The sequence below is a fragment of the Gemmatimonadaceae bacterium genome (genome assembly GCA_016720905.1).
Classification (GTDB): Bacteria; Gemmatimonadota; Gemmatimonadetes; order Gemmatimonadales; family Gemmatimonadaceae; genus Gemmatimonas.
The window spans coordinates 1-230,686 of the sequence record JADKJT010000003.1 but is presented as its reverse complement, the minus strand read 5'-3'; the positions used below and the strand labels follow the sequence as shown (position 1 = coordinate 230,686).

Below are 230,686 nucleotides of genomic sequence, written 5' to 3'. Positions count from 1 at the left end.
CGCCGGGCGGGAGCTGTAGTACCACGCGGCCTCGGACAACGAGATGCCAATGCCGGCGTCGCCCTCGAACGATTCCAGGTACGCCTGGCCGGCGGAATTCGGCTGCGGCTTGCTCATGGCGAACTCTCCCTGCACCGCCAGCCGCGACCGTGTCGTCCCCGACCCGAATGGCAGCTTGCGCACCAGACGGTTGAGCAGAGTGGCGTCCCATGCCATGTTGCCGGTGACGCCCGCCACGAACGATCCGGTGGGCTCGAAACCCAGTGGTGGCCGATTGTAGCCCGAGCGCTGCTGCTGCGAGATGGCCGTGAACGACAGTTGCCCGTTCTCCAGCGGAAACTGCGACGCGAATCCCAGAATGGTGATGGGCGCCGACGCGAACAGCGGATTCTCCTCGTAGCGCACGGTCACCTGTCGCGGACGCGGAAACAGCGTGTCGCCGCGCGTAAAGGCAATGGTGCCCAACTCGTACTCGATCTTGTAGTCGACGTCGCGTTCCAGTACGCGGCCATCCACCGACACGCGCTCGGAGTTGGGCCGCACTTGCAGGCTGTTCAACCGCACACTGTACTGCGACGCGCCACCTTCCGAGAGATAGCGCACGACCATGCGGTAAATGGCCTGCGGACGCTGGGCCGAATACAGATACTCGTTGGGATAACGGTACAGCGTGTCGTTGGCCGGATTGGCGGCCGGTTGCGCCAGCCCGGCGCGGGCAAATGGCTGCACCGACGGGAAGAACACGAAGTAGTCGCGAATCAGCTTGTCGCGCCCGCCGCTGGCCGCCGAGTAATTGGGATCACTGGGGCGCGGCCACACGCGATTCTCCACGTCGAACGCCGTGGGGTTGGTGGCCTGCGACAGGCCGAACATCTGCAGATACGTTTCGCCGCGCGACGAATCGAACGGCTTCTCCTGATCTCCCGACAACCCCGTGACCAGCTTGAGCGCCACCGACTCCCGCTGCAGATCTTCGCCGCCCAATCGATAGACCGACTTGATCTCGCGGAAGAAGTACTCCGAAAGCGTGGGCTGCAGTTCCGGCTCCCACAGCAGGTTGGCAAACTGCGGCGCGTCGGTGAACTCGATGTCCGGCGTGCCCCCGGTGCTCACATTGCGCCCCGGCACGCCGCCGTTGCTCACTTCATAGGCCACGGCCAGTCGTTCGCCATTCACCTGCAGCGGTCGCACCAGCGCAATCCACAACCCCGACGGATCGAGATAGTAGTCGACGTTTTCCCGCAGCACCTCATACGTTTGCCGCGCCGGATTGCGCGCGCCGCGCACCGAGAACTGCGGCCCCCGGGGATTCTGATTGGAGGCGCCAATGAGTTGCCGATACACGTACACGCGCGCCGGGCGGATCGAGTCCGGCAAGGCGGCCGCCAATTGCTGCATCTGCTGGCGGTTCAGCAAGTCCACGTTGGGATACCCCGGCAACTGCCGGGGATCGATGGTGAAGAAGAACCGCCGAGTTTCGATCTGGATGTCCTCGATGGGGCGATCGACTTCCTGCTGGGTGCGTTCCCCCACGGTGAACACATTGTCCTTCGACACATTGCCCTTCTGCTGCGCGCCAATGGACGTGAAGCGCATCGGCCCGAATTGCCCGCGCGCCTGGACGCCATAGTTGCCCGCCGGAATCCCCGACGTCAGAAATCGGGACGGCGGCGCCTGAAAGCTGACGTTGCCGACTTCCAGGCGTTGCAGCCATTCATCGGTCTTGCCTTCATAGTAGACCGAGATGTTGTTGGAGGCGTCGAATTCGCGCTGCGAGTCGTAGTCGACATTCAGATGCACCCGATTGGCGATCACACCGCCGGTGCGCAGGTTGAACTGATAGTCGAACGAAGGCTGGAACGAGCCCGTGCAGTTGTTGCCAAGGATCGTCAGCTGCGCGGCGGTGCAGCGCAGGTTGCGGGTGCGTACCAGCTTGGACTCGAGTCGCGTATCGAGATTGATGCCGAGGTCGGCCACATTGTTGAGGAAATCGGCCCCGCCAATGCGATTGCGGGCGTCGGCGCCGCCCTGTGGCACCAAGGGCACCAGGGCACCGGGTGTCGGGCCACTATCGTTGGGGGGCCTCACGGCAACCCGTATCGAATCGGGACGGGCCAGCAGCGGGGTCTGCACCACCGACATCCAGCGCGTGACCGCCAGAAGTTCGCTGCGACGTCTGGCCGCCGCCACCAGCTTGTCGGCCACCTGCGCCGGGTCGGGTCGGTACACCAGCCCGTCGCGCAGCACGCCGAATCGGGGCAGCGTCTTGAGCACCAGGGTATCGCCGACCGAACGCAGGCGGAGGCCGGCAATGGCCAGTCCAGGGGTGGAGCCTTCCGGCCCGGCCTGGGCCTGAATCCGACGCCCGGCCCCCAGCGTCAGGCAGAAACCGCCAACCAGCACGCCGAGCTTGCGAGCGAGGCGCCGAGTCGCTTCATATCGGCCACCGGGCCTCTGGCACTGCGAACGGCGCACCGATCTCCGATCGTGGGGTACGAGCAGCGGCCGCCCCAGCGAACGCAGGGGCACTGCGGAACTCGCGGACACGGGGTCCTGAGCGCGCGTTACATGGAACTCCCCCTCTGCCCCATCACGCACAGTTCATGAACCCATCTGCGGACGCGCCCTTGATAATGCCGGTAGTGAGCGAGGAATTTACGTCGTGAAGCTTGTCACCCGCTACGTCGTGCGCGAGCACGTCGGCCCCCTCGTGTTTGCCCTCAGTGCGCTGACGTCGCTGCTCATGCTGCAGTACGTCGCGCGCCAGCTGGCCAATCTGGCCGGCAAGGGCTTGCCGTGGAAAGCCATCGCCCAGTTCTTCGTGCTGTCGCTGCCCTTCACCGTGGCGATGACCTTGCCCATGGCGGTGCTGGTGGCCACGCTGTACGCGTTTGGCCGCATGGCGGCGGAACACGAGATCACCGCGTTCAAGGCCAGCGGCGTGCGGGTGCGGTCGCTCATGTTCCCCGTGCTCGTATGCGCCTTCCTGCTGTCGCTGGTCATGGTGGCGTTCAACGATCAGGTCCTGCCGCGCGCCAACCATCGGCTGCGCATTTTGCAGCAGGACATCGCGCGGACCAAGCCCACGCTGGCCCTGCGCGATCAGGTGTTGAATGCCATCACCGAACAGTTCTTCATGCGCGTGGCCCGCAGCGATGCCGCCACCAATAGAATGTGGGACGTGGTGATCTATGACCTCACCAAAGGTCCGGAACGCAAGACCATCTATGCGGATAGCGGCCTGTTTCTGCTGGCCCCGAACGGGAAGGACCTGCAGCTCATGCTGTACGACGGACGGTCGCAGGAATTCGTGAAGGGCGATGCCCGCCGTTTCCAGCGAACGTACTTCCGCAGTCAGGTGGTGCAGGTGCGAGGCATCACGCAAAACTTCGAATCGTCCCGGTCGGACATGTACAAGGGCGACCGCGAGATGTCCGTGTGCGAAATGGATCAGAAGTACCGCACGTCGGCCATGGAGTACACGCGGATCCGGAAGGAGTACATCATGTACGCCAGCCGACTGGTCAAGGCCGGGACCAAAACCATCAAGGCCCCCCGCGACCGACCGGCACGCGAAAAGCTCGCGCAGTTCTATTGTGTCACGTTGCCGTCGCTGCTGGGAGTGAAGGCGGCGCACGCGCAGGGGGTTGGAGATTCGGGATCGCAGCCGCCGGTGCAACAGCCACCGGTACAACAGCCACCGGTACAACAGCCACCGGTACAACAACAACCGGTGCAGCAACCGCCGGTGCAGCCGCCAGCAGGACAGCAACAGCCACCGGTGCAGCAACAGCCGACGGTGCAGCAGCCCGTACCCCCGACACCCTCGCCGGTTGCACAGCCGGGCGTGGTCCCCGCCCCGGTGCCCGGCCAGCCAACACCTGGCGCGCCGGTCACGCAGGCCCGCGCCGACTCCGCGCTCGGAATAGCCCCCTCCACCGGTGTGCAGCCGGCCCCCGTTCCCGCTCCCGCGCTGCCCTCCAATATCGACACCACCGAGTTGTATCGCGGATCCATGATGGCGGCCAACATGCAGTTGACCGAGTCGCGCGAATCGTTGGACAGCCTGGCGGTGGAAATCCACAAGAAGTTCGCGCTGTCGTTCGCCTGCCTCGTGTTCGTGCTGTTTGGTCCGCCTATCGCGCTCCGCTTTCCGCGCGGCGGCGTGGGCGTCACCCTCGGGGTCAGCATCGTGGTGTTCGGCCTGTACTACGTGTGCCTGATGGCGGGGGAGGCGCTCGCCGACAAGGGTCGACTGCCCGCGTCGGTCGCCATGTGGATTGCCAATGTGATCTTCACGCTCGTGGGCATCATGATGCTCTGGCGCGTCGAATCCACCACCGACAGTTCGCGTGGCGGCGGACTTCGCGAATGGTGGCGCGACCGGGCGGTGCGCCGAACGCTCGCCCGCGAACGGGCGGCCGCCGTATGAGTGACACGCGTCCATCCGGGCGTGCGCGTCTCATCACGCCGCTTGACCGCTATGTGGCCGCCGAATTTGCGCGCATCTTTTTCGTGACGGTGGCCGGGTTCCCGGTGCTGGTGTTTGTCATCGACCTGGTGGACAACCTCCGGAAGTACACGGAGAAGAAGCTCACGTATCAGGCCGTCGCCATGAGCTACTTCTACTGGATCCCCGATACGCTCTTCATGGTGTTGCCGGCCGCCGTGCTGTTTGCGACGGTCTTCTCCATAGGCACCTTCACGCGGTACGCCGAGATCACGGCGGCCAAGGCCTCGGGCATCAGCTTCTATCGCTTCATTGCGCCGATCCTGCTGATGGCCACCTTCGCCACCGGCATCGGCCTGGTGTTCAGCGAGGTGGCACCACCGGCCAATTCCAAACGTCTCAAGTTGTTGGCCGGCCGCAGCGAATTCCGTGAGACAGCGCGCTACAATTTCGCGTTCGCCAACGACATGGGGCGCGTCTACCGCATCTATTCGCTCGATACCGAGAAGCGCCGCGTGGAACGCGTCGAGGTCGAGGAGCGGGGCTCGAAGCTCCGGGCGGGGTTGCTGATTGCCGCAGACAGCGGTCGGTGGACCAGCAAGGGCGGATGGATGCTGCAGAAGGGTCAGCTCCATGTGCTCCCCAACGATTCCATCGATCTGGCCTTCGGATTCGATTCGATCCTCGACCGGCGGCTCAAGGAATCGCCGGATGAACTGCGGGCCACCGAGCGTGAGCCGACCGAAATGAATTTCGCCCAGCTCACCACGTTCATCCGGGCTCTCGAGCGCTCGGGCGCCGAGGTGAACCTGCTCAAGGTGGAGCGGATGCTGAAGATCGCCATCCCGGTCACGTGCATCATCATCGCACTCTTCGGGGCCCCGCTGGCCACCAGCTCGCAACGCGGGGGTGCCGCCTTTGGTGTGGCGATCAGCTTGGCCACTACCGTATTGTTCCTCGTGCTTATTCAGCTGACCAAGGCCGTAGGCGGGAAAGGGTTGATGCAACCCGAACTCGCCGCGTGGATGCCCAACGTACTGGTTGGGCTGCTCGCGATTGTCCTGCTGGCCCGCGTGCGGACCTGATGCCGGTCGGGATCGTGGTGCGCGCGGCCTACAAGCGCACTGCCGGATTGCTCCGTTCCCTGGGCAAGCGCGCGTACTTTGCGCGAGACATCGCGCGCGGTCTGCGCGAGCCTGGCACCTGGGCACCGGAAACAATCCGGCAGATGCAACGCATCGGCGTAGAGTCGCTGCCACTGGCCGCCATCGTCGCGGCCTTTCTGGGCGGCGTGACGGCGTTTCAGACACGCTATCAACTGTTCCCCGGCGTGCAGCTGTCGGTGGTGGGCCTCATCGTCCGGCAGAGCATCGTGCTCGAACTGGGGCCCCTGCTGACCGCCCTGGTGCTGACAGGTCGCGTGGGCGCCCGCATGACGGCGGAAATCGGCACCATGCGCGTGACCGAGCAGATCGATGCGCTGGAGACCCTGTCATTCGATCCGGTGGCCTATCTGGCGCTCCCGCGACTCCTCGCCGCGCTGGTGATGATTCCGGCGCTCACCATCATTGCCAACGCCACCGCCATCCTCAGCGCGTGGGCGACCCTGGTGATGGCCACCGACGTGCGCACCTCTGATTTCCTGGACGGGCTGCGACTGGCCTTCACCGAATTTCAGGTGGTCTATTCGCTGATCAAGGCCGTCTGCTTCGGCGGCGCGATCGCGTTTGTGTGCTCCTACGAGGGATACGTCACCGAGGCCGGCGCCGAAGGTGTGGGACGTTCAACCGCCCTTGCCGTCGTCATCGCGTCCGTCTCGATCCTCGTGCTCGACGCAATTGTGGCCGCCGTCTTCGCACCGTTCATTCAAGCATGACCATTCAGCGCGCCCGCTCGCGGCCGTTCCCCGTTTTCCATTTCGCCTCATGAAACGACGCGACGAAATTCTCGTTGGTCTCCTCCTCGCCGGTGCGATCGTAGTCGGACTCGGCGGCACCATCTGGATTGCGCGCGGTGGTCTGGCCCGCAATTACTCGATGTTTGCGCGATTCCCCTGGGGCGCCGGGCTCAAGCAGGGCCAACCGGTGTTGCTGGCCGGGGTCCAAATCGGATTCGTGGATCGCGTGGAGCTCGACCCCAATGGCACCATCGTGGTGGCGATCAAGGTGCAGCAACAGTACCGGGTGCCGAAAGGATCCACGGCCACCGTGCAGGCCAACGGCATCTTCGGTGATCAGTTGATCGCCGTGAAGCCCGTGCTTGGTGAGAAGGCCTTCATGCCGCAAGGCGATACGATCCCCACGGGCAAGGGTTCCCCCGGACCAGCCGAGTTGCTCACCAAGGGCGACTCGATTGCGGCCGACGTCAGCGCGCTCACCGGGAGGGCGCGGGCCGAATTTGTGGACGGCGGCGGCCTCAAGGACGTTCGGACGACGATTGCCCAGTTGACGAAGCTGGTGGCCCAGATGAGCAACGTGATGGCGGAGCAGTCAAAGCAGCTCACGAAGACACAGGACGCGCTGCGCAGCACCATCGCGTCCATCGATTCTGCCAAAGTCGATTCGACGCTGACCAATGTGCGCGCCATGTCCGCCAGTCTGGAGCAGCTGTCGCGCGAACTGAAGCAGACCAATGCGCAGGTGCAGTCGGTGGTCACCAAGGTGAATACCGGCAACGGCACGGTGGGCAAGCTGATGAACGACGATGCGGTGTACCGGCGACTGGATTCGATGCTCCTGCGGGTGGATTCGCTGATGGCGGATATCAAGGCCAACCCGCGGAAGTACATCAATCTGAAGATCTTTTAGGACGGATTGAGGGCTGAGGGAGTTGAGGGATGAGCAGGAACAGGTAGTGAGCGCGTGAGCGGCGAGCCCGCGAGGGCAGCCCAACGCTCCCCTCACCGGCTCACCCCTCTCCCCTCAACGCTGTCGGTGCTCACCCCTCGGCCTCTCCCCCCTCCCCCCTCAGAAACGAAACGGGCGGGCTTCTCTCGAAGCCCGCCCGTTTCACTATGCCCTACGTGGTTCAGAACCCGTAGCGCAGCGACAGCTGGATCCGGTAATTCGAATCCACGTTGCGCACATCATACAGCGTCTGCGTGGGGGAGAACGTGTACACGCCAACCGTCTTGCCGCTTTGCGTGGTCACGCCCGTACGACTGAGCAGCTGCACACCCGGCAGGCCGGGCGAGACAGTGCTCTTCTGCTGGCCCCACCGGCTATTCACCAGGTTCGCGAAGTTGAAGATGTCAATCGCGAACGACATCGAGTGATCGCTCACCGACGGCAACGACTGGCGAATGGACACGTTGTACAGGTCGCGCCATGGCGCCCGGCAGGTCATGCGCTTGAGGATCTGTCCGCGCTGATTCTTCAGGCAGTCCACCGAATTGATGAACTTGTCCATCGCCACCTGTTGCGCCGTGACACTCGCCGCCGAGGCCGGCACGTTGTAGCCGGTGAACAGGATCTCGTTGGCGTCCGCCGTGTTCTTCGGGATGTACACCAGATCGTTCGCGGTGGACCCGTCGGCGTTCTCGTCGGTGCTGTGGTAGTAGTCGTACGCCGATCCCGAGGTGCCCGTGTAGATGAGCGACACATCCATGCGCCACGGGAAGCTGTACGTACCCGCCGCCGCGATCTTGTGCGGCTGATCCCACTTGGCGGGCGCCAGGGTGGTCTTGTCCAGCAGATCGCCGGACACGGTGCGGCCCTGGTTGAAGTTGGAATTCGCCGTGGAGTTGAGCGTGCTTTGCACGTCGCGCGCCTCGGAATACGTGTACGAGAGCGCGCCTTCCCAGTTGTCGGCGAAGCGCTTGATCAGGCTGGCCGTCAGGTTGTACGAGTAGTCACCACCACTGCTGTTGGACGCGTCATACACCTGGTTGCGGCCGCCCTTGGTGACCGGGCTCGAGCTGGAACCGGTGATGGTGCCGTACATCGTGCGACCATGCGCGTCCGTGCCCTGCGGTCCGGCCAACGCGAGGTTGCTATAAAACAGCGAGTACTTGGAGCGCGTGTACAGCCCTTCCACGCTGCCGATGATGTTGCGACCGAAGTCGTGGTCGAAGCCCAGCGAGTACTTGATGACTTGCGGGAACTTCATGTTCGGATCAATCGTGTTGATCGTCGACGACAAGGCCGCACTGGCGGGATTGGCATTGGTGCCACCGCACCGCACGGGCGGATTGGCGATGGCTGCCGAGGTGAACGTCGGCGGGTAGTTGGCGTTGCTGGGCGTGGCGTTGTTGCAGGTCAACCCGGGCGTGCCCAACAGGCCGGTGTTGCCATATGCGTTGGACAGCCACACACCGGCCGGTGAACCGGTGAAGCCGCCAACGCCGCCGCGCAGCTGGTTCCGCTGATCGCCGGTCACGTCCCAGTTGAAGCCGATGCGCGGCGACCATTGGATGTTCCCCGTGGGCAGGTCACTGGTGTTGCGCTTATACGCCGTATCCACTGCCAGGTTGTACACGGGCTTGTTGCGGAACACGGGAATGTCCGCGCGAATGCCGTACGTAAAGTTGATGGTCGGCCGCACGTTCCACTGATCCTGCACGTAGAACGCATACGTGGCCGACTTCATGCGAATGAAACCGTCCGTGCCGGCCGGCGTCGGCACCGTCACCGCGTACGAGGACGCGAGCGCATTGCCGCCGCAGGTCGCACACGTGCCTCTCAGCGAATCGAGGCTGTTGAAGCGCCAGGTGCCGAACAGGTTGTTGGCAAACAGGTTGGCCGACTGGTAAAAGATGTTCTTCGTGCCGATGGTGACGTTGTGATCGCCGATGGGAATGGTCAGGTTATCGGCCAGTTCCAGCGTCTTCTGGTCCAGCTGGTTGCCGTGCGACGACGCTTCGCCGCCGGCAATGAACAGCGCGGTGCCGGTGCCCGTCTGACGCGGGGTGACCACGCTGATCTGGGCCAGCTTGGTGACCGGATCACGCTTGTCGTTGATCGTGGTGTATCCCACGTTCAGTTCGTTCAAGACCCCGTTGCCCAGGGCCGTGAACGCCTGCACCACCGTCGCGTTCTTGCGCGACGTGAACGCGTAGGCGTTGGACGTGAGGGCGAATGACGGTTGGTTATTCGTGATGGCATCGCGCGAACCGCCACCGCCGAAATTGTTGTTGTCGGCGGCGCCGTAGTTGTGTCGCACCACCACACGCGTCTTGGGCAGGAAATTCAAGTCCACGCGCGCGAACACGTTGGTGAGCGGATTCGGGCGGTTGATCTGGGCACCCGTGCCACCAGCAATGCCGAGAGGTGCCAGCACCGTGTTGAACGCATCCACCTGCGTTTGCGACACGGGCGAGTCGGACGAGCCGATGTAGGGTCCGGTGGACAGCAGCTGTTCTTTCTGCCATTCGGTGGAGAGGAAGAAAAACGCCTTGTTCCGGACAATCGGGCCACCAATGGAGGCGCCGTACTGCGAGCGGCTGAACGCGCCGAGGAATGGCTGCTTGCGCGTGAGGTCCTGATCGCGCGTGTAGCCGAACACCGAGCCGTGGAAGTTGTTGGTGCCGCTCTTCGTGACCGCGTTGATCAGCAGCCCCGAGAAGTTGCCCTGCCGCACATCAAACGGCGACAGCAGCACCTGATACTCCTTCACGGCGTCCAAAGAAATCGACTTGGCACCGGCCTGATCGCCGGGGCGACCGTTGCTGCCCAATCCGAACAGATCGGACTCGTTGGCGCCGTCAATCTGGATCAGGTTGTAGCGGTTGTTCACGCCGCCGCCCGAGAGACCGTTGCCCGTGGTGGACACCTGGGGCGTGGCTCTGGCGAAGTCGGTGAAGTCGCGATTGAGCGACGGGAACCGCGCGATCGCGGTGTCGCTGATCGTGGTGCTGACGCCCATCTTGGTGGGCGAGATGATCGCGCCCTTGGTGGCGCTCACCGTAACGCCGGCCAACTGGGCCGCCTGCGCCTTGACCACAAAGTCCACCGGCACGGTCTGCCCAAGCTTCACCAACACGCCGTCCTGGGCCTGCTGCGCAAAACCCAGACGACGCACCGACACCGTATAGGGGCCGCCGACTTCGAGGCCCTGCACGTAGTACCGCCCGTTTTCACGGGTGAGCGTGCTGGCCTTGAACCCGTTGCTCTTGTTTTCAACCTGGATCAGGGCGCCGTCAATCGGCTTGCCCGATTCGTCAGCGACGAGACCCGAGATGGCGCCGGTGGTGACGCCTTGAGCGGCTGCCACATCGGCCACGCCGACCATGGCACCCAGCGCCAGCACAAACAGCGAACGAAGTTTTCGCATTTTCTGAAACTCGGAGGAGAGTGTGCAAAAAGGTGGAGCGAGCCGCCCCCCGATGCCTCCCGGGAAACGACAAGCGTCAAAGCTAGGACTACCGCCGACCGCGCACAAGAAAAGTCAGTATCCGATCAGTCACGATGCACATTGGCCCGCCCACTCCGGCCCACGGTGACATAGTAGACGGGAATGCCGACCGCGATTACACCCAGCACCCCGATGGTCCCCCACCGCTGGTTCGGGTCGAGCAGCGCATTGATCAGCAGAAACAGGGTCGCGGCGCAAAACAGCACCGGGGCAATCGGATACAGCGGCACCCGCATGGGCGGATTCCAGTCCGGACGGCGCCGAAGCCGAAAGATCGCGCCCACGCTGAGGATGTAGAACACGAGCGACGCGGTCACAAAGATGTCCGCCAGCTGTTCAAACGAGCGCAACAGTACGAACCCGATGCCGATGCTCGCCGCCAATGTGATCGCCACGTACGGCGTCTGAAACCGAGGATGGACTTTTGCCACTTGCCGGAAAAACAGGCCGTCATCCGCCATGGCGAAGAAGATCCGCGGGCCGGTCAGCAGCGATCCGTTCACGGATCCAAACGTGGAAAGCAACACCGTGATCGAGACCAACGTCACACCCACCGGACCGATGAGCTTCTCGGCCACGTCCGCCGCCACCAGACGCGCGCCACGGATCTCGTCCACGGTGAGCACCGACAGATACGCCACATTGGCCAGCACATAAATCAGGATGATGGCCAGGGTGCCCCAAATGATCGCCCGCGGGAGTGTGCGACGGGGATCGGCCACCTCACCACCCACCTTGGTGAGATCGCCCCACCCGTCGTAGGCCCACAACACCGATACCAGAGCCAGCCCGAACGCCCGCACCGAAAAGCTCCCCGGTGGCGCCGCCGGAGTGAAATGCCCGCCCGTTTGCGGGAGCCCCAACGAAAAGGCCAGCGCCACGATCAGCAGCAGCCCGCCGTATTTGGCGATTGTGGTGACATTCTGCACCAGAGCGCCCCATCGCAGCCCCACGATGTTCACGGTGGCCATCAACCCCAGCGCCAGCGCCGCCACCCAGTGCGCATAGGTGTCATAGGGCGCGATACTCGGGTTGAACCCCAGCCCCCGCAACAGATATTCGGCAAACGTCAGCGAAATACCGCCCAGTGCGGCCGCACGGATGATCACCAACTCGGTCCAGCCATACAGAAACGCCGGCAATCGCCCCCATCCTTCGCGAATGAACACGAAGTAGCCACCGGTTTCCGGCAGCGCACCGGCGACCTCGGCCAGCGTGATGGCGCCGCAGAGCGCGAATATGCCGCCGATGACCCAGACGGAGATGAGCGGAAGCGGTCCGGGCAGCTTGTCGGCAATCCCGGCCGGCGATCGAAAGATGCCGGAGCCGATGGTGGTGCCGATCACCACCGCGATGGCGCTCCAGAGGCCAAGGCGGCGAGGCAGTGCCGTGGGAAGCGATGTCGGCGCGCGCGACGCCGGAGACACAGGAGGCGGAGTCATGCGCAATGCTACTCCTTCGCACGCCTCACCGCACGGGGGGTCCGTCGGGAAGCGTCAGCGTCTAGGTTTCTCCCGTCATGACATCCCTCTCCCTCGACGTACTGTTCTGGATCGCGGCGGCCGCCTGTATCGTCGCCCAGTATTTCATCGTGCGGGCGGTCTGGAAGGTCATTCCAACCGGGACGAGTTCTCCGCACGTGCCGGTGCCGCGTCGCGCCCAGGAGATCATGTGGGTGCTGCTCCCGGTCGTGCTGCTGACCGCGGCATTCGTGTTCACGTGGCGCCAGTTGCATCCAGCCGCATCCCCGACATCGAATCCGTCCTCATCGCGTGGCGTGCTCCCAGTGACAGCCCCGCGGGCCTGAGTCGACGACTTATATACACCATGTCCGCATACGTTCTGCCTTCCGCGCCCGTTCGTCGATCTGCGTACGTCGCACTGGGCGTCGCCCTGGTGCACATCGTATTCGGGGCCATCGTGCGCATCTCCGGCTCCGGCATGGGGTGCGGCGACCATTGGCCCAAATGCTACGGCTACTGGTTTCCGCCGTTTGAGCGCATGGATCTCGTCATCGAGGTGATGCACCGCTATCTGGCCATCGCGCTGTTCGCCTCGATTGCGTGGCTGGTGCTCGCGGCGTGGCGCGCCCGCGCCGATGGGTCGGTTGGCGGCTCAGGTGGCGTGTTGCCCGTCGCGAAACTGGCGCTGGGGTTGTGGTTCGCACCGGCGCTGTTCGGCGCGGTGACCGTGTTCACGGGAAACCCGCCGTGGGCCACGGTGGTCCACAAACTCCTCGCAGCGTCACTGCTGGCCGTGTTGACGGTGGCCACCATTCGCGCCGGCGGGCTGGGCGGCAGATCCGTCATCGGGCAATCCGGCACACGGAAGGCCGCCAACGGCGCGCTCGGTGCGGCCATTGGTGCATTGCTGGTGGTCCTCATGGGTGGACTCACCGCCAAGATCCCGGGCGCCGCGGTGGCCTGTGCCGGGTTTCCGCTGTGCGGTGAAGGCTCCCTGGGCGGTGCCGCGCAACATGTGCAGCTCACGCATCGCATTCTGGCCTATCTGCTGGTGTTGCACCTTGGCTCGTTGCCGTTTGTGTTTCGTCAACGCGGCGAGGCGTCGGTGGTGCTCCGCGCCGCGTGGTGCGCCATGGGCTTGGGGGTGCTGCAAATCGTCTGGGCCGGTTGGATGGTGACGGGCGGATTCCCCGGCGTCGTGCGGTCGCTGCACCAAGCGACCGGTATCCTCATCTGGGTCACGGCGTGCGCCATGATGTACCTGGCGAGGATCGCCGCCGGACACAGCGCGATGGCGACGGGTCGTTCGCACGCGTCGGCGCCATCACCGATGTCCGCGAGCGTCACGACATGACCAGTGTACCCGTGGCGCCGCAAGGGGACGTGCCGCCGACGCTGTCGCGCGATCTCATCTCGCTCACCAAGCCGCGCATTATCTCGCTATTGCTGGTGACGACCGTGGCGCCCATGTATGCCGCTGGATCGCCATCCTGGCTGACCGTGCTGCTGGTGTCCATTGGGGGCTACCTGATGGCCGGCGGGGCGAACGCAGTCAACATGTATCTCGATCGCGACATCGATGACGTTATGGCGCGTACCCGATTGCGTCCGATCCCCAGTGGACGCATGTCGCCCATTCAGGTGCTCGCGTTCGGCATTGCCTGCGCCACGTTCGCCACGTGGATGCTGGCGCAATTCGTGAATGTGCTGACGGCGGGCCTCGCGCTGGCGGGATTCAATTTCTACGTGTTCATCTACACGCGGTGGCTCAAGCGCACGTCACCGCAGAACATCGTCATCGGCGGTGCGGCAGGGGCATTTCCTCCATTGGTGGGTTGGGCCGCCGTCACCGGCACGCTTGATGTGACCGCGCTCTGTCTGTTCCTCATCGTGTTCTACTGGACGCCGCCACATTTCTGGGCGCTCGCGTTGCTCAAACAGGTGGACTACGGCCGCGCGGGCGTGCCGATGGCGCCGCTGGTGTGGGGGGAACGTGAAACGATGCACCAGATGGTGTGGTACACGGTGATTCTGCTGGTGCTCACACTGCTGCCCGTGCTCTTCGGCGCCTTCGGCCTGATCTACCTGGTGTCGGCCGTGGTGCTGGGGGCGTTGCTCATGGGGGGCGTGCTGCGCATCCTGAGCGCCGCCAGGGCGGGAACACCGTGGTCAGGTCCGGCGTGGTGGGTGTACAAGTACTCGCTGCTGTATCTCGCGTTGCTGTTTGTCGCCATGGCCGTGGATCGCGCCCTTGGCTGAGGCCCGGCGCGAGGCACCCCGCCGAAAATTCCTGTCGCCGCGCCCCCTCGCGCGGTTGCTCCCGCTGCTTCGCCCATATCGCGCGCGTCTGGCCCTGGCGGCGGTCTGCCTGCTGATCGCGGCCGCCGCCGGCCTGGTCTTTCCGCTGGTGCTTCGCTACCTCCTCGACGCCGCGTTCGAGCTCAAGGATCGCGTGGCACTCAATCGGGTGGCGCTGGTGCTGCTGGGCGTGTTCGCCGTGCAGGCCGTGATGAACTTCGTGCAGGTCTATCTGCTCAGCGCGACCACCGAACGGATCATCGCCACCCTGCGCGAACAAACGTTCGCGCATCTCATCCGTCTCTCGCCGTCGTTTTTCACGGAACGCCGCACCGGTGAACTCACCAGCCGGTTGTCCAGCGATCTCGGACTGCTGCAGTCGTTGCTCGGCTCGTGGATCTCCGAACTCTCCCGACAGTCGCTGTTTCTGGTCGGCGGCATCCTGATGCTCACGGTGACCAATCCGCACCTCACGCTCACCACCCTGGCGGTGGTGCCGTTGGTGGTCGGCGCGGCCATCGTCTTTGGTCGGGCCCTGCGCAAAGCCAGCATCGGTGTGCAGGATCGGGTGGCGAGCGCCATGGGCACGGCCGACGAGGCGTTCGGCGCCATTCGTATCGTGCAGAGCTTTACGCGCGAAAAGCAGGAGATCGCCCGATTCGGCGAGCTGTTGCGCGATGTCGTCATGGCCGCCGTGCAGCGCGCGCAACTCCGCGCGGCGTTTTTCGGCATCGTGGGTTTCGTCGCGTTTGCGGCGGTGGTGGCGGTCATGTGGCAAGGCGGTGTGCAGGTGTTGAACAGTCGCCTGACGGCCGGAGCGCTGGTGTCGTTCCTGTTTTATGCATTGACCGTGGCCGCCGCCGTCGGTTCGCTGGCCACCCTGTTCGGGTCGTTCCAGGAAGCCCTGGGCGCGGCAACCCGCGTGTTTGAATTGCTGGACACGCAGGCCACCGTGCGCGATCCCGCGCGGCCGCGCGCGCTGCTCACGCCGGTGCGCGGTGCCGTGGCCTACGAGGCGGTGTCGTTCCGCTACGCCGACGACCTGCCCATGGTCATTCGCGAGTTGACGCTGACCATTGCCCCGGGAGAAGTGCTGGCGCTGGTGGGGCGATCGGGCGGCGGCAAGACTACCGTCGCCAGCCTGCTCCCGCGTTTCTGGGACGTGTCCGAAGGGCGCATCACGCTGGATGGCATCGACGTGCGGCAGCTTTCACTGGAATCGCTGCGCGGCGCGATCGGCATCGTGCCGCAGGAACCCGTGTTGTTCAGCGGCACGATTCGCGAGAATATCATCTACGCCAGGCCCGAGGCCAGCGACGCCGACGTGGTGCAGGCGGCACGAGCGGCCCATGCACTCGAGTTTATTGAGCGTCTCCCCGGTGGATGGGACACGCGCGTCGGCGAGCGCGGCGTCAAGCTCTCAGGTGGACAGCGCCAGCGCATCGCCATCGCTCGGGTGTTTCTCAAGAATCCCGCCGTGGTGATTCTCGACGAAGCCACGTCCAGCTTGGACAACGAAAGCGAGCGTTTCGTCGAGGAAGCCCTGGAGGAACTTCTGCAGGGTCGCACCACCCTCCTCATTGCGCATCGCATGAGCACGGTGCGCCGCGCCCATCGCGTGGTCGTGCTCGACGGCGGATCGATCGTGGAAGTCGGCAAGCACGACGAACTGATGCGCCGAGAGGGCGGACAGTACGCGAGTCTGGTAAGTACACAGTACACAGTACCAAGTACCAGGTACTAAGTACTCAGTACCAGGTACTAAGTACTGAGTACTAGGTACTAAGTACTGAGTACTAGGTACTAGGTACCAGGTACTTCATCCTCACCCTCACCTCAACGCCACGGTGCACCTGGAGGACCTGCGTGCGGACTCCCAGCTGTTCCTGCCACACCACCAGCGTGTAGGTGCCCTCGGGCACACTGTCAAATCGAAACGTCCCGTTCGATGACGTGATGGCCACAAACGGATGCGGGGCCACGGCGATGAAGGCGCGAACCCACGGGTGCTTGTCGTCACGGACCTCCACCAGCCCCGCCGTCGCCGCCACCTCGCCCGTTGGCACGACTTGCCCGGCATCCGTCAGCATCACCTGCGCGCGGATCGTGGTGGCATCCCCCACGTCGACAAACCGCAGGCGCGACGACATCGCATCGCGCGAGGTCACCTGCAGGGTGCCGCCAAGCGCCATGCGTTGCACGCGCGGCTCAAGCCGACAGCGATCGAGTGTCAGCGCTGCCCGACGTGAGGCGTTGAGCGGCGGCCCGGTCGTCACGCCCACCAGCCACACCACGGCGTTCCCTGCGCCGCCGTCCTGGGACGGCGTTCGCGTGTCGGTGAATGGCTTGCACACATTCAAGTCGTGCGTGGGCGTGATGGCGGAGTCGCCGGTCAGTCCGGCCGGCGCTTCAAGCGTTCCGACAATTGTGCCGCCGTGCAAAGCCGACGTGTCCGTCACCACGACATAGCGCGCGCCTGCGCCCCACAGGGCCCGCAGCGCGCTGTCAGGCGGCAGGTCGCGGACCTCTAAATTGTCGACAGAGCCACGCGATGCGGGCACGTCAGCGACACGGCCCGTCACCGCGGCATCGGGCGGCGACTCCCGACAGGCGTTGCCCAGCATCAGGACCGACGCGACCTGACCAACACGCCGCGCAAACCGGCCCCGGGAGCGCATCAGTGCCCGCTCAGACGACGATGAGATCCCGCTGCACCACCCCGGGCGTCACCAGCAACGCGTCCGCTCCCACAAAACAGTTGACTTCACTGCGCACGCCCAGTTCGCCCGGCAGGTAGATACCCGGTTCGATGGAGAATCCCACACCGGGAATCAGCAGACGGTCGTCGCGCGATTCGAGATTGTCGATCTGCGGACCCGAGCCGTGCAGTTCGCGCGAGTCGATACTGTGCCCGGTGCGGTGCCAGAACTGCGGACCGAACCCGCGCGTGGTGATCACCGCGCGCGCGGCATCATCCGCCTCGCCGCCACGCACCGGTTGGCCGGCCGCCACGCGGGCACTGATCAACGCCAGCGCGGCATCGCGCGCATCGCGCACCGCCTCCCAGATGGTGATCGCACGTGCCGACGGCGGCCCCATCGAGGCCATCCAGGTCTGGTCGGCGTACACACCACCGTTGGACTCGCGCGCCCACAAGTCAATCAACAGCAAATCACCGCGTCGTATCACGCGGGGCGTCAGGGCGGACGGCGCGTAGTGCGGATTGGCGGCACTCTCCGACGCGGCCACATCCGGCCCATGTTCTGTTTCCAGACCGGCTCGCGCAAACGCGTCGAGAATCCGTTGCTGCACCTCGTGCTCGGCCACCGGCGTACCGGCCGCAATCATCGCCCCGGCATGATCAATGGCCTCGAGGGCAATCGTGCGAATCACTTCCGCCGCGCGCGTATGCGACGCCAGTTGCGTCGCCGTCCAGGTGGCGTACACCTGCGACACCAGTTCGCCGGAACTCACCACGGTCGCGCCAGTGGCGCGCACCATCTCCAACACGCCGGCGGGGATGCGGTCGAGATACGGAATCGCGTCACCGGCCGAATACTCCATGGCCACGTGCTTACCGGCAACGAGCGTGTGCAACTCGTGCTCCAACTCGCGCCACCCGCTGTACACGCGCAACGGCCACGCGTCAGGCCAGCGGGCCCACGGACCCGGTTCGATGGCGTGCTGTATGCCAATGGGCGTGCCTTCGCGCGGGATGAACGCGAACACGCGCCGCGACACGAGGCCGTCAAAACCCAGCATGCCGTGCGCGATGGCGTTGGTGCCGCGAAAATCGTACAGCAACCAGCCATCGAGCCCCGCGTCGGCGATCAGACGCTGGAGGCGCGGAAGCATGTCGGCAGTCAGCATGAGCAGCGCGGGTGAAGGGCGGACAGGGTCAGCGTCGGCGCCACTCGGCACGCCACTGACAGCGGGCGTCACCGCGGGCGCGACACATCACGTGCTCAACCGCGCCATCGGCGTCGGCCAGCACATGCAACGATTCACGGAAGGCCGCCTCATACAGGCCGCACCCCGCGCCACCCGGTCCGGCATCGACCGACACGGGCGATCCCACTTCCAGTAACAGCGAACTGCCTTGGCGCACCAGTGTCGCATCCATGAATCGACGCGCCAGACGGCGCAGTTGACGCAGCGCAATCGGTCGACCGATCAGCGATGGCAACGACGTGGCCGCGCTGCGACTGGTGGCGCCGATCGTGGAGATCGCCGCGCGCGCCCAACGACGTCCGGCTTCGCGGAATGCCAGATCCGCGTCAGGTCGACGACCGATCAGGCGCGTCAGCGCGAGCACCTCGTCAAACGGCACGCGCTGTTGGCGTCGCACGGCATCCTGGTAGCGCCGAATCTGCGACAGCACGGTCTCGCTCAAACCGAATCGCTTGTTGCGCAGTTCATGCACCAGTTCGGCGTCGAGTTCAGCCTCAGGTGTATCGATGGCCTTGACGGCCTCCAGCAGGGACAAGGGCAGACGCGCGTCCAACGGCCCACCCGTACGCGCAAGCGCGGGTTCGCCGTGGGGTGTCGCCCGCGTCACGGAATCATCGACCATGTGTGTCACTGTGGGCGAAGCTAACGTGTCGCGGGTCACTCAAACAAGCGGCGCACGCACTTTCCGCCTTTCGCCAGGGGACGGCGCACCGCTTGCGTTCGACTGGTCCCACCGACAGCATCGGCCATGACGTCACCAGTCGCCAACCTCGCCGTCTCCGCCGCCCCGTGGTGGGTTGCGTGCGCGTTCGCCGGTGCCATTGCGTTGGCCGCGTGGCGCGCCGGGAGTCTTCGCGCCGACGGCGCCGTCGCCGCATTCGTGATTGGCACGCTCGCCCTGCGCGTTCAGTGGGCCTGGGGCGCCTATCTCATTGGCTGGTTTGCGCTGGCCACTGCCCTGTCGCGCGTCGGACATGCGCGAAAAGCGGCGCGCACGCGCGACATCGTCAGCAAGGGAAATCGTCGGGATGCCGCACAGGTATTGGCCAACGGCGGCGTGTTTGTCCTCGCCGCGGTCATCGTCCTGCTCGGGGAATCGACGGGCGACCGCTGGCCGCGCGACACCATGGCGGCCCTCGCAGCGATCGGGGCAGCGGGTGCCCTGGCCGCGTCCGGAGCAGACACCTGGTCCACCGAGATTGGCACCTTGGTAGGCGGTGAACCGTGGTCGCTCCGGAGTTTTCGACGCGTACCACCCGGAACGTCCGGGGCCGTAACGTGGAACGGCTCACTTGGCGCCGTGCTCGGTGCCCTGCTGCTCTCGGGGTTGGCCTACGGAGTGTCCATGATTGCGGCGCCCGCCGTGTGGCCGGTCGCGTGGGGCGGAGTGGCCGGCGCCACCGTTGACACACTGCTCGGCGCGTTGATGCAGGAGCGGCGCGCGTGCCCAACGTGCGGGCGACTCACCGAGCGACTCGAACACTGCGACGGCACCGCCACCACGCATGTGGGTGGCATTCGCCATCTGAACAACGATGTCGTGAATGTGGCCTGCTCCCTCACCGGCGCCGCGGTTGCCGTCGTGCTCGCTACACGCGGGATCAAGTGAGCGCGACCGCGCGTTAGCTTCCGTATCATGCCCACTGAGCCCCTTCCACGCGCAACGCAGGTCTTGGTGGTCGGCGGCGGCCCCGCAGGCTCATCCACCGCGTGGTACTGTGCGGAAGCGGGACTGGATGTCGTGTTGATTGACCGCGCGCGATTTCCGCGTGCGAAGCCGTGCGCGGAGTACCTCAGCCCGGAAGGCGCCAGAATTCTGTCGGCCATGGGGGCACTGGAGGCCATCGAGGCGCAAGCGGCCGCGTTGACCGGCATGGAAGTGCATGCGCCCTCGGGTCGACGCATCCACGGCGAGTTCGTGGCGCGTCACGGGTTTCGCGGCTTTCGCGATCGCGGCCTGGGTATTCGGCGCGAAGTCCTCGATACGGTGCTGATTGAACGCGTGCGCGCCCGCGGCGTGCAGGTCATCGAAGGGGTGAAGGTCGAGGACGTACTGCACGATGCCGCCGGTCGGGCCGCTGGTGTGCGAGTTCGCACCGTCGACGGTCCGCACGACATCCTGGCCGATGTGGTGATCGGCGCCGACGGCCTGCGTTCCATCGTCGCCCGGCGTCTCGGACTGGCGCATACTTCACGCTGGCCGCGGCGCATCGCGCTGGTCGCCCACTATCGTGGCATCGACGGCATGACCTCGCTTGGGGAAATGCACGTCGCCGCCGACGGATACCTCGGTCTTGCCGACGTGGGCGACAACGTGACCAATGTCGCGCTGGTGGTCTCGGCGCCGGACGCGCGCACGATGTCGGGCGACCCGGAGGCATTCCTCAACGCCTGGATTGGTCGACAGGCCGCGCTCGCGCCGCGCTTCGCCGGCGCGCGCCGGGTGTCGCCGGTGCGCGCAACAGGCCCATTTGCTTCGCGTGCGCGCCGGCCGTGGTCGGCCGGCGCTGCGCTGGTCGGCGATGCGGCTGATTTCTTCGATCCCTTCACTGGCGAGGGCATCTTCGCGGCGTTGCGCGGCGGCGAACTGCTGGCGCCGTTCGTCGTGGAGGCGGCCGCCGCGTTTGCGCGTCGCGACACGCACGCCGAGCGAAATGCCTGGCAGGGCTACGAGACAGCGCGTCGTCACACATTTGCCGGTAAGTGGCGGGTGGAACGACTGATCGGAACGGCCGTGGCGTTTCCGCGTCTCATGAATGGCGCCGCGCGCGTGCTGGAGCGTGATCGTGATCTGTCCGATCTCCTCATTGGCATCACCGGCGATTTCGTGCCGGCGTCGGCAATGCTCCGACCGCACACGTTGTGGCGCATCGCCACCGCACTGCTGCGCGGCACGACACCCTCCGCGCTCCCGGAATGGCCGCCATCACCGATATCAACCTCTGTCTCTCCGCATGTCCATCGACCCTGATCTCTTTCGCGCCGTGCTCGGTCGGTTTGCCACCGGTGTGGCCATTGTCACCGTGCGCGACGACGACGGCCGGGACCACGGCATGACCGTCAGTGCGTTCTCGTCGCTCAGTCTCGATCCGCCGCTGGTGCTTGTCTGCATCGGTGCCGACGCCACCATGGCTCCGGTCATGCAACGCGCCGCATCGTTTGCCGTGAACATCCTCAGCAGCGGCCAGGAGGCGCACAGTCGTCGATTTGCCGGCAAGCTCGATGATCGATTCACCGATGTCGCGGGCGCGCGCAGCCCGTCGGGCAACGTGCTGCTGGATGACGCGCTCGGCGCGCTCGACTGTCGCGTCGTCGCGCGGCATCCCGCCGGCGATCATGTCATCGTGGTCGGTGAGGTGGACTCGGGGTCGGCGCACGATGGACGACCCCTGCTCTACTATCGCGGCGGTTACGCCCAACTCGAACGCTGACGTGCACCTCACGCCGGCGCGACGACGGGGACACGAGATACTCGATGATCCTTCGCACGATCCGGCACTGGCGGAACGGTCGTTGCGCGATGTGGCGTTGGCCAACCGGCTGTTTGGTGGGCGTCAGGCGATGTTGCGGGAGATCCGTGTGGTGTTGTCACAGACCTCCACGGTCGCGTCAATCTGCCTGCTCGATATCGGCACCGGGTTGGGAGACATCCCGGCTGCGGCGCAGCGCCTCACGGGCCGCGGCACCGCGCCGATGACCACCATCGGACTCGAACTCGCGCCAACCCTCGCCCGTGTCGCCCGAAGCGTCTGCACACATGCCGTGGCCGGTGACGGGTTGGCGCTGCCGTTTGCCGACGACAGCATCGACATCGTGACCTGCTCGCAGGTGCTGCACCATTTTGAAGATGAAACGGCGATGCAACTGCTTCGCGAATGCACGCGCGTGGCCCGTCATGCCGTGATCATCGGTGATCTGCGTCGGAGCTGGCTCGCCGTGGCCGGACTCTGGTTGTCCTCGTTTGCGCTGGGCTTTCATCCCGTCAGTCGACACGATGGTGTGGTGTCGATTCTGCGCGGATATACACGACCCGAACTGGCCGCGCTCGTGACGCGCGCCACCGGTCGCCGTGCTGTCGTACGTCATGCGCTGGGTTGGCGCGTGACGGCCACCTGGTTTCCCGGAATGGTCTCCCAATGACTGGCCCCACCTTGCATCCGCCATACGCGCTGGGCGATTTGCCCGCCAATCGCCTCATGACCACCATCGACGAGCGACTGGTGCGCGCACCGCTGTCAGTGATGTTCGACATCGCCCGCGAGGTCGAACACTGGCCGGCGTATCTGTCACACTATCGCTTTGTGCGCTTTCGCCAACGCGCCACCGACGGGGGCGGCCTGGTGGAAATGGCCGCCAATCGCCCGTTCGGACTGTTCAACTGGCCCACGTGGTGGCTGTCCGAGATGTCGGTCAACTACGACGTGCCGTGGGTGCGCTATCGCCACGTTGGTGGTGTCACCACGCACATGGATGTGGAATGGAATTTCACCGAAACGCCTGAGGGTACCTTGGCACGAATTGTTCACGTATGGAACGGACCCGGGTGGCCCGTCATTGGGGAGTTCGCGGCCATGCAGGTTATTGGACCGGTGTTCGTGCACGGCATTGCCAGTCGAACGCTGGAGGGGTTGGCCCGCGTGGCCGAGCGCACGGCAAGCGGCGCGGCCCCGAGGCGCACATGATCGACCGTGCACGGCAGGACGCGCCCTCCCGACGGCACGTGGCGATCACCGGAATCGGGTGTGTCACGCCACTGGGCATCGGCGTTGAATCGCTGTGGGACGGGCTGCGCGCCGAACGGTCAGTGGTGCGCGCTGCTTCGCGTTTCGATTCGTCAATCTTTCGCAGTCGCTGCGCTGCGGAAGTCGACGGTTTCGACGCCGAGGACTACCTCGATCCACGCCGCGTAAAACGACTCGATCGCTTCGGCCAGTTCAGCGTGGTCAGCTCCATGCTGGCGCTCAAGGATTCCGGGCTGGATCTCGCACAGGAGAATCGCGAACGGATTGGCGCCATGATGGGCACCGCGCTGGGCGGTGTGGCCTACGCCGAGGAGCAGGCCGCGCGCTTCATGCAAGGTGGTCTGCGCAATGTGGATGCCACGCTGGCGCTGGCCGTGTTTGGTGGATCGTCCAGCTGCAACATCGCCATCGAGTTCGGCGTGTCCGGCCCCAATTGCACGAACGCCATGAGCTGCGCGTCGGGGACCATCGCCATCGGCGAAGCCTTCCGGCAAATTCGCGATGGATACGCCGATGTGATGATTGCCGGCGGCAGCGAGGCGCCGCTGGCCACACTGTGCTTTGGCGCGTTCGCCCTCATTCGCGCCATGTCCACGCGCAATGAATCGCCCGAACAGGCATCACGTCCGTTCGATCGCGACCGCGACGGCTTCGTGATGGGAGAAGGCTCGGCCGTGCTCATTCTCGAGGAATGGTCGCACGCTGTGGCACGCGGAGCGCGCATTTACGGTGAGATGGCCGGGTTCGGCACCACCAACGACGCGCATCACATGACCGCGCCGTTACCCGGTGGCGCGCAGGCGGCGCGGTGCATCCGGCAGGCCTTGGATGATGCTGGCGTCACGCCCGAACACGTGGACTACATCAACGCGCACGGCAGCAGCACGCCGCTCAACGATCCCACCGAGACCACGGCCATTCGCACCGTGTTCGGCGCGCACGCTGATCGGGTGCCGGTGTCCAGCACCAAGGGCTACTACGGTCATGCGCTTGGCGCATCGGGCGCGTTCGAAGCGGCCATCTCGGCGTTGGTGCTGCAGCGTGGGTGGATCCCACCCACGCTCAACCTCGACAACCCCGACCCCGAGTGCGACCTGGATTACGTGCCCAACACCGGACGCGATCTGGCCGCACAGGTGATATTGAGCAACAGCTTTGGCTTCGGCGGGATCAACGCCAGCCTGGTGCTCAAGAAGGCTTAGGCGCGCGACGCGCCGTAGGCCTGTGCATATCGCTGCATGCTCTGCACGATGATCTCCATCGCCTTCTCGCTTTTCTCCCACCCCGTCACTTCCACCCGCTTCCCCTCGAGATCCTTGTAGATCCCGAAGAAGTGCGCGATTTCCTTGAGGTAGTGCGGCGACAAATCCGCGATATCGAACACATCGTGGAAGTACGGATCGTCTGACGGGACGGCGAGGATCTTTTCGTCGGGCTCACCCTTGTCCAGCATACGCAGCACGCCAATCGGACGCGCGGCAATCTGGCAACCGGGAAACGTGGGCTCGTTGATCTTGACCAGGATGTCCAGTGGATCGCCATCCTCGTGCAGTGTGCGCGGAATGAATCCGTAGTCGCTGGGATAGTGCACGGCGGAATACAGCACCCGGTCCAGCTTGAATTGCCCGGTTTCCTTGTCCAGCTCGTACTTATTGCGCGACTTGGCGGGAATTTCGATGATTGCCGTTACCTGCTCCGGCGGATGCTTCCCGGCCGGGATATCGTGCCACGGATTGTGCGACATTCAGCAACCTTGGGTTGATCTTGGGCGCCACGGAAGCGCAGTGGTGCAACGCGCTGTATGGATTCTAGCGAGACGAGCGAAACGCGGCGACGATACGACGTGCCAATGTGGCCGGCGACGGGTTTTCCGCTTCCACCTTGACGGGAAACCCGGCCTTGCGCGCCGCGCGAGCCGCGACGGGCCCGACGCACGCCACCGGCACGCGTCGCACATGTTCGGGCGGGATGGCCTCCAGCAGCGCGTCCAGGGTACCGGGCACCGACACCGTCACCAGGTCGAAGGCGCCGTCGGCAATCAGGGCACGCAACTGCCGACGTGCCTCGGCATCGGGTACCACCCGAAACACCGGGACGACATCGACCATCGCACCAAGCGCGCGAAGACCGGCCGGCAGGCTGTCTCGATCGCTGTCCGCGGCCGGATACAGCACATGCGCGCCGTCCACGTCACTGCGCGTGGCCATCGCGTCAATCAGCCCGTCCGTGCCGGAACGCTCGGGCGTCAACACCACCGGCCACCCCGTCGCCTCGACGGCGTCCCCCGTGGCATCACCCACCACGGCCAACTTGCAGGCGCCCAGCACCACCTGCGCCGCGGCCAGGCTGGTCTCCAACGGCGGTACCGCGTGCGGGCTGGCCAGCACCAGCCACTGGTACGACGACATCTTTGCAACCGACGCGGTCAGCGGCGCCGCATCAAGCTGGTCCACATGCATGAGGGCGACCTCGGTGACCGTCGCCCCGGCCTGACGCAATGCGGCCGCCAGCGGGCCGCCGCGACCCTCCGAGCGCAACACGACAATGCGCACGCCACCCAGGGCGTCCATTGCAGGCACATCGTTCCGGAACATGGATCAAGTGTAGCACGCGCGGAGTCGCCCTGGTGCCATCCACCTGATGCAGGCCACGTGGCGGCCGACACCGGTTGCTCGCGACGCCTGTTGTCGTGCAGCTTTCTCACATTCCCGATGACGCGTACACGCTGGCGTCGTCGACCTCCCCGCAGCGCCCTCCGACGACGAACGGACCAATGAGCGATAGCGATATCGACGTCCTCCTGACGGAAAACCGGAAGTTCCCGCCCTCGGCGGCGTTTCGCGCGTCGGCGCGAGTGCAGGATGCCCAGTTGGGCGACGAGGCCGCGGCCGATCCACTGGCCTTCTGGGCCCGCGAAGCCGGAGAGCTCACCTGGAGCAAGCCGTGGGACACCGTGATGGAGTGGACGCCACCGCACGCCACCTGGTTTGACGGCGGTGAGTTGAATGTGAGCGTGAACTGTGTGGACCGCCATATTCACGGCCCGCGACGCAACAAGGCGGCGCTCATCTGGGAAGGCGAGCCTGGCGATCGTCGCACGTTCACATACTGGGACGTGTATCGCGAGGTGAATCTCGCGGCCAACATGCTCAAGAAGCTCGGAGTGGTGAAAGGCGATCGCGTGGCGATCTACCTGCCAATGATTCCCGAGGCCGTATTCGCCATGCTGGCCTGCGCCCGCATTGGCGCCGTGCATACCGTGGTGTTTGGCGGATTCTCGCCGGAGTCGCTGCGCGATCGCATCAACGATTGCCAATGCAAGGTGCTCATCACTGCCGACGGTGGCTATCGCCGTGGTCAGGTGGTGCCGCTCAAGCGGAACGCCGATGCCGCACTGGAAGAATGTCCCACCATCGAGCACGTATTGGTGGTCATGCGTCGCCGCAGTGGCGTAGGCGACGAGATGTTTGCCGAAATGAAAGACGGGCGCGATCACTGGTGGCACCGCCTCAAGCGCGATGTGCCCAAGGAGTGCGCGCCAGAACCCATGAAGGCGGAAGACCTGCTGTTCATTCTCTACACATCAGGCACCACCGGAAAGCCCAAGGGCATCGTGCACACCACCGGTGGTTATCTCACCGGCGCCTACGCCACCACCAAGTACGTGTTCGACATCAAGGACGAAGACGTGTACTGGTGCACCGCCGACATTGGCTGGATTACCGGGCACTCGTATCTCGTGTACGGCCCGATGGCCAATGGGGCCACCTGCGTCGTGTACGAAGGCGCCCCCGATTGGCCGGAAAAGAATCGCTTCTGGCAAATCTGCGAACGCTACGGCGTGACCATCTTCTACACCGCGCCCACGGCCATTCGCGCCTTCATGAAGTGGGGCGCCGGTTTCGTGGAAAAACACGACCTGTCGCAACTGCGATTGCTGGGCTCCGTTGGTGAGCCCATCAACCCCGAAGCGTGGATGTGGTATCACCGTGTGATTGGCAAGGAACGCTGCCCCATTGTGGACACGTGGTGGCAAACGGAAACCGGCGCCATCATGATCACGCCACTGCCAGGTGTGACCAGCACCAAACCGGGTTCTGCCACCACGCCGTTCCCCGGGGTGCGCGCGGCGCTCCTGGACGCTGCCGGCAACGACGTACCCGTGGGCGGCGGCCTGCTGGCCCTCACACATCCGTGGCCGTCCATGCTGCGCACCATCTGGGGCGACGATCAGCGCTACGTCGACACGTACTTCTCCAAATGGCCCGGACGCCCTGACCTCTACTTCCCCGGCGACGGCGTCAAGCGCGACACCGACGGCTACTACTGGATTCTGGGACGCGTGGACGACGTGCTGAATGTGGCCGGCCACCGCATCGGCACCATGGAAGTGGAAAGCGCGCTGGTCGATCACCCGTCGGTCGCAGAAGCGGCGGTGGTGGGCAAGGCGCACGAACTCAAGGGCCAGGCGATCGCCGCGTTTGTCACCTTGCGCAGCGGCTTTCACCCCAGCGGCGACTTGCGCGACGAGTTGCGCGAGCACGTCGCGCTCAAGATCGGCGCCCTGGCGCGCCCCGATGACATTCTGTTCAGCGCCGATCTCCCCAAGACGCGATCAGGCAAAATCATGCGGCGACTGCTGCGCGACATCGCCGAAGGTCGCGCGTTGGGGGACACGACCACCCTCGCCGATCCCACCGTTGTCGCGAGTCTCAAGGACCAATACGAGGCGCAGGAGGCGTAGGACTCAGTACCACCAAGTACCAAGTACCAAGTACCAAGTACTCAGTACCAGGTACTAGGTACTAGGTACTAAGTACTAAGTACTAAGTACTCACAACGTGACCCTCGTCACACGCGGTGAAACCAGCAGCGATGAAACTTGCCGGACGTCCCTCTCGTCTACATTTCTGTCATGTCACTCTTCGGCAAGCTGTTCCCGGAAACCCTGTTCCCTCGCAAGCTCTCGGCGGACGCCGAGCAGCGGCTGCGCATTGCCGAGGCGCGCGCGGAAGAGGCGCTGGTACGCACGCACGTCGAGAACGCGCTGTTGTTCGTGGAGGCGTTGACACCGGAAGCCGGCTACGAGCGGGCCATCGACATCTACGTGCGCGAGCTGGGTGTGCCCGATCCCCTGGCCGCCGTGATTGCCACGCGTACGCTGGTGGCGTTGGGCGACTCGCTCATTCTCACCGCCGCACCGGCCGACAACGACGAAGGCACCGCGAATGCGATGCCTTTGCCGAAACTCCGCCTTGATGACGCTGCCAAGCGGCGGCGCGCCTGACGCGTTACTTCTTGGCGGTATCGGTGGTCGCGGCCTTCTTGGGCTGCGCGGCAATGATCGAGTCGACAATCTTTTTGAGACCGTCAAATCGCACGCCACCTGGATAGACGCGGTCGCCAATGACAATCGTCGGCGTTGAGTTCACGCCGCGCGCGTCACCGGCCGCCTTGTTGGCCTGAATACGCGGCAGATTGCGCTGCGAGCTGTAACACTCGCCATACGCCTTCATGTCCATGCCCAACGTCTCGGCGTAGCCGTCCAGCACCTTGCGCGGATTTCCCGTGGCCTGACCGTTCCACTGATCCTGTCCGGCAAAGATGGCATCGTGCATCTCCCAGAACTTGTTCTGGTCAGCGGCGCACGATGCGGCCAGCGATGCGGCCAGCGTGTTGGTGTGAATGGGCAGCGGAAAGTCGAAGTAGCGGAAATTCGCCAGCCCCGCATCAATTATGCGGGCGCGAATCTCCGGCTCTTCCAGCGCGGCAAACTGCCCGCATCCGGGGCACTCGAAGTCCGCAAACTCCATGATCGTCACCGGCGCATTGGGATCGCCACGCAGATACCCCTCAGCCTTGGGCAGCGTGGCCATGGCCGTCGCATCCAGCGTGATTGGCTTTTGCGTGTTGGCCTTGATGGAATACCAGATGCCAACGGCGCCAGCGACGCCGAACAGCAGCAGCACACCGTAAAAAGGCGCGCGGGACTTGGTTGGGGTTGTCTTGACCACTCGATCTCCTGTTCTGCGTCCGGCGACCAGCCGGGAGGTGACGACCATTCGTCGTCGCGACGTGAAGCTATGGGGGATTGATCGTGCTGGCTACGTCCAAACCACGCGCCCGGTCGCCAGATTGTTCACGTCATGTATGTAGAACACCTGCGCATCCCCATCGGTTCGGGCGCCCTGCACGTGGAGCGCGTTGGCCGCGGCGGCTCCCCGGTCGTGCTGCTGCACGGCTTCGCGACCTGCACGTTTCTGTGGCGGCAGTTGGCCCCCGTGCTCGCCAATGCCGGATACACCGCCATTGCCATCGACCTGCTGGGCCATGGCGAGTCGGATTGCCCCGACGAGGTGAATTACACGCTGGCCGCACAAGCCGAGTACGTGGCCCGGGCCCTGGCCGCCCTCAGACTGCCGGCGGTCACCATTGTGGGACAGGACATTGGGGCGCTGGTGGCCCTGCTCCTGGCGGCCAGTCCCCGGTCGCGGGTGGACAGTCTGTTCCTGCTGTCCCCACCCGATCCCGACGACCTGCCGGGTGCCGAAATCCGGTCGCTGCAGCTTTCGTCGGCCCGGGCGGTGCTCAGCGCCAGTACGCTGTTTGGAGCCCTGCCGGCGCTGGCCCCGCTGCTCCGCGGGGGCGTTTCGTCGCCCCCGCGCATGTCCGATTTGCTCGTGGCTCGCTATCTGGCCCCGTTTGTCGGTAACAGGGGGCTCAACAACCTGCTGCAACGGGCGGCAGCGGTCGAATTGTCCGAAGACGCCAGAGCGCAGATCGCGCGGGTCGCCTGCGCGGTATGCGTCGTAGATGGCGGTGCGGGCACTCCCAGGCCTTCGCTGTCCTGGCCGACGTTGCTCCCCGCGGCGAAAGTGGTGCTCCATCGATTGGGCGAAGTCGGCTGGCTCATCCCGCAAGACGCTCCGGGGGAGGTTCAGGAGCTGCTGCTGGCCTGGCTGGACAGTCAACGAAACGCCTAGTCGATGCGTCTCCTTCAGAGACACCCCCTTTCGGGATCAGTTATATTGTTCATGCTGTACCGGACGCTCCGGTCAGCCTCGTTTTTCGTCGTACTACCCAGAGGAAATGGTTAAACCAAAGCTTCGTCCGCGTCGTGATGTCACGGTGAATTCTCCCTATCAGGAAGCCCGTGACGAGCTGTTCCAGCAGATCATGCAGTGCGGTGTCATCGGCTGTCACGCCGACGATCAAAAGGAGTGGTTCGATGCCACCCTGCAGTACCTGGCCGGGCGCTATCCCGAGCTCAAGCCCACGGAAGTCACCGAATTGCGCACGCTGGGCGAGCGGTTTGCTCAGCCGCCCAAGGCAAAGGTGCAGGAAGCCGCAGCGGTCTGATCGCGCGGTGTTGTCGCCTGTCGCGACGTCCTGATGCTCACGAACGCCTCCCGTCACTGCGAGGCGTTCGTCACATCACGACCCTGCGCTACGAACCCTGCGAAGTGGCCGTGGTCGCGGGTTCTCGCACGCGCTCACGCCACAGCATCCAGGTGTAGTCCACGGTGGCGGCAAAGCCCAGCACGGCCACGAGAACAACCAGCGACGTTACCAGCGACGGGGCCAGCAGCACCGCCAGGAACGTCACCAGCTGCACCACGGTGACCGTCTTGCCGATAAGCCGCGCCTTGAAGGGAATGGCGCGCAACCAGCTGACGTTGCGGGCCACGAAGAACCCGATCACCGACATGACATCGCGGAACATGATCGCCACCGCCTGCCATGCGCTCAACTGGCCGCCCATCAGATAGCTGATCACCACGCCCAGCACGAAGAACCGATCCGCAATGGGATCGAGCAGGGCGCCGAAGCGCGAAGTGCCCTTGGTGCGTCGAGCCAGCCAGCCGTCCAGAAAATCCGTCAGCGACGCGATGCCAATGAGGGCCAGTCGCGTGGGGACCGCATCGGACGCCACGAAACCCACCGCCAGCACCACGCGCGAGCTGGAAACGATATTGGGTAGCGTGAACAGCGGCGATCGGGTCATACCGCATATTACGCCGGAATGGGTCGGCGGTGCCACTCGCGGCCGGACACCTGCCGGTTTTGCCTGATCGGGTTATCCTGCGTGCATGGGGCGTCTGGGACTGTGGCGGTAGTACATCTGATTGCCGAATTGACCGGGATTCCGCCGGTCCATTTGCATGATCGCGCGCTATTGGGCGGGCTGCTCATCGCGGCGGCCGGCGCGGCTGGACTGCACGCCATTTTCCCGCCAACGCTCCAATCCGACGGAATTCGCGGTGTTGATGGCCTGCTGCTGCTTGAAGGCGGCCACGCCGCCATACACGCTCATGCAACCGAACGCACCCTGCTGCTCGATGTGCTGGTGCCGGAACCCGCCGTGCTGTCGCGCGCGCTCGACGTGTTCACGCGTCGTCTCCTGCCAAAGACGGTGTCCGCCGAACAACTGATTCGACTGGCGACCCGGCGATGAGCGAACCGCTGGCACAGTTGGCGCCATTGACGCTGCTCATCGCGCTGCTGGTCCTCTCCTGGGACATCCTGCTGGCAGGCTGGATGGCCTCGCGGCGCGAAGCGCCCAGCGCGTTCACGCGCCTCACCAGTCTGTGCGGCTTGCTGGTGGCGCCGGCCCTGGTGGTGGCCATTGCCAGCGGAACCGAAGACGGTGCGCGCACGGTTTCCGGTATTTCGTGGTTGCTGCCGGCCGTCTGTGCCGCGTTCGTACTGCAGGTGCTGTATGCCATCGTGGTGGGACTCGTCTCACCTGTGGTGGCCCTGCCCATCCTGTTCTATGACCTCGTCGTCACGGCGGTGGTGACCGGTGACTACCTGGTGGCCACTCGTGGCGCCGCGCCGCTGCCACTGCAGGCCGCTGTGGCTGCGCGCGATGTGGTGTTCGGCATGACGGTCGGACGCGCGTCGTTGGTGTCGCCCTTCGCGATCCTCGTCCCGATGATCGCACCGGCCTACCCCGCACGTTGGCGCCTCTCGGCGCTGACGCGCGCCATCATGGTACTTGCCGCCACGGCCGTGACGACGGTGCTGATCATCGAGTGGCCGCGCGGCGTGGCCGCCGTGCGCAGCTATCAGCGTGTGGCCGCCACGCCCATGCAGGCGCGACCGCTGGGGGACTTTGCCATTGGCATGCGGTTCCTGCCGGTCCTCGATGGCCCGCCGCCGGCGCGCGCAGCCAAGGCCGACCGCGCGCTGCTGCAGCAGTTCGAACCCGACGCCATCCTGCTGGTGCTCAATGAGGAGGGCACGCGCGCCGGCGCACTCGATTCGCTCGCCCGCCTCCTTGAGCCGTTGCGCAGCGACAGCACCGTGATTGCCGTGGCCTTGCATCAAGGACGACACGTGGCGCGCGCCGATGACGCGGCACGCGCAAGTGCCATGGAACGCGTGTTGATTCGACTGCGCCCCGATGTCCTCTTTCCTGCCGTCAGCGATCCCATCCCCTCGGTGCTGCCGGCCGATGCACCCAGCATCAGTTGGTGGCGTCTCTTGCTGACATCCAGCGACGCAGTACGAGCCCGCGTTCGTCCCGCGACGCGGCTGGGGGTCGCGCTCTCGCGTCTCGATGCACGGGACAGTGCCATCTATGCCTGGGCCGTCCGATCGTCCTCGCCGGTTGGGGTGATCGGCGCCGTGGTCTTCCCGTCATTTTCCGGACTGCCCGGTGTGGACGCACGCCTTCGCGCGTTTGATCGTTGGCACACCCGTGCCGATAGCGGCGCCAGCCGCGCGCCCACTCACTGGCTGATGAATGTGGGCGGACTCCCGCGCGCGCACGGCGATCTCTCGCAGCTGGTCGCCATGCGACACACGCTCGCGTGGGGATCGCGTCGCCCGTGGGTGACGTCAGTGATTCTCGGCGAACCGGCAGACTACGACGGTGCGATGGGCGTGCGGGCCGCCGACGGTCGTGTACGACTGGCGTGGCGCGTGCTCTCCACCGAAGCGAAGGCGATGCGGGACGTGCGCGCCCGGTAGGTCAGGACACGCGGTGGCCGCGCACGATGCCTTCCACGACGCGTGCCGGGTCGAAGTAGCGCTGTGCCAGCGCCTGTACATCGCGCGCCGTCACGGCCGTAATGCGCGCCACGTACTCCTCGCGCTCGCCAACCCCGCCACCCAACAGCCACGCATCGACGACTTCACCCATCACGGTGCTCCCCACCTGCTGCGCGATGGCGTGCGACCCGATGAGATACCGGCGCGCGCGGTCCATTTCCTCGGCCGTGGGCGACGCCTCACGCAGTTTCGCGAATTCCGACAGCAGTCCCTCCCGCGCTTCGTCCTCTCGCGCGGGTGAGGTGGCGATGTACGCGGCGAACGCCCCACCGGCGCGTCGCTCCACCGGATAGGCCGACACGGTGTAGGCCAACGACTGCCGATCACGCAGTTGCTCGAAGAACCGCCCGCCAAGGCCGCTGGCCACGGCGGACAACACGCGCGCGGCAAAGCGGTCGGCATCAGTGCGACGTGGTCCGGGAAACAGCAGGGCCATCGCCGTCTGCTGCTTGTCGCGCGCGTCGTCTGCCGTCAGACGTTCGGTCGGCCACGGCGTGGCCGACACGTCGGCGTTGTCGCGGAAGGTCAACGACTCGAACTCCCGTTCGATCATGGCCACGGCGGCGCGCACATCGAGGTCGCCCACCAACGCAATGACCGTGGCGCCGTGCAGAATCTGTCCGGCGTGGAATGCCCGTACTGCGTGCGTGTCGATGGCCCCGAGGGATTCGGGCGTGCCGATGACGGTGCGCGCGTACGGATGCACGCCATAGGCGGCGGCGGTGGCCAGGCGCATGGGCCACCGAAACATGTCGTCACGCAATCGCGTGACCTCGGCCAGCGCCAGCGAACGTTCCGTATCGATGCCATCATCGGGGAATGCCGGGCGCTGCGCAATATCGGCCAGCGTCGCCACCGCCGCACTCAGATTCCGCACCGGCACCGACAGTGACCAGCCCAGCGTCTCCAGTCCCGCAGACACGCTGATGCTCGCCCCGAGTTCTTCCACCGCCTCCGCGATTTGTGCTCCGCTGCGCGTGGTGGTGCCCTTGAGCATGGCGTGTGCGGTCAGTCGCGCCAGTCCCTCGCGTCCGGGCGGTTCCGCGCCGGCACCACCACGTTGAAAGAGCCCGACACTGACCAGCGGCGCACCCGGTCGGGGCACCACAATCACCGAGACACCACTGGGCAATTCGTGCACGTGCGCGCCATGCACCAGGTGCGGCGTGCGGTGCACCACGCGACTCGTTGCATCCGGCCTGGTCGGCACGCCGCGGACCGGCGTGGGAACCTGTGGGGGCGGCAGGACACTGCTCCCTTGTCCCTCCATCTCACGGAGCAACTGCCGCAACGCATCAGCGTCCGCCGCCAGCGGTTGACCCGACGCCGGGCGGTAGCTCACCACCGACACCTGCATCGGATCGAGATGTCGCTGCATGGCATCGTGCAGCGTTTCGGTGTCGAGTGATAGCAAGCGATCGTAGTACGCCGAGGCGCGCTCGAGGCCGCCGTCGGCTTCCCATGACGCCAGATAGGTCGCTTGCCCGTCCATCGTTTCCAGCCGGCGCAACCAGCGCGCTTCGAGAATGCGCTGCGCGCGCGCCACCTCACTGGCCCGAAAGCCCTGCTCGCGCGCGGCCTGCACCTCGCGCCACGTTTGCTGCACCGCCTGCACGGCGTGATCGTTCGTGGCTTCCGCATGCACCACGAACACCCCCACATCGCCGGCCGTGTAGTGCCACGCCGACACCGACGACGCCAGCTGTCGATCGCGCACCGCGCGATACAGTCGCGACGCGCGTCCCGTGCCCAGCGCGACGCCGGCCAGATCCAGTGCGGGAGTATCGGCGTGACCGATGTCCGGCGCGCGCCACCCGAAGGCGATCTGCGGCTGGACGATGTCACCAGCGATGTCTCGCAAACGGAACCCTGACGGCGCGATCTCTGTCAGGCCGGGCATACGCGGCACCGTCTGGTTGTCCAGCGAACCGTGTCGCACCCGCACTTCGTGACGCACCGTATCGGGATCCACGTCGCCGACAATCGACAGGATGGTGTTGGACGGCTGATACCAGGCGCGGTAGAACCGCTGCACCGCCTGTTGCGTGAAGTCGCGAAGGGCCGCTTCCTCGCCAATGCGCCAACGGCGAATGCGGTGACGATCGTGCAGCAGCGCATACAACGACTCGATGGTCACGGCGGTGGGGGAGTCGCGTTTCCGCTTCACCTCCTGGATGATGACCTCGAGTTCACGCGACAATTCACCGGCGTCGATGAGCGACCGCGCGTACGCATCAAACTGGATATCGAGGCCCTGCACGAACGACGCCGCCGGCAGGACCGTGTAGTAACTGGTGTGATCGTAAATCGTATGGGCGTTGAGATAGCCGCCGCTGGCCTTGGTGTCCCGGGCGATGGAACCCACTCCGCGCGTGGGGGTCCCCTTGAAAAACATGTGCTCGAGCACATGCGCGATGCCGACAATGTCGTCGGACTCGTCGAAGTACCCGGCCTTCACGTGGGTCACCACCGCCACCACCGGCGCCGCCGTATCACGTCGCACCAGCAGTGTCAGCCCATTCGGCAACACCTCGCGTACGGTGTCGCGGTGCAGCACCAGCGCATCGCTCGCCTTCGGTGTGATCATCGCGGCGGCGCCAGCGGCACCGGCGGCGCGGGTACCACCGGTACCGTCAGACATGGCGTCCACTCGCCGGGGCCGGCGCGGTCGGCCCAGCGTCGTGCCTCATCGAATCGCCCCAGGCGATGCAGTGCGCACGCCAGAAATCCCTGCGAGAGTCGATCGGCGGGATTGAGTTCCACCGCGCGCACGTAGAACCGACGGGCCAGTTCCGGTTGTCCGTCGGCCAACAGGGCTGCCGCGAGTTCGCGTTGTGCCGAAGCATTGGCCGGATCCATGCGCACGGCCGCCTCCAGAAAACGCCGCGAGCGCGCCAGATCACGGTCCTCGCGCGCCAGTCGGCCGAGATAGACCAGGGGTCGCGCGTCATCCGGATGATCCTGCGCAAATCGCCCGAACGCCGTCCGCGCCACGTCGCGCGCACCGCGTTCATACGCCGCCACGCCGTCGTTGAAATCGCGACCGCGTCGACCGGCCAGCAGCATCCAGGCACCGGCGCCGCCGATCACCAAGAGCATGAGCGCGCCGAACAACAGGCCGGCCGAGGCATACCATGGTTTGCCTGACGTCACCGGCGGCGCGTTTGGCGGCGGCGCGTTTGGCGGTAGCGCGTTTGGCGGCAGCGCGTTTGGTGGCGGCGCGTTTGGTGGCGGCGCGTTTGGCGGCGGCGCAATTGCCGGTTTGGCCGTTACCGCGCCCGATGCATCCGATGGACGATCGACCACGTGTTCGAGCGCCAACCACGCTTCGCGCGCCACGCCTCGCTCGCCCTCAGCGACCGGCGCACTGGTGTTCGCGTCGTCGGCATTCCGCACACGATCCACCCAGCCCTGCAATGCCATCAGCGCGTGCGCATCGCCCAGGGTGAGCATCTGCAGACGACGCGCTTCGCCCACCAGGGCCTGTCCGGTCAGTTCCGGACGACCGACGACCGCCTGCAGCACCACCTCCGCCGCCCGCCACATCGCGACGCCACGTCCATACGGCGTGGCCAGCGCCTCGGGCGTCTCACGCCACACCGGCAACGCGGTGGCTTCGCCGGAGGGACCGAGACTGAGTTCGAAGGCTGCGCGCGCCGCGTTCAATGCCGCGTCCAGCGCGGCGCGAGCCGTCACCGTTCGATGCGCAGCAGGCCCGCGTTTGCGCTTTCGCGCAAGAACGCTTCCGGCGCGTGCGACGCAATGCGCAACCCCGTGGCCCCGTAGTGGCGCCGGGCTTCCAGCGCCATGTACTCGTCCAGCGGACGCCCGGCGTCGCGCGCGTCGCGCAACGCCTGCACGATTTCATCCCACGTGCCCTCGAACGTGCTGCCATCGCGCATGATCACGCGATGCGGCCCGTCGGGCGCGTACACATCTGGCGACGAAAAATCGGTTTGCTGCTCGGTCTGTTGCGCGAGACCCGACAGCAATCCGCCCAACGTCTCCAGCTGACCCTGCGCCTGCAACAGCGCCTCGCTTTCCTGCTCCATCACCAACTGTTCGACCTCCGCCAGCACATCGTCGATTGCGTCCGGCGTGCCCGCCAGCTCAATCAGCCGGGCCTCCCACGGCTTGAGCGACGGATCATCATCCTTCAGTCGATAGACCGACTTCCTCAATTCGGTCAGTCGCCAGATGCCCAGTTCATCCCAGTGATCGTCCGGTGTTGTCTTCTCGTACTCGGCCAGCGCCAACTCGAGTTCCCCGGCGTCATACAGCATGTTGGCCAGATACACCCGCGCTTCGGCGAATTCGCTGTCAAGCTCCAGCGAGCGACGCAGCGAGGCCATGGCGTCCGCATCGTGCCCCAGGCGATGCTGGGCATAGCCCACGCACGCGGCCGCCTCGGCGGAGTCCGGTGCGTGCGCGACCGCGCGCTCGAAGTAGGTCAAGGCGTCGTCCACGAAGCCTTCGCGGAACAATGCGCGCCCGATCTGCAGCATCAAATCGGTATCATCGTCGTAGCCGAGGGCGATGGTCTGATCGAACGCGCGCAGTCCGGCATCGGCCTGACCGAACTTGAGCAGCACTTCACCCAACCCCGCCAAGGCGTCCTCGTGTTCGGGGTCGAGGATGAGGGATTCCTCAAAGCTGCGTCGTGCCCACGCGAACTCCTCGCGGGCCAACCGCGCGTACCCCACGCCAACGTGCAGCTCAACGGCGTTTGGATACGCCTTCAATCCCTCGCGCAGCAGGTCGAGCGCCTCATCGTACTGCCCCTCGTTGTAGAGGGCGTGAGAGCGCTCGTCGTATTCCTCGGAACTCAGGAACGGAGTGGGCATGTCAGGAAAACCTCCGGAGCGAGCGGGTTACCGGATAGTACCGTGCGCTTCGTGCGAAGTTCAACCTCTGATCAACTCTTTGCGAGACTGCACCAACGCCACCGCAATCCGACCTGCCAGGGCGGCATTGGCTTCCAGCAGCGCCAGATTCGTCTGTACTGAGGCACCTCGGGTTTGACGCTGCACCTCCGCCAACAGAAACGGCGTGACGGCCGCGCCACGAATACCCTGCGTGGCGGCCACCTCGAGCGCCGCCGCGGTGGCGTGTTCCACGAGCGACGGATCGAGCGCGGCCGATGCCGGGGGCGCCTGCACCACCAGCATGGCTCCCGATCGCCCCAATGCGCGATGCGCACGCCAGGCGCGAGCAATCTGCTCCGGGCTCTCCGCAAACGCGGTCAATGGCAGCCCGGTACTTTTCGTGAAGAACCCCGGCAACGTCTTCGTCTGGTAGCCAATGACCGGCACGCCCAGCGTTTCCAACCGTTCAAGCGTGGCCGGCAGGTCGAGGATGGACTTGGCCCCGGCGCACACTACGATGGTGCTGGATCGCGCCAGTTCGACCAGATCGGCCGATTCGTCGAACGGCGCGTCGCGATGGACCCCGCCAATGCCGCCGGTGGCAAACACTTCGATCCCGGCCAACGCGCACAGTGCCAGCGTCCCGGCCACCGTGGTCGCGCCATCGACGCCATCGGCCATGCACATCGCCAAATCGCGCGCCGACACTTTGCGCACATTGTGGCGAGCGAGAAAGCGCTCCAGCGTGGTCTGGTCCAACCCCAGCACCGGAACTCCGCTGTCGATGGCGGTGATGGCTGGCGTGGCACCGGCCGCCGCGACCGCGGCACTCATGCGCTCCGCCGCCTGTCGATTGAACGGCGGTTCAAGCCCCTGCGCCAACACCGAACTTTCAAGGGCGACCACGGCGTCGCCGCGCGCGAGCGCGGCGGCAATGTCAGGCGTGCTGCGAGGAGTCAGCCGGCGCTCGGGCACGCGGCGGTCAGGAACCCGCGGGCGCGTCGTCGAACGTGTCGCTCTTTTTGGCTTCGATCAACTCCCATTCCTTCGACGTCGGATCCCATACGGCCATCAGCTTGACCGTCTCACCGGGGTACACATCGAACACCTTGCCGGTGTTCTGATACACCTTGATCTCGTGGCCGTCTTCAAACTTCATGACCACCATCGGATACTGGTTGTTCGAGTACTGCTTGCGGAGCTTCTTGGGCGGGCGATTGGGCGTATTCATGCGTCTCGGGGTCAGGGGGCACCAAGCACTTCGCGCAAATTGGTGACAGGTGCGATCCGGCGCCAGCGGCGTCGCACCGGTCAGGTCACGGTGGAATGCACGCCCGTGAATTGCGCCCACGCGCCGTTGTCGAGGATGTCATCGATGGCCTCCACACAGGCCACCAGTTCGTCATCCGTCGTGTAGAAGTGTGGTGCCACGCGAATGCCGGCGCCCGGCCGATAGTCAATGACCACGTTGCGCGCCAGCAGTGCGCGCGCCACATCGGCCGCGTGCGGCACGTCGAACGCCACCGTGCCGCCACGACGCTCGGCCTCCCGCGGCGCACTCACGCGCCAGCCGCGCGTATCGGCTGCGTCGATCAACCAGGCCGTCTGTCGTATGCTCTTGGCGCGAATGGACGCCATCCCCGCCTCGGCAATCAACCGCGGGCCTTCCATCCCGGCAAACAGGGCCGGAACCACTGGTGTCCCCCCCAGCCAGCGCCAGCTGCCGGACGCCGGCTCCATCGCATCGGCAAACGCAAACGGGGTGCGGTGCGCCTGCCATCCCGTGAGTGCCGGGGCAAACCGCTCGCTGGCCGACGCCGACGCGTACAAGAAGCAGCCGCCCGGTCCACCGCACAACCACTTGAGCACTCCACCGCACAGGAAATCCACACCCAGCGCCTGCACGTCCACCGGCATCACCCCAACGCTGTGGTACGCGTCCAGTGCCACCACGGCGCCCACCTCGCGGGCCCGCGCGCACACGGCGGCCACATCCAGCACATAGGCCGAACGAAACAGCACATGCGAAATGGCCACCAGCCGTGTGCGTTCGGTGATGGCCGCCAGCAACCGGTCCATCGGAATGCCAATACCGTCGTCGCTTGGCACCACGGTGACGCGCGCACCCAATCGCGGCGCCAGTGCATCATACGCATACCGCACCGACGGGAAGTCCAGCGCCGTCATCACCACTTCGTTGCGGGTGGCCGGAAAGTCGAGCGCGCTGAGGACGGTGCTCATGGCCTGCGTGACGGTGGGGACCATCACCACGTTACCGGTTGCCGCGCCAATCAGGGGCGCCAGTTGCGATCCCATGGTGACTGGCAGCTCCCACCAACCCTCTGCCCACGCCCGCACGCCGCGCGTGCGCCACTGCTCGGTGTACTCGGCCAGTTTGTCGGGCACCGTGCGTGGCATGGCGCCCAACGAGTTCGACACGAGATAGGTCGACGTCGCGAGAATCGGGAATTCGTCGCGGAAACGGAGGAGCGGGTCGGCAGTGGACACGCACGAAAGGTGCTTGAGAAGTGCGGGCTGGAGAAGGGACGTGTGCCCTACGCCGGCAGAATCCGGCCCGTCGCCGGCACACCGTCTCCCCCCTTCCGAGCCCGCCGCGCCTCTCGCCGATCTTCCAGGGCCCGATACAGCACCGGCAGCACGAACAACGTCAGCACGGTGCTGGTGATCAAACCGCCGATCACCACACTGGCCAGCGGGCGCTGTACCTCACTCCCGGGACTGGTCGAGAACGCCATGGGAACGAAGCCGAGACTCGCGACCAGCGCCGTCATCAGGACCGGGCGCAGCCGGTCGGTGGAGCCGCGCCGGACACGCGCCAACACATCGTGACCATCATGCGGATCGCGACGCAAATGATTGAGATGCTCCACCAAGACGATGCCGTTCAACACCGCGATGCCGAAGAGGGCTATGAAGCCGATGCTCGCCGACAGGTTCAGGTTCAAGCCGCGCAACCAGAGGGCGGCGATGCCACCCACCAAGGCGAAGGGCACGTTGGAGAGCACCAACAGCGCCTGGGCGACCGAGCGAAAGGACAGATAGAGGAGTCCGAAGATCAGCAGCAGCGCCGCCGGCACGACGATTGTCAGTCGACGCATGGCGCGCTGCTGGTTCTCGTACTGTCCACCCCACTCGAGAAACACGCCCGCCGGCATCGGCACTTGCGCGGCCACGCGGGCGCGCACGTCTTCAACGAACCCCCCGAGATCGCGCCCCCGGACGTTACTCAGCACCAGTGCACGACGTTGCGCGTCCTCGTGCCCGATCATTTCCGGACCGGTGGCGGTGGTGATGTCCGCCACGGCCGACAACGGCACGAGTTCTCCGCCCGGCGCGCGTAGCGTGAGCGCGCGCAGGGCGGTCGCGTCACGTCGCGACGCATCGGGCATTCGCACGACGATGTCCACGCGGCGAAAGCCATCGATGAGTTCGGCCGCCGCCTGCGAGCCCATCGCCAGTTCGATCGCATCGCGCACGTCGGCCACCGAGAGGCCGTACTGCGCCAGGGCTTCTCGGCGCACCTGCATCCGAACCTGACCGGAGCCTTCGGCAATTTCCACCCCCACATCGGCGGCGCCAGGGACACCTGCCACCACCCGTCGAATCCGTTCCGCCAACGACTGGTTCTGCTGCAGATCCGGACCGACGACTTTGATCCCCAGGTCCGTACGAATGCCACTCTCCGCTTCGTCGAGTCGCATCGCCAGCGGTTGCGTGAACGAAATCCACAGTCCCGGAACCACGCGGAGCGCGGAATCGAACGCGGCAATCAGACCGTCCGGATCACGCGCGGTCGTCCACTCGTCACGCGCCTTGAGTATGACGTACAGGTCCCCTTCAAAGAGTCCCATGGCCTCGGTGGCCAGATCCGGGCGCCCTTCCTTGGTCACGACGGTCACCACTTCCGGGAACCGTTTCACGATGCGCTCGGCCGCCAACGACAGTCGCGTCGCATCGTCCAACGACACACTCGGCAACCGTCGCGTGTTGATCAGGATGGACCCTTCATCGAGCTTGGGCATGAACTCGGTACCGATCTGCGACAGCGAGCCCACCGACACCGCAATCAGGAGCACGGCCACCCCGACCACCGCGCGCGGCCGCCTCAAGACCCGATCGAGCGCGCCGCCGTACCGGGTCGTCAGCGATGTCAACCACGCGGCGGGCACCGCCTCACCACTGCGCAGCGCCCAGCCCGAGACCGCCGGCACATAGGTGAGTGCCAACAACAGACTGCCCAACACGGCGCACACGACGGTGAACGCCATGGGTTTGAACATGCGTCCCTCCATCCCGTCCAACGTGAAAATCGGGATGTACACCGCCACGATGATCGCGATGCCAAAGAGGATCGGGCGACCCACCTCCACGGCGGCGCGTTCGAAGAGACCAAGCCGGTGGGTATCGTGGTGGTGCTCCATGCGGCGAATGAAGCTCTCCACCATGACCACTGACGCATCCACAATGAGCCCGAAGTCGAGCGCGCCAAGGCTCATCAGGTTCGCCGAATAGCCAAACACGGCCATCCCGGCGAACGCAAACAGCATGGACAACGGAATGACCGACGCCACAATAAGCGCCGCGCGAACATTGCGGAGAAACAGGAACAGCACGGCAATCACCAGAATGCCGCCTTCCAGCAGATTCTTCACGATCGTCACGGTCGTGCGGCTCACCAGCTCCGTTTGATCATAGAACGGCGTGATCGTGACGTGTGCCGGGAGGGCCTTCTGAATCTCCACCATGCGGGCCTTCACGGCCGCAATCACCTTGCGGGAATCGGCGCCTTGCAGCTTGAGGATCATCCCGCTGACCACTTCCCCCTGTCCGTCCTTGGTCACTGCGCCGTTTCGCGGCAGCGCGCCCAGCCGAACGGAGGCCACATCACCCACGCGTACCGACGCGCCCCCCTGTGCGATCACGACGATTCGCTCGATCTCCGCCATGTTCTCCACGCGACCCAATCCGCGCAGCGTGTAACGCTCGCCGCCCTGTTCCAGATAACTGCCGCCAAACGCCATCGTGTTCCGGGACAGCGCCGCGTGAACGTCGGCCAGCGTGAGGCGACGCGCCGTCAGTCGGACGGGATCCACGACCACTTCGATGCGTTCGATCAGTCCACCCCACGTATTCACCTCGGACACACCCGGGAGTGTGCGCAATCGCGGGCGCACGGTGTAGTCCTGCAACGTCTTCAATTGCGTCAGCGACAGCGAATCGCTTGACAACACATATTGATACAGTTCGCCCATCGGCGTGGAGACGGGTCCGAGCGCGGGTTCGACGCCATCAGGAAGTGCGCCCTTGGCATCACTCAGCCGTTGCTGCACCAACTGACGGGCGAAATACACATTCGTGCCGTCCGGGAATGGCACCGTGATCAGCGACAGCCCGAACTTCGACACCGAGCGTACATTTTCCGCCCCGGGCAGTCCCATCAGCGACGACTCCACCGGATACGTCACCAATCGTTCCACTTCCTCAGGCGCCATACCCGGAGCCACCGTGATGACTTCGACCCGGGTGCCGGTAAGATCGGGATATGCGTCGAAGGGAAGCCGCTGCAAGGCGAACAGTCCCGCGGCAACGATCAGGAGCGCGCCACCGATGACAACGCCGCGGCGATGCAGCGCAAAATGGATGAGCCTCTGCATGAACTACTCCACGCCTCCGGTTCGCCGCTTGAGGAGTTCAGCCTTGGCAATGGCCGCGCTGCCAACCAGGACCGGACGTCCCACCCCAACACCCGACAGCAATTCGACACGATCTCCCGTTCGGCGCCCCACGCGGACCGGCACCGCTTCGATGAACATCCCGGCGCCGCGAGGTTCCGTGGCGATCACGATCGTGTCGCCTTCCATCGCCTGAAGGGCCGCAGCGGGCACGACCACGGCTGGGGTGCCGCCACTCCCGATCACTTCCGCCTGGGCAAACGATTCGGCCCGACCGATGCGAACGCGTCCTCGCGGCGTCGCCAAGACCTCGATGGTTCGCGTCAGGGTATCGACGGTCGGCGCGACCCGCGTCACAACCGCATCGTGATGCTGCAGGGGATCGTCGGTGAGCGTGTACTGCACGGTCGCGCCCACGCGCACGCCTTGTGCTGCGGTCTCGCCCAGGCGCAGTTGCAGGATCAGGCGTTCGGGATTGCCGACCGTGACCAGCGGAGACCCGGGGAGCACGACCGTTCCCGGTTGCGCGTCACGCGTGATCACGATACCCGCAATCGGTGTCCGGATCAGGACATCGTGCGGATCGGCGTTGGGCGGAACCGGTCCGCCGCCGACCAGGTGCTCGACCAACGCTTCCGCGCGCTCGCGCTCGGCGACCGCTTGCTGCTGCATGGCGTCGGCCGACACGCGGGCGGCATCCGCCCGTTCCACTTCGGCGCGCGACATCGCCTTGGCCTCCAGCAGGCGATGCGCCCGATCCGCGGCGGATATCGCCACGCTCCGCGCCGCGTCCGCGGCAGTGACCTGCGCGCGGGCCGACGCCAGTGCGCCCCGCGCATCCATGATCTCGTGGCTGTGAATCATCACCAGCACGTCGCCGGCCTTCACCGCATCACCGACCCGTACCAACACATGGCTAATGCGCCCCTCGGTAATGGAGCCGATCGTCTCCACTCCTGACGGATCCAGCAGCAGTCGCGCCGGTGACATCACGGTGTTGCGCCACGGGAGCGTGCGAACCGTGTCGATGGTGAATCCCGCGATGGCGACCGCATCGGCCGACAGGGTGGCGGTATCCGGATGTACCGCGGTGGGCGGTGCGTCGGCGGGTGTGCTGCTCCCGCCACCGCAGGCCATCAACGCGGGGGCAAGCATCCAGGACAGTCGTGTGGAACGTCGCATTGTCAGCGTGAGGTAGAGGGCAGTGCCGCTCGCAGCGGCAAGTCGAGTGGGCTGTCGGTATCGAGCCGCACACCCAGTGCGCGTTCCAATTCAAGTCGGGTCAGCCACGCATCAACCGTCCAGCGAAGGTGCGCGGACATCGCGTCGGCCGCGGCGCGTTCAGCGTCCAGCAATTCCACAAGCGACGCATGACCCTCGCGATAGGCGGCACGGGCAATCGACGCGACCTCGCGGCCACGCGGGGCAAACGTCGCGGCATCGGCGGCGTTGGTCCGCACCTCGAGGTACGCCGTCAACGCCGCGATCGCATCGGCCCGAACGCCAATGGCCACCTCGTCGCGCCATGCGGTGGCTTCCGCCAACTCACCGCGTGCCCGCAGCCTCGCGCCATCGTTGCGATTGAACAGCGGAAGCGGCAGGGCCAGTCCAAGTTGACCCGTCATCACGCCCGCAGTCTTCTTGCTGCCACCTTGCAACTGCCAGTCCCCCAAGGCGCCACGCTGTTCCGTGCTCAGCCGCGCTTGCGCCTCACGAATCCCGGCCTCACGAGCCGTCAGCTCGGGACGAGCGCGTGCCGCCAGGTCTCGGGCCTCTGCACTGTCGGGGGCATTGGGCAACGATGGAGCCACGAGCTCGCCCACGCGTGGCAACTCGCGATCCGAGACGCCAAGCACGCGCGACAACTCGGCCCGCGCTCGCGCCAGATCGCCGACCGCCGCGGAGAGCGCCACCCGCACGCGGTCAGCCTCAAGTCGGGACCGCAAGGCCGCGCCGTCGGCAATGAGTCCCTCACGTGCCCGCGTGGAGTCCGTCCGCGCCACCTCCATCAGCGCGTCGGCTTGTGCCCGTGCAATGAGGACCTGCTCGCCGGCAGCGGCTGTGCGCACCCACGCACGCGCCACCCGAAGCTCCGCGTCTCGGCGATCCGCCACGCCGTCCGCAGATGCCCGATCGGCTGCCGCGCCACCCGTGCGGCGCATCGCCAGTCGGCGACCCGTGACATCGAATGGCAGATAGAGGGTCGCGAAGATATCCGGCGACAAGACGCTCCCCAGATTTTCGCGTCGGTATTCAATCGTCGGATTGAGGAACTGGCCGGCTTCGCGGGCGCGACCGAGGGCGACATCACGGCGCGCATCGGCCGCACGAAGCCCCGGTGCAGTTTCGCGCGCCAGACGCATCGCCCCCTGCAGATCGAGGGCATCGGCAGGGCGTGCCACCTGGGCACGTCCCACGTGCGGCACCGTGAAGCACGCGGCGAGCAGCAGGACGTGTGTGATCCACGACACGCGCCGTTGGCAAGGGGGAGGAAATGGAAGTCCGATCATTGGGCCAACGTACCACGCGTTGATGAACGCCCGATGAATGTTCTGCGATTGGCACAACCGTCACAGCGAGAAGCACGGTGCGAAATGGCGTTCAAGAACACCTGCCCCCAAGCCGATGAACAGCAAAGGTGCCCGAGTGGATGCCGACGCCGTTGTCCCTCTCCAAATTGACCCGTGCCCGCTTATCCTACGCCCGTCATCGCCAACACGGCGATCGGCCAGACCCCGCCCGCCCTCGATCCGCTGGGACGCATTGTGCGCGCCTACGATCGGGCGATCCGCGCCTGCGAGTCATTCGATCACACGGCCGCGCGGGAGGCCATTGGACTGCTCCGCGCGGCGCTGGAGTTGGACAGCCCGGCATCCCGCGGGTTTGACGCGCTGTACGCGTGGTGCGAAGAGGCCGTCGATGGTCGCGACTTCGTTGGGCCGGCACGCACACTGCGGTCACTGCGCGAGGCGTGGTGGCTGGCGGCGCGGCCGTCTCCGATTGCACCGCGACCCGACTGGCCCGTGTCGTAACCACGCGCGAGCGGCGCGGCATGTTCCCGCCGTCTGCCGTTACGTACTGCTCTCGAGTCGCTTCAGCGTCACTTGCGCAAGGGTCCCGGACTCCTGCGGGCGCGGTTCCACCGAAATTGATCCGCCGTGGCGCTCGACAATCCACGCCGCGATCGCCAGTCCAAGCCCACTGCCGTCAGCTCGGCGCGCCCGCGCGCGATCGCCGCGGTAGAACCGGTCGAAGAGCTGGCCCTGCTCCTCCGGGGAGATGCCAATCCCATCGTCTTCAACCGAGAGCACGACCAGCGCTTCTGTGAGGTCGACCCGGACATCCACGTAGCCGCCGGGTCTACCATATCGCAGTGCGTTATCGAGCAGAATGCCCAGCAGGCGCTGCAACAACACCGCGTTCCCACAGATTGGCGCTTCCTGCAGCACCGAACAGCGCAGCGTCGACCGCGCCTGCTCAGCATCGGCACGCCATCGATGCAACTCGTCCGTCACGACGTCATCGAGGAACAGGGGCGTCATCGCGTCCGGCGTCGCGTTGCCACTCGCGTCGGCCCGCGCCAATTGCAGCAATTCGTCCACCAGACGAGACATGCGCACCAGTTCTTCGTGGATGGCTGACAACGTTTCTGGCGGCGCACCATTCGGGTAGGCAGCCCGCGTCGCGTCGGAAGGCAGCATGGCCACCTCAACGCGACTTCGCACGCGCGCCAGTGGCGTGCGCAGTTCGTGCGCCGCATCCGCGAGGAAGCGACGCTGTTGCTGCAGGGCCGTTTCCACGCGGTCCAACAACGTGTTGAATCGGAGGCCGAGTCGACCGAGTTCATCGGTCTCGTCGTCGATGGGCAACCGTCCATGGGTCCCCGGCACAAGTTGCGACGCGGCCACGGCCATGCGCCCCACGGGACGCAACGTGCGTCCGGTAAGCCACCAGCCGGACGCGGCCGCCAGGAGCACGAGTGCCGGAATGCCCATGGCAATTCCCCGGTCGATGCGATCTTCGATGGCCTCCACACTCGCCAGGCTGACTTCAACCTCCACGTTCCAGGACGGCGCCAACGCCGGCTCCAACGCGGCGACTACGCGACGAACCGGCGCCGTGATGGGACGATGTCTGGGGCGCGGCTCCCCGACCACCGTGAACTCCGCGCCGTCGGGACGTCGAATGTGCATGACGCGGTCTTCGAAGGCCAACTCGCCCGCGATATGCGTCAGTGTCGCTTCGATCGTCTGGTACTCCGCGATCTCCACGCGAAAGAACTGACTGACCAAGGCCGCCGACGCATGGGCGGAGTTGTCCAGTTCGCGACGCAGCGCATCGCGCATGGCCAACCGCAAGACGACCGCCATCGCCAACAGTACCACCAGGAGCGTCGAGGCATACATCATGGTGACGCGCAACCGAATACGCGGGAGATGCCGATCCGCGTGCGCCGCCTCGACGCTCATTCGTCGACTCGCAGAGGCGCCATGCGATAGCCGGCTCCACGGATGGTTTCGAGCAGCGGCGTCTCGCCGTCCGGATCGATCTTGCGTCGCAGGCGCGCCACGTACACATCGATCACGTTGCTCAAGGCATCGTAATTGTCATCCCAGGCGTGTTCGCTGATGTACGATCGGCTCAGCACGCGGCCGTTGGCGCGCATCAACACCTCCAGCACGGCGTATTCCTTGGTGGTCAGCGGAATCGGGCGGGTGCCGCGATGCGCCGTGCGTGTCGCCGGATCGAGCACCAGATCGGCCACGCGCAACACCGTCTCGGCGTCCGCGTTCGGGCGTCGCAGCAGTGCCCGCAGTCGCGCCACCAACTCGCCCAGCGCATAGGGTTTCACCAGATAGTCGTCGGCACCCAGATCAAGCCCGGCGATGCGGTCCTCGACGGCATCACGTGCGGTCGCCATGAGGATTCGGGGGGCGGGTCGCCGAGTGCGGAGCGCGGTGCACAGGGCGAACCCGTCATCGTCCGGCAACCGAATGTCCAGAACGACCGCGTCATAGGGGCTGACGCCAGCGAGTGCGCGCGCCATCTTCCCCGTTGGCGCCGCATCAACCGCGAACCCTGCACTCCGCAGGTACGCCGTTGCGCTGTCCCGAAGCGTGTCGTCGTCCTCTACAAGCAGGATTCGCATGGCTGGCAATCTACAGCACCAGATGACCTCAGCATGAATGGCCGATTGAGCTCTGTCCTGGCGGACGCTTGAGCCGGACGCCCCGTTCGCGTCCGGCGATCGGCCCGGTAGCGCCCGGCCCGCGCATCGGACTGGTGTTGGGCGGCGGCGCGCTCAAGGGAATGGCGCACATCGGCGCGCTCCGCGCGCTGGAAGAAGCCGGGATTCGCCCCGCGCTGTACGCTGGCACGAGCATCGGAGCCATGATCGCTGCGGCGGCGGCCTCTGGAATGCCGGTGGCGCAGATGACTGAACGCGCCTTGCGCTTCCGTCGGCGCGATCTGTTTCGCATCAATCATTTCGGCATGCTGATGGAACGCATGCTGTCGCGCTCCATTTATCTGGAGGCACCGCTGCGCACGCTGTGCGACGAACTGGTGGCTGACGGGACCTTCAAGGATCTCGATGTCCCGCTCCTTGTAACGGCGGTTGATATCGACCGCGGCGTGCCGGTGGTTTTCGGGCGCCCCGGGCTCAACAACGTCCGGGTGCGTGACGCTATCTACGCGTCGTGCGCCCTGCCGGGCTTCTTCCCCCCCGGCGTGGTGGACGGACGCACCTGCATCGACGGGGGCACCACCGACAACCTTCCGGTGGCCATCGCCGCCCAAGGCGTCGATGCGCTGATTGCCGTAGACGTGGGGATTGCCGACGTCCCGGCGGCCTCCGGCGTCGCGGCGCAGGGGTTTGCCTCGATCTTCATGCGCGCGGCCACCATGATGATGCACGAACAACAGCAGCACGCGCTGGAGCGATGGAAGTCGCCGCCGCTGCTGCTGGTTCGCCCCAAGGTATCACATATCGGCTGGTTCAGCTTTTCGCACATCGAGGAACTGCTGGAGGTAGGCTACACCGCCACCCGCGATGCGCTGCGCGATCTGGATGCGATGCTCCGGTCGCCCGGCGGGATCTATCCCCGTCGCGAAGTGGAGATTGTCGTGGAACGCGCGCTGTGTACCGGCTGCGCATTGTGCGTGACGCGTGCCCCCGACGTGATGGCGTTGGACGCCGAGCAGAAGGCGTATCCGTTGCAACGCCGTCACGAGTGGTCGCCGGCGGACGGGGCCTTCGTCCAGTGCTGTCCGGTGGACGCCATTCAGGCCGTACCGGCGACGGACAAGTGGCGGGACGGCGTCCCGCAGCCGATATTGCAGTTAGCCTCGTCGGTACCGGGAGTCCGCAGCTAGCGGGCTCCGCGGCGCGATGAGTGGCTCCGTCCAGAACGCGTGCGACCTCCCATGGGGCCGGCGCACGCAGGACCAATCTCAATCATGTCGCATCCCAATTCGTTCAGCAGCCGCTCCACGTTGGTCGTGGGCGACCGTCAGTACGCGTACTTCCGACTGAGTGCGCTGGACGCGCTTCCCGGAAGCACCGCGCCCACCCTGCCCTTCTCGTTGCGTGTGCTGCTGGAAAACCTGCTGCGCGGCGAAGACGGTGCCTTTGTCAAGCGCGACGACGTGGCGTCACTGGCTCGCTGGAATGTGAAAGCGCCGGTGGACAAGGAAATCGCCTTTCGCACGGCACGCGTGCTGCTGCAGGATTTCACCGGTGTCCCGTGCGTGGTTGATCTCGCCGCCATGCGCGACGCCATGGTGGCACTCGGCGGCGACCCCACGCGCATCAACCCGCTGCAGCCCGTGGACCTGGTGATTGACCACTCGGTGCAGGTGGATGAATACGGCACCGAGGCCTCGCTGCTGCTCAACACGGAATTGGAGTTCGACCGCAACAACGAGCGCTACGAGTTCCTCAAATGGGGGCAGACCGCGCTTCGCAACTTCCGTGTGGTGCCACCCGGCACCGGCATTTGCCATCAGGTGAATCTCGAATATCTGGGCCAGGTGGTATTCACCACGGCCGATGGCGCGGACACGCTGGCGTATTGCGATTCGCTGGTGGGCACCGACTCGCACACCACGATGATCAACGGTCTTGGCGTGTTGGGGTGGGGGGTTGGCGGTATTGAAGCGGAAGCCGCCATGCTCGGCCAGCCGGTGAGCATGCTGATCCCCGACGTGATTGGATTTCGTCTGCATGGCAAGTTGCCGGCCGGGGCCACCGCCACCGACCTGGTGCTCACCTGCACCGAGATGCTGCGCAAGAAAAAGGTCGTCGGCAAGTTCGTGGAGTTCTACGGACCTGGGCTGTCGTCACTCGCCCTGGCCGATCGCGCCACCATCGCCAACATGGCGCCGGAGTATGGTGCCACGATGGGATTCTTTCCGGTGGACGCCGAAACACTCAAGTATCTGCATCTGTCGGGCCGCAGCGACGAACAGGTGGCGCTGGTGGAAGCGTACTGCAAGGCGCAGGGACTGTTCCGCACCGATGCCACACCCGATCCGGTGTTCACCGACACCTTGGACCTGGACTTGAGCACGGTGGTGCCCAGTCTCGCCGGTCCCAAGCGTCCGCAGGATCGCGTGCCGTTGTCGCAGAGCAAGGCGATGTATCGCGAGGCGTTGGCGGCGCAGTTGGCCACGCAGGCGGCGGCCGCCGCCGCGCCAGCAGGCAGTCCGGCCGCGACCATGGTGGCCGAAGGCGGTCCGGTGGACTCCAACGGTGGTGTGCGATGCGAGCACAAGGGCCAGAGCTTCAACCTGCAGCATGGTCACGTGGTGATCGCCGCGATCACGTCGTGCACGAACACCTCCAACCCCAGCGTCATGCTGGCCGCCGGGCTGCTGGCCAGAAACGCCGTCGCCAAGGGACTCTCCACCAAGCCGTGGGTGAAGACGTCGCTGGCACCCGGATCGAAAGTGGCCACCGATTACTTCCACAAAGCCGGCCTCATGGAGTCGCTCAACACACTCGGCTTCAATGTGGTGGGCTACGGCTGCACCACCTGCATCGGCAACTCGGGCCCGCTGCCGCCGGTCATCAGCGAGGCCATTGACAGCGGCAAGCTGAATGTAGCCGCCGTGCTGTCGGGCAACCGCAACTTCGAAGGGCGCGTGAATCCGCAAACGCGCTTCAACTACCTCGCCTCGCCGCCGCTGGTGGTGGCGTATGCACTGGCCGGTCGCATGGACATTGACATGGCCACCGAACCGCTTGGCGTCGGCACCGACGGTCCGGTGTTCCTGCGCGACATCTGGCCGTCGGCGCAGGAAATGGAAGACACCATTCTGTCCGCGGTCAAGCGCGAGCAGTTCACCACACAGTATGCGCATGCGTTTGACGGTGACGAGCATTGGCAGGCCATCGAATCGCCCGTCGGCAACCAATACGCCTGGAACAACAACTCCACGTATGTAAAGAACCCGCCGTATTTCGACGGCATGACCATGACCCCGCCAGGTATCCGCGCCATCAGTGGCGCCAGGGTGCTGGGCATGTTCGGCGATTCCATCACCACCGATCACATCTCGCCGGCAGGTTCCATTGCAGCGGCTTCACCCGCTGGCTTGTGGCTCAAGTCACTGGGCGTGGACAAGAAGGACTTCAATTCCTACGGCGCGCGTCGTGGCAATCATGAAATCATGATGCGCGGCACGTTCGCCAACATCCGCCTCAAGAACGAACTGGTGGGTGGCAAGGAAGGCTGGTGGACCGCCGCCGCGCCGGGCGCGGAACCCACCGCATTGTACGACGTGGCCATGGCGCGTCAGGCGGCGGGCACGGCGCAGATCATCATTGCCGGCAAGGAATACGGCACTGGTTCGTCACGTGATTGGGCCGCCAAAGGCACGATGTTGCTGGGTGTGCGCGCGGTGATTGCCGAAAGCTTCGAACGCATTCATCGCTCGAACCTGGTGGGCATGGGAGTGTTGCCGCTGGAGTTTGCCAACGGCGAGACACGGCAGACGCTGGGACTGACCGGCTTTGAGACGTATGACATTGCCGGCATGGACGAGTCGTTGACGCCAAGGGCCACGATGACGGTGACGGCTACGGCGGCCGATGGCAGCACGACAACGTTCAGCGCGCGCTGCCGGATTGATACGCCGGAAGAGATGCAGTACTACAGGCACGGCGGGATTCTGCCGTACGTGTTGCGGAGTTTGGTGGCCCGCTAGGTACGCGCGTGTTCGGTGCACCGCGACCGGGTCCTGCCGGTTGAGGGTAGAGCGCAGAGGGGCCGGAGGGGTGAGCAACTGAAGCGTCGAGCGTTTGAGGGCCAGCCGGCGAGGGGAGAACCAATCCTGCCCTCGCCGGCTGGCCCCTCAACGCTCAACGCTTCTGCTGCTCACCCCTTTTTCTGCTCACCGCTCCGTGCTCAGCGAACCCCAACCGTGGAGTCGACACCCTATCGTCCGCCTCTCGGGAATTCCGAAGAACCGGCCTGAACCGAATCGCTCCGTTCGCTGTCGACGCGTCCTACCGCATCGCCTTGATAAGCGGACCGGACACGCCGCCAAACATGAGCGCAATGGCGATCGTCAGAATGAGAACCAGCGCCAACATCCCCCACTTCGTCACCGGATGAACACGCCCAAGTGACCGGCGGTCGTACAGGGTCATCGCCAAACCGAAGGCGACTGTGTACACCACGGCACTGACCAGGGGATGCACGCCCACCAGATGCCCCACGCGTGAGCTGGCCGCGGCGAAGTTGCTGAGACTGGCCAGCAGCATCAGGCGCTTGTGGGTTTGCGGACTGCGCCGATGCCACAACGCCAGCGAAACCACCGCCGCAAAGAATGGAATGCGCTGGAGATTCACCAGCACCAGGAAGCCGACTTCCATCTCGCTCAGTCCAGCGGCAAGGCCTCGCGGTACCGACTGCCACACCACCATTGGCGCGGTAACTACCACCAGCAAAGCCACTACGGCAGTGAACCATCCCAGTCGTTTGTGCCAGCCTCGCCGACCGCTCACAATAAGCGACGCCTGCAGCGGGAGCAGGACATACCAGGCCGTCAGCACACTGCCGTGCACAATCAGCCACCACGGCAACGGCGCCCCCTCGAACTGCTCGCGCAGATAGAACGTGGGCGCGAAGCCGATGAGCACCCCGGCCAGCAGGATCAATGAGGAAATGAGGAAGAACTTGTCGGATCCGACGCGGGCGCTGCTCGGTGAAGTGCTCATCAGTCGTGAGTGGTGGCCAGATAGTCGACGATGGCCTTGGCCGCGCAGGCCGGGCCGTCAATACCGGCGTACAGTGCCTGCACGCGCTTCGCGGCCATGCGAAACGACGGGTCGCCTGTCAGGCGACGCGCGGCGGCGGCCACCCGCGCCTCGGTCATGTGACGCGGGCCAATGCCCAGTGCCATGCCATGTCGCACCCCCAGCCCGACGTTCAACTCCTGCTCGGGGTGCAGCGGGAATGCCATGAATGGCGTGCCGCTGCACATGGCCGTTTGCACACTGCCTTGCCCACCCATAATGCCGCCAGATCGACATGGGGCATGATGGCATGGCTCGGCAGCACCCCACTCACGATGACGTCGTCGTCCGCGAGGTTGGCGAGGTCGTGAATGGTGGCGCCGACAATTACCCGCAGTCCGGCGGCGCGCACTCCGGCAACGACGCGCCGGATGAACGCGGGCGTTGAGGAACTGAGCGCCACGTAGGCGGTGGGACGACTGCCGTCGAGATAGGGCTGTACCGCCGTCGGCACGGGCACGTCGAGCTGTGCGTGGAGTGGACCAGTGTACTGAAGCCGAGTTCCCGACCTGTAGCCGGCGCAATCGTTGGGTCGCCACGCCTGCATTTCGTTGGTCGGAATGCCCAGCACTTCAGGTACGTCTGTCACCAATGTGAGATCGCCAAGCATCAGCGCCGCCAGACTCGGCACTGGTTCCACACCCAACTCGGCGGCGACTTCGTTGAGAAAGGCAACCGGCTGCCGCATGCGAGGCGCCCCGTTGTTGGCCATCCAGCGCAGCAGGAATTTCGGCAGCCAGTCCAGTGCCGGCACCGCCGCCTGGGTGGGAATTGGCGCCAATCCACGCTCCAACACTGGTGGCACATACGACCCGCCGTGCGATGTGGCGAGGGGTATGCCGGCCACGCGTGACGACAGGTACAGGCTCAGCGTGAAGCCGATCACCGCCATCGTGGCGCCGTGTTCCCTCAGAAACGTCACTTCACTGCGCACGCTCTCGCGCAGTTCGTCAGCGGACTGCAACCGTGCGCCGGGTTTTCCCAGGCTGATGATGCCCTGCAGATACTCCGTGCAGCGTGCCGCATCCATCGCGGGGGTCAGCAGCGTATACGGAATTCCGGCGTTGTCCAGCACCTGCGTATACGGTCCGCCGTGCGTGGCAATGCACACGCGCTCGCCGCGCGCCTGTAGCGCGGTGGCAATGGCCAGCATGCGCGATGTTTCCGATAGGAACCCGCAATGAGGAAATAGCGCGATCACGGTCGCTCCACGGCTGGTGCCCACGGGAAGGAACTGACTATATTAAGGTAACATATTACCTATGTCCAGACGCCAGCGTACCATTGTCCTCGGGCTTCCCAGTCCGCTCACTCCCGATGCCCGTCGGGTGCTGCTGTTTCGGCTGCTCCTCGCCAACGCGCACGAACTGCGCACGCGCATGGACCGGCTGCTCGCCGAGAGCGGTTTGACCACGCAGCAGGCGATGCTGCTGCAGGTGCTGCAGGGCGAACCCGAGCCGCCAACGTTGACGGGGTTTGCCGCGCGCCTCTCCATGAGCCATCAGAATCTCAAGCAGATCGCGACGGCCCTGGCGCGGAAGGGCTTCATCGAGATCGTGGCAGACAGGTCAGACGCCCGCGTGCGTCGCCTGCGGCTCACGGCGCGCCACACACAACTCTGGCAGCAACGGAATTCCGGCGATCATGCCGAGGTGATGTCGTGGACCAGCGCGTTGCCGGATCGCGAGGTCAGCGCGGTGGTGAAGACGTTGGACGCATTGCTCGGGTCGTTGCGAAGTGAATCCTGACGAGCGGTTGCTGCCGGCCAGTTCATCTGTGCGCTCGCCGCTTACTGTCGACACACCTCCACCCGCCAGTTGTCGATACCGTGGGACGATGTGTAGCTGCCTGACGTGCTGGTGTTCGCGCGATAGTACCCGAATTTGATCTTGCCGCCCGTCGGTCCGAAATTGAGCGGGGGGGCCCCGGGGCCTCCGGAAAACGCCGCCGCCGTAATGTTCAGGATGCTGCCAACGCCCCAGGTGTTGCCGTTAAACGCGGCCGTACCCACGGACTTGGTGTAGCGGTTGCCGCCCTGCTCAAGGAACAGTCCCCAGCCTATGCTGCGGACCAGGGTTGGCGACGGAAAAGAGATCTGGTCTTCCGAATAGTTGATGGCGGCGATGGCATTGCCAACCACACTCGGATCGTACTCGACTTCGCGACGATGGTACACCCACATCGTCCCCTGCCCGATCAAGCTGTGCTCCATTCGCCGATAGCCGGCTGTGCTTCCGCCCGTGGGCTGGAACGCCACCGTCTGCGTGTGATTCGAGCCCGTTGGATTGTCGACGACAACAGCCGTGGTCCATCCGGCGCCCAAGTCCGTCGCGAAATCGTCCGAGAGCACGAAGCCTCTGGGGCACGCTTCCACGCTTACGGTGGCATCGCCGGATATCGGAGGGTTCTCAAGAGTGCTCGCACGAATAGTGACAGGCCCGCCGACGGCTTTTCCAGTGACTTTTCCGGTATTGTCCACGTCGGCAATGGCCGGTGACAGGCTTTGCCAGGTGACACCGCGCCCGGTAAGAGTGTTGCCTTGTCCATCTTTCACCAACGCGGTCAACAGTACGGTACCGCCGACTCCGATGAGCGTTGGCGATGACGACGTCACGGTAATTGACGCCGCTGGTGCCAAGGAAGGCGTGACCGTCACGTTCGTGGTGGCCGCAATGCTGGGCGTGACGCCGGTGTATGTCGACGTCACTGTGGTACTTCCTGTGGCACTCGCTGCCGTCAACTCCCCGGACCCACTGATCGTTATCAGTGACTGCTGCAACGGCACAGACCAGTTGACCAACGCCTGATTGCCGGTGGTCACGAGTCCATTGGCGTCACGGAACTCCGCAAGGAGCTGCCGTTTGGAATTTGCGGCGAGCGAGGGATTGGCGGGATTGATCACCAAGGCGGCGGCAGGCGCGGCCGCGACGGTAATTCCCTTCGAATCCGATTTGGCACCCACACTCACGGTGATCGTCACCGGAATACCGGGAAGCGTCGGTGCCACCGCCGTGAGGGTCGCACTGCCAGAACTGCTCGTTAGCGAAATCTGCGAAGGCGAGGAGGACGACCAGGTAGGCTTCAACTCGGTACTGGTACAGGGTCCTGTGTGCGTCTCTGACGCCGAAAGCGTTGCCGTGCTCCCCCCTACGGTCATCTGCAGTGGGGCCCCTTGCATGGCGACGGTTTCAATCACGCACGGGTCGGGCGCCGGCCCGCCACCCGGCCCGCACGCCGGCACCGCGAGCCCTAGCCCGATCGTCATGCCGAGCGCAGCGAGCCGAACCACAAGTTGCGGACGATTCACAGCGTCTACCTCACGGGGTGGTGTTCCGGCAACGTCGCCGCAGCGCTCGCGCGGGCGCGATTGCAGGTCCACGATTCTACGGGCGGATTTGCGCCGCCGCCAGTCGAGCGCCATCATGTTGACGCCCGAGACGCAGCAAAGCACTGGCATGCCGCCGCCTCGGGTTGGGGACGGCGGACTGACCTTCTTCAATGCGGCCAACGCCGCCGAGGTGGCTCGTGAAAACCGTCAGCAGATCACTGGCCAGCGTACTGATCGGCGCCGCAACGCTCATGCTGCCAGCGCCGCACGCCGCGCAAACGCCGCCGTCGCCGGGCTCCGCACAATCGACAGCACCGTCGGTCACGCAAGCCCGAAACCCAAGGGTGCTCGTGCTCACCTATTTCGACCGTGTCGGCGTGCGCATGGCGGAATCCGTTCGCAGCCGCATTCGCGCCGACACCAGCGGCACGGCAATGACGGTTATTCCGCAACAGAAAATTGAGGATTTCCTGCGTGCCTCGGGCTACCCCACGCTGATCAATCTCAACGCGACCGATGCCCGCGCGCTGGGGCGGTTGGTGCGCGCGGACGTGCGGATTGTGCTCACGCTCAGTCAGGACAGTGACAGCATCCGCATGCAGGCCGGAGTGGCCGGAGCCAACGAACTCACCACGCGCCCGCTCACGTCAACGGTCTCCGCCAGCGTGGAATCGCTCAGTGCCCAGATGATGCTGGCCCTGCAATCGGACAGCACGTATTTGCGACTTCGCCGCCGACTCGACTAAGTGCGGTGTGTCCAGCGCGTCTTGGCCTCTTTGCTGAGGTGTGGGAGGGATGAGGGGCCGGAGGGGTGAGCAACGGAGCGTCAGCAGGGTGACGTAGGGTGGACGGTCTGCCTCTGCCTCCGACGCTTCTGTTGGATGACCCACTCGGCTACGGCCAGATTGATCACCCAACCGGCTCCCATCAGCACCGTTCTGGGGAACTCGCTTGGCGTGCCCACAAAGATGAACCATGGAAGGTGAGTCAGCACTTGTGTGCCAGCCCCCATCCCAATGGCATAGCCGCGCATCATCCACTCGCCGTGTGATGTGAAGTCCCGGCGTCGAACAGCATCGACGCCAAGCACAATCGAAACCGCCATCGCCGAACCGAACAGCAAGCGCATGATATACAGCCCTTCGCCATCACCGGCCGGCCAAGGATAGGTCTGGGTCATCCACAACCCCGTCAACGCCGCCAGCAGCCCGAACGCCACCAGATACTTGCCGGCCGTGCGGTGCCAGCCGCGATAACGCCGCCGTAATGCCGGTGAGAACTGCAGCGCACCGAGAATGCTGAACGGAATGACCGAGAGGAGGTGCAGCACTACCGAAAACGGCGCCGCGAAGAACCGCGCATTCTCCGCGGTGGTCGCCGCGCCACCCACGACAGAGGCGAGCCGCGCCGCGCCGGCAAGAGCCGGCACGACGCTCAACAGGATCAGCCCCGCAGGAACAAGCCAGTCGGCCCGCCGTGAGGAACTCGCGGTGCGCATGATCAGCGTGTCATGATGCGGAGTCCACCCATCACCGTCACGTCATTGCGCGTGTCCGACACACCGCTGCCCACGAGTGGCTTGAAGTTGCTGACGTAGTCACGCGCTTCGATGCGCAGTCGCACGCGCCGGACACCAATCTCACCACCCATGCTACCATAGGCGGCGGCGTTGTGCGTCCCGTCCACATCCAACTGGCGATAGTTGTAGCTGCGCGCACCCGCGCCAACGCCGGCGAATGGACGGAACGTCACGGCGTGACCATCATTCCAGCGATTGGCGCGGAGTTCGGCGCCCACGTCATAGGTAAAGACGTCAAGCTTCGGGTCACCGCTGGATGCAATATCGCGTGTGCGCGCCCAGCCGAGTGTCGCGTTGAGCGCGAGCATTGGCCGCACGAGGTAGGTGAGTTGTGCGGCACTCAGCTGGCCGGTCTTGATGGTGTTCCGCTGAACGCCCGTGGGAACGACTGCTCCGGACGTCATCAGAAACTCCCACCTCTTCTGGCTTGGGGTGGACAGTGCGGCCGAACTGTCGGTGGCTTGCGCGGACAGGGCACGGACCGCGCCGAGGGTGGAGCTAAGGGCCACAACGGCAAGCAATGAGCGAATCGACATGAGAGATCTCCAGTTCCTGGCAGTGAGCGGTATCGGATCCCGAATGGACCGACAACCGGGCGGTCACACCAATCGCGATCTGTTTCAGAATCGCGCCGTGTGCCTGCAAGGGAGTGTGCGGGAACTGGAAGGGCGTCGCCTCGACCAAAAGGTGTAGAGGCGAGGATTTCCTGAGGTGTAGACGAGGGCCGGTCTACAGCAGGTTCAGGGCCTGCGCGCGCAGGAGGGCCTGGGTCCGATGACTCACGTCCAGTTTGGCATAGGCATTGGCGACATGCCGCTTCACGGTCGCGGTGCTGATGGCGAGCTGCTCGGCGATCTCCAGGTTCCGTAGCCCCACGGCAAGAAGACGCAGGATCTCGAGCTCGCGCGCCGTGAGATTCTGAACCAGTCGGTCGGTAGCGGCGACAGGACGAGCCGTGGAAGCAAATGGCGTGGGGGCAGGCACCACGGGCTCGTCAAAGGCGCGCAATACCTGCCGGGTGTATTCGCCGGCCACGCCACGCGCCGCCGCGTGCCGCAGGAGATCGCGCATCGGGTCGCCTTCATCCACGAACAGTCGGAGATACCCCTCAGACTCACCCAAGACCAGCGCGCGCTCAAGCGGATCGAGGGCGGCACGGACGTTGGACATCGCCTGATGCGCCAGCGCCTCGAGCACCAGGATCTCGATAACGCTTCCCTTCCTTCCCCCGCGTGATGCCGCAATCATCAGGCGCTCCAGGAGTGTCAACGCGTCCTGAATCGTGCTGTGGCCCTTCTCGGCGACATACCGCGCGACGAGCAGCCTGGCCAGCGTGATGTGCTCGAACTCGCGCATGAAGTGCAGGTCATCATGCACCGACATCCCCTTCGCCCAACCCATGGCCTCGGCCAGCCTGCCCTGGGCAATCCAGATGCGCGCCCGCATCGCCGGAATGGGTCGCAGTCGTGGCACCGGACTTCTGACATCGACGCTCTCCGCTTCCGCAAGCAGGTCGAGCGCGACGCTCGCCGCCCCGCGAGCCTCCGCCACGCGCGCCATGCAGACGCACCAGCGCTGACGATTGCCGGCATAGTCGGTGCGCCCCTCCGACTCCGTGATCGTCTGCAGGAAGCGGGCAGCCGTGTCAACCTCGCCGCGTTCCCAGTACAGCTCGCTCAGCCCGAGATACAGTTCGTCGGTTTGCGGTACCGCCGTGTGCACGGCGCCCTGTGCCAGCAGCAGCCCCTGCTCGTAGGTGTGTTTCGCATCATGCAGGCGACCCTGATCCACTCTGATGTCGGCAAGCACAAATATCCCGCGAATTTCATCAAGGATATTTCCCGCCGCGCGCATGCCGGCGAGCGCGGCGGAGAACGTTTCGTGCGCGTCCTCGAGTTCTCCGTTGGCCCACTGGGCAAGTCCGAGAAGCGCATTCCCTGTGGCGCGCCCCGCGAGGTCTCCCTCCGGCATCAGCTGCAGCAGTCGTCGCGCATGCTCCGCAGTTCCAGACGTCTCGCCGAGCGCTTGAGCCAGGTACACACGTGCCGTGGCCAGATCGATCGGCAGGGAGCGCCACCGCTGCTCGTCGACAATCACCATCCGGCCCGTGTGGGTATCCGGGCGCTCACCGTCCTCGGCAACGCGCAACCACCGTTCGACGTCGTCCAGTCGCGCCTCCACCGATTCCAGCTCGCCGACATTCAACAGGGCCATGGCATACCCCATACTCAATACGGGTCGGTCCCGAACCACGGCGTCGGATAGCGTCTTCGCCCGCTCAAGCCATCGGCCGGCTTGATAGCTCCGGTCCATCGCCGGCCACTTCATCTCCAGCAGTCGAGCCACGCGTTCTGCGTCGTCAGCGGCCACGGCATGGTGCAGCGCGTCGGCCAGTGAACCGTTTCGCTCGAACCAGGTGCTGGCCCGACTGTGCAACAGGCGCACCTGATCGGCGTGCTCCCTGATGGAATGCGCACGAAGCACTTCGGCAAAGAGATGATGATAGCGATAGCACTCGAGCGTATCATCCAGCGGCACGACGAACAGGTTGCTCTTCTCCAGATGCTCAAGCAACGTCTGCGAGCCGTGTTCCGCGGTGACGGCGTCGCACAGCGGACCGGTCAGCCGATCAAGGATCGCGGTTTCAAGAAGGAAGCGCCGGATGGCTAGGGGCTGCGCGCGCAATACTTCCTGAATGAGGTAGTCCGCGATGTACCGATTGTCTCCGGAGAATGCCTGAACGAACTGCTGGACATCTCCGTGGTTCTGCAGCGAAAGCGCCGCCAGCTTGAGCCCCGCTATCCAGCCTTCGGTGCGCGTCTCCAGTGTTGACACGTCTGTGGCCGACAGGTCCAGCGCCATCACCTGATTCAGAAACGCCGACGCTTCGTCCGGCCGGAATCGCAAATCGGCGGCCCGCAGTTCCGTCACCTGTCCTCTCGCCCGCAAGCGGGCCAGAGGCAGCATCGGCTCGGAACGACTGGCGATGACGACGTGCATCCGGGGCGGCAAGTGGTCCAGGAGAAACGTCACGCCGATGTGGACCGCCGGGGCCTCGATGACATGATAGTCGTCCAGTATCAGAATGAAGTCGCGGTCAATCCCGATGATCTCATTGATCAGGGACGTCAGCACCGACGCCGTCGGCGCCTGCAACGGCGACTGCAGCATCACCAGTGCCTCGGCTCCCACGCCGGGCCAGACCTTCTGTAGGGCGCGAATGACATAGGCCCAGAACAGCGCGGGCTCGTTCTCGCTGCGGTCCAGCGACACCCATCCGACTGGTGCATCGCTGTCCGATCTTTGGGCCAGCCATTCGGCCAGCAGCGTCGTCTTGCCAAAGCCGGCCGGTGCCGACACGAGCGTGAGCTGGAGATCCGTGCCCTGACGAATGCGCTCGATCAGCCTCGTTCGTGAGACGAGACCCGGGCGCCATTTCGGGCTGTAGAGTTTGGTTTCCAGGACCGCGAGCGACTGCATGATGGCTGGTGGCGCCTGAGTCGGCGGATCAACATGAGCCGACTTTCGAATCATGCGTGCAGTGTGTGGCGGTACCCGGCCAATAGCAATGGCGCACGGCAGGATCCTTGCGCCCATCGCGCCGGGGAGATCCTTTCCGCTCGCGAATCAGCTGACCCAAGAACCGCAGGACGACACCTCCCCCGTGATCGACAGACTCCATCGGCTCGCCAAGCGCCATGCAGGCTTCATCCTCGCCGCCGCTGGCGTCGCCGCTGCGTTCGTCGTTGTGATCGGCACCGGGTACCGCGTGACGCGCACGCCCGGCTCGCCAATCGGCGACACGAGCTACCGCACAGCAATCGGCCTGCTCGTGCTGGTCCTCATGGTGGGAACGCGCAGCGTTTGGCGCCGTCGTGCGGCGGGCGACGGGCCACCGGATATCGACGCCCGCCGGCGCGGCCAGGAAGAGCAGCGGATGTCCGACGCGTCGCGATGGGCCGATCCTCCGCCCGATCAATTCTCGCCGCTGCGCAGCCGCATGGTGCCGCTCGCGCAGCGCATCGAGGCGCCCGCACATCTGCTGCCAACGTTTCAGCATTCCGCCGGAAATGGACTGCCGCACATCGAGATCAAGGACGACACCTACCACTTCGTGCGCGCTGAGCGCGGCGCCGAGTTCGAACGATTCTCCACGACGTCGGTGGACGAATTGCTGTATCGCATTTTTCGCGACGTGACATGGTCGATGGCGGCAGACCTCGCTCGGCCGCGGCGGAAGCCCGGAGAGGACTTTCGTCGCGCGATGTTCACCCAGCAACTCGCGCTGCTCGGCAGACTGAATCCGGGCTGGACGTCACGGTGTGCTGCCGAGCAGGTGGACGTGTTGACGACATTCCCGTTTGTCGATGACGCCAACGGATGACGGATGACGCGCCGCGTGCAAGGTCGCGGCTGGTCAGTCCCGTGAGAGAATCGCCAGGATCTCGTCCAGCGATTCGGCCGTGGCAATATCCCGGCGCATTGCCGCATCCTTGTCGGGATCGGGACTCAGGGAGGTGACCGCAAGCACCAGCGAGCGGACGCTTTGCGACGTGCCCGACGGCTGGTACGGAACCAGTCGGAACGTCACCGGCTCAACGCCCTGCCCGCGAACCAGCATGCCCAAAGCGCTCTTGGCAAGCTTCAGGTCGCGCACCGCAAAGATGGCGAAATGCGAATCGATCACCAGCGGATCGCTGGGGCGATTTACCACGTAGTTGCTGTTCATCGACGTCAAGTCACGCGGTTGGTCGATGATCTCGATTTTTGACGTGCCACGAACAAGGAGTGCCGGATAGGCGAGCGCGTGCACGTCGATGTCCCGCGGCGCCGGCTTGGGACGCAGCCAACCCAGCAGTGACACCACGCTGAGACCTCCGATCAGGATGCCAACACCGACGGTCGCGATGCGGATTGGCACCGGTGCGCCGAAGGCGCGCCACGCAATATGCGTGAGGGCGGCAATAGGTGGAGCGATCACGGCCATCTGCAGCACCAGGCGAAACCATCCGTCGTCCTGGCGGCCGGTCAGTTGTGCCAGACACGCCGCCTGCCCCGCCACGGCAAGCGCGAACAGCAGCAGTGCGGAGGCGTTGATCGATGCCCACGGCGGCGCGACGCGTTGCTTCTGAAGCGCCGTGAGCACGAGCGCAAGGGCCAGCAATGTCCACAACGCCACCACGCTGATGGCCAGGAAGGCGTGCGCCAGCCCATTGCCGGCCGCGTCGCTGGCGCGGAGTTGGAAGACCGTCGCACCCACGGCCAGGGTGAGGAGCGCCGCAAGCGTGGCTACGATACCCAGCACGATCGACATGGCAGAGAAGCTGCTTCGCGGATCCGTCTCCGTCAAAGATACTTTGCGTTACCAAGTACTTGACAATACGAGTCTCCGGCCAGATACTCCCTGTCATGCACTCCGAGCGCGACGTCTCAGGCCCGGTCCCGGGCGTAGTGGAGGGAGGCCTGACGCTCCTCTGGACAGCGGCGGCGGCTGTGGCCGCCTTCGGCACCTGGGTGATGTTCGACGCCTTGCCCGGCATCAATTGGTTGCTTTGGACCGGCGCGGCGGCGGCGGGGCTTGCCGCCCTGGCCCGGCAACGGGGCGTCGGTGGGGGGACCGTGGTGCTCACCGGCGCCGCCGCCACCGTCATTGCCGGCGCGGCGGCCGTCACCGCCAGTCCAGTACTGCACGTCCTGATCTGCGGTTCGGTCATCGTGTTGCTGGCGATGCAGATGCGACTGGCCGCCAATCCGTCAGTCCATCGCATTTCCGCACAGTTTGCGGTGACGGCGCCGCTCCTGGCATTCGCCAGCGCATTGGCGCACGCCATTCGCCGCGCCATCGAGGCCACCGAACTCATTCAGTCACCGCGCGCGCGGGCACGGGTGCGCGGCCTCGCTATCACGACGCCGATTCTCATCGTCTTCGCCCTGCTGCTCGCCGAAGCGGATCCCACCTTCGCGTCGTGGCGAGACGGGGTCTTCACCCTCTTGAACTGGGACGTCGTGCCGCGCGTGGTGTTTTTCACAGCGCTGCTCGGACTCGTGGTCGGTGCGTACGGATACGCGTCACGAGAAGCGCACCACGACTCGACGCCAACACCCGGGAACGCTTCGCCGACGTGGCTCGGAACCGTCGTCGCATCGGCGACTGTCGTGCTCATTATTGTTTCGGAGCGTTACGGCCAGCACGGTACGCGCGAACGGTTCCTGCGCATGCTCACCTTTGCGCTCATCACGGCAGTGCTGCTGCTGCTCGGGTCGGCCTTTCGTCGCGTGCTGCTGTACGAAGCCGCCTACGGATACACCACCGCGCGGCTGTATGCCCAGGCCTACATGACGGCGGTTGCCGGCGGTCTCCTCTGGCTTTCAGTCGAAGTGGCGGGTGAACTCGATGCGGGCCGACTCTTCCGTCGTGCCGCCTCGGTGGCGATGCTGTTGTTCGTGGCGCTCAGCTACTGGAACCACGAGGCGTGGATCGCGAAACGCAACATCGACCGTTTCGCGACGTCGGGGAAGCTCGATGTGGCCTACCTCGCCAATGAACTGTCGCCTGATGCCATTCCTGCCATCGCCGAGAGACTTCCTTTGCTGCCGGAGCCAATGCGTTCCGAACTCCGCCGTGCGGTGCAGAAGCGTTACGCGCCACGGCGAGAGATGACCGAGGGACGATGGTATGAATGGAATCTCGGTCGGGTGAGGGGCAAAGCGGTGTTCAGGACCGTCTTCGTGATCGCGGCCGACGACTAGCCTCTCCCGGGCCCGCCTCGTCGCCTCGGCCTCGACAATTATCGCCACCCCGGGTCAGTGAGGACTCGCTACTCCCGTCGTCGCGCAGCCTCGATAGTTGCGACGTCAATCTTCTTCATTGGCATCATCGCATCGAACGCCCGCTTGGCCTCGGCGCCGCCCGCCGCCATCGCCTCGATCAGCACGCGCGGCGTAATCTGCCAGTTGAGACCCCAACGGTCCTTGCACCACCCGCACGAACTTTCCGTGCCGCCATTGTCCACGATGGCGTTCCAGTATCGGTCCGTTTCTTCCTGATTGTCGGTGGCAATCTGGAAGGAAAACGCCTCACTGTGCGGGAACACGGGCCCACCGTTGAGACCAAGGCAGGGAATGCCCAGCACGGTGAATTCCACCGTCAGTTCATCGCCTTGCTTGCCGCCCGGGTAGTCACTGGGTGCCGTGTGCACCGCGGTCACCGTGCTATCCGGAAACGTGGCGGCGTAGAAGCGCGCGGCTTCGTGGGCGTCGTTGTTGAACCAGAGACAGATGGTGTTCTTTGGAATCATGTTCGTCCCCTCCTCTGCAGTCTTGTGAATGTGCGCACCGGTGTTCCGACAAATGCCCATCTGCCGTCAGCGAACGTCAGTCGCCACCAGATCCAGCCGCCCCGGATCGAACTTGAACCCCACCGACACGAATGGCTTCCGGTCGAAGTACCGGATGTTGTAGTAGTCGAACCCCGCATGATGCCGCACGAAAAAGCCGAACGTCGCGAGGTGGTCAAATAAGTACGACACCTCCGTTTCCACACGTTGCAGCGGCGTGGCGTCCGGTCCGAATCGCAACACGCCCATCACCGACCAGCGAAACACACCGGCCGCACGACGATTGACCGCATGCCGGCTCTCCTGCGCGTATCGGCCAACCACCTCGTGCGTGCCGTACGCCGTCGCCTGATCGCGATCCGTTCCGCCGGGTTGGAGTCCGAGGGGATGGACCTGATACTCCGCCCCCCACTCACGCGACGACATCATCGGACCCGTGACGTCACGGATTCGTCCGGTCCGCCGGTCGAACGCGAGCGCGAAGTAGCTGGTCGAGAAGTCGCCGTTGTCGATGTTGACCTCACGACGCGCCGCGACGGTGGCGTTGGACACCGCGCACACCGAGTCACCGTTGGCGGCCGCCGCATAGGCAAAGCCGCGCAGTCGACATCCCGACTGCCCATTGGAGTAGTGACCGAACGCCGTCAGCTTGAACCCCTGCACCGTGTACTTGAGATTGTCAGCGATTGGATTCCTCTGCATCCACAACACCTGATGTGTTGCCCTTATGCGATAGGACGGCGTTCGCACCGGACTGGACCGATCGGTGGACATGCGCATCTCGGGCAGGAACGAAAAGCCCGTGGCCATGGCGACGCGTTTCGGGAGCCATCCCTTCGAGTCACGTGTACCGGTTTTCTGCCACACCTGATCGCCAAACTGATTGAGTGCGTACAAGTGCAGCGCCGGTCGCGCCTCGAACAGGAGACGCTTCCCCGTCGGCGTCCCGAACGCAATCGTCGACGACTCCTGAAACATGTTGGACTGCTTATCCCCCACGGGCGACAATTGCGCATCCACCCGCTCGGCGCCCAGCACCACCAGCACCGCGGCAAACAGCAGACGGCCGTTCATCCCGTCACCTTTGAAAGCGCGCCGCCGTCCACGTCGCGCGAGTACGCCTTGGTGTTGCCCACCGGCGATGTCGTGAACACAAACGACAGCGGGAGTTGGTCGAGGTCGCTGGCAATCGCGGTCAGCTGCGCGCCGGTGGTGAACCGAAAGACCACCAGGCTGGTATCCGGCGCTCCGGTGTCGATTCCCATGGGCGTGTCAAGCACCGCAATGCCGTTCGCCTCGAGTACTGCGAGTACCTGCAGGTGGATCTCCGCGTGATCCTCCCCGGCAAAGCATTCCCACACCAGGGTTGCGAACTGATAGGCCATTTGCGTGCGCCTCAACGTGGAAGTCATTTCCAATATCGACGCGCAAGATTGTACGCTGGTCAGCATCGACGTCAAGCGGCAGATTCGCACGGCAGCCGGCCCCGCGCGCTAACTTCCCCCCATGCCCGCCCTCGCTGCTGCACACCTCTCCGGCCCCATCCACCTGCTGGTCAACCCGGCCGCCGGCAACGGTCGCGCACGGCATCAAACAGATCGCGCGTACGCCGCCCTCCGCACCATCGGACCCGTCAAAGTCGTCGAATCCACGCGCCCGCGCGACGAAACCCGCCTGGCCACCGAAGCCGTGCACGCGAATGCGAAAGCGCTGGTGGTCCTGGGCGGCGACGGCTCCGTCACCCACGCCGCTCGCGGACTCATTGCCACGCACTCGCATACCCCGCTGGCCATCTTCGCCGCCGGCACGGGCAATGATTTTGCCAAGTCGCTGCACATTCCCGCGCACGACTATCTGGCCATGGCCCGTCTCATTGCCAGCGGCACCTCGCGCCTCATTGACGCCGCCGAAATTGACGGCGTGCCGTTTGTGAACGCCGCCGGGTTTGGCTTTGATGTCGATGTGCTGCAGCGCACCAAAGATCCGCGTCGCCGACCGCGCATGCTGCGCGGCACCACACTGTATGTAGTCACCGCACTGCAACAGCTCTTTCGTTATCGCGGATTCTCCGCCAGTGTCAGTGCCCTGCATCACGGCGCATCGCGCGACTGGCTGACGGTGGTCTTTGCGAATGGCCAGTGGTTCGGGGGCGCCTTTCGTATCGCACCAGACGCGCTACTGAACAACGGTATGCTCGATGTGATAGGGATTGCAAATGCACCCGCTGCCACCCGGGCCATGCTCTTCGCCCGCGCCCCCCGTGGCGCCCACATCACACACCACGCGGTGAGCACCGCGCGCGCCGCTGAATTCACCCTGACATCGCTCGACGCATTGCATTTCCAGGCCGATGGCGAACCGCATCACGCCAGCAGTCGCACGGTACGCATCCGGAGCCTGCCGAACGCACTGCGCGTGATCGCGCCGTAAGCCCGACAGGCTTCGCAGACCGCTATGGCTTGCGCGGCCTCGTATAAATCTGCGAGCCAATCACGCCGCCCAGCACGGCACCGGCCACCGCGCCCACCGCGCCGCCCTTTACCTTGTCGCGCGACGTGAGAATCCCCACCGCCGTTCCGGTCGCCGCACCAATCACCGCACCACGCGTCGAATTGCGCTCCGAGGTGGGTGCGGAGGTCCCTGCACCCCCACCGTCACCCACGTCACCCGCACCAGACCCGGCCGACGACGCCCCCGCCGACGGCGAAGCCGGTCGCGTGCGATACACCACCCGCGTGGGCGCGTCGCGATACACCACGCGCGGCGGTGGCGCGTACACGGCCTGCGGCGGATACGCATATTGCGGCGCCCCGTACGCCGGAGCGTACCCGGGCGCCGTTCCCGGTGGATATCCCAGTTCCTGCGGGCTCGCATACTGCTGCCGCAACGACGGCGCCTGCGCGGCCGCCGCCAGGTCGGCGCGCAGCAGGTCATCGGTTCGGCCGGCGTTGCGATCACACGCCGACAGTGTGACCAGACCGACAGGGAATGCCAGCAAGGCAAGTCGCGAACGAATGAGTGTCATGAATCCTCCGAATGGGCCGTGCGAAAGCGCAAGGCACGTGTGCGGCGCACGCCGCCAGGAGTCCAACTAAGCACGAGCCGTGCCATTCTCTATCTCTCGGTGTACCACCACCTACAGGTTGGCGGGCGCATCATCTGTCCCCTCCCGCAGTCACTTATCCGTCCCACTGCAGCGACAGCGGCGGAACGCTTTGCCCGACGTTATCGTTATTGGGTAGCCGCCCCGCACCTGCGTCCGGCGGTCGTCACGTTCACCACCCGTGCCACTGAGGAGCCGTTCATGTCCGTTTTCACACGTATCGTGCGAAAGCCGCTTGCTGCCGTGTCCACGCTCGTCGCGTTGTCCGCCATCGCCCTCGCCACGGCGGGCGCGCAGGCCGCTCCGGCTGCACCTGCGGCCAACGCACTCAAGGTTGGCGACATGGCGCCTGACTTCACGGTCACCACGGTCACGTCGGCGGGTGTGGAGTCCAGGAAGTTCAAGCTCTCCGAACACCGCGGTGAAACGGTCGTGCTGGCCTTCTTCCCCAAGGCCCGCACCAGCGGCTGCACCACACAGATGGAAGCCTATCGCGACCAGTATGCGCAGGTGTTCATGGGCGGCAAGAAGGTCTCGCTCATTGGCGTCAGCATCGATTCCGACACCGCGCTCATCTCGTGGGCACAGGATGCCAAGTTCCCGTTCCGCTTTGGCTCCGACGTGGATGCCGCCGTGGGCACCGCGTACGGCGCCAACAACGCGCCGGGTCGCGGACACAAGCGCCATCTGTACGTGATCGACCCCAAGGGCAAGATCGCCTACATCAACACGCCGTTCCTGCAGATGTCCGCCGACGCGTACTCCACGCTGGGCACCGCCATCGCACAGGCCGGCAACGCGAAATAGCGCGCAGTTGCGCGAAGCAATCGTGTCCATCACATCGAGGGTGCGAGTCGCCCTCCAGTTGGTCGCCTGCGTACCGGCACTCGCCGTGGCGCAGGCGCTCAAGGTAGGAGACCTCGCGCCCGACTTCACCGTCACCACGGTCACGGCGGCCGGCACCGACACCAAACCGTTCCGACTATCCGAGCACCGCGGAGAAACCGTTGTGCTGGCCTTCTTTCCCAAAGCGCGAACATCGGGCTGCACCACTCAGATGGAAGCGTATCGCGACCAGTATGCCGACCTCTTTCAGGGTGGAAAGAAGGTGATGCTGCTGGGCGTCAGCACCGACAACGAGAGTTCGCTCACCAAATGGGCACAGGACGACCATTTCCCGTTTCACTTTGCGGCCGATGGCAACAAGGCGGTCGGCAAAGCCTACGGTGCCAGCAGCATCCTGTGGCATAAGCGGCACCTCTACGTCATCGATCCATCTGGCAAGATTACCTACATCGCGACGCCCTTCCGGCAGATGTCGGACGATGCCTACGGTGAACTTGGCAAGGCGATAGCGCTTGCGAGCGACGGGAAGTAGGTAAAGAAGTCCGCACACGCGGGTCGACGCCCGACCACCAGTGTTGCAGCTTTCGCGGCATGCCCGATCCGACTCATGCCTCGCCATCCCGCGCCTTCGCCACCGCGCTCTACAAAGCGGCGGTCGAGGGCGCGGCCCCGTTTCCCCGCACCCGTGATGCGGTGCGCGCGTGGATGGCAGTGCATCCCACCGCGATCGCGTCCGGCACCCGCCTGCACGTCATCGCCCTCGGTAAAGCCGCCTCCGCCATGACGGCGGGTGCGGCCGATGCCCTGTTCGAGCGCGACATCTCCATCACCTCCGGCGTCGTCGTCACGTCGCACCAGCCGGCCATCAGTGAGCTGGGACCGCGCGGCACGCTCCCCTGGGCTGTCGAAGTCCATATCGGCGATCACCCCGTGCCCGGCCCCGCGTCGCTCAACGCCGCCGACGCCATCGATGATGCCGTGCGCAACGTCGAGCCCAACGACGTGGTGTTCGTGCTGGTGTCGGGCGGCACCACATCACTGGCCGCCGCACCGACGGCCGCCCTCTCGCAGCGCGTGGGAGATGCGGGACGTGCCCAGGCCCACATCGCCAACCTCGCCCAGACACTGCTGGAATCGGGACTCGCGATTCACGAGATGAACGCGATTCGTCGACGCGTCTTGCGCTGGGGGGCCGGTCGACTGGCCGTGGCGCTGCACGCACGCGGCGCGGCGCACATTGCGGTGTTCGCCATTTCCGATGTCATTGGCGACGCGCCCGAAGTGATTGGCTCGGGCCCCTGCTCGCCCGAACCGCTCGACGACACGACGTTTTTCGCGCTGGTGGACGCGCACGACCTGCGCAGCAGTCTCGAACGTGACATGGCGCAATTCCTGGGCGTGCAAGGCGGCGATGCGCCGCCATTGGTGCCGCCCGTGAATCATCCCGCGTTTGCCGCGGTGTCGTACCAGTACGTGGCGCGAAATCGTGACGCCGTCGAGTCGCTGGCCAACGCGGCACGCACGGCAGGGGCGCAACACGTCACCATTGAAGACATGCCGCTGGAAGGCGACGCGGCCGAACTGGGTGAGGCCATTGCCCGTCGCGCATTGCACATGGCCGCCACACTGCCGCGACACGAACGCGCGGTGTGGGTTACCGGTGGCGAACCGGTGGTGCACTTGCGTCAGATGGTCGATCGCGCGCTGACCGAAGACGAAGCCGATGGCACACCCGACGAACCCATGAAAGGTGGACGCATGCAGGCGTTGGCCCTGTCCGCCGCCATGCGCCTTGAGGAACGCGCGCGCGATGTCGACGATTTTGCCTGGCGCATTACCCTGCTGGCCGCCGGCACCGACGGTCGCGATGGACCAACCGATGCGGCCGGCGCGATTGTCGATTGTGGAACGCCACTCAATGCGCGGCGACGGGGGAGACGTCGTCCCGATCGCGACCTGGTAACAGGGCGGTCGTGGTTTTCGCTGGATGCCGCGGGCGACCTGCTGCGCACGGGCCCTACCGGCACCAATGTGATGGACGTGGTGGCCGTGGTAGTTGACTCTCGATGAAGCCGCCGTACCTATGCCACCCGCGCTCATCCGCCGCATGACCGAGAAACGCGCCCGACCACGTCCCCGCGCCCTGCCAGTCGCGGCGGCAAGTCCCTCCGACTCGGCGCACGCATCGGCCGCGGTGGCACCCGACTCGGACGACGCGTACCGCAAACGCCCTCGGCAATCGCGCGGACAGAAGCGTGTGGAGCTGCTGCTCGACGCCGCGGCCGAGGTCATCGCTGAATCCGGCATCGCCGCTGCTACGGCCGAGGCCATCGCGCTCAAGGCACGCACCGCGAAGGGGTCCCTGTATCAGTTCTTCCCCAATCGCGACGCGGTGCTGGCCGCGCTCGCCTTGCGCTACGCGGATGAAATGCGCGCCATCCACGAGCGCGCGTTTCCCATGGACCCGCATGGTATGGCGCTGGAGCGACTCATCGATCGCATCGTCCGTCCACTCGCCGAATTTCACGATCGCAATCCGGCATTCCGCCGTGTGTTCGCCACCAACGAAGGGCCAGCCGACGATACGCGCTCGGCCCCGGTGCGCTTGCGCGCCCAGCTGTTCGACTCGTTCGTCGACCGTCTGGACGTGCTGTTCGCCGCCCGCAATCCCGCGTTGCCCGCCAAAGATCGCCGTCGCGCCGCGCTCATCAGCGCCTCGGTGGGGCAGGCCGTGCTGGCCCGCCGCAGTCGCGCCGCGGCGGCCGAGAAGAAGCCGTTGCTGGACGAACTCAAGCGCCTGCTGGTGGCGTATCTGACGCCACTGTTCGATGCGCCAGGTCGATCTGTACGAAAGGTGGTGTCGCGAGATCGGTGATGAAAGACGGGAGACGGGAGAATGGAGACGGGAGACAGGAGCCGACCATCGGACCCGGCGTCTCCCGTCTACCGTCTCCATTCTCCCGTCTTAAAACCTTGTAAACCCCGCCACTTCAGATGACCTTTCATCATGTCATCCACCAATGCGGTCACGGTCGGTCTCATCCAGGACACGGCCACCAACGACCTCGCTGCCAATCTGGCGCGCGCCGTGCACCGCGTGCGCGAGGCCGCCGCGCAGGGCGCGCAGATTATCTGCCTGCAGGAGCTCTTCAACGCGCCCTACTTCTGCAAGATCATCCGCCCCGATCGGTTCGACATCGCTGAACCTGTTGATGGGCTGGTGGTCACCACCATGCAGGCCATGGCGAAGCAGTTGGGCGTGGTCATCGTCGTGCCGTACTACGAGAAGCAGGCGCCAGGGCTTTATCGCAATTCGGCCACCGTCATCGATGCCGACGGCGCAATCCTGGGCACGTATCGCAAGATGCACATTCCGCATGATCCGCTGTTCGAGGAGAAGTACTACTTCGCGCCCGGTGACGTAGCGCCCGATCAGCGTGGCGACACGCATCCCGGCACCAGCGGATTCCGTGTGTGGCGCACGAAGTTTGCCGACATCGGCGTGCTCATCTGCTGGGATCAATGGTATCCCGAAGCCGCCCGCATCACGTCGCTGCTGGGGGCGCAGATTCTGTTCTATCCCACGGCCATTGGCTGGCATCCCGCCGAAAAGGCCGCGTTCGGCACCGCGCAGGTCGACGCGTGGCGCACGGCGCAGCGCGCGCACGCCATCGCCAACGGCGTGTTTGTCGCCGCCGCCAATCGGGTGGGCTTTGAAGCCGAGGCAGGCACCGACGGTCTTGAGTTCTTCGGGCAGTCGTTTGTCTGCGATCCCTTCGGACGCTACCTCGTCGAGGCCGGCACCGATCCCGCCATTCTCACCGCACGCTGCGACCTGTCGCTCATTGAGGAGACGCGCCGCAACTGGCCGTTCCTGCGCGATCGTCGCGTGGACGCGTACGGCCCCATCACCCAGCGTTGGCTGGGCGGTTCGTGAGCGATTTGTCCACGTCGCCCATGGTCCGCATGCCGGCCGAATGGGAGCCGCACGACGCCACCTGGATTTCGTGGCCGCATCACGAGCCAGATTGGCCGGGCAAGCTGGCACCCATCCCGTGGGTGTACACCGAGATTGTGCGCGCGCTCGCGCGGCACGAACGCGTGGAGATTTTTTGTCACAACGAAACCGTTCGTGAAGCCGCGCGCGAGGCACTTTCGCTGCACGATGTCGACGCCGTCACGTATCGACTGCATCTGCAGCCCTCCGACCGCGTGTGGCTGCGTGATTCAGGCCCCACCGGTGTGCATCGCGCGGATGGATCCGTGTCGTTGGTGCACTGGGGCTTCAATGCGTGGGCCAAGTACGACAACTACGCGCAGGACGCGCTCATTCCCGCCGCCGTCCAGCGCATCACCGGATTGCCGCGCCTGCAGGCCAGCCGTCATGACACGCGCCAACCGCTCATTCTTGAGGGTGGCGGCATTGAGACCGATGGCCTCGGCACCATGCTGGTGACTGAAGAGTGGCTGCTGAGCGATGTCCAGGTGCGCAACCCCGGCTTCACGCGCGCCGACTACGAGCAGGCGTTCGCCGAATACTTGGGGATCACGCACACCATCTGGTTGGGCGACGGCTGCGTGGGTGATGACACGCACGGACACATCGACGACATCGCGCGATTTGTCGCGCCGGGCGTGGTGGTCCTCGCGCACGAGCCGGACCCGTCCGACGACAATCACGCCCGTTCGCTGGACAACCTGCATCGATTGCGGGGTGCTCGCGACGCGCGCGGCACGCCGTTGCGCGTGGTGACACTACCCTTTCCGCGAGCCGTAATGATGGATGGCACGCGGTTGCCCGCCAGTTACGCGAACTTCTACATCGCCAACGGGGTTGTGATAGTACCCACCTTCAACGATGTGAACGATCGCCTCGCCCTCAACATCATCGCCGACCTGATGCCGCACCATCAGGTGGTCGGCATCCACGCCGTCGACCTCGTTTGGGGACTCGGCACGCTCCACTGCCTTACCCAACAGCAACCGGCGCCACGCGCCGCTTCCGCATGACCGATCCCCGATCCGACACGTCGCCCGATACCGGGCAGACCAACAACTCGCCCGACCCGAGTCTTCCCGCCTGGGCACGCCGCCAGCAGGATGCGGCCAACCCGCTCACGGACGAACGCATGATGGCGTTCATCGGTGCGAAATGGCCCACGTACGCGCGGAAGTTCGAGCCGTTCTTCAAGGACCCGTCCTTTGTACCCACCTGGAACTGGAGCGCCGCGCTGTTCACGTCGGGGTGGCTGCTGTACCGCAAGCTCTATCTGGCGGCCTTCAGCTTCATGCTCTTTCCCGGGCTGGCCTTTCGCCTCCTCACGGGGTCGGACACCCAGATGACCATGACCGAGCTGCAGAAACCGGAGAATCGCGGCTTGATGCTGACCCAGATCGGGGTGGGCGTCTCGGTGTTCATCGCCTCCGGCGGCATTGGCAATTGGCTGCTGTTCAGACGGGCTCAGGCGGCGGTGCGCATTGCCTTGGCGCAGGGGTTGCCCAAGACCGAGGAGCTCCCCTGGCTGGAACGGGTTGGGGGGATCAACAAGATCGGGGTGGCACTGGCGGTCGCCGTCTTCGTGATGTCGGTGTACGCCACCATGAGTGCCTGACGGGTCCCTGTCCCGTGAACGGGACCAGCCGGTGACGCCCGTCCCCCCTCAAGTGTTGTCCTCTTGATGAATGACGCGGAGCTGATAGCTCGGACCCGCGCCGGGGACCCGGACGCATTCGGCGCTCTGGTTTCACGCTACTATGACGCGTGCTGGCGCTTCGCGTACCACATGCTAGGAGAACGGGCCGATGCGGAAGACGTGGTTCAGGAGTCGTTCTTGCGCGCGTACCTCGCGATCGCCCGCTATGACGAACGCGATCAGTTTCGCGGCTGGCTCTTTCGCATCCTGACCAATCAGTGCCGCAACGCTCTCACCTCACGTGGACGACGCGCGCGTCGCTTTGTGCAGGACGAGGTGGCCATTGAACGGGCCGCTGCTCCCCTGTCGACACTCGCGCCCGGCGTTGAGGACGTGGCGCTCTCGCGCGCGCTCGCGCAGCTCGATGCCAGCCAACGGGAAGCGTTGCTCCTCAAGTACGCCGAAGGCCTGGAATACACGGAGATGTCTGCCATGACCGGCATCGGCGAATCCGCCCTCAAAATGCGCGTCAAGCGAGGCGTCGAACGCCTCCGCGCGATACTCGGCCCGGAACATGACTGAGCGCCACATCCTGCCGTTCCCATCGACCGATGGGGAGGACGCGGACATCGCCGCGCGCATTGCGGCGCTGTACAAAGCCACACCCGCCACCGACGCCGTGCACGCCGAACGCTGCGCGCGCACCGTGCTGGCGGAGGCCATGCATCACCGGTCTCGCTCGGCGTTCGGCATCCCGCGTGCGCGCTGGTGGTGGGGTGCGGCAGCGGCCGCCGTACTGGTGACCGCCACCATGAGACCGTGGCGTGGAACCGAAACAGCGCGCGAGGCGGATTCCGCGTTTGTGAATAGCACCGCCGCTGCGCTTCAGGGATCGGTTACCCCGCTCAGCAGCAATGCTGTTCGCTTCGACCTGCAACTGCCAACGGCCGCCCGTGCGGTGGCCATCGTCGGCGATTTCAATGGCTGGGACGAACGCGCGACACCGATGGCCCGTCGTCAACGTGACGGCTCGTGGTCGGTGAACGTGCCCATGTCGCCGGGCCGCCACGTGTATGCGTTTGTGGTGGACGGCGCGCGCTGGGTGGTCGATCCCATGGCACCGCAGGTGCCCGATGAAGGCTACGGACCCGCCAACGCGGTCATGGTTGAAGGCCTGCCCAAGTGATGTCCGCTCCGTTGTTCACCCTCGCACTGGCCGGACAGCTGGTGGCGGCATCGGGTATGCTCCCGCCACCGTCACCGGTATCGGTGCGTGACGGCTTCGACATCCAGGCAGCACAGGCCAGTGCGCAACAAGTGCAGTTTGACGCCACCCGTTTTGACAGCCTCACGGCACTGAGTCTGCGTTCTTTTCTAGACAGTGCCGTCGAGCAGGGTATTCCCACCGGCCCCCTGATCAATCGGGCGCTGGAGGGTTCGGCCCGGAAGAAGAGCGGTGCCGAGATCATGCGGGTGGTACGAGCCCATGCCGCCGCGCTGGCGCAGGCCATGGAAGTACTGGGACCCACCGCGCCCGTAGCCGAGCTGGACGCTGGCGCGACAGCGTTGCGCGCCGGGATTGATGTGGCCTCGCTGGCTGCGGTGCGGGCCGCCAGACCCGTGGGATCGGTGACCGTGCCGCTGATGGTGCTGACCGACATCAAGCAGCGGGGAGTGCCGATCAACGCGGCGCGGGACGCGGTCACGGCCATCACGCGAATGCCATCGTCCGACGAAGCGCTCAACGGACTGCGGGAGACGGTGGCCAAGAACTCGCTGCGCGGGCCGGGGATGGCTGTCGACGCCCTCAATCGCTACCTTAAGGGCACGGTCCCTGGTTCCAACCCGTCGTCTGCGCCCGCAGCGCCGGATCGCAAACCGATCCGCCCACCAAGCCCGTGACGATCGCTCGCCGTGTTGTTCGCGCGTCGTACCGCCGCTCTTTGGCGAAACGCTCTCCAGTGAGTTTTGGACGCGTAGTGCCGCGCATATTGGTGCCGAACGCGGTCAGCCTGATCTCGCTGTTGACCGTCATGCCCTCGGCACTCCTGGCGCAGCGCGGTGGTGAGGCACCGGTGGCACCGGCATCGGCAATTGGTCCCGCCACATCGGCGCCCACGTTTTCGGTGCTCGGGCTTGCCTCATCAGTCGAAGGCGGCTCCGGCATCACGCAGCGCAGCGAAGTGTGGATGGGTGCCACGCAACCGTTGGGTCGACTTGGCAACGTCCGCTTCAGTGCCATCGCCAACGGTGACGTGCGGGCGCGAGACGCGGTGGGAGCCAGTGGCGCGGCGGAAGGGATGATTGCGCTGCGCGCGCGCGCGCGATTCACTGGTGCGCAGGTGTGGAGTGCCGTCAGCTACGGGTACGTGAATGTCAACGGCGGCCTTCCCGGTCAGACGTTGGGCCTCACCCCGGCGTTCGGCACCGGCCTCGACGCCGCCGCGCGGGTGGATACCACTGTTTCGCGTCGCGTGGACATCGGCGCCATCCAGCGCGCCGAAGCCGGCGTGATGTCACGACTGTCCGGCGTGGAATTCTCCGTGGGTTTCTCGGTGGAGCGCGCGTCACGCGTCACCACGCAAACACTCACCATCGACGAGACCAACACGTCGCTGCCCATGCAGATGCCGTTGTCGGGACGTCTGGTTTCGACACGCTCGACGCGGTCACTGCAGCGACGCGATATCGCCACCGGCATTGCGTCATTGGGATTCAACACGGGACCCACCACGTGGTTGGTGTCGATGACGTCACCGGTGGCGACGACCATCTCCAGTGACGCACTCGCCCCCAAGCCACGGGTGGCACCGACCATCGCGTCCATTGCCATTGTGCAACCTGTGACGGCCTGGTTGTCCGTGGTGGGTGCGGCGGCAACGAATTCCGCGTCGGTGGGATCGACCGCGTTGCGCGACGACCTGGGGTCTGGTCGCAATCGCAAATTTGCGCCAGTCGTGGCGCTTGGTGTGCGACTGGCCGGCCTGCCGTGGTTTGGCCGGGCTGATGACACGCCCGGTGGCATTCTCTCGTTTGAGACGCACACCATCGGTTCCGTCGATTCGGCGACCATCAGCATGGCGAAGGCCGACGATGCGTCGAACGCGACCGATCGAGACACGCTACGTATCGTGCTGTTGATCGACGCACCCAAGGCCGAATCGGTGGAGCTGATGGGTGACGCGACCCAGTGGATGGTGACGCAGATGACGCGCGGTCGTGACGGCAAGTGGCGCGCGGCGCTCAAGCTCGCACCCGGCGTCCATCGCATCACCGTGCGCGCCGATGGCGGCAAGTGGATTGCGCCGCCCAACCTGCCCATCGGCAATGATGACTACGGCAGCCCGGTGGGGATGATCGTTGTGAAGGGCGGACGCTAGGCCTACTTCCCGTTCTTCACCCGTATCCGCTGCGTCGTACTGTCCGTCATCCCTCCCCCAGCCACCACCAGCGTTAGCTGATATTCCCCGTTGGGTACCTGCGGGAAATTCAGCGTCAGACTCCGGCCAAACGCGCCGTCAGCCCGACCATTATCGGCGAAGCGAATCGACACCGGCGTCACCGCTTTTGAAAGTCCAATGGACGAGCCCAGCTTCTGCATGAAGCTCGCCCCGATGCGCGTGGCCTTGAGTGAGATGGACAGAGGCGCCGACACGGTGGCCTGTCGATAGATCTCCCAGTACAACCCGATGGTCGTGCCGCCCTCGATTTCCAACGAGCCGTAGGCGGTGGTGGCACTGCGTTCAAGCGACGGCGCGGCCGATGGATCGCCGCGCACCAGCACCAGATAGTCCGACAGGCGCGCGCCGGCCGGCAGCGGTTGCACCGTTTCGCGCGCACGAGCCGCTTTGCGACCTACCGGGGCCAGCACTTCAAGGCTGGCCAGCATGGGCGTGGTGCCCATGCTCAACAACAAGGCGCCAGCCGCGGTAGCGCTGTCCTTGCGCACCTGACGCGGCGCGCGGCCGTTGAAGCCGTCAAACGTCAGGGCGGCCGTATACGGCGCGCGCCCCATTTCCAGTTCGCGCACCATGCGGTAGCCACCGGCCACCAGCGTCGAATCACCGCGACGGAAGCGCGCGAACTGATGCGGCAAGGCGCCATATCCCGTGCCGAATCGCGGGCTGTAGCGCATGCGCGCCTTGGACCGCTTGAAATTCCAGTCGGCGTTGGTCGCACCCACGGGCTTCGCCAGCGCGGCCGGCGTCGGCATGAAATCGTAACTGGGCGTGGGTTCATGCCCAATCACACTTGGCGGGCGCGGATCGGCCACGCCGCCGTTCTGAATGGACCAGGCCGTGGGCCAACCGTACCGCACCTGCGACTCCAGCACATTGCGGCCAAAAGTGAGTTCGTAGGGAATGCGCCCCAACGAATGCACACGCGAGATGGTCCAGCGCGAATACAGTTCGTTGGCTACGTCGTTGGCTGGCAGCAGCCACAGTGGTTGTGCCAACCGAAAGATACGGGTGTTTTCCGCCGCGCGATCGGCGCAGGGAATGGCCTTGTACACCGTTTGCTCAGACGGCTCAAGCCACCAGGTGAGATCCGTCCATTCGCAGCGCTGTGCCGCCGGCATGGCATCCAGTGCGCGCGTAAATGCGCGGGCGGCCGCTTCATGTCGATTGTCGCTGTGAGCGGCAAGCCCTTCCAGCGCGGCACACCACCAGGCCGTGCCGGCACACGCAGTCGCGGCCATGGCCGCCGTGTCCAACTGCCCTGCTTCCAGCGCGTAGCGCACGCGCATGCCACTCACCCAGTCGTCGGCGGGGTCGGCCTGCTGCGCCTGCTTCAACACCACCAATAATTCGAGGCGCTCGATCTTGGCATCGTTGCGTTCTTCGGGCGGTGGCACGTCACCGTTGTTGTTCCAGTAACACAGGTTGCCGCCGAAGTCGACGTCGCACTTGGCGTCGGCCCCGCCATTGTAAAAGCGCAATCCCGACCGATGATTCCGCTCGAACTGATCCTGTTGCGCGCGCGCCTTGGCCGAGGTCGCGTTCAGTTTGTCGCGATCACCGGCCAGTGGATCGGTGCGAGGCGCGGGGGGCGCCGCCGTGTCCTTGGGAGGGACGCTCTGCTGCGCCGCCGCCGGCGATGCCAGCGGCGACGCAATCAGTACCGTCACGAGTGCTGCCAACAGCCGCGTTCGGCTGCCCGTCAAGCGATCCCACTGAAAGTTCGGCACCGACAATCTCCGGAGAAAACGTCACCATCGTCCGAACTCGAAGTTAACCGCTGGCCGCGGGCTCAGAAGCCCAATCGGACACCGCCTGACAGCGCCCAGTTGTGTGTCAGGTTGCCGTTCACGCGGAAGCCGATAGCGTCCTCGGAGTTGAACTTGCCAATCCAGTCCTTGGCCTGAACGCGCACGGCGAAGCCCTTCGCCAGCCCCACGTCCACGCCAACGCCAGCCGTGTACGCGAAGTTGGACGCACGTACGTTGAACAGGGTGTTCTTGATATCGCTGGTCATGCCACCAACGCCGCCCTGCACGAACGGCGCGACCCCCGTGCCCTTCCCGGCCAGGCCACCCACTTCGAGTCCGGCGTCGTACAACCAGGTCTTGGCCGTCCCGATGTTGACACCACCAAGCACCGGCAACCCTACCCGGAGATCACCGCTGGCGTACGCCAGGTTTCCAACGAGGGCTACGCCGCGCGTCAGCGGTACGGATCCCTGCACACCCAGCATCGGCGAATTGCTGGTAGACAAGTTGGTCCCGATCGGACCGTCATACCAGTTGCCAGTGATCAGGTAGCCCGCATAGGGCGTGAGCGACGCACCAACGCCGGGTTGCGCGTTGGCGATTGACGCGAGGATGAGCGAGGTCGCAGCAACAGCGACAGGACGGACAAACGAACGCATGGAGCCTCCAGTAGGTGGACGCCCCCATCAATTGCATATCATGCGCCGAATGTCAGTTCTTGTGCAACCACTTGTCAGTCAACGCTTTGCACACTCTGGAGATTGTCCAACCCGAAAGAGTGTCCCAATTTCAGGACACTGTTCACAGCATCGAATTGGACGATCGCCCAGACGGTCAGCGAGGGGTCGGCGCAGGCGGTGCCACGTAGCCCGGCGGTGGTGCGCTTTTCGTGAGGACAGGGTTCTTGATGGCAATGAACCCGCCCTCCCAACTGGTCTTGGCCATGGCCGTCGCGCTGAGCAGGCTGAGCACCAGCACAGCGGACAACATCCCCAGCCCCGGCTTCACTTCGCGGATGGTCCGTAGCGTCAACCACCACGCGGCTGCCGCGACAACGCCGGTGACAAGCACCATCCACATGGCCGCTTCAGCCGCTTCCTCGTGCTCGTGAATCTGAGCCCGGTCAACATACCACCGCTCCTCGAGTTGCTCCTCGGCTTCACCACCGGTCCAGAATGCGGGGTAGACCGACGCGCCAGACAAGGTGAGGGTAGCGAGTGTGAACAGCAGCACCGCGCGACGACGCGTGACCAGGGCAACAAACGCCGCAGCAAGCCCCAGCAGCGACAGGATCACCGGGAAGTGATTGATCATCAGGTGCAACGAATGTCCGTCCATTGTTACCTCAATTGGTGAAAGGGGCGATGCGAGTTCACGAGGCCGGTTCGTCGGGCAGGTGCGGGCCTCGCAGCTGCACAACCTCCTGCTTGGACCGGGCCCGGATGTTGAGCATTTCCACGATGACGGAGAAGGCCATCGCCATGTACGTGTAACCCTTGGCGATGTGCTGACCAAGTCCTTCGGCCACCAGGTTGGTGCCGATGAGCACGAGGAACGCCAACGCCAGCATCTTGATGGTGGGATGCTTGTCCACGAACCCGCTGATGGTGCCGGCCGCAAACAACATCACGCCCAACGCCACGACATTCGCCGCAATCATGATCGTGACGTCATTCGCCATTCCGACGGCGGTGATGACCGAGTCGAGCGAGAAAATGATGTCGATCACCATGATCTGGGCCACCGTTCCCCACAGCGAGCGTCCGCCGCCCTTGACCGACGGGTCCTCGACGGGACCCTCCAGCTTGTGGTGGATTTCGGTGGTGGCCTTGCCGATCAGGAACAGCCCGCCAATCACCAGAATCAGATCACGACCCGACAGCGCGTGCCCGACCACGGTGAACAGCGGCTCGGTCAGTCGCATCACCCAGGTGATGGACAACAGCAGCAGCACGCGGGTGACGAAGGCGCCGGCCAGTCCCAGCGAGCGCGCACGCGGTTGCAGCGCCAACGGCAGCTTGCTGCTCAGGATGGAAATGAAGATGATGTTGTCGATGCCGAGGACGACCTCGAGCACCGTCAACGTCAGCAGCGATATCCAGGCGTTCGGGTCGGACAGCCAGTTCATACGATGCGGGACAGATAAGGGAATCGGGTGACGACCCGTGGAAGGTCGCACACCGGTCAGGCCCCATCAACGGGGATCGGGTTGCTACTTTTCGCCCATGCCTGCGCCTGCCGCACCCTTCCGACCTGTATCCGATCACCCGCCCACTGCCGCCACGCGGCCCGCGGTGGTGCTGCTCTCGGGCGGTCTCGATTCGACGACGGTCCTGGCCGTCGCCAAGCGCGACGGGTACACCCCGTACGCGATGACCTTTCGGTATGGTCAGCGCCACGCCGGGGAAATTGACGCGGCGCGCCGAGTCGCGGCCGCGCAGGGCGTGGCACAGCATGTGGTGGTGGATATCGACCTGCGACTGTGGGGCGGCTCGGCGCTGACCAGTGATGTGGACGTGCCCAAGGATCGTGACAGTGCGTTGACGCCGCACGAAATTCCGGTGACGTATGTGCCGGCGCGCAACACGATTTTCCTCTCATTCGCGTTGGCGTGGGCCGAAGTGTTGGGCGCGACGGCCATCTTCATCGGGGTGAATGCGCTTGACTATTCGGGCTATCCCGACTGCCGGCCCGAGTACATCGAGGCCTTCGCGCGCATGGCCAATCTCGCCACACGTGCCGGGGTGGAAGGCACGCAACGACTGGAAATTCACGCGCCGCTGCAGCATCTGACCAAAGCCGATATCGTCGCGCTTGGCCAGTCGCTGGGAGTGGATTACGCAATCACCACCAGTTGCTACGATCCCGCCGCCGATGGCACCGCCTGCGGTCATTGCGACGCGTGTCAGTTGCGACTGCGCGGATTCGCCGCCAACGGCATCAGCGATCCTATCGCGTACGCGAGTCGGTGAGCGACGTGTGACCTACACGGTGAAGGAGTGCTTCTACACGCTGCAGGGTGAAGGCATGCACGCGGGACGGCCCGCCGTGTTCTGTCGATTCGCCGGCTGCAATCTGTGGACGGGTCGCGAAGCCGATCGGGCGACCGCCGTGTGTACGTTTTGCGATACGGACTTTGTTGGCGTAGGTCCGGATGGGGGCAAGTTCGGTACGGCCGCAGCACTCGCCGCCTTCGTAAAGACTCGCTGGCCAGCCGATGCGCCGGCCGACGTGCGCCCCTTCGTGGTGTGCACCGGCGGCGAACCGCTCCTGCAATTGGACGCGGCGGCCATCGACGCGCTGCACGCTCAGGGATTCGAGATTGCCGTCGAGACCAACGGCACGCAGCCGGCACCGGCGGGACTGGACTGGATTTGCGTGAGCCCCAAGGCGAACGCGCCGATGATGCTCACCGCGGGCGACGAACTCAAGCTGGTGTTCCCCCAGGAGGCCGCTCAACCCGAGCGATTCGAGGGATTGGCCTTCACCCATTTCCTGCTACAGCCAATGGACGGGCCGGAGTTGGCCGTGAACACGCAGGCAGCGCTGGCGTATTGCCTGGCGCATCCGAGGTGGCGGCTGTCGGTGCAGGTGCATAAGCAGCTGGGGATCAGGTGATCTGGTCGGGATCAGGTGATCTAAGACGGGAGACGGTGGACGGGAGACGGGAGACACTGACCCGGCAGCCCGGACGTCTCCCGTCTCCCGTCTCCATTCTCCCGTCTTATCATCACATTCCTGCTCTCCAGTACGCCCTTTGCCCCCCACGTGACGCTCGCGCTGGCGGTCCGATCGTCAAGCAGGTAGTTTCGAGGTCCCAACGTTCAGCCCACCCGCACCCGACCTGTCGCGTGGCCCTTTCTCGCCGTCACTTCGTGCCGCTCTGCCTCGCCGCCGCGCTTGTCGCGGGGGTGTCGCGCGCCGAAGCACAGACGGTTGACTCGAAAAAGCCATTCGCCGCCTTCAGCGCCTCGGCCTCGGCATTGCGCGACAGCGTGGTGGCCATGGCTCGCGGGCAAATCGGCACGCGCTACAAGCTTGGGGGCACCACCCCAATCGTGCGCTCGATTGCAGCGGGCTGGTGAAGTACGTGATGAGCGCGCTCGACGTGATCCTGCCGCGCACCGCGCGTCAACAGGCCAGAATGGGGCAGGAAATCCCCCGTGATCTCGCGGCACTCAAGCCGGGTGACCTGCTCACGTTTGGCCGGGGCAAGACCATTTCGCACATCGGCATTTACGTGGGCGATGGACGGATGGTGCATGCCAGCACCTCCAAGCATCAGGTGATCGAGACCACGCTGACCGGTCGGTCCCCGCTCATCAAGCAGTGGAAGGGCGTCCGCCGGCTGGTGGATGGATCCCGTTTCACGCTTCGCGACAGTCTGCTCGCTATTGCGGATACGCTGCGCTAAGGCGCAGCATAGAGGACCACGGGTTTCGCCAGCTTCGCCTGGCCGCAACTCCCTCGCCCATCGGAGGTCCTCCATGCACCACCCTGCCCTTCGCCGCGCGTTCGCGGCACTCATTGGCGTACCGCTGTCACTCGCGTCGACTCAGGCGTTCGCGCAGGTTCCCGCGCAGCCGGCGGCGAATCGACTCACCATCGCCGACTATTTCGACTGGGAGGACGTGGCCAATCCCGCCCTGTCGCCCGATGGCAAGCAGATCCTGTACACCCGTACCTGGATCGACAAGCTGAACGACAAGCGCGAGTCGTCGGTGTGGTTGATGAACGCTGACGGCACGAAGAATCGGTTTCTGGTGAAGGGGGCCGACGCCAAATGGGCACCCGACGGATCGCGCATCGCCTTCGTCGCACCGGGTGAGCCGGGGGGCCCGCAGCTGTGGGTGCGGTACATGGATGCCGAAGGGGCCACCACCCAAATCACGCGTCTCACCGAGTCGCCCGCCGATATCGAGTGGGCGCCCGACGGCAAGACGATTGCGTTTGGCATGCTGGTGCGCGGCACGGACAGCTGGCGCATCGCCATGCCGGCGGCACCACGTGGCGCCAAATGGACCGAGCCGCCGCGCGTCGTCACCAAGGTGAAATACCGCGCCGACCGCCAGGGATTCCTCGAAGACGGTCTGCGTCAACTGTTCACCGTCGCGGCTGACGGTGGGACGCCGCGCCAGGTCACGTCGGGTGATTGGGCGGCAAACGGCACGACGTGGATGCCGGATGGCAAGAGCTTCGTATTCACGTCGTTGCGCACGAAGGACTCGGAGTACGCGTGGCGCGAATCGGAGATCTACAAGGTTGACGTGAACACCGGCACGATTGCGCAGCTCACGCGGCGCAAAGGGCCCGACAATAACCCGGTGCCGTCACCCGATGGCAAGTTGATTGCCTACACGGGGTACGACAGCACCGACGCCACCTGGAAGGATGCCATTCTCTATGTGATGGACGCCGACGGGAGCAATTCGCACGCCCTCACCGAGAAGCTCGATCGTTCGCCCAGCGGCATGATCTGGGCACCCGATGGCAGCGGCATCTACTTCACCGCCGAGAATGAAGGGTCACGCAACTTGTACTTCACGTCGGTGAAGGGTGACGTGCGCGCCGTGACCAAAGGGGCGCATGTGCTCAGCACCAGCGACATCAACCGCAACTTCATGGCGGTTGGGGTGGCCACGAGTCCGCAGAAGCCCAACGACATCGTGACGTTCGACGTGCGCACGCCGGCCATCAAGCAACTGACGGACGTGAATGGTGATGTGCTGACCGGCAAGCAGTTGGCCACCACCGAGGAGATCTGGTACACCTCGGTGGATGGATACAAGGTGCAGGGATGGATTGTGAAACCGGCCGATTTCGATCCGAAGAAGAAGTATCCACTGATGCTCGAGATTCACGGTGGTCCGCACTCGATGTACAATGTCGGATTCAACTTCTCGCGGCAGGATCACGTGTCGAATGGCTACGTGATGCTGTACACGAATCCGCGCGGATCGACTGGCTACGGCTCGGCGTTCGGCAACGCCATCAAGAATGCCTATCCCGGCAAGGATTTCAACGATCTCATGGCCGGGGTCGATTCAGTGGTGAATCGCGGGTACGTGGACACGAACCGGCTGTACGTCTACGGCTGCTCGGGCGGCGGCGTGCTCACCGCATGGACCGTCGGTCACACCGATCGATTTGCCGCGGCGGCATCGCTGTGCCCGGTGATTGACTGGATCAGTTTCGTGGGCAACACCGATGGGGCCGGCTGGTACTACAACTTCGCCAAGTTCCCCTGGGAAGATCCCAGCGAACATCTCAAGCGGTCGCCGCTGATGTACGTGGGCAACGTGAAGACGCCCACCATGCTGATGACCGGCGTGAACGATTTGCGCACGCCCATCGGCCAGACCGAGGAGTTCTACGAAGCGCTCAAGATTCGCAAGGTGCCCACCGCCATGGTGCGCTTCAACAACGAGTGGCACGGCACCAGTTCCACACCGTCCAATTTCCTGCGCACGCAACTGTACCTGCGCAGCTGGTTTGACAAATACCAGCAACCGCCCACGGGCGCGCGCGTCACGCAGGACAAGCAGTGACCGCATGACGGGGCGGGACGTGTTTCTGCGGGGGCGCGGCGCCGAAGTCGGTGTTCGCGCCCCCGGTTGGATGGTGCGGTTGTGCGGGGCAACAGTGGCCGTCGGCGTCGTGGCAGTGGCCGACCTGCTGGGGGTGTGGGGCACGCTTGGCATGCCCCGTTGGATGCTGCACGTACTGGCGCTGGGCGGCGGCGCGTTGCTGGGGCCGACGGCATGGGGTGCCCTGCTGTGGCTGGCCAACGGACTGCTGGTGGCCGGGTTGATGCTGGTGATGTTCACACCGATCGTGCGACCGATGGTTTCACGCTTCGTGCGCGCCGATGCCGAAGGGGCCGCGCCCGTTGATGCGGTGGTGGTGTTGTCGGGGGGACTCACCGATGACGGACGCATCACTGGCCAGGCGTTGGATCGTTTACTGTCCGGGGTGTCACTGGCGAAGCGGCGCGCGATTGTCGAACTCGCGCTGTCGGTGGTCGTCCAGGAAGATCGTCACCCACCGGCGTCGTCCGAGGCCGATCAACGCGCCCTCGTGGCGCTGATGGCACCCGAGCTGTCCCTGCGATTGGTGCGCGACGTGCACAGTACGCGCGACGAAGCGCTGGCCTTCGCGGCGCTGGCCCGCACACATGGGTGGCGACGCGTCGCGGTGGTCACCTCGCCGATGCACACACACCGGGCCTGCGCGGCTCTCGAGACCGTGGGCATCGCCGTCGAGTGTCGTCCGGCCGAGTCGCGCGACTATTCGTTGAACGCGCTCAATCGCAGCGAGAATCGTCGGCTGGCCTTTCAGGACGTGCTGTATGAGATCGCGGCGACGCTGCTGTACAGGGTGCGAGGGTGGGGTTAGCGCACGCTGTGCAGAGTGCCTTGACGCTTCTGGCTGAGGAGTGGGAGCGGCGAGGGACTGAGGGGCCAGCAACAGAAGCGTCGAGCGCCAGAGGGGCGAGCCGGCGAGGGCAGGACTGGGTTCTCCCCTCGCCGGCTCACCCCTACGGCGGCCCGACCTCGGTGCGCTTTCGTCGTCTGGACAGGTCCGTCAACATCACCCCGCCCCGATCTGACAGCGACAGCGCCAGCTGCTCCACCTGCACCCAGACGGCCCGCGCATCACCAACCGCCGCGTCGTTCACAAAGCGGGTGCGGGTAAACCCCGCTCCGGTCGGGGCACTCGCATTGGTCGGTCGATTGAGCGTGGTCAGGTACGACGTGAACTGCTCAACCGCCCGCACGACGACAATCGTCCCCGGAGCAGTGCTGTCAGCTCCGTAGTTCGCCACGATGTGCCATTGGCGATACCGGTACGGATCCTCCCACACGCCGCCCAGGCTCGCCCGAACCCACTGGTGCTGGCGACTCTCAGCCGACGTCTGGAGTCCCGTGTTGTGCATCGCCTGCCGAATCACTTCGGGGGCATCGGCAGCTGAGGGCGGAAGCCGGACCCACACCGATTCCAGTGGAGGCGCGTCCAACGGGGAAGACATTCCCTCGGCGTGGGGTATGACGGGTGTTGGCCTGTGACAACCGGTCGATCCGACCCAGACGACCAGTGCCAGGGCCAGCCGAAATGTGTGACCCAGGACACTATCGAATTCGGGAAGCGTGACGTAGCGCACTTTCATGCGATGCCAAAGGCCCATACGTTCCTCGAGTTAGTCCCCCCATCCCCAATACCATGCCCGCAACCAATTTTCGCAACCGTGCGCTGCTGGCCGTCGCCTGTGTCGTCCTTGGCGCCGCCGCGACAGCCTGCACGGATACGGCTTCCAAGGCCCGCGCCGACTCGCTGTCGGCGGAACTGGCCAGCGCGAGCGCTCAGCGCGACTCGCTACAGAGTGTGATGCAGAGCGCCTCGGCTGAAAAGGACCGCGCCCTCAACCAGGTGGTGGAAGCCACCAAGTTCGCCGATCAGGTGGACGCCGAGCTGCGACAGGTTCGCGGCCTGACGTCGAAAGTCACGGTGAACAAGAGCGACGAGTCCGGCAAGACCGAAGCGGCCGACGCCAAGAAGGACATTCTGGCCCGCCTGACGCAGATGCGCCAGCGACTGAATGCCCGGCAGGCGCAGGTTCGCTCGATGATGGACTCCATGAAGACCATGCGCGCCGACTCGGGTGCGACCGCGACGTTGCTGGCCGACCTGAACACGCGTCTCGCCAACCGCGAGAAGGAAATCGTGGCGTTCCAGGAAGAGGTGAAGATGCTGCGGACGCAGAACGCGCAGTTGACGGCCGAAAAGGCGGTCCTGACTGACACCGTGAAGGCGATGGACGTGCGCGAGAACAAGGTCTACTACGTGGTTGGCACGCGGCGTCAGTTGCTGGCCGACGGCCTTGTCACCGAAGAAGGTGGCTCGCGCGGTTTGCTCATCGTCAAGCTGGGCAAGACGCTGGTGCCGGCCCGCTCGCTTGACGAGGCCCGTTTCACCCGCGGTGACCGTCGCGAGGTGCTCACCATTCCGCTGCCGCGCGCAGACCGGCCGTACCGCATTGTGTCGCGGCATGATGTCGGCCTCATCGAAGTCGCCAAGAAGGAAAAGGACGGTTCGTTCCGCGGCGAGTCCATCCGCATCACCGATCCGGCCAAGTTCTGGGCAACCACGCGCTACCTGATTATCGCCGAGAAGTAAGCACGACGGACGAAGGGACGGACGGGAGCTGTTGCACTACAGGTGCGGCAGCTCCCGTTCTCCCATCTCACCCGACGCCGCATGCCAATTCAGCTCTTCGGGGGACAATGGCCGGATGGCGATATCCACGGCGAGCCAGGTGGTCTTTGAGAATGGGTAGCAAATAATGCATCCGGACAGCATCAAGGCGGCCGTGACGTAGGTGATCAGGTCCCATGGCGGGTCGGGCCACGTGACATACACGAAGCCGCACACGCAGAAGAACAGGATGAGCTCCACCGCGATCAGGTTGAACAGATACGCGCCGACGAAGTAGTCCGCTTCTCCGCGTTCCAACCGCAAACCGCAGCTTGGGCAGTGTGTCTTGATCGTGACGAAGTTCGAGAACAGCCCCTTGCCACCGCAATGCGGGCAGCGCAATCGCAGTGCGCGCCACAGCAAGGTGCCCAGCGCGGCGCGAGCAAACGTCATCGTTCAGCCAGCGACGACAGGAACTCGCGCAAGTAGCCGCCCCACACGCTGGGCAGCGAATGCGTGCCATGGCCTCGCGTCTGGTCGGAAATCGGCAGCATGATGAATCGCGTCTTCGGCATCCTGGCCGCATACAGCTCGGCCATCTTGAGTTCCGGCGGGTTCACCTGATCGTCGGCCGAATTGATATACAGGGCGGGCGCCGTGATGCGATCGAGCCGGGTTGACGGATCGTAGTCGCGCGACGCGTCGAACTGATAGAGAAAGTCGTTGGCGTCGGTGGACCGCATGCGGCCATCCAGATACGCGCGGATCACACTGTCGGCCGCGTCGCGCGTGGGCGCCTGCCGCTGCTGCACCAGCGGCGCGCTGGACATGATGTACAGCATCATCTGGGCGGCCTTGAGGCCCGGTGGCGTAGTGGTGTAGTTGCCACCCTGCCACGCGGGATCATCGCGAATGGCATCCATGGCCATGGTGCGGATCATGCGATTGCGGCCGGCAATCTGGGCGGGCACGCAGGCGAACGGCGCGAGGCCGTCCATGAAGTCCGGGTGCGTCTCGCCCCACACCCAGCCATGCATGCACCCCATGGACGTGCCCATGATGAGCCGCAGGTGATTGACACCCAGATGCTGCGTCAACAGCCGGAACTGCGCGTCCACCATGTCGTCGTACGTGTACCGCGGAAACTTGGCCCGCAGTCCGTCGCTGGGTTTGCTGGACCCGCCATGCCCGATCCCGTCGGGCAGCACGATGAAGTATTTGGCGCTGTCCAGCAGTTGGCTGGGGCCAAACAGCTGCCCGGCGTACGTGCCGCTGAGAAAACCGCGCCCGGTCCCTCCGGTCCCATGGAGGATCATCACCGCGTTGCGCACGATGCCGCGCGCGTCTTTGCGCGGCGTGCCCAGCGTGGTGTAGTGCAGGCGCAACTCGGGGAGGACTTCGCCTGTGGTGAAGCGATAGTCGCGCACCACAAAGTCACCCTGTGTGCCGGCGCGGGCCCACGCATTGCCGCCCTGCGCCAACAGCGCGACGGGAAGCAGCGCCGTTGCCAGTGCCACGAGGCGCAGGCGTCGGGAATTCCGTAGAAAGCGAGTCATACCCCAACGTAACGCCTCTGCGCTACTTTACGTACGGTTTCCCTACGGTCCGGTGGCGCCTTCGCCACTCCAGCCTCCACTCGCGCACCGCGTGTCCCGGACGAAAATCTGCCCCCGTTGCGGTGAGACGTACGACGATGCCGTCGCATTCTGCGCGACCGACGGCACACGTCTGGTGCGCGGCGGCCAGCCGACGGACCTGATCGGCACGGTCATCGCCGAACGGTATCGCATCGTCTCGCGCATAGGCGAAGGCGGCATGGGCCAGGTGTATCTCGGCGAACACGTGCGCATGAAGCGCAAGAGCGCCATCAAGATCATGCGCCCGTCGCTGGTGGGTGAAGTGGAAGCCCTCCAGCGGTTCACGCGGGAAGCGGAGAACGCCAGCCAGCTGTCGCACCCGAACATCGCGGCCATCTTCGACTTCGGTGAGACGGCCGACGGGGTGGTGTATCTCGCCATGGAGTATGTGGACGGCTACTCCCTGGCCGGCAAACTGCAGGAGTCGGCGGCGCTGCACCCCGACGTGGCGGCGGACATCCTGGGGCAAGCGGCTGACGCCCTGCAGGCTGCGCACGACCTGAACATGCTGCATCGCGACATCAAACCCGACAACATCATGCTGGGCAAACGTGCCGACGGCACGTACCTGGTGAAGCTGGTGGACTTCGGCATTGCGCGCACCATGGACGGCAGCGACCAGAAGGTCACGCGCACCGGATTTGCCGTGGGCACGCCGCAGTACATGTCGCCGGAGCAGTTGGCCGGCGACACGTTGGACGCGCGCAGCGATCAGTATTCACTGGCGTTGGTGGCATTCTTCTCGCTGACCGGCAAACAGGCGTTCCCCGCCGAGTCGTCCAAGGAATCGCTGATCGCGCGTCTCACCAGTCGACCGCAGACCCTGCAGAACGCCAAGCAGGACGTGCAGTGGCCCGACACGCTGCAGGAAGTGTTTGATCGCGCGCTGGCCCCTGAGCCGTCCGATCGGTACGCCACGGTGTCGGATTTTGCCCATGCGCTGTCGGGAGCCATCAGCGGCATGACGCCCTCGCAAACCGCCGAACTGTATCGACGCGCGCTGGATATGCGTGTGGCCAATGTGGCCGCGCGCACGCCGCACAGCGATCTCGAGTCGCTGCGCACGCCCAGCGGTCAACTGGCCACCATGCGCACGCAGTCCGGTGCGCGCGAGGCGGTGTCGCGTACGGGCGCGACCGCCGTGACATCGACGTCGACGGACGGGACATCCGCCAATGGCGGCACGGGTGGCACCGGTACCGTCAAGCCGCGTGCCCGGTGGCCGTTCATCATCGGCGGTGTCGTGACAGTGTCGGTGGCCGCCACGCTGTACGTCACGCAGCGCGATCGCCAAAGCGTCAATGCGGCGGACAGTACGGTCCTGCTTGCGGTGGCACCTGCTGACACCACCGCGCGGGTGAGCGTACCGCCGGTGGCCGCCAGTGCGCCGCCCACCGTTCCTGTCACTCCGCCTGCGGCCAAGCCTATGTCCGTGGCGTCAGACAGCAGCAGGCGCGTAGCGCTGCGCGACTCCGTGCGGCGGGACTCCGTGCGGCGCGACGCGGCCAAGCGTGCACAGAAGGCTGCCGCCGACAGCGCTGCCAAGGCCAACAGTGTGCGCGCGCGTTACCCGGAAGCCGCCGAGCGGGCCATGATTGGCCGCGGAATTGACGCCAAGGCGCGCTTGGTGAAAAGCGGTGACGTGCGTGCGGTCATCATGTCGACACCGATGTTTGTGTGGCGTGCCGAGCAGGCGCGCGCCTGGAAGAACGCCAACACCGGCCCGGGTGGCACCGTGTACAGTGTCGTCGACCCGATTGAGGTGTGGAGCGCGTGGACGCCGTTGGCCGCGTCGCATCGCGCCGTGTATGTGCTGGAAGTGACCACCGAGAAAGCTCCGTGGCCCGCCTATGCGCCGGAAAAGCTGTTCGACATCAAGCGCGGCGATGTGTCAGCGGTGGAGGTGTTGCGCGACGGCGCACCCGTGTCGCTCGATGCAACCTCCCGCATTCCCGCCGTGGTGAACGGACCGGCGCACCTGGCCGCAGGCAAGGCGGTGACCAACGCGTTCGTGGCGACGTTGGCCCCCACGTCGTTCATTCCGCGCGAGGACGGCACATGGCCCAGGATCGAGCTGCTGGTGCACGACGCGACGCGTGACGGGGCTATTACCAGGGTCACGTTATCGGAATCACTGGTGCGTCGTCTCTATGACGACTTCGCGCCGTGGCGCGACGCGATTTCCCGACCCTGACCCTCGGCGACCGACGGCATGACCCACGACTCCGGCTCAATCCTCATCGGCACGGTCATCGCCGACCGCTATCGCATTCTCAAGCGCGTTGGTGAAGGCGGGATGGGTCAGGTGTTTCTGGCCGAACACATCCGCATGAAGCGCAAGAGCGCCATCAAGATCATGCGCTCGGCGCTGGTGGGCGACGCGGAGGCCCTGCAGCGCTTCACGCGCGAAGCGGAGAATGCCAGCAAGCTGTCGCATCCCAATGTCGCGTCGATTTTTGATTTCGGTGAAACCACCGATGGTCTGGTGTATCTGGCCATGGAGTTCATCGAGGGCGAGTCGCTGCATGCCACGCTCGCGCGTGAAGTGGCGCTGCATCCGATGGTGGCCGCCGATGTGATCGGTCAGGCGGCCGATGCCCTGCAGGCGGCGCATGACCTGGGCATTCTGCATCGGGATCTGAAGCCCGATAACCTGATGCTCAGCAAGCGGGCGGATGGCACGTACCTGGTCAAGCTGGTGGATTTCGGGATTGCGCGCACCATGGATAGCGGCGCCACGCGCGTCACCCGCACTGGATTCGCGGTGGGCACGCCGGAATACATGTCGCCGGAACAGCTGGCGGGCGACGTGCTGGATGCGCGGTCGGACGAGTACGCCCTGGCGCTGGTGGCATTTGCCGCGCTCACCGGACAGGAAGCGTTTGCCGACTCGTCGGCCAAGGACTCGCTGATCTTGCGGCTCACCAGCCGACCGCGTCGACTGGCCGACGTCCGGAGTGACATTGAGTGGCCGGTCACCCTGCAGTCGGTCTTCGATCGCGCGCTGGCACCCGACTCGGCCGACCGCTTTCCGCGCATCGCCGACTTCGCCGACGAACTCGCCAACGCCATCAGTCTCATGACCCCGACGCAGACCGCGGAGCTGTATGGTCGCGCGCTGCAGGGACGCGGCGTGGGTGTGGCTCGGCGCACGCCAAGCATTGACCAACCGACGGTGTCGCGACCGGCCGACCGGTCGAAGACCCCGCCGATCGAGGCGGCGACCGCCGCGCGCGAGGTGCCGGTGGCGCGACCCATCGGCATGCCGGATGCGCCAAAGCGCCGGCTGGTGCCGGCGCTGCTGGTGGTCGGTGCGTTTGTGTATGGCTTGTACTGGTATGGTGCGAAGCAGGCCGATGGTGCGGCACGCCGCCTGTCCGATTCCATTGCATCGGTCTCGCGCACGGTTGCCGGACCGGTGATGCCGTACATCGAGCGGTTGCGGAGTGCAGCAACCGTGACCGACAGTATTGCGAAGCCGGCGGCATCGCCGACGCCGAAGAAGCGCATTGCTCCGGCGCGCGCGAAACGGGATTCTGCCACCGCAGACAGCATTCCGCGCGATACGGCCCCGTTGCCGGATTCGGCAAAGCCGCCCGCCTAGCCGGACGGCGAGGCTACGAGTGGTCGCGCGACGGCGCAGCCGGTGCGCGCGGCAGCACGATTTCAATCGCGTGTCCCACCGCCCGCAGCGAGGCACCCTGCACACGCAATACGCGCTGCGCCGCGATGACCAACGGCTCATCCAGCAGGCTCAAGGCGGCGGGGCCGACATGCATCGTGCATTCGCGCGCCGATGGCGTGGTGCCGATGGTGAGCCCCTGACCCTCGCCGACACGTTCCACCGCCATGGTGGCGATCAGCGCGATGGCTTCCGCCAATGCCGCACGATTGGCCCACACGCGCGGCAGTGCCGGTTCCAGGGCGACATCGATTCGGGTCCCCCGACGATCGGCGCTGGCGCGGACCATTGGGAGAATGGCTCGGACAATGTCGTTCAGCGAGACGAACTCAGGCCGCACCACCAGCGCATCACGGTCCGCGTCCGCTACCATCGACAAACGGCGTAGCGCCGCGTCCATGCCGTCGGCAGCACTGCGCGCCGCCGACAGCAATTCTTCCTGATTTTCGTTCAGCTCGCCGAAGCGCGCATCCAACAGGATATGGAGCGGCAGTCGGACGTCGTCCACCTGCGCTGCGACACCGCGCGACGTGGCGGCCAGCATGGTGGCCTGCTCACCCAGTTGTTTCGCGAATCGCTCCGCCTCCTCAGCACGCTCGCGGGTCAAGGTCATCAGCGCATCGTTAAGTCGGGCGACTTCCCGCTCAATCCGATCCAGCTCATCGAGGTCACGCGATGCAGTGGTGCCTCCAGTGTCGCTGCGTCCCAACCGGCGCAGTCGACCAACCAGATACCGCGTGTTCCACCAGGTCAGTGCCAGTGACATGACCGCGAGTGATGCCGCGCCGGCGACGACGAACTCGGGCGCCTCGCGCCCGATCTCGCCATAGTATGCCAACGCGATCACCAGCCCCAAGGCGAGGAGCGAGGGCGCCAGCCCCAACAGCAAACGCTGGCCGATCGCCGCGCGCAGGCGCTGGGGAATCCGGTCAACCCGAGGCAGGCTCATGACTGGGCACCGTCGGCCATATCGCGAATGGCCGAACGCGGCTCACGCGCCGTCGGCTCATCCCCTGACACCACCAGCACGTCCAGCCCCTCGCTGTTCTCCAACAATCGCTCCACCACCGAGCGCCGCCGCAGGCGGTACCAGCGCGATCGACGCGATTGTCCCACGAGCGCCAGCGCCACGCCACGTTCCCGGGCGAATTGCGCCAACGCGTTGGCGACGTCCTCACCAATCAGTTTGACGTTCTCCGCGCCCAACGACTGTGCCAGCTGAAGATTGTCCACCAATCGTCGCTGCACGGCCGCGTCGATGCGATCGGCACGCTCCTGTGGTGTCTGCACGTAGACGCAGAACCAGTCGGTATTGAGGCGCCCCGCAATGCGACTCGCCTTGCGCAGGAGCTCTCGCGACAGCGACGGATTGCTGGAGAGGCAGACCATCAGGCGGTCCACGTCCCGTGCGGCTTGCGTCCGAGGCGACTCCCGACGCGTGGCCAACTCGCGTGATCGATCCACCGAACTGGCCACTTCGCGCAAGGCGAGTTCACGCAGCGTACTCAGATTGTCGTCGGTGAAGAAGTTGGCCAATGCCGCCGGCACCTTTTCCATGTGATAGATCTTGCCGTCGGCCAATCGCTGACGAAGATCTTCAGCGGACACATCCACATTCACGACCTGGTCCGCCTGCGCCACCAGCCAGTCGGGCACCGTTTCCCGCACTTTGATCGCCAATTCACGTTCCAGCACGTCGTTCAACGATTCGAGGTGTTGCACATTCAACGCCGATATGACGTTGATCCCCTCGTCGAGCAGGAACCGCACGTCTTCCCAGCGCTTGGCGTGGCGCGACCCCGGCACGTTGGTGTGCGCCAATTCATCGACAATCGCCACCTGCGGCCGACGCTCGACAATCGCGTCAACGTCCATCTCCTCGACGTCCACGCCGCGGTAGGCCACCCGCCGGCGGGGGACCTGCTCAAGGTCGCCGATCAGCGCCATCGTCTCGGCACGCCCATGCGCCTCCACGTATCCGACAACGACATCAAGCGTTCGACGCCTGAGGTCGTGCGCCTCCTGCAGCATCCGATACGTCTTTCCGACGCCGGCTGCCGACCCGATGTAAAGCTTGAGCTTTCCGCGTTCCCGCTGTTTGACGAACGAGAGAAAGCTCGTGGTCTCGTTCATGAGAACCCGTTCAGAAGGTGAGAGCCAGCGAGGTGACCACCAGGGCATTCGACCTGCTCGGCATATCGGTCGCGCCATCTGGGAAAAGCGCGCGCCTATTCCGCCACCCGCGCAGTTCAGTGCGCCAGAGCACCCTGGCATACGGCGACACGTCAACACCAGCCGACCCGCCGACGCCATGGAATGCAGGATTCGGCGCCGGCGCGCCGTTCACGTCGTGCACTCCGGTGGCGATGATGACCTGATCGGCATCGATGTAGCCCTCGACCCGGCCGGACAGCGCGACCCGCGGCGTGGCTTGCACGCGCGCGATGGCGGTCCATCCGCTCCATGTCGACGATCCGGACACGCCCGAACCACGCGACTGCGACCCCAGGTCGACCTGTCCGATCACCGTCAGCGCCCCTTGCGTGTGCTTGAGTCCCACGCCGTTGAACGAGCGCAAACGGGTGCCCGCTTCGGCCGAAAAGAAGTTGTAGTAGCTGAACGTCGTTGCACTGGTGGCGGCCAGATCCAACCGCACGCCGGCGCCCTTTCCGCGATTGTTCTCGGCGATGTTTTGCCAGCCATTCACGAGGTCCAGTTGCGCCGTCAGCTTCGCCGTTGGCGTCCACGTGAGCTTCACGCCGCTCTGGTAGTACGGCGAGTACTCGGCCACCAGCGATCTGGTGTACGTCGGACTGTCGCGCGATACCCAGCCTTCCATCCCCATGTGCGAGTAGAACACACCGCCATCCACCCACAGGTCACTCGCAAGCTGCACGCCGACCACGGCCTCCTGTATCATGCGCGATAGCGCCGGACCACTCACGCTGCCGCTGGCCGGTTCGCCGGCGTAGTTCGACTGCACGGACGTGCCGGTCTGCAGCGCCAGTCGGCCGCGATAGTGCGGGGCCTCCAGCTTCGCCTCGATGTAGGCCAGATTGATATTGAACTCGTTGTGCCGCGCCGGTTGCGTGGTGAACGTCGTGCCACCCGCAAACGAACGATCGAAGGAGGGGGGACGCCCAAAGTCCCACGCGAAGTAGCCGTCGACAAAACCGCCGAAGGTGATGCGCGGCGTGGAGTCGGTGGGCGCGCCCTGGGCGGCGCTGTGCTGCACGGGGGCCACCGTCAGTGACAGCGCTACGGCAACAAGGGAAAAGCGGATGCGCATCTGAAGTGAGCCCCGAGTGAGGTGTCGAGTTATCTGGCGGAACCCGTTGTCGCGCTGGTGCGCGCCATGAAAAACGCCGAGTCGATCGCGATGTTGAGCAACAGCACGTTCACGCGCGGTTCACCGAGTACGCCGAACTGGCGTGATTCAGTGCGCTCGTCCAGCAGCCGGCGCACGGCCGCCGAATCGACCCCGCGAGCGCGTGCAACGCGCACCACCTGAAGCTGCGCGTTGGCGGGTGAGATGTGCGGGTCGAGTCCGGAGGCACTCGCCGTCACCAGATCCGACGGCACGGCGCCCTTCTGCACACCCAGTTCGGCCACGGCCGAATCGACTCTGTGCCCGATGAGCGTGTCAGCCAGCTTGCGATCGGTCGGTCCCTTGTTCGTGCCCGACGACGCGGCGGCATCGTAACCGCCCCCGGCCGCTGACGGTCGCGAATGGAAGTACTCGGGCCTGGAAAAGGTCTGCCCGATGAGGGCGCTCCCGACCACCTTGCCGTTCACCGTGACCAGCGACCCGTTGGCCTGCGCCGGGAAGAGCACCTGGGCAATTCCGGTGACCAGCCCCGGGTAGATGAGACCGGTGAGCACGCACAGCACCAACGTGAGTACCAGCGCCGGTCGGATGTTTTCGTGTAGCATTGCAGTTCCCTGTGTGAAGCGCGACTCAGACGAGCCGCAGGGTGACGAGCAGGATGTCAAGGAGTTTGATCCCCACAAATGGCACGATCAACCCACCGACGCCGTACACGAGGAGATTCCGACGAAGCACGGTCCCTGCCAAGGCGGGACGGTATTTGACGCCGCGCAGTGCCAGCGGAATGAGCGCAACGATCACGAGCGCGTTGAAGATCACCGACGCGAGAATGGCACTCTCGGGTGAATGCAGCCGCATGACATTGAGTGGCTCGAGCGCGCCCTGTACGCCGTAGATGGTGACGAAGATGGCGGGAATGATCGCGAAGTACTTCGCCACGTCGTTGGCAATCGAGAAGGTGGTGAGCGAGCCGCGCGTCATGAGCAGCTGCTTGCCGATCTCGACGATCTCGATCAGCTTGGTGGGATTCGAGTCGAGGTCCACCATGTTGCCGGCTTCCTTGGCCGCCTGCGTGCCGGTGTTCATGGCCACGCCCACATCGGCCTGCGCGAGGGCGGGGGCATCGTTGGTGCCGTCGCCGGTCATGGCGACCAGGTGCCCGCCCGCCTGTTCCCGTTTGATAAGCGACATCTTGTCTTCCGGCGTCGCTTCAGCGAGGAAGTCGTCGACACCAGCTTCTTGAGCGATGGCCGCCGCCGTGAGCGGGTTGTCGCCGGTAATCATGACCGTGCGGATGCCCATCGCGCGCAACCGATCGAACCGCTCGCGCATGCCACCCTTCACGATATCCTTGAGGTAGATCACTCCCAGCACGCGCGCGCCGGCGTTGTCCCGCTCGGCGACCGCCAGCGGTGTCCCACCTTCGCGCGCGACCTTCTCGATGAGCCGTTCGAGGTCGGCCGGCGATGTGCCGCCGTGTTCCCGCACCCAGCGCACGATCATGTCGCTAGCGCCTTTCCGAAGCTGACGGCCGTCCGACAGGTTGACGCCGCTCATGCGCGTGGAGGCCGAGAATGGCACGAACTCCATGCCGCTGTGTCCCGTGGCGTCGCCGACCTCGCGACCCCTGAGAGCGAACTGCGCCTTGGCCAGCACCACGATGCTGCGCCCCTCAGGCGTTTCGTCGGCGAGCGACGACAGCTGCGACCGGTCCGCGAGGGTCCGTTCCTCGACCCCATACACGGGCATGAACGAGGCCGCCTGGCGGTTGCCCAGAGTGATCGTGCCGGTCTTGTCGAGCAACAAGGTGTTCACATCACCCGCCGCTTCGACGGCGCGACCACTCATCGCGATGACGTTCTGCTGAATGAGTCGGTCCATGCCGGCGATGCCAATAGCCGAGAGCAGGCCCCCGATGGTGGTGGGAATCAGACACACCAGCAGCGCAATCAGCACCGGAATCGCCACCGGCGACTGTGCGTAGATCGCGAAGGGTTGCAGTGTGGCGACCGCGAGCACGAAGACCAGCGTCAACCCCGACAGCAGGATGGTCAGCGCGATCTCGTTTGGCGTCTTCTGGCGCGATGCGCCTTCGACGAGCGCGATCATGCGATCGATGAACGTCTCGCCGGGATTCGCCGTGATGCGAATGACGAGGTAGTCGGACAGCACCCGCGTGCCGCCGGTCACCGCCGAGCGGTCACCGCCGCTCTCGCGAATGACCGGGGCGCTCTCGCCGGTGATGGCGCTTTCATCCACCGAGGCGACGCCTTCCACGACCTCACCGTCTCCCGGGATCACGTCGCCCGGCAGGCACAACACCCGGTCATCGCGCCGCAATGACGGTGCCGGCACCTCGGTAACCCGTGCGGTGTCCACGCGGCCATGCAACGCCTCACTCGACCCCAGCTTGCGCGCCGACGTCTGCGTGCGGCTCTTGCGCAGGGTGTCGGCCTGGGCCTTGCCACGCCCTTCGGCCATGGCTTCAGCGAAGTTGGCGAACAGCATGGTGAACCAGAGCCAGATGGCCAGCTGCAGCAGAAAGCCGATGCCAAACATGCCCGACGCGACGTCTCGAAGCAACACGATGGTCGTATAGACCGAACCGACCAGCACCACGAACATCACCGGGTTCTTCACCATCAGTCGCGGATCGAGCTTGCGGAATGCGTCGACAATGGCGCGGCGCACAATCTCTGGTGCAAACATTGGCCGTTTGGCGTTGTCTGCGGGCGACGACGACTGGGTATTGATGGCGTTCATGATCAGGACAGCGCTCCGGCGCCCATAAGGAAGTGTTCAACGATGGGCCCCAGCGCGAGCACCGGGAAGAACGTCAGCGCGCCCACAATGAGCACGACGCCCACGAGCAGTGTGGTGAACAGCGGGCCCGAGACCGGAAACGTTCCGCTCGACGCCGGGACCGCCTTCTTCTCGGCCAGGAATCCGGCCAGCGCGATCATCGGCACGATCAACAGGAAGCGGCCAAACAGCGTCGCGAATCCGAGTTGCGTGTTGTACCAGTACGTGCCGCCGGTCAGTCCGGCGAATGCCGAGCCGTTGTTCGCGGTAGCTGATGAAAACGCATAGAGGATTTCCGAAAGCCCGTGCGCACCGCTGTTGTTCAGGCCGGCCAAACCAGGCGGTGCAACGACACTGACAGCCGTGAAGACCAGGATGGACGCAGCTGCCGCCAACACATACAGCATGGTCATCTGCACTTCGCGCGCCTGGATCTTCTTGCCCAGATACTCCGGAGTGCGACCCACCATGAGGCCGGCGATGAACACGGTCAGCACTACCATGATCAGCATGCCGTACAGTCCGGCACCGACCCCGCCGAAGATCACCTCGCCGAGCTGCATGTTCACGATCGGCACCATGCCGCCCAGTGGCGTGAACGAGTCGTGCATCGCGTTCACGGCACCACACGACGCGTCCGTGGTGACCACGCTGTACAGGGCCGAGTTGGCGATGCCGAAGCGCACTTCCTTGCCCTCCATGTTGCCGCCGGGGTTGACCGCCGTCGTCGCCACGTCTACCCCCCGCGCGGCATGGATCGGGTTCCCGCGGGCTTCCGCCCAGTAGGTGGCGGTGACACCACCGATGAAGAGCACGAACATGGCGGCCCACACCGACCAGCCGTGTTTCAGATTGCCCGTCATGCGCCCCAGCAGATACACCAGCGCCGATGGAATCATGAAGATCATGGCCATCGACCAGAAGTTGGTCCACGGCGTCGGGTTTTCGAACGGATGCGCCGAGTTGGCGTTGAAGAAGCCGCCACCATTGGTACCCAGCTGCTTGATGGCCTCCTGACTCGCCACGGGACCCATGGCGATGGTCTGCGTGGCGCCCTCAAGGGTGGTGACGTCGAGATACGGATGGAAATTCTGGATGACCCCCTGCTGGACGAGCACCAGCGAAAACACGAGCGACAGCGGCAGCAGCACGTACAGCGTGCCGCGGGTCAGGTCCACCCAGAAGTTGCCCAGCCGTCCGCGCCCTTCTTCACCGCGCCGCGCAATGCCGCGAACGAGCGCCACGGCCGCGGCGATGCCGACGGCGGCCGAGATGAAGTTGTGGAAGGCCAGCTGCGTCATTTGCGAGAAGTACGACATGGTCGTTTCGCCGACGTAGCTCTGCCAATTGGTGTTCGTGGTGAAGGACGCCGAAGTCTCAAACGCCTGCCGATCGACGACCGCCGGGACGTGCTGCGGATTGAGGGGCAGCACGTGCTGCAGGCGCAACGCAACGTAGGTGAACAGCATCGACACGAGGCTGAACAGCAGTAAGCCGGCCAGATATCGGGTCCAATGCTGGTCGTCCTTTGCATCCACGCCACCGAGCGCGTAGATGGGGCGTTCGATGGCGCGCAGCCACGTGAAGCTGCCGTCGAAGACCCGTACGAGATAGAGCCCCAGGGGCTTGGCGATTGCGAAGACGCACAACGAGAAGATCGCGATCTGCATCCAGCCATTCATGGTCATGACCAGGCCTCAAAACCGCTCAGGGCGGAGCAGTGAGTACACGAGATAGGCGAAGATCGCGGCGGCAAGCGCGAGCGCGATGACCGATTCGGTCGTCATTTGGCGCGATCCTCGGAGGCGTCAGCCGCGGTGCGCTTTCCCAACGCCTCGCAGGCTGCCACGTACAGCAGCATCAGCGCGAAGAACAGGATCGTTCCGGCGATGTAGAGCAGGTCCAGCATGGAAGCACTCCTCTCTGGTTCGGGACACCCGGAGGATGCGTGGCGATTCGTGAATGGCGCACAATCATTGCCTGCAATCTCGCAAAGAACTTACAAAAGTTGAGTCTCCCGTCTCCCGTCTCCCGTCTTACCCCGGCGGCCCCTCCGCCGCCGGCAGCGCCAGCACAAACACGGCGCCGCCGCCTGTGCGTGGCCTGTACTCCAGTGTGCCGCCTTGCGCGTCCGCCAATCCGCGCGCGATGGACAACCCCAGCCCCGTGCCGCGTGCATCCGGCGGCGTGCTGGCCGGCCGATAGAACGGCTCGAAGATGCGATCCCGTTCGCCCGCAGCGACACCAGCCCCCGTATCCGCCACTTCGATGATCACGTGCTCCGCATCCCGTCGGGCACTGATCTCAATGGCGGCCGATTCCGGTGAGTACTTGGCCGCATTCTCCAGCAGATTGACGAGGATGCGTGTCGACTGCGTCAGGTCAAACGAGGCAATGAGCATCTCGTCCGGCAGCCTCACGTCCACGGGATGCGACGCCAGGGCACCCTGCGCCTGCTGCAGTGCGCCCCCAATCAACTCGTCCACGGTGTTCACCGCGGGCACGGGCTGCACGGCACCCGCGTGAATGCGCGACTGTTCCAGCAGGTCGCCCACCAATCGGTCCAGTCGATCCGCCTCGTTTTCAATGATGCGCGCGGCGCTGTTCGCGTCTGTCGCCTGGATTTCGTGCGCCAGCGCCTTGATGGTGGTCAGCGGCGTGCGCAAATCATGTGAGACCGACATGAGCAGGGCGCTGCGCAGCAGTTCCATGCGGCGCTCCGCCTCCGCCCGTTCCGCCGTGGCCTCCAATCGCACGCGCTCTACACCCAGAGCCGCGTAGTACGACAGCGCGTCCAACAATCGCGCGCTGTCGGCCGTGAGCGCCTCACTGGTGGCATACCGAACGCATAGAACGCCGACTATGCGGTCACCCACGTCAAGCGTGCGGTAGAGGACTTTGAGGTCGAGTCCAATCAGGGAGGCGGGATCGAGGCGCGTCGTGCCGTCCGGAAGTTGTACCGCCAGATGCACGGTCTTTCCGAACCAGCCCGTCAGTGTGTTCCCCGCCGTGCTCGCGGTGCGATCCTGGGGCGCGACGGTCGTTCGATGCAGCGTGCCGCTGGATTCGCGGCGGTACAGCTCCACCGCATCCGCCGCCAACGACAATCTGATCACTTCGGCAATCGCCTGCAGCGCGTCTTTCGCGCTTGGTGCCGCCAGCGTCTCCGCGCCAAGTGTGGCCAAACGGTCCACTTCGAGCGCTCGGGCCAGAGCCGCCTCGGCCGTGCTGCGCGCGCGGTGCAGGAGTTGCGCGGCCACGATACCCGTGGGGAGGAACGTCACCAGGACGAGGAAATCGAGCGGGTCCGCGATGATCAGCGTGTGATACGGCGGCAGGAAGAAATAGTTGAACACGACGAATGCGACGCCGGCCGTGGTGAGGCCCACCGCCCGACCGGCAGCCGCGCTCGCCCCCAACACCACAAGCAGATACACCAGCGCGACATGCGCCTTGTCCATCCGGTCGCGCGCGAGCAGCAGGAGCAGCGTCGCGCCCACCAGCGCGCCCATCCACAGCAGCCACTGACGCCACGACTGTCGTCTCACGCGTGGCTCAACGAATCGGGTTCAAACCGATAGCCGATCCCCGGCTCGGTGTGAATGAATCGCGGGCGCACCGGATCGTCCTCAAGCTTGCGCCGAAGATGTCCCACGTACACCCGCAAGTACTGTTGTGCATCGCCTTCCGCGTTTCCCCACCCGGCGGCGAACAACTGCCGATGGGTCAGTGTCTGTCGTGGATGCAGCACGAACGCGCGCAGCAAGGCAAACTCGGTGGGCGTGAACCGTACCAACACGCCCGCCCGCTCCACTCGGCGCCGCTGCACATCCACCACCCACTCCCCGAACGCGCAGACGGCCGGTGTCGTCGACGACGCCGAACGAGCGCGGCGCAGTTGCGCGCGCACTCGCGCCACCAGTTCCATCGTGCTGAACGGTTTGGTCACGTAGTCATCGGCACCGGCATCCAACAGCGCGGCCTTCTCGGTGTCCTGGTGCCGAGCCGACAGCACAAGAATTGGCGCGTCCAGCCATTTTCGAATCTCGCGACACACGTCAATGCCCGGCTTGTCGGGCAGCCCGAGATCGAGAATCACCAGCGCTGGCCGCTCGGCTGCCGCCAGATCGATTCCCTCACGCGCCGTGGCCGCCTCCACCACTCGAACAGTCACGTCCTGAACGCCGGGCTCCAACAGCGCTTGTGCGGTCAGGGCGTGCTTGAGCGCGCGACGAATGGGCGCTTCGTCGTCCACGATGAGGATGGTGAGCTGGCCGGTGGTCATGCGCCAAACCGCTGCGGGCTGCACGTCATCCTGAAGGTTAGCTCGCTGGAGGCCACTCTGAACAGCGGCGAAACGGATCGCAGCGGGGTGCGCACGGTTTTTGCGGATTCTTTACGGGCGTCCGACTGATATTGCATTGACCCCATGACCCTTTCATCCGACGGTCCAGCGCTGACGCTACCCAGTCAGGTGGCGATGTTGCTTGACGCGGTGACCGCCTGGTCATCGCAACGGTGGCGCGCGGCATTGTGCACCGCGCGCGAACCCCTGCATCGCGCGCGCCGCGATACTTCTCGCGCCTTATGCGATGCCGTGCTGGCGGCTGACCACCAGCATTTGCAGTACTGGCTGGTGCGTGACGCAGTCCGCACCTCGATGGCGCTCTCCCTAGCGTCGGGAAGTGCGCTCAACGATGTGCTGGCCGTGGAACTGCTGGAGGATGCCGCGCTCGCGGTGCTGGCCCGACCAGCGTTGCCGTTGATGGATCTGGCCGTGCTGCTGGGGCCGTGCCTGCCGTTGTTTGGTACGGAGGGGTCCAACGAGCCCGACCCGTGAGCCGTCACCGCACTCGCTGTTGACGTCTCGTGTGGCATCCGGCTGATTTCAGGCCATGATTGAGCCTTCTGCACCTGCCGTGGCCGGCTCGTACGGCATAGCGCCGCCGGACCATCGCCTCCCCGACGCGACACAACTGGGACCGGTGCATCTCCAAATTGCCGAACTGGCGCGCTCCATCGCCTACTACACCGATATCATCGGACTTCGTGTCCTCGACCAGCACGAAGGCGTCGCCCGGCTCGGCGCGCAGCACGACAATCGCCCCCTCATTGTGCTGCACGAACTGCCCGGCGCCCGCCCAGTGCCGCCGCACGGCCGCCTGGGACTATTCCATGTGGCCATCCTCCTCCCCGACCGCGCATCGCTGGGTCGGTTTCTCACGCATCTGGCCGAACGCAATGAACACGCGGGCATGTCCGATCACTTCGTGAGCGAGGCGCTCTATCTCACCGATCCGGATGGGTTGGGACTCGAGATTTACGCCGACCGTCCACGCGAGCAATGGCAGTCGCGCGATCGTCAACTGGCGATGGGCACTGAACCACTCGATGTGCGCGCCGTACTGGCGGCTGCCGATGGCGTGGCATGGACCGGTGCCCCCGCTGGCACGACGATCGGCCACGTGCATCTGCATGTGGGCGATCTGGCGCACGCGTCGGAGTTCTACCACGACACGTTGGGGATGGACAAGATGGTGTGGGAGTATCCCGGCGCACTGTTCCTTGCCGCCGGGGGCTATCACCATCATCTGGGCACCAACACGTGGGCACGCGGTGCCGACGCGGCGCACGCCAACGAAGCGCGTCTGATGGAGTGGACGATAGACGTCCCGTCGGCGTCCGATGTGCAGGCGGTCGCGGCCTCCGCAACCAAACGGCAGGTGGCCGTGCGGTCCGACGGCGACGCGATTGTGTTGCAGGATCCCTGGGGTACGACCGTGCGCGTGCGCCCTGCAGTGTCCGCGTGAATCGCTGATCACTCACTTCACGGAGAACGGCTCATGTCACTCCAGATTCGCCCGGCAACCACTGACGATCTGCATGCCGCCGTCACACTCCTTCGCGCGCGTGACTTGCCGACTGATGGCTTTGCCGACCTGCTGCGGGCACACCCGCAGCACGTGCTGCTGGCGGAACTGAATGGTGCCGTGGTGGGGTCGGCCGCATTGGACGTCCACGACAATGTCGCGCTGTTGCGATCAGTTGCGGTGGCGCGCGATCTGGCAGCGCTCGGTGTCGGCACGCGTTTGGTGAACGACTTGATTGCCCTGGCCCGCGCGAGCGACATCACCACACTGTACCTGCTGACCACGACAGCCGAACAATGGTTCCCCAAGTTCGGATTCACCGTCATCGATCGCGCCTCGGTGCCCCCCGCGCTGGCCGCTACGGTCGAGTTCACCTCGGCGTGTCCATCCAGTGCTGTGGTGATGCGATGCGACTTGTAGTGCGCTGACACGCTACACCCGGAAATACCGCACGTACTTGGCCACCAGTGTGCCGCGGGTCGGTGTCCGCCAGGGAATGCCGCGCGCGAGATCGGTTGGCCACTGACTGGTCCACACCACGTACAGATCGGAGCCCGGCGACGACGTCCACCGCACGCGCGCGTTCACCGCACCGCGATTCGATTCATTGTCCCACTGCGCGAACAGCGTCGTGCTGAGCCGCGGGCTGGTGGCGACGTCCAGTCTCACGCGCGCGGTCTGCGCGGTGAATCGCACCGTGCTGTCGGGCAATGCCAACGATGCCGCCGTGCGGTTGTAGTCGAGGCTGACGTTGATGTGCGGCGCGAAGCGGCCGCGCAGCGAAGCACTCAATTCGGTCGAGCGCCCAGTGTAGAATCCGCCGCGCGCCACCGAGGCATCCACGCCAATTGTGCGGGCGCTGGACGATTGGAACTGGAGTTCGGTGGAATTCCAGGCATAGCGACCCGCCTCGACTTCTGCCCCATCAAAGAGATCGAACGCCTCAGTCGGCGCATCGAACTCACGTTTGAATTCAATCGAGATCTCGTCGCCGCTTTCGAATTCGAGTCCCAACGGCGACGTGCTGATCGAGCCATTGGACAGACCCGTCAACGGCCCGGTGGCGCCCATTGTGCGCACCAGATTACCGCTCAACACATCGAACTTGAACTGACGCACATGCATGGCGGTGAATGGGCGCCCGACCGCCCCCAGCGCGTCCGGACGCGGCGTCAACTCCGTGTTCCACGACGTGCGCACGACGCCACGCTGCTGCACGAAGCCGAGGTCGGGATTGAATCCGGCTCCGATGCGGTCGATGCGCAACGCGATGTCCGCGACGTCGTTCGGGAAATCGACAATGCCGCGCATGTAGTACGGGTCGCCCACGGTGGCACCGCCGTCCATGGCGGCGGTGGCCAGCAGCACCAGATTCTGGTCCCGAATGACATACGGGAGGTTGATGTCCACACCACCGGCACCGCTGCCCGGTCCTCCACGTGGTGCATTCATCGTCGCCATCGCCCCGACGTACCCACGGCCCAGGATATCGCGCTTCACCCGTCCGACAACCGCCGTAGCCGGTTCGTTCCCACCGGTGTGCGTGGTCAGCAGCCCGACTTGCTGCGCGCCGAGCCGGCCCGTCAGACGTGCGCCGCCCTGCAGCGGGATCGGGGCACCGTCCGCACCCAGCCCAACACGCCGACTATAGAACAGTTGCGTCTCGCCACGTCGACCAAAGTCGAAGATTCCCGCGCCTTCAGTGAAGAACGGACGCTGCTCCGGAAAGAAGAGCGAGAATCGCGACAGGTTCACCACCTGCCGATCGACTTCGGCCTGCGCAAAATCGGCGTTGGCCGTCAGGTCGAGCGTCAACGTGGGCGCGGGCGCCAACTTCGCATCCAATCCCGCCGTGCCACGAAGTCCGCGTGCCCGCGTGGCGGCGAGTGAGCCGTCATCGAGCACGGTGCGTTCGGTCAGGGCGCCTGTCGTCACGACATACGGTCGAAACTCGGCGATCGCGCGTCGCGGCAGCCCTGCTTCCAGCACCTGCTTCGCCTCCTTGAATCCGATCAGACTGCCGGCCCGTTCAAGAAAGCGAATGCCCTCGGTTCGCTTCCAGGCGGTCCAGAGCGCGGATTCATTCTTGCGCCGGATGTATCGTCGCACGTTGATGTCCCACGCATCGGCCGCCGCGTCGGCGTCCACGGGACGATAGCGCAGCGTCTGCCAGGGAATCAGAATCTCGGCCTGCCATCCGTCGCCCGTAATCCTGGCGCGGCCATCCCAAATGCCATCCCACTCCCGCGATTCTCCCTCGAAGTTGAGCACTTCGGCATCATTGAGCGCACCGTTCGGATTGATACTGAACAGGAAAGCCGTGCGCTTGTCCGCCGTAGGCGAGAGCATCACGGAAACGTGATCGTCGGCGCCGAAGTCGGCGTCACGGCGCAGTTGCGTGCGGCGAATGCCTTGCGGCTCGCGATCGAACGCCCACACCCCAATCCACAACCCTTCTGGCGATCCGACAAATCGCACGACCGTGCGTTCCGTGACCGCCTCGCCCTGGCGCGGATCGCGCTGGGTGAATGTCGTCAGGCTGTCCGTCCGCAGCCACGCCAGCTCGGTGAGCAATCCATCCAGCTTGAGCCCGCGCTCAAACAGGATTCGCGGCGACGCACCAGTACTGTCGCGCGTCGGAATCACCGGGACGGTGGCGCTTTGCGCACGCGCGGTGCGCGTCGGCAGGGCGAACATCGACAACGCCAGCGCCGCCGCGCACACGATGGCGGTGGAGGGGCGGCGATTCAAAACCTGACGACATCCGGAATGCATGACGTGGCCGTGAGCTCGTGAGCGGGATTGCCGTAAACAAGGAACTGAGGCAGCATACACCATCCCACTTGCAGGTTGATGACAACCCGGACGCCGCCCATGCCCAATTCTACCATATCCCGTCGCGTCTTTGCTGGCCTTGTCCTGACACTGACGGCACTGCCGATGACGCTTGGTGCGCAGACCACCAGCGGATTCACCACCACGCCCCAGTTGCCGTGGCCACCCATCGCCACGTTCTCCATTCTGGGCTACGACCCGGCCACCGGCGAGGTCGGCGGCGCGGTGCAGTCGCGCGTATTTTCGGTCGGAAACGGCGTCTTGTGGGCCGAGGCCGGCGTGGGTGTGGCCGCCACGCAGGCCATCGTGGACGTGAGTTACGGACCGCAAGCGATCGCCTTGCTGCGACAGGGCGTGAAGCCGGCCGACGTCATCAAGCGCGTGTGGGACGCCGATCCCGATCCGCGTCCCGCCGACTGGACCAAATTCGGTCGACAGTTCGCGGTGATTGACGCGCAGGGGAATGTGGCCGCCTACACAGGTCCCAAGGCCACCGAATGGGCTGGAGACAAGCAAGGAAAGTTCTGCACGGCCCAGGGCAATATTCTCGCCAGCGCCGAGGTGGTGAGTTCCATGGTGAAGGCCTTCGAAGACACTGAAGGACACTTGTCCCTGCGACTGTTGGCGGCGCTGGAAGCCGGACAGATGGCCGGTGGCGACAAGCGCGGCATGCAATCGGCCGCCATGGTGATCGTGAAGAAGGACGGCGGCGTGTGGCTGCACAACGATGTCGTGCTGCGGTTGCAGGTGGACGACAATCCAGAACCCATCAAGGAGCTGCGGCGCCTGGTGGAGAAAGCGGCAGCACAGCGCCGGCCGGCTCGCCGATGAGCGTGCGACGCGCGGTCGCCCTGTTGGCCCTGCCCATGGCGGCGATCGCGCAGACGCGTCCCACCACACCGCCACGTCCGGCCGTTGCGGCGGCGGCGGCCAATGTGCCGAACATCATCATGCTGATCGTCGACGATCTCGGCTGGCAGGATCTGTCGGTGCCGCTGTATCGCGATACCACCGCCGCCAACCGTCGCTATCGCACCCCGGCCATCGAACAGTTGGCAGCACAAGGAGTCGCATTTACAGACGCCTACGCGGCCGCCCCTGATGGCGTGTTGACGCGCGCGGCGTTGCTCTCCGGTGTGGCGAACCGGATTCCCGCCGGTGGCGGCCCCACGCCGCTGCTGCCTCGTCTGCTGCGAACCGCCGGGTACCGCACCATTCATGTGGGCAAGACCGATTGGGGCGCCGGTGCGTCAGCGGCCGACGCGACCGACGCCAAGGCACTCGGGTTCGACGAGAGTTGGCCGGGCGCGCGGCGCGCCGATTCGCTCACGGCCGACGCCATTCGCGCCATTGATGTCGCGCGCGCGCTTCAGAAGCCGTTCTTTCTCTATCTGGCATACGACGCCGTGCATCATTCCGGCGCGGGCGACGGGCGATTTCTCGATGAGGTGCGCGGGCGAACGCTGGACGAGCGTGACGCCGAGTATGCATCACGCATTGCGGGCGTGGACCAGAGTGTACGTGAGATCTCGCGATATCTGGCCACGACTGCGCTGACAGAGCAGACGCTGGTGGTGCTGCTGTCGGACAATGGCGGATTGGCCGCCTCGACCCGCAGCGGGCTGCGCGATCTCCAGAATGCGCCGTTGCGCAGTGGCATGGGCTCGGCGTACGAAGGTGGACTGCGCGTGCCCATGATTGTCCGTTGGCCCCGGGTCGCGCGCGCGGGACTGCGCGCATCGACGCCGGTGGTCGCCACCGATCTGTTCCCCACGCTGCTGCGCGCGGCTCGCGTGCCCAACGCCACGCAGCTTGCCGGCGGCGTGAAGGGCCAGGATCTCGCGACCACACTGGCCAACACCAAGCCCGTCCCGTTCGACCGTCCCTTGTTGTGGCATAACGGAGCGTATTCGACGAAGATGTTGCCGGGCAGCGAACCGTTTTCCGCCGTACGCAGCGGTATCTGGAAACTCATCTACTTCTACGTCGGCAGCAGGTACGAGCTGTACGACCTGTCGAATGACATTGGCGAAGGACATGAGCAGTCCATGAAGCAACCGGAGATAGCGGCCAGAATGTCGGAGGTGCTGCGTAGCGCGCTCATCGAGGCCAAGGTGCCAATGCCCATTGACTCGGCGTACGGCCGGCCGTTTGGATTGCCGGGTCGGTTGTTGGTGCCGAGGCCGTAGTCGGCGCTACTTCACCACGGCGTGATGCGACGCCCACACACGCGGATCCTCCAGCCCAAGCAGCCACACCGAATACCCGCGCAGTTTGTACTGTCGCACCAACTGCAGCTTCGCCTCGAACGCGCGGGCGTCTTCCAGCCACAGGTGTTCAAACACGCCGGCATTTTCCCACATGGCGTAGGGCGACTTCTGCCGTGCATCCCAACGTGCCGTCACCTGGAATTTCGCGAGCAGCCGCTGCCCGTCCGCATAGCTGATGTCACTCGCGGTCATGCGGGGACCATCACGCCAATCCCACGTGGGAAACCAGTGGTCGGAATAGCCGGGAATTCCCAGCGAAATCTTGTGCGGCGGCACTCCCTGTTTCAGCACGTATTCCAGCGACGCTTTGATCCATGGGTAGCCGCCCACCGGACCGGCGGGGGACCCCGCGGTGTGCTGCGCATACGTCATGTACGACAGGAAGTCCAGGGTGTCGGCCAGCGCCTTGTAGTCGTATACGCCGCGCCAATTGTCGTAGATCCAGCGATGATAGGGAGTCGGTCCCCGATCGTCGCCGGTACGCGGTACGACGGCGGCCGACACGGTGCATCCGGCGCGATGCAGCGAGTCCACCGACTCGCGCACAAATGACGTGAAGACGTCACGATCGGAGACGTGCACGTTCTCCACATCGAATTGGATCCCGTCCAGCTTGAGATCACGACACAGGGCCGCCAGGCTGCGAATTGCCCGTGCGCGCGGCGCGGCGACCGTGAGCAACCGGTGCATCATGGGTTGATCGAAGCCGGGGTTCATCACCAGCGGGACCAGCTTCACCCGACGCGCGCGGGCCACACGCACCACGGTGGAATCCAGGGTGCCGTGAATGCCGCCGTCGGCGTCAAACGCAAATACCTGCGGTGAGACCACCGAGATGCGATCGGCGTGCGCCACAAACTCCCGTGTACTGGCGGCGCCGTTACGCGTATACCACAGGGCTTCCAGTGGCTGCGCAGCCGCGGAATCGACGGCCAGCAGTCCAAGCACGAACACGATGGGCAAAGACGGAGAGTGCACGGAAAGCCGCCTGCGCAGCGCGCGCAGCAAAATGGTCGAGAAGGGAATGGACGCAGTTGGCACCACGATAGACCTAAAGCTATCGTGAGGCATGCGCACTGCCCGCCCGTGACCCTGACCAGCCTGTCCGACACCCCCGCCGCGCGCGCGCTGGCGGCTGCGAACTTCGTGCGTCGCTACCGCTGGCTGATTTTGCTGGGCCTGATCACGGCCGCCATCATGGAGGTGCTCGATACTACCATCGTGAATGTGGCGCTGCCGCAGATGGCCGGGAACCTCAACGCCACCCAGGAAGAGATCGGCTGGGTGTCGACCGGGTACATCCTGGCCAACGTGATCTTCCTGCCCATGACCGCGTTTTTCGCCTCACGCTTCGGGCGACAGCGATATCTCACGGCATCGATCATTTTGTTCATCATCGCCTCGTTCCTCTGCGGCACGTCGACGTCTCTGACGGAACTGGTCTTCTGGCGAGTGTTGCAGGGCGCTGGCGGCGCGGCGTTGCTCTCCACGGCACAGGCCACGCTGCGCCAGATCTTTCCGCAGGAAGAGCAAGGCATGGTGCAGGCGGTATTCCTGCTGGGCGTGATCGTCGCACCGACGCTGGGCCCCACCCTGGGCGGCTGGATCACCGACAACTACACCTGGAACTGGTGCTTCTTCATCAACGTGCCCATCGGCATCGCCTCGGCGTTCCTCGTCACCACCTTCCTGCGCGATCCGCCGGATCAACAGGCGCACACGGGACGCGTCGACTGGCCCGGCATCGGCCTTCTGACGGTGGGCATTGGCAGCCTGCAGTACGTGCTGGAAGAGGGCAACGCCAAGGACTGGTTTGACGACGCACGCATTCTGCGACTGGCGATGCTGGCCGCGGTGTCGCTGGGGACCTTGATCTGGTGGGAGCTGCACCCCAGGAACGCGCACCCGGTGGTGAACTTTCGCGTGCTGCGCAACAAGACGCTCTCGGCGGCACTCTTCCTGTTCGTCGCGCTGGGATTCGGCCTGTATGGGGGCGTGTTTCTCTTTCCACTGTTCGCCCAAGGGATCTTGCACTTCACCCCCACGGAAACGGGGCTGGTCATGATGCCCGGCGGGCTCGCCACTGCCGCCAGTGCGCTCATGTGCGGCATGCTGCTCAATGGCAAGAATCCCAAAGCCGACCCGCGGGTGCTGATACTCTTCGGCGTCGTGCTGTTCGCCGTGTCCATGTGGATCATGGGCCATCTCACCACCGCAGCTGGCGAATCGGACGTGCGAATGGCACTGCTGGTGCGCGGCGTCGGACTCGGGCTGCTGTTCGTGCCGATCAACAATGTCGCCTACGCCAGCATCAAGCCGCAGGACGCGCAGCAGGCATCGGGGCTCATCAATCTCTCGCGACAACTGGGCGGCGCGTTCGGCATTGCAGTGCTGCTCAATCAATTGTCGAAACAGACGCAGCTGCACCGTGTCGATCTCGTGTCATCCATCGCCACCGGCAATGCCCTTGCCGATGATCGGATGCGGCTGCTCACGGCTGGCTTCATGGCACGTGGGATGGATGCGTTCGCAGCCCGCCAGTCGGCCTTGGGCGTGCTCAATGCGCAAGTCCAGCAACAGGCCACCATGCTGGGCTTCAACGATGCCTGGATGTTCATTCTGGTCGTGTTCGTGATGGTGGCCCCGTTCATACTGCTGTTGGGTCGTCCGAATCGGCGCGCGTCGGCACCCGCCGTCGACGCGCACTAGCGCCCGGGGTCCCACACTCCCTTGACTTCTTGTATATGCGTATTTAGTTATATTGCTATATGCGTATCTTACGATCTATTCGCCGATCGGTCGGCTGGTGGGCTGGGCCGGGCCTGCTAGGCGCCCTGGCGACCGCCGCTTCGCTGAACGCCCAGGCGGCCCCCACGCTCTCGCTGGCTGATGCCATGCGCGAAGCCGACCGCCATGCCTTCGCCAACCGGATCGCCATCGCCAACAACGATGCCGGCCGCGCCCAGTCCCGCCTGCCGCTCAAGGGCATCCTGCCCACGGCGCGCATCGAGACGGGCGTCATCCGGACCACGGACCCCATCGGCGCCTTCGGCACCACGCTGCGACAACGCCTCGTCACCCCGGCCGCGTTCGATCCGGCGCGACTTAACGATCCGGCGGCCGTCACCAACGTGCAAGGCGGCCTCGTGCTTGAACTACCGCTGCTCAATGCCGACGCGTGGACCGGGTGGCGCGCGGCCCGCGCGTCGGCTGAGGCCACCGGCGCCGCCGGTGAATGGACGTCCCTGACCACGAAGACCAACCTCGTGCGGGCCTACTACGGCGCCACTCTGGCACACGAAAAGAGCGCGATGCTGGAACAGGCGCAGCGTGCCGCCGAATCGGCCGTGCGCCAGGTGCAGGCCATGGTGAATCAGGGACTGGTCACGAAGGCCGATGCGCTGCAGGCCAGCGTACGCGCGTCAGACGTGGCATCGCAACTGTTGTCGGCGCGCAGCGACGCGCTCAGTGCCGCGCAGCAGGTGAGCCTGCTGCTGGGGCGCACCGACGGCCGCGCCGTCACCCTGCCGGCGACGCTGCCGCCTGACGCGCCGGTTCGCGCACTCGCCGAACATGATACCGTGACGGTGCCCGACGCATCACACGCGCCAACGCCAATGGCCGCCCGTGCCGATGTGCGCGCCGCCAGCGCCGGCGTCCGTGCCGCGAACGCGGATCGACTGCGCGCCGCCAGCACGCTGCTGCCACGCGTCAATAGTTTCGCGCGCTACGATTGGAATAACCCGACCACGCTGTACGGCGGACGCAAGAACTGGACGGTCGGTGTCATGGCCTCGTGGTCGCTGTTTGGCGGAGGCAGTGAACTGGCCGATCTCGCCGGCGCCACGGCGCGCGAGATTGGCGCCCAAGTCGGTCGCGAAGCGGCGCTGGCACAGGGACAGCTTGAGGCCGATGCTGCACGTCGCGGCATCGTGGTCGCCCTGCAGCAACTCGACCTCGCCAAGGGCGCCGCCGAGCAGAGTCGAGAAGCCTATCGGCTCGTGGACAAGCGATACGCCGGTGGATTGGCCACCATCGCCGAGTTGCTCGGCGCCGAATCGCAGGCCACCGGGGCCGCGCTGGCCCACGCGGCTGCTCGCTACACCCTGATTGACGCCATCGCCACTCACCGTCGAGCCATCGGTGCCGACCCGGCCGAACTCGCCTTTCTGGATACCGCCCGATGATCCGCACTTCGTTGTTTCGTCTTCCCCTCACGGTCGCCGCGCTGTCCGTTGGCGCGTTCGCGATGGGCGCCTGTGGTGGCGAATCGCCGCCCGAGCACACCGGTGCGTCCAATGAGGCGACCACGTCCACGCGCACAGCGGGGACCGTGCTGCGCGTGCAGGATACAGTCGTCGTCTCGACGTTCGATGCATCGGGAGTGGCCGAACCGATGCAACAAGCGACGCTCAGCACGAAACTGATGGGCACCGTGAACGCCGTGCTCGTGCGCGAAGGCGACGCCGTCTACACGGGCCAGCCGCTTGTTCGCATTGACGCGCGTGATCTCGCGGCCAAGGCCAACCAGGTCGAGGCGTCCATTGCCGATGCCGAAGCCATGCAACGCGAGGCCGCCACACATGCCGCGCGCTTTCGCGCCCTGTATGCGGATAGCGCCGCCACGCGCGCGCAGTACGACGCGGCGATCACAGGGTTGGCGCGGGCGGACGCAGGCCTTCGCGCCGCGAAAGCCGCAGCCAGCGAACTCGATGCCGTGAGCAGCTACGCCACGGTCCGCGCGCCATTTGCAGGCGTGGTGACGGCGCGATTCGCGGATCCGGGGACGTTTGCCTCGCCCGGCGCACCGCTGCTCACGGTGCAGGACGTGTCCACACTGCGCATCACCGCCACGGTCGGTGCCGACGCGGTGCGCCAGCTCACGCGTGGACAAGTGCTGAACGCCACCGTCGACGGCAATCCGGTTGTCGCGAAAGTCGAGGGGATCGTGCCTGCCGGCTCCGGCAACCAGTTCACGGTCAATGCAATAGTCGACAACCGCCGTGCCGCCATCCGCACCGGCAGTTCCGCCACGTTGTTCATCCCCATCGGCACCCGGCATGCGCTGCTGGTACCGCTGTCGGCCATCGTGCGTGATGGCGACCTCACGGGCGTCATTGTGCGGGGGGCGCAGCGCGACGAGCGGCGCTGGATTCGACTTGGTGTCACCATCGCTGGGCGCGTCGACGTCACCAGCGGTCTTGAGGCCGGCGAAGACATCGTGATCCCGGCCGCGTCAGCACCGGCAAAGGCCGGGTCCTGATCATGTCGCAATCAATTGGCATTTCGGGTCGGGTCGCGCAGGCGTTCCTGAACTCGAAACTCACCCCGCTCATTGTCGTGGCCTCGCTCGCCGTCGGCGGGTTGGGCATCATGGCCACGCCACGCGAAGAAGAGCCGCAGATCTCGGTGCCGATGATCGATGTCATCGCGACCATGCCCGGCGCCTCGCCACAGGAGGCGGAGAATCTGCTGGCGCGACCCATGGAACAGCGCATGCTCGAGCTGCCTGGAGTCGATCATGTGTACTCCATGTCGGGCGAAGGCTACGCCATGGTCACGGTGCGCTTCAAAGTGGGGGAGGATCAGGAACGCAGCGTTACGCGGGTGCGGGCCAAGCTGGCCGGCGCGATGGACAAGGCGCCTCCCGGAGTGCTGCCGCCCACCATCAAGGCGCACTCGATCGACGATGTGCCGGTGCTGGCGCTCACCTTGCACGCCAAGACGCTCGATGCGAATGCGCTGCGCCAAATGGCCCTGCATCTGGAAGACGAGATCCGTTCGGTGCCGGAGGTGTCGGAAACCAGCGTCACCGGCGGAGCCCCAAAGCAGATCCGTGTCGTGCTCGATCCCGCGCGACTCGCGGCCGGCGGCGTCACGCCCGGTGAAGTCGCCATGGCGTTGCGTGGCGCGAATGCCCGATTGGCGGCGGGCGAACTCGCCATGCACGACAGTGTCATGCTCATCGCCGTGGGCGCGCCGCTCACGAATGCGCGCGAGGTCGGGAGCGTGGTCGTCTCGGTGCGCGGTGGCGTCCCGGTCTACCTGCGCAGCGTTGCCGACGTGCTCGAGGACTTCGGCGAAACCACGTCGTACGTGACGCATCGCGAAGGCGGCGGGGCCGCCGAGGCCGCGGTCACCATTGCCGTGGCCAAGCGCAAGGGCGCCAACGCCACCGACGTGACTCGGGCCGCGCTGGAGCGGGTGGATCAGGCCAAGGGGCGACTGCTACCGTCGACGGTGAGTCTGTCGGTCACGCGCGACTATGGTGAAACGGCGGGCGAAAAGGCGCAGGAGCTCATCCTGCACCTCATCATCGCCACGCTCAGTGTCACGGTGCTCATCTGGATCTTCCTCGGCTGGCGCGAAGCGCTGGTGGTGCTGGTGGCCGTGCCAGTCACGCTTGCCCTCACGCTGTTCGCGTACTATGCGCTTGGGTACACGCTCAACCGCATCACGCTGTTCGCGCTGATTTTCAGCATCGGTATTCTGGTCGACGATGCCATCGTGGTGGTGGAGAACATCTATCGACACATGCAGATGGGCGATCGTTCGCCCGAAGTGGCAGCGGTCGAGGCCGTTGACGAGGTGGGCAACCCCACCATTCTGGCGACGTTCGCCGTGATCGCGGCCATTCTGCCGATGGCGTTCGTGAGTGGCATGATGGGGCCGTACATGCGTCCCATTCCCATCGGCGCGTCGGTCGCCATGCTGGCGTCGCTGGCCGTCGCGTTCATCGTCACCCCGTACCTGGCCTACCGCCTGCTGCGCGGCCACGTCAGCAACACGCACACCAACGTCACCCATCCGCCCGAAGAGGGCAGCCGAATCGATCGCGTGTACCGGCGGATCATGGAGCCGCTCATGCAGCGGCGCGGACGCCGCCTGGCATTCTACGGCAGCGTGGTGGTCATGCTCGTCGCCAGCATGGGCCTGATGCTGTTCAAGGTCGTGCAGGTGAAGATGCTCCCCTTTGACAACAAGAGTGAGTTCCAGGTGGTGCTGGACCTGCCGGAAGGCACCACGCTGGAGACGTCCAATCTGGCCGCCTCAGAGATTGCCGCTTACCTCAGCACCGTACCGGAAGTGGTCAGCACGCAGGTGTATGCCGGCACGTCGGCGCCGTTCAACTTCAACGGTCTCGTGCGTCACTACTTCATGCGCAGTGGGGCGAACGTCGCTGACGTGCAGGTGAATCTCCTGCCCAAAGGCGAGCGGGATCGGCAAAGCCACACCATTGCCGTGGCCGTTCGCCCGTCAATCGACTCGATCGCGCGCCGCTACAACGCATCCGCCAAGGTGGCGGAGATTCCGCCTGGTCCGCCGGTGCTGTCCACGCTGGTCGCCGAGGTGTACGCCGCCAACGATTCGGCGCGCCTGGCCGCGGCCATGGCGGTGAAGACCGTGTTCGAGCACACGCCGGGTGTGGTGGACGTGGATTGGACCGTGGAGGCGCCGCAAGTCAAGCGCACGTTCCGCGTGGATCGTGTGCGAGCGGCCGAGTCGGGAGCAAGCGTGGAGCAGATCACGCAGACGCTGTACCTCGCGCTATCCGGTGCGCCGGCGGGCGTCGCCGCGTCGAGTACGGCCAAGGAGGCCATCACGATTGTCCCGCGCCTGCCGTTGGATAGACGGTCGAGCGTCGAGGCGCTGTTGGCCATGCCGATTGCAACCATGCAGGGCCCGCAGCCATTGGCGCGCTTCGTGACCGTCGTGGATGGCGTGCGCGACGGGACGCGTATTCGCAAAGACCTGCGTCCATCCATCTACGTGACCGGTGACGTGGCGCGCGAAATTGAAAGCCCGGTGTACGCGATTCTCGAGATGAACCGGCAGCTCGACGCCATTCGCGTGAATGGCGTGGCGATCGCGCGCTACAACGCCGTGCCGCCGGCCACGCTCAGCGAGACCGCCATCAAGTGGGACGGCGAATGGCAGGTGACCATCGAAGTGTTCCGCGACCTCGGGCTGGCCTTTGCCATCGTGTTGGTGCTCATCTATGTGCTGGTGGTGGGCTGGTTCCAGAGCTTCAGCATTCCGCTGGTCATCATGGCGCCCATCCCGTTGACGCTCGTGGGCATCCTGCCGGGGCATGCGATCAGTGGCGCGTTCTTCACCGCCACCAGCATGATCGGCATGATTGCGCTGGCCGGTATCATCGTGCGCAACTCCATCCTGTTGGTGGACTTCATCCAACTGGAAGAGTCCCGCGGACGTGCCTTGGCCGATGCGGTGCTGGAAGCGGGCGCCGTGCGGTTCCGTCCCATTGCCCTCACCGCAGCGGCGGTGGTCGTGGGCGGACTGGTCATGGTCCTCGATCCGATCTTCCAGGGTCTGGCCGTCGCGCTGATCAGCGGGGCCATTGTGGCGACCGCGCTCACGATGGTGGTGGTTCCCCTGCTCTACTGGGAACTGCGTCGACGCTCGGCGCCAGTGGCCCCTTCACACCTTGCCCCTTTGCACCATGTGTAACGACAAGATCATTCGCCGCTTCGCCGGGGTATTTATCCTCGTATCGGTGGCCCTGGGCTGGACGGTCCATCCAAACTGGTACCTGTTCACTGCGTTTGTTGGTCTCAATCTCCTGCAGTCAAGCTTCACGTCTTTCTGTCCGCTGGAGCGAATCCTCGGCCGAACCGGATGGTTCGGATGCGCGCCCAGCGGGCGTACACAATAACCCGGACCGACATCGATCATGACCAAACCGACCATTGCGCGCACGGCCATCGTGCCGTGCGCGGACTGCGCGAAACTTAATCGCGTGGACCTTGATCGCCTTGAGGCGAAGGCCTCCTGTGGCGTGTGTCACGCGCCACTGGTGCTCGATGCGCCGCTGACCCTGACGGACGCCACGTTCGACAAGGTCATCGCAAGCGCCAGCGTGCCGGTGCTGATCGACTTCTACGCCGACTGGTGCGGCCCGTGCCGTGCCATGGCACCGGTGTTTGCGGAATTTGCGCGCCGACAGTCAGGGCGCGTGCTCGTAGCCAAGGTCGATACCGATCGGAACCCCGCAGTGGCCGGGCGATTTGCCATACGCAGCATTCCCACGCTGGCGCTCATGCGTGACGGTCAGGAAGTGGCACGCCAAGTGGGGGCGGCGTCATTGGCCGCTTTGGAACAATTGGTGCAGCGCGCGGGCTGACGCCGCAACATCCCGTGCCACGATCCGGGCGCGTCAGCGCCCGGTGACCACCTTGCGGCGGGCATTGTTTTCCGCCTCGAGGCGCCCGCAAATCAGATCGCACAACTTCAGCACGTCCTTGTCGGCCAGTTCATAGCGCACATACAGGCCGTCGCGCTCGCGAGAGACAAACCCGCTGGTGTGCAACAGCGCCAGATGCCGGGACACATTGGCCTGTCCCATGCCGGTGTCCTGCACGAGTTCACTGACCGTCCGCGCGCCGGGACGCAACGCTTGCAGCAATTGCAGTCGCCCGCAATCACCAAGCGCCTTGAAACGGTCGGCGACGAGCGTGAGCAGTTCGGGTGTCAGGCGTGCGTTCGACATGGCGACCTCCGGCGAGTGTATGTATACCGATATAAGTATACATACACATCACCGGATTTCAAGTCCGGACTACGCCGCCAGCGTCGCCTCAAGTGTGATCGGCACGTTCAACGCGCGCGACACGGGGCAGCCGGCCTTCGCCGCAGCCGCCAGCTCGGCAAATTGCTCGGCGGTGATGCCGGGCACGGTGCCGGTCACCTTGAGGACGATCCCGACAATGGTGAATCCGATCGGCTGCTTTTCCAGCGTGAGTACGGCCTTCGTGTGCAGTTGCGTCGGCGCATGGCCGGCATTCGTCAAACCGAAGGACAACGCCATGGAGAAGCAGCCGGCGTGCGCCGCCGCGATCAACTCCTCGGGATTCGTCCCGTCGGTACCGTGTTCATCCTGGAAGCGCAGTTTGAATGAATACGGCTGGTCCTTGAGCGCGCCGCTCAGCGTGGTAAGTGTGCCACTGCCTTCCAAGCCACTGCCTTTCCAAACTGCCTGAGCTGTCCGCTGCATATGTCCTCGCAAAAGTTGTGGGTGAGTCCTTGATAATAGTGGACTTGCCGGATCGGGGCGCGGCCTGTCATTTCACCATGTCCTCAACCACCCCGCGCATGCGCCCGTTCCAACGGCTTGTCGCTGTCCTCCTCCTGCCGATAGCGGCGCTGATCGCCACCACCGCGTCGGCCCAATCAATGCCCGCCGCCCCGGACGTGGTGTTGCGGGCGGCGCGCGTGCTGGACGGCACCGGTCGTGTGCTCGTCAATCAGGATGTAGTCGTGTCCGGCGGACGCATTACCGCGCTTCGGCCAGCCACCGGCGCGTTACCGGCCAACGGCATTGATTTGCGCGGGCGGACGCTGCTGCCGGGGCTCATTGACACCCACGTGCATCTCGGGTGGTACCTCACCGCGAAACATCGACTGCATCAGGACCGCGATGGCGACTCCCCGGCCGTCGGTGCGCTCAATCACGCGGGCAATGCCTGGGCCACGCTCCGCGCCGGATTCACGACGGTACAGAGCATCGGCGAAGCCGACAACGCCGATCTGCGCGAGGCGATCAACCGTGGCATCATTCCCGGTCCCCGCGTGCTCACGTCGTTGGGTTCGCTCAGCGAGCGCAGTGCCGGTGGATCGCCCGACTCGTTGCGGTCAGTCGTGCGGCGATTCAAGGCGCAGGGCGCCGATGTCATCAAGATCTTCGCCTCGAAGTCCATTCGGGACGGTGGCGAAGCCACCATGACCGACGCCCAACTTGAGGCGGCCTGCGGCGAGGCGAAAACCGTAGGTCTTCGTTCCGTGGTGCACGCCCACTCAGCAGAAGCGGTGCAGCGCGCGGCACGCGCCGGGTGCACGCAGGTGGAACACGGAGTATTTGCCGACGATGCCACGCGTACGCTGCTCGTGGAGCGAGGGACGTTCTTCGATCCGCAGTGCGGACTGGTGTTCCACAACTACCTCGACAACAAGGCGTGGTTTGAGGGCATCGGCAACTACAATGCTGCCGGTTTTGCGTCCATGGAAAAGGCGTTGCCCTTGGCGGAAGCGGGCATCGGCCTGGCCAGTCGCACCAAACGACTCAAGTTGGTCTTCGGGACCGACGCGGTGGCCGGCGCCCACGGACGTAACGCCGAGGAACTGGTGTGTCGCGTGCGACGTGGCGGACAGCCGGCCATGGAGGCGTTGGTAAGTGCGACGTCGTTGGCTGCCGAATCGCTCGGCCTTGAACAGGAAATCGGTCGCATCGCCATCGGCTACTCCGCAGACATGATTGCCACGGATGGAGATCCGTCACGGGAGATCGAGGCGACTCAGCGTGTGCGTTTCGTGATGCGGAACGGGCGCATCTATCGCAACGACCTCACGTCCGCTCGGGGCACGCCAAGACAGACGCCTTGAACGCTTCGACATACGCTTTCCGCGCGACGCTATCCCTCACCCACCCGGCCAACCCCTCTGCGGTCAGCTTCCGCGCAACGCGAGAGTAGCTGGCGTTGCCGCCTGCGCGTGCACCGGGGCCGCGAGGCCGAGCCACGCGACCGTGAGCACAAGTGTCGGGCGCATGAGGCTCAGGGTTTCACCAGGGCGTCGTAAATCCACGCACGGTTCTTACGCTGGTATTCGGCAAGCAAGGCGCGGTCCTGAATCATGAACACCATCACCAGGTCGTTCTTCGGATCCACCCAGAACTCCGTGCCCGCGATGCCATTCCACGAGAACGTGCCGGCACCCGGTCGCTGCTTCACATCATCGATCACCAATGAAAACCCGAGGCCAAACCCCATGGTGTTGACCAACAGCCCCAACGCCGGGAAGAACAGGCCCCTGCCGCGTATCTCGGCCGTGGTTTCGTCCTGACGCATGCGCAGCAGCGTTTCCCGTTTGATGATCCGGACGCCTTTGTATGTGCCGTCACCAGCCAGCATCAACGCGAAGCGCAGATAGTCTTCTGGTGTTGACGAGAGTCCGGCCCCGCCGGCCAACAGCGGTACCCGCGCCGTATAGTCGTAGTACAACGGGTCCTTCCCCGCCGGCTGCGCAAACCGATCCGCCTTGGTGGCAGGCTGGAAGAAGTCCGTATCCGTCATGCCCAGCGGGCCCGTCACACGCTCTTTGACGGCCTGGTCGAGCGGCTTCCCGGACACCACCTCCACGATGGCGCCGAGCACCTCGGTGGCATGCGAGTAGTTCCACGCCGTTCCCGGTTCGGCCGCCAGCGGGAGCCCCGCGAGCAACCTCGCGTAGGCACGCGGCGTAAGGTCGGAGCGGCCCTCGCCAGCCTCAGCGTACAGTTTGGCCAGCCGAGCGGAGGGCTGGATGAAGCCGTAAATCAATCCGGATGTGTGGCTCATCAAATGCCGAACCAGCATCACGTTCTGTGCCGGCCTGGTGGAACCGTCGGCCTGCAGCACGTTCAGCTTGGCGTACTCCGGCAGGTACTTCGAGACGGGATCATCGAGGTGCAGACTGCCCTGCTCAACCAAGGTCATCGCCGCAACCGTCACGATCGGCTTGGTCATCGAGAACACGCGAAAGATCGACTCGTCGCTCATGGGCCTGGCCTGACCCGGCCCTTGTACGCCAAACCCTTCACTGAACGCAATCTTCCCGTGACGGGCAATCAGCAGGAACGCACCGGGGATCTTGCCGCTGGCCACGTCACCGTTGAGCGCCGTTCGAATATCGGCCAGTTTCGCCGCGCTGAAACCCAGCGCTACGGCGTCGCCCCGACTGAGTGAAGAGATGCCGGGATCGACAACGGGTCGCGTCGAATGACAGGCCGTGGCCAACGCGACGACCATCGCCAACGCCGACGTAAGCGTTCTTCGCGGAATCTGAATTCGGTGCACATCGCCCCTCACGCGTGAAGACACCTACACACCGTCTCGTGTCGAAAAGCTACGGCGTGGGCGATGACACGGCGAGGCATTGCCGCAGGCCCCGGTCGGCCCCCTCGCCGCCACGGTGACCATGGCCACTCGTTTTGCGCGCACGACCATCGGTCGCCCCGAGCCTGTTCAGGCGATGATCCCGCGTGCATGTTGAGCGACGTTGGCGGAACGCCCTGTGACCGGACGAAAGGAGCCTTGCATGCGAGTGAGCCTCAGCTACCCAACCATCGTGCTCTGGTTCGCCGTATACGCGATGCCGGCGTCGGGTGCTGCCCAAGACACGTTGCAGAACCCGCGGCGCGCTGAGGCCGAACGTACCTTCGCCACCGTGTGCGCCGAGTGTCACAGCGAGTCACAGAGCGGCCGCACGCCGAGTCGCTTTTCCATGAGCGGATTGTCGCCGCGCGCCATTGTCGACGCGCTCGAAAACGGACCCATGAAATCACAGGGCGAATCGTTGACGCGCGATCAACGCGTGGCGGTCGCGGAGTACATCTCGGGTCGCCCCTACGCGCGCGCCGAGCTCCCCGCACAAGCCTGGTGCGCGCAGCGGGGACCGGCGACGCTCAACCTGAAAGCGATAGCGTGGATGGGGTTTGGCGGTGGACTGGCCGGCACCGGTTTTCAGAGTACCGCGCGCGCCGGACTGACTGCTGCCGATGTGCCGAACCTCACGCTGGCGTGGGCGTTCGCCTTTCCTGATGCCGTGAACGTGCGCACCAAACCCACGGTTGTGGGTGATGTGATGCTGGTTGGTGGTTCGTTTGGCGAAGTGTATGCGCTGGATGCACAAAAGGGCTGTGTGCGCTGGAGCTACGAGGCCGACGCCGGTGTGCGTGGCGCGATTCTGGTGGGCGCCGGCAAGAGCGATCGCGCCATAGCCTACTTCGTGGACTTTCGCACCAATGCCTACGCGCTTGATGTGGCCGCAGGCACGCTGCTCTGGAAAACACGTGTGGGCCGTCATCCGGAAGCGAATACCACCGGCACCGCCGTGCTGCACGCTGGACAACTCATCGTCCCTATTTCCAGCATGGAAGTCGTGACGGCCGGCAATCCCGCGTACGAGTGCTGCACGTCATCAGGCGCGGTAGCGTCTCTCAACGCGGCCACGGGCGCGGTGACATGGTACTATCGTGTGACGGCGGACTCGGCGCGTGAGGTGGGCAAGAATGCGGCGGGTACGGCGATGTTTGCCCCATCAGGCGCCCCCGTGTGGGCCAGTCCCACGGTGGATGCGAAACGGGGACTCGTGTACGTGGGCACCGGAGAGAATTACACGCGTCCGACCACGGCTACCAGCGATGCGATTCTCGCCTTGCGTCTGGATAACGGCGCGCTGGCGTGGTCGTTCCAGGCCAGTCGCGACGATGCGTTCACGATGGCGTGTTCAGGACTTCGCAATCGCGAGAACTGTCCCAGTCCGCCAGGCCCCGATCATGACTTCGGTATGTCGCCCATTCTCGCGACCCGCGCCGATGGCAAGGAAATTCTCGTGGTGGGTCAGAAGTCGGGCGTGGTGTTTGCACTCGACCCGGATGCCAAGGGTGCACCACTCTGGTCCACGCGTGTTGGCAAGGGCAGTGCGCTGGGCGGTATTCACTGGGGCATGGCCACCGACAGTCGGTACGTGTACGCCGCAAATGCCGATCGTGCATCAGCTGTTGTGGTCAAGGACACGGTATCGCTTGCGCCGTCACCGGGGCTCTACGCACTTGATCTGGTCACGGGGAAATCGGTGTGGGCGCGCGTAACTGCCTGCAGCCTGCATAGATCGTCGCGGTTGTTTTGCGGCGAATTCGGCCGCGCCCACGGTGATTCCCGGTGCGGTCTTCGCGGGTGGTCTCGACGGCCATATCCGCGCGCATGCAACCGCCGACGGTCGACTGCTGTGGGATTTCGACACGCTGAAAGACTTCACCACCGTGAATGGCATTGCCGGGCGCGGCGGGGCGATTGACGGTCCGGGCCCGGTGATTGCCGGTGGTTTCGTGTATGTGAACAGCGGCTATGGCACCTTTGGACAGATGCCGGGCAATGTGCTGCTCGCGTTCTCGATTGGACGCCGATAGCGGGGCGTTCCGGGACACGCGACACCCTGATAGTCTTGCCTCAGGGCGACCATGTCGTATGTTCGCAAAAGCGGCGCTATTCACCGCCTCTCACTGTTCACCACACTCTGGAGCGCCCATGCCACGTTGTCGTTCGCTTGCGCTGCTGGCGCTTCTGGTAGCGTGCGACTCGGCGCAGTCACCACCACCGCCGGTGACTCCGCCCGTTGCGGCAGCGCCCTTCAAACTGTCCGTCACATTGAAGCAGATGATGGCCGAAGTGGTCGAGCCGGCGGCAAATGTGTACTGGGAAGCGGTTGGCACCGTCACCGACGCGAAGGGCACTCGCGAAACCGCTCCCCAAACCGACTCGCAGTGGGTGGCGGTGCGCAACTCGGCGACCATAGTCGCCGAAGCCGGCAACCTGATGATGCTTGAGGGGCGCGCGAGAAATACGGATGAATGGATGGCACTGTCGCGCGGGATGATCGAGGTGGCCGAAAGGGCGCGCGCAGTGGCCGAAAAGCATGATGCCAAGGCGGTGTTCGACGCGGGCGCGGAATTGTATGAAGCCTGCGTGGCCTGCCACTCGATCTATCTCGTGGGCCCCAAGGCGATTCCGCCGGCGATCCCGCCCGAATGATCGGTGTGCACCCGGTGATCGCATGACCCTGCTGGCTGCGCTGGAATGGCTTGCCCAGACGCCGTGGAGCATCGCGCTGCACGAGTCGCAGTACATGTGGCCGTTCACGGAATCGCTCCATGTGCTCACGCTCACGCTCTTCGTGGGGTCGGCGATTGTGCTTGACCTGCGGTTGCTTGGCGTGGGCTTTCGGGACATTCCCGTAACCGAGTTCACCGGTCGGCTGCTGCCATGGACGCGCGGTGGGTTTGCCGTGATGGTGACGACTGGTGTGATGCTGTTCTACGCGACGCCGGTCACGTATTACCAGAGCATTTTCTTTCGCATCAAGCTGATTTTGCTGGTCGCGGCCGGTATCAACGTGTTCGTGTTTCACACCCGCACGCAGCGCTCCGTGTCAGCATGGGATGTAAACGCGAGGCCACCGCGGGCGGCGCGCCTGGCCGCCGTGGTGTCGTTGGTGGCGTGGGCCGGCGTGGTGATCAGTGGCCGCCTGATCGCCTACAATTGGTTCTCCTGCGACATTCAGCCGCAATCGGATTTCATCAACTGGGCGGCCAGTTGCATGGTGGGTACACCAAAATGACCAGTGACATGCTGTTGCAGCTATTCGAGCGGGGCGAAGCCTCGTGGCTTGGTCAGCTGATCCGGCTGTCGCTCTGGCTATTTCCGGTGATCGAGACAGTGCATTTGCTGGGGCTGTGCATACTGGGCGGCGCGGTGCTCTTGGTGGATCTACGCCTGTTCGGCCTCGGCCTGCGCAGTCAACCGCTGGCCGTGGTCGCGCGCGGTGCACAGCCGTGGCTGTACGTTGGCGTGGGGGTGATGCTCACCACGGGCTTCCTGTTGGCGCTTTCGGAAGCGGTGAAATGTTTTCACAACCCATCCTTCTGGGTGAAGATGATCACATTGCCCTTTGCGCTGCTGTTCACATTTGCCGTGCGCCAGCGTTGGGCCGTCAGGTCTCCACTCATGGGGCCGTGGAAGCGCGGCCTGCTTGCCACCGTGTCGCTCGGACTCTGGTTCACGGTGGCAATGGCCGGACGCTGGATCGGGTTTTCGTCGTAGCGTCGGCGCCTGCCGCGATTATTGCTGCGGCTTTTTCACCGGCGGCTCGGTGGGATCCTTCCCATCACGCGGTGCACCAGTGCCCGAGGAACCCAGAAACATCTTCTTGCCATCGGTGAACGTCACGTCACGACCATTGGCCCGTTTCAGCGAGTGGTCCTTGGTCTGATAGCCGTCGACAATGAGCTCAGTGCCGTAGGCCAGGGATTGCCGCGTGAGACCGCGACGCAGCAAGGTGTTTGGGGTGCCACCTTCCACCATCCACACGTCCTTCGTGCCGTCCTTTTGCACGACCTCGATGTGTATCCACGCGTGCGGATTCACCCACTCGAGTTTCACCACCTTGCCCTGTAAGCGAATCGGGGCATTCGGATCAAATTCTGCCCCGAATGCGTGGTGCGCCAGCAATGGGCCGGCGGCGGCGAGCACCATCACCGCCGCGACGAGAAAGGAGCGTTTCATACGCATGGGCATCTCCGGGTATCAGGGTTTCGGCGGCTTGGCGGCGGCTTCACGCTCGCGTGCACGCTCGCCGCTGAGAATGTTCGACAGGGCGTAATTGCCCTCGTGACAGGCATACTCGTAAATGAGTTGATTCATCTTGATGAACGGCAGTTCCCCGCTCCACTTCTGCGTGAACGTTGTCAGGTCGTCGATCGTGAAGCGGTACAGAATGGTGTTCGCATCGACCATATGAAACCGCTCGATGACTTTCAGATTGTCGGACGCGCCGCGAAACAGCTGCTCGGGATGGAAGTTGGTGGTTTCCACCACCAGCGTGTCGCCTTCCCAGCGACCATGCGAGTCGCCCATCCAGGGACGAATCGGTTTCGGCAAGCGCGCTACGGGCCTCATGTGGATGGTGCGCGCGTCGTGCACCATTTCCGTCATGATCATGACGTGGTCCTTCGTTTGCACGAAGGTGTAGTTGTTGTTGTAGAAATAGTTGGGCAGCATGGGCGGACCGGCGTTTGATCCGAACGACATGATGCAGCGTTCGGCGAGCGGTCGGTTCTCCGGATTGTCGTACTCGCCGAACTTGCGATAGGCGCGCAACCGCTCAGCCGCCCTTTCGCGGCCCGCCGCCGTCAGGGCCGGTACGCGACCGTTGACCGGGTCCACGATAATCGAACTGCGACGTTCGCCGTTCACGGTGGCCATGTGGTCGCCGGCGTCAATCCAGAAGTAGTTATAGCCGCCCACGTTGCCAGCCGCGCCAGTCGATCCATCACCACCCTTGGGTGGTGCCGGGCGATTGGGATCGCTCTGCTTGGCCAGTTGCTCCACCGTATCGGCGCGAATCTTCTCCATGGCCACGACCTGCTCCGGCGTGAGCGCGCGTCCCATTCCGGCCGGTCGCTCCAGCGGTGTCATGGTGCCGTTCGACCAGTTGCCCTGAAAATCCGGATGACCGTCGGGCGTACGGGGCACCACCCAAGCAGCCTTGCGCGGCTTCGGCGCGGTCGCCTTCGCCCCCTGCGCACTGGCGGTCGCGGACATCATGGTGATGCCGGCGACCACGAACGCCATTCGCGTCATCATCGTCTTGGTACGGTTCATGATGATGGCCTCAGGGTTTGATCGGTGTCTTGCGAAGGCGCCCGTACAGCAGTTCCTCCACAAACGGCACGCACTTGAACTGTCCCAGCCGCGCATTCTCCTCAACGTGCCGATACAGCATGAGCTCGATGGACCACGGACGGGTGAATGTTTGCGGATCAGTCATGGTCGCCTGGTACTTGATGTGATCGGGACCGATCATGGTGAATCGCTCCACGACTTTGAGCGCTTCACTGTGATGGTTGCCGGCGCGATCAAACCAGGTGCCGTCGTTGAATCCCGTCACCGTCACCACAAACGTGTCGCCCTCCCACTTGCCGTCCGACTGTCCCATCCAGCTATCCGTTTCCGGCGGGCCCGGATTCGTGAGGTACACCTCACGAACGGCACTCGCATATTCGTAAGAAATGAAAACCGCCTTCTCACTCTGCAGAATCTGAAAAGGGAACGGCATGTACGTGGCGCGCGGAATGCCCGGCAAATAGCACTTCACTTCAGGATCGCGGGTGAGCCAGTTCTCGCGATTCTCGTTGCGTTTGGCGAGCGCGGCCGGGAGGTACGGAATCTCGCCACCTACCACAATCCCCATGCCGGCCGGCACCGCCCCTACGGCACCGAGTGCAAGAACTTCCTTGGCGGGGATGGGCACGACCGGACCGGGTCGCAAGGCCATGGCCGGCTTCGCGTCGTGCGGTTCGATGTCGTAATTGGCGGTGGTCATCGCCTGCCAGATCCCGTTGAGATCCGGCTTGCCGGCGACGGTGCGCGGGAGTTTTGCCCGCTGCGCGTGCAGCGGCGTCATCGGCAGCCCGCACAGGGTGCCGAGCGCGACCACGGCGAACGAATAAGACAGGAGTCGACGCAGCATCAAGACAAATGGATAGTCGTGAACGTGGCATTGCTCGCTACGCCCAAGAGTATGGGCCCAGTCGGTTCATTGCGCCATGCCAGCCGCCGTCGTAGCGTATCGAGTCATGAGCATCCACCTCTCCCCCCTCGGCACGCGGCGAATTGCGCTGGGTGTGCTGTGCGTGTGCGCTCCCGTGGTGTTGCTGGGTCTGGCACCCGTGGTCGGTGACGGCGTGTACACCAAAGAGCAAGCCGACCGCGGTCGGGTGCTGTACGACGGCACATGTGCCGATTGCCACGGAGCCAAACTGGAGGGCGGAACATCCACGCCGCTTGCCGGAAGCGAGTTCATGGCCAGCTGGGGCAAGCCCGCGCTCACACTCGACGATTTCTTCTACATCGTGCGGAAGACCATGCCCAAGGACAAACCGGGCAGCCTCACGCGTGAAGCCTACACCGATGTCGTGGCCTTCATTCTCCAGCAGAACGATTTCCCGCCCGGAGAGAAAGAGTTGAGCGCCGATCCTGAGCTCATGAAGGCGGTGCGGTTTGTCAGTCCAGCGCCTCCCGCTCCTCGAACAGCCGCTCGATTCGATCCCCGCACGCCGAGGTAGGTCATGAGCCGTTCGCGTTACCGTCGCGCCGCATGTCTGGCACTTGCACTCGTTGTCGGCGGTGCGCCGCGTGCGCCTCAGGCACAGGGGACGCCGCGCGGCACGTCGCCCACGCAGGCGCAGTTGCTCGCCGCCGCCACCGACACCACCAACTGGCTGTATGCCACGCACGATTATTCGGGCGCGCGCTACGCCGCGATCAAACAGATCACGCCGGCCAATGCCGCGCGATTGGCGCCAGTCTGTGCGTTTCAGGTGGGTGACGTCAGCACGTTACAGACAAATCCCATTGTCGTGGACGGGGTGATGATTCTGACCACGTCGCGCGTGACAATGGCCATCGATGCGCGCAGCTGCAAGCCCAAATGGCGCCACACCTGGAAACCGCGCGCGGCGGCCAACTGGCCACAGAATCGCGGCGTGGCGGTGAAAGACGGACTCGCTGTGCGCGGCACCTCGGATGGCTACCTCGTGGCGCTGGATCTCGGCACCGGCAAGGAAGCCTGGGTGAAACAAATCGCGAACGCGGATATTGGAGAGACGCTGACCATGCCACCGATGATCTACGATGACCTCGTGATCATCGGGCCGGCTGGATCGGAAAACGCCATTGGCGGGTGGATTGGCGGATTTCGACTGGCCACCGGTGATTCCGTGTGGCGCTTTCGCGTGATTCCGCCCAAGGGGCAGCCGGGTTCTGAAACGTGGAAGGTGCCAGCAGGCACCGTGGTGGGCGGCGGCGCGGTGTGGACCGCGATGTCGCTGGACGTGAAGACCGGATTGGTGTTCGCCGCCACTACCAACCCTGCGCCGGATTTTGCGGGCGGCGTACGCGAGGGAGACAACCTGTACACCAACAGTATCGTGGCACTCAACGCGCGTACCGGTCGCGTGGCCTGGTATCGACAGCTGGTGCCGCACGACACACATGACTGGGATGTCACACAGGCGGGGCCTTTGTACGAAGCGACGATCGCGGGAAAGACACGATCGCTGATGGCCACCGCAGGGAAAGACGGCATGCTGCGCGTGCTCGATCGTGACTCGCATGCCGTCCTGTTCGCCACGCCGGTCACGACCCGTGAAAATGCAGATACACCGGTCACAACCAAAGACACGCACGCGTGTCCGGGCGTATTGGGCGGCGTGGAATGGAGCGGCCCGTCCTACAACCCCATCACGAAGATGTTGTACACACCGGCGGTGGACTGGTGTGGCACGTTCAAGGCCGATGACGAACCCCGCCATGTGCCCGGCAAGAACTATCTGGGCGGCGACTTCACCTTTGATTCACCAACCGCTGGACGCGGGTGGCTTACCGCCGTTGATGCGGTGACCGGCGCGGTGCGTTGGAAGTATCACTCGCCACGGCCAATGGTCGGCGCCGTCACGTCAACCGCGGGCGGCGTGGTGATGACCGGTGAACTGACGGGCGACTTCGTGGTATTCAACGCCACCACCGGCAAGGAGGTGTATCGCTTCAATACCGGCGGTTCGATTGGTGGTGGCGTGGCCACCTACTCGCTGGGCGGGACGCAGTATGTCGCCGTGGCGTCCGGAAGTCCGTCGTCCTTCTGGACCGACGAGAATCCCGGCGCGCCAACGATTTTCGTGTTCGCGCTGAAACCGTAAACGCGGTTGCTTACTGTGGCTTGGCCGGCGGTGCCACATCACCCTTGGTGGTGCGCTTCTTGAAGCGCCACCCTTGGTCGGTTTTCACCAACTCGTCGGTATAGCTGGCCGACGTGAGAATCGAAGGCGGTTTGGTGGAGAAGTCCACCAGCACCAGATAGACCTGGCCGCTGGCGCCAGTTGGCGTGGGCGTGATCATGAGATTGGTGTTCCAGTGACGCACCCGCGCGCCGAGCCCGGCATGGAACCCATCGGAAAACTTCACGATCGCGTCGTGACCGACGTTGGCGTTGAACACGCCGTCCGGTGTAAACGTGGACGCATAGCCCTCCGAGTCACCGGCATCGATGGTCCAGTTGTACTTCGCATACAGCTGCTGAATCTCGACCAGGTCGTCGGCCTTGAGGCCTTTCGCTGCGGCGTTCGCGTAGGTCCAACCGCTGGTGCCGAGGACAGCGAATGCCACAAGGACCACGACGTTTCGAATGCGCATGCAGTGCTCCGGCGCTGAGGATGCCCCGTGACGAAATCGGAAGGCGTGACGGCGGTAGGGTTCGAGCCCTGGGCCGGGATCGTCAATCGCGGTGCGCGAATATGAACGTCAGTCGACGGTCGCGGTAGGTCGCCGACTGCGCTACGCCGACTGCGCTACGCCGACTGCGCCTGCCGCAGCGACGTGCGGAGCTGCGCGGTCTGTTCCGGTGCCAACGGCGGCGGCACACGCAGGTTCGCGCGCAGGGCCCCCAATGCGGCGGACACGTCGCCGCCAAAGCGCGCACACCGATCACACGCCGCCAAGTGCGCGCGGAGTGTTGCCACCCGCTCGCTCGACAGCTGCCCGTCCAGAAACTCCGACAGATCGGCCAACACATCGCGACAGCGCACGCCGGCAATCACGGTGTCGAGTCCTGTGTCAGTGGCTGACATCCGCCCCCCCGGTTACTGAATGTGGTTGGTCCAGCCGACGGACCACCGCGGCCAGATGCAGGCGCGCTCGATGCAGGCGACTCTTCATCGCCGCCAGGGAAATCTGCAGCAGCTGTGCCGTCTCCTCTCCCGAAAGCTCCTCGAGCTCCCTGAGTACCAGGATTTCCCGTTCCTCATCGGGCAATATCGCCAGCGCATGTTCAAGCACGTCCCGCGCCATCGAGAGATCGACCCGTCGAGATTCGGCCGGGTCACACCCCCACCCGGCGCGTTCGGCCAGCACGTCCAGCGAGACGAATGTCGCCGGTTCATTCACGCGTCGGCGTGCGCCATGCCGGTGCACGTTACGCGCGATCGACAGCAGCCAGCTGCGCACGGAACCGGTCCCTTGATACGTGCCCGCGCTCCGCCACGCCGCGATGAACGTCTCCTGCAACGCGTCATCCAGATCGGCGACCCCGAGCGACGTCAGGAACCGGCCGACGGCCGACTGATGCGCCTCCACAATGGCGTCGAATGCCGTCGTATCACCCGACGCCGTGCGACGCAGCAGCGCAACGTCGTCGACCGTGGCCGCCGGAACCGGCACTACGCGCGCTTAACCGGGCACGTGTTGAACCCCAGCACGCTGTACAAAGGACAGGTGCCAAACGCACCAGTCAACAGCGGAATCACGCCGAGGTAGCCCCAGGCGGTCTGCGGTCCGGTAAACACCAGCGACAACAGGCCAACGCCCAGCAACAACCGGGCGACGCGATCGATCGTTCCGACGTTCTTGCCGAAGAAGGAGGACATGTCGAGCTCCGAATGAGGTTGTAAGAAGTGTAGCCGACCCGCTGCCTGACTGTGCCCGGACGAGGGGAAAAGGATTCCGCGATCCTCCCCCTTTGCCTCGCCAGCTCCGTGTCGACAGCTTGAAGGGATGCAGGCCCACCCCATCTCCTTCGCTATGTCTTGCCTCATCGCGGTCCACCGCGCTGCCGTCGGCCTTGCCCTGTCGGCCGCAGCCCTGGGCGCTCAGTCCAGAGTGCTGACGGCCGACGACTACGCCCGCGCCGAACGGGCGCTCGGCTTCGCGACGCTGCCCCTGGTCTCGGGCATGGGAGTCCAACCCAACTGGCTCGCGGACGGCCGATTCTGGTACCGCGTGCGTCGCCCCGACGGCTCATCGCCGGTGATTCTGGTGGACCCTGTCAAGGGCAGTAAGACCAATTGCGTGTCGAACGCCGCGGTCTGTGCCGCGTTCGTCAACGCGCCTCCACCAATCATCGTTCCGCGTCGGGTGGGCGCGGCCCCGGAATCGCGATCGCCCGACGGCACCAAGGGCGTGTTCATACGCGACTGGAATTTGTGGGTGCGCGATATCGCCACGAATGCGGAAACGCAACTCACCGCCGACGGCGTACCGGATTTCGGGTACGCCACCGACAATGCCGGCTGGATACACTCCGATCGCGCCATCGTCAGCTGGTCGCCCGACTCCAGGAAGATCGCCACGTTCCAGCAGGATCAACGCGGGGTGGGCGAGATGTTCATGGTGCGCACTGAGGTGGGCCACCCCGTGCTCAGCCGGTGGAAGTACCCGCTCCCGGGCGACAGCGTGGTGTCGATGATTCAGCGTGTTGTGATCGACCTGTCGGGGGGAACACCCAACGTGGTGCGTTTCAGGATGCCGCCCGACCAGCATCGATCAACCGTGTGCGACCACATCTCATGCGTGGATGGCGAGTACGCCGATGTGCAATGGTATCCCGATGGATCGAAGCTGGCCTTCGTGTCATCGTCGCGCGATCACAAGGTGGCCACGTTACGGGTGGCCGACGCCACGACCGGCGACGTGCGCGACGTGCTGCGGGAGGAGGTGAAGACCCAATTCGAGTCGGGGGACAATGTCCCCAACTGGCGCGTGCTGCCCGCCTCCAACGAAGTGCTCTGGTTTTCCGAGCGCGACGATTGGGGGCAGTTGTACCTGTATGACCTCGCCAGCGGTGCGCTCAAGCGCCAGGTGACCACGGGCGCGGGCAATCTGGTGTCCATCGTGCGACTGGATGAAAAGGCGCGCAAGCTCTGGTTTGTTGGCGTGGGCAAAGAGTCTGGGCGAGATCCGTACTTCCGGCATCTGTATTCCATCGGATTGGACGGCAAGCCATTGACGCTGCTCACGCCGGAAGACGGCGATCACAACGTGGTGCTCTCGCCCGATGGCCGCTATGTACTGGACGGATGGTCACGACCCGACCTGCCGCCCACCTCGGTGCTGCGTCACGCCACAACCGGCAAACTGATTGCCACGCTGGAAACGGCCGACATCTCCAAGCTCACCGCCACCGGATGGAAGCCGCCCACGCGCATTACCGTGAAATCGCGAGACGGCACAACCGACCTGTATGGTCTCATGTTCACGCCGTCCAATCTGGATTCGACCCGGCAGTATCCGATCATTAACTACATCTATCCGGGCCCGCAGGTCGGCAGTGTCGGCAGTCGTTCGTTCAGCGCGTCGCGTGGGGATCATCAGGCGCTGGCCAATCTGGGCTTTGTCGTCGTGCAGATTGACGGCACCGGCACGCCGCTGCGGTCGAAGTCATTTCACGACGCGTACTACGGCCGCATGGGTGACAACACGCTGCCCGATCAGGTGGCCGGCATGAAGGAACTGGCGCAGCGCTATCGCTTCATCGACATCGGCAAGGCGGGCATCTGGGGGCACTCCGGCGGTGGCTTTGCCACGGCCGGCGCGATGTTCCGCTATCCCGACTTCTTCAAGGTGGGCATTGCCGAATCCGGCAACCACGACAATCGCAACTACGAAGACGATTGGGGCGAGCGCTATCATGGGCTGCTGGCCAAAGGCGCCGACGGGAAAGACAACTACGACGCCGAAGCCAACCAGACGCTGGCAAAGAATCTCAAGGGCAAGCTGCTGCTGGCCCATGGCACATTGGACGACAATGTGCCGCCCGACAACACGCTGTTGGTGGCCGACGCACTGATCAAGGCCGGCAAGGACTTCGACCTGCTGATGATTCCCAATGCCGCGCATGGCTACGGGGCGGCCAGCAACTACATGATGCGACGTCGCTGGGATTATTTCGTCACGCACCTGATGGGCGCGACGCCGCCGAAGGAATACCAGATCGGTCCTAAGGACCCGCGCCCATAGGGGGCACTGTCATATGGAAATATTTCGTGAGTTCACCTTCGAAGCCGCGCATCGGCTGCCGAATCTTCCGCCCGAACACAAGTGCAGTCGACTGCACGGGCACAGCTTCCGTGTAACCATTCACGTGGAAGGTCCGCTCATGCCGCGCGAAGGATGGGTGATGGATTTTGCCGATCTCAAACGCATTTTCCAGCCGCTGTATGATCAACTCGACCATCACTACCTGAACGACATCGAAGGCCTGGAGAATCCCACCAGCGAAGTCCTCGCGCAGTGGATCTGGGAACGACTCGCGCCAGCGCTGCCGGGGTTAACACAGGTGGTGGTGAGGGAGACGTGTACGGCGGGATGCGGGTATAGGGGTTAAGACGGGAGACGGGAGACGGAAGACGGGAGACCTCCGGGGTGCAGAGTCTCCCGTCTCCATTCTCCCGTCTCCCGTCTCCAGTTTAGATTCCCGCCCATGCACCGTCTCTTCCTAACAACCGGCGCCCTGTCCGCCGCCATCAGCGTGGCCGCCGGCGCGTTCGGCGCCCATGCGCTGCGCGACAAGGTCGAGCCACGCTTGCTGGAGGTCTTCGAAACCGGCGCGCGCTACCAGATGTATCACGCGCTGGCGCTCATCGCGGTGGGCCTCGTGGCCAGTCGCTGGCCCAGCAGCCTGCTGACCACCGCCGGCTGGTTGTTCGTCGCCGGCACGCTGTTCTTCACCGGCTCGCTGTACGCCATGACGTTCACCGGCATTCGCGCCCTGGGCGCGATCACACCGATTGGCGGCGTGTGCTTCATTGCCGGCTGGGTGTGCCTGGCCGTCGCGGCGTCGCGCGTTCGGTAACACGCGCGCCGCCAACCATCCACTACTTCAGATGGTCTCGCACCTTCAATAGCCGTTCACCGGCGGCGTGCAGCGTCTCGGCGCGCTTGGCAAAATGCAGTCGCAGGTAGTTGTGCACGGGCTCGCGAAAGAAGCTCGACCCCGCCACGCCCGCCACACCGATGGTCTTGATGAAGAAGTCGGACGCCTCAGCGTCGGTCTTGAAGCCAAGCGGCGAGACATCCACCATCACGTAGTACGCGCCCTGCGGCTCGGTGTACCCCAACCCCGACTGCCGGAGGTAGCCCAAGAAGAGTTCGCGCTGCTGCGTGTAGAACGCCCGCACGTCGGCATAGTACTGATCGGGAAAATCCAACGCGGTCACGCACGCTTCCTGCAACGGCGCGGCAGCGCCGATGGTGAGGTAGTCGTGCACCTTGCGCGCGCCACGAATCACCTCGGGGGCCGCCTGCACATACCCGATGCGCCAACCCGTGATGGAGTACGTCTTGGACAGCGAGTTGGTGACGATGGTGCGCGCGAACGCGCCCGGCAGCGCGTGCATGTAGCAGTGCTCATGCGGCGCATGCACCATGTGCTCATACGGCTCGTCGGTAATGATGAACGCATCATACCGCTCGGCCAGCGCCAGGATCACTTCCAACTCGGCGCGCGTGAACACCTTGCCGGTGGGGTTGCCGGGATTGCACAGCACGATGGCCTTGGCGCCCTGGGCGAATGCGCGCTCCAGCTCCTGCGGATCAAACCCGAAATCGGGTGGACGCAACGGCACCCAGATGGCCTCGGCGCCGGCCAGAATCGTGTCGGCCCAGTAGTTCTCGTAAAACGGCGAGAAGATGATGACCTTGTCGCCCGGATTGCAGGCGGTCATCATCGCCACCATCATCGCCTCGGTCCCGCCGCACGTCACCACCAGATGTTCATCGGGATCAATGGCGACCCCGCTGAAGCGCGTAATCTTGCGCGCCAGCGCCTCACGAAAGCGTTGCGAGCCCCAGGTGACGGCGTACTGATGAAACGGACCGCGTGCCGCGACTTCCAGCGCCTCAAGCAATGCCTGCGGCGGATCGAAGTCGGGAAAGCCCTGCGCAAGGTTGATCGCGCCGTACTGGTTGGCCGTGCGCGTGGTGTTGCGGATGACCGACTCGGAAATCGTCGCGAGTCTGCGTGAGGTGGCTGGCATGGCGGCCAATATGACCCGATGCGCGGTCGGCTGCTACCGCCCCGCCTGCAGGCCAGCCATTGTTCCACACCGTGACCGTCGCATCTCCCTCTGCCCTGCAATTGACCGTGATCGCGCTCATCAGCGCGATCAGCGGTGCCGCCAATTCAATTGCCGGCGGCGGGACCTTGCTCACCTTCCCCGCGCTGCTCGCCCTCGGCGTGCCGGCCATTCCGGCCAACGCCACCAGTACGGTGGCGCTCTGGCCGGGTTCCTTCGCCAGCATGATGGGCTATCGGCGCGAACTGGTGGGCATCGAACGATGGGCCACGCGACTCGCCGTGCCGAGCCTGATTGGTGGATTGGTGGGTGCGGCGCTGTTGCTCGTTACGCCCGACGCGCGCTTTCGCGCCATCGTGCCATGGCTCGTTTTTGGTGCCACGTTGCTGTTCGCCCTGCAGGGGCCGGTGATGCGCTGGCTCAAGCAACGACTCGCGGTGTCAGCCGAGGTCATGGTCGACCGACCCGTTGATCCCACCTGGGGCATGCTGGCGTCGCAATTCGCCGTGGGCATCTACGGTGGCTACTTCGGAGCCGGCGCCGGCATCCTGATGCTCGCCGTGTTCGGACTCATGGGGCTGACAAACATCCACCAGATGAACGGTCTCAAGAACATCAATGGCATCTGTTTCAATGGCGTGGCGGCCATCGCGTTTGCCGTCATGGGGCTGGTCAATTGGCCGATTGCCCTGGTCATGGCCGTTGGCTCATCGGTGGGCGGTTACGCCATGTCCGGACTCGCGCAGCGGGTCCCACAGGCTTGGGTGCGGAACGCGGTGACGCTCATCGGATTTGGCAGCGCCATCTGGCTATTCGTGAAGTAGACAGCAGTCGACAACACAACAAAGCGGGGACTCTGGTGAGAGTCCCCGCTTCGTATCCAACGTCCTCTCGCCCCCCCCGGAGCGATTGACGCTTACACGGTGGCGCGACGACGACGGTTGAGATAGCTGAGCACCGCGAGTCCCGACGCCATGAGCGCATAGGTGGACGGCTCCGGCGTGGTGGTCACCGGCGGCTGCTCGTTCACCAGCGTCTGGACGTTCACTTCCGGCATGCTGCCAAGCGACGACGACTCGAAGCCGGGATTGTACGTCAGCCCATTGAAGTTGTCGCCGACATCGTACACACCGTTCGACTCGGCCAGCCCGTTGGAAAAGGCGTAGGCAAACCATTGCACCGAGGTAGGGGCCGCCAAGGCAAAGCTCTGGGCGGTGAATCCGGTCAGCGACTGTCCGGGAAGCAGCGACGTCGTCTTGTCGGTCTTCCACGAGTTCTGGTAGGTCGTTCCCGATCCACTGGAGGTCGTCCAACCACCGTTGGACAGCCAGCTTCCCGGCGACGCCGACACCGTCGCGCTGGGGGTGCGGACGCCAAACCAGTAGACGCCCATGTCCCCCGGCGAGGAAAAGTTGTTCCGCAGGGTGAAGTTGAGGAACCAGTTTCCGGCCGAACCGGAGACCGTGTAGTCGACACTCACCGGTTGCGCCTGGGCAGACGCGGATCCCAGCAAGAGGGCTGCGACTGCAGCGATATGACGTGTGCGCATGAGGTACTCCGGAACGCTGGAAGAAGTGACTTGCACCTGTGTTCTCACCTCTCCCTATCTCAATCTTCGTGCCAGACTCGACCATTCGTGCCATTTCCAATGGTTGAGCCCGTTCCCCTATGGCGGACACAGGCATACAGGCGTTGCCAAAGCTATTCGGAGCTTTCCGTTTTTTGGAATTTGTCGCTCACGCGCAACAGTTCGCTTTGCAGCCACTACAGATGAGTCAGCTAGGCCTGGTCACGCGCAGGGACGATCGCCGCCCTCAATGCACCACGAAATCGCCTCGTCCCGCGTATCGATGCTGACGGCCCGCCCTATGTTCAAGTCGACGGTGAGCGCGTCACGGTTGTCCACTATGAAGGAGGCAGGATGTCGCGTATGAGAGGCTCGGTGCGTTGGAGCGTGGTCGCCGCGTTGGTTTCCGCCGTCGCGGGAACAACCCCGGCCCTGTCCGCGCAGACCGCGCAGAAGCAGGACGAGGAGTACACGAAGCTCATCAAACAGCACCTTACCGATCCGCGAATTTCCACGGATCTGGTCGACCACCTCCCGTTCTCGGACAAGGTCCCCACCACGCTCAAGTTCCCGGGCATCAACCGCATCGTCGGGACGCCGGGTTATCTGACGCACGCCGTCGACATCCATCGCTACCTCAAGGCCGTGGCCGACGCGGCGCCCACGCGCGCGAAGTACTGGACCATCGGCAAGACCGAAGAAGGCCGGGACATGGTGGTGCTCGTGGTCGCCGACGAGGAGACCATCAAGAACCTCGATCAGTACAAGGGTTACCTCAACGAACTGGCCGATCCGCGCAAGACGCCGGAAGCGCGCGCGAAGCAGCTGTTCGGGCTGGCCAAGCCCGTGTACTACCTCACCAGCGGCATGCACTCCACCGAAACCGGTGGACCGGAAATGCTGATGGAGCTGGCGTACCGGCTGGTGGTGGAAGAAACGCCGTTGGTGCAGAGCATCCGCAAGAATGTGCTCACGATGATCACGCCCGTCATTGAAGTGGATGGCCGCGAGAAGATTGTGGACGGCGCCTGCTATCGTCAGAAGACCGGGCTCGCGCTGCCCACGCCGTACTGGGGCAAGTATGTCGCGCACGACAACAACCGCGACGGCATGGGGCAGTATCTCAAGCTCACGCAGAACGTGCGCAAGCTGGCCAACGATTGGCATCCCACCATCCTGCACGATCTGCACGAAGCGCAGACGCTGCTGTACGTGTCCACGGGCACGGGCCCGTACAACGAACAACTCGACCCCATCACCATCAACGAGTGGTGGTACATGGCCGAGAACGACGTGATGGAGATGACCAAGCAGGGCGTGCCCGGTGTGTGGACCTACGGGTTCTACGACGGCTGGGTCCCGAACTACATGTTCTTCCTCGTGCACTCGCACAACGCGATCGGTCGTTTCTACGAAGTGCAGAGCTATGGATCGGGGTGCAATGGCGTGTCGGCCGGTGGTCGTGGTGGCGCGGCCGGCCCGTTGGCGGCAGCGGCACCGACGGCTGGCGCAGCGGCAGCGGCGGCACCGCCAGCAGGGGGTCCGCCGGCAGGACGTGGCGGTGGTGGCGGACGCGGTGGACGCGGTGGCGCCGCGGGCGGCGCAGCCAATGGCGACACATCACTCACCATGATTCTCGGCGGCACCAACTACAACCAGAGCCGCGAGTGGTTCCGCCCCAATCCAACTCCCAATGACATCCGGTGGGGATCGCGGGCCAACACCAACATCCAGCAGTCCGCCGTGTTGTATGCGCTGTGGAACACGGGTAAGGAGCGCGAGCGCTTCCTGGAGAATTACTGGATCAAGAACAAGAACGCGATCAAGAAAGGCGTGCTGGGACCGGTGAAGGGGTGGGTCATTCCGGCCGGACAGCACTCCAAGGCCAATGCGGCCGAAGCGGTGAACGAACTGCTCGACCAGGGCCTCGAGTTCAACGTCGCCAACAGCGACATGAAACTCGGTTCCATTGACGTGAAGAAGGGCGACTGGATCGTGCGCGGCGATCAGCCGTTCCGCACCATCGCCGACATGTATTTCTCCATCCAGAATTATCCGACGACGAACCCGTCGCCGTACGACGATACGGGTTGGACGTACCAGATGATGCGCAACATCGTCTTGCACGAGATCAAGGATCCGGCGCTGTTGACCGCTTCGATGACGCCGGTTGCCAATCACGTGGTCGCGGCCGGTGGCATCAGCGGCACCGGCGCCACGGTGATTGTGGAACACTCCGGCGACAACAACTTGGTGGCGCTGCGCTACCGGTTGGCCACCACCAAGATGACGGCTGCTGAAGCCTCATTCGAGGCGGCGGGCCATCAGTTTGGCGCAGGCTCGTTCATCATTGCCAAGGCCAACAAGGCGCAATTGGAGCCGGTGCTCAAGGAGTTGGGACTTTCCGCGTGGGCGGTTGATGTGGCACCCACGGTAAAGTCGCACGATCTCGACATTCCACGTATCGGCTATATCCACAGCTGGTCCAACACGCAGGACGAAGGGTGGGTGCGCGCGGCGCTGGACTACTACAAAATCCCGTACAACTACTTCGGCGAAAACTCCGTGCGGAAGATGGGATCGTTGCGCGCGAAGTTCGACGTGATTCTGTGGCCGCATGGTGGTGCCGTTGGTCAGCCAGCGCCCACCTCAGGCGCACCCATTCCGTATCAGCGCACGGCCGAGTATCCGTCGCTGGGGTTCCCCGACTCCACGGCCGACACGCGGGGCGGTTTGGGTGAAGACGGACTCAAGATGATTTACGAGTTCGTGCAGCAGGGCGGCACGTTGGTCACCGAGGGCGGCACGTCAGCCATCTTCCCCACGTACAACCTGACGCCTGGTCTCAAGCCCACCACGGCGCCGGGCCTCGTCAACCGCGGCACGATTCTGCGCGGCGTCATCACCGACATGTCGAGCCCCATCGCCTACGGCTTCAACGTGAATCAGTTGCCCGTGTACTTCAGTGGCGGCACGTTGCTGGAGGCAGGCGTGCCCATGACACCAAACGCCTCGCCCATCAGCAAGACCGATGTGCTGCGTCCGGGAAGTTCGGCGGCACTGGCCGGCACCGCCATTGGCGGTGGTGGTGGTCCCGGCGGATTTGGCGGACCGGCGGGCGTGTATCAGAACACGCAGCCGATGGCCACGTGGGTCGAACATTCCGTGTGGGATCCCATGCAGCAGTGGTCAACGAACACCGCCACGGTGCCGGCGTTCGACGGTGGGTTTGGCGGTCGTGGCGGCGGCGGCGCTGTGGCAGCGCCGGCTTCACGCACGCTGGAAGACATGCGCCCCCGCGTGGTGATGTCATGGCCCGCGAGTTCGCGCGACATGCTGTTGTCCGGCGTCTTGCAGGGCGGTGAGAACCTCTCCAACCGTCCCAACGTCATCGACTCGCCCATCGGCAAGGGACATGTGGTGATGTTCACCATTCGCCCCTTCTGGCGCTGGCAGACACAGGGCACGTTCATCATGGGGTTCAACACCATCATGAACTGGAACGACCTGAGCGCGACGGGCAAGTAGCACGCACCGGTGGTGCGCGGGACATGGTGGAAACACAACGGGGGCCTCAGCCGGAGGCCCCCTGTTGTTTACGCGCCAATTATTGGATGGGCCAGACGCGCAGCATCACCACACCATGTGACGGCACCGCCGCCACATAGCGATTCTCCACCAGGGCGGAATCGGTGTGCGCCCACAGGTCGCGCACGCGGGCCTTTCGGGTCTTGAGGCCAACGCGCTCCCAATCCACGGTGATGGTGGACGACACCGACGCGCGATTGAAGAACAGCACCGCGCGCGATCCGTCGGCCAGCGGCTTCACCCACACCTGCAACTCGCTGGGCGACGCCTGCACAATCTTGCCCTGCACGCCCAGTGAATCCTGATCGATGGCGATGACATCCTTGTTGAGCAAGATCTCGCGCACGCCGGCCGCCGCGCGCGTGGAGTCCGACATGGTGCGCACATCGTTGCCGGCAATCAACGGCGCCGCCATCATGGCCCACAAACTGAAGTGCGCGCGGTATTCCGTTTGCGTCATGCCGCCGTTGCCCACTTCCAGCATGTCCGGATCGTTCCAGCCGCCCGGACGGGCCACATGCCAGTACTGCGAGGACAAGTCCACCAGCGAAATCACGCTGCTCCAGCGATCGGAAATATCGAACGTGGTGCGCCACAGATTGCCCACGGCGGGGGCCCACTCCCACGGTTCATTGCTGCCCCACTCGCAGATACTGAACACGATCTTGCGCCCCGACGCGGCCAGCGCGTCGCGGAACTTCGTGTACTGCGTGCGCGCGTCCAGTCCTTCGGAGTTGCACCAGTCAATCTTCACGTAGTCAACACCCCACGACGCATATGTCTTGGCGTCGATGGCTTCGTAGCCGTAACTACCGGGGCGCCCTTCACATGTCTTGCGCCCGGCGTCGGTGTAGATGCCAAAGCCCAGCCCTTTGCTGTGCACGTAGTCGGCCAACGCCTTGATGCCCGCCGGGAATCGCACCGAGTCGGCGACAATCACGCCGTTGGCACCGCGCGCCACCTGCCAACAGTCATCGATGGTGACGTAGCGATAGCCGGCGTCGCGCATGCCGTTGGCGCTCATGGCGTCGGCCACTTCGCGGATGAGCTTGTCGCTCACGTTGCAGCCGAACTTGTTCCAGCTGTTCCAGCCCATGGGCGGCGTGCGGGCGAGGCCGTTGTCCAGGCGGGGGGCGGCGTGGCGCGCGGACAGTGCCACGCCTACCAGGGCGCACAGGCCGAGTCCGTGCCGGAGTCGCCGGCTGGTGAGATGCATGGATGGTCTGTTGATCACAAGGAGTGGAGTTGTCACGGAGTTCACTGCCCTCGCCACGGCGAGACATTTTTCCACCCCCGGAGCGCGTCGCGCGCCCACTCCGTGCTTTTGCCCACGTGACACGTAGTACAGGCGTTGGGAATCTTGAACTGATCGGTGAGCGTTGGCGTGATGAACGCAAACGTATGGCTGCGCACGTTCACGTCGGCAATGGTTTGGGCGAGTTTCGGCATGTGGCAGTTCACGCACTCACTGCCCGCGCTGGCTGACACATGATGCGTGTGTGATTCAAGCGTGGCCGTATGAGGGCCATTGGGCGACGCGGAACCGTGGCAGCTCAGGCACAGCTGACCCACCGGCTTGATCAGGTCCGCGGCGTTTTCGGTGCCGTGTGCATCATGGCACTCGAAACAGGTGACGCCTCGCCGGTACATCACGCTCTGCACGAAATCATTGCCTTGCATCCGGTTCTTGTGGGCCGTGCCATCGGGAAAGTGGGTGAAGGTCATCTCACCCAGCTTGTGCTCCTCAAGCGTCCAGAAATCGCGCAGATAGAGACCCTGCTGGAAACCCACTGGCCAATCGTAGTACTGGCCGTTGATGGGATTGCTCACCGGCTGTCCCTGCGAGTGGCACTGGATACAGGTGTCGTTGGCGCGCACGAAGTCCAATCGCGCCGGGTTCACGATGTTCTCGCGGGACGGCTTTGCCGCGTGCGTGCTGCCTGCGCCGTGGCATTTCTCGCACCCCACGTTCCATTCCGTCACCGTCTTCGTGGAGACGTTGTAGTTCACCGAGTGACAGCCGTCGCACAGCGGTCCGGTGGGGCGTTTCATGTTGTCGGCCGGGTAGAACTTCACCCACCAGTCCGTATTCGGTTGCACAAAATAGGGACGCCACAACTTGTTCGTTACGTCCCACTGCGCGGGAAGCGGATAGTACTCGGTGCCGACTTTGGTGAAGTAGCGTTGCTTCCATTTGCTGCCGTACACAAGCGCCACATCGTCCAGCGTAAAGGTGCGAAGCGCGTTCGCCTTGGAGAAATCCGGAATCACCGCCTCGGGATGCTGGCGGGGATCTGACACCACATTGGCCATGCGCGTTTTGGACCACCGCGCGTACACCGCCGTGTGGCACTCGCCGCAGAGTGCGGAACCCACGTAGGTGGGTGCGGCTGGCGCGGCGGTGCTTTGGGCAGGCAAGGCCCGAGCGGACACGACAGCGGCGGTCGCGACGAGAAGCCCGAGGAGATTGTGATGCATACGGCCAGATTGCACCCGAGGTACCGGGAATGCAATGACGCCGAACGGCAATTGCGAATCGGCAATTCGTTGCGCCAATGGGCGTGTCCCTTGATAGCTTTGGCCGATGTCCACGTTGCCGCGCCGCCGACTGCCGGCCCGCTCACCGCTGCTCACGCTGCTGCTGGCCGGGCTGGCCACGCTGTCGGCGTTTGCCACCGACATGAGCCTCCCGGTTCTTGGCGATACGGCGGCGTCGTTCGGGGTCACCGTCGGGCAGGCGGCGCTGACGCTCAGCACGTTCATGATCGGGTTCGCCAGCGCACCGCTGATATCGGGTCCGGTGTCGGATCACTTCGGCCGGCGGCCCATGCTTCTGGTGGGGACCGCGGTGTATGCGGTGTGCGGTGCGTTCGCCGCTGGCTCGGGATCGCTGGGCGCGCTGCTGGTGTGGCGCCTGTTGATGGGAGCGGGTGCCGGTACCGGTTTCGTGATTGTCGTGGCCATGGTGCGCGACCTCTTTTCGGGAGCGGTAGCGCGCGTGCGGCAATCGTACATCAACATGGCGGCGGGCGTGGCACCGGTAATCGCGCCAACCGTGGGCGTGGTGGTGGCGGCAGCTGGCGGATGGCGAGCGATTTACGGCACGCTGTCTGGCGGCGCCGCCGTGTTAACGATGATCGCCTGGTTCGCCCTCGACGAATCACTGTCGCCGTCGCAGAAAGATGCGTCGTCATACCGCGCGCACTTTGATCGCGTGCGGGCAAGCTATGCCAGAGTGCTCCGCGAGCGACTGACCGTAGGATGCATTCTGATGGCAGCGCTCAACTTCGGCGCCCTGTTCGCCTACATCACCGGCTCGTCGCTGGTCCTGATTGGTGTACTGGGCATCGACAAGCGCACGTACGGCCTGCTCTTCGCCTGCACATCATTGGGGCTCATGGTGGGCGCGCTGACCAATGCGCGCCTGAGTCGACGTGGCGTGCCGCATCACCGCTTGATCACCGGGGGGATGACCGCCATCACTGGAAGCGCCGTGGCGATGTTGGCCCTTTCCATGGGCGGTGTGCTGAGTATTCTCGCGGTCGTGCCTCTCGCGGTGGTGGGCTTCATCGGCCACGGCATGGTGCGTCCCAACGTGGTGCAGGGCGCACTCGAACCGGTCCCGGAAGTAGCGGGCGTGGCGAGCGCCATCATGAGCGCTGTGCAGATGGTGACCGGCGCCGGCGTGAGCGCGCTGGTGTCGACGTACTTCGATGGCACGTCGGCGCGCTCCATGACGGTGGCGCAGGTGGTGTGTGCGGCCGTGTCGGTGCTCGTGTTCAGTGTGGTGGTACTGCCGGCCGAGCGGCGGTTGGTGCCGCGCTAGTGGGCAGTGCCAGCAGGCAGCGCTCAGAGCCCGCCGACTTTCACCGGCGTGGTTCGCTGAGTGGTCGTCCCGTCGCCCAGCTGCCCCGAGGCATTGCCACCCCAACAGTACACCAGCCCCGCGGCGGTCCGCCCGCATGAATGCGACATCCCGCCAGAGATTGCGGTAAACGTCAGTCCGCCGGGAATTGCCGTTGGCACCAGGCGATTGGCCAGCGTTCCGTCGCCCAGCTGACCATTCGCGTTCTTTCCCCAGCACCACACGGAGCCCGCCGCATTGCGGCCGCAGGTGTGCTCGAGTCCGGCGGTCAGTTCGACCAGCGGCGACACGGTATTCGGCACCGGCCGTGCCGTAAGTCGATTGATGGTGGTACCGTCGCCCAGTTGACCCGCACTGTTCGCTCCCCAGCAATATGCGCCGCCGGTAACACCGGCGCAGACATGCAAGCCGCCGGCCGCAAGCGAAATGAACGGCACCACAGGAAATGTTGTTGGCACGAGGCGCGCGGTGGTTGAGTTGTCACCCAACTGCCCGCTGCTGTTGGCGCCCCAGCAATACACTGCACCCGAGGCGATGCGTCCGCACGCCGATTCATTGGCCGTGGCCACTTCGACAAACAGCTGGCCGCCCGCCACGGGTGTGGGTGTGAGTCGCCGTGTCGTCGTGCCGTCACCCAACTGTCCATACGCGTTGTCGCCCCAGCAATAGGCGGCGTTGGCGGCGGTCCGCCCGCAGGTGAACGTGACACTTGCGGCGAGCTCCACGAACGCGAACCCTCCGAAAATCGGCGTCGGTGTAGTTCGGCTGGTTGACGAGCCGTCGCCAAGCTGACCGGTGAGATTGAAACCCCAACAGTAGACCGCGTTCGCAGCCGTCCGTCCACAGGTGTGGCCCGCGCCAGCCGCGATCTCCGCGAACAACAGCCCGCCGGAAACTGCGGTGGGCAGTAATCGATCTGTCGTGGTACCGTCACCAAGTTGACCCGAGCCGTTTTCTCCCCAGCAATACGTCGCGCCAGTGACCGTTCGCGCACAGGTGTGCTCGTAGCCCGCGACCACATCAACAAACGATGGCCTGGCGACGGTGAATGTCACCGCGACGGAAACAGGTGAATTGGTGACGCCGGCCGCCGACGAGGCAATCGGCACGGTGGCGGTATAGCTGCCAACCGCGAGCGCGCCGGTCGCGGCACTGAGTGTGAGTGTCGCCGGCGCCGTTGACGTGTTGAGTGTGGCCGTCAGCCATCCGGTGCCGCCCTGATAGCTGATGTTGCCGACCGTGAGCCCGTTGAGCGTACCGGTTCCGCTGTTCGTGATCTGTGCCGCCTGCGTGGCTGGTGCGGTTCCGCCCATCGTCCCGCTGAAAGCGAAGCTACTCGCACTCAAGGCAATGGTTGGCATCGGCAAGGGAGGCGCGGTCACGGTAAACGTCACCGTGAGCGCGTTCGGCGAGTTGGTGACGCCAGCGGCCGAGGACGCAATCGGCACCGTCGCGGTGTAGCTCCCGACAGCGAGTGCCCCACTGGCGACGCTCACGGTGAGAGTCGCCGGTGCCGTGGTCGTGTTGAGCGTGGCCGTGAGCCATCCGGTGCCGCTTTGGTAACTGATCGTACCCACGCTCAGTGCATTGAGTGTACCGGTTCCACCGTTCGTGATTGGCACCAATTGCGCCGCAGGCGACGCGGCACCAGACACAGCGGCAAACGACAGACTATTCGCGCCCAGCGCGATGACGGGCGCCGCAGGAGGGGGACTTCCGCCACCTCCCACCAACGTCGGTGTCAGACGATTGGTCGTGGTCCCGTCTCCCAGATTCCCCTGGGCGTTATTGCCCCAGCAATACACAGTTTTCGCGGGAGTCCAACCACACGTGAATACACCGCTGGCAGTCAGACCGGTAAACACGGACACCCCCACCACCGGCACCGGCACGAAGCTTTTCGTCAGATTGCCAGTTCCGAGTTCACCGAACGCGTTGATCCCCCAGCAGTACGCTGAACCCGCCGGCGTCAGCGCACAGGTGTGTCGCCAGCCGGCGGCCAACAGCCCAAACTCAAATGTGCCAATCAGCGGAGTGAGCGTAGTGTCCGCAGGGCTGAAGTCCGTGCCGATCCCACGTTGTCCCCACGAATTGTCGCCCCAGCAGTACACGCGATTCGCAATGGTATGCGCGCAGTCGTGATCCCACCCCGCGGCAAACCCGGTGAATTTCTCGGGACTCCGCACAAGGCTTGGCGCATTGCCATCGATGCCGGAGGGCTGCTGGACGCTGTTGGGATCGCGTCCGCCCCAGCAATACACCGCGTTGCCGGCGGTCCGTCCGCACACATGGCGTTCGCCCGCGACGAGTTCGACGAAAACTGTCGTTCCGGTTACCCGCGTCGGGATCTTGCGACTGGTGTATGTGCCATCGCCCAGTTGTCCATAGGTGTTGTCCCCCCAACAGAGCGCGGCACTGGTGATGGTCAAGCCACAGGTGAACGAGGCCCCCGCCACCAATTCGGAAAACTGAATCCCACCGGTAACCAATGTGGGCGTCTGGTGGTACGTGAGTGTTCCGTCGCCCAGTTCACCGTAGGCGTTCGTGCCCCAGCAGTAGGCCGCGTATGAGAAGCTGATGCCACACGTGTGGTAGAATCCGGCCGATAACGAGGAGAACTGCAGGTTCCCGGCCACGAGTATCGGAGTGAGCCGCCGCAGTTGAGTGCCATCGCCGAGTTGCCCTTGCTGATTCTGCCCCCAGCAGGCTGCCAGGTTTGCCGTGGTGATGGCGCAAGCGTGTGAGTTTCCGGCGGTAGCCGAAATGAAAAGCGATCCGGCCGGACGAACCTCGCTGACCGTGAGCACCACGGTCACCGACTGCGTTGCGGCAACCGACGTCAACACGGGCACCGTCGCTGAATACGACCCGGGCGGCATGGATGCGGAGCGAGCCGTCAGGGTCAGTGTGGCCGGAGCCGTTGCGGTACTGAGGCTCGCAGTCAGCCACGAGGCGGGCTGGCCCTGCTGATAGTTGATCGTTCCGACCGACAGCCCGGACAGTGTTCCGGTGCCGCGATTGGTCACCAGCACCGTGCCGATAGCGTCAGCGGTACCGCCGGCGGTTGCGCTGAGCGGGACGCTGCTCAGGTCCAGGCTGAGCGTCGGATTGTTGCCACCGTTGTCGGCCGGTACAACGGGGTGGGAGTGCTTGTCGCACGAGAGAATGGCCACGGCGAGCAGGAGGCAGGCGACCGGCGTATGGAAACGGTGTTGCATTAAATGGTCTTCTGGGGAAGCACATCCGTGCCGACGTGGGTTCTTTTGGCAACGTACGGCGTGAGGAGCGAGTTCGCTCGTCCTCTGGGCGGCGCCACTTTTGTCACGCAGGATGCACAAAGCCCCGGCGCGAGGCCGAGGCTTTGTGTTGAACGCATGCTGACGGAAGTTGCCCCTCCAGGTTTCGAACCTGGAACCTTCTGATTCAGAGTCAGACGCTCTGCCAGTTGAGCTAAGGGGCATCACCCCGTCGGTCCGGCACCTGCCGACGGTGAACGGTCAAATATAGGCGGACCCCGGCCCGATGGTAGTGCAAAGCAAGCCCCGGGCCGCTCCCCACGCCCTTTACACGGGCTTCCCTGACGATCTCCGCAAACAGTGCCACCAAATCGATGGCAAGCGGGGCCACGGCCCCTGCGGGCTGCCACGTAATCGCGATGAGGCAGATCTCCGGACGTTCCGCGTCCGGGGTCCAGCGCTCCACCACTCGCGCATCGAGATCGACCATCCAGTATTCGACGCCCGTTCGCTGATAACGCGGTCGCTTTACGATCCGATCCTGACGGGCCGTGGACGGCGACAGCACTTCCACGGCAAGCAACGGCGGCGGCCGCTGGCGAGGATTGTCCCTGAGTGCGAGATCACCTGCCGGCGGCAGGACACACATCAGGCTGCACCATGGTGTCGTCCGCCATCACCACATCGAGCGGCGCCGGCAGTGCCTCGCCGATCATGAATTGGCTCACGTAACGCTGCAACAACTCCAGCAAGACGCGCACCGCGCGCTGGTGCACCAACGAAGGCGCCGGACTCACCAGCAGCACCCCGTCAACCACCTCGTAGCGTTCGCCGCACTCCGGCAACGCCCAGACGTCCTCAATGGTCCAGTGGTGCTGCAGTGCGATCGGCATACCCATAGTCTGCTCGGCCTCGGCGTGAATTCGCAAGAACTCGCCCGAGCGCGTCACCCCTTCTTGAGCTCCTTCGCCCAGCTGTCCCGCAACGCCACAATCCGGTTAAACACCAATCGCTCTTTCGTTGACGTCTCCATCTCGCTCATGAAGTAGCCCGTCCGCTCAAACTGATATCGGCTGCCAAGCGGATCGCTCGCCACACTCGGCTCGATCTTCGCGTTGCTCACCACCACCAGTGAATGCGGATTGAGCGCTGACATGAAATCCTGCCCCTCCGGCACGTCGTCGGGATCGGGCTGCGAAAACAGGCGATCGTACAGCCGCACTTCACAGTCCAGCGCGCGCGCCGCCGACACCCAGTGAATGGTGCCCTGCACCTTTCGCCCATCGGGCGCCTGGCCGCTGCGCGTGGCGGGATCGTAGGTGCAGTGCAACTCGGTCACCTCGCCCGCCTCGTTCTTCACCACCGACTGGCAGGTGATGAGATAGCCAAAACGCAAACGCACTTCGCGACCCGGTGACAGGCGATAGAACTTCTTGGGCGGATCTTCCATGAAGTCGTCACGGTCCACCCACAGCTCGCGCGAGAACGGCACCATCCGCGTGCCACTCTTGGCAAAGTCGGGTGGATAGCTGGCCGCCTCCATCTCCTCCACCTGCCCCTCGGGATAGTTGGTCAGCACCACCTTGAGCGGATTGAGCACGCACAACACGCGCGGTACTTCCACGTTGAGATCGTCGCGCACCGCATGCTCGAACGTCGCGATTTCCACGCGCGCATCGTTGCGCGCCACGCCAATCACCTCGGCAAACGCGCGAATGGCCTCGGCGCGCACGCCGCGCCGACGGAGGCCGGCAATGGTGGGCATGCGCGGATCGTCCCAGCCACTCACATGCCCTTCGTTCACCAGACGCAACAGCTTGCGCTTGCTGAGCAGCGTGTAGTCCAGCTCCAGTCGGGCAAACTCCATCTGCCGCGGCGGATGCTCAAACCCGGCCTCGCTCACCAGCCAGTCGTAGATGTCGCGGTTGTCCTTGAACTCCAGCGTGCACAACGATCGGGTGATGCCCTCAATGGCGTCACTCAATCCATGCGCGAAATCGTACAACGGGTAGATGCACCAGTCGTTGCCGCGCCGATAGTGATGCGCGTGTCGAATGCGCAGCAGCAGCGGATCACGCATGATCATGTTCTGGTGCGCCATGTCGATCTTCGCCCGCAACACATGCGCGCCGTCGGGGAATTCCCCCGCCCGCATTCTCCGCAGCAGGTCGAGGTTTTCCTCCACCCCACGCGTGCGATAGGGACTGGGCGTCCCCGGCGTCGTCACCGTGCCGCGCCCCTCGCGAATCTGTTCCTCGGTCTGCGAGTCCACATACGCCTTGCCTTTGCTCACCAGCGACTCGGCCACGTCGTACAATTGCTCGAAGTAGTCGCTGGCGTAGTACTCGTGGTCCCACTGGAAACCCAGCCACTGCACATCACGCTTGATGGACTCCACGTACTTCACGTCTTCCGTGAACGGATTCGTGTCGTCAAAGCGCAGGTTGCAGGTGCCGCCAAATTCCTTCGCGATCCCGAAGTTCAGGCAGATGGACTTGGCGTGTCCCATGTGCAGGAACCCATTCGGTTCCGGTGGGAATCGGGTGGCCGGCGCGCGGCCAAACCGACCGGTGGCCACATCTTCGGCGACAAGTTCGCGAATGAAGTCACGTCGCGGCGCGTGGGCCGCGTCGGAGGAATCAGGAGGAAGCGTATTGGCCACGGCAGGGTATGGAGAGAGGTGCCGCGAAAGCTAACCTCCAGTCATTCTTCTTCCATGTCCCGCGTGCCCCTTCCGTTGCGCCATACGCTGTTCGTTGGCCTGCTCCTGAGCGGAACGGGCTGTCGTGCCGCCACGCTGGCGTACGGCCCGGACGTGGCGTCGGCGCGCGTGAACGCCGAGGCCTTTGCCGACGCGCTGGAACAGCGATTTACGCGGGTCGTTCGCCTGCCGAAGTTCCTGTACGCCCGCATGCGCATGGGGCGGTTTGCGCTTTCGCCGTCCAAGCTGGTCAACGATACGGCGCTGTGGACCAGCGAACGTTCCACTCGCGTGGGCGCTGAACGCGATCTGGAGGTGGCCGGCACGGTCATTGGCGGCCGCTATACGTTTTCGCCCAGGGCACAGGTGGCCTCACCCGTCCGCACGGGCGACTCCCGGCACTTCATCGGGCTTGTTCAACTCCCCGCCGACAACGATTGGCAGTGGACGACCAAGGTTGAGAACGCGGTCGGTGGGATGCCGCCGGCGCGGGCGACGGATATCATGCGGGCGCTGTTCCTGTCCGCCGAACGACCGGCCACGGATATTCGCGCCGACTATCGCAGCGCGTTGCCCCGCACCACCACGGCACTGGGTCGGCTGTTGTTGCTTGACTCCCTGAGCACCGACGCACAGCCGGACGGCTCGACGCGGGTGTCGATGCACATCCACATATCTGGCGATTCGCTTCAGGGGGAATTTCCAGAGATGTCCAAGTACGTGCGCAAATATCTGGCGCCCGCGCGCTTTCACTTTCGACTGAGCGACAAGGTCGGGGCGGATTGGTTTGATGTGCAGAGCAGGAAATCGCGTCTGGTCATGCGGTTTCGCACGCGAGGGGGCGAACTGCAGCCGCTGGAAGGACCACCGCGCCGCATGCCGGACACCCTGGTGCTGCATGCCGACGCCTCGGCCAAAATTTCGTTCTTCACGGTGGGCGCGTCGAACGTGGTGGGGGAGTTTGTGCATGTGAGTACGAGCACGCAACGCGAGTGGGCGATGCGCTTCACCAAGGAGCCGGACTGGGACCTGCCGCTGCTCACCGAGCAGCTGTTGAACACGCCGCTCAAGCGTCCGTTTGAAGGCGGCGGCGCGCAATTCCGCATCGGCTTCATTCGCGGAGCCGACGGGCAGACACTGTTGGCCCGAACGATGGTGCTGGCGGTTCGCGAAAGCGCCATCATGCGCTTTCTGGGCAATCTGGGATTCACGGCCATGAGCGACTATGCGGGCCGGGTGGAAGACGAGGAGAATCGCTTCCTGGCCGAGTTGTTCGCCGCGATGCGCGCCGACGTCCGATCCCTGAAATAGGTCGGGTGTGTGAGCTGCCTCGACCGTATCGGGGAGGGGTGAGCTATGAGAGTCCTTAGGGGCGAGCAACCGAAGGTAGTGAGCGCTTGAGGGGTGAGCCGGCGAGGGCAGAACTCAGTCCTGCCCTCACCGGCTCACCCCTCTAACGCTCGACGCTTCGGTTGCTCGCCCCTCAAGACTCTCACCGCTCCTCACCTCACCGCTCGACGTCTTCTTGGTCGACCGCAGGCGCCCGGAAACAGAAAACCCCCGCCGGGCTATGCCCTCGGGGGTCTTCGAACAGGTGCCACGCGCGCTGTCATTGGAACTCTCCGTCCTACCGAACAGCGGCGGGCTCAATCCTTCTACAACATACTACGATTTAGGTTCCCCGGGGTCACAAACTCGTGTCGACCGTCACACAACCCGGTAAATATCTATGGAGCTGAGGGGGCTCGAACCCCTGACCTCTGCAATGCGAATGCAGCGCTCTCCCAGCTGAGCTACAGCCCCCGTGCCGGTCGGCTGGTCAGCCGACTCTGACGAAAAAACCCCGCACCGGTGGCGCGGGGCCCTTCGGAACACTCCGTTAAGCTAGCCGCGATCACCCTTCTGTCAAGGTGAACCGGACCATCTGACCGATTCATGATACCGGGCGGAACGCCGCGGGTCTCCCACACGTTCAACCGGCGCCATGAATTCGCCAACCGTTCGCGCCGCGCCGCCGCGCCCCCATCGTCTGGACAGCGACTTCGTGCGCGATCAGCTGGTGGCCCGCACCGTCGATATCAACGGCAAGCGCTATCAGCCGGACGGCGCCTACGTGCTGTACTGGATGCAGTCCACCCATCGGTTGGATGAGAACTGGGCGCTGCGCGCGGCCATCCGCACGGCCGATCGCGTCAACCTGCCGCTGGTGATCCATCAGGGACTCGATCCCACGTATCCGTACGCCGCCGACCGGCATCACACGTTCATCCTGCAGGGCGCGCGTGACACCGCGCACCAGGCGGACGCGCTGGGATTGCACTATCAGTTCGTGCTGCGCCGCGGCCGCGATGATGACCGTCGCGTCGTTGATCGACTGGCGAGTCGGGCCTACGTGGTGTTCACCGATCTCTTTCCCACGGCCGGCGTGCGTGAGCGCACCGCGCGGTTTGGCGAGCGGGTCACCTGCCGTGTGCTCGCGGTGGACAGTGTCTGCACGGTGCCCAGTGGTGCCTTTCTCAAAGCCGAGTACGCGGCCCGGACCATCCGCCCCAAGCTGGCCAAGCTGATCGATCACGCCATCGAGCCGGTGGAAGATCAACCGCCGCGCGTGGAAGCGGGTGAGGCACTCAAGGCGTCGTTGCGCGCGCTGATCGGGGTGGAGCCGCTGGCGGTTGGCGCAATGACGGACGCCGATATTGCCCGCGAAGTCGCGACGTGCGACATCGATCACACGGTGGGTGCCGTGACGATGCGCGGGGGCAGCGTGGCGGCGGCCGATCGATGCGAGTTGTTCTGCACGCGCGTGTTACCCGAGTATGCGCAGCGACGCAACGAAGCGTCCGACGGTGATGGCACCAGCGGTCTCTCACCATACCTGCACTACGGTCAGATCGCCTCGGCGCGGGTGGTACGCGAGGCACGCGCCAGTCTTGCGCCGTCTGACTCGCTGGAGGCATTCGTGCAGCAAGTGACCACGTGGCGGGAGCTGTCGTTCAACTGGTGTCTGCGAACGCCCGCCTTCGACGCGCTCGGTTCGTTGCCCGACTGGGTGCAGCGCACGATGGCCGAACACGCCAACGACCCGCGACCAATCCTGTATGATCTGGCGACGCTGGAGCGCGCGGAAACCGGCGACGCCCTCTGGAACGCATCGCAACGACAACTGGTGAACACCGGACTCATTCACAATTACCCGCGCATGTTGTGGGGCAAGACCATGCTGCTCTGGACACGCGACTATGAGCAGGCCCGCACGTGCATGTATCACCTGAATGACAAGTACGCACTCGATGGCCGGGACGCGAACAGCGTGGGCGGCATCATGTGGTGTCTGGGGCTCTGGGACCGGCCCTGGGGCAACAAGCCGGTGTGGGGCGGCATTCGCCCCATGGTGACCGCACGGGCGACGAGGAAGTTCGACGTGGCGCGATACATTTCGCAGCACCCATGACCACACCATTCCTGAACCCTCGCATCCTCCCGTCGGTGGATGCCGTGCGCGCCGCCGCCGATCATGTGCGTGTGGTGATGCCACCCAGTCGACTGGCGCGCGATGAAGCGCTGTCGACAGCCGTCGGTGCCGATGTGTACCTCAAGTACGAACTCGAGAATCCCACGGGGTCGTTCAAGGTGCGCGGGGCGTACAACGTGCTCGCCTCGATGTCGCCAGCCGAACGCGCGAAGGGCGTGGTAGCCTCCAGCGCCGGCAATCACGGTCTGGGTGTGGCGTATGCCGCCCACGCGTTCGGTGTTCCCGCCGTGCTCTACGTGCCGAGCGACGCGCCACAGGTCAAGAAGGACGGCATTCGCGCGCTTGGCGCGACGGTGAACGACGAAGCGCCAGACTATGACGCTGCGATGGTGGTGGCCAAGGCGCACGCCATCCGGCACGACATTCCCTATATCAATCCGTGTCTCGGTGTGGAATTGCTGGCCGGGCAAGGCACGGTGGCGCTGGAAGTCCTTGATCAACTGCCGAGCGTGCGCACCGTGGTGATTTGCACCGGCGGCGGCGGACTGTTGGGGGGAATGGGCGCGGTGTTGCGACGCCTTGCACCCTCGGTACGCATTGTTGGCGTACAGAGCGTGGAAACGGCCGCGATGACCCGCAGCGTAGCGGCCGGGCGCGTGGTGTTGTGTCCGCACACGCCAACATTGGCCGACGGACTGGCCGGTCAGGTCGATGACGACGCGCTGCACATCGGCCAGAGCTGCGCCGACGACATGGTGCTGGTCAGTGAGGAGGCGCTGGGTGAGACGATTGCCTGGCTCTCGCGAACACAGGGACTCATTGTCGAAGGCGCGGGTGCCGTGACCGTCGCCGCGCTGCGACACGGGCTCATTGCGGCCATCGAAGGGCCAGTGGTCGCCCTGGTGAGCGGGCGCAACATAGACCGCGCGCGACACGAAGCGTTGCTGTCGCGCTACCAGGGGTAGCGACGGACAACCTCGTCGGTATTGAGCCAATCGGATAAAAGCAGAACGGCCACCCGCGAGGGTGACCGTTTCGCTGCTGGCAGATCCAGCGTCATGTCGCCGCGACGAGCTCAGCGTCCCGGCGCGTTCCCTTCCGTCATCCCTTCCGACCGCAACGTCTCGGTCCGCGCGCGCTCGTTGGGACGAATCTCCGTACGGCGACCGTCCATTCCGTCCCGGGAAATCGACATCGGTACTTCCCGCTCCGGACTGCGCTGCCGCGCCTGACGGGCGGCCGCACTGCGTGACTCACCACCTTCGCGCCCAATCGCGGCCATATGATCGCGATCCTGTGAGACGGTGACTCCACCCTTCCGGCCAGCTTCCCGAGCTTCATTCGCCGACCACTCATGAGCGGTGCCCTTTTCGTGCGCCGCCCTCCCACCCCTGCTGGCAATCTCGCGCTGTCGCGCGGGATCCATCGACGCGAACCCGCGCCGGCTTTTTCCGGACATACGCCCCCCGGCTGTCTGGCCGTTCATTAAATCGTGTGCTTCGGCGGTTCGAACCAGCGGTACACTGTTTCGTACCCGGCACGGCACACACTTACGAACAGTCCGTTCTGCAAGCATCGGACCGTCCGCACCAGACTCGCCGAGATCGGTCTGGACAACCGGTGTTGTAGCAAGCATCGGGCCGCCAGTTCGTCCCATCCATCTATATTCCGCCGATGCCTCTGCTCGTCCGTTTTCTCGGCACCGCCGCCTCTCGCCCAACTGTTGAGCGCGGCGTCAGCGCGCTCGCTCTCATTCGGGAAGGCGAGACAATTCTCATCGATTGCGGCGAAGGAACACAGCGCCAGATGATGCGCTACGGCATTTCCTTCGCCTTCCAGGACCTGTTCTTCACCCACACCCACGCCGATCACATTCTTGGCCTTACCGGGTTGATTCGGACGCTCCAACTGCAAGGCCGTATCGAGCCGCTGCGGCTGTGGGGGCCTCCGGGCTCATCCAGAACGTTGCGGGCATGCATCAGCTTGGGTGGTGAACGCACCACGTTTCCGGTCACGATTACCGAGTTGGAAGCGGGCTCATCAGTGAAGCGAGATGAGTATCGAATCGACGCGTTTCCGGTCGATCATCGCCAGACGTCGAGCCTCGGAATCGCGCTGGTGGAGGAGGATCGCCTCGGTCGTTTCAACCCGGATCTGGCCCGCGCCATGGGGATTCCTGAGGGGCCGCTCTGGGGGCGCATTCACAAGGGTGAGCCCATCGTGCTGGAAGACGGTCGCGTGGTGCAACCCGCGGAGTTGGTGGGTGTCCCGCGACGTGGTCGCAAGATCGTGGTTACCGGCGACACCCGTCCGTGCGCCGGGACCGTGCTCGCGGCGCAGGATGCGGATGTGCTCATTCACGAAGCGACTTTCGCCGATGAAGAGGCCGCGCGGGCACTGGAGACTGGTCACAGTACCGCGCGCGAGGCGGCCGAGGTGGCGCGAATGGCCGGTGCCCGCCGACTGGTGCTGACCCACATTTCCGCGCGCTATTCGGCCGATGCGAAGGAGCTGGAGCGCGAAGCGAAAAGCGTGTTTCCGAAGTCGTCGGTGGCGCGCGACGGCACGGAGGTTGAACTGAAATTGACGGAGGAAGAGGTGGTGGTGGCGGGAGACGGGAGACGGGAGACGGGAGACGGGAGACGGCCCGCAGATTAGGGGTCTTCCGTTTCCCGTCTTCAGTCTCCCGTCTTTATGCGCCGCAGGGCGCGAAGCGCCGGCACTCGCCACGCTACCGTGACCACCACGCCCAATGTGGCGAAGCCGCCCACTACTACGCTGGCTACTGCACCCCACCAGCGCGCCGTCAGTCCCGATTCGAATGCGCCAATTTCGTTGGACGAGCCGATGAAGATCTGATTCACGGCGGCCACGCGTCCGAGCAACGCCTCCGGTGTCCGCGCCTGCAGCATGAGGCTGCGAATGACCACGCTCACCATGTCGAAGGCGCCGCCAAACGAAAGGATGGCCACCGATAGCGGAAGACTGGTGCTGAGACCGAACCCGATCATGCACACACCGAAAGCGGCAACGGCCAGCAGCAGGTTGCGACCGGTGCGTGCAAACGGCGGCCAACGGGTGAGTGCCACACTGGCCATGACCGCACCCGCTGCGGGCGCGGCGCGCAGGATACCAAGCGCGCCGGGCCCCGCGTGGAGGATTTCCGCCGCGAACACGGGCAGCAGCGCAGTGGCCCCGCCAAACAGCACCGAGAAGAGATCGAGTGTGAGCGCGCTCAGCAGGATCGGTTCCCGGAACACGAATCGGAGTCCGCCCGTGATGGACGTGAGAATCGGTTCATCGCTCACTTCGCGGATTGGCGAGCGATGACGCACCGACACCAGCACCCCGACGCCGACCGACATCAGCACCGCATCAACGGCGTAGCCCAGCGACGTGCCACCGAGCGCGTACAGCGCGCCGCCCAGTGCCGGCCCCAGCACCGCCGCCAACTGCCAGCTTCCGCTGCGCCACGTGATGGAGTTGCTGAAGAGATGTCGCGGCACCAATTCCGCACTGAGCGCCTGTCGCGCCGGTTGGAGAAACGCGCGGGCCAGTCCGCTGATGACAATGACGCCATAGATCGCGTTGACGCGAAGCGGCACCGAGAGCACCTGTCCAAGCGGCGTCGCGTGCGCGAGCGCCCACAGCGCCACCGAACACGCCACCAGCACGATCATCGCCATGATGGCGATGCGTCGGCGATCGTGCGAATCGGCGACGTGTCCCGCCACCAGCGACAGACTGATGGCTGGCAGCGCCTCGGCGAGACCCACCAGGCCCAGGGCCAGTGGATCGCGCGTGAGATCGTAGATCTGCCATCCCACCACGGTGCCCTGAATCTGGATACCGAGCGTGAGCGTGAAGAGCGCCACGATGTAGTTGCGGAAGTTCGGGATACGCATGGCCGCGTATCCGTCATTCTCCCGCAACGGTGTGGCGTCGCTCACGCGTGCCGGCTCAGGGGCGACGGTCAAGTCCTTCGGAGATACGGGCCTCGGACTGACGCTCCTCGAGTCGCCGCTGCCGACGTGCCTGCGCGCCGAGATAGCGGCGGCGCTGGTCGTCGGTCTCGGGACGCACCGCGGGAATCGGCACGGGACGGCCGTTGCGGTCAATCGCCACGAACGTGAGGTAACACGTGTTGGTGTGGCGACGAATGCCCGTGATGAGGTCTTCGGACTCGACGCGCACACCGATTTCCATGGACGTGTTGCCGACGAAGTTCACCGATGCGCGGCAGGTCACCAGTTCGCCCACGTGAATCGGTTCGCGGAAGTCGACGCGATCGATGGAGGCGGTGACGCAGTTGGTGCGCGCATGCCGGAAGGCCGCAACGGCCGCGGACTTGTCTACCATCGACATGATCGCACCGCCGAACGCGTGGCCAAGAATGTTCGCATCCTGCGGCATGATGAGTTCGCTGGATTCGTTCTGTGATTCCGCAACGGTGCGAGACGGACGTTCAGTCATTGGTGCGTAGCCGGAGAGAGCGCCGCGAATTCGCCGATGGCGCGACGCGACGGGTAGCAGTGCGAAACACCCGACGATGCCTGGCGTCCGACGATCGCGGCGCGAACCAGTGGCGTCCGGCAGCCGTCGACACGCCATCGAGCGTCGACGACGCATCGAACGCGCGCGCCAGGGCATCGTGCATCGCGGCGGAGACAGCCGGCGCGTCCAGCGGAATGAGCTGATAGGCCGGCGCAGGCACGGTCGCGATGGGCCACTCGGCGTTCGCACGGGCCGGCAACGGCACCAGCGACAGCGCCAGGGACTCGCCCTCGTCGGTGGGCCTGGCCACCACCTCGTACCCGCGTCGCGTCCATCGCACACGACTGGAATCGGGCGCCCATGTGGGCAGCGTCGGCTGCACCGTGCGCCACCACGCGGGCGCCTGTGCCGCGATCGGCGGCAGGTTGAGCGCGAGCGCCTCGCCATCGCTGCCATTGCCAGGGATCAAGAACGCGACGGCCGGTTCGCGCGCGATATCCGTCAGACCAAAGCTGGAGGAATCGAACTTGAAGCTCTCCAGCGATTCGCGCGCCAACGCCGCCCGATCGTCACCGGCGCGGCGGATCGAGTCGGTGAGTTGCGCGAACGACTGACGGGCCGCCGCGATCAATCGCTGTGCTTCGGCGTCGCCAAACAGCGCGCCAAGTGTGGCACGCTGACCAGTGCGCACATCGACCACGAAGCGCTTGCCCACATGCCGGTGCGGCTCGCGATCGGCCAGGTCGATGTCCAGCAGATGATTGAGCGTGACCCACGGCCCGTGCACATCCAGAATCTCGATTTCCTCCGAGACCACGGTGCGCGGGTCGGTCGGCACGTCATCGCTCTCGGGATCAATTGCTGACTCCTTGGGATGGCGGCGTTTCCAGGCTTCGGCTTCGCGCATCACGCTGCCATCGTCGAACAGCGACAGCGAATCCCGGCGCGTGACCTCACGCGCAAACACGCGGGCCACCGCAAAGGCGGCGTCCTCGTAGTCAACGCCGTCTTCGGCGATGAAGACCTCGAAGAAGCGGTCGTCCACCTGGGTGAGCAGAATGGGCGCGCTGCGCACGCGCAGACCAGCCGCGCTACTGTGCACCCAATACGTGGAGTCGCCTGACGCAAAGAGGAACTCCGCGGTGGGCGGCTCGCGCGACGTGTCTGCGGAACGCCCACAAGCGGCTGCGCTCACCAGCATCAATACGACGGCCCATCGGCGCGCTGTACTCAGAGCGCCCCCGTCGCGAGGTCTCGCACGCCATCGATCAGCCGGTCGATTTCGTCGGCCGTGGTGTAGCACGCACATCCCGCCCGCACGAGGCCTTCTTCGGCGAGTCCGATCCGACGGGCCACGGTGGTCGCATAGAAGTCGCCGTGCGACACGAACACGCCACGCGGAGCCAGGGCTCGCGCCACCTGCTCGGATGGATGGCCACGCACGTGGAACGAGATGGTCGGTGTGCGCGGTGTGCCCGGCGGCGGACCGTACATGGTGACCCCAGGAATGTCCGCGAGACCCGTCCAGAGGCGGGCCGTGAGCGACTCACCGCGTGCGTGCAGCCCCGCCATCGATGCCGCCAGACGTGCCCGGCGATCGGCGCCGTGTGGCGCGAGTGATGCGAGGAACCCGACGGCGGCCGCGGCACCAACGATCCCTTCGTGATTCTGTGTTCCGGTTTCGAGACACTCGGGCACATAGTCCGGCGCCGGCTCCAATCGCGGCACATCGAGTGCCGCGGTGGCCGCGTGACGGCCATAGCACACGCCAATGTGCGGTCCATAGAACTTGTACGCGCTGCACAGCAGAAAATCGGCGCCGATGGCGCGCGCATCAACCAACTCGTGCGGCGCGTAGTGCACGGCATCAACCACCGTGATCGCGCCGGCGGCGCGGGCCAGCGACACCAGCGCGCGCACGTCGCTGATGGTGCCCAGGATATTCGACGCGGCCCCGATGGCCACCACCCTGGTACGCGGCGACAGCAGGCGTTCCAGCGCGCCCTCTTCGTGCCGGAACGTGGTGAGATCGAGCGGCAACCACCGCAGCACCGCACCGCGCTCACGGGCCAGCGCCTGCCACGGCGCAATATTCGCGTGATGATCGAGCTCGGTGACAATGATCTCGTCGCCCGGTTCGAGTGACCGCCCGATGGCGCGCGCGATGTGAAACAGAATCGTGGTCATGTTGGCGCCAAACGAAATCTCACCGGCGCTGGCCCCGAGAAAGTCGGCCATAGTCTCCCGGGCATCCTGTATCAGCGCATCGGTTTCTGCGCTGGTCGGATACGCCCAGTGCGTGTTGGCGTTGTGGTACAACAGGTAGTTGGACATCGCATCGGCCACACGTTGCGGCACCTGCGTGCCACCGGGCCCGTCGAAATAGGCCACCGGATAGCCCCCCTCGTGACGCGCCAACGCGGGGAACTGCGCCCGAATGACATCAACAGTGGCGACATCCATCTCCAGTACCCCGGTCACGTTGTACCTCCGGTTGATGTGGTCCCGCCGATGATGGCTCCGCCTAAGCGCTCAACCACCTGAACGGCCTCGACGTGATCGGCCATGTCGCCCAGCTCACCATGGGCCATGCGAAAGAGCTCCGCCGTCAATTGCAGCAGCGGTGACGGGACCTTCTGCTCACGGGCCAGATCGGCCGCGATGCCGACATCCTTGTCCAGCAGTGCCAATCGGAAGGTGCGCGGAAACGCGCGCGACACCACGCGATCGGGGAAGAGATTCATGCTGGCGTTGGACCGACCGCTGGAGGCATTGATGACATCCAGCGCCACATCCGCGCGAACGCCAGCCTTTTCGAGGGCCACCAATCCTTCGGCTGTTCCCCAGATGTGCATGGCCAGCAGTGCGTTGTTCACGGCCTTGAGGGCGTCACCGGTTCCCACCACGCCACAATGGACGATGCGCTTGCCGAAGCGATCGAGTACCGGGCGCACGCGCTCAAGCGTGGCGGCGTCACCACCAACCATCACGGTCAGGGCACCTTGTTCGGCCCCCACCACACCGCCGGACACCGGTGCATCCAGAAAACCGATCCCGCGTTCGGCCAGACGGGCCGCCATGCGACGACTCGTCGCGGAATCACCGGAGGTGCAGTCGACCAGTACGGAGCCGCTGGCCATGGTCGCCAGAAGTCCCGTGGGACCGTCCAGCAGTGATTCCACGTCGCGTGAAACCGGAAGGCAGGTGATCACGATATCGCGTGCGACGGCCGCCTCGGCAGGTGTCGCGGCGATACGCACGGGCGTCTGGGCGGCGAAGGCCTCAGCGCGAGAGGACGTGCGGTTCCAGACTACGAGATCGAGGTCGGGCCCGGCCAAATGGCGTGCCATGGGCGCGCCGATGGCACCCAGACCCAGAAACGCAACGCGAGGCATGCGAGAATGGCGTAAGGGACGAACAACGCCGGAGTGTGCTTGACAGAGTTCCGGTCTGCATCAAAGATGATGGGATACCCCGCGTCATAGGAGGTCCGATGCGCAGATTTTCAAGCCGAGCGGCAGGCTGGCGCCGGATCGCGGTTTTGGCCATGGCCGCTGGTGGGGTGGGCGCGTGCGGGGCCAGTCCGGTCGGTGGGCCGGATCCGGCGCGATCGACGTACTTCAAGGCGACCATGATTGACGGCGGCGCCCTGCCCTATCGCTTCCGGTTAAGCCCCCTCGACCTCGCTTTCACGTATTTTATCGAAGCGCGTTTAGTGCCGCTCGATCTCGGGCGTACCACCGATACCCGAATATTCGATGATCGCGGCGGTACGGGGTCCGGTGGCGGCAATGGGCGAGATACCACGGTCTCCACCGGACGCATGTCGGATATCCGGACTTTCTCGTCGGCGGCCGAGGGCGGCAGCGTGCAGACCGATTCGACCGTTGTGGATGTCGTGCGAGTGGGAGACGTCCTCTATATCACGCGGCCGCATCCCGACCCGTCTCGCAATGTCACCGACACGGCTTTCTACGAAAGCGGGGTGTTGGTGCGACCCCTTAGATACTGGCGCAGCGTGATCGAGCTACCCACCGGGCGACGCGTGACCTACACCACGGTGCGGTAGCGCTTCTCGGGGCCTTGACGCCTCGCTAACTTGCGCCCGCCGCCACCCCCCTCGCGCATGTTCCGAGTCCGGTGGCGGAACCCGTCACGCTTCAACACAACCCAGAACGCCGCGCGGCGGTGAGTAGCCATTACTCACCTCGGGAGGGGCCCCCTATGATGTCACCCCGGAACGACAAGATGCGGCCGCTCGCGGCGCTGCTCGTGCCCGACCTTCTTGAGTTGCTTGAGGAGGCACCCGGGAGCATCGGGCCACAAACGGAGGAAATGCACCCGGCCGATCTCGCCGACGTCGCTGAGGCGATGCCGGAGGATCAGGTGCGCGCCTTTCTGGCCGCGCTGGGAAAGCAGCGCGCCGCCGACGTGTTGGAGTACCTCGACGATGACCTGCGCACGCAGGTGCTCGAGGAGCTGACCACGCACGAGGCGGCGTCGATTGTCGCCGAGATGGACCCCGACGAGCGCGCTGACGCGCTCGATGAACTCGACGAGGAGACCGCCGACGAGATTCTGTCGGCGCTCGGACCGGCGGACAAGGCGGAAACGGAGCGACTGCTCCAGTACGACCCGTATACGGCGGGTGGTCTCATGACCACCGAGTTCGTGTCGGTGGACGAAACCCTGACCGTGGAAGCGGCGCTGCTGGCGGTGCGCACCATGGCTCGCGCTGGCCGGCGCGAGGCGATGTACACGATTTACACGACCGACGTGAACGGCCGGTTGCGCGGCGTGCTGTCGCTGCGCGAACTGCTGGCGGCCGCCGAAGGGTCGCGCATCGGCGAGCTCGCGTGGGACGAAGTTGTCAGTGTGCCACCGGAAACGCTGCAGGAAGAAGTCTCGCAGCTGACGTCGAACTACGACCTGGTGGCGCTGCCGGTTGTCGATCAGGATGGTCGTCTGCTGGGCGTAGTCACGGTGGACGACGTCATCGACGTCATCCAGGAAGAGCAGACCGAGGATGCGCAGAAGGTGGGCGGCATGGAGGCCCTCGATGAGCCCTACATGCAGATCGGCCTGTGGCAGAACGTGCGCAAGCGCGGTGGCTGGCTGTCGGTGCTGGCGGTGGGCGAGATGCTGACGGCGTCGGCCATGGCGCACTATCAGGGGGATATCGAAAAGGCGTCGATGCTGGCGATGTTCATTCCGCTCATCATGAGCTCGGGCGGCAATTCAGGATCGCAGGCCACTTCGCTGATCATTCGCGCGATGGCGCTGGGCGAAGTCCGGGTGCGTGATTGGTGGCGCGTGCTGCTGCGCGAGATTCCGGCTGGCCTGATTCTCGGTGCCATCCTGGGATGTATCGCGATCCTGCGCATTGTCGTGTGGCAGCAGCTTGGCCTGTATCCGTATGGCGACCACTATGTCAAAGTCGCGCTTGCGGTCGGTGCGTCGTTGATCGGCATTGTCATGATGGGCTCGGTGACCGGATCGATGCTGCCGTTTCTCCTCAAGCGCTTCGGGCTCGACCCGGCCAGCGCGTCGGCGCCGCTCGTGGCCACGCTGGTGGATGTGTCCGCGGTCAGCATCTATTTCAGCGTCGCCTATCTGGTGCTGAGCGGCACGTTGCTGTGACGCCGGCCCACGCGCGCCGCGAGATTCTGCGCGCGACATTGCTGGTCGCCGTGAGTGCCTGCTGTTTCGGATCCATCTCGCCGCTCACGGTGATCGCGCTCAAGAGCGGCGTGGCCCTGCAGGGCATTCAGGCGTTGCGGTACGCCACCACGGCGGTGCTGTTGATGCTGTACGCTGCATGGCGTCCATCGCCCGTCCACGCCGCGGCGGCGCAGGCGCGCGGTTTCGGGGCCGCACCGTGGTATTCATGGCGTGTGCTGTTGGTAGCCGGCGGCGGTCAGGCGTCGGTGGCGACACTGGCACTGGTGTCGTTGCGCTGGATTCCGGCATCGACGTCAGCGTTTCTGTTCTACACGTATCCGGCGTGGGTGGCCATCATGACGGCGGTGCGTGGCATCGAGCCACTGGGACCGGGACGCGTAATTGCGCTCTTGCTGGCGCTGGGAGGAATCGGAGCGATGGTGGGGGCACCGTCGGCCGCGTCGCTCAACCCCACGGGCGTCATGGTGAGTCTGGTCGCCGCCCTGGTGTACGCGGGCTACATCCCGGTGCTCAGTGCGCTGCAACGCACCCGGGCGCCGCTGGATGTCGCCCGGGCGATCTCGCTGGGCGGCGCCGTATTGTTCCTGACCTGGGCGCTCAGTACCGGGACGCTGTTTGCCCATCATGACGCGCGCTCCATGGCGGCGAGCATGCTGCAGGGTGTGTTGTCGGCTGGCGCCTTTCTGGGGTTTCTGGCCGGCTTGTCACGACTGGGAGCGGTCCGGACGGCCATCACGTCCACCATCGAGCCGTTCTGGACCACACTGGTGGGCGTCCTGGCGCTCGGCCAGGGAGTCGGCGGCGGAACGCTGGTCGGCGGCGCCGCCATCATGGCCGCTGTCCTGCTGCTTCAGCGGCCGAACGTGGCGTTGGGCCGGTTACATTCGTCCTCATCGCACGAGGGGGACCATACGGGTCGCCCGACTCCCTGAGGATCCGCATGGCGAAGATTCTGGTCACCGGCGCTGCCGGCTTTATCGGCTACAACACGAGCGAGCGATTGCTGGCGCGTGGTGATGAAGTGGTCGGCTTCGACAACGTCAACGACTATTACGATCCGACGCTCAAGGAAGCGCGTCTGGCGCGGCTGGCGCCGCACGCCGGCTTCCGCATGATGCGCATGGAGCTCGGCGATCGCGACGGCGTGGAGCGCCTGTTTCGGGAAGAGCGGTTCGATCGCGTGATCCACTTGGCCGCGCAAGCCGGGGTGCGTTACTCGCTCACGCACCCTCACGCCTATGTCGACAGCAACCTGGTCGGATTCCTGCACATCCTCGAGGGATGCCGCCATCACGGCGTGCAGCATCTGACGTATGCGTCGTCGTCCAGCGTGTACGGCGCGAATACGGCCATGCCGTTTTCGGTGCACCAGAATGTCGACCATCCGGTGTCGCTCTATGCGGCCACCAAGAAGGCCAATGAACTGATGGCGCACACCTACAGTCATTTGTACGGTTTGCCCACCACCGGACTACGGTTCTTCACGGTGTATGGGCCCTGGGGCCGCCCGGATATGGCCCTCTTCCTGTTTACCAAGGCCATCCTCGAGGGCAAGCCGATCGACGTGTTCAATCACGGGAAGATGCGTCGTGATTTCACGTACATCGACGACATCGTCGAAGGCGTCATTCGCACCAGCGATCACACGGCGCAGTCCAATCCCGACTGGAATTCCGATGTGCCGGATTCGGCAACCAGCAAGGCGCCCTACCGGTTGTACAACATCGGCAACAATAATCCCGTGGAGTTGATGCACCTGATCGCCACGCTGGAACAGGCGCTGGGTCGCACGGCCGAGAAGCGCATGCTGCCGATGCAGCCGGGCGATGTACCCGCCACCTACGCGGACGTCGAGGCGCTGGTGCAGGACGTGGGGTTTGCACCCAAGACGCCGATCGAGCTTGGCGTGCAGCGCTTTGTCGAATGGTACCGCAACTACTACCAGATAGGGGATTGAAAGGCATATGAAGATTGCCATGATCGGCACCGGATATGTGGGGCTCGTGTCCGGTGCGTGTTTTGCCGAGTTTGGTCCGACCGTCGTGTGCGTCGACCTCGACGCTTCTAAGGTGGAGCGCTTGCGGCGCGGTGAGATTCCCATTTACGAACCGGGTCTTGATGACTTGGTGGCGAAGGGCGTCAAGTCGGGACGACTCTCGTTCACCACCGATCTGGCTGAGGCCGTTGCCGGAGCCGATGCGGTGTTCATTGCCGTCGGTACGCCGTCGCGTCGCGGTGATGGTCACGCCGATCTGCGGTTCGTTGAGGCGGCCGCGGCTGACGTGGCCCGCGCCATGACGGGATATACCGTGGTGGTCACCAAGAGCACGGTGCCCGTCGGTACAGGTCGGCGAGTCGAGGACATCATTCGGGCTACGAATCCCGCCGCCGACTTCGACGTGGCGTCCAATCCGGAATTTTTGCGGGAAGGCTCGGCCATTACTGATTTCATGCGGCCCGATCGCGTCGTCATCGGTGCCGAAACCGATCGGGCGCGCGAGGTGATGCAGGCGCTGTATCGCCCGCTGTATCTCATGGAAACGCCAGTGGTGATGACTACGCTGGAGACAGCGGAACTCACCAAGTACGCGGCCAATGCCTTTCTGGCCACCAAGATCACCTTCATCAATGAAATCGCCGACCTGTGCGAAAAGGTCGGCGCCAACGTGCAGGATGTCGCGCGCGGCATGGGGCTCGACGGCCGCATTGGCAAGAAGTTCCTGCACGCCGGTCCTGGCTATGGGGGATCGTGTTTCCCGAAGGACACCCTCGCCCTCGTGCGCACGGCGCAGGAATACGGATCGCCGGCACGATTGGTCGAAACGGTCGTGCAGGTGAACGACACGCGAAAGGGTGCGATGGCGTCCCGGGTGATACAGGCGTGCGGCGGCAGTGTCCGGGGAAAGACGGTGGCGGTGCTTGGCGTGGCGTTCAAGCCGAATACCGATGATATGCGTGAGGCCCCGAGCCTCGCGATCGTTCCGGCCTTGCAGGACGCGGGGGCGATCATTCGCGCCTACGATCCGGCGGCAATGCACGAAGCCCAATCGCTGTTGCCCGATGTGCAGTGGTGCGACGATGCGTACGACGCAGCGGCCGGCGCCGACGTACTGGTATTGATCACGGAATGGAACGAATTCCGCGCGCTCGATCTCGAGCAACTGGGCGCGGCAATGCGTGCGCGCGTGCTGGTGGATCTCCGCAATGTTTATCGCCCGGACGACATGCGCGCGGCCGGCTTCCTGTATTCGAGCATCGGGCGCCGCTAGCGCGCGCGGTTGGATGTTTCGCGCAGTCCACGCAGCGCCCGACGTTCACGCGTCGGGCGCTCGTCGTTTGTGCACACATCTCGCGCCATGCGCCGCATTCGGCGCGGCACAGCTCCTGCTTTTGGCTACGGTGTGTGAAGGGTGTGGAAAGCGTTACCGGACCGGAACGTCGGCCGTATGGGCGAGTCCAACTCGTTACCTGGCAACGCCTTGTATCAACCCTTCGCACAGATCGTCTATTCGGAGTGGCCGTTTTCGGCCACGTGACCCGGCACGTCCTGCCCTTCCCGACGGCAGGAGCTGCCGAGTCGCGCGTATTCGCCAACGAGCCCAACGGCTCAATTCCATTCGGATCACGAATCATGTGCGGCATCGCCGGCTTCTGGTCGACGCGACTCGATGACGCGACGGCGGTCCAGACCCTTCGGGGAATGACCGACGCGATCGTGCATCGTGGTCCGGACGACTCCGGCGCGTGGTGCGATCCGGATACGGGCATTGCACTGGGGCATCGCCGCCTCTCCATCGTCGACCTGAGCCCGCTCGGTCATCAGCCGATGGCATCGGCCGGACAGCGCTTTCAGATCGCCTTCAATGGCGAGATCTACAACTACCGCGCGCTGCGCGACGAACTGAGCGTCCAGGGCACGCAGTTTCGCGGACACTCCGACACCGAGGTCCTGCTGGCTCTGGTGGAGCGCGACGGTCTGCAGGCGGCGCTCGCGCGCTGCACTGGCATGTTCGCGATTGCGCTCTGGGACCGTGAAACGCGCACGCTCCAACTGGCGCGCGACCGTTTCGGCGAAAAACCGTTGTACATCGCGCAGTGCGGCGCGGGCATTGCGTTTGCGTCCGAGTTGAAAGCCCTGCGAATTCATCCGGACTTTCGTACCGCCATCGATCCGGCGGCGCTCTCCTTGTTTCTGCGTCACGGCTACGTCCCGGCGCCGTACGCCATCTTTCAGGGCGTCGAGAAAGTCGAGCCGGGCTGCATCGTCACGTTCAACGCGCCGAACTGGAACACGCGGGAGTCGACGGTCTACTGGAGCGTGCGTACGGCAGCGGCGTTCGGCCTGGCGCATCCGTTCGAAGACGCCCCCGAGCGCTGCACCGACCAGCTCGACGCGCTCATGCGCGAGGTGGTGCGCGACCAGATGGTCGCCGACGTGCCGATCGGGGCCTTCCTGTCCGGCGGTATCGACTCGTCGCTCGTCGTGGCGATGATGCAGGCCGAGAGTGCGCGTCCGGTACGCACGTTTTCCATCGGCTTCCGCGAAGTCGGGTTTGACGAGGCGCCACATGCAGAAGCGGTCGCGAAGCATCTGGGCACGGAGCATACGTCGATGTATGTCACCGCGCAGGATGCCCTCGACGTCATCCCGCACCTGCCGGCCATCTACAACGAGCCGTTCGCGGACTCCTCGCAGATTCCCACCACGCTGCTGGCCTCACTGGCGCGACGCCACGTGACGGTGTCGCTGTCAGGTGATGGCGGGGACGAGCTGTTTGGTGGATATGAGCGCTACGGCATTGCGCAGCGCGCGTGGTCCCGGCTGTCGATGGTGCCGCGTCCATTGCGCGCAGCGGCGTCGGGCGTGGTCACGGCCGTCGCACCAGAGCGGTGGAATGCGGCGCTCCGACCGACGGGTCTGCACGCCCGGGGCGTGACCGGTGACCGCCTGCACAAGCTGGCGGAACTCTTCGATGCGCCGACGTCGACCGAGTTCTACCGCGACCTTGTTTCGGCGTGGCGGCGGCCGGCGCGCATCGTGCGCAACGGGGCGGAGCCGATGACGGCACTGATGGACCCGTTTGACGGCCAGCGGGGAGGATTGCTGGCCGAAATGATGATGCATGATCAGGTCAGCTACCTGCCGGACGACAAGTGAAGGTCGATCGGGCCGCGATGGCGGCGAGTCTGGAGTCGCGGGCGCCGCTGCTGGACCATCGCATCGCGGAATTCGCCTGGCGCCTGCCCGCGCACTATTGGCGTCAGGGCGGACAAGGCAAGTGGATCGTGCGTCAGGTCCTCGATCGCTATGTGCCACGCACGTTGGTGGAACGACCGAAGCAGGGATTCGGAATTCCCGTGGCCGAATGGCTGCGCGGCCCGCTGCGCGACTGGGCCGACGATCTGCTGGCTCCCGACGCCCTGCGCCGCGATGGCCTGTTCGACATCGCACCGATTGTGACCGCGTGGACGGAGCACCGCAGCAGTCGCCGCAACTGGGCATCATCGCTCTGGTCGATCCTGATGTTTCAGGCGTGGCGCACCTCATGAGCACGATCACCGCGATCGGCCCCTCGCGTTCAACGCGTTGGCCGTCCCTCTGGAGTGCAGCGCTGGTCGTGGGCGGACTCACCGCCACCGCGAAAGTCGTGGCGCTGTTCAAGGACAGCCTCGTGGCGGCCCGATTCGGCAATGGTGCTGAGCTCGATGCCTTTCTGCTGGCGTTGGTCGTTCCCGGATTCCTCATCTCGGTGGCCGCGGGAACGCTGCCGGCCGCCTTGACGCCGACGTACATCGCCGTGCGAGAGCGCGAAGGGGTTGAGGCCGCGCGCGTGCTCACTCGCGCCGTGTTTGCGCACACCATTCGCTGGCTCGCCCTCGCGGCGATCGTCGCGGGCGTGGCGTCGTTGGCCTACAGCACATTGCCAGGCAGTCGCCTCGCCCCCGCCACGCGCGAGGCGCTGCCGACGTTGGCCATGTGGTTGGCCCCGTACACACTGCTGCAGGGCATCTGCGCCGCGTGGTCGGGGCTGTTGGCGGCCGAACGCGGCTACGCCGCCAGCGCGTTGGCACCGATTGCGCAGCCGATCGGCATGGCGCTCGCACTGTTCATCGGCGATCGCTCGCTGGGTGTTGGCCTCTTGGTGGGTGGATTGCTTGGCGGAACGCTGGTGCAGGGCGCCATCTTTGCCGTGGCGCTGCACGCGCGCGGACTGCCCCTGCTGGTCTGGCGGGTTCCACCGACGATGTCCGCGTCTACACGGGCGGCGCTCGCGCGCGTGCGCGCGCAGTACGCGCCCGCCGTGGCTGGCGCCGTGCTCATGAGCGCGACATCAGTCGTCGATCAGACGATGGCGACCTGGTTGCCACCGGGCAGTGTGTCGGCCTTGGGTTTTGGCACCAAGTTGAGCGCCGTGATGATGAGCGTGGGGGCGATCGCGCTCAGCACCACGCTGCTCCCCCATCTGTCTGAGCTGGTGGCGCGCGAGGATTGGCCAGCCATTCGCTTGCTTGAGCGCCGCGTCGCGCGCCTGATACTCGGCACGACGATTCCGGTAACGATTGTCCTGATCGCCGCGGCGGACCCCATCGTGCGCCTGCTCTTTCAGCGAGGGGCATTCACCGCAGCCGAAACGGCAACGGTGGCCACCGTGCAGTCTGCCTATCTGCTGCAGCTACCCGTGCACCTGCTGGGCATTCTGTATGTGCGCCTCATCTCGGCACTGCAGGCCAATCGGTTGCTCTCCATCGGATCGGCGGTGAACCTCGCGGTGAATATCGCGTTGAATGTGGTCTTCATGCGCTGGTTCGGCGTCGCGGGGATCGCGTTGTCGACCGCCGGCGTCTATGCGCTGTCCTGTGTGTTCCTGGCCACCGCCGCGCATCGGCGATTGGCGCACGCCGAGCGCGATTCGCAGGCGCGCTTCGCGTCGTCGCCCGCAGCACCGGCCTCACCCGCGGAGGGGCGATGCGCATCTGCGGCGTAATCGCGTCCCTGGGCGCCGGAGGCGCGGAACGCGTGATGACGGAACTCTGTGCCGCATGGGCGACACGGGGAGACGATGTCACGCTGTTGACGCTTGATGACGGTCGGCACGACTTCTATGCCGTCCCGACGGGCGTGCATCGGCGGGCGCTCGATCTGGCGTCGCGCAGCCGGACCGCCAACGATGCGCTGCGCGCCAACGTGCTTCGCGCACGCGTCATGCGCGCCGCCTTGCGCGCCGCCCGACCGGACGTGGTGGTGAGTTTTACGGATCGGACCAACGTGCTGACACTGCTGGCGGCGCGCGGGCTGTCCGTGCCGGTGGTCGTTTCGGAGCGCATCGACCCGCGGCACCATGATATCGGGCGCGCGTGGAGCCTGCTGCGGCGACTGACCTATCCCTCGGCTTCGGCGCTGGTCGTGCAGACCGAGGCGGTGCGGCGCTGGGCCGACGATATCGTGTCCCCTGCTCGCGTGGCGGTCATCCCGAATCCGCTGCGGCCGATTGCCGGCCCCACGACCGCAGCGGGAGCGCGCGACCACATCGTCGTCGCGCTCGGACGCCTTGTCCCGCAAAAGGGATTCGACGTCCTGATTCGCGCCTTCGCGATGTTGGCCAGTGAATTTCCGTCGTGGCAACTGCGCATTCTTGGCGAGGGGCCTGAGCGATCCGCCCTGCAATCGCTGGTCGACACATTGGGGCTGGTCGAACGCGTCACCATGCCCGGGCGCACAGCCGATCCCGATCGAGCACTCGGTGCCGCCGCGGTGTTTGCATTGCCTTCCCGGTACGAGGGGTTTCCCAACGCGTTGCTGGAGGCGATGTCGCAGGGCTGTGCCTGTGTCGCGACGCGTTGTGACTCCGGTCCTTCAGATCTGCTGGCTGACGACGCCGCGGGCTGTCTGGTGCCCGTGGGAGACGTGCTCCACCTCGCGGAAACGATGGCCATGCTGATGGAGGATGGTGCGCTCCGCACACGGCTGGGGGGCGAGGCACAGCGTGCCGCTACCCGTTTCGCGCCTGCCGTGGTGCTCAGCGCCTGGGATGCGGTGTTGTCGACGGTGCGAACATCATCCCGGATGGCCGCATGACCGCCTCCTCGATGATGCTGGCATCAGCGCGCCCTGCGGTGTCACTGCCGGGCGATTGGCGCAATGTCGCGCGAGGCGTGCGCATCGTGGCGGCGTTGCTCGCGATCAGCGCGCTCTTCTCCAGTGCGGCGGCCTGGGGATGGAATACGGGGCGATTGCCGGCACCGCCGCTGGCCATCATGTTGGTGATCTTCGCGCTCACGGGTATGGCCGTGCTGCTCGACCTGTCGCGGTTGGGTAGCGGCGCCATCATGGGTTGGGCATTGGCCAGCGCGAGCGTCGCCATGGCCGCCTTTCTCTGGTCGTCGGGGAGCGACGTCGCACTGCAGGAAGTGCTCACGCGCACGCTGTCCTCGCTGCAGCTCATCGCGTTCGTCATTCTGTTGGCGGATCCGCGCGTGCGACGGATTGCGCGGGGTGCCGTGGTGATCGCCAGTCTCGCCGCGGTCGCGATGAATCTCTGGGAGATCACCCATCCCATGGCGTTCAGCATGTCGCTGGGACGCTCGGCCGGTTTCTACGTCAATCCCAATATCACCGGCGCCGCCCTGATCGCCGGCATGCTGCTGGGACTGCCCGCCGTCCCCACACGGCTTCGCGAGCCGTATCTCCTGCTGATCGCCGTGGGCGTCTTTACGACGCTCTCGCGCGGGGCGTTGCTGTGTTGGGTGATGGTGATCGCCTTTCTGATCGTGTCGCGCGCGGTACGTGGCAAGCGACTGGCCATCACCTTCGCCGTGGGCGTGACGATGGCATTGTCCGCTGCGGGCGCCATGCTGGCCAGTGGACAGCTTGGATATCTCGGCGGCGGCGCCGAGCAATTCGTGCGGCAACGACTCGCCATCGGGAACAAGGAACAGCTGGGCGCCGATGTCAGTGCCTCCTCTCGATCCCATCTCGCAATGCGAGCCGTGGAGCTGTTCGGCGAACGGCCCGTCGGCGGACATGGTACCGGCGCGACCATTGAATGGAGCGAGCCGGAATCCACGCACAATATCTACGTGCGTCATCTCGCCGAATACGGACTCCTGGGCGCATGGCTGGTACCGGTCCTGCTGGTATTGGGTTGGCGCGCGGCACCGTATCAGCGTCACACAACGGGTGACGCGGGCAACGCCGACGTGCGCGTGGCAACGGCGCGGGCCTTCGTTGTGTTTGTCGGATTGTGGGGATTGTTCAGTCACAACGTGCTCGACGATGCGTTCGTCCTATTTGGCGTCGCCCTCACGGCCGCCCTGCCTGTGGCCCCGGCCGGTGATCACCAATGACATCGGCTCAGCGGCAGCTGCGTATCACCGGAAGTCATCGTGCCGTCACGGGTCACGGCGCCGCAGAGGGCGAGCGCCCGCTGACGATTCTGATGTTGCTGGGCGGGTTGGGTGTTGGAGGCGCCGAGCATCAGGCCATTGCATTGGCCGGCTCGTTGCAGCGTCGCGGACACGCCGTGCATATCGTCGCCCTTGCGGATGGGCCCTTGCGGCAGATTGTCGAGGCCGAAGGCCTGTCACTGGACGTGCTGGTGCGTCCGCTGGCGTTCTCCCCGGCGGCCATACCCGCGCTGGCACGCGTGATCCGACGCACGGCGCCGGACGTGTTGTATGCCTTTCTCGATGTGCAGTGGCTGATGGCGCTCGCCGCGCGCACGCTGGCGCCGCGAGTGCGCGTGGTCCTCGGACTTCGCTCCAGTCAGTACTTTCAGCAGGTGGATGGTGCGCGCGACCGGGCGGTGCGTCAACTCACACGGCGGTTTGCCCGGTTCGCCGATCTGCTGATCGCCAACAGCCTCGCCGGACTGAACGACTTCAATCGGTTGGCGTCGCGGGCACCCTACGGGATGGTCGTGCCCAACGGCATCGACCCTGCCCGCTTCTCGCCCGACCCAGTCGGCCGTCGCGTCATTCGTGCCTCCTGGTCGGTATCCCCGAGCGACATCGTCATCGGGCACGTTGGTCGGCTTGATCCCGTGAAGCACCACGAGCTGCTGCTCGACGCGTTCGCGCGGCTCGCCGGCAACGATCCGCGGGTGAAGCTGGTTTGCGTCGGTGAAGGCAGCGCGGCACGCCTCGAAGTGCTTCGCGACGCGGCGACACGCCATGGCATCGCCGATCGCGTGTCCTTCATCGGTGGTCGATCGGACTTGTCCGCCGTCTACAGCGCCTTCGACGTACTCGCGCTCTCGTCCGCGCGGGAGGGATTTCCCAACGTGGTGGCGGAGGCCATGCTCTGCGGCGTACCGGCCGTGGTGACGGACACCGGCGCATCGGCGGAGATCGTCGGCTCGCTTGGCGACGTCTCGCCCTGCGGCGATGCGGCGTCCTTCGCGGCGGGCCTGGCGCGGGTCATCGCCCGACGGTCTCCCGCACTGTCCGCCCGTTGCCGGCTGCGCATTCTGGCGGACTTCACCCTTGATCGATCAGCAGCGCTCACCTGCGCGGCATTTCAATCGTTGATACCTCATTCTGGCGATCGCCAATGACTTCCACTTTGCCCTTGAGCGGACTGGGTCCGCTCGACCTCATCCGCCTCCTGTTGGCGCGTCGACGTGTGATGCTCCTGCTGCCAACCATCGCCGCTGCGGTCGTGATCGCTGTCGGTCTCCTCGGCGATCGCAGCTGGAGCGCGCAGGGCGCGATCGTGGCACAGTCGTCGTCCGGCAATGTGTCCCGGTTGGCCGGGTTGGCCGCGCAGTTCGGTGTGGCCGTCCCCACCGGACAGGCCGGTCAGAGCCCTGACTACTTTGCCGACGTGCTGCGCAGTGATGGAATGCTGCGTCGCTTGCTCGCGGCGAAATACACCGGCGCAGACGCTCGCCCGATCGACCTCGTGGCGCATCTCGTGCCGTCCGCACTGGCGACAGCGCCCCGAGCTGAGTTGGCGTTGCGCGAACTGCGCAATCGGGTGACGACGTCCGTCGGACTCAAGACCGGCATTGTGCGCATCGGCGTGAAGCTGGCCGATCCGGAATTGGCGCGTCAGGTGGTTGCGCAGGCCATCAGTGAATTGAATGCCCTCAACATCAGTGCCCAGCAGACCATTGCCGCACAGGAGCGGCGATTCACGGATGAGCGGTTGGCGGTCGCGCGAGCGGAACTCCGACAGGCGGAGGATCGCCTCGAAGGCTTCCTGCGTGGCAACCGGGCCTTCACCGGTGGGCCGCAACTCGTCCTGCAGGAAGATCGGCTGCGTCGCGACGTCAGCCTTCGCCAGCAGGTGGTGGTCGGACTCGCACAGTCGTTGGAGCAGTCCCGCATGGAAGAAGTCCGCAACGTGCCGGTGATCTCCATCGTTGAGGCCCCGGTGCGACCCGCATTGCCGGACAGCCGCAAGTTGGTGCTCAAAGGGCTGTTCGCGGCGATCGCCAGCGGCACACTCCTGTTCGCACTCCTGATCGCCATGGAATGGCGTCGACGGTTCACCACGGCCAGTCCGGAAGCGGCGGCCGAAGTGGAACAGTTGGCGCGCGAAACCGCGGAGGACTTGCGTCGGCCATGGCGAATGCTTGCCCGCGATCGCCGCGCCGCCTAGTTCGTCGATTCGTCCTCATGACCGTCCGCCTCGTCGTCGACGCCGCGCGCCCGCGAATTCTGCATATCATCACCGGCCTGGGGACCGGCGGTGCGGAAGCGAGTCTCCTGCGCGTCATCGCGCGCAGCACACCCGACGCGACCCATGCGGTGGTGTCGTTGACGACGGCCGGTACGCGGGGCGTGGAGTTGCAGACGCTTGGCATTGACGTGCACACGCTCGGGCTCGCCCGGGGTGCCATCGCCCCACGGGCGCTCGGGGCGTTGCGCCGCCTCGTGCGGGAGTTCCGTCCCACCGCCGTGCAAGGCTGGATGTACCACGGCAATCTCGCCGCGTCGTTGTTGGCGCTGTCGGGCGCGCACACGGGTCCGGTGCTCTGGAACGTGCGACACGCGCTGGACGCATGGTCCGAAGAATCGCGCGTCCTGCGCGCGATCATCCGGGTCAGCGCACTGATAGCGCGACAGCCGCGTCGCATCGTGTACAACAGCCATCGGTCCGCGTCGCAACACATGGCCCGCGGCTACACCGCCGCGTCAACCTGTGTCATCCCCAACGGCGTGGACATCGACCGTTTTCGCCCCGATCGGAATGCGCGCATCCGGATTCGGCAGGAACTCGGAATCCCCAGCCAGGCCTTCGTGGTTGGTCTGATTGCGCGGGTGGATCCGCTCAAGGACCACGACACGTTTCTGGACGCTGTCAAGCGACATGCGACGGCGGATCGCGACACCTGGTACCTGCTGGCGGGTACGGGAACGGCACCGGGGCAGCTCGGGGCCCGGGGGCCGCTCGATGTGCGGATCCGTCGCCTCATGAGCGCCCATCCCGAGCTTGTGTCACGCGTGCTGCGGCTTGGCGAACGCCGGGACATCCCTGCCGTCATGAATGCCTGTGATGTTGTCACGCTGTCCTCACGCAGCGAAGGCAGCCCCAATGCCATCACGGAGGCCATGGCGTGCGGCGTGCCGTGCGTCGTAACCGATGTCGGCGACGCGGCCCACATGGTTGGCGATACCGGCATGGTGGTTCGCGTGGGCGACGCCGGGGCGATAGCGGCAGCGTGGAGGCAATTGCGGGCCGACCGGACCGTTCTCGCGGTCCGCGGACAACGGGCCGTGGAGCGGGTACGCACCTCGTTCAGTGCCCAACGCGAAGGAGAGGCATACATGTCGCTCTGGGCGCAGACGTCAGTCGCGCGCACGCCCCCTGTCCCGAGCACGGTTGGCAATCGGAGCACGGCGTCAGCGCCCCGTGTCCTGATGGTCGCAACCGTTGCAACCACCGTGCGCGCGTTTCTGCTGCCGCTGGCCGATCGATTCCGTGCTCATGGGTGGCGCGTGGATGCACTGGCCGCGGGCGCCGATACCGACGGGGTCATCGCGCCACACTTTGATTCCGCGTTCGGCATTGCCTGGGGGCGGAATCCGTTCAGCGGACGTAATCTGTCGGCCATTCGCCGTATTCGGGACGTGACCCGGGCCGGTGCCTACGACATCGTGCACGTGCACACCCCGATTGCCGCGTTCCTGACGCGATTTGCCTTGCGACACGATGCCGCTGCACGCGTCGTATACACGGCTCACGGGTTTCACGCGCATCCCGCCGGATCGCGGATCCGCAATGCCCTGTTCCGTTGGATTGAGCGCCGCGCGGCACGATGGACCGACTATCTGGTCGTCATGAACGCACATGACGCGGAGCTGGCCTGCCGTGATCGGCTGGCCGCTGCGGGACATCTTGTGCAGCATCCCGGCATCGGCGTCGATGTCACCAGATACCGTCCGCTCGCACCGGCCGAACGCGAGCGCGTACGTCAGGGACTGGGCGTTGATTCGTCTCGGCCGGTGGTGGCCGTGGTCGGTGAGTTCAATCGTAACAAGCGTCAGCATGATGTCGTCGCGGCGCTGGCGCGTCTGCGCGATGAGGCCACCCACGCGATACCACTCGTGTGGTTCATTGGGGAAGGACCGTTGCGCCCCGCGGTGACACGGCACGCGCGAGCGCTCGGCGTCGATATGCATGTGCGTTTCCTTGGCCAGCGCGATGACTGTCCGGCGCTGGTTGGCGCGGCGGACGCCCTGGTCCTCGCATCCACACGCGAGGGACTCCCACGGTGTCTACTGGAGGCCATGGCCATGGAGGTTCCCGCTATCGCCTCAAGCGCGCGCGGATCGACCGACCTGCTGGGCGACGACCGCGGGTGGCTGTACCCGATTGGCGACGTGGCGCGACTCGCGGATCGACTGCGCATCGTGTTGACCGACCGCGAGTCCACGCGAACGCGGGTGCTGCGCGCTTCGGCCTGGATCCGTCAAGTGGCGGCACAGGAACACGTGCTGGATCTGCACGAGGCCCTGTACGACGCCGTGCGGCGAGGTGTTCCGGTGCCGGAATCGGGCGTCACACCAACGGCACGAATTCCGCACGGTTCCATCGCGGGCGTCTCCAGCGCCGCGTAGCAGCCGATACTCCAAGGCGTGATGCACGACCGTATCGCGTCGTGACTGGACGTCCAGACCCACATTGTCTTCGCCCGCGAATTCTCCGCCTGTGATCAAGCGCGCCTTCGATATTCTCGTTGCCTCGATGCTGCTGGTGCTGCTCGCTCCGGTCCTCATGACTGTTGCGATAGCCGTCCATTTCGCACTCGGGTCGCCGGTGTTGTTCCGGCAGCAACGGCCGGGCCTGGCGGGGCGCCCATTCACACTTGTCAAGTTTCGCACCATGCGGGACGCGGTGGACGAACACGGGACACCACTCGAGGACTCCCGGCGATTGACCGCGTTTGGTCAGTTCTTGCGCGCCACGAGTCTCGACGAACTGCCCGAACTGTGGAACGTTCTCCGCGGAGACATGTCCGTGGTTGGTCCGCGGCCGCTGCTGATGGAGTACTTGCCGCGCTACACCCCGGCGCAACGTCGCCGGCATGATGTGCGCCCCGGCATCACCGGATGGGCGCAGGTGAATGGGCGCAACGCCAGCTCATGGGACGAACGATTTTCGCACGATGTCTGGTACGTCGAGCATCGGACTTTTGGACTCGATGTGCGCATCATGGTGCGAACCGTGCACCAGGTCTTCGCGGCAGAAGGGATTGCCCAGCCCGGCCACGCCACCATGCCACGCTTCACCGGCCCATCGGAAACCGCATGATGACGACGTCGATGCCAACACCCATCGTGGTGTACGGCGCGAGCGGCCACGGTCGTGAGGTCGCGCTGCTGCTGACCAGTATGATCGACGCGGGCGCACCATGGCGGTTGCTCGGATATCTCGACGATGATGCCGCCATGCACGGACGCCTGATCGGTGATCTCCGCGTCCTCGGCGATGGTTCGTACCTGGCGGCACGGGCCGGACAGGTCGACGTGGCACTTGGCATCGGCAATCCGGATGCGCGCCGCCGCGTGGTCGAACGCATCCGCGCGTTCGTGCGCGCGTTTCCCGTGCTCGTGCATCCCAGCGTCCCGCCGTTCGCGCGGGTGACCCTCGGGGAAGGTGTGCAAATCCACGCCGGCGCCATTCTCACGATCGATATCGCCATCGGCGCATTCTCCATACTCAATCGCCATGTCGACGTGAGCCACGACTGTCGGCTTGGCGACTGGTGCACACTGGCACCCGCCGTCACCCTCGCCGGCAACGTACACCTCGCGGCGGGCGCCGATCTCGGCGCGCGCGCCACGTGCATTCCCGCCGTGCGCATTGGCGCGTGGAGCGTCATTGGCGCGGGAGCGGTGGTGACCCGTGATGTCCCCGACGGTGTCACCGCTGTCGGCGTTCCCGCCCGTGCCCTTTCATTGGCTTCCTGAATGTCCGATCGCATCTATCTCTCTCCGCCACACCTGGGCGAGGACGAACTCGCCCTCGTCACCGAAGCGTTCCGTTCCAATTGGATCGCGCCGCTCGGCCCGCACGTGGACGCGTTCGAGCGCGAACTCGCTGCATACGTCGAGACACCGCACGCGATCGCCTTGAGTTCCGGCACCGCCGCCTTGCATCTCGCCCTGCTGGCCTTTGGCATCGGCGAGGGCGACACCGTGTGGGTCAGTTCGCTGACGTTTGCGGCCAGCGCATTTCCCATTCGATACGTCGGTGCGACGCCGGTTTTTGTTGACAGCGACCGTTCCACCTGGAACATGGACCCGCTGCTGCTGGCCGAGGCACTCGATGACGCCGCGAGGCGCGGGGCGCTGCCTCGCGCCGTGGTGCTGGTGCACCTGTACGGACAGTGCGCGGATGTCGAAGCGATCGCTGAGGCCTGCGCGCGTCATGAGGTGCTGCTCATCGAAGATGCCGCCGAGGCACTCGGATCCCGGTTCAAGGGGCGTGCGGCCGGCACGTTCGGCGATGTCGGTTTCTATTCGTTCAACGGCAACAAGATCATCACGACATCGGGCGGTGGGATGCTGGTGACCCCGCACGCGGATATCGCCGCACGCGTGCGCATGCTGGCCACACAGGCGCGCGAGCCGGTCCCGCACTACGAGCATACCCGTGTGGGCTACAACTATCGGCTCAGCAACGTGCTGGCCGGCATCGGGCGAGGCCAACTGCGTGTCATCGAGGATCGGGTGGCGGCACGGCGCGCGGTCTTTGATCGCTATGATGCGGCACTCGGTGCGCTGCCGGGTGTCCACTTCATGCCCGAAGAAACGTTCGGGTCGACGGGGAGTCGCGCCAATCGCTGGTTGAGCGTGATGACCATTGACCGTCAGGAGTTCGGTGCGGAGCCGGAGACCGTGCGTGTGGCGCTTGAGGCGGCGAACATCGAAGCGCGACCCGTATGGAAGCCGATGCACCAGCAACCGGTGTTTCGTCGAAGCGACGCGATCGGTGGCAGCGTGGCTGACGATCTGTTTGCGCGGGGGTTGTGCCTGCCCAGCGGATCTTCACTCACGCGGCACGAACAGGAACGGGTCATTGAGGTGATTGGCAACACCTGCCTGTCAAGCCGTCATCAGCCACTCGCCAGGCGTCACTCGACATTGTCTGCCGCCTAGAGGCTGACAGTTTGCGCTTTGCCGCGGGCGGATGATCGACGACCCCCCGGAGGCCGACCACCCGCCCGGCAGCAACGCGCGAAGTTACCAGTACAGGCCGACCGTACGCGTACCGTTGGCACCCATCACCAGAGCCGGTCCCGGCAGTCGCACATTGTGCATGACCTGCTTGATCCGCACCCATGCCGGATGCGAACCGGGCAACTGGGCCGCGTCGAGGTCGAGCCCCAGCACGAAGTCACTGGGTGCGCCACCACCGTAGGCGCGACGACCCATGGACAACCGCACGGCCGACGGCCATGCCCGCGACACGGACGTCGGCAGCAGCTCGTGGACGTTCGCGGACAGCCACAGCGTCTGATTCGCGTAGTCGGTGAGCGCCGCCGTCGGACCGCCCTTCGATACAAACGCCCGTGGCGCAACCGAGAACGAAGGCGTGACGTGACGCAACGCCGGTACGTACGCCTGTGCGACGGCGTATCCGGCACCCACCACATCCACGGCCAGATCGGTCGGACTGAACCCGTTGTAACGCGCGTCGGAGACTTCCTTCGCGGTGCCGATGGCCAGCGAGAGGGCAGCGCCGCGCAGCGCGGCCCGGCGCATCGCGGCCGACGACGTGCACTGAGTGGAACCGAGATTGCGCGCCATGTGGTACGAACCCAGCGCGTGCAGGTGTGAACTCGGGTCGGCGGCCACGGCGGCGCGATCAGATTCCTGCGCCATGTGCCATCCGCCCTGGCGCGTCATGTCGCGGTACTCCAGACCGGTCACGAGAGAGGCCGCGGCAACCTGGCCGGCGACACGAGCGACCGTGACCGACGTCGCGCAATCGGATTCAGCGGGCGTCTTCGCCAGCGCGACCCCGGCCGGTACCAGACCGAGCATGAGCGCCGCCAACACGCTCCGCTGTCCGATCTGACCCGCCACGCGCTGCACGATTGTCGCCATGTTCTCTCCGCTGTCGTTGTGTCGGCGGTCGGACGACCGCTCGGCTGACATGGAGGAGAAGCAATGGCTGTGCCCGCCACTGTATCATTGGTGTGCATTCATGTGACGGCGGAGAGGCCGCGGAATCGGTCTCGTGGATCGGCCGATTGACGTGATACCGTCCCAAGAGGGATTTGTGAGAGTTGTGCCTCTGGTGTAACGGTCGCCAGCAATTCATGGGCGCAGTACATCGGCCCACAGTATCACTTTTCCCATTTCCGGCAACAGTGAGGCGGCATCAACGCTGCAGCATATGTGGCGCGATTGCCTCACTCAGCTCTCTTTGCGCACTCCTTTGGCGACAAAGGACAGAAAGCCCACCATAAACACCGACGCGAACCCGAACCACTGGAAGGCATAGGACTTGTGAGGTCCTTCGCTGGGTGACGGGGGCGGAACACGCGTCGGTCGCGCTACGTCGCGTGGGGTGGTGTCTCCAAGCGCCAGCAGGACCACCGGCACCAGTGGGCGACCCATCATGGCCATCAGGGTATCGCGGTCGAGCAGCCGGATGGCGCGTGTTGACGTCGGGGATCGAACCGCGCCGGGCCGGGGAGGCGGGAACGCCGTGACGAGCGCGTCGACCGTCAGGGTGTCGCCTTCCCGCGCACGAGCAAAATCGATGGTGCGGGCATCGGCCGAGTACAAGTAACCACGCAACACCAACAGCGAGGTGTCGCCCCATCCGCTGTCGACTGGTCGCACCGGCGTAAGCAGGTAGACGCCTGGTGCCCCCGCCTGCGATCGAGATGTTTGTACCATTTCGGCGTCGTAGTCGGCAATACCTCGCACCGTGACGCGTCGCCAATGGGTCGCGCTCGTGTCCATCTCACGCACCGCGCGCATCGAGAGAGGCGGCGCGGCGCCGCGGGCCAGCACCAGCGCATTCTTGGTGCGACGTTCGTCGAGGCGGGCGAGTTGCCACATGCCCAGACGAACGCACACTGCAGCGGCGGCGACACTGGCAATGCCGAAAAGCACGACCCGTTTGGTCATTCGTCGCGCTGCGTCTTGTCGGGTTTCGACTTCTTGCCCTTCGACTTTTTCGACTGCGGCTTCGGCCCCTTCGGCCCCTTCGGCCCCTTCGGCTTCTCCTGCACCTCCTGCTGTTTCTTCTTCTGCTGCCGGGCCTCCCTGGCCTTCATGGCCTGCTTCGCCTTCGCCTTGTCCACGCTGGAGGGCTGAGATCCCGCCGTCATTGGCGCGATCGGCGCAGCCACATCGCGTGGACGTTTGCTCACCGAACGACGACGCGTGGGCGCGGGTGTCTCCGCGGCCGATGCCGCCGACACCGGGGAGATCCCGCAGCGCCATCTCGACCGAGTCAGACACCAGCGTGGCCGCACTCGACACACGCGGCGTCCCCGGCTCCGGCATCGGATCGGGCAACAACACCAGCATCGACAACGGCGGCAGGGTGATCACGAGTGACTGTGGAAACCCGTGATAGGGTTCGGCATCGGTCATCACGTCGTCGGCCACAGAGTATCCACTCCCGCCGAACGTCGCGGCATCGCTGTTGAGCGCGACGCGATATCGACCAGCCGTCGGCGCTCCCAGGCGATAGTGATCGCGCGGCACCGGCGTGAGGTTCATCACCACCACCGCGTGTGCCGCACCATCGAAGCGCGCATAGGACAGCACCGACTGGCCCTTGTCGGTCACATCGATCCAGGAAAATCCCGACGGATCGTGGTCGTGGCGCCAGAGACTGGACTGCGACTGATACAGGGCGCCGGCGGCGGCGACAAACCGCTCCAATCCGGCGCGCCGTGGATCGTCGCGCAAATGCCACTCCAAACTGGCATCGTGATTCCATTCGCTCCAGGGTCCCAACTCGGTGCCCATGAAGAACACGGACTTCCCGGGGCGCGTGATCGAGTAGCCGATCAACGTGCGCAGATTCGCCAAGCGCTGCCACTCGTCGCCCGGCATCTTTCGCAGCAGCGACCCCTTCATGTGCACCACTTCATCGTGCGACAGCGGATTCACGAAGCGTTCGCTGTACTCGTACATCATGGCAAAGGTCAACTTGTCGTGCGCACCCTTCCGGAAGAACGGATCGACCTTGTAGTAGTCGAGGGTGTCGTGCATCCACCCCATGTTCCACTTGAACGTGAATCCCAATCCGCCGTCCGCAATGGCATGTGTCACGCGCGGCCAGGTGGTGCTTTCCTCCGCGATGGTGACCACACCGGGATGCAGCGATTGTACGGTGTGATTGAGTTGCTTGAGAAAGGCCACCGCCTCGAGGTTCTCGCGACCGCCGAGTCGATTGCGAAGCCACTGCCCCGCCTCGCGCCCGTAGTCGAGATACAGCATCGACGCGACCGCGTCGACGCGCAGTCCGTCCAGATGGAACTCCTCAATCCAGAACAGCGCGTTGGCCAGAAGAAAGTTCCGGACTTCGTGGCGCGCATAGTTGAAGATGTGCGTCCCCCACTCGGGATGGTCACCGAGGCGCGGATCCTCGTGCTCGTAGCACGCCGTGCCGTCGAATCGCCGCAGCGCCCAGTCATCCTTGGGGAAATGGGCCGGGACCCAATCCAGCAGCACGCCGATCCCCGCGTGATGCAGCGTGTCGACGAAGTACCGGAAATCGTCCGGCGATCCGTGCCGCGAGGTCGGGGCGTAGTAGCCGCCAACCTGATAGCCCCACGATCCCCCATAGGGATGCTCAAGGACCGGCAGCAATTCCACATGGGTGAAGCCCAGACGCGTCACGTGCTCGGCCAGGAGGGGCGCCAACGCGCGATAGTTGAGGAACTGTCCGCCTTCCCCCTGACGCCAGGATCCCAGGTGCACCTCATACACGAGCATGGGCTCCGCCACCGGATTGGCGTTCGCGCGACGCGCCAGCCAGTCCGCATCCGTCCAGGCATACACGCCAGACCGTTCAACGATCGAGGCATGCCCGGGCGATTGCTCCATCTTGAATCCCAGCGGATCGCTCTTCACGCGCGTGGCACCACTACGCGCGCGGATCTCGAACTTGTACAGCGCGCCCGGCAGCACCCCGGGGATGAACAACTCGAAGACGCCGCTGCCACCCAGAGCGCGCATGGCGTGGGCGCGTCCATCCCAGTCGTTGAAGTTGCCGATCACCGACACGCGGCGCGCGTTGGGTGCCCACACGGCGAACGAGGTGCCTTCCACCCCATCGATCACGCGCGGGTGCGCGCCCAGCTTCTCCCACAACCGCAAGTGACGGCCTTCACCGTACAGGTGCAGATCCATCTCGCCGATCGTGGGCAGGAATCGATAGGGGTCGTCGAACTCGCGCTCGCGTCCGTCGACCGTTTCCGCGATGAGTCGATAGGCGAGCGGCAGCGATTCGCCGGGAAGGAAACACCCGAAGAACGCATCGTGCACGCGCGCCATCGGCACGCGCACACCGCGCAGCACGATCCACATCCGCACCGCCCGCGGCACGCGGGCCCGTACCACCACCCCGTCAACGCCATCACTCGATGCCGGATGCGCTCCCAGCACATCGTGCGGCGTGCGCCATTCCCCGCGCATCAACTGCCGAATGGCATCAGGAGGTCCCACCAACACGTCCGCGATGCCCTCGCTGGACGACGGGAGGCTATGGTCCCTGGTGGAATCAGAATCTGGCATGGGCGAAAGCTAGCGCACTCGCGGCACACGGGGATCGGCAGTGGGCCGCCCGCACGACCACTGGTCCCCCGAATCCCGCAATCGATCCCTCCAGTGACACTCCCGAGGCCTCGACTCGTATCGAAGAAGTAACGCCCCTGCGGGCGGGTCCCGGAACGGAAACGCGTCGCGTTCCGTGCGCGTGATGACTCTCTGCTTCGAGGTGCTTCCCATGTTCACCATGACACTCTTCGCGCTGTCGACAGTGGCCGCGGTGCAAACCGGCCTCGCACCGGACCACATGGTGCGGCACGCGGACCGACGACCCGCCATCGCCTCGTCGCGACCCGTGCCCGCTCACGCGACCGCCGAAATCCGCGCCGATGTCCGCGGTGCGGCCGAGCATCTTGATAGCGCCCGTCGCGCCATGTCGCTTGGCGCGTTCGACCTGGCGCGTCGTGAGTTTCGCCTCGCGGCAACCATTGAGCGCGATGCCGGAAGACTGTCGGTAGACGCCATGACCGGTCTCGCGAGTGCGCTCTACGCACAATCGTACAATCGCGAAGCCGCCATGACGATGGAGCAACTGTCCAACGACGCCTTGCGACTTGGTGATCCCGACGCGGAGGCGCTCGCGCTGGCCGATGCGATCTGGCTGTATGCAGATGCCGGCCAACGCGTCGCCGTGCGCACCCTGACGCAACGCCTGCGAACGCTGATGCGCGACACCCCGCTGTCAGTGGAAACCCGCAAGGCGCTCAAGGCGCGCATTGGCTGATCGTTCGCCGCGCCTCGGCCGCCTCAGCGTCGGCGCGATTTCGCCGGGAGCGGCGACGCGTCAGCGGCAACCAGCACCTGTTCGGCGAGTCTGAGACCCACCATCGACTCGGAGGTCCCGATGCGCAACGTGAGCGGTCCGTCAAATGGCGCCCGCGCCAGCACGGTCACGTCCGTGCCCGGCTGCAGTCCGATCTCCGCCAGATAACGCAGCAGGGCCGGATCCTTGTCGCTGACCAGCAGCATGCGTGCCGCCTCGCCGATCGCCAACTCCGCGAGTGTGCGCAGAGCCGGTTCTTCTACCGTGCCTTCGGCGGTCGGGATGGGTGCGCCGTGCGGATCGACAACCGGATGGCCCAAGGCGGCCGCCATGCGTTCGATCAGCTCGTCGGACGCCGCATGCTCGAGTTGTTCCGCCTCGTCGTGGACGCGATCCCACGGATATCCCAGCACGCCGGTGAGATAGCTCTCGAGGATTCGATGGCGACGGATGGTCCGTAGCGCCGCGCGACGGCCCACCTCAGTCAGTTGCACGCCATGATACGGCACATGATCGAGATATCCTTGCGCGGCGAGTCGGCGAATCATCCCGGTCACCGAGGCCGGTGCGACCTCAAGTGCCTCGGCCACTTCACTGGTCGCGGCGCTCCCCTGCCGCGTCTCGAGTTCGTAAATCGCCTTGAGATAGTCCTCAACCGGCGCGGTGAGCGTCGGCAACGGCACGATCGCCTTTTTGGTTGCCATCGGCGCCTAGGTCGGGACGGCGCACCACGAGAGGCCGATCACCTCACGTGGGCGTGTCACGTCGGTCGTGTCGCGCGACGCGCATCACGCACCATCAGCACCGGCACGGTGGTCAGGTGCCGCACCTTGTTGGCGGTCTGCCCGTAGATCACGTCCTGCAGTCCCTTGTGTCCATGCACCGCCATCGCAATCAGATCGCAGGATTCCCGGTCGGCCGCAGACGCGATTTCGACTGAGGGTTCACCGCCCGCCAGCACGGACTCCGCGTCAAACCCTTCCGCGCGCAAGGCGGCGCAGCACTGTTCGATGTACTCCCGATCCTGGCGTATCTCTTCCGACTCGCGAAGGTTCAGCGGGCGGAGATTGCGCGCCGCCCAGCCGTCAGCGACATGGATGAGGAGCAAAGACGACCCGCACAGCCGCGCCAACTGGCGGACGTGCCCCAGAATCACGTCATCGCAGGGCGAATGCTCCAGCGGCACCAGAATGCGCCGATACATCAGGCGGTCCAGGCGCGCATGGTCTGCCACAGCAACCACCCGTTGAGCGTGGCGATCACGCCAGCGACGGAGTAGGCCGCGACGCGGAGCGGCATGGAGTTGACGAAGACGCCCATCTTCTCGCGATCGGAGGTGAACCGCACCAGCGGGAACACGGCGAACGACAGTTGCAGCGATAAAATAACCTGACTGAACACCAGCAGCTTGGCGGTGCCGCTTTCGCCGTAGACAATGGCCACAATTGCGGCAGGGACGATGGCAATCGAGCGCGTGATCAGCCGCCGCAACCAGGGACGTATGCGCAGATTGAGAAATCCTTCCATCACGATCTGGCCCGCCAGGGTCCCCGTGATCGTGCTGTTCTGACCGCTGGCCAGCAAGGCCAGCGCAAACACGGTGCTCGCTCCCGCGACGCCCAGCAGCGGCGTGAGCAATCGATGCGCGTCCTGGATTTCCGCGACATCCGTGTTGCCCGTGGTATTGAATGTTGCCGCCGCCACAATGAGAATGGCCGCGTTGATGAACAGCGCGAACGTCAGGGCAATGGTGGAGTCGATGAAGGCAAAGCGCACCGCTTCGCGTTTGCCTTCGGCGTTTTCGGCGTACTTCCGCGTCTGCACGATGGACGAATGCAAGTACAGATTATGCGGCATCACCGTGGCGCCGAGTATCCCGATGGCGATGTACAACATCTCGGGATTGCGCACGATGTCGACCGTGGGCACAAATCCGCGCGCGACCGCCCCGAGTTCCGGCCGGGTGATGATCAATTCAAACAGGAAGCAGCCGCCGACCACCGCCACCAGCGCGATCACCAGCGCTTCCAGGAGCCGGAATCCCTTGTTCTGCAGGTACAGCACCACCAGCACGTCCAATGAGGTGAGCGCGATCCCCCAGGGAATGGAAATCCCGAACAACAACTTGAGGGCGATGGCGGAGCCGATCACTTCGGCCAGATCGCAAGCGGCAATGGCAATCTCGCACATCACCCACAGCGTGAACGTCACGCGGGGCGAGTAATGATCGCGACAGGCCTGTGCGAGGTCGCGTCCGGTGACGATGCCCAGCTTGGACGCCAGACCCTGCAGGAGCACGGCCATCAGGTTCGACAGCAGGATGACGGACAACAGCGTGTACCCGAAGCGCGACCCACCGGCCAGATCAGTGGCCCAGTTCCCGGGATCCATGTAGCCAACGGCGACCAGGTATCCCGGACCCGCAAAAGCCAGCAGCTTCCGGAGCCACGTCGTCCCGTTGACGTCGATGGAGCGATGCACCTCGGCCAGCGACGGCGCGAGCCGCGCGTGTCGCCATCCGGATTCCTTCGCGGAGGCCGTCGCCGGCACGTCGCCGAGTGGCGGGTGGTCAGTATTCAGTGTGGACACATAGATATTTTAGCCTAGGCTAAATATACCCGCAAGTGCCCCCGGCCCCGCCTAGTTGCCGCCTGCCGTGCCGTCGCGACGAGGATCGGCCACGCCAATCCGTCGGCCATCGGCGCGCACAAATACCGCGTGCACGCCACCGAACGAGATATCGGCGACGCGGCTCAGTGGGCGATACCCGCGCGCCACCAGCGCCGCATACACGTCCGGGGCAAACCCCGGCTCCACCTCGACTTCCTTGAGCGGCGCGCTGGCGTGGATGCGCGGCGCCGCGAGCGCGAGACCCGGGTCCTCGTTGAACGCCAGCATGCGCACCACCACCTGCACAATTGCCGGCTGGATGTACTGCGAACCGGCGGCACCAACCACCAGTCGCACGGCGCCGTGGTCGAGGACGATCGTGGGCGCCATCGTGGTGTTGGCGAATCGGTTGGGACCGCGTGTGCGCGCATCGAAGTTGCTGGCCGACGAATTCAGGAAGAATCCGTCGGTGTATACTCCGGACCCGAAGAGCACGCCCACTGTGGTGGTCGCCGACACCGCGTTGCCCTCGGCATCGACGATCGCCATATGCGACGTCAGGCTCCCCTGACGCCACGAGTCGTCGGGGTCGCTGCCACGCGCGTCGAATGCTGCCGCCGCATCACCCGGCGCGCGGGCGTCGGGCACCGCAGCCGGATACGGGTCGAGCGCCGCACACGACGCCGGAGCGGCCGCCTTATCGAAGGGCCACGGATCGCCCGCCTTGGCCGTATCCAGCGCTACGCCGGTGATCAGCGCCGCGCGCGACTTCGCATACCCAGCGCTGGTCGTGCCGCGTGCCGGGACCGCCTGGGCAAACGGATCGCCACGCCAGCGCCCGGCATCGGCGCCTGCCAGACGCATCACGTCGGCCAGTTTCGAGACAGCCTCCGGCTGACGCGTCAATCCGCCGGCGCCGGTGATACCCGATGCCTCGGCCATCTGCAGCATCTCGAGGACACCCACCCCGCCCATCGGCGGCGGCGCACTCAACACGGTATACCCGCGCCATTCTGCGCACAGCGGGCGTTCCCCAGCCGTCTTGTAGTTCGCCAGGTCCTGCACGCGGATCAATCCACCTTGCGCCTGAACTTTCGCTGACAATCGTTCGGCCACGCCGCCGGTGTAGAACGCCGATGCGCCAGCGGCCGCGATGCGTTCGAGCGTGATCGCCAACTCCGGTTGTCTCAACCGCTCGCCCGGTCGCAGTGCTTCGCCCGTCGGCATGAACCGCAGCGCGGCCAATGAATCGGCGGCGAGCTTTGCCTTCGATGACGCGATGGTCCGCGACAACAGTGGTGACACGATGAACCCGTCGCGCGCCAGGCGGATCGCGGGACCCATCACTTGCGCACGACTCAGTTTGCCAAAACGTTCCTGCATCTCAAGCAGCCCGGCCACCATGCCCGGCACTGCGGCCGCGCGACCGGGTCGTGGTGCGCCGCGCGCCGAGTCGGCCTGCCCCCACGCCGCGTCCGCGCCGGAACGGGGATAGAACAGCAGATGTTCGGCGCGACGAGTCTTGGCGTTGTAAAACGTCAGCGCGCCTCCGCCGCCCAATCCCGTCTGCGACACGTCCGTGACGGACAAGGCAAATCCGGTGGCCACCGCCGCATCCACCGCATTGCCTCCAAGTCGCAGCGCCTCGACGCCCGCAGCCACCGCATCCGGGTGTGAGGCCGCCACCATGCCGCGGTCTCCTTCAACGCGCTTCCCCGCCCCAGGCGCGATGGCCGTCGGCGCCGGTCCGGAACGCGCGCACGCCGCCATGAGAACCAGCACGAAGACCCGATAACGCATCACGATGGCCGCTCCTCGGACGCAAGGTCCGACGTGGTGAGAGGTGGCACTACGCTGGCACTTCAAACATCGAGAGGAGTTGACGAACGATCCGCTCGGTCAATCCCCAGACGACGTGACCCTGCACGGCATAGGCCGGGAACCGAGCCGTCACACCGTTGATCATGACGGCATGCTCGATCTGCGCCTCGGCCGCCCGCAATGCGGAGAGCGGGACCCAGAACACGGACGCCACTTCCCGACTGAGAACAAACGAGACATCCGACGCCACCAGCGCCACGAAGGGTCGGATGATGATGGGGGGAAGCGCGTGCGAACGCGGCGCCAGATCATCAAGCTGACCCAGCATGCTCTCGGCCGTCAGTTTCAGTGCGAGTTCCTCGCACGTTTCGCGAATCGCGGTGACCTGCAGCGAGTCGTCGGCGGGCTCGCGTCGACCACCGGGGAACGCCACATGGCCGCTCCACGGATCGTGTTCGGCTTCGGCGCGCTTGATGAACAGCAATTCGGGTTCGTCGCGCACGCGCAACACGGCAACCACCGCAGCCAGACGCGCCTCCGGCCACGGCGACGCCTCGCTGGGCGCGTGCTCCGCAAGTCGGACGGCAAGCCGCGCGACGTCAGCGTGGTCGATCAGTCAGCCACCTCGCCACCGGTGGCGACCCAATCGCGAAATCCGCCGGCCATCGAGGCCACGTTCGTATAGCCCATCTCCTCCAAAGTGCGCGCCGCCAGTGCCGTCCGGTTGCCACTGGCGCAGTACAACACAATCGGCGCGTCCCGCGGTACACGGGACTCGATCTGCGACTCCAGCACGCCACGGCCGATGTACTGGGCGCCGGCCGCGTGGCCGAGGTTTCATTCATTCTGCTCGCGTATATCGATCAGGACGATCGGCTCGCCGCGGGCCATCCGGTCCTGAGTTTCGCGGGCCGTCACTTCGGTAATGACCGCCTTGGCTTCGGCGAATAGTTGCTGTGCTGTTTTCATCGTGGGCCGTGTTCGTGAGAACGAGGAAGGGGACGCGCAGTCAGTTGGCTGCCGCGCGATGGACGCGCAGTGCGCGATTGGTGGCGTCGAGGGTCGCCAACGCGCCCAATGGCAACGTCCATTGATCGTCGATATGTCCAACCGGGATTCCCAGGAGCGCCGGTACCGCCAGGGCATCGGCGCACTCGCGGATCACGTCGTCCAATGGTCGCGCCCCATCATCGTTCGGGGAATCGGCGTTGGTGAAATGACCGAACGCCAGACCGGCGCAGCGATTGAAGGCGCCCGCTTGCCGCAACTGCGTCAGCATGCGGTCCACGCGATACGTGGCTTCGTTGATGTCTTCCAGCACCACGATGGCATCGGTGAAATCTATGGCCCACGGCGTACCGCAGAGAGAGGCCACCAACGCCAGATTGCCGCCAGCCAGCCTGCCGGTGGTCACACCGTCGCGAATCACCGTCGCGCCGGTCGATCCGCCCGCGCTGTCCACGCCCTGCACCATCGCCCGCATGAACGAATCCAGCGAGAACGGAGACAGCACGCCACGCGCCGTGGGACCGTGGAAGCTCATCACTCCGGCCTGCTGCCATATCGCGTGCAACGCGGTGATGTCCGAGAAACCGATGAGCGCCTTCGGACGCGCGGCAATGACGTCGATGTCCAGCGCCGGCAACAGTCGCGCGGCACCATAGCCGCCGCGCAGACACCAGATTCCGTCAATGGAAGGGTCGGCAATGGCGGCGGACAAGTCCGCCAGCCGTTGGGCATCGTGCCCCGCGAAGTAGCCTTCGCGGGCCATCGCGTGCGGCCCAACTACCGTTTCCCACCCCAAGAGGCGTGCGTGGCCCTCGGCCCGCACCAGTTCGGTGACATCCCGCAACGGCCCCGACGGCGACACCAGCGCAACGCGCGCGCCCACGCCCAGACGTGGCGGCGCAACGAGAGACCGCGGTGTGATAGGCGTCATGCGGCGTCAGCGGTGCAGGGTCAGGGTGGCGGCGCGCGCCAGGTAGGCCTCGCGCAACCGCATGCTGACAGGACCCGGTGCGCCGGATCCGATCACGGCGTCGTCGATCCGCACGACCGGCAGCACGAAACTGGTCGCGCTCGTGATGAAGCACTCATCGGCCTCTCGTGCATCCTCCAGTGCAAACGCACGCTCGAGCACCGGGATCCCCTCCCGGGCGGCCAGCTCGAGGGTGACGTCGCGGGTGATGCCGGCCAGAATGGCGTGTGACAGTGGCCGCGTCAGCACGGTGCCGTGTTGCACAATCCAAAGAGTGCTTGAGCCGCCTTCGGTGATCATGCCGCGCTCATGCATCACCGCTTCATACGCGCCAGCCGCTTTCGCGGCCTGCTTTGCCAGCACTTGCGCCAGCATGGCCGTGCTCTTGATGTCACGACGCGCCCAACGGATATCCGGCACCGCGTGGAGCACAATGCCTCCGGCGTTGGGATCTTGCGTCAAACGTTTCTTGCGCGCGTAGGCAAAGCAGGTGGGGGTCACAACCGCCGGAAACGCAAAGTCACGTTCGGCGACGCCGCGTGTCACCTGCAGGTACACCAGCCCTTCGTCGATGCCGTTCTGCTCGACGAGCGATTGCATCAGCGCCATCCACGCCTCGCGCGATTGCGGCGAGGGCATTTCGATCTCCGCCAGCGACCGCTCGAGCCGCACGAGATGCCGGTCGGCGTCAAGCAGACGGCCATTGCACACCGCCGCCACTTCGTACACCCCGTCACCGAATAGCAGTCCGCGATCAAAGATCGAGACCTGCGCCTGTTCTTCGGGCACGAATCGCCCATTCAACCAGCATATCGCCATGGTTCGCCCGAGATCGCTCGAAAGGTTCAGTCCAATTGCGCGCCACGCTTATGACGGCGCCCGCGACTGCATCCAACCGGCACTGGCCCGCGTGAGCGTCGACATCGTACCGGCACGTACAAAGATACTGAAGGCGACGACCGATGTCGCCTGAGGTTCCGTCGCTCATCCTTTCGGCCCCTCGCCACGCCCCGCTCCCGGTAGACCCCGTTCGCGTCGCGCCGCCTGATCAACGCCGTGCGTCGGGTTGATCCCCGCTGCAATGGAGCGGTGACAGTCTTTCGCACCACCGACCGTATGCTGCCGTCGTGCTTACTCTCCACGCTGCCGCCAGCCTGCTCGCCCAGGCCGATACGCTGACCGCCCTCCGCGCTATTGTGCGCCTGCTGGGCTTCCACTCGGTGCGTCGCCTGACCATCGATTCCCGACGCGATCTGGGTATTGAGTCCCTGGTGAGCGACGCGCATCTCGCGCACGGTGCTGGCGGACTGCGCTGCCTGAGCGCAGCCCTCGTGCCGCATCTGGGCTCGGCCGCCACCACCGACACCCGCGAACTCACCCGCCGGTTGTGCGTGGCGGCGGCCCAGCGGGCACCCGGCCGAAGCTGGTGCGTGGTCACCCTCGACGCGGCCGCTCAGACCATCACCATCGCTGCGGTGTTCCCGGATTCCCGTGGCCCACGCATCGCCGCACTCTGCGTTGATCGTCGACGGGTGGTCGACTCCGACGCCGACACGCTGCGTTCACTGGCAGCCATCACTGAGCCGGACCCCACGCTGCGCCACGCGCGCTTCGGCGACATTCTGGGACGCGACGCACTGTCCACGCGATTTTATCGGGCGCTCGATCACACGGTGGGGCAGTTGGCCGAAACCAGTTCAGGACCCGCCTCGCCGGGAGAACGTCGGGAACTGGCGCTCCTCTGTGCATCGCGCTGCCTGTTTCTCGCATTCCTCGAGGCGAAAGCCTGGCTCAACCACGATCGCCAGTTTCTGCTGCATCGGGTCACCGCATGCCTCGAACGCGGGGGACGTCTGCACGAGCGACTGCTCCGCCCGCTGTTCTTCGGCACGCTCAACACCCCGGTGGCACAACGCGCCGCCGCCGCGCGCGACTTCGGCGCCGTGCCATTTCTCAATGGCGGCCTCTTTTCCCCCACGCCGTTGGAACGGCGACGGCGCGCGCTGCGATTCCACGACGACACGCTCGCGTCACTGTTGGGCGATTTGCTCGACCGATACCGTTTCACCGCGCAGGAAGACTCGACACGCTGGTCGGAAGCGGCCATCGATCCGGAGATGCTGGGGCGCGCGTTCGAATCGCTCATGGCGGTTGAAGAGCGGCACCAGTCGGGAACCTATTACACGCCACCGGAACTGGTCGACACGGTGGTGCGCGACGCGCTGCACGCTGTACTACCCGACGTGCCGGCCGATCAGCTGGTGCACGACAGCGCGCCGTTGCACCTGACGGCGCGCGCGCGCACCGCGTTGGAGTCCCTTCGCGTACTCGATCCCGCGTGCGGCTCCGGTGCGTTCCTGGTGCGCGCCCTGGAGTGTCTGGCCACACTCGAGGCGCGGGCCGGCGATGATCGGCCCACCCACGTCGTTCGACGCGCCGTGCTGACCCGCAAGATCTTTGGCGTTGATCGCAACCCGCTGGCCGTATGGCTGTGCGAGCTCCGCCTGTGGCTCTCCATTGTCATCGAGTGCCCCGAGACCCGCATCAGTCACATCCCGACGCTGCCCAACCTCGACCATCACATTCGCGTCGGCGACACACTCGCGGGCGGCGACTTCCGCTACGCGCCGCCATCCGCGAAACGACTGACCACGCTGCGCGACCGATACACCCGCGCCAGCGGCAGTCGCAAACGCACGCTGGCAGACGCGCTCGACCGCGAAGAGCGCCACCGTGCCGTGACCGAACAGCAACGCATGATCGACGGCGCACGGTACGAACGGCGCGCCTTGCTCGATCGCCTCCGGGCGCGCGATCTGTTCGGTGACCGACCGTCCCGCACGCCACTTGACCGCCAGCGGCTTGACCACCTGCGTCAGCGGACCCGGGAACTCGAAGGGCAACGAAAGAGGCTCGAACTGGGCGGGGCCCTACCCTTTCGTTTCGCGGCGCACTTCGCAGACGTCGCCGCTGCCGGCGGTTTCTCGCTGGTCATTGGCAATCCGCCGTGGGTTCGCCCGCACGCCGTGCCGCACGCCGACCGGGTGCGACTGCGTCGCGAGTTTCACTCCATGCGCCACGCCGCCTGGCGGATCGGCGCAACACGGGCCGGTGCCGGCGTCGGATTTGCCGCACAGGCCGACCTGGCCACCGCGTTCGTGGAACGCAGCGTTCAACTGCTGGCACCCGGCGGCATGTCAGCGTTGCTGGTCCCTGCAAAACTCTGGCGCGCACTCGCCGGCGGCGGCATTCGTGCATGGATGCACAACCAGGTCGACGTGCGCGCCGTGCACGACTGGAGCCAATCGCCGGCCGTCTTCGACGCCGCCGTGTACCCGTCACTCGTTGTCGCGGAACGCCGTACGGAGCCGCCCCCATCCCGACGCCCCATCCGCGTCACACTGGCGCATCGCTCCGAGCACTCGGCCTTCACGGTGGATCCGCGCCACCTGTCGTTCGCCGGCGATCCCGCGGCCCCATGGTTGCTGCTTCCCGACGCCGTACGCTCCGCCTTCGAGCGTCTGCGGTTGGCCGGACCGGCCCTCGGTGATTCCTCGCTCGGACGCCCGATACTGGGTGTCAAATGTGGCTGCAATGCGGCGTTCCTGGTTCACGCCATTGAACACGACGACGAAACGGCTTCGGTGGTGGCGGACGGACGATGCGCGCACATCGAGCGACAGATGTTGCGGCCGGTCTTGCGCGGCGACGGCGTGCAGCGCCTCACGGCGCCGACGCCAGGCGTCGATGGCGAATTGCGCATCCTCTGGACGCATGGAATCGACGGGGCGCCACTGCGCGCCTTACCGCCCGCCGCGGCGCGTTGGCTGGCACACTGGCGCCCTCGGCTTGAACGCCGACGGGATGCGCGCGCGCGCCACCCGTGGTGGACCCTCTTTCGCACCGAGGCCGCGCGACACGAGTCCCCGCGAGTCGTGTGGGCCGACATCGGCAAGCGACTGCGCCCGCGGGTGCTGCACGCCGGCGATCCCACTGTGCCGCTCAATACCTGCTACGTCATGCGCACCAGTTCGATGGACGATGCCTATGCCATCGAGTCGTTGCTGGGCTCGACCGTGGCCGCTGGATGGTTCGAGACACTCGCCGAGCCCGCACGCGGGGGCTTTCGCCGGTTCATGGGATGGACCGTTGCCACGCTTCCCGTTCCTACAAACTGGACGACGGCCCGATACCCGCTGGCCGACCTTGGCCGACGACGCGCCGCCGGCGAATCGATTGCTGTGGACCAGTACGAATCCGCCATCGCGGCCGCCTATGGCATTCCACTGCGCCACCTCGAACCACTCATGCGGTGGGCTCTCCCATGATCAGACGTCGCTCGCCCGCAACTGCGGACTTTGTCCCTTCATCAGCATCCACTGTGCGCGCCACCATGGCGCACGCCATGATGGCGGCGGACCATTCCCAGGCGGCACCGCCATGCACCAGCGCCGCATTGGGCGCGCTGACACTCCTCCCGCATCAACTCGACGCCGCCAGCCGCCTGCACGCCATACTGCGTGAACACCGCGTGGCACTGCTTGCTGATGATGTGGGTCTTGGAAAGACGTACGTGGCATTGGCGGTCGCGCGCGACTACCGGCAGGTTCGCATCATCGTGCCGGCCGCCTTGCTACCCATGTGGCGCTCGGCGCTAACCCGCGCGCAGTGCTCCCACGCACAACTGGAGTCGCTGCATTGCTACTCTTCGGCACATCCGCCCGCCAACGTGTGCCAACCGGGAACGCTGGTCATCGTTGACGAGGCGCATCACCTGCGGACGCCAACCACTCGTCGTTATCGCGCCATCAGTCAGGTCCTCGCCGGCAGCGATCTGTTGCTCCTGTCAGCGACGCCGATCCACAACTCACCGCGCGATCTTGGCGCCCTGCTGGCGTTGGCGCTGGGAACGCCGGCAGCGCGCCTGCGGGATGGGTTGCTGGCGCGGGTCGTCGTGCGCCGTACACATCGAATCGGACGCCCCCGCATTGTTGAACACCCCCCGATGGCCATGCCGCACGATCCCGCCGTGCTCGACGCCATCCTGGCGCTGCCGGCACCACTGCCGGCGCACGACGGGGCCATCGCGGGCGCCCTGATTCGGCTCGGCCTCCTGCGAGCCTGGTGTTCCAGCGACGCGGCGCTCACGCAGGCGCTTCGAAAGCGACTCCTGCGTGGCGAAGCCCTGCGGCATGCATTGGAGCATGGTCGCCATCCAACCAGCGCCGAATTGCGCAGTTGGCTGGTCGGCGAGCATGAAGTGCAGTTGGCGTTTCCAGAGCTGCTGGCCAACCATGCGCCGGCCACGGGACCGTTGTTGGATATCCTGTCCGCGCACCTCGACGCCGTGCGAGGCCTGCTGCACGAGCAGATGCGCGTTGCACACAGCGACGCCGCCCGCGTGGACGCCATGCGGACCATCATGCGCGCACACCCAAACGTACCCGTGGTGGCCTTCTCACAGTTTGCCGCCACCGTTCGTGCCGTTGGCCGGGCACTCGCCGACATCGCCGGCGTCGGCATGCTGACCGGTCAACGCGCCGTTATCGCCAGCGGCGCAATCTCCCGACAGGAGGCACTGGCGCACTTTGCACCGGTGGCGCAGGGTCGCCCCCCACCGCCGGCACATCGTCGCATTCACTTGCTGCTCACCACCGATCTGCTGGCCGAAGGCGTCAATCTTCAGGACGCCGGCGTTGTGGTGCACCTGGACTTGCCGTGGACAGACGCATTGCGCCACCAACGGGTGGGCCGCTGCGCGCGCGTAGGATCGCCGCATAGTGACATTGCCGTATACCGCATCAATCCACCACCCGGTGCAGAGGCGGCGCTTCGATTGTTCGAGCGTTTGGCGCGCAAAGCCCAGTGGGAGACACGATTGGTCGGCGGGAGACCGGACGAGCGTCGCAATGAATCGAGTGGCACCGGGCGGGGGAGCGCTGCGGATGCCGCGACCCAACTGCGGGAGTTGTTGCAGTCCTGGCTGCGCGACGACCGTCCATCGGACTGCGTGCCCGCAGGTTCGCGACCGCGCGTCAGTACCGTCACCGGGCCGCGCACGGGCTTCGTCGCGGTCGTGGCCCTCGCCACGGGATCCGTCGCCCTCGTCGCGGGTTGGCGAAGGTCAACGGTGGACGGCAGCGGGAGCTGGAGATTGTCCACCTCGCCGCGACGCGCCCTGGCGCTACTGCAAGGCGCCAGGGCGGATAATCAGAGTGATCCGGGTGACCCCGTGCCGGTCGATACATGGCACCGTGCTCAACGCGCGTTACTGAGATGGTGTACGCGTCGCACCGTGGCGACTGATCTAGGTCAGTCGACGCTGGCCATATCAAGCACCCATCGTCGTGCGTATGCGGCACTGTCCCGGGCCGTTGCTCCGCTCTCGCCTGTGCGACGCGTCGCGTTGCGGGAATCCCTTCGGCAGGCGCTGCGAATGGTCGCACAGGTTCGCGGTGTAGCGGCCGAGCAGGCCCTCGACGAGTGGCTACGTGGACGCGAGGAAGAACCGCTCGAGTGCTGGCTGTCGCGCTGGCCATCGTGGACAGCCCTGTCGGCGGCGACGAACCTGGCCGCGCCCGATGGCCCGGCCCCACAAATCATGGAGCGAGCCGCCAATCACATTGTGGCCGTGTTCCTGATCAATCATTCCCGCATCGCTAGCTTTCCGCGATGACCCGACTTGCCCTGCTGTTCGATCTCGACGGCACCCTTATCGACTCCATCGGCTTGCTGCTGGAGTGCATGGAGGCGGCCTTTGCCAACCGCGAGCGGCGCCCGTCACGGGCCCAGTGGACCGCGGGCATTGGCACGCCCCTGCGCACACAGCTGGCGGAATGGAGCGATGGGCCCGGCGACGTCGAGGCATTGGTTGAGCAGTATCGGGCCTATCAGGACCTGCATCTCGAACGCATGACGTCACTCTTTCCGGATGTGGCGGAGACTTTGGCCTGGGCGCGGCACGCGGGGCACGTGACGGCCATTGTCACCAGCAAGGGCCGGGGCATGACCAATCGTTCGCTACGGCACGTGGGGATTGCCGATGCCTTCGACGCCATTGTCACGTTCGAGGAGACCTCGCGCCATAAGCCGATGCCCGAGCCGGTATTCCTCGCGCTCGAACGACTGGGCACGTCTGCGGACCGGGCCATCTTTGTCGGTGACTCGCCTCACGACATGGGAGCGGGGCTCGCCGCAGGAGTTCGTACCGCGGCGGCCCAGTGGGGTCCTTTCACCCGAGCAGAATTGGCCGTCGCGAACCCCACGTATTGGATGACCCGTATGGGGGAATTGCCGGGCATCGTGACGGGGTTCGATCGCGCCGGCTGATTTTTCGGGGCCTTCAAACCCTTTCGCCTCCCGCGTCATCCAATCGGTGACTCGAATTCGGGGCACATGCACGCGCAGCTTGTGAGCGAACCACTTCTCAATCCAGCGTCAACCACCGCGGCACCTCCGGCCCAGATACTGCCGGATGTCGCAGCGGCGGCAGCGGGTGATCGACAGGCGTTCGAACGACTGTATCGTGAGCAGGTCGATCGTGTGTATGCCCTGTGTGTTCGCATGCTGGGCGACCGGATGATCGCCGAAGAAGTCACGCAGGACGTCTTTGTGCGGGTCTGGGAAAAACTACCCGGATTTCGTGGCGAGGCGGCGTTCTCAACATGGATTCACCGTGTGACGGTGAACGTGGTGCTCTCGCGTCGAAAATCCGTCGGCATCTATCAGAGCCGCACGACCGACGACGACGAGGCGCAGGCACTCGTGGCCAGCCGACCGGCGTCGGTGGGAGATCGACTGGATCTGGAGTCCGCGATCGCCGGACTTCCCAGGGGCGCACGCCAGATATTTGTGTTGCACGATGTAGAAGGGTTCACGCATGAAGAGATCGGCGAACAGCTTGGCATCACCCCGGGCGGCAGCAAGGCCCAGTTGCATCGCGCTCGCCTGCTGCTGCGTGCAGCCCTGACCCGTTGACAAAGCGTCCTGAAAACTGACGATCGCCTACGATGACACACCATATGCCACATCCCGAGGGGCGAGACCCCGAGTGTACTCGATTCGACGATCGCCTGATGGCGTATCTGGAGAACGAGCTCGATGCCCCGGAACGCGCGTGGATGCGTGAACACCAGTCGGCGTGCGCCACGTGCTGCGCCACGCTGCGCGACGTCGAACAGCTGATCCAGGCGGCTGCGGGTCTCCCGGCCATCGCGCCGTCGCGAGACCTGTGGGCAGGGATCGCCTCGCGACTGGACACGCCCATCGTGCCGCTCGCCGGTCGCGCCACCCGCACCAGCAGCGTCGCACCGCCCGCACCGCGGCGCGGCCTGAGTGTCCGATTCCTGGCCGTCGCCGCGACGGTGCTGGTGGCGGTGACGTCCACCATTACCTGGCAGGTCGCCGCGCGCCGCGCCGCTGTTCAGTCGGCCTTGGCCTCGGGTCCGGCACGGGTGACGGACACCTCGTTGATTGTTCCCGTCGTCAACGCGGATGTGACCTACGAACGCGAAATCGCCGCGCTCCGGGCTATTGTGTCCGAACGATTTGGTGAGCTGGACTCAACCACGGTGTCAGTGCTGCAGCGCAATCTGGCGATCATTGATAAGGCGATTGCCGACAGTCGCACCGCGCTGGAGAAGGCGCCCAACAGCCGAGTCCTGTCCGTTACGCTCAATCGCGCGCTGGAAGCCAAGTTGTCGCTGATGCGTCGGGTCGCCCTGTTATGATGCCGCACCGCGCGTTCCAGTGGTGCGCTGCGGCGATGGCGCTGGCGGCAATCCCGCTTGGGTCGCAATCATCGCCCGGCACCTCGCCAAACGCCTCGGCAGGCAGTGTGGTACACGCAGGCATGGGCGACGTCACCGATACGGTGTTCAACGTCGCGCGCAACGGCGTCATTGACATCACCGTGCGCTCCGGCCGACTCGTAGTGCGCGGCAGCGACCGGAGTACGGCGGAACTGCGGGCCAATGGCTCCGACTATCAGGTGCGCTCGTCGGGCGTCAGTGTCACGCTCGCGGTGGCCGAGTCGAACGGTCGTCGATTCGGTGCCCGGGCACTGTCCGGCCGTGATTCGGACGAGCCCGACATCGGACTGCTGGTTCCCCGCGGAGTCCATCTGGTGATCAATGGGCGATCGGCAGATGTAAGCGTGACCGATGTGGTCGGCGGCGTCGAAGTGCACCTGCAGTCGGGCGATGTGGCACTCGACTCGCTGGGCGGGCGCGTGATCGTCGAGACGATTTCCGGCGATGTCAGTGTGAACGGCAACATCAGTGACCTTCGCGTGACGACGGTTGGCGGTGACGTCGTGGCGCGGGGCATTCGCGGCAATGCCGAAGTGCATACCACCAGTGGCGAGGTGTCGCTTGCCGTTGAGCGCGCCGAGCAAGTCGTGGTGGACGCGGTGAGCGGAGACATTGAATTTGACGGCTCGCTGAGCGACCGCGCGCGCCTGCAGTTCACCACGCACTCCGGTGATGTCATGCTGCGGTTGCCGGAATCGGCGGGTGGGCAACTCGACGTGTCCACGTACAATGGCGACGTCAGCGGTGGCGCGATGACGCTGATGCCGTCCAGTGACAGCCGCGTGCGCGGAGCGCGAGACGATCATGCGACCAGACACTACGAGTTTGGTGGTGGCGGCAGCGCTCGCATCAACGTCTCCACCTACTCCGGCGATGTGGTCGTTCGGCGCGGCGCGCGTCGTCGCATCGAGTGATCAGATTCAAGCCGTTTGCACATTTCATGTCAGGCAATTCCCTTCTCCACCGGACCCTGGAGGTTCCCATGTTGCGTTTCAACTCGGCACGTCATGCCCGCGCCCTGCGCGCCACAGCCATGCGCGTGTCCTTCGCGGCGTTGGTCCTGGCACCCCTCGCGGCCACCAGCGCGCAAAATCGCAGTCGCGACCGCGAACAGGACCGCAATCAGGAGAGCGACAAGTCGTTTTCCTGGTCGGGCACCATTCCATCCGGCAAGCGTATCCTCATCAAGAACGTCAATGGCGGGATCGAGGTGGAGCGCAGCACCACCGGTCGCGTCGAAGTCACCGCCGAGAAGCGCTGGCGTCGCGGCGACCCGTCGTGGGTTCGCATCGAGCCAAAGAAGCTTGGCGACGAGATGCTGATCTGCGCGCTCTGGGGTGAGAACTCGCGGTGCGAGGAGGACGGCATTCGCAGCGACCGCAACAACAAGTGGAACAACCGCGACAACGACGTGTCCGTGCATTTCGTGGTGCGCGTGCCCGAAGGCGTGCGTGTCGATGTCTCCACGGTCAACGGCGGGCTGGAAGTGAGTGGCGTCACCACCGATGTGCGCGCGAACACCGTGAATGGCAGCATCACCGCGCGCAGCGCCGGCGGTCCCGTGCGCGCCACCACGGTCAACGGCAGCATCACGGTGTCCATGGGTTCACTTGGCCGGGCCGACGACCTCGAATACGAAAGCGTGAACGGCTCCATCACGATTTCGTTGCCGGAGAACTTCGGCGCGCAACTGGAACTCGGCACGGTCAACGGCCGAGTGACCACGGATTTTCCGATCACCGTCTCCGGCACATTGTCCCAGCGTCGCCTGCGCGGCACCGTGGGCAATGGCGAGACCCGACTGCGCGCCAGCACCGTGAACGGCAGCATCACGCTGCGAAAGAACTAGCGTCGCCGCGAGGCTTACGGCGGCGGCGGCTTTCTGAACGTCGGGGGCAGTCCCTGCGGAAAGCGGGCGTGCGCCGAAAGCTGCTCCCAGCGCGTCAGCGGCAGGTCGTGCCACTGACGCGCCCACGACCAGCCACTGGTCAGCAGCGTGAGACCGGCGGTCACGGCAAACCAGGCGCCAACGGCATTGCCGCACATCGTGCCGGCACCCTCGCTGGTACTCGTGTACGAGTTGCAGGCGGCGGCCATCGCCAGCGTCGTGACCACGCTTACAACTCCGCCGGAGATCAAGGCTCGGCGACCGCCGAAATTGTGACGTCGGTAGCTGACACGCCGCACGTCACGGCGCGCCAGTGCAACCGTGAACGCGTCGTTCAGGATCCAGACGGAGTCGTTGCTGACGGCCAGCAGTTCACCGCGCACGGATTGTTGTGCGAGCGTAAGACGCACCTGCGTGCCAAACGGCGACACTGGTGACGATGACTGCGCGGCGCTGGTTGGCCACGCGCCGATCACGGCGGCCGCCAGCACCAGTACGCACGCTGCGCGGACGCGGCGACCCGATGGGTGTGTCGACTCGATGATGTGCGTCGTGTTCATGGCCGTCCCCTCGTGATCCGGCTTTGCCAGAAGGCGCGCTCGTTGGTCGCCTCGCGACTCTTGAACACCGGCGCCAGTGCGCGGAACGCATCGCGAGGCGAGTACAGCAGCTGTGTCGCGCGCGCCGCGTCCTGTTCGGCGATCCACTCGTCACGCATCCACTCGTAGTACCAGCCGGTGCTCTCCAGGAATACTTCCCACCGTCCCGACGGCAATGGCAGCGACGCGGGCAACGCGAATGTCAACGCGTAGTCGTCACCGGGACCGGTCACCAGCACGCGCGTGGGGTCGGCCAGCGCAGCGGCCGCGCTTGCGCCAGCCACCGTGCGTCCCTCGCTCTTGACCGACACCGGTAGGAGGACCATCGGTTCGACGCGCGCCCCAAGACGCGCCAGCGCCGCGTAGTTCAGGCGCCAGTAGCCCTTCGTCAGCGATAATCGAATGCGCACAGGCCCGGTGCCGGCCGGAAGGGTCAGCGGCACGATCTGCGGATCCGTCGCCAACGGTCCGGCCTCCAGCAGGTGACCGGCAGCGTTCCAGTTCACCCCGTCGGCCGAGACCGAAATTCCGATGCTGCCCAGGCTGCGCAGCGCGGCGAACAGCGGTGGCTGTGCTGCGACGGGCCCTCGCTCAAGACGCGCCAGTGCCTCGCCTGCGTCACCGCCGGCAAATGCGAGCGCTTGATAGAAGAGGAAGGTAGAAACCAGCGTATGACGTGCGCCCAGTACCAGTCCAACGTGTGCGGTCTCGTCAAAACGCCCGTGCGGCGCGAATTCCGTTCTGTCAAAGGTCAACTCCACGACCTCCTGCGCCGCGAGATCGGTGGAGTCGGTGACCGATTGCCACTCGTCGCGGTCCAGCGAGGCCACGCTGGCGGCGCAGTCTCCCTTCGCTGACTGGCAGCGCGTTGGCGCCGTCAGATCGTATGCCGGATACAAGTCGTCCGACGGCGAGTGGAAGATCCGTCCGTTGATGGGCTGTGGCGCAATCAGCAGTCGCACCGAACGCAGCGCGTGGGTTTCCAGCGCTTCGTTGCGCATGCGCAGCACGAAGGGTCCCGGAGGTGACGCTGCGAAGTACAGGTGATCCATGTCGCGGGCTTCCAGCGCCCTCAGCGGACTCGCCGAGAACCCTTCGGCCTGGATGAACGACGTGTCGCCTTGCGCGTAGAACGTGGGACACGACCCGAAGCACGACTTGGGATCGGCGAGGCACGACCCGGACACGATGGTTGCGCCGGTTCCCCAGATGGCGAGCATGACGAGTCCGCCCGGGTACGCATTGCCAGGAGTACTGGCCTGCACCAGTGCAATCGAGTCCATCGGCACCGCGCGCTGCACGGGTCCAAGCGATCGACGATTCGCATCGTACAGGGTGCCGGAGACGCGCAGCGTTCGCGCAGTGGTGTCCTCAAGCCAGACCGTGGCGATGATCAATTCGCCGGAGTGCAAGTGCAGCTTGAGCGAGGGCGCCTTCGGCTCCTTGCTTGACGCAGGCATCGTCTGGGCCACCGCCGCTGACGTTGGCGGCGAGACGCTCGGACTCCACACCGGTACACAGCTGCCGAGCGTCACGCACATCGCCAGAAACCCTGCAACCCCCTTCGAGAGTGCGCGCGCCGTGCGCATGCGATGCTCCGTGCCAATGGTGTTCATTATGTGCCCTCCGGCTGGTGGACCAATGACAGATTATGGCCCTCGGCCAGCCGGGATGAGAGCAATCTCCACGCGCGCGTGTGAGGCATCCCCGTACAACTGCACCGCGGAGAACTAGGCGGCGGCGAGCTCTTCGATCGCCTTGGCCAGCACAAAGTCCTTGGACGTTATCCCGCCGGCATCGTGCGTGCTGAGCGTGAACAGGACTTTCGTGTAGCGGATATCGATGTCCGGATGATGGTTCATCGACTCGGCGATTTCGGCCACGCGCGCGATGAACGCAATGCCGTCGGGGAACGCCGCAAAGTGATAGCTCTTCACGAGCGCATCGCCCTTCCGCGCCCATCCTGGAAGGGCGCCCAGTCCGCGCTGGATCTCGATATCGGAGAGAGCTGGCATGTCCATGGAGGTTATGGTCTTTCCCGCGCCGGGACAATCGCCCGGTCCTCATTTCCTGCGCGTCGAGGTCGCACGGGTCAGGTTGCCACTTCGGCGTTTCTTCGGTATCTCTTCCGTGTGCCCACCGACGCCATCCCCCGTTTCGATCTCGACACCGCAGATACGCCCTTTCGCCGACTCGACCAGCAGGCCGACCTGACGTATCACGCCGCGCCGGTGCGCGGAATTTTCAATCCACCGTCCGCCACCGGTATGGGGTTCTGGTCCATCAACCCTTATGTGGGCTGCGCGTTCGGGTGCGCGTACTGCTACGCCCGCGACACGCACAAATGGACGCTGGAGCGCGCCGGCGAGGTCGGCACACGCATCGCCGAGTCCATGCCATCGTGGTTGGCGTTTGAGCGACGGGTGCTGGTGAAGGAGAACGCCGCGCAGCGCGTGCGTGAGGCACTCGCCACGTCGCGTTCGCCGAAACCCGGCGAGTCGATCGTGATTGGGTCGGCCACTGATCCGTATCAGCCGGCCGAGCGCCGATTTCGGGTGACGCGCCAGATCCTCGAGGCCCTCACGGCGACGCGCGGACTGCGCATCACGATCATCACGAAGAGTCCGCTCGTCACGCGCGATGTGGACGTCCTGGCCCGACTCACGCAGCGCGGCAGGCTGGGCGTACACATCACCATTACCACCATCGATCGCGAACTTGCGCGTCGGCTCGAACCCCGCGCCCCCACGCCGGAAGCGCGACTGCGGGCCGTGCGGCGACTGGCCGACGCGGGTATCGAGGTGAGCGTGAATTGCATGCCGGTGTTGCCGGGCATTACCGACGACCCGCGCGCGCTGTCGGAACTTGTGGCGCGCGTGGCCGACGCCGGCGCCACGCACGTGGCCGCCTGCGCGCTGCGTCTGCGTGCCGCGTCAAAGCGCCGCTACCTGCCGTTTGTGCGCGAGTCGTTCCCGGCGCTGGCGGCCAGTTACGAACGCACGTATCGGCACAGCGCGTATGCGGGTGAGCGATACCGCAAAGGGCTCGCCGCGTTCATCGACCGGTTGTGTCACCAGCACGGTCTCCCTGCGCGGTCCGGCACCTACGATGAGACTGAAGCGGAAGAAGCGGTCGGCCCATCCGAGGCGAACGGACAGTTGGAATTCCTGCTCCACGACAACGACGCGAGCAATCACGCCGAATGACCGGTCCCCGCGACGCCGCGTGGCACTTGGGACGCGACGCAACGACCCACCCGCGCCCGACGCTGCGACGGCAACAACCGCGCCCAGCACGCCGCGGCTTCACCCCGGCCGCGGGCCCCAGCCAGCTGCGCGGGGGTTCGCGCAGCGAGCGCCGCCGCGACGACCGGCGCCCGGGCCGCACCGGCCGAGCCTTGAGTGGCGACCGCGGCCGACCCGGGGATGCGGCCGATCACCCCGCCGCCCGAACCACCGCAGCCACGCGGCGCTGGAGGCCCCCGCCCGCCAAGCGGCGGCCTGGCATCTACGGCACCGCGCGGCAGCGCGGCCGCAGCGCGCAGCGCGATACACGGCGAGCCAGGATGCCGCGCGCGTACAGCGCCGCGGCTGGCCACTGCACCGACAGCGCCGAAACGGAGACCGCGCCCGCGCGGCCCGCCGCGGCGGAGCAGCAGAGCCGGCCGCCGAGCGCACCGGCGACCCGTGGAGGCGGAAAGTGCAGCGATGGCAGGCGACGGCCGCCGAACCACGCGCAACGCCGCGCCCGCCGCGTCCAACCGGGACGAGCAGCGGCCAGCGCGCCCCGGCCAACAAGACGCCGCCACGGCGCCGACGACAGCCAACGCCAGGAGCACCGGCCGCACCCCCGCGCGCACGCGGCAGCGCGGACGGGACGCCTTGGGCGCCGCCACCGGCGCGCGCGCGCCAGACGCCGCGCGCCGGCACGCGACGCGCCCAACGAGCCGTACGCGCGAGCCCGCCGCGCGCCCGCCCCGGACGAGAAGAGCGACACGCCGACGACGCATCGCCGACCCCACGCCGGGCAGCGCGGCAGACAGCGCGCCGCGCCGCGCGCGGGCGCCGCCCGGCGCCGAGCGAGCGGAGCCGGCCGCGGGCGGGGCGGAGCCTGCAGGGCGTGGGTCGATACCGACCGGGCGAATTTTCGTGCGCAGGCCCCGCGGACGCCCCCCGGCGGCAGCGCAGCAGCAGGATTCAATACGCCCCCGGCGGCAAGCACGACGGGCACACCGCAGAGGCGGCGACGCCGCGCTCGCCCGGGCCGGACCCGCGGCACCGCGCGCACGCCGTACCGACGACGACGGACGCCGTAAACGCGCGGAACCCGGACCGCGCGCCCCGCTGCGCCGGCCCGCGCCCCGACCGACGGATGTGGTGATTGTCCGCAGCCCGCCGACCTCGCGCGGACACGGCCGCGCCCGCCCCGATGGGCGCGCGCGCCCTTCGACCGCCGCCGCACGGCGCGGGCCCACAACTCGGAAGACCCGGCGGTTCCGGCGGGCCGCGGGGCGGGCGTCCCCGCGCGAGCCGCGCACCGCGACGCGCACGAGCGCAGCGCCGCCAGGCCACCGCAGACGACGCCGCGCGCCCGATCGGATTCGCGATCAGCGACGTATTGTTGGTCGATGCCGGCGCGTCACCTCCGAGTGCAAATGCCGCGCGAGGGCGAACACACCGCGCCGGCACCCGCGCCGGCGACAGACGCGCCTGGCCGGTGCCGACGCGAACCGCACCGCGCCCCGGCGTGGAAGCGCGCGCCGGCGGCGCGCGCGGCCGCGGCGCGGCCGCGCAGGGCGCGGCGGGGCGCGCGGGCGCGACGCAGCGCCGCAAGCGACGGCTATGGCGCTGGACTGTGGGACGCGCGGGCGAGTACCGCGCGGAGACACCGCGCCAACGCGGCACCCCACCTCAGTAGTCACTGGACTGTACTAGACTGTTGCCTTGCTGTGTCTTCCTTCCGAACCGAGAGACGTCCCCGCATGAAGTCGTCCCGCGCCCCCGCCATGTGGTTCATCCTCGTCACGCTGCTCATCGACGTGGCTGGCTTGGGGATCATCATTCCGGTCATGCCGAAGCTCATCACCCACCTCACGGGTGGCACCATGAGCGATGCGGCACGATGGGGCGGGTGGATGGCCTTCGCGTATGCCGGCATGCAGTTCTTCTGCGCCCCGGTGATGGGCGCGCTCAGCGACCGGTTCGGTCGACGGCCCGTGCTGCTCGCGTCGCTGTTCGGCTTTGGCCTCGACTATCTGTTCATGGCCTTTGCGCCGTCCATCGGTTGGCTCTTTGTGAGCCGACTGATCGCGGGTATGATGGGCGCGAGCTTCACAACCGGCGCCGCGTATATCGCGGATGTGTCACCGCCGGAAAAGCGGGCCCAGAACTTCGGCATGATCGGCGCCGTGTTCGGACTGGGATTCATTATCGGCCCGCTCACCGGTGGCCTGCTTGGTCAGTATGGCGCGCGCGTGCCGTTCATCGCCGCCGCAACGCTGGCGCTCGTCAACTGGCTGTTCGGATTCTTCGTCCTGCCCGAATCCCTCAAGCCTGAGCATCGTCGTGCCATCGACTGGAAGCGCGCCAACCCGGTGGGATCGGTCGGGAATCTGCGTCGCTATCCGGTCATCTTCGGCTTGATTGCGTCACTGGTGCTGGTGCAGATCGCGGCGCACGCGGTGCAGAGCAACTGGTCGTACTACACCATTGAGAAGTTCCACTGGACCGAACGCACCGTGGGCCTGTCGTTGGCGGTGGTGGGGCTGGCCGTGGCTATTGTGCAGGGCGGGCTGATCCGGACGGTGATACCACGACTCGGGCAGCAGCGCAGCGTCTACTTTGGATTGACGTTCTACAGCGTGGGGTTTTTTCTCTACGCCTTCGCCACGTCCACCTGGATGATGTTCGCATTCACGGCGATCTACAGCATGGGCGGCATTGCCGGACCGGCCATTCAAGGGCTGATTTCCGGACAGGTTCCGCCAAATGAACAGGGCCAATTGCAGGGGGCGCTCACCAGCATGATGAGTCTGACGTCAATTGTTGGCCCGCTGTTGATGGCCAACGTGTTTGCGTGGTTCTCGGGCCCGCGCGCGCCGTTCTACTTTCCTGGCGCCGCGCTGGCGCTGGGTGGTGTCTTGTCGCTAGTCTCGGCAGTCCTGGCGCGCAGCAGCCTGCACCGCACGGCACCGCATCGGTAGTGCGCCGAGCGTCCGACTAGCGCGGCGTGGCGCGTGGAGAGCGCGTCAGGCTCAGTGACGGGATCACGAACCACGTCGCTCGATGCGCGATTATGTCATCGTACCCGCGGACCACGCTCAGTTCGGGGAGCAGCACGAACGAAGCCCGCCGCAGCTGCACGCCGAAGAATCCACCAATGGTGGGGCTCTCGCGGTCCGCGTCGCGGGTGAGTCGCGCCACCGGCAAATACCGCACCCCGCCATACACCGCAGTTCGTTGCCTATCCGCGCTGGAAGCGATCACACTCAGCCCTCCCATCGCCAGCGAACCGGCTTTCACCACCCCGCCTTCCACTTGCGCTGAAATCGCCGCGCCCAACGCCGAGCCATGCAGTCGATGCTTGTAGGACACCACGGCGCCGCTGATGCCCGTGATGCGAAGCCCGACATCACTGCGTTCGGAAACGCCAATGCGCGTTTCCGCGTCGAGGATGGTCATGGGAGTCTCGGGCGGCTCATCCAGCGAGCGATCGCCAAAGCTGGCGGCGAGACTCAGGGTGGTCCGTTGTTCACCGCGAGGCACCGTGGCCGCCGTGGACCCCATGGTGTAGGGCAGGCACCCGGCACCGAGGCCCGCAAGCGCGAGACCCATGCGCCACACGCGCGCGCGAGATCGCGCGGCATGGGTTGATGGCGTGTTCATGTCTTACTGAAGCCGAAGGCCGAACGCCGACGCGTAGTAGCGAAGTGACGAGCCATTGGACAGGGCCAGCCAATTGCCGTTGACGCCCACCGTCAACGCCACGCGTGGTGCGCCAACGGCCGCGCTCAGATGCAGCCGTCCGCCAAGTCCCGCGTGATGGCCGTCAGAGAAGATCGATGGTCCGAGCAGCGCGCGGAAACTGCTTCCCGACCGGCGCACTTCGCTGCCCGCCAGGAAGGAGAGATGACCTACCGTTGGCGCATGCGGGATGCACCCGGCGTAGGGAGACACGGGGAGCCGGACATAGCAGTCCTGGCCGGCATCGACCCTGACCCCGGCGGCAGCCGCGTACATGAGCCCCTGGCGCGAGGGTCGACGCAGCCCAACCAGCAACTCGATCGCCAGCCCCTCGTCGTTCACGTACCGCTCGCGCCCTCCACGTACAGCGCTGGTGCCCACAGTGACATCAACCGAGACACGACGCGGCGCAGCCGCAGCCTGATTGACAATCGGCTGCGCCGTCAATCGTGCCGGACGGAGGATTCCACTCGCCGCCAACGCCGCGACGATCACCACCGTTCGTAGCGTTCTGCAGTCGGAGAGAATACGTCGATGCTCGACAGCCATGAAGGGACCATACCGGAGTAGGTAACCCTTCGCAACTCAAACATCCGCGAGACCAATCGGCTACGGATGCACCATGCCGGGCATTGTCGCCGCCGCACTCGACACCTGTCCAGTGAAGCAGCGAATCGACGACGTGGCGTTGGCATTGCCGAGCAGGACGTAGTGATACACGCCTTGCGGAAACTCCGGCGTCGCGCTGGTGATCCCACTGCACTGATCCAGCTGAGACGACGTGATCTGCCGTCCGCTGATGTCGCGATCACCATAGATCAGATATCCGTCAAAGGCCACACCAATGATGTGTGACGGACCTCCGGCGGTATCGACCATGGCCGTCACGCATGGCGGCAACGCATGGTAGTGATACGAACCCATCGGCGTGGGATGGCCGTTGCAGGCATCGAGAAACGCGATATTCTCACCAGCCGTGTTCTTCACCGTGAAGTTGGACGCCATCGCGACGGTGACGCCGTCGCCTTCGTACGGATTGAACAACGCGGCTCCCGAAATCATCACGCCTATCGTGCCGAGACTTGTGGAAGTGGGCGTTGCGGCCTTTCTCGGCGTGAGCGGAATCTGGAAATCATAGCTCTGCGCCTGCGTGGGATCGGCGCCGGCATAGGCACTCGCCGCACCGGGCACGCGCACGCCAGGAAGCGGCAGTGCATACTGCAACTGGCGCGAGTGATTCGGAATGCCATTCGACCGGTAGCGCATGGTCCCATTGGCAAAGGACACCGTCACGTTCGCGCCCCACTTGGCCGTCTGCAGGCCGGGTTGGGTCGATGCGGTTTCGCTGGTCGTATCCGTGGAATCGGCTGACGTCACCTTGTCGGCGCAGGCCGCCGCCATGAGGAGGGTCAGGCCGCACACGACACGATGTTTGCTGAGAAATTCGATGGAATGCATAGGGTCTCCGTGGTTCGGGTGTGTTTGCGTCTTGGACAACCGAACCCCACTAGCCATTCCATACATGTTCATCGCAATCGCCAGCCGGAGACATGGAATGAACCGGCGCGTTACGTTGTCCATGATGGGTGCGCCAGGATCCCATCCATGACATCCGTCCCCTCGGACGAGGAGCTGCTGACACGCGCCAGACTCGGCGATGCCGCGGCCTTTCGCGCGTTGGTCGAGCGATACCAGTCGATGGTGGCGTCGGTGGTGATCGGCATGCTGGGCCGTGGCGCCGATGCGGACGACGTGGGCCAGGAGACGTTCATTCGATTTCACGCCGCGCTCAAGGAATTTCGGGGCGACGCAACACTCGGCACATATTTGCGTCGCATCGCGATGAACCTGTCGCTCAACGCGCTCAAGCAACGGAAGCGCTTTCGGTTGCGGCTGGTGAGTCGAGACGCGTCACCGGGATCACTCGCCGAACCGACGGTGAGCGCGTACGATGCGGAAGGTGCCGAGCGGCGCGACCTGGTTCACTGGGCGGTCGCGCAATTGGGCGAGAAGCAGCGCCCGGTGGTGGTGCTCCGCCTGCTGGAAGAATTGTCCACGAACGAAACCGCTGCCGCGCTGCAGTTGCCGCCGGGCACAGTGATGAGCCGACTGGCGCGCGGCATGGCCGAACTGGAGCGTCTTTTGGCGCCGTACGTCACGGGAGGGACTGATGCTTGACGACGAGCAGGACATCGAACAACAGCTCACGCGCTACCGCGCGCTGCGTGGTGCCGTGGCGTTCGACCTGGGATTCGCCGATCGCGTGATGGCGCGACTCGCCGCGCCGCGCCGGCTCTCGGACGAATTGCAGCCGGTGTTCTGGCGACTGACGCCACTGGCGGTGGCCGCCGCGTTGCTGCTCGCAACAATGAACCTGTTGAATACGCGAGCGAGTCAGCAGTCGCTGGTTGATCGCGTGCTGGGCATGCCGACCGTCACCGTCGCCACCGCGTATGCACTGGATGGAGACCTCAGTGCCTGGGGGAAATAACGCATGAAACTCGAAATCAAATCCGCCGCCATTCTCATCACGACGCTGCTGCTGGGCATCGTGATAGGCCTGGTTGGACAAGGCGCGTTGCAACGCGCACGCGTGCCGCGCGGCGCGCCACCACGGCGTCCGCCGGGATTCGTGGCGCGCATGGAAAGAGGTACTGCAGTTGCGCGCCGAACAGCAGGCCACGGTACGTCCGATTCTCGAAGTAGCGGCCGACGCCAATCAGCGGGTGATCGATGCGGCGCATGTGCAGTTGCGTGCAGCGCTGGATTCAATGAGCCGCACGCTGGCACCGCTGTTGGACGAAGCACAGCGGCAACGACTGGCGGAACGAGTGCGGGAATTGCCGGATCCGTTTCGTCCGCCGCCACCGCAGGATGGGCGAGGACCACCGCCTCGGGATGGGCCACCACGGGATGGGCCACCACGGGATGGGCCACCACGGGATGGACCGCCCCCCGATGGGCCACCGCCCACTCCATAACGAATACCGCCGCGTGCACGGATGCACGCGGCGGTATTTTTTCACCACACGCCGAGATAGCGACTAGCGCCCAGGCAGCGGCGGCAGGTCCGGTCCCAGTCGACGGGAGTTGGCCGCAAGCCACGCGCGCTGCTCGTCGGTGAGCACTGCGTTCAACGCCACGCGCAAGGCGGCGAACGCCGGGGCCAGCCGAGCACGAATCGGACGGCCGCGCTCGAGAATCGCGATCACATCGGCTTGCGACGCGCCAGTGCGTCGCGCTCTTATCGCTTCACGCGTGATCGCCGTCAGCGCCTCAAGATCGGCCTTGTTGGCTTCCTTGAACCGTTCGTTGATGGTGCGGATAGCGGCTTTCTGCGCATCCGTGAGTTGTAGTCCGGCAGGCGCCCGATCAAGGAACCCAGCGGCCGCAGCACCCTGATCGGCCGTTTCGAGCACGGCCTCAAAGGTCGGCTCGTCAGACGCAGTTTCAGTGGGGGCTCCACCGCAGGCGGCCAAGAGGAGCGCGGTGGCGAGTAGAGGAAGCGTTCGACGGAACATGGGACGGTGGGCTGAAGGTGGAACGAACCGCTGGAAGGCCGTGTCGGCCCCGGCGACTACTGGAGTATACGACTGCTGGCGGGGAACGTTATTAAGGAGTCGAGGGCAATTAGCGAGCCCGAGCGTGACGACCTGCGGCCACGGAACGGGTTGTCCCGCGAAACACCTAGCTCCGCAGCCACGCAATCAACCCGACGTTGCCGCATTTGGACGAGACGGCGGGTCGTGGGGGCGTGGAAGTCGTCATTCTGGTCTGATGGCCGTTGATGCTCGTGCCACCGCGTACCGATCCGATGCTCGACGGCAGATAGACCTCCACGAATTCGAGCTCCGACGCCGTTAGTGACGTCACGGGCACGGACGAGAGAGCCGTTGATGCTGACCATGCACTCCACTGTCAGCCGACCGGTGCCCCAACGGATGGCCAGCGCCTGAAGGTCAACGATTCCCTGCTGCACCAGATCTTCGCGCGAGTAAAATTTCGCGGAGACATGGCTCAGGTGGATCATCCGCTGGCCCAGGTCGAACATGTTCTGTGCCTCCGCATGATTCGGCGCACCTTCTTGCGGCGCCAGCCACGCGGCAATGCGACGCCCTTCAGTTTCCGGAATCGTGACGCCCATGGTTTGGCGAAGATATCCGTCCCGCTCCAGGCGAATCAGATATCGGCCGGGTTTCAACGGCATGGCGAACGCGCCAGTCGAGTCGGTCTTGGCAATCTGTGATCCGCCAACGGCGGTGATGACCACACCGGCCAGCGCATGGTACGCCGTGTCCCCGATCACGCCGCTCAATCCGCCCTGAGTCGCCACGGTCACCATCGACGGCAGCGACGTGGAGAAACGGATCATCACGATGGTGACCGACCCACCATTCGGCCCCACGGTTACCCGTTGCACACCGCCAATGAGCCCGACACCGCGGGCGCTCACCTCGTGGGTGCCTAACGGAATACTGTCAAATCGAAACGACCCGTCGACACCAGTGAGTGTGCGTCGCTGCGTCTTCACGAGCGTCACAGTCACCTCGGCGATGGGGACACCGTTGGTGTCCACCACCGTGCCAGTGATTGCGCCGGTGTTGCGAGGCTGTGGCCGCGAGGTCTGTGCGCCGATGCCGTGCAGCGCCATCAGGGCGAACAGCATCGTCGCGACGGTGCGGATTGGAAGATTGCGTACCGTATGCATCGGCGGCCTCAGGTGATCCAGGAACCGGCGTTCGTTCAACGGTGAATTCGTTCGCAGGAACGCGAGGTTACGCCGCCGAGTCAATGGGATCGGCCACTCGTTTCACACGCACGCGCTTGATGCGCCCCAGCTCGGCGGCTTCCGCCGCCTGCGCGAAATAGAGATCCCATCGGAGTTGCAGGTTCATCCACAACTCCGCGGTCGTACCGAAGTACTTGGCGAGGCGCAGGGCGGTATGGGGCGTCACCCCTCGGCGGCCATTCACCAATTCGTTGACGCGCTGATAGGGGACACGAATCCCATCGGCCAGTGCGCGTTGACTCAGGCCCATGGGGTTCAGGAACTCCTCGAGCAGCATCTCGCCTGGATGCGTGGGTTGGCGCCGCGTGGGAATGCGGACCATCGTTGGTTCTCCGAGCCCTATGAGTGATAGTCAACGATCTGGACGTGCGCCGGACCGCCATCGGTCCACACGAAGCAGATCCGATACTGCCGGTTCACGCGAATACTATGTTGGCCAGCGCGCACGCCTTTCAGGGCCTCGAGGCGGTTGGCGGGCGGCGAGCGAAGGTCGTTGAGCGCGCCGGCGGAATCCAGCAATTCCAGTTTCCGCCGCGCGACCTGCCACAACAACGCCGGGCATGCCTTTCGCGCGCGCGTGGTGTCTGCGCCGTTGAAGATGTCCTCGACTCCCACCGATCGGAATGAGCGGATAACCATAGCACGATAGCACGGTAGTCATGTTACGGCAACGAGGACACAGTGTCTGACGCTCTCGCGGTCAATGGCGACGCGCCGATTCGCGGCCGATTGGATTCGTGCCGACCCACGATGACGACACGCCGGACGCGACGCCATGATGGTTTTGTTGCATGCGGCAATCCCTTGGTCGCACGTCAACTACACGTCCAGGAAGACGCCTCAGCTTGTTGACGCATGGGGTATCGATCATGAACGGTTCGCATTGGTGATGATGGGTGATGTCCATCATACCGAGCTGAACTGCAAGAAGGAGAAACAGAGGGGTTGGTGCCCCTAGCCATATCCTCGATCTTCGGTTTTTATTCGGGTACAAATATCGCCTATGCCCGCCACCGCTTTCGCCCTCCCGCCCCGCCCTGCCCTCACCTCCAGCCCCGGGCTCGCGTCACTCCGCACGCAGCTCGAAGCCGTGGTGGCCGGTGGACGGGCTGCGGGCATCCCGTGGGCCACCGGCATCGCCCCGCTCGATGCCGCCCTGGGCGGCGGCATCCCGCGCGGCCGCATTACCGAAGTGGTCGGCGCACTGGGCGTCGGCAAGACCGCCCTGCTCCGCCAGGTCGTATCGCGCGTGCTGCGTACCGGCGGCTGGGTGGCGTGGATCGATGCGCGTCGCACCTGCCGCCGCGCCATGGGCCGGACTCGGCGAGCGTCTGGTGATGGTGCGTCCGCGTGATGGAAAGCGCAGTGCATGGTGCGCCGATCTCCTGCTGCGCAGCGGCGTGTTCGCCCTCGTCGTCATCGACGGCGCACCGGCGCTGTCGCGGGTGCATGGCGTGCGACTCGCGCAACTCGCCCGCGAACGCGATGCGGCCTGTGTGGTGCTGCAACACGAGGCGCGCCCCAGTCGCGTGAGTGGTGCGGTGCGATTGCGACTCGAACCCATGTCGGCCAAACCGCTTTCCCTTCGACGACAACGCACCGAGGCCCCAAACATCATACGCGGGTTTTCGGTGGTCGTGGAGAAAGGTGGACCCAGTCGCAGCGTTCGATCAATCGAGGTGAGCAGTGGCATCGTCATGGCGCGTCGCGTGTGTACGGATTCCGAGATTCCCGATCGGCGCGGCGTGGCACGCGGCACGCGCCGTCCCTGGGCCGCTGTCGGCGGCAGCACCGACGACGCCATCGGGCACCCCATCACCTGGGGTGGACTCGGCGTCTCCGCCCACGACGACATCCACACGCCCGCAACAACGTCCGCCCATCGCGATGCAACTCGCCCTGGCGTTCGCGGAACAAACGAGCACCAGTACGCCCCGCCACTCACCCCGCGCGAACGGAGTCGTGAACGCGAACGGTTCGATCGGACCTTCGACAAACACACCCGCGACTGGACGCGCTATCGCGGACGCAAACGCGCCGGCGAATCGTCGTATGGGAAACCCAGCAAACGCGAGCGGGCGCGCGAAAAAGTCGGCGTGGTCATCGGACAACACGGCGCGCGTTATCCCGGCGCCCCCCCCGCACTGGGACGCGTTGCCGAGGGCGCTCGCCGATAACACGCGACTGCGCGCGGTGTCACTGGCCGCCGGACGCGCCGGAGTGCGCGCCGGCATGACGTTGCCCGAAGCGCAGGCGCGCTGCGCCGCACTCGACGTGCGCACGTGGGACGATCACGCCGTGAACGATGCGGTGTTGGCCGTGACCACCGCGTTTCTCGCGGCCAGTCCCCAGGTCACTCCCGTGCAAGGCGCGCCGGGCATGTGGTGGATTGGCGCCAGCGGCTTCGACGCACTGGGTGGTGAAGACATGCTGGCGCGCGCCCTGCTGTCCATCGCACAGCGCTGGCACCCCGATGCCCGCGTGGCCATTGCCGATTCGTGCGTGGCCGCGCGCGCCGCCACATGGGCGCCACAGGCGCGCAGTCGTGTGGTACGTGAACGCGATCCACTGGCACTCCCCGATGGCATCACCTGCATTCCCGGCGGACAGTGCGCCACGTATCTCGCACCAGCGCCATTGGGACTGGTGCCCATGGACGACGAATTGCGCGACGCCCTGCGCGCGCTGGGGCTGCGTACCGTGGGCATGCTCGCCTCACTCGCGCCCGGTGACATTGAACGCCGCTGGGGCGCCGAAGGACTCACCGCGTGGCGACTGGCGCACGGTGACGACACGCGACGTCCGGGACTGGTGCGGGTGGAAGCCACGCGCAGCACCAGTGTGGAATTGCCGGCCGCGGTGGACAGCACCGCGCCGGTGTTGTTCGTGTTGCGCGCGCAGTTGGATCGACTGGTGCGCGAACTGGTGAACGACGGCCGTTCGGCGGCGGCGGTGTCGGTCACGCTGATTCTCGATGCGGGACGACAGTGGCCACTGGAGGAAGGGGGAAGGCGATGCCGCGCCGCGAAACCGTTGAGGCCTCATCGCTGCTGTCCATTCCACAACGCAGCATCACGCGCGAAGTGCGTCCGGCGCGACCGCTGGCGCGACTCGAGCCCCTGTTCGATCAATGTCGCGCGTTGCTTGAGCGTTGGGTGATCCCGGCACCGATCATTGGCATCACGGTGGGGATTCCGGCCACCGCACCACTGGCCGCCGATCAGGGCGATCTGCTGGTGCCGTCATGGCGCGACGCCGCCATGAACGCCGAGTCGGTGTTCGCGCGTTTGCGGGCCGCGCTCGATCCGGACAACGCGGGCGATGTGGTGGTGCGCGCCGTGGCGGGTGACGGGCACAAGCCGGAAGCCACCGGCCAGTGGGCCAGTGCCGATGCAATGGCGCAAGCCGCCGCGCCGCTGCCTGCCGCATCACCTGACCTCAGCGCGGACACCGTCAACGCGCCCGCTGTGCTGCGATTACTCGACACCCCCGAAGTGGTGGATGTCGAAGCGCCGCGTGGTGTGCCTGCCGCCGTGTGGTGGCGGGGGCGCCGGTTGTCGATTGCCCACGCCGATGGACCGGAACGATTGAGCGGCGACTGGTGGCGCGCCGATGCGTTCGCGCGCGACTACTGGCGGTGTAATGCCGAGGGCGAGGGGGAGCTGCTGGTGTATGGCGAGTCGGCGGTGACGAGTGCTATTGCCGCGCCCATGCAGTGGTTTGTGCAGGGGTGGTACGATTGAGGACTGCTGAATACTCCACCACAGCTGACGAACGCTCTGTTCGGAGCGTCCGCCGCCAACCCGTCACGCGGTGTTACGAGCGCTGCGCGGTGCGCTTCGTACCGAACAGGCGCGATGCATCGAACATGGGATCGGCATACCACGGTTCCGACGTGATCGACGTACCGCTCACCGCGCCAAACACCTGGCGTTCGAATTCCCCGCGTGACGACTTCCGACGTCAGGCGCGGCAGTGCCAGCAGCGCGTCGACCTTGACACCACCTGTCAGCCGCACGCTCCTTACCCGTCTGTTCCAGCGTGCAGGCCGATGGGAAGCAACAGGTGTCCCGCCTTGTTGGCCGCCGAAACCGACAAATACCGCGGCCGCTTCTCCGCGGCATCGAGCATGATGCGGCTACCACGCCGAGCTTCTTCCCGTCGGGGGCCAGCACATCCCAACCCCGCACATCGACCATGGCGCGCGACAATCTGGAATCCTTTCACGTCCCTACCGGATACCAGCGTGGAGGCCAACGACGTGGGTGCCTTGGGGTTGGTGACGGGATGGGTACTGTTTGCGACTGTCATGATGATCTCCTCTGACTGCGAGTACGAAGGACCCGCAGCCGTCGGCTCAGTCTTTCGGACTGGCCCGGACGCTCCTGCGGGTGCGGGTGTTCGGCCACGCCGGGATATCCGGTCCGACCCGGATACCCAGCTGCTCGAGGTCGGCGAGCGACACCAGCGCGGCGACATCGTTGCCGTGCCGCTGCAAGACAATCATGGCACCGCCATAGGCCACGGCATTGACCAGTTCGGCCATCTCTTCACGCGCATCGGTGGTGGCAATGCGCGCCACACGTCGCAGGGTGCTCATACAGGTGCGGGAATGTCTCTGGAAACCCGGCTCGGGGTCGTCGCCAACGCCGGAACAAATACGTGCAAACCATCAGGTGGCACGCTGCGATGAGTTGAATATATACAATTTGTACATTTTGTCAACCACGGAACGCACCCGCCCGGTCGGCCGCCCGGCGCGTCGTCCGCGGGGAGACTAGATTGTTCCAGACGTCAGACGCCCGGCGAACCGCAGTGGCCGCCACCGGCGCCGCGAGCAGGCGCACCACCCAGTCCCCCTGTCATGATCCGGATTCGCGCGATTGTCGATCCGAAGGACCCGGCCATCAAGGACGCCTATGCGCTGCTGTCGCGCACGTTTCATCGCGCCGAGCGCGTCGCCCTGCGGGAATGGCGAGGCAGCCTCGAGGAATCGGCGAAGAAACTGCTCACCGACATTGCCTGGCATCTGCTGGTTGCGGAGCGCGATGGCACCGTCGTTGGCCTCAATTCCGGCACGTATTTCGGCAACCTGAACCTCGGCATGATCGGCTACCTGGCCATCGCGCCGACGGAACGCTCGCACGGCATCGGCACGCGACTGCGGAGTCGCCTGCGCACGCTGTTCGAGCGCGACGCCCTACGCCTGTCGAAACGTCCGCTGGATGGCATCATCGGTGAGGTCGCTGAATCCAACCCCTGGCTGCGCACCCTGGCGCGCCGTCCCAACGTCATCCTCCTCGACTTCCCCTACCACCAACCGAGCCTGATGCGCGGCGACCAGCCGTCGCCATTCGTGCTGTACCTCGAACAGTTGCACACCCAGCGATCTCGGCTCCCGGTGAGCGAGTTGCGGCGGATCCTGTACGCCATCTGGCGCCGCGGCTATCGCATCACTCGCCCGCTCGAGCGTCCCGCGTTTCGCGCGATGCTTCGCGCACTCGGCACGCGCCGGTCAATCGGCAGCCGTTCCCTCACGACCATCGAGTCGCCATGATCATCGACTGCCATGTCCACCTGAACAACTACCACGAGCAGATTGCGGTCTCGCTGGACAACAGTCTCGACAAGCTGCGCCGCACCATGCGTGAAACCGGTGTCGACTACTCGCTGGTCCTCACCAGCTATCTGGTGAGTCCGCATCGACCCAGTACGGCGGAGGTGGTCAAGGCCATCGAGTCGATTCCCGAGTTGGGGGTTATTGCGGGCGTGAGCTACCTCAACTACCGGCAACGCGACCTGCGCGAATTGGCGGACTTCCTCGAAAACGGGCTGGTGAAGGGACTCAAGCTCTACCCCGGCTACGAACCGTTCTATCCACACGACTCACGGTTGCAGGTGGTCTACGACCTTGCTGAGGAGTTCGACGTGCCCGTCATGTTCCACTCGGGCGACACCTACAGTCCAAAGGGCAAGCTCAAGTACTCGCATCCTTTGGAGATCGATGAAGTCGCGGTCGATCACCCCAACGTCAAGTTCGTCATTTGCCATCTCGGCAATCCGTGGATCACGGACTGCATGGAGGTCGTGTACAAGAATCAGAATGTCTATACCGACATCTCAGGACTGGTACTCGGCGAATTCACCGAGGCGTTCGAGACCTATATGTCGGAGGAAATCCGCGACGCGATTCTCTACGCCGGTGATCCGGGACGATTTCTCTTCGGTACCGACTGGCCGATCTGCTCCATGAGTTCGTACCTCGGCTTTGTGCGCCAGCTGGGTCTGCCCGAAGATGCATACCGGCGCATCATGGGAGAGAACGCGCGACAGCTGTTCAAACTCCCGGTACCATTGGCGTTGCCGAAGACAACGGCGCCCGAGACGTCCGCTGGCTAGTAGTCTGACGTCTGTACCATCGTAGTTTCCGTGACCCGGGCCTCCCTCGTGGAGCGCCGTTCGTACCGCATTGAGTCGCTGGGCGGCGTCCGCCTCATACTGTAGCCTCGGCGACGGAGACGCCGCGCTATGCGTCGTTGCGGTGGCGGATGACGTGGACGTCGCGCTGTGGGAAGGGGATCGTGATGTTGGCGGCCTTCAATCCACGCCAGATGGCCTCGTTCAGCGATGATCGCGTCACCCGGGCCTCCCAGGGGTTCTGGGTCCAGACCACCACCTCAAACACGACCGCCGAATCGGCAAATTCCGTCATCAGCACGCGTGGTTCATGGGCCTCCAGCCGCTCCGGCAAACTGCGCGCCGCGTCAAGCAACACCCGGATCACCGCATCCATATCCGAGTGATACGACACGCCGACCGACGTCCGCAGGCGGTACGTCGGATCGCGCAAGGTGTAGTTGGTCACGGTGCTCTGCACCAGCGTGGCGTTCGGAATGATCAGATCTTCTTCGTCGCGGGAGCGGGCGACGGTGGCACGCAGGCCCATGCGCGTGACGCGCACCATGCGCCCCTCCACTTCGAGCACGTCATTGGGCTTGATTGTGCGCTCGGCGAGGAGAATGACGCCGGCCACGAAGTTCTGCGCCACGTTCTGCATGGCAAAGCCGAGCGCGACCGCAAAGAAGGCACCGGCGGCGAACAGGGCGCCAAGGTCGACACCGATGGTCTGCACGCCAATGCCGAGGCCCAGTACAATGATCGCATAGTGGAGCAACCGGGCCGTGATTGTCACGGTCGCGTCGTCGGTCGGACCGCGATGTTCCAGCGCGCGTCGCGTGGCGCGCTGCGCCAGCCGCGAGACGAGAAGCGTCGTGCCCAGGATCGCGAGGAACATCAGTATCGACGCCGTCGTCACCGGCGTGCTCGCGATGTTGAACAGTGGCGCACTCAGCGCCTGCCACACGGCGGAGGTGTCGATGAGTCGCTCCGGAAGCAGCTGGTCCCGCAGGACAGCCGGTAAGTGCGTAACGCACAAGCGGGTGGACGTTCCGCGCAACGTGCGCAGCGGACAAACCCGACCGCGTGATGATCCGATCCAGACAAGTTAACACGCACACCGCGCAGCGGTGTCCGACCGGTCGGCTAGTCGTCGACGTCGGGCGAACGCGTGCGTCCCACGTCGAGCACTCGCTCGGTCAGGGCTGCCCTTGCGCACACGCATGGTCGAGCGATCGACATCACCAATGGCGCCGCCAAGCGGCACATCGAGTCCGCCCGCTTTGGAGAACCCCAGTTTCTGGCTGGCATAGACGCTGCGATGTCCAACCATCAGGTACGCAGTCACTGCGGCCAGTGCCGCATACACACCTTCCGGCGCCGGCAGCACCTCGATGGCCATGACCGCGGCGGCCAACGGCGTATTGGCGGCCGCAGCCAGCACCGCAACGAGGCCGAACGCTGCCAGCGCACCGGGCGGCAATCCAAACAGACCGGCCAGCGCCGCACCACTCGTTGTGCCGATGAAGAAAATCGGAGTCAGGATGCCGCCGCTTCCGCCGGTTTCGAGTGTCAGCGTGGTGGCAAAGATCTTGAGCAGAAACTCCGATCCATTCACCGGCATCTGCCCTCCCATGACGCCATTGATGGTGTCGGTCCCCAGTCCCGCATATCGCTTGCCGGCCACCGAGTAGAGGACCACCAGCGCCAGTCCGCCGGCGGTCGCCACCCGGTACGGATGCGACTTGAAGCGCTTGAGCCCCCGATCAACGGCTCGCAGCGTTTCAATAAGCAGCAGCGCGATCAACCCGAACGCCACTCCCGACGCAATGGAGATGAGAATGATCTTGACCTGCCCGATGCTCGCCATGGCGTGCAGTGCGGGAAAGGGCGGCTGCACTCCGCACACCAGATGACTGACGATGCCTGCCACCAAGGCCGGGAAGATCACGGAATAGTCGATGCGTCCCAGATAGAGCACCTCGATCCCGAACAGCACCGGAAACCGGCGTACCGAAGACGGCCGCGAAACCGGCGCTGATGCCGCAGATAACCAGGCGCCGGCGATCGTCATTGTTGAGACGAAGCAGGTCGGCAAACATGCTCGTGAGCGCCGCTCCGATCTGCGCGGCGGGTCCTTCCTTGCCCACCGATCCACCGACGGCGAGCGTCACTACCGTGGCGAGGAGTTTGACCGGCGCGACAATCCAGTCGATGCGACCGGATCGCTGATGAATCGCCGCGATAACTGCTTCAGTGCCGTGTCCCCTGGCGTCTGGCGCAAACGTGCGAATCAGCCACACGCACAATGGCAGGGCAATCGGCAACAGCAGATACGGCTCAAACGCGCCCCGCGTGAGCACTTGCATCCACCCTGCCGATGCGCCCAGCGACCAGAGGAACCCGCGAGTACCCAGCCCAACGCACAGTCCTGCACCGGCGCCCAACAGCGCCCACTTGAGCGTGCTGACCAGCAGCGCTGTGTGTTCGGTATACCACTGGCTTTCGTCAGCAAGTTGCGGCGGCGCTGCCGCAAGACGTTCGTCGCGCCAATCCAGAAATCGCCGAAGTCGCGAGATCATGGTCGGACGCAGGTTTGGGAAGTCGTCACAACTCCTAATGTAACGATGCCGCGCGGCTGACGGAGACGCGCACATCACTTCACGACGTGGATCACCTGGCGTGCGTAAATGCTGCCGCTCCGTCGGCGACCCTGCATTTCGAAATTCCCTGGTTCCCCGAAGGTAAGGGCGAAATCGTACGTCTCACCAATGCTCACCTGTTGGCGTGCCCGGCGGGCAGTGCGCTGCCAGGCCGGAAGGTCGTGCCCGTCCTTCGCGAGCGCTGTCCACAGCGGCGACGCACCGTTCCCGTTGGTCAACCAGAACTCGTTCGCCGCCGCGTCGAGCGCGATGTTCATGAGCCGAATCCGATACCGCGTGCCGACGTTCAGTGTGAGCGCCGGGGGAGCGGCGCTGCCGTTGAGGATCGTCGCGATCGTCGGGTCGCTCCCCACTTGGAAGATGAGGTCGGTGGCAGGATCCCACGTTTCCCCTTCATCGAGCACGATGATGGCACCGTAGAGGCCGTGACTCTGCTGCCGCAAGTCGTTGATGTGCGTGTGGTACATGAAGCTGCCCGCGCGCGGCGGCGTCACGGTAACCTCGAACGAGTCGCGCGGCATGATCATCGGCGACACCATGCCGCCGTTGGAACTGATGCCTGCCACGCCGTCGTAGTAGCTGTCGATCTCGAGGCCGTGCCAATGCACCTGCGAGGGCTCGGTCGCGCGGTTCACCACCATGATGCTGGTGGGCCTTCCCTTGTGCAGGATGATGGGCGGGCCCGGCCATTGAATGGCGTTCGCCGGTGGGATCTCATTGCCGTGCGCCAGCGCGTAGCCGAATCGACGCGCGGTGTCGGCCGGTTGCAGTCGGTCTGATGTAGAGTGCAGGCGTTCGCGCGCTTCGGCATGGCGTCCACGCCCGCCGGCGTCACCTTGATCGCCAGCAACAGGCCGCCCATGCCGGTCTCGGCATGGTTCGCCATCATGTGCGCGCCGTGCACGCCATCCATCACGGGCGCGCTCATGAGCAGCTTGTTCATGGAGTCCGCGCTGAGCATCCCATCGCCGAGCGCCGGATTGGGCAGCACGTGGTAGTTGAGGTGGCAATGGAACACCCAGCCGCCCGGTCGATCGGCCTTCCACGAGATGTCAGCCGTGTTCTGTTCATCGAACAACTCGGTGACGCCCATGCGTTGCTGCGACGCGGCATAGAGTGTGTCGCGCTGCATGTCGCCCCGCGCGTTGACCCGGAAGTAGAAGCCATGCAAGTGGAGCGGGTGGACGTCCGCGCTGGCATTGATGAAGCGCCAGTGCACGGAATCGCCCTGTGCGTAGGTCAGTCGCTCACTGAACGGCCAGGCGCGCCA

209 protein-coding genes, 2 tRNA genes and 2 pseudogenes (1 of these 213 cut by a window edge) are annotated in these 230,686 nt (G+C 65.1%); 110 read left to right on the top strand and 103 right to left on the bottom strand.

Annotated features, from left to right (window positions below; all coding sequences use genetic code 11):
• On the bottom strand, positions 1 to 2,475 hold the 5' portion of the coding sequence (gene sprA, locus IPP90_05460; GenBank protein ID MBL0170171.1) for a cell surface protein SprA. It extends 4,029 nt beyond the left edge of the window; the window shows 2,475 of its 6,504 coding nt (coding positions 1-2,475); its start codon is at positions 2,473 to 2,475; its stop codon lies off the left edge, out of view.
• Between the two features lie 187 nt (positions 2,476 to 2,662).
• On the opposite strand from sprA, the gene IPP90_05455 reads away from it, so the two are divergent.
• Genes IPP90_05455 through IPP90_05440 form a run of 4 tightly spaced genes read left to right on the top strand, consistent with a single transcriptional unit; the run spans position 2,663 to position 7,257 of the window.
• The gene (locus tag IPP90_05455) at positions 2,663 to 4,432 is read left to right on the top strand and encodes an LptF/LptG family permease (protein ID MBL0170170.1); all 1,770 of its coding nucleotides are present in this window, start codon (positions 2,663 to 2,665) and stop codon (positions 4,430 to 4,432) included.
• Positions 4,429 to 5,535 carry an LptF/LptG family permease gene (locus IPP90_05450; protein MBL0170169.1) on the top strand — a complete coding sequence of 369 codons (1,107 nt, stop codon included), beginning with the start codon at positions 4,429 to 4,431 and terminating at the stop codon, positions 5,533 to 5,535. Before IPP90_05455 ends, IPP90_05450 begins: the two co-directional genes overlap by 4 nt.
• Entirely contained in the window at positions 5,535 to 6,326 is a 792-nt protein-coding gene (locus IPP90_05445; GenBank protein MBL0170168.1) for an ABC transporter permease, read from the top strand. The genes IPP90_05450 and IPP90_05445 overlap by 1 nt, the downstream gene beginning before the upstream one ends.
• A 49-nt stretch (positions 6,327 to 6,375) precedes the next feature.
• Entirely contained in the window at positions 6,376 to 7,257 is an 882-nt protein-coding gene (locus tag IPP90_05440; protein MBL0170167.1) for an MCE family protein, read from the top strand.
• Between the two features lie 220 nt (positions 7,258 to 7,477).
• On the opposite strand, the gene IPP90_05435 is transcribed toward IPP90_05440, so the two are convergent.
• Positions 7,478 to 10,720 (bottom strand): TonB-dependent receptor, encoded by a 3,243-nt coding sequence (locus IPP90_05435; protein ID MBL0170166.1) that lies wholly within the window; start codon positions 10,718 to 10,720, stop codon positions 7,478 to 7,480.
• A 125-nt stretch (positions 10,721 to 10,845) separates the two neighbouring features.
• A complete protein-coding gene (locus IPP90_05430; protein ID MBL0170165.1) occupies positions 10,846 to 12,243 on the bottom strand; it encodes an amino acid permease in 1,398 nt (465 codons plus the stop codon).
• Positions 12,244 to 12,320: 77 nt separating this feature from the next.
• On the opposite strand from IPP90_05430, the gene IPP90_05425 reads away from it, so the two are divergent.
• The 4 genes from IPP90_05425 to IPP90_05410 are packed head-to-tail and all read left to right on the top strand — an operon-like array spanning position 12,321 to position 16,306.
• Positions 12,321 to 12,608: a hypothetical protein gene (locus tag IPP90_05425; GenBank protein MBL0170164.1), complete on the top strand. Its 288-nt coding sequence runs from the start codon at positions 12,321 to 12,323 to the stop codon at positions 12,606 to 12,608.
• A 20-nt stretch (positions 12,609 to 12,628) separates the two neighbouring features.
• On the top strand, positions 12,629 to 13,618 hold the full coding sequence (locus IPP90_05420) for a COX15/CtaA family protein (protein MBL0170163.1): 990 nt from the start codon (positions 12,629 to 12,631) through the stop codon (positions 13,616 to 13,618).
• Complete coding sequence (locus tag IPP90_05415) at positions 13,615 to 14,523, top strand: protoheme IX farnesyltransferase (protein MBL0170162.1); 909 nt, start codon at positions 13,615 to 13,617, stop codon at positions 14,521 to 14,523. Before IPP90_05420 ends, IPP90_05415 begins: the two co-directional genes overlap by 4 nt.
• On the top strand, positions 14,516 to 16,306 hold the full coding sequence (locus IPP90_05410; GenBank protein MBL0170161.1) for an ATP-binding cassette domain-containing protein: 1,791 nt from the start codon (positions 14,516 to 14,518) through the stop codon (positions 16,304 to 16,306). Before IPP90_05415 ends, IPP90_05410 begins: the two co-directional genes overlap by 8 nt.
• A 52-nt stretch (positions 16,307 to 16,358) precedes the next feature.
• Here the strand turns inward: IPP90_05410 and IPP90_05405 are convergent, their stop codons facing one another.
• Genes IPP90_05405 through IPP90_05395 form a run of 3 tightly spaced genes read right to left on the bottom strand, consistent with a single transcriptional unit; the run spans position 16,359 to position 19,135 of the window.
• Positions 16,359 to 17,240, bottom strand: coding sequence for a hypothetical protein (locus IPP90_05405; protein MBL0170160.1), 882 nt, complete (start codon positions 17,238 to 17,240; stop codon positions 16,359 to 16,361).
• A 10-nt stretch (positions 17,241 to 17,250) separates the two neighbouring features.
• Positions 17,251 to 18,432: an aminopeptidase P family protein gene (locus tag IPP90_05400; protein MBL0170159.1), complete on the bottom strand. Its 1,182-nt coding sequence runs from the start codon at positions 18,430 to 18,432 to the stop codon at positions 17,251 to 17,253.
• Between the two features lie 28 nt (positions 18,433 to 18,460).
• Complete coding sequence (locus IPP90_05395) at positions 18,461 to 19,135, bottom strand: hypothetical protein (protein ID MBL0170158.1); 675 nt, start codon at positions 19,133 to 19,135, stop codon at positions 18,461 to 18,463.
• 126 nt (positions 19,136 to 19,261) lie between these two features.
• Between IPP90_05395 and IPP90_05390 the strand changes: the two genes are divergently transcribed.
• From IPP90_05390 to fabF, 6 genes are read left to right on the top strand one after another with little or no spacing between them, the layout of a single operon-like run.
• Complete coding sequence (locus IPP90_05390) at positions 19,262 to 20,122, top strand: DUF92 domain-containing protein (protein ID MBL0170157.1); 861 nt, start codon at positions 19,262 to 19,264, stop codon at positions 20,120 to 20,122.
• Positions 20,123 to 20,149: 27 nt separating this feature from the next.
• Positions 20,150 to 21,484 (top strand): NAD(P)/FAD-dependent oxidoreductase, encoded by a 1,335-nt coding sequence (locus IPP90_05385; GenBank protein MBL0170156.1) that lies wholly within the window; start codon positions 20,150 to 20,152, stop codon positions 21,482 to 21,484.
• Positions 21,468 to 21,944 (top strand): flavin reductase family protein, encoded by a 477-nt coding sequence (locus IPP90_05380; protein ID MBL0170155.1) that lies wholly within the window; start codon positions 21,468 to 21,470, stop codon positions 21,942 to 21,944. The genes IPP90_05385 and IPP90_05380 overlap by 17 nt, the downstream gene beginning before the upstream one ends.
• A 1-nt stretch (position 21,945) precedes the next feature.
• Positions 21,946 to 22,653 (top strand): methyltransferase domain-containing protein, encoded by a 708-nt coding sequence (locus tag IPP90_05375; GenBank protein MBL0170154.1) that lies wholly within the window; start codon positions 21,946 to 21,948, stop codon positions 22,651 to 22,653.
• Positions 22,650 to 23,195 carry a hypothetical protein gene (locus IPP90_05370; GenBank protein ID MBL0170153.1) on the top strand — a complete coding sequence of 182 codons (546 nt, stop codon included), beginning with the start codon at positions 22,650 to 22,652 and terminating at the stop codon, positions 23,193 to 23,195. The genes IPP90_05375 and IPP90_05370 overlap by 4 nt, the downstream gene beginning before the upstream one ends.
• Entirely contained in the window at positions 23,192 to 24,457 is a 1,266-nt protein-coding gene (fabF, locus tag IPP90_05365; protein MBL0170152.1) for a beta-ketoacyl-ACP synthase II, read from the top strand. The genes IPP90_05370 and fabF overlap by 4 nt, the downstream gene beginning before the upstream one ends.
• Here the strand turns inward: fabF and IPP90_05360 are convergent.
• Positions 24,454 to 24,999: an inorganic diphosphatase gene (locus IPP90_05360; protein MBL0170151.1), complete on the bottom strand. Its 546-nt coding sequence runs from the start codon at positions 24,997 to 24,999 to the stop codon at positions 24,454 to 24,456. The two genes, fabF and IPP90_05360, sit on opposite strands and share 4 nt — an antisense overlap.
• A 64-nt stretch (positions 25,000 to 25,063) precedes the next feature.
• Positions 25,064 to 25,849, bottom strand: a complete 786-nt coding sequence (locus IPP90_05355; GenBank protein ID MBL0170150.1) for a uroporphyrinogen-III synthase — start codon at positions 25,847 to 25,849, stop codon at positions 25,064 to 25,066.
• Between the two features lie 179 nt (positions 25,850 to 26,028).
• Between IPP90_05355 and acs the strand changes: the two genes are divergently transcribed.
• Positions 26,029 to 27,999, top strand: a complete 1,971-nt coding sequence (acs, locus tag IPP90_05350; GenBank protein MBL0170149.1) for an acetate--CoA ligase — start codon at positions 26,029 to 26,031, stop codon at positions 27,997 to 27,999.
• A gap of 171 nt (positions 28,000 to 28,170) precedes the next feature.
• On the top strand, positions 28,171 to 28,542 hold the full coding sequence (locus tag IPP90_05345; protein ID MBL0170148.1) for a hypothetical protein: 372 nt from the start codon (positions 28,171 to 28,173) through the stop codon (positions 28,540 to 28,542).
• A gap of 4 nt (positions 28,543 to 28,546) precedes the next feature.
• Here the strand turns inward: IPP90_05345 and IPP90_05340 are convergent, their stop codons facing one another.
• Positions 28,547 to 29,269 carry a thioredoxin domain-containing protein gene (locus IPP90_05340; protein ID MBL0170147.1) on the bottom strand — a complete coding sequence of 241 codons (723 nt, stop codon included), beginning with the start codon at positions 29,267 to 29,269 and terminating at the stop codon, positions 28,547 to 28,549.
• Positions 29,270 to 29,401: 132 nt separating this feature from the next.
• On the opposite strand from IPP90_05340, the gene IPP90_05335 reads away from it, so the two are divergent.
• Entirely contained in the window at positions 29,402 to 30,238 is an 837-nt protein-coding gene (locus IPP90_05335; GenBank protein MBL0170146.1) for an alpha/beta fold hydrolase, read from the top strand.
• Between the two features lie 106 nt (positions 30,239 to 30,344).
• Positions 30,345 to 30,614: a hypothetical protein gene (locus tag IPP90_05330; GenBank protein MBL0170145.1), complete on the top strand. Its 270-nt coding sequence runs from the start codon at positions 30,345 to 30,347 to the stop codon at positions 30,612 to 30,614.
• An 88-nt stretch (positions 30,615 to 30,702) separates the two neighbouring features.
• On the opposite strand, the gene IPP90_05325 is transcribed toward IPP90_05330, so the two are convergent.
• Positions 30,703 to 31,260, bottom strand: a complete 558-nt coding sequence (locus IPP90_05325; GenBank protein ID MBL0170144.1) for a CDP-alcohol phosphatidyltransferase family protein — start codon at positions 31,258 to 31,260, stop codon at positions 30,703 to 30,705.
• Between the two features lie 102 nt (positions 31,261 to 31,362).
• On the opposite strand from IPP90_05325, the gene IPP90_05320 reads away from it, so the two are divergent.
• Together IPP90_05320 and IPP90_05315 are read left to right on the top strand one after the other, a co-directional pair.
• Positions 31,363 to 31,710: an S-adenosylmethionine decarboxylase gene (locus IPP90_05320; protein ID MBL0170143.1), complete on the top strand. Its 348-nt coding sequence runs from the start codon at positions 31,363 to 31,365 to the stop codon at positions 31,708 to 31,710.
• Positions 31,707 to 33,230, top strand: coding sequence for a hypothetical protein (locus IPP90_05315; protein MBL0170142.1), 1,524 nt, complete (start codon positions 31,707 to 31,709; stop codon positions 33,228 to 33,230). The genes IPP90_05320 and IPP90_05315 overlap by 4 nt, the downstream gene beginning before the upstream one ends.
• Before the next feature lies 1 nt (position 33,231).
• On the opposite strand, the gene IPP90_05310 is transcribed toward IPP90_05315, so the two are convergent.
• The 9 genes from IPP90_05310 to IPP90_05270 form a co-directional block, all read right to left on the bottom strand.
• Positions 33,232 to 35,952: an insulinase family protein gene (locus IPP90_05310; GenBank protein ID MBL0170141.1), complete on the bottom strand. Its 2,721-nt coding sequence runs from the start codon at positions 35,950 to 35,952 to the stop codon at positions 33,232 to 33,234.
• Complete coding sequence (locus IPP90_05305; protein ID MBL0170140.1) at positions 35,895 to 37,007, bottom strand: hypothetical protein; 1,113 nt, start codon at positions 37,005 to 37,007, stop codon at positions 35,895 to 35,897. Before IPP90_05305 ends, IPP90_05310 begins: the two co-directional genes overlap by 58 nt.
• Positions 37,004 to 38,155, bottom strand: coding sequence for a tetratricopeptide repeat protein (locus IPP90_05300; protein ID MBL0170139.1), 1,152 nt, complete (start codon positions 38,153 to 38,155; stop codon positions 37,004 to 37,006). The genes IPP90_05305 and IPP90_05300 overlap by 4 nt, the downstream gene beginning before the upstream one ends.
• A 60-nt stretch (positions 38,156 to 38,215) precedes the next feature.
• A complete protein-coding gene (locus IPP90_05295; GenBank protein MBL0170138.1) occupies positions 38,216 to 39,151 on the bottom strand; it encodes a pseudouridine-5'-phosphate glycosidase in 936 nt (311 codons plus the stop codon).
• A gap of 7 nt (positions 39,152 to 39,158) precedes the next feature.
• Entirely contained in the window at positions 39,159 to 39,407 is a 249-nt protein-coding gene (locus IPP90_05290; GenBank protein ID MBL0170137.1) for a hypothetical protein, read from the bottom strand.
• An 80-nt stretch (positions 39,408 to 39,487) separates the two neighbouring features.
• Positions 39,488 to 40,684, bottom strand: a complete 1,197-nt coding sequence (locus IPP90_05285; protein MBL0170136.1) for an aminotransferase class V-fold PLP-dependent enzyme — start codon at positions 40,682 to 40,684, stop codon at positions 39,488 to 39,490.
• Positions 40,685 to 40,731: 47 nt separating this feature from the next.
• Positions 40,732 to 43,851 carry an efflux RND transporter permease subunit gene (locus IPP90_05280; protein ID MBL0170135.1) on the bottom strand — a complete coding sequence of 1,040 codons (3,120 nt, stop codon included), beginning with the start codon at positions 43,849 to 43,851 and terminating at the stop codon, positions 40,732 to 40,734.
• A gap of 3 nt (positions 43,852 to 43,854) precedes the next feature.
• Positions 43,855 to 45,051: an efflux RND transporter periplasmic adaptor subunit gene (locus tag IPP90_05275; protein ID MBL0170134.1), complete on the bottom strand. Its 1,197-nt coding sequence runs from the start codon at positions 45,049 to 45,051 to the stop codon at positions 43,855 to 43,857.
• 2 nt (positions 45,052 to 45,053) lie between these two features.
• The gene (locus tag IPP90_05270) at positions 45,054 to 46,340 is read right to left on the bottom strand and encodes a TolC family protein (GenBank protein MBL0170133.1); all 1,287 of its coding nucleotides are present in this window, start codon (positions 46,338 to 46,340) and stop codon (positions 45,054 to 45,056) included.
• Positions 46,341 to 46,553: 213 nt separating this feature from the next.
• Between IPP90_05270 and IPP90_05265 the strand changes: the two genes are divergently transcribed.
• Positions 46,554 to 46,901 carry a hypothetical protein gene (locus IPP90_05265; protein ID MBL0170132.1) on the top strand — a complete coding sequence of 116 codons (348 nt, stop codon included), beginning with the start codon at positions 46,554 to 46,556 and terminating at the stop codon, positions 46,899 to 46,901.
• 39 nt (positions 46,902 to 46,940) lie between these two features.
• On the opposite strand, the gene IPP90_05260 is transcribed toward IPP90_05265, so the two are convergent.
• Both IPP90_05260 and IPP90_05255 read right to left on the bottom strand, forming a co-directional pair.
• A complete protein-coding gene (locus tag IPP90_05260) occupies positions 46,941 to 48,338 on the bottom strand; it encodes a HAMP domain-containing histidine kinase (GenBank protein ID MBL0170131.1) in 1,398 nt (465 codons plus the stop codon).
• Positions 48,335 to 49,018, bottom strand: coding sequence for a response regulator transcription factor (locus tag IPP90_05255; protein ID MBL0170130.1), 684 nt, complete (start codon positions 49,016 to 49,018; stop codon positions 48,335 to 48,337). Before IPP90_05255 ends, IPP90_05260 begins: the two co-directional genes overlap by 4 nt.
• A gap of 68 nt (positions 49,019 to 49,086) precedes the next feature.
• Between IPP90_05255 and IPP90_05250 the strand changes: the two genes are divergently transcribed.
• Positions 49,087 to 50,244, top strand: coding sequence for a patatin-like phospholipase family protein (locus IPP90_05250; protein MBL0170129.1), 1,158 nt, complete (start codon positions 49,087 to 49,089; stop codon positions 50,242 to 50,244).
• A gap of 84 nt (positions 50,245 to 50,328) precedes the next feature.
• Positions 50,329 to 53,079 carry an aconitate hydratase AcnA gene (gene acnA, locus IPP90_05245; GenBank protein MBL0170128.1) on the top strand — a complete coding sequence of 917 codons (2,751 nt, stop codon included), beginning with the start codon at positions 50,329 to 50,331 and terminating at the stop codon, positions 53,077 to 53,079.
• A gap of 301 nt (positions 53,080 to 53,380) precedes the next feature.
• Here acnA and IPP90_05240 read toward each other — a convergent pair whose 3' ends face one another.
• The 3 genes from IPP90_05240 to IPP90_05230 are packed head-to-tail and all read right to left on the bottom strand — an operon-like array spanning position 53,381 to position 55,325.
• On the bottom strand, positions 53,381 to 54,094 hold the full coding sequence (locus tag IPP90_05240; GenBank protein ID MBL0170127.1) for a hypothetical protein: 714 nt from the start codon (positions 54,092 to 54,094) through the stop codon (positions 53,381 to 53,383).
• Positions 54,094 to 54,339, bottom strand: a complete 246-nt coding sequence (locus IPP90_05235) for a hypothetical protein (GenBank protein MBL0170126.1) — start codon at positions 54,337 to 54,339, stop codon at positions 54,094 to 54,096. The genes IPP90_05240 and IPP90_05235 overlap by 1 nt, the downstream gene beginning before the upstream one ends.
• Positions 54,306 to 55,325: a hypothetical protein gene (locus IPP90_05230; protein MBL0170125.1), complete on the bottom strand. Its 1,020-nt coding sequence runs from the start codon at positions 55,323 to 55,325 to the stop codon at positions 54,306 to 54,308. The genes IPP90_05235 and IPP90_05230 overlap by 34 nt, the downstream gene beginning before the upstream one ends.
• A gap of 109 nt (positions 55,326 to 55,434) precedes the next feature.
• On the opposite strand from IPP90_05230, the gene IPP90_05225 reads away from it, so the two are divergent.
• Positions 55,435 to 55,920, top strand: coding sequence for a MarR family transcriptional regulator (locus tag IPP90_05225; protein MBL0170124.1), 486 nt, complete (start codon positions 55,435 to 55,437; stop codon positions 55,918 to 55,920).
• A 41-nt stretch (positions 55,921 to 55,961) separates the two neighbouring features.
• Here IPP90_05225 and IPP90_05220 read toward each other — a convergent pair whose 3' ends face one another.
• A complete protein-coding gene (locus tag IPP90_05220; GenBank protein ID MBL0170123.1) occupies positions 55,962 to 57,152 on the bottom strand; it encodes an Ig-like domain-containing protein in 1,191 nt (396 codons plus the stop codon).
• A 545-nt stretch (positions 57,153 to 57,697) separates the two neighbouring features.
• On the opposite strand from IPP90_05220, the gene IPP90_05215 reads away from it, so the two are divergent.
• Positions 57,698 to 58,246, top strand: coding sequence for a hypothetical protein (locus IPP90_05215; protein ID MBL0170122.1), 549 nt, complete (start codon positions 57,698 to 57,700; stop codon positions 58,244 to 58,246).
• Between the two features lie 80 nt (positions 58,247 to 58,326).
• Here the strand turns inward: IPP90_05215 and IPP90_05210 are convergent, their stop codons facing one another.
• The 3 genes from IPP90_05210 to IPP90_05200 all read right to left on the bottom strand — a co-directional run bounded on the left by IPP90_05210 (position 58,327) and on the right by IPP90_05200 (position 62,559).
• Positions 58,327 to 58,998: a DUF2306 domain-containing protein gene (locus IPP90_05210; GenBank protein ID MBL0170121.1), complete on the bottom strand. Its 672-nt coding sequence runs from the start codon at positions 58,996 to 58,998 to the stop codon at positions 58,327 to 58,329.
• Between the two features lie 2 nt (positions 58,999 to 59,000).
• Entirely contained in the window at positions 59,001 to 59,483 is a 483-nt protein-coding gene (locus tag IPP90_05205; protein MBL0170120.1) for a hypothetical protein, read from the bottom strand.
• Positions 59,484 to 59,808: 325 nt separating this feature from the next.
• Entirely contained in the window at positions 59,809 to 62,559 is a 2,751-nt protein-coding gene (locus tag IPP90_05200) for a helix-turn-helix transcriptional regulator (protein MBL0170119.1), read from the bottom strand.
• A 184-nt stretch (positions 62,560 to 62,743) separates the two neighbouring features.
• Between IPP90_05200 and IPP90_05195 the strand changes: the two genes are divergently transcribed.
• The gene (locus IPP90_05195) at positions 62,744 to 63,463 is read left to right on the top strand and encodes a hypothetical protein (GenBank protein ID MBL0170118.1); all 720 of its coding nucleotides are present in this window, start codon (positions 62,744 to 62,746) and stop codon (positions 63,461 to 63,463) included.
• 33 nt (positions 63,464 to 63,496) lie between these two features.
• On the opposite strand, the gene IPP90_05190 is transcribed toward IPP90_05195, so the two are convergent.
• Entirely contained in the window at positions 63,497 to 64,393 is an 897-nt protein-coding gene (locus tag IPP90_05190) for a hypothetical protein (GenBank protein MBL0170117.1), read from the bottom strand.
• Between the two features lie 95 nt (positions 64,394 to 64,488).
• On the opposite strand from IPP90_05190, the gene IPP90_05185 reads away from it, so the two are divergent.
• Complete coding sequence (locus IPP90_05185; GenBank protein ID MBL0170116.1) at positions 64,489 to 65,829, top strand: DUF4173 domain-containing protein; 1,341 nt, start codon at positions 64,489 to 64,491, stop codon at positions 65,827 to 65,829.
• Between the two features lie 68 nt (positions 65,830 to 65,897).
• Here the strand turns inward: IPP90_05185 and IPP90_05180 are convergent, their stop codons facing one another.
• From IPP90_05180 to IPP90_05170, 3 genes are all read right to left on the bottom strand, one after another.
• A complete protein-coding gene (locus IPP90_05180; protein MBL0170115.1) occupies positions 65,898 to 66,377 on the bottom strand; it encodes a VOC family protein in 480 nt (159 codons plus the stop codon).
• Between the two features lie 66 nt (positions 66,378 to 66,443).
• Positions 66,444 to 67,490, bottom strand: a complete 1,047-nt coding sequence (locus tag IPP90_05175; GenBank protein ID MBL0170114.1) for a hypothetical protein — start codon at positions 67,488 to 67,490, stop codon at positions 66,444 to 66,446.
• Positions 67,487 to 67,828: a hypothetical protein gene (locus IPP90_05170; GenBank protein MBL0170113.1), complete on the bottom strand. Its 342-nt coding sequence runs from the start codon at positions 67,826 to 67,828 to the stop codon at positions 67,487 to 67,489. Before IPP90_05170 ends, IPP90_05175 begins: the two co-directional genes overlap by 4 nt.
• A 94-nt stretch (positions 67,829 to 67,922) precedes the next feature.
• Here IPP90_05170 and IPP90_05165 point away from each other — a divergent pair, with 94 nt between their 5' ends.
• On the top strand, positions 67,923 to 68,846 hold the full coding sequence (locus IPP90_05165) for a diacylglycerol kinase family lipid kinase (GenBank protein ID MBL0170112.1): 924 nt from the start codon (positions 67,923 to 67,925) through the stop codon (positions 68,844 to 68,846).
• Between the two features lie 22 nt (positions 68,847 to 68,868).
• Here IPP90_05165 and IPP90_05160 read toward each other — a convergent pair whose 3' ends face one another.
• Positions 68,869 to 69,441 (bottom strand): hypothetical protein, encoded by a 573-nt coding sequence (locus IPP90_05160; GenBank protein ID MBL0170111.1) that lies wholly within the window; start codon positions 69,439 to 69,441, stop codon positions 68,869 to 68,871.
• A gap of 279 nt (positions 69,442 to 69,720) precedes the next feature.
• Between IPP90_05160 and IPP90_05155 the strand changes: the two genes are divergently transcribed.
• From IPP90_05155 to IPP90_05105, 11 genes are all read left to right on the top strand, one after another.
• Complete coding sequence (locus IPP90_05155) at positions 69,721 to 70,326, top strand: redoxin domain-containing protein (GenBank protein MBL0170110.1); 606 nt, start codon at positions 69,721 to 69,723, stop codon at positions 70,324 to 70,326.
• Positions 70,327 to 70,348: 22 nt separating this feature from the next.
• Positions 70,349 to 70,897, top strand: coding sequence for a redoxin domain-containing protein (locus IPP90_05150; protein ID MBL0170109.1), 549 nt, complete (start codon positions 70,349 to 70,351; stop codon positions 70,895 to 70,897).
• Between the two features lie 59 nt (positions 70,898 to 70,956).
• On the top strand, positions 70,957 to 72,435 hold the full coding sequence (locus IPP90_05145; protein ID MBL0170108.1) for a DUF4147 domain-containing protein: 1,479 nt from the start codon (positions 70,957 to 70,959) through the stop codon (positions 72,433 to 72,435).
• Between the two features lie 37 nt (positions 72,436 to 72,472).
• Positions 72,473 to 73,240 carry a TetR family transcriptional regulator gene (locus IPP90_05140; protein MBL0170107.1) on the top strand — a complete coding sequence of 256 codons (768 nt, stop codon included), beginning with the start codon at positions 72,473 to 72,475 and terminating at the stop codon, positions 73,238 to 73,240.
• A gap of 132 nt (positions 73,241 to 73,372) precedes the next feature.
• A complete protein-coding gene (locus IPP90_05135; GenBank protein MBL0170106.1) occupies positions 73,373 to 74,302 on the top strand; it encodes a carbon-nitrogen hydrolase in 930 nt (309 codons plus the stop codon).
• A 20-nt stretch (positions 74,303 to 74,322) separates the two neighbouring features.
• Positions 74,323 to 75,375, top strand: coding sequence for an agmatine deiminase family protein (locus tag IPP90_05130; GenBank protein MBL0170105.1), 1,053 nt, complete (start codon positions 74,323 to 74,325; stop codon positions 75,373 to 75,375).
• Positions 75,372 to 75,977: a DUF2628 domain-containing protein gene (locus IPP90_05125; protein ID MBL0170104.1), complete on the top strand. Its 606-nt coding sequence runs from the start codon at positions 75,372 to 75,374 to the stop codon at positions 75,975 to 75,977. Before IPP90_05130 ends, IPP90_05125 begins: the two co-directional genes overlap by 4 nt.
• A gap of 63 nt (positions 75,978 to 76,040) precedes the next feature.
• Complete coding sequence (locus tag IPP90_05120; GenBank protein ID MBL0170103.1) at positions 76,041 to 76,580, top strand: RNA polymerase sigma factor; 540 nt, start codon at positions 76,041 to 76,043, stop codon at positions 76,578 to 76,580.
• Entirely contained in the window at positions 76,573 to 77,184 is a 612-nt protein-coding gene (locus tag IPP90_05115) for an isoamylase early set domain-containing protein (protein MBL0170102.1), read from the top strand. The genes IPP90_05120 and IPP90_05115 overlap by 8 nt, the downstream gene beginning before the upstream one ends.
• Positions 77,184 to 77,900 (top strand): hypothetical protein, encoded by a 717-nt coding sequence (locus IPP90_05110; GenBank protein ID MBL0170101.1) that lies wholly within the window; start codon positions 77,184 to 77,186, stop codon positions 77,898 to 77,900. Before IPP90_05115 ends, IPP90_05110 begins: the two co-directional genes overlap by 1 nt.
• Positions 77,901 to 77,977: 77 nt before the next feature.
• Positions 77,978 to 79,378 (top strand): glycogen-binding domain-containing protein, encoded by a 1,401-nt coding sequence (locus IPP90_05105; GenBank protein ID MBL0170100.1) that lies wholly within the window; start codon positions 77,978 to 77,980, stop codon positions 79,376 to 79,378.
• A gap of 2 nt (positions 79,379 to 79,380) precedes the next feature.
• Here the strand turns inward: IPP90_05105 and IPP90_05100 are convergent, their stop codons facing one another.
• The 4 genes from IPP90_05100 to IPP90_05085 all read right to left on the bottom strand — a co-directional run bounded on the left by IPP90_05100 (position 79,381) and on the right by IPP90_05085 (position 83,335).
• Positions 79,381 to 81,186 (bottom strand): hypothetical protein, encoded by a 1,806-nt coding sequence (locus IPP90_05100; GenBank protein ID MBL0170099.1) that lies wholly within the window; start codon positions 81,184 to 81,186, stop codon positions 79,381 to 79,383.
• A 62-nt stretch (positions 81,187 to 81,248) separates the two neighbouring features.
• The gene (locus IPP90_05095; protein MBL0170098.1) at positions 81,249 to 81,866 is read right to left on the bottom strand and encodes an outer membrane beta-barrel protein; all 618 of its coding nucleotides are present in this window, start codon (positions 81,864 to 81,866) and stop codon (positions 81,249 to 81,251) included.
• Between the two features lie 175 nt (positions 81,867 to 82,041).
• Complete coding sequence (locus IPP90_05090; protein ID MBL0170097.1) at positions 82,042 to 82,545, bottom strand: hypothetical protein; 504 nt, start codon at positions 82,543 to 82,545, stop codon at positions 82,042 to 82,044.
• A gap of 34 nt (positions 82,546 to 82,579) precedes the next feature.
• A complete protein-coding gene (locus tag IPP90_05085) occupies positions 82,580 to 83,335 on the bottom strand; it encodes a TerC family protein (protein ID MBL0170096.1) in 756 nt (251 codons plus the stop codon).
• A 97-nt stretch (positions 83,336 to 83,432) separates the two neighbouring features.
• Here IPP90_05085 and queC point away from each other — a divergent pair, with 97 nt between their 5' ends.
• The 5 genes from queC to IPP90_05060 all read left to right on the top strand — a co-directional run bounded on the left by queC (position 83,433) and on the right by IPP90_05060 (position 88,602).
• Positions 83,433 to 84,179 carry a 7-cyano-7-deazaguanine synthase QueC gene (queC, locus tag IPP90_05080; protein ID MBL0170095.1) on the top strand — a complete coding sequence of 249 codons (747 nt, stop codon included), beginning with the start codon at positions 83,433 to 83,435 and terminating at the stop codon, positions 84,177 to 84,179.
• A gap of 7 nt (positions 84,180 to 84,186) precedes the next feature.
• Entirely contained in the window at positions 84,187 to 84,825 is a 639-nt protein-coding gene (gene queE, locus IPP90_05075) for a 7-carboxy-7-deazaguanine synthase (protein ID MBL0170094.1), read from the top strand.
• Positions 84,826 to 85,159: 334 nt separating this feature from the next.
• Positions 85,160 to 85,621 (top strand): C40 family peptidase, encoded by a 462-nt coding sequence (locus tag IPP90_05070; protein ID MBL0170093.1) that lies wholly within the window; start codon positions 85,160 to 85,162, stop codon positions 85,619 to 85,621.
• A 73-nt stretch (positions 85,622 to 85,694) separates the two neighbouring features.
• Complete coding sequence (locus IPP90_05065) at positions 85,695 to 87,755, top strand: S9 family peptidase (protein MBL0170092.1); 2,061 nt, start codon at positions 85,695 to 85,697, stop codon at positions 87,753 to 87,755.
• Between the two features lie 4 nt (positions 87,756 to 87,759).
• Positions 87,760 to 88,602 carry a YdcF family protein gene (locus IPP90_05060; GenBank protein MBL0170091.1) on the top strand — a complete coding sequence of 281 codons (843 nt, stop codon included), beginning with the start codon at positions 87,760 to 87,762 and terminating at the stop codon, positions 88,600 to 88,602.
• Between the two features lie 142 nt (positions 88,603 to 88,744).
• On the opposite strand, the gene IPP90_05055 is transcribed toward IPP90_05060, so the two are convergent.
• Positions 88,745 to 89,236, bottom strand: coding sequence for a hypothetical protein (locus tag IPP90_05055; protein MBL0170090.1), 492 nt, complete (start codon positions 89,234 to 89,236; stop codon positions 88,745 to 88,747).
• A 191-nt stretch (positions 89,237 to 89,427) separates the two neighbouring features.
• On the opposite strand from IPP90_05055, the gene IPP90_05050 reads away from it, so the two are divergent.
• Positions 89,428 to 90,381, top strand: coding sequence for a hypothetical protein (locus tag IPP90_05050; protein ID MBL0170089.1), 954 nt, complete (start codon positions 89,428 to 89,430; stop codon positions 90,379 to 90,381).
• A gap of 36 nt (positions 90,382 to 90,417) precedes the next feature.
• On the opposite strand, the gene IPP90_05045 is transcribed toward IPP90_05050, so the two are convergent.
• Positions 90,418 to 90,852: a DUF983 domain-containing protein gene (locus tag IPP90_05045; protein MBL0170088.1), complete on the bottom strand. Its 435-nt coding sequence runs from the start codon at positions 90,850 to 90,852 to the stop codon at positions 90,418 to 90,420.
• Positions 90,849 to 91,955: an alpha/beta fold hydrolase gene (locus IPP90_05040; GenBank protein ID MBL0170087.1), complete on the bottom strand. Its 1,107-nt coding sequence runs from the start codon at positions 91,953 to 91,955 to the stop codon at positions 90,849 to 90,851. Before IPP90_05040 ends, IPP90_05045 begins: the two co-directional genes overlap by 4 nt.
• Positions 91,956 to 92,046: 91 nt before the next feature.
• Here IPP90_05040 and IPP90_05035 point away from each other — a divergent pair, with 91 nt between their 5' ends.
• Together IPP90_05035 and IPP90_05030 are read left to right on the top strand one after the other, a co-directional pair.
• Entirely contained in the window at positions 92,047 to 94,230 is a 2,184-nt protein-coding gene (locus tag IPP90_05035) for a serine/threonine protein kinase (protein ID MBL0170086.1), read from the top strand.
• An 18-nt stretch (positions 94,231 to 94,248) separates the two neighbouring features.
• Positions 94,249 to 95,640, top strand: a complete 1,392-nt coding sequence (locus IPP90_05030) for a protein kinase (protein ID MBL0170085.1) — start codon at positions 94,249 to 94,251, stop codon at positions 95,638 to 95,640.
• Positions 95,641 to 95,653: 13 nt separating this feature from the next.
• Here IPP90_05030 and IPP90_05025 read toward each other — a convergent pair whose 3' ends face one another.
• From IPP90_05025 to IPP90_04985, 9 genes are all read right to left on the bottom strand, one after another.
• Positions 95,654 to 96,667 (bottom strand): hypothetical protein, encoded by a 1,014-nt coding sequence (locus IPP90_05025; protein MBL0170084.1) that lies wholly within the window; start codon positions 96,665 to 96,667, stop codon positions 95,654 to 95,656.
• Positions 96,664 to 97,851: a universal stress protein gene (locus IPP90_05020; protein MBL0170083.1), complete on the bottom strand. Its 1,188-nt coding sequence runs from the start codon at positions 97,849 to 97,851 to the stop codon at positions 96,664 to 96,666. The genes IPP90_05025 and IPP90_05020 overlap by 4 nt, the downstream gene beginning before the upstream one ends.
• 10 nt (positions 97,852 to 97,861) lie before the next feature.
• Positions 97,862 to 99,007 carry a porin gene (locus IPP90_05015; protein MBL0170082.1) on the bottom strand — a complete coding sequence of 382 codons (1,146 nt, stop codon included), beginning with the start codon at positions 99,005 to 99,007 and terminating at the stop codon, positions 97,862 to 97,864.
• Between the two features lie 29 nt (positions 99,008 to 99,036).
• Entirely contained in the window at positions 99,037 to 99,651 is a 615-nt protein-coding gene (gene kdpC / locus IPP90_05010) for a potassium-transporting ATPase subunit KdpC (GenBank protein ID MBL0170081.1), read from the bottom strand.
• 25 nt (positions 99,652 to 99,676) lie between these two features.
• Positions 99,677 to 101,809 carry a potassium-transporting ATPase subunit KdpB gene (gene kdpB / locus IPP90_05005; protein ID MBL0170080.1) on the bottom strand — a complete coding sequence of 711 codons (2,133 nt, stop codon included), beginning with the start codon at positions 101,807 to 101,809 and terminating at the stop codon, positions 99,677 to 99,679.
• Positions 101,810 to 101,811: 2 nt separating this feature from the next.
• Positions 101,812 to 103,536 (bottom strand): potassium-transporting ATPase subunit KdpA, encoded by a 1,725-nt coding sequence (gene kdpA / locus IPP90_05000; protein MBL0170079.1) that lies wholly within the window; start codon positions 103,534 to 103,536, stop codon positions 101,812 to 101,814.
• 9 nt (positions 103,537 to 103,545) lie between these two features.
• Positions 103,546 to 103,635: a K(+)-transporting ATPase subunit F gene (kdpF, locus tag IPP90_04995; GenBank protein ID MBL0170078.1), complete on the bottom strand. Its 90-nt coding sequence runs from the start codon at positions 103,633 to 103,635 to the stop codon at positions 103,546 to 103,548.
• Positions 103,636 to 103,884: 249 nt separating this feature from the next.
• The gene (locus IPP90_04990; protein MBL0170077.1) at positions 103,885 to 105,396 is read right to left on the bottom strand and encodes a DUF4118 domain-containing protein; all 1,512 of its coding nucleotides are present in this window, start codon (positions 105,394 to 105,396) and stop codon (positions 103,885 to 103,887) included.
• Positions 105,393 to 106,133 (bottom strand): response regulator transcription factor, encoded by a 741-nt coding sequence (locus IPP90_04985; protein ID MBL0170076.1) that lies wholly within the window; start codon positions 106,131 to 106,133, stop codon positions 105,393 to 105,395. The genes IPP90_04990 and IPP90_04985 overlap by 4 nt, the downstream gene beginning before the upstream one ends.
• 144 nt (positions 106,134 to 106,277) lie before the next feature.
• Between IPP90_04985 and IPP90_04980 the strand changes: the two genes are divergently transcribed.
• From IPP90_04980 to IPP90_04970, 3 genes are read left to right on the top strand one after another with little or no spacing between them, the layout of a single operon-like run.
• Positions 106,278 to 106,688 carry a hypothetical protein gene (locus IPP90_04980; protein MBL0170075.1) on the top strand — a complete coding sequence of 137 codons (411 nt, stop codon included), beginning with the start codon at positions 106,278 to 106,280 and terminating at the stop codon, positions 106,686 to 106,688.
• A 55-nt stretch (positions 106,689 to 106,743) separates the two neighbouring features.
• Positions 106,744 to 107,658, top strand: coding sequence for a VOC family protein (locus IPP90_04975; GenBank protein ID MBL0170074.1), 915 nt, complete (start codon positions 106,744 to 106,746; stop codon positions 107,656 to 107,658).
• A gap of 33 nt (positions 107,659 to 107,691) precedes the next feature.
• Positions 107,692 to 108,138, top strand: coding sequence for a GNAT family N-acetyltransferase (locus IPP90_04970; GenBank protein ID MBL0170073.1), 447 nt, complete (start codon positions 107,692 to 107,694; stop codon positions 108,136 to 108,138).
• A gap of 12 nt (positions 108,139 to 108,150) precedes the next feature.
• Here the strand turns inward: IPP90_04970 and IPP90_04965 are convergent, their stop codons facing one another.
• Positions 108,151 to 110,469: a carbohydrate binding family 9 domain-containing protein gene (locus tag IPP90_04965; protein MBL0170072.1), complete on the bottom strand. Its 2,319-nt coding sequence runs from the start codon at positions 110,467 to 110,469 to the stop codon at positions 108,151 to 108,153.
• Between the two features lie 123 nt (positions 110,470 to 110,592).
• On the opposite strand from IPP90_04965, the gene IPP90_04960 reads away from it, so the two are divergent.
• Together IPP90_04960 and IPP90_04955 are read left to right on the top strand one after the other, a co-directional pair.
• Complete coding sequence (locus IPP90_04960) at positions 110,593 to 111,384, top strand: DUF1028 domain-containing protein (GenBank protein ID MBL0170071.1); 792 nt, start codon at positions 110,593 to 110,595, stop codon at positions 111,382 to 111,384.
• Positions 111,381 to 112,742, top strand: coding sequence for a sulfatase-like hydrolase/transferase (locus tag IPP90_04955; GenBank protein ID MBL0170070.1), 1,362 nt, complete (start codon positions 111,381 to 111,383; stop codon positions 112,740 to 112,742). Before IPP90_04960 ends, IPP90_04955 begins: the two co-directional genes overlap by 4 nt.
• A 6-nt stretch (positions 112,743 to 112,748) precedes the next feature.
• Here the strand turns inward: IPP90_04955 and IPP90_04950 are convergent, their stop codons facing one another.
• The gene (locus IPP90_04950; protein MBL0170069.1) at positions 112,749 to 113,801 is read right to left on the bottom strand and encodes a hypothetical protein; all 1,053 of its coding nucleotides are present in this window, start codon (positions 113,799 to 113,801) and stop codon (positions 112,749 to 112,751) included.
• 108 nt (positions 113,802 to 113,909) lie between these two features.
• On the opposite strand from IPP90_04950, the gene IPP90_04945 reads away from it, so the two are divergent.
• The 6 genes from IPP90_04945 to trxA are packed head-to-tail and all read left to right on the top strand — an operon-like array spanning position 113,910 to position 121,968.
• Positions 113,910 to 115,532: a DHA2 family efflux MFS transporter permease subunit gene (locus IPP90_04945; GenBank protein ID MBL0170068.1), complete on the top strand. Its 1,623-nt coding sequence runs from the start codon at positions 113,910 to 113,912 to the stop codon at positions 115,530 to 115,532.
• Positions 115,533 to 115,591: 59 nt separating this feature from the next.
• Positions 115,592 to 117,010 carry a TolC family protein gene (locus tag IPP90_04940; GenBank protein MBL0170067.1) on the top strand — a complete coding sequence of 473 codons (1,419 nt, stop codon included), beginning with the start codon at positions 115,592 to 115,594 and terminating at the stop codon, positions 117,008 to 117,010.
• Entirely contained in the window at positions 117,007 to 118,086 is a 1,080-nt protein-coding gene (locus tag IPP90_04935) for an efflux RND transporter periplasmic adaptor subunit (GenBank protein MBL0170066.1), read from the top strand. The genes IPP90_04940 and IPP90_04935 overlap by 4 nt, the downstream gene beginning before the upstream one ends.
• Before the next feature lie 2 nt (positions 118,087 to 118,088).
• On the top strand, positions 118,089 to 121,295 hold the full coding sequence (locus IPP90_04930) for an efflux RND transporter permease subunit (GenBank protein MBL0170065.1): 3,207 nt from the start codon (positions 118,089 to 118,091) through the stop codon (positions 121,293 to 121,295).
• Complete coding sequence (locus tag IPP90_04925) at positions 121,288 to 121,500, top strand: DUF2892 domain-containing protein (protein MBL0170064.1); 213 nt, start codon at positions 121,288 to 121,290, stop codon at positions 121,498 to 121,500. Before IPP90_04930 ends, IPP90_04925 begins: the two co-directional genes overlap by 8 nt.
• A gap of 18 nt (positions 121,501 to 121,518) precedes the next feature.
• Positions 121,519 to 121,968, top strand: a complete 450-nt coding sequence (gene trxA / locus IPP90_04920) for a thioredoxin (GenBank protein ID MBL0170063.1) — start codon at positions 121,519 to 121,521, stop codon at positions 121,966 to 121,968.
• A 33-nt stretch (positions 121,969 to 122,001) separates the two neighbouring features.
• Here the strand turns inward: trxA and IPP90_04915 are convergent, their stop codons facing one another.
• Together IPP90_04915 and IPP90_04910 are read right to left on the bottom strand one after the other, a co-directional pair.
• Complete coding sequence (locus IPP90_04915) at positions 122,002 to 122,334, bottom strand: helix-turn-helix transcriptional regulator (protein ID MBL0170062.1); 333 nt, start codon at positions 122,332 to 122,334, stop codon at positions 122,002 to 122,004.
• Positions 122,335 to 122,403: 69 nt separating this feature from the next.
• On the bottom strand, positions 122,404 to 122,838 hold the full coding sequence (locus tag IPP90_04910; protein MBL0170061.1) for an OsmC family protein: 435 nt from the start codon (positions 122,836 to 122,838) through the stop codon (positions 122,404 to 122,406).
• 77 nt (positions 122,839 to 122,915) lie between these two features.
• Here IPP90_04910 and IPP90_04905 point away from each other — a divergent pair, with 77 nt between their 5' ends.
• Positions 122,916 to 124,223, top strand: a complete 1,308-nt coding sequence (locus IPP90_04905; GenBank protein ID MBL0170060.1) for an amidohydrolase family protein — start codon at positions 122,916 to 122,918, stop codon at positions 124,221 to 124,223.
• 170 nt (positions 124,224 to 124,393) lie between these two features.
• On the opposite strand, the gene IPP90_04900 is transcribed toward IPP90_04905, so the two are convergent.
• Positions 124,394 to 125,674: a beta-lactamase family protein gene (locus IPP90_04900; protein MBL0170059.1), complete on the bottom strand. Its 1,281-nt coding sequence runs from the start codon at positions 125,672 to 125,674 to the stop codon at positions 124,394 to 124,396.
• 241 nt (positions 125,675 to 125,915) lie between these two features.
• Here IPP90_04900 and IPP90_04895 point away from each other — a divergent pair, with 241 nt between their 5' ends.
• From IPP90_04895 to IPP90_04875, 5 genes are all read left to right on the top strand, one after another.
• Positions 125,916 to 127,676 (top strand): PQQ-binding-like beta-propeller repeat protein, encoded by a 1,761-nt coding sequence (locus tag IPP90_04895; GenBank protein ID MBL0170058.1) that lies wholly within the window; start codon positions 125,916 to 125,918, stop codon positions 127,674 to 127,676.
• Positions 127,642 to 127,788: a hypothetical protein gene (locus IPP90_04890; GenBank protein ID MBL0170057.1), complete on the top strand. Its 147-nt coding sequence runs from the start codon at positions 127,642 to 127,644 to the stop codon at positions 127,786 to 127,788. Before IPP90_04895 ends, IPP90_04890 begins: the two co-directional genes overlap by 35 nt.
• Positions 127,789 to 127,906: 118 nt before the next feature.
• On the top strand, positions 127,907 to 128,410 hold the full coding sequence (locus tag IPP90_04885; protein MBL0170056.1) for a hypothetical protein: 504 nt from the start codon (positions 127,907 to 127,909) through the stop codon (positions 128,408 to 128,410).
• Between the two features lie 22 nt (positions 128,411 to 128,432).
• Positions 128,433 to 128,996, top strand: coding sequence for a hypothetical protein (locus tag IPP90_04880; GenBank protein MBL0170055.1), 564 nt, complete (start codon positions 128,433 to 128,435; stop codon positions 128,994 to 128,996).
• Positions 128,993 to 129,478: a hypothetical protein gene (locus IPP90_04875; GenBank protein MBL0170054.1), complete on the top strand. Its 486-nt coding sequence runs from the start codon at positions 128,993 to 128,995 to the stop codon at positions 129,476 to 129,478. The genes IPP90_04880 and IPP90_04875 overlap by 4 nt, the downstream gene beginning before the upstream one ends.
• Positions 129,479 to 129,496: 18 nt before the next feature.
• Here the strand turns inward: IPP90_04875 and IPP90_04870 are convergent, their stop codons facing one another.
• From IPP90_04870 to IPP90_04860, 3 genes are read right to left on the bottom strand one after another with little or no spacing between them, the layout of a single operon-like run.
• Positions 129,497 to 129,940 carry a hypothetical protein gene (locus tag IPP90_04870; GenBank protein ID MBL0170053.1) on the bottom strand — a complete coding sequence of 148 codons (444 nt, stop codon included), beginning with the start codon at positions 129,938 to 129,940 and terminating at the stop codon, positions 129,497 to 129,499.
• Between the two features lie 21 nt (positions 129,941 to 129,961).
• Positions 129,962 to 131,038 (bottom strand): hypothetical protein, encoded by a 1,077-nt coding sequence (locus IPP90_04865; GenBank protein MBL0170052.1) that lies wholly within the window; start codon positions 131,036 to 131,038, stop codon positions 129,962 to 129,964.
• A gap of 10 nt (positions 131,039 to 131,048) precedes the next feature.
• Positions 131,049 to 131,906 (bottom strand): hypothetical protein, encoded by an 858-nt coding sequence (locus tag IPP90_04860; protein MBL0170051.1) that lies wholly within the window; start codon positions 131,904 to 131,906, stop codon positions 131,049 to 131,051.
• A gap of 106 nt (positions 131,907 to 132,012) precedes the next feature.
• Here IPP90_04860 and IPP90_04855 point away from each other — a divergent pair, with 106 nt between their 5' ends.
• Positions 132,013 to 132,501, top strand: coding sequence for a cytochrome c (locus tag IPP90_04855; protein ID MBL0170050.1), 489 nt, complete (start codon positions 132,013 to 132,015; stop codon positions 132,499 to 132,501).
• A gap of 3 nt (positions 132,502 to 132,504) precedes the next feature.
• On the top strand, positions 132,505 to 134,133 hold the full coding sequence (locus IPP90_04850) for a PQQ-binding-like beta-propeller repeat protein (protein ID MBL0170049.1): 1,629 nt from the start codon (positions 132,505 to 132,507) through the stop codon (positions 134,131 to 134,133).
• 10 nt (positions 134,134 to 134,143) lie between these two features.
• Here IPP90_04850 and IPP90_04845 read toward each other — a convergent pair whose 3' ends face one another.
• The 4 genes from IPP90_04845 to IPP90_04830 form a co-directional block, all read right to left on the bottom strand.
• Positions 134,144 to 134,626 carry a nuclear transport factor 2 family protein gene (locus IPP90_04845; GenBank protein MBL0170048.1) on the bottom strand — a complete coding sequence of 161 codons (483 nt, stop codon included), beginning with the start codon at positions 134,624 to 134,626 and terminating at the stop codon, positions 134,144 to 134,146.
• A 155-nt stretch (positions 134,627 to 134,781) separates the two neighbouring features.
• Positions 134,782 to 135,060, bottom strand: coding sequence for a zf-HC2 domain-containing protein (locus IPP90_04840; GenBank protein MBL0170047.1), 279 nt, complete (start codon positions 135,058 to 135,060; stop codon positions 134,782 to 134,784).
• A complete protein-coding gene (locus IPP90_04835; GenBank protein MBL0170046.1) occupies positions 135,047 to 135,649 on the bottom strand; it encodes an RNA polymerase sigma factor in 603 nt (200 codons plus the stop codon). The genes IPP90_04840 and IPP90_04835 overlap by 14 nt, the downstream gene beginning before the upstream one ends.
• A complete protein-coding gene (locus tag IPP90_04830; GenBank protein ID MBL0170045.1) occupies positions 135,649 to 135,855 on the bottom strand; it encodes a DUF2892 domain-containing protein in 207 nt (68 codons plus the stop codon). Before IPP90_04830 ends, IPP90_04835 begins: the two co-directional genes overlap by 1 nt.
• A 154-nt stretch (positions 135,856 to 136,009) precedes the next feature.
• Between IPP90_04830 and IPP90_04825 the strand changes: the two genes are divergently transcribed.
• The 3 genes from IPP90_04825 to IPP90_04815 all read left to right on the top strand — a co-directional run bounded on the left by IPP90_04825 (position 136,010) and on the right by IPP90_04815 (position 139,058).
• Positions 136,010 to 138,223 carry a DPP IV N-terminal domain-containing protein gene (locus IPP90_04825; protein ID MBL0170044.1) on the top strand — a complete coding sequence of 738 codons (2,214 nt, stop codon included), beginning with the start codon at positions 136,010 to 136,012 and terminating at the stop codon, positions 138,221 to 138,223.
• Between the two features lie 13 nt (positions 138,224 to 138,236).
• On the top strand, positions 138,237 to 138,590 hold the full coding sequence (gene queD, locus IPP90_04820) for a 6-carboxytetrahydropterin synthase QueD (GenBank protein MBL0170043.1): 354 nt from the start codon (positions 138,237 to 138,239) through the stop codon (positions 138,588 to 138,590).
• Between the two features lie 96 nt (positions 138,591 to 138,686).
• Entirely contained in the window at positions 138,687 to 139,058 is a 372-nt protein-coding gene (locus IPP90_04815; GenBank protein MBL0170042.1) for a DUF423 domain-containing protein, read from the top strand.
• A 22-nt stretch (positions 139,059 to 139,080) separates the two neighbouring features.
• On the opposite strand, the gene IPP90_04810 is transcribed toward IPP90_04815, so the two are convergent.
• Positions 139,081 to 140,241, bottom strand: coding sequence for a pyridoxal phosphate-dependent aminotransferase (locus IPP90_04810; protein ID MBL0170041.1), 1,161 nt, complete (start codon positions 140,239 to 140,241; stop codon positions 139,081 to 139,083).
• A 95-nt stretch (positions 140,242 to 140,336) separates the two neighbouring features.
• Between IPP90_04810 and IPP90_04805 the strand changes: the two genes are divergently transcribed.
• Complete coding sequence (locus IPP90_04805) at positions 140,337 to 141,104, top strand: sulfite exporter TauE/SafE family protein (protein MBL0170040.1); 768 nt, start codon at positions 140,337 to 140,339, stop codon at positions 141,102 to 141,104.
• Positions 141,105 to 141,196: 92 nt separating this feature from the next.
• On the opposite strand, the gene IPP90_04800 is transcribed toward IPP90_04805, so the two are convergent.
• A complete protein-coding gene (locus tag IPP90_04800) occupies positions 141,197 to 141,829 on the bottom strand; it encodes a PEP-CTERM sorting domain-containing protein (protein MBL0170039.1) in 633 nt (210 codons plus the stop codon).
• Positions 141,830 to 142,201: 372 nt separating this feature from the next.
• Here IPP90_04800 and IPP90_04795 point away from each other — a divergent pair, with 372 nt between their 5' ends.
• Entirely contained in the window at positions 142,202 to 145,375 is a 3,174-nt protein-coding gene (locus IPP90_04795) for a hypothetical protein (GenBank protein MBL0170038.1), read from the top strand.
• A gap of 79 nt (positions 145,376 to 145,454) precedes the next feature.
• On the opposite strand, the gene IPP90_04790 is transcribed toward IPP90_04795, so the two are convergent.
• Positions 145,455 to 146,651 carry a glycoside hydrolase family 27 protein gene (locus IPP90_04790; GenBank protein ID MBL0170037.1) on the bottom strand — a complete coding sequence of 399 codons (1,197 nt, stop codon included), beginning with the start codon at positions 146,649 to 146,651 and terminating at the stop codon, positions 145,455 to 145,457.
• A gap of 41 nt (positions 146,652 to 146,692) precedes the next feature.
• Complete coding sequence (locus tag IPP90_04785; GenBank protein ID MBL0170036.1) at positions 146,693 to 147,913, bottom strand: cytochrome C; 1,221 nt, start codon at positions 147,911 to 147,913, stop codon at positions 146,693 to 146,695.
• Positions 147,914 to 148,019: 106 nt separating this feature from the next.
• Between IPP90_04785 and IPP90_04780 the strand changes: the two genes are divergently transcribed.
• Entirely contained in the window at positions 148,020 to 149,261 is a 1,242-nt protein-coding gene (locus IPP90_04780) for a multidrug effflux MFS transporter (protein ID MBL0170035.1), read from the top strand.
• A gap of 23 nt (positions 149,262 to 149,284) precedes the next feature.
• Here IPP90_04780 and IPP90_04775 read toward each other — a convergent pair whose 3' ends face one another.
• The 5 genes from IPP90_04775 to IPP90_04755 form a co-directional block, all read right to left on the bottom strand.
• Positions 149,285 to 152,518 (bottom strand): hypothetical protein, encoded by a 3,234-nt coding sequence (locus tag IPP90_04775; protein ID MBL0170034.1) that lies wholly within the window; start codon positions 152,516 to 152,518, stop codon positions 149,285 to 149,287.
• 169 nt (positions 152,519 to 152,687) lie between these two features.
• Positions 152,688 to 152,760: transfer RNA gene (locus IPP90_04770), tRNA-Gln, on the bottom strand.
• Positions 152,751 to 153,185, bottom strand: coding sequence for a Uma2 family endonuclease (locus IPP90_04765; protein ID MBL0170033.1), 435 nt, complete (start codon positions 153,183 to 153,185; stop codon positions 152,751 to 152,753). The genes IPP90_04770 and IPP90_04765 overlap by 10 nt, the downstream gene beginning before the upstream one ends.
• Positions 153,160 to 153,435, bottom strand: a complete 276-nt coding sequence (locus IPP90_04760) for a Uma2 family endonuclease (protein ID MBL0170032.1) — start codon at positions 153,433 to 153,435, stop codon at positions 153,160 to 153,162. The genes IPP90_04765 and IPP90_04760 overlap by 26 nt, the downstream gene beginning before the upstream one ends.
• Positions 153,436 to 153,482: 47 nt before the next feature.
• On the bottom strand, positions 153,483 to 155,198 hold the full coding sequence (locus tag IPP90_04755; GenBank protein ID MBL0170031.1) for a glutamine--tRNA ligase/YqeY domain fusion protein: 1,716 nt from the start codon (positions 155,196 to 155,198) through the stop codon (positions 153,483 to 153,485).
• 54 nt (positions 155,199 to 155,252) lie between these two features.
• On the opposite strand from IPP90_04755, the gene IPP90_04750 reads away from it, so the two are divergent.
• A complete protein-coding gene (locus tag IPP90_04750; protein MBL0170030.1) occupies positions 155,253 to 156,548 on the top strand; it encodes a hypothetical protein in 1,296 nt (431 codons plus the stop codon).
• Between the two features lie 419 nt (positions 156,549 to 156,967).
• Here the strand turns inward: IPP90_04750 and IPP90_04745 are convergent.
• Positions 156,968 to 157,040 (bottom strand) — tRNA-Ala (locus IPP90_04745).
• Positions 157,041 to 157,221: 181 nt separating this feature from the next.
• On the opposite strand from IPP90_04745, the gene IPP90_04740 reads away from it, so the two are divergent.
• Both IPP90_04740 and IPP90_04735 read left to right on the top strand, forming a co-directional pair.
• Positions 157,222 to 158,688 (top strand): deoxyribodipyrimidine photo-lyase, encoded by a 1,467-nt coding sequence (locus IPP90_04740; protein MBL0170029.1) that lies wholly within the window; start codon positions 157,222 to 157,224, stop codon positions 158,686 to 158,688.
• Complete coding sequence (locus tag IPP90_04735; GenBank protein ID MBL0170028.1) at positions 158,685 to 159,674, top strand: pyridoxal-phosphate dependent enzyme; 990 nt, start codon at positions 158,685 to 158,687, stop codon at positions 159,672 to 159,674. The genes IPP90_04740 and IPP90_04735 overlap by 4 nt, the downstream gene beginning before the upstream one ends.
• A 110-nt stretch (positions 159,675 to 159,784) precedes the next feature.
• On the opposite strand, the gene IPP90_04730 is transcribed toward IPP90_04735, so the two are convergent.
• Positions 159,785 to 160,168 carry a stress-induced bacterial acidophilic repeat motif family protein gene (locus tag IPP90_04730; GenBank protein MBL0170027.1) on the bottom strand — a complete coding sequence of 128 codons (384 nt, stop codon included), beginning with the start codon at positions 160,166 to 160,168 and terminating at the stop codon, positions 159,785 to 159,787.
• A 215-nt stretch (positions 160,169 to 160,383) separates the two neighbouring features.
• Between IPP90_04730 and rnz the strand changes: the two genes are divergently transcribed.
• Entirely contained in the window at positions 160,384 to 161,367 is a 984-nt protein-coding gene (gene rnz, locus IPP90_04725) for a ribonuclease Z (GenBank protein MBL0170026.1), read from the top strand.
• Between the two features lie 20 nt (positions 161,368 to 161,387).
• Here rnz and IPP90_04720 read toward each other — a convergent pair whose 3' ends face one another.
• The 5 genes from IPP90_04720 to IPP90_04700 are packed head-to-tail and all read right to left on the bottom strand — an operon-like array spanning position 161,388 to position 166,598.
• Positions 161,388 to 162,614 (bottom strand): MFS transporter, encoded by a 1,227-nt coding sequence (locus tag IPP90_04720; protein MBL0170025.1) that lies wholly within the window; start codon positions 162,612 to 162,614, stop codon positions 161,388 to 161,390.
• 55 nt (positions 162,615 to 162,669) lie between these two features.
• The gene (locus IPP90_04715; protein ID MBL0170024.1) at positions 162,670 to 163,182 is read right to left on the bottom strand and encodes an acyl-CoA thioesterase; all 513 of its coding nucleotides are present in this window, start codon (positions 163,180 to 163,182) and stop codon (positions 162,670 to 162,672) included.
• Positions 163,175 to 164,398: a hypothetical protein gene (locus IPP90_04710; protein ID MBL0170023.1), complete on the bottom strand. Its 1,224-nt coding sequence runs from the start codon at positions 164,396 to 164,398 to the stop codon at positions 163,175 to 163,177. The genes IPP90_04715 and IPP90_04710 overlap by 8 nt, the downstream gene beginning before the upstream one ends.
• A 35-nt stretch (positions 164,399 to 164,433) precedes the next feature.
• Positions 164,434 to 165,666 carry a cysteine desulfurase-like protein gene (locus IPP90_04705; GenBank protein ID MBL0170022.1) on the bottom strand — a complete coding sequence of 411 codons (1,233 nt, stop codon included), beginning with the start codon at positions 165,664 to 165,666 and terminating at the stop codon, positions 164,434 to 164,436.
• A 14-nt stretch (positions 165,667 to 165,680) separates the two neighbouring features.
• Complete coding sequence (locus IPP90_04700) at positions 165,681 to 166,598, bottom strand: NAD(P)-dependent oxidoreductase (GenBank protein ID MBL0170021.1); 918 nt, start codon at positions 166,596 to 166,598, stop codon at positions 165,681 to 165,683.
• A gap of 98 nt (positions 166,599 to 166,696) precedes the next feature.
• On the opposite strand from IPP90_04700, the gene IPP90_04695 reads away from it, so the two are divergent.
• The 15 genes and pseudogenes from IPP90_04695 (at position 166,697) to IPP90_04625 (ending at position 185,493) form a co-directional block, all read left to right on the top strand.
• Positions 166,697 to 167,272 (top strand): hypothetical protein, encoded by a 576-nt coding sequence (locus tag IPP90_04695; GenBank protein ID MBL0170020.1) that lies wholly within the window; start codon positions 166,697 to 166,699, stop codon positions 167,270 to 167,272.
• Between the two features lie 158 nt (positions 167,273 to 167,430).
• Positions 167,431 to 168,843: a magnesium transporter gene (gene mgtE, locus IPP90_04690; GenBank protein MBL0170019.1), complete on the top strand. Its 1,413-nt coding sequence runs from the start codon at positions 167,431 to 167,433 to the stop codon at positions 168,841 to 168,843.
• Complete coding sequence (locus IPP90_04685) at positions 168,840 to 169,817, top strand: DMT family transporter (GenBank protein ID MBL0170018.1); 978 nt, start codon at positions 168,840 to 168,842, stop codon at positions 169,815 to 169,817. The genes mgtE and IPP90_04685 overlap by 4 nt, the downstream gene beginning before the upstream one ends.
• An 8-nt stretch (positions 169,818 to 169,825) precedes the next feature.
• Positions 169,826 to 170,842: an NAD-dependent epimerase gene (locus IPP90_04680; protein MBL0170017.1), complete on the top strand. Its 1,017-nt coding sequence runs from the start codon at positions 169,826 to 169,828 to the stop codon at positions 170,840 to 170,842.
• A gap of 7 nt (positions 170,843 to 170,849) precedes the next feature.
• Positions 170,850 to 172,154: a UDP-glucose/GDP-mannose dehydrogenase family protein gene (locus IPP90_04675; protein MBL0170016.1), complete on the top strand. Its 1,305-nt coding sequence runs from the start codon at positions 170,850 to 170,852 to the stop codon at positions 172,152 to 172,154.
• A gap of 362 nt (positions 172,155 to 172,516) precedes the next feature.
• A pseudogene (gene asnB / locus IPP90_04670) lies at positions 172,517 to 174,435 on the top strand (asparagine synthase (glutamine-hydrolyzing)).
• On the top strand, positions 174,432 to 175,871 hold the full coding sequence (locus tag IPP90_04665; protein ID MBL0170015.1) for a polysaccharide biosynthesis C-terminal domain-containing protein: 1,440 nt from the start codon (positions 174,432 to 174,434) through the stop codon (positions 175,869 to 175,871). The pseudogene asnB and the gene IPP90_04665 overlap by 4 nt, the downstream one beginning before the upstream one ends.
• Positions 175,853 to 176,962: a glycosyltransferase family 4 protein gene (locus IPP90_04660; protein MBL0170014.1), complete on the top strand. Its 1,110-nt coding sequence runs from the start codon at positions 175,853 to 175,855 to the stop codon at positions 176,960 to 176,962. The genes IPP90_04665 and IPP90_04660 overlap by 19 nt, the downstream gene beginning before the upstream one ends.
• Positions 176,959 to 178,230 (top strand): O-antigen ligase family protein, encoded by a 1,272-nt coding sequence (locus IPP90_04655; GenBank protein ID MBL0170013.1) that lies wholly within the window; start codon positions 176,959 to 176,961, stop codon positions 178,228 to 178,230. Before IPP90_04660 ends, IPP90_04655 begins: the two co-directional genes overlap by 4 nt.
• Entirely contained in the window at positions 178,227 to 179,438 is a 1,212-nt protein-coding gene (locus tag IPP90_04650; protein ID MBL0170012.1) for a glycosyltransferase, read from the top strand. Before IPP90_04655 ends, IPP90_04650 begins: the two co-directional genes overlap by 4 nt.
• A complete protein-coding gene (locus IPP90_04645) occupies positions 179,435 to 180,487 on the top strand; it encodes a hypothetical protein (GenBank protein ID MBL0170011.1) in 1,053 nt (350 codons plus the stop codon). The genes IPP90_04650 and IPP90_04645 overlap by 4 nt, the downstream gene beginning before the upstream one ends.
• A 17-nt stretch (positions 180,488 to 180,504) precedes the next feature.
• A complete protein-coding gene (locus tag IPP90_04640; protein MBL0170010.1) occupies positions 180,505 to 182,949 on the top strand; it encodes a glycosyltransferase in 2,445 nt (814 codons plus the stop codon).
• A 91-nt stretch (positions 182,950 to 183,040) separates the two neighbouring features.
• Complete coding sequence (locus IPP90_04635) at positions 183,041 to 183,643, top strand: sugar transferase (protein MBL0170009.1); 603 nt, start codon at positions 183,041 to 183,043, stop codon at positions 183,641 to 183,643.
• The gene (locus tag IPP90_04630) at positions 183,640 to 184,302 is read left to right on the top strand and encodes an acetyltransferase (protein ID MBL0170008.1); all 663 of its coding nucleotides are present in this window, start codon (positions 183,640 to 183,642) and stop codon (positions 184,300 to 184,302) included. Before IPP90_04635 ends, IPP90_04630 begins: the two co-directional genes overlap by 4 nt.
• The gene (locus IPP90_04625) at positions 184,303 to 185,493 is read left to right on the top strand and encodes an aminotransferase class I/II-fold pyridoxal phosphate-dependent enzyme (protein ID MBL0170007.1); all 1,191 of its coding nucleotides are present in this window, start codon (positions 184,303 to 184,305) and stop codon (positions 185,491 to 185,493) included.
• Positions 185,494 to 185,577: 84 nt separating this feature from the next.
• Here IPP90_04625 and IPP90_04620 read toward each other — a convergent pair whose 3' ends face one another.
• On the bottom strand, positions 185,578 to 186,495 hold the full coding sequence (locus IPP90_04620) for a hypothetical protein (protein MBL0170006.1): 918 nt from the start codon (positions 186,493 to 186,495) through the stop codon (positions 185,578 to 185,580).
• A 261-nt stretch (positions 186,496 to 186,756) separates the two neighbouring features.
• Positions 186,757 to 190,104, bottom strand: coding sequence for a 1,4-alpha-glucan branching protein GlgB (glgB, locus tag IPP90_04615; protein MBL0170005.1), 3,348 nt, complete (start codon positions 190,102 to 190,104; stop codon positions 186,757 to 186,759).
• 184 nt (positions 190,105 to 190,288) lie between these two features.
• Here glgB and IPP90_04610 point away from each other — a divergent pair, with 184 nt between their 5' ends.
• Positions 190,289 to 190,861, top strand: a complete 573-nt coding sequence (locus IPP90_04610; protein ID MBL0170004.1) for a hypothetical protein — start codon at positions 190,289 to 190,291, stop codon at positions 190,859 to 190,861.
• Between the two features lie 23 nt (positions 190,862 to 190,884).
• Here the strand turns inward: IPP90_04610 and IPP90_04605 are convergent, their stop codons facing one another.
• The 8 genes and pseudogenes from IPP90_04605 to IPP90_04570 all read right to left on the bottom strand — a co-directional run bounded on the left by IPP90_04605 (position 190,885) and on the right by IPP90_04570 (position 198,128).
• Positions 190,885 to 191,604 (bottom strand): metal-dependent transcriptional regulator, encoded by a 720-nt coding sequence (locus IPP90_04605; GenBank protein ID MBL0170003.1) that lies wholly within the window; start codon positions 191,602 to 191,604, stop codon positions 190,885 to 190,887.
• A gap of 56 nt (positions 191,605 to 191,660) precedes the next feature.
• Positions 191,661 to 192,104 carry a universal stress protein gene (locus tag IPP90_04600; GenBank protein ID MBL0170002.1) on the bottom strand — a complete coding sequence of 148 codons (444 nt, stop codon included), beginning with the start codon at positions 192,102 to 192,104 and terminating at the stop codon, positions 191,661 to 191,663.
• A complete protein-coding gene (locus IPP90_04595; protein MBL0170001.1) occupies positions 192,104 to 193,450 on the bottom strand; it encodes an Nramp family divalent metal transporter in 1,347 nt (448 codons plus the stop codon). The genes IPP90_04600 and IPP90_04595 overlap by 1 nt, the downstream gene beginning before the upstream one ends.
• Before the next feature lie 90 nt (positions 193,451 to 193,540).
• Entirely contained in the window at positions 193,541 to 195,313 is a 1,773-nt protein-coding gene (locus tag IPP90_04590; protein MBL0170000.1) for a gamma-glutamyltransferase, read from the bottom strand.
• A gap of 46 nt (positions 195,314 to 195,359) precedes the next feature.
• Positions 195,360 to 195,947 carry a CoA pyrophosphatase gene (locus tag IPP90_04585; GenBank protein ID MBL0169999.1) on the bottom strand — a complete coding sequence of 196 codons (588 nt, stop codon included), beginning with the start codon at positions 195,945 to 195,947 and terminating at the stop codon, positions 195,360 to 195,362.
• A pseudogene (locus tag IPP90_04580) lies at positions 195,944 to 196,300 on the bottom strand (sulfurtransferase). Before IPP90_04580 ends, IPP90_04585 begins: the two are co-directional and overlap by 4 nt.
• Positions 196,301 to 196,340: 40 nt before the next feature.
• Positions 196,341 to 197,270 carry an LD-carboxypeptidase gene (locus tag IPP90_04575; GenBank protein ID MBL0169998.1) on the bottom strand — a complete coding sequence of 310 codons (930 nt, stop codon included), beginning with the start codon at positions 197,268 to 197,270 and terminating at the stop codon, positions 196,341 to 196,343.
• Positions 197,271 to 197,276: 6 nt separating this feature from the next.
• Complete coding sequence (locus tag IPP90_04570; GenBank protein ID MBL0169997.1) at positions 197,277 to 198,128, bottom strand: D-amino acid aminotransferase; 852 nt, start codon at positions 198,126 to 198,128, stop codon at positions 197,277 to 197,279.
• A gap of 308 nt (positions 198,129 to 198,436) precedes the next feature.
• Between IPP90_04570 and IPP90_04565 the strand changes: the two genes are divergently transcribed.
• From IPP90_04565 to IPP90_04535, 7 genes are all read left to right on the top strand, one after another.
• On the top strand, positions 198,437 to 201,637 hold the full coding sequence (locus tag IPP90_04565) for an N-6 DNA methylase (GenBank protein ID MBL0169996.1): 3,201 nt from the start codon (positions 198,437 to 198,439) through the stop codon (positions 201,635 to 201,637).
• A gap of 53 nt (positions 201,638 to 201,690) precedes the next feature.
• Entirely contained in the window at positions 201,691 to 203,985 is a 2,295-nt protein-coding gene (locus IPP90_04560) for a DEAD/DEAH box helicase (GenBank protein MBL0169995.1), read from the top strand.
• Complete coding sequence (locus IPP90_04555; protein MBL0169994.1) at positions 203,982 to 204,638, top strand: HAD-IA family hydrolase; 657 nt, start codon at positions 203,982 to 203,984, stop codon at positions 204,636 to 204,638. Before IPP90_04560 ends, IPP90_04555 begins: the two co-directional genes overlap by 4 nt.
• A 66-nt stretch (positions 204,639 to 204,704) precedes the next feature.
• Positions 204,705 to 205,286: an RNA polymerase sigma factor gene (locus IPP90_04550; GenBank protein MBL0169993.1), complete on the top strand. Its 582-nt coding sequence runs from the start codon at positions 204,705 to 204,707 to the stop codon at positions 205,284 to 205,286.
• Between the two features lie 32 nt (positions 205,287 to 205,318).
• Entirely contained in the window at positions 205,319 to 206,038 is a 720-nt protein-coding gene (locus tag IPP90_04545) for a zf-HC2 domain-containing protein (GenBank protein ID MBL0169992.1), read from the top strand.
• Positions 206,035 to 207,033: a DUF4097 family beta strand repeat protein gene (locus tag IPP90_04540; GenBank protein MBL0169991.1), complete on the top strand. Its 999-nt coding sequence runs from the start codon at positions 206,035 to 206,037 to the stop codon at positions 207,031 to 207,033. The genes IPP90_04545 and IPP90_04540 overlap by 4 nt, the downstream gene beginning before the upstream one ends.
• A gap of 68 nt (positions 207,034 to 207,101) precedes the next feature.
• Complete coding sequence (locus IPP90_04535; protein ID MBL0169990.1) at positions 207,102 to 207,968, top strand: DUF4097 family beta strand repeat protein; 867 nt, start codon at positions 207,102 to 207,104, stop codon at positions 207,966 to 207,968.
• A gap of 14 nt (positions 207,969 to 207,982) precedes the next feature.
• Here the strand turns inward: IPP90_04535 and IPP90_04530 are convergent, their stop codons facing one another.
• From IPP90_04530 to IPP90_04520, 3 genes are all read right to left on the bottom strand, one after another.
• Positions 207,983 to 208,567 carry a hypothetical protein gene (locus IPP90_04530; GenBank protein ID MBL0169989.1) on the bottom strand — a complete coding sequence of 195 codons (585 nt, stop codon included), beginning with the start codon at positions 208,565 to 208,567 and terminating at the stop codon, positions 207,983 to 207,985.
• Positions 208,564 to 210,222 (bottom strand): hypothetical protein, encoded by a 1,659-nt coding sequence (locus IPP90_04525; protein ID MBL0169988.1) that lies wholly within the window; start codon positions 210,220 to 210,222, stop codon positions 208,564 to 208,566. Before IPP90_04525 ends, IPP90_04530 begins: the two co-directional genes overlap by 4 nt.
• A gap of 114 nt (positions 210,223 to 210,336) precedes the next feature.
• Entirely contained in the window at positions 210,337 to 210,621 is a 285-nt protein-coding gene (locus IPP90_04520; GenBank protein MBL0169987.1) for a 4a-hydroxytetrahydrobiopterin dehydratase, read from the bottom strand.
• A 117-nt stretch (positions 210,622 to 210,738) separates the two neighbouring features.
• On the opposite strand from IPP90_04520, the gene IPP90_04515 reads away from it, so the two are divergent.
• Together IPP90_04515 and IPP90_04510 are read left to right on the top strand one after the other, a co-directional pair.
• On the top strand, positions 210,739 to 211,812 hold the full coding sequence (locus tag IPP90_04515) for a radical SAM protein (GenBank protein MBL0169986.1): 1,074 nt from the start codon (positions 210,739 to 210,741) through the stop codon (positions 211,810 to 211,812).
• A gap of 1,775 nt (positions 211,813 to 213,587) precedes the next feature.
• Positions 213,588 to 214,808 carry a TCR/Tet family MFS transporter gene (locus IPP90_04510; protein ID MBL0169985.1) on the top strand — a complete coding sequence of 407 codons (1,221 nt, stop codon included), beginning with the start codon at positions 213,588 to 213,590 and terminating at the stop codon, positions 214,806 to 214,808.
• 16 nt (positions 214,809 to 214,824) lie between these two features.
• Here IPP90_04510 and IPP90_04505 read toward each other — a convergent pair whose 3' ends face one another.
• From IPP90_04505 to IPP90_04495, 3 genes are read right to left on the bottom strand one after another with little or no spacing between them, the layout of a single operon-like run.
• Complete coding sequence (locus tag IPP90_04505) at positions 214,825 to 215,490, bottom strand: hypothetical protein (GenBank protein MBL0169984.1); 666 nt, start codon at positions 215,488 to 215,490, stop codon at positions 214,825 to 214,827.
• Positions 215,491 to 215,493: 3 nt separating this feature from the next.
• The gene (locus tag IPP90_04500) at positions 215,494 to 216,117 is read right to left on the bottom strand and encodes a hypothetical protein (GenBank protein MBL0169983.1); all 624 of its coding nucleotides are present in this window, start codon (positions 216,115 to 216,117) and stop codon (positions 215,494 to 215,496) included.
• A gap of 60 nt (positions 216,118 to 216,177) precedes the next feature.
• Positions 216,178 to 217,026, bottom strand: coding sequence for a YHYH protein (locus IPP90_04495; GenBank protein MBL0169982.1), 849 nt, complete (start codon positions 217,024 to 217,026; stop codon positions 216,178 to 216,180).
• A gap of 147 nt (positions 217,027 to 217,173) precedes the next feature.
• Between IPP90_04495 and IPP90_04490 the strand changes: the two genes are divergently transcribed.
• The 3 genes from IPP90_04490 to IPP90_04480 all read left to right on the top strand — a co-directional run bounded on the left by IPP90_04490 (position 217,174) and on the right by IPP90_04480 (position 218,549).
• Positions 217,174 to 217,746 carry an RNA polymerase sigma factor gene (locus IPP90_04490; protein MBL0169981.1) on the top strand — a complete coding sequence of 191 codons (573 nt, stop codon included), beginning with the start codon at positions 217,174 to 217,176 and terminating at the stop codon, positions 217,744 to 217,746.
• Positions 217,739 to 218,059, top strand: a complete 321-nt coding sequence (locus IPP90_04485; GenBank protein MBL0169980.1) for a hypothetical protein — start codon at positions 217,739 to 217,741, stop codon at positions 218,057 to 218,059. Before IPP90_04490 ends, IPP90_04485 begins: the two co-directional genes overlap by 8 nt.
• A gap of 169 nt (positions 218,060 to 218,228) precedes the next feature.
• The gene (locus IPP90_04480) at positions 218,229 to 218,549 is read left to right on the top strand and encodes a hypothetical protein (GenBank protein MBL0169979.1); all 321 of its coding nucleotides are present in this window, start codon (positions 218,229 to 218,231) and stop codon (positions 218,547 to 218,549) included.
• 63 nt (positions 218,550 to 218,612) lie between these two features.
• On the opposite strand, the gene IPP90_04475 is transcribed toward IPP90_04480, so the two are convergent.
• From IPP90_04475 to IPP90_04460, 4 genes are all read right to left on the bottom strand, one after another.
• On the bottom strand, positions 218,613 to 219,089 hold the full coding sequence (locus tag IPP90_04475) for a Spy/CpxP family protein refolding chaperone (protein ID MBL0169978.1): 477 nt from the start codon (positions 219,087 to 219,089) through the stop codon (positions 218,613 to 218,615).
• 56 nt (positions 219,090 to 219,145) lie between these two features.
• Positions 219,146 to 220,276 (bottom strand): carboxypeptidase regulatory-like domain-containing protein, encoded by a 1,131-nt coding sequence (locus IPP90_04470; GenBank protein ID MBL0169977.1) that lies wholly within the window; start codon positions 220,274 to 220,276, stop codon positions 219,146 to 219,148.
• Positions 220,277 to 220,343: 67 nt separating this feature from the next.
• Positions 220,344 to 220,679, bottom strand: a complete 336-nt coding sequence (locus IPP90_04465; protein MBL0169976.1) for a HigA family addiction module antidote protein — start codon at positions 220,677 to 220,679, stop codon at positions 220,344 to 220,346.
• 17 nt (positions 220,680 to 220,696) lie between these two features.
• Complete coding sequence (locus tag IPP90_04460; GenBank protein ID MBL0169975.1) at positions 220,697 to 220,996, bottom strand: type II toxin-antitoxin system RelE/ParE family toxin; 300 nt, start codon at positions 220,994 to 220,996, stop codon at positions 220,697 to 220,699.
• 364 nt (positions 220,997 to 221,360) lie between these two features.
• Between IPP90_04460 and IPP90_04455 the strand changes: the two genes are divergently transcribed.
• Genes IPP90_04455 through IPP90_04440 form a run of 4 tightly spaced genes read left to right on the top strand, consistent with a single transcriptional unit; the run spans position 221,361 to position 224,100 of the window.
• Complete coding sequence (locus tag IPP90_04455; GenBank protein ID MBL0169974.1) at positions 221,361 to 221,711, top strand: hypothetical protein; 351 nt, start codon at positions 221,361 to 221,363, stop codon at positions 221,709 to 221,711.
• The gene (locus IPP90_04450) at positions 221,641 to 222,534 is read left to right on the top strand and encodes a hypothetical protein (GenBank protein ID MBL0169973.1); all 894 of its coding nucleotides are present in this window, start codon (positions 221,641 to 221,643) and stop codon (positions 222,532 to 222,534) included. Before IPP90_04455 ends, IPP90_04450 begins: the two co-directional genes overlap by 71 nt.
• The gene (locus tag IPP90_04445) at positions 222,512 to 223,516 is read left to right on the top strand and encodes a hypothetical protein (protein ID MBL0169972.1); all 1,005 of its coding nucleotides are present in this window, start codon (positions 222,512 to 222,514) and stop codon (positions 223,514 to 223,516) included. The genes IPP90_04450 and IPP90_04445 overlap by 23 nt, the downstream gene beginning before the upstream one ends.
• Positions 223,498 to 224,100 (top strand): hypothetical protein, encoded by a 603-nt coding sequence (locus IPP90_04440; protein ID MBL0169971.1) that lies wholly within the window; start codon positions 223,498 to 223,500, stop codon positions 224,098 to 224,100. The genes IPP90_04445 and IPP90_04440 overlap by 19 nt, the downstream gene beginning before the upstream one ends.
• A gap of 280 nt (positions 224,101 to 224,380) precedes the next feature.
• Here the strand turns inward: IPP90_04440 and IPP90_04435 are convergent, their stop codons facing one another.
• The gene (locus tag IPP90_04435; GenBank protein MBL0169970.1) at positions 224,381 to 224,668 is read right to left on the bottom strand and encodes a hypothetical protein; all 288 of its coding nucleotides are present in this window, start codon (positions 224,666 to 224,668) and stop codon (positions 224,381 to 224,383) included.
• 46 nt (positions 224,669 to 224,714) lie between these two features.
• On the bottom strand, positions 224,715 to 224,957 hold the full coding sequence (locus IPP90_04430) for a type II toxin-antitoxin system Phd/YefM family antitoxin (protein MBL0169969.1): 243 nt from the start codon (positions 224,955 to 224,957) through the stop codon (positions 224,715 to 224,717).
• A 264-nt stretch (positions 224,958 to 225,221) separates the two neighbouring features.
• Here IPP90_04430 and IPP90_04425 point away from each other — a divergent pair, with 264 nt between their 5' ends.
• Positions 225,222 to 225,914, top strand: coding sequence for a GNAT family N-acetyltransferase (locus IPP90_04425; GenBank protein ID MBL0169968.1), 693 nt, complete (start codon positions 225,222 to 225,224; stop codon positions 225,912 to 225,914).
• Positions 225,911 to 226,756 carry an amidohydrolase family protein gene (locus IPP90_04420; GenBank protein MBL0169967.1) on the top strand — a complete coding sequence of 282 codons (846 nt, stop codon included), beginning with the start codon at positions 225,911 to 225,913 and terminating at the stop codon, positions 226,754 to 226,756. The genes IPP90_04425 and IPP90_04420 overlap by 4 nt, the downstream gene beginning before the upstream one ends.
• Positions 226,757 to 226,883: 127 nt before the next feature.
• On the opposite strand, the gene IPP90_04415 is transcribed toward IPP90_04420, so the two are convergent.
• The 4 genes from IPP90_04415 to IPP90_04400 all read right to left on the bottom strand — a co-directional run.
• On the bottom strand, positions 226,884 to 227,720 hold the full coding sequence (locus tag IPP90_04415; protein MBL0169966.1) for a mechanosensitive ion channel: 837 nt from the start codon (positions 227,718 to 227,720) through the stop codon (positions 226,884 to 226,886).
• A gap of 817 nt (positions 227,721 to 228,537) precedes the next feature.
• A complete protein-coding gene (locus IPP90_04410; protein ID MBL0169965.1) occupies positions 228,538 to 229,335 on the bottom strand; it encodes a chloride channel protein in 798 nt (265 codons plus the stop codon).
• Positions 229,336 to 229,409: 74 nt separating this feature from the next.
• Positions 229,410 to 230,051 carry a multicopper oxidase domain-containing protein gene (locus IPP90_04405; protein MBL0169964.1) on the bottom strand — a complete coding sequence of 214 codons (642 nt, stop codon included), beginning with the start codon at positions 230,049 to 230,051 and terminating at the stop codon, positions 229,410 to 229,412.
• Positions 230,048 to 230,686: multicopper oxidase domain-containing protein (locus IPP90_04400; GenBank protein MBL0169963.1), on the bottom strand; the 639-nt coding region annotated here is incomplete at its 5' end. The genes IPP90_04400 and IPP90_04405, both read right to left, overlap by 4 nt.

Coding starts and splice junctions, on each gene's coding strand:
- IPP90_04620 (MBL0170006.1), bottom strand. CDS start 186,495: ATGTCAGCCGAGCGGTCGTCCGACCGCCGACACAACGACAGCGGAGAG.
- IPP90_04985 (MBL0170076.1), bottom strand. CDS start 106,133: ATGACCACCGGCCAGCTCACCATCCTCATCGTGGACGACGAAGCGCCC.
- IPP90_04935 (MBL0170066.1), top strand. CDS start 117,007: ATGATCCGCACTTCGTTGTTTCGTCTTCCCCTCACGGTCGCCGCGCTG.
- IPP90_05065 (MBL0170092.1), top strand. CDS start 85,695: ATGCACCACCCTGCCCTTCGCCGCGCGTTCGCGGCACTCATTGGCGTA.
- IPP90_04610 (MBL0170004.1), top strand. CDS start 190,289: ATGACTCTCTGCTTCGAGGTGCTTCCCATGTTCACCATGACACTCTTC.
- IPP90_05185 (MBL0170116.1), top strand. CDS start 64,489: ATGCACTCCGAGCGCGACGTCTCAGGCCCGGTCCCGGGCGTAGTGGAG.
- IPP90_05405 (MBL0170160.1), bottom strand. CDS start 17,240: ATGCGCTCCCGGGGCCGGTTTGCGCGGCGTGTTGGTCAGGTCGCGTCG.
- IPP90_04980 (MBL0170075.1), top strand. CDS start 106,278: ATGACCCTTTCATCCGACGGTCCAGCGCTGACGCTACCCAGTCAGGTG.
- IPP90_04930 (MBL0170065.1), top strand. CDS start 118,089: ATGTCGCAATCAATTGGCATTTCGGGTCGGGTCGCGCAGGCGTTCCTG.
- IPP90_05040 (MBL0170087.1), bottom strand. CDS start 91,955: ATGACTCGCTTTCTACGGAATTCCCGACGCCTGCGCCTCGTGGCACTG.
- IPP90_04640 (MBL0170010.1), top strand. CDS start 180,505: ATGACCGTCCGCCTCGTCGTCGACGCCGCGCGCCCGCGAATTCTGCAT.
- IPP90_05175 (MBL0170114.1), bottom strand. CDS start 67,490: ATGAACGGCCGTCTGCTGTTTGCCGCGGTGCTGGTGGTGCTGGGCGCC.
- IPP90_04510 (MBL0169985.1), top strand. CDS start 213,588: ATGAAGTCGTCCCGCGCCCCCGCCATGTGGTTCATCCTCGTCACGCTG.
- IPP90_04970 (MBL0170073.1), top strand. CDS start 107,692: ATGTCACTCCAGATTCGCCCGGCAACCACTGACGATCTGCATGCCGCC.
- IPP90_05450 (MBL0170169.1), top strand. CDS start 4,429: ATGAGTGACACGCGTCCATCCGGGCGTGCGCGTCTCATCACGCCGCTT.
- IPP90_04895 (MBL0170058.1), top strand. CDS start 125,916: ATGCGAGTGAGCCTCAGCTACCCAACCATCGTGCTCTGGTTCGCCGTA.
- IPP90_04775 (MBL0170034.1), bottom strand. CDS start 152,518: ATGCAACACCGTTTCCATACGCCGGTCGCCTGCCTCCTGCTCGCCGTG.
- IPP90_04430 (MBL0169969.1), bottom strand. CDS start 224,957: ATGAGCACCCTGCGACGTGTGGCGCGCATTGCCACCACCGATGCGCGT.
- IPP90_04875 (MBL0170054.1), top strand. CDS start 128,993: ATGACCAGTGACATGCTGTTGCAGCTATTCGAGCGGGGCGAAGCCTCG.
- IPP90_04925 (MBL0170064.1), top strand. CDS start 121,288: ATGTGTAACGACAAGATCATTCGCCGCTTCGCCGGGGTATTTATCCTC.
- IPP90_04500 (MBL0169983.1), bottom strand. CDS start 216,117: ATGGCTGTCGAGCATCGACGTATTCTCTCCGACTGCAGAACGCTACGA.
- IPP90_05440 (MBL0170167.1), top strand. CDS start 6,376: ATGAAACGACGCGACGAAATTCTCGTTGGTCTCCTCCTCGCCGGTGCG.
- IPP90_05160 (MBL0170111.1), bottom strand. CDS start 69,441: ATGACACTCATTCGTTCGCGACTTGCCTTGCTGGCATTCCCTGTCGGT.
- IPP90_04880 (MBL0170055.1), top strand. CDS start 128,433: ATGACCCTGCTGGCTGCGCTGGAATGGCTTGCCCAGACGCCGTGGAGC.
- IPP90_05050 (MBL0170089.1), top strand. CDS start 89,428: ATGCCCGCAACCAATTTTCGCAACCGTGCGCTGCTGGCCGTCGCCTGT.
- IPP90_04765 (MBL0170033.1), bottom strand. CDS start 153,185: ATGTGTGTCCTGCCGCCGGCAGGTGATCTCGCACTCAGGGACAATCCT.
- glgB (MBL0170005.1), bottom strand. CDS start 190,104: ATGCCAGATTCTGATTCCACCAGGGACCATAGCCTCCCGTCGTCCAGC.
- IPP90_05310 (MBL0170141.1), bottom strand. CDS start 35,952: ATGTCTGACGGTACCGGTGGTACCCGCGCCGCCGGTGCCGCTGGCGCC.
- IPP90_04550 (MBL0169993.1), top strand. CDS start 204,705: ATGCACGCGCAGCTTGTGAGCGAACCACTTCTCAATCCAGCGTCAACC.
- IPP90_04605 (MBL0170003.1), bottom strand. CDS start 191,604: ATGGCAACCAAAAAGGCGATCGTGCCGTTGCCGACGCTCACCGCGCCG.
- IPP90_05275 (MBL0170134.1), bottom strand. CDS start 45,051: ATGCGACGTTCCACACGACTGTCCTGGATGCTTGCCCCCGCGTTGATG.
- IPP90_04545 (MBL0169992.1), top strand. CDS start 205,319: ATGACACACCATATGCCACATCCCGAGGGGCGAGACCCCGAGTGTACT.
- IPP90_05390 (MBL0170157.1), top strand. CDS start 19,262: ATGACGTCACCAGTCGCCAACCTCGCCGTCTCCGCCGCCCCGTGGTGG.
- IPP90_04650 (MBL0170012.1), top strand. CDS start 178,227: ATGACATCGGCTCAGCGGCAGCTGCGTATCACCGGAAGTCATCGTGCC.
- IPP90_05230 (MBL0170125.1), bottom strand. CDS start 55,325: ATGCTGGCCATTGCCACCGCGCTACAGGCGCGCGGCGAGCGCGTGTGC.
- IPP90_05095 (MBL0170098.1), bottom strand. CDS start 81,866: ATGCGTTCGTTTGTCCGTCCTGTCGCTGTTGCTGCGACCTCGCTCATC.
- IPP90_04910 (MBL0170061.1), bottom strand. CDS start 122,838: ATGCAGCGGACAGCTCAGGCAGTTTGGAAAGGCAGTGGCTTGGAAGGC.
- IPP90_04705 (MBL0170022.1), bottom strand. CDS start 165,666: ATGGATGTCGCCACTGTTGATGTCATTCGGGCGCAGTTCCCCGCGTTG.
- fabF (MBL0170152.1), top strand. CDS start 23,192: ATGATCGACCGTGCACGGCAGGACGCGCCCTCCCGACGGCACGTGGCG.
- IPP90_04505 (MBL0169984.1), bottom strand. CDS start 215,490: ATGAACACGCCATCAACCCATGCCGCGCGATCTCGCGCGCGCGTGTGG.
- trxA (MBL0170063.1), top strand. CDS start 121,519: ATGACCAAACCGACCATTGCGCGCACGGCCATCGTGCCGTGCGCGGAC.
- IPP90_04460 (MBL0169975.1), bottom strand. CDS start 220,996: ATGGTTATCCGCTCATTCCGATCGGTGGGAGTCGAGGACATCTTCAAC.
- IPP90_04795 (MBL0170038.1), top strand. CDS start 142,202: ATGTCGCGTATGAGAGGCTCGGTGCGTTGGAGCGTGGTCGCCGCGTTG.
- IPP90_05445 (MBL0170168.1), top strand. CDS start 5,535: ATGCCGGTCGGGATCGTGGTGCGCGCGGCCTACAAGCGCACTGCCGGA.
- IPP90_04475 (MBL0169978.1), bottom strand. CDS start 219,089: ATGTTCCGTCGAACGCTTCCTCTACTCGCCACCGCGCTCCTCTTGGCC.
- IPP90_05240 (MBL0170127.1), bottom strand. CDS start 54,094: ATGAGCACTTCACCGAGCAGCGCCCGCGTCGGATCCGACAAGTTCTTC.
- IPP90_05200 (MBL0170119.1), bottom strand. CDS start 62,559: ATGCAGTCGCTCGCGGTCCTGGAAACCAAACTCTACAGCCCGAAATGG.
- IPP90_05430 (MBL0170165.1), bottom strand. CDS start 12,243: ATGACTCCGCCTCCTGTGTCTCCGGCGTCGCGCGCGCCGACATCGCTT.
- IPP90_04695 (MBL0170020.1), top strand. CDS start 166,697: ATGCGCAGATTTTCAAGCCGAGCGGCAGGCTGGCGCCGGATCGCGGTT.
- IPP90_04975 (MBL0170074.1), top strand. CDS start 106,744: ATGATTGAGCCTTCTGCACCTGCCGTGGCCGGCTCGTACGGCATAGCG.
- IPP90_05400 (MBL0170159.1), bottom strand. CDS start 18,432: ATGCTGACTGCCGACATGCTTCCGCGCCTCCAGCGTCTGATCGCCGAC.
- IPP90_05255 (MBL0170130.1), bottom strand. CDS start 49,018: ATGCGAATCCTGCTTGTAGAGGACGACGACACGCTTCGGGACAGCGCA.
- IPP90_04485 (MBL0169980.1), top strand. CDS start 217,739: ATGCTTGACGACGAGCAGGACATCGAACAACAGCTCACGCGCTACCGC.
- rnz (MBL0170026.1), top strand. CDS start 160,384: ATGCCTCTGCTCGTCCGTTTTCTCGGCACCGCCGCCTCTCGCCCAACT.
- IPP90_05280 (MBL0170135.1), bottom strand. CDS start 43,851: ATGCAGAGGCTCATCCATTTTGCGCTGCATCGCCGCGGCGTTGTCATC.
- IPP90_04675 (MBL0170016.1), top strand. CDS start 170,850: ATGAAGATTGCCATGATCGGCACCGGATATGTGGGGCTCGTGTCCGGT.
- IPP90_05055 (MBL0170090.1), bottom strand. CDS start 89,236: ATGTCTTCCCCGTTGGACGCGCCTCCACTGGAATCGGTGTGGGTCCGG.
- IPP90_05290 (MBL0170137.1), bottom strand. CDS start 39,407: ATGAATACGCCCAATCGCCCGCCCAAGAAGCTCCGCAAGCAGTACTCG.
- IPP90_05115 (MBL0170102.1), top strand. CDS start 76,573: ATGACTGAGCGCCACATCCTGCCGTTCCCATCGACCGATGGGGAGGAC.
- IPP90_04860 (MBL0170051.1), bottom strand. CDS start 131,906: ATGCTGCGTCGACTCCTGTCTTATTCGTTCGCCGTGGTCGCGCTCGGC.
- IPP90_04625 (MBL0170007.1), top strand. CDS start 184,303: ATGTCCGATCGCATCTATCTCTCTCCGCCACACCTGGGCGAGGACGAA.
- IPP90_04720 (MBL0170025.1), bottom strand. CDS start 162,614: ATGCGTATCCCGAACTTCCGCAACTACATCGTGGCGCTCTTCACGCTC.
- IPP90_05165 (MBL0170112.1), top strand. CDS start 67,923: ATGCCCGCCCTCGCTGCTGCACACCTCTCCGGCCCCATCCACCTGCTG.
- queD (MBL0170043.1), top strand. CDS start 138,237: ATGGAAATATTTCGTGAGTTCACCTTCGAAGCCGCGCATCGGCTGCCG.
- IPP90_04630 (MBL0170008.1), top strand. CDS start 183,640: ATGATGACGACGTCGATGCCAACACCCATCGTGGTGTACGGCGCGAGC.
- IPP90_04785 (MBL0170036.1), bottom strand. CDS start 147,913: ATGCATCACAATCTCCTCGGGCTTCTCGTCGCGACCGCCGCTGTCGTG.
- IPP90_04680 (MBL0170017.1), top strand. CDS start 169,826: ATGGCGAAGATTCTGGTCACCGGCGCTGCCGGCTTTATCGGCTACAAC.
- IPP90_05360 (MBL0170151.1), bottom strand. CDS start 24,999: ATGTCGCACAATCCGTGGCACGATATCCCGGCCGGGAAGCATCCGCCG.
- IPP90_04915 (MBL0170062.1), bottom strand. CDS start 122,334: ATGTCGAACGCACGCCTGACACCCGAACTGCTCACGCTCGTCGCCGAC.
- kdpC (MBL0170081.1), bottom strand. CDS start 99,651: ATGCTACACGAAAACATCCGACCGGCGCTGGTACTCACGTTGGTGCTG.
- IPP90_05260 (MBL0170131.1), bottom strand. CDS start 48,338: ATGAGCGTCGAGGCGGCGCACGCGGATCGGCATCTCCCGCGTATTCGG.
- queC (MBL0170095.1), top strand. CDS start 83,433: ATGCCTGCGCCTGCCGCACCCTTCCGACCTGTATCCGATCACCCGCCC.
- IPP90_04760 (MBL0170032.1), bottom strand. CDS start 153,435: ATGGGTATGCCGATCGCACTGCAGCACCACTGGACCATTGAGGACGTC.
- IPP90_04790 (MBL0170037.1), bottom strand. CDS start 146,651: ATGCATCTCACCAGCCGGCGACTCCGGCACGGACTCGGCCTGTGCGCC.
- IPP90_05110 (MBL0170101.1), top strand. CDS start 77,184: ATGTCCGCTCCGTTGTTCACCCTCGCACTGGCCGGACAGCTGGTGGCG.
- IPP90_05130 (MBL0170105.1), top strand. CDS start 74,323: ATGGTCCGCATGCCGGCCGAATGGGAGCCGCACGACGCCACCTGGATT.
- IPP90_05380 (MBL0170155.1), top strand. CDS start 21,468: ATGTCCATCGACCCTGATCTCTTTCGCGCCGTGCTCGGTCGGTTTGCC.
- IPP90_04470 (MBL0169977.1), bottom strand. CDS start 220,276: ATGCATACGGTACGCAATCTTCCAATCCGCACCGTCGCGACGATGCTG.
- IPP90_05155 (MBL0170110.1), top strand. CDS start 69,721: ATGTCCGTTTTCACACGTATCGTGCGAAAGCCGCTTGCTGCCGTGTCC.
- IPP90_04555 (MBL0169994.1), top strand. CDS start 203,982: ATGACCCGACTTGCCCTGCTGTTCGATCTCGACGGCACCCTTATCGAC.
- IPP90_04845 (MBL0170048.1), bottom strand. CDS start 134,626: ATGCGCATTCGAAACGTCGTGGTCCTTGTGGCATTCGCTGTCCTCGGC.
- IPP90_05425 (MBL0170164.1), top strand. CDS start 12,321: ATGACATCCCTCTCCCTCGACGTACTGTTCTGGATCGCGGCGGCCGCC.
- IPP90_05235 (MBL0170126.1), bottom strand. CDS start 54,339: ATGGCATTCCCGCTGCACCCCGAGCAGGAGTTGAACGTCGGGCTGGGG.
- IPP90_04600 (MBL0170002.1), bottom strand. CDS start 192,104: ATGTATCGGCGCATTCTGGTGCCGCTGGAGCATTCGCCCTGCGATGAC.
- IPP90_04700 (MBL0170021.1), bottom strand. CDS start 166,598: ATGCCTCGCGTTGCGTTTCTGGGTCTGGGTGCCATCGGCGCGCCCATG.
- IPP90_04455 (MBL0169974.1), top strand. CDS start 221,361: ATGCCCGCCACCGCTTTCGCCCTCCCGCCCCGCCCTGCCCTCACCTCC.
- IPP90_04830 (MBL0170045.1), bottom strand. CDS start 135,855: ATGTCCTCCTTCTTCGGCAAGAACGTCGGAACGATCGATCGCGTCGCC.
- IPP90_04885 (MBL0170056.1), top strand. CDS start 127,907: ATGCCACGTTGTCGTTCGCTTGCGCTGCTGGCGCTTCTGGTAGCGTGC.
- IPP90_05355 (MBL0170150.1), bottom strand. CDS start 25,849: ATGTTCCGGAACGATGTGCCTGCAATGGACGCCCTGGGTGGCGTGCGC.
- IPP90_04735 (MBL0170028.1), top strand. CDS start 158,685: ATGACCACACCATTCCTGAACCCTCGCATCCTCCCGTCGGTGGATGCC.
- IPP90_04410 (MBL0169965.1), bottom strand. CDS start 229,335: ATGATCTCGCGACTTCGGCGATTTCTGGATTGGCGCGACGAACGTCTT.
- IPP90_04750 (MBL0170030.1), top strand. CDS start 155,253: ATGTCCCGCGTGCCCCTTCCGTTGCGCCATACGCTGTTCGTTGGCCTG.
- IPP90_04960 (MBL0170071.1), top strand. CDS start 110,593: ATGCCCAATTCTACCATATCCCGTCGCGTCTTTGCTGGCCTTGTCCTG.
- IPP90_05335 (MBL0170146.1), top strand. CDS start 29,402: ATGTATGTAGAACACCTGCGCATCCCCATCGGTTCGGGCGCCCTGCAC.
- acs (MBL0170149.1), top strand. CDS start 26,029: ATGAGCGATAGCGATATCGACGTCCTCCTGACGGAAAACCGGAAGTTC.
- IPP90_05385 (MBL0170156.1), top strand. CDS start 20,150: ATGCCCACTGAGCCCCTTCCACGCGCAACGCAGGTCTTGGTGGTCGGC.
- IPP90_04955 (MBL0170070.1), top strand. CDS start 111,381: ATGAGCGTGCGACGCGCGGTCGCCCTGTTGGCCCTGCCCATGGCGGCG.
- IPP90_04425 (MBL0169968.1), top strand. CDS start 225,222: ATGATCCGGATTCGCGCGATTGTCGATCCGAAGGACCCGGCCATCAAG.
- IPP90_05205 (MBL0170120.1), bottom strand. CDS start 59,483: ATGACGTCCGGAGCAGTCGTTCCCACGGGCGTTCAGCGGAACACCATC.
- IPP90_05395 (MBL0170158.1), bottom strand. CDS start 19,135: ATGGTCGATGATTCCGTGACGCGGGCGACACCCCACGGCGAACCCGCG.
- IPP90_05135 (MBL0170106.1), top strand. CDS start 73,373: ATGTCATCCACCAATGCGGTCACGGTCGGTCTCATCCAGGACACGGCC.
- IPP90_05170 (MBL0170113.1), bottom strand. CDS start 67,828: ATGACTTCCACGTTGAGGCGCACGCAAATGGCCTATCAGTTCGCAACC.
- IPP90_05045 (MBL0170088.1), bottom strand. CDS start 90,852: ATGACGTTTGCTCGCGCCGCGCTGGGCACCTTGCTGTGGCGCGCACTG.
- kdpA (MBL0170079.1), bottom strand. CDS start 103,536: ATGACCATGAATGGCTGGATGCAGATCGCGATCTTCTCGTTGTGCGTC.
- kdpF (MBL0170078.1), bottom strand. CDS start 103,635: ATGACGACCGAATCGGTCATCGCGCTCGCGCTTGCCGCCGCGATCTTC.
- kdpB (MBL0170080.1), bottom strand. CDS start 101,809: ATGAACGCCATCAATACCCAGTCGTCGTCGCCCGCAGACAACGCCAAA.
- IPP90_05015 (MBL0170082.1), bottom strand. CDS start 99,007: ATGCGCATCCGCTTTTCCCTTGTTGCCGTAGCGCTGTCACTGACGGTG.
- IPP90_05025 (MBL0170084.1), bottom strand. CDS start 96,667: ATGAGCCTGCCTCGGGTTGACCGGATTCCCCAGCGCCTGCGCGCGGCG.
- IPP90_04865 (MBL0170052.1), bottom strand. CDS start 131,038: ATGAACCGTACCAAGACGATGATGACGCGAATGGCGTTCGTGGTCGCC.
- IPP90_04940 (MBL0170067.1), top strand. CDS start 115,592: ATGCGTATCTTACGATCTATTCGCCGATCGGTCGGCTGGTGGGCTGGG.
- IPP90_04800 (MBL0170039.1), bottom strand. CDS start 141,829: ATGCGCACACGTCATATCGCTGCAGTCGCAGCCCTCTTGCTGGGATCC.
- IPP90_05325 (MBL0170144.1), bottom strand. CDS start 31,260: ATGACCCGATCGCCGCTGTTCACGCTACCCAATATCGTTTCCAGCTCG.
- IPP90_04465 (MBL0169976.1), bottom strand. CDS start 220,679: ATGGTCCGCATTCCCACGCGGCGCCAACCCACGCATCCAGGCGAGATG.
- IPP90_05125 (MBL0170104.1), top strand. CDS start 75,372: ATGACCGATCCCCGATCCGACACGTCGCCCGATACCGGGCAGACCAAC.
- IPP90_04540 (MBL0169991.1), top strand. CDS start 206,035: ATGATGCCGCACCGCGCGTTCCAGTGGTGCGCTGCGGCGATGGCGCTG.
- IPP90_04575 (MBL0169998.1), bottom strand. CDS start 197,270: ATGACGCCTATCACACCGCGGTCTCTCGTTGCGCCGCCACGTCTGGGC.
- IPP90_04740 (MBL0170029.1), top strand. CDS start 157,222: ATGAATTCGCCAACCGTTCGCGCCGCGCCGCCGCGCCCCCATCGTCTG.
- IPP90_04780 (MBL0170035.1), top strand. CDS start 148,020: ATGTCCACGTTGCCGCGCCGCCGACTGCCGGCCCGCTCACCGCTGCTC.
- IPP90_05145 (MBL0170108.1), top strand. CDS start 70,957: ATGCCCGATCCGACTCATGCCTCGCCATCCCGCGCCTTCGCCACCGCG.
- IPP90_05370 (MBL0170153.1), top strand. CDS start 22,650: ATGACTGGCCCCACCTTGCATCCGCCATACGCGCTGGGCGATTTGCCC.
- IPP90_04810 (MBL0170041.1), bottom strand. CDS start 140,241: ATGCCAGCCACCTCACGCAGACTCGCGACGATTTCCGAGTCGGTCATC.
- IPP90_05225 (MBL0170124.1), top strand. CDS start 55,435: ATGTCCAGACGCCAGCGTACCATTGTCCTCGGGCTTCCCAGTCCGCTC.
- IPP90_05210 (MBL0170121.1), bottom strand. CDS start 58,998: ATGCGCACCGCGAGTTCCTCACGGCGGGCCGACTGGCTTGTTCCTGCG.
- IPP90_04730 (MBL0170027.1), bottom strand. CDS start 160,168: ATGTCCGGAAAAAGCCGGCGCGGGTTCGCGTCGATGGATCCCGCGCGA.
- IPP90_04660 (MBL0170014.1), top strand. CDS start 175,853: ATGCGCATCTGCGGCGTAATCGCGTCCCTGGGCGCCGGAGGCGCGGAA.
- IPP90_05180 (MBL0170115.1), bottom strand. CDS start 66,377: ATGATTCCAAAGAACACCATCTGTCTCTGGTTCAACAACGACGCCCAC.
- IPP90_04530 (MBL0169989.1), bottom strand. CDS start 208,567: ATGAACACGACGCACATCATCGAGTCGACACACCCATCGGGTCGCCGC.
- IPP90_05435 (MBL0170166.1), bottom strand. CDS start 10,720: ATGCGAAAACTTCGTTCGCTGTTTGTGCTGGCGCTGGGTGCCATGGTC.
- acnA (MBL0170128.1), top strand. CDS start 50,329: ATGTCGCATCCCAATTCGTTCAGCAGCCGCTCCACGTTGGTCGTGGGC.
- IPP90_05420 (MBL0170163.1), top strand. CDS start 12,629: ATGTCCGCATACGTTCTGCCTTCCGCGCCCGTTCGTCGATCTGCGTAC.
- IPP90_04655 (MBL0170013.1), top strand. CDS start 176,959: ATGACCGCCTCCTCGATGATGCTGGCATCAGCGCGCCCTGCGGTGTCA.
- IPP90_04645 (MBL0170011.1), top strand. CDS start 179,435: ATGACTTCCACTTTGCCCTTGAGCGGACTGGGTCCGCTCGACCTCATC.
- IPP90_04495 (MBL0169982.1), bottom strand. CDS start 217,026: ATGCATTCCATCGAATTTCTCAGCAAACATCGTGTCGTGTGCGGCCTG.
- IPP90_04665 (MBL0170015.1), top strand. CDS start 174,432: ATGAGCACGATCACCGCGATCGGCCCCTCGCGTTCAACGCGTTGGCCG.
- IPP90_04825 (MBL0170044.1), top strand. CDS start 136,010: ATGTCTTGCCTCATCGCGGTCCACCGCGCTGCCGTCGGCCTTGCCCTG.
- IPP90_05345 (MBL0170148.1), top strand. CDS start 28,171: ATGTCACTCTTCGGCAAGCTGTTCCCGGAAACCCTGTTCCCTCGCAAG.
- IPP90_05085 (MBL0170096.1), bottom strand. CDS start 83,335: ATGAACTGGCTGTCCGACCCGAACGCCTGGATATCGCTGCTGACGTTG.
- IPP90_04905 (MBL0170060.1), top strand. CDS start 122,916: ATGTCCTCAACCACCCCGCGCATGCGCCCGTTCCAACGGCTTGTCGCT.
- IPP90_04450 (MBL0169973.1), top strand. CDS start 221,641: ATGCGCGTCGCACCTGCCGCCGCGCCATGGGCCGGACTCGGCGAGCGT.
- IPP90_04815 (MBL0170042.1), top strand. CDS start 138,687: ATGCACCGTCTCTTCCTAACAACCGGCGCCCTGTCCGCCGCCATCAGC.
- mgtE (MBL0170019.1), top strand. CDS start 167,431: ATGTCACCCCGGAACGACAAGATGCGGCCGCTCGCGGCGCTGCTCGTG.
- IPP90_05190 (MBL0170117.1), bottom strand. CDS start 64,393: ATGTCGATCGTGCTGGGTATCGTAGCCACGCTTGCGGCGCTCCTCACC.
- IPP90_04490 (MBL0169981.1), top strand. CDS start 217,174: ATGACATCCGTCCCCTCGGACGAGGAGCTGCTGACACGCGCCAGACTC.
- IPP90_04420 (MBL0169967.1), top strand. CDS start 225,911: ATGATCATCGACTGCCATGTCCACCTGAACAACTACCACGAGCAGATT.
- IPP90_05020 (MBL0170083.1), bottom strand. CDS start 97,851: ATGAACGAGACCACGAGCTTTCTCTCGTTCGTCAAACAGCGGGAACGC.
- IPP90_05315 (MBL0170142.1), top strand. CDS start 31,707: ATGAGCGAACCGCTGGCACAGTTGGCGCCATTGACGCTGCTCATCGCG.
- IPP90_04435 (MBL0169970.1), bottom strand. CDS start 224,668: ATGACAGTCGCAAACAGTACCCATCCCGTCACCAACCCCAAGGCACCC.
- IPP90_04840 (MBL0170047.1), bottom strand. CDS start 135,060: ATGTCAGCCACTGACACAGGACTCGACACCGTGATTGCCGGCGTGCGC.
- IPP90_04850 (MBL0170049.1), top strand. CDS start 132,505: ATGAGCCGTTCGCGTTACCGTCGCGCCGCATGTCTGGCACTTGCACTC.
- IPP90_05300 (MBL0170139.1), bottom strand. CDS start 38,155: ATGCCCACTCCGTTCCTGAGTTCCGAGGAATACGACGAGCGCTCTCAC.
- IPP90_05330 (MBL0170145.1), top strand. CDS start 30,345: ATGGTTAAACCAAAGCTTCGTCCGCGTCGTGATGTCACGGTGAATTCT.
- IPP90_04870 (MBL0170053.1), bottom strand. CDS start 129,940: ATGAAACGCTCCTTTCTCGTCGCGGCGGTGATGGTGCTCGCCGCCGCC.
- IPP90_05140 (MBL0170107.1), top strand. CDS start 72,473: ATGACCGAGAAACGCGCCCGACCACGTCCCCGCGCCCTGCCAGTCGCG.
- IPP90_04535 (MBL0169990.1), top strand. CDS start 207,102: ATGTTGCGTTTCAACTCGGCACGTCATGCCCGCGCCCTGCGCGCCACA.
- IPP90_04520 (MBL0169987.1), bottom strand. CDS start 210,621: ATGCCAGCTCTCTCCGATATCGAGATCCAGCGCGGACTGGGCGCCCTT.
- IPP90_04525 (MBL0169988.1), bottom strand. CDS start 210,222: ATGAACACCATTGGCACGGAGCATCGCATGCGCACGGCGCGCGCACTC.
- IPP90_04855 (MBL0170050.1), top strand. CDS start 132,013: ATGAGCATCCACCTCTCCCCCCTCGGCACGCGGCGAATTGCGCTGGGT.
- IPP90_05030 (MBL0170085.1), top strand. CDS start 94,249: ATGACCCACGACTCCGGCTCAATCCTCATCGGCACGGTCATCGCCGAC.
- IPP90_04715 (MBL0170024.1), bottom strand. CDS start 163,182: ATGACTGAACGTCCGTCTCGCACCGTTGCGGAATCACAGAACGAATCC.
- IPP90_04570 (MBL0169997.1), bottom strand. CDS start 198,128: ATGGCGATATGCTGGTTGAATGGGCGATTCGTGCCCGAAGAACAGGCG.
- IPP90_05090 (MBL0170097.1), bottom strand. CDS start 82,545: ATGGACGGACATTCGTTGCACCTGATGATCAATCACTTCCCGGTGATC.
- IPP90_05415 (MBL0170162.1), top strand. CDS start 13,615: ATGACCAGTGTACCCGTGGCGCCGCAAGGGGACGTGCCGCCGACGCTG.
- IPP90_05060 (MBL0170091.1), top strand. CDS start 87,760: ATGACGGGGCGGGACGTGTTTCTGCGGGGGCGCGGCGCCGAAGTCGGT.